Source organism: Algoriphagus machipongonensis (assembly GCF_000166275.1).
GTDB classification, from domain to species: domain Bacteria; phylum Bacteroidota; class Bacteroidia; order Cytophagales; family Cyclobacteriaceae; genus Algoriphagus; species Algoriphagus machipongonensis.
On the sequence record NZ_CM001023.1, the window covers coordinates 2768428 to 2999113 of the forward strand.

Genomic DNA, 230686 nt, shown 5'->3' on the forward strand with positions numbered 1-230686 from the left:
TTTTGATCCTTTTTGGTGGTGGACTGGCATTGGCAGCGGGCTTCAAAGAAACGGGATTAGCAGAGTGGATTGGTCAGCGATTTACGCTTATTGAAGGTATTTCTTTCTTCCTATTGCTTTTGATTATCATCGCTTCGGTCAACTTCCTAACTGAGGTTACTTCCAATGTGGCGACTGCTTCCATGTTGCTTCCAATTCTAGCTTCCGTAGCTCTTAAGCTAGATTTACACCCATTTGGGTTGATGATTGCTGCAACCTTAGCAGCCAGTTGTGCCTTTATGCTTCCGGTTGCTACTCCACCGAATGCCGTGGTTTTTGGTTCCGGCTATCTGCAGATGAAAGATATGGTTCGCGCCGGATTTTGGCTGAATATCATTTCTATCTTTTTGGTATCTCTAATGGTGTATTTTGTACTTCCATGGATGTGGGAAATTGATTTGCTTAAAAACCCATTTTGATTTATGATGTTAGATGTTAGAAGTACAATTTTTTAAATCATATATCTAAAATCATACATCTTATATTTCAATTCAAATTCCGTCACAAAATCTTCCCATTTCGTCACATTCTTTTGTAAGACTTTCCATTCTCCTCTATTCTTGAACTATCAATTAGAAAAGAAATTAATGGATACCAAGAAAGTCTTTTATTTACTGATTATACTCGCAATCATTTACAACTTCCTAATGGCAGTTTCTTGCCAGAGTGAGCAGGGTATGACTCAAGAGAAAGACTTTATATCCAATTCAAATCTAGTTGATATAAAGTAATTCAACTTATTTAATAACAACATCTTATGAAATCTAAAAGGTTTGCATTTCGGGAATTAGAATGGTGGATACTCACCTTTGTGTTTTTGATAATTGTTCTCACCAATATCGTGATTACCATGTCATCAAATCACTATCCGGTAGAAAAATTCTTCGGGATAGTCATCATGCCAATCGTCATTTATATAGGGTTTTATGTGATGCATTTGGTAATAATTCCCAAATACCTCAAAGACAAAAATGTCCTGCATCTGGTGCTGTATAGCTTGTTAGCGGCATCTGTAACAGGTGCCTTGTCTGGTGCTTGCGCAGGAGTAAATGACATGGATGCAGAAAAATTCTTTCGCTTTTATTTTGGCACGCTTTCTTTGTATTCAGTCTACCTGGTGACTGCTATTCTACTCAGAAAAATGTTCCTACCTCCTATTTTCAAGGATTTTCAAATCTACAATGGAGTTAGGTTATTCATCATTTTCTTATTTGTAAGCATATTCTTATTCGTTTCCAGAATCTTTGTCAATGATGCAGTACTAGTCATCCTGCTAATGATTGTCCCTGGTATCTCCTTTTTTGTGATCTACAATTACTTCCTGCTTTATAGAAATAAGATCAGTGGAAATATGAAAGCTTATCGTTGGTTTCTCTGGGGTTTGATCGGAGTGATTATGATCGGGTTCTTTCTCGCTGCTGTAGAAAACAATGTTCCTGAAATCATACTTCTAGGCGTGGGAATGGTGCTTTTGCTGGTCTTTGTCGTCTTCCCGGTATCCAATTTAATCTTTGGGAAATACGAAGATTTTATCGGTAAAATCGATGTACTTTCTGTGCAAGTCAATCAGAGTACTGCCAACCTTAGTTTCCTTCGATCCCAGATTAATCCACACTTTCTTTTTAACGCACTCAACACCCTTTATGGCTCTGCCTTGATGGAAAATGCAGAAAAAACATCCGATGGCATCCAAAAACTGGGAGATATGATGAGGTTTATGTTGCATGAAAATCAGATGGATAAAATCCCTCTTTCCAGAGAAATCGATTACCTCAGAAATTACCTAGACCTTCAAATGCTTCGTTTTGCCAAAGAAGATCATTTGGATGTTACTATTCAGATTGGTGAAGAGCATTGTCATGGTGACATCTCCCCTATGCTTTTGATTCCATTTGTGGAAAATGCCTTTAAACATGGTATCAGCACCAAAAGCAAGTCTTGGATTAAGATTAACCTTCGTTGCCTGAAAGGTTCAGTCCATCTGGATGTGGTCAATAGCATGCATCCCAAAAAAGTTACTGAAGATCCAAAGGATGAGTCGGGAATAGGATTAGAAAATGTCAAAAGCAGATTGACGCACTTTTATCCTCAAAAACACAACCTAACTATTGTAGCGAATGAATTTGAGCATTTTGTGCATTTATCCGTTCAACTTCAGTGACTTGCCTGATTTGAAACACGGTGGAGATGTTTTTTCATCTCCTAAAATTCATCCTCTCAAAAAGAAAGACATTGAAAAAATACCTGCTTTTACTCTGTACAATCTTATCGATTTCATGTTATGGACAAAAGGAAACACATTTTATATCCATTAATCAAGTAAGAGAAGACTTGAATTACCTGGATGAGATTCTTCGGGAAAAGTCTTCCTATCAGGGCTTAAATGGATTTGATTATCATAAATCTTTTGACACCTACCTCAATAAAATTGAATCAAAGGACTCAATTTCTGTTCTGGAATTCGGATTGTTTCTTTCCCAGACAATGGGGAAAATTGGAGATCGACATTCCTATATCAAAGGATATGATCTCCCTGAATCCAAATACCTACCCATGGCTTTTGCCCCTTTGGATGAAAAAGTTTTGGTTTTAGAATTTGATAGAGAGCAGGAGGTTTATAAAAGGTGGCATTCTGAATATCCTTACTTGAAATCAATAGAGCAGATTCCAATAAATGATATCCTTTCCAAATCTATTCCAGGGGAAGAGTTGGCTCCTGAAAATTCCTTCACACTTAGAGCTGTTAGGGAATTGAGGAACATAGAGACCCTTTTTTATATTTTAAACAAGGAATTACCCAACCCCATTTCAATTACCCTTACCAATGAAGAGGGGGAAGAAAAACTCTTTAGCATCCCTTTGGTCGAAAAAGATAAAAGACCCAGAATATGGGATGAGAGGTATCATAAGAAGGGATTTTTCTTTGAGTTTTATGAGGATCAAATTAATAACAGAAAAATCATTGAGCAGTTTTTTCGGATAGATGATCAATTAGCGTACATCCAAATCCCATCTATGGTCGATCGAAAGGATAGCCCTACTTTCTTCCAAATGCTAGGTTCCTTCATGGAAGAGGCAAAAAATACAGAAGCCTTAATTATTGATGTTAGAGATAACGGTGGTGGATCCAGGGATTTAATTCAGGAATTGGCAGGCTATCTTGTTCACCCTGACTCAATTTATGTTGTCAACGTAACAAGACAAAGAGGTGAATTACCTCTTAATAATGAATTAAAAGAGAGATTAAACTCACGGTTTTTATTTCCCAAAAGTGAATTTGAGCCTAGAGAACAAGAAACTATCAATCGGTTTATTTCCACTTTTGAGCCCATGTATCAACTCAATGAGAAAAACTTTAGCGAAAACTATTATTACTTGCTTAACGGGAAAAAACTATCGACTGACAAATACCATTTTAATAAGCCCGTTTATATTTTGGCCAACGAACGAACCTTTAGTGCCGCTTCTATTCTAGTATCAGTATTCAAAGGCCTACCCAATATAAAAATTGTAGGAACCAATACAGACGGGTCAAGTGGGAATAGTGAAAGGTTTAATTTGCCACATTCTCAATTAGATGGAAAAATCAGCACCATGGTCTCTTTTCAAAAAGATGGGCAGATCTTAGATGGAATAGGCACTTCGCCAGATATCAGAATTGAAAGAAACTTGAATCAGGTATATTGGAGCGAAGATTACCAACTCCAGAAATTAATTGAATTGATCGAGGAAGAAATAAAAAATGCCTCCTCTAAAAGCAATTAAAGTATTCTCCACCGTTATGAGCCTCGAAACCTACCATTTTAAAACTCAAAATATATGATCAAAGCAATAGCCATAGATGATGAGAAAATGGCTTTGGAAGTCATCAAAGCACATGCTTCAAAAGTTCCTTTTTTGCATTTGGACGAAGTTTTTTTAGATGCCATTCAAGCCTTGGAATACGTTAAAGAGCAGTCGGTAGATTTGATCTTCTTGGACATCAATATGCCTGATATTTCAGGAATTGACTTTGCTGGTTTACTTCCCAAAGAAACCATGGTTGTGTTTACCACAGCCTACTCTGATTTTGCTGTAAAGGGTTTTGAACTGGATGCTTTGGACTATTTATTAAAGCCTTTTAATCTCAGCAGATTCATAAAGGCTTGCCAAAAGGCACAGGAATGGATGGAATTGCAACCAGAAAGAGAACCAGAATCCACTTTTATCAAAACGGGTGAAGGTCAGGTTAGATTGCATTTTGGTGAGCTACTTTTCTGTGAGGCCAGTGGAAACTATGTGACTTTCCAGTCTGAAGAAGAAAAGGTGCTCAGTAGAATGACCTTAGCCGAGGTAGAGAACCTACTGCCTTCCTATTTTATCCGAACCCATCGTTCCTTTTTAGTCAACAGCAAAAAAGTGGATAAAGTAGAAAAGCATCTACTTCATTTACAGCAGAAAACCGTTCCTGTAAGTTTGTCTTATATGGATCAGGTGATGGAGTTTTTTCAGGTTTAGGAATCTATAAAGCTATCCAGGTATTCCTTACGGTAATTGAGTGGGGTCTTCCCTATTCTATCCTTAAACTGTTTATTAAAGTTGGAAAGCGTATTAAATCCACTTTCGTAGCAAACCTCTGAAATATGAATATCCTCCTCATGCAGAAGTTTACAGGCATGACTGATCCGTACATCACTTACAAAATCAGAGAAAGATTTGTTTGCCCGGGATTTAAAAAACCTACTAAAAGCACTAACAGATAAGTTTGCCAATTCCGCCACTTCCTGAAGAGTGATCTTTGATTTGTAATTGTTCATCACATATTCATACACTTCCCCCATTCTATCTTTCTCGGACTCTTTGTTAAGATTGATGTATTCTGGGTTTGTAATTGGCGTAATATCCTTTGAATGAGACAAATAAGTCAAAATCTCCAGCAACTGAACCAATTGACTAGAACCTTTCAATTGAACCAGCTTTTTCATCATTTTGGTCACTTCGGCATTACTTTTTCCATTAACTGATAAGCCACGGATTGAAGCTTTCATAAGTCTCCCGATATCCTCAAATTCTTCTTTTTCAAAGATTCCATTACCCAAAAAATCTTCAGGAAAATAGATGACAATCAAGTGAGTTTCAAGATCGTTTTCCGGATCAAAATAGATATCATCCGAACGCCAAACATGGGGTAAATTTGGACCTGTCATAACCAAGTCACCTTCTTTAAAAGGCTTGATATCATCGCCTATATAGCGAGTCCCTCTCCCCTTTAGTATAACTACTAGTTGATACTCAGGATGAAAATGCCAATATTTATCAAAATATGGAGCGATAAGTTCCTTTACCACAAAAACTTTGGTGTCTGGAATTCGAGACTTCTTAAGTGGATTTTTCATAAATTTTAGCTTTGTTATGCTCTAATTATGTACAATATTCATGCAAGGAGGGTAAAATTCAGTCATTATTCAAATCAAAACAGTGAGAAATTTTATTAAATTATTCTGAATATTGGTATTCAATTGATATTTAAACCCATTCTATGAGTATATCTAAAAAGTTACCCCCAATGAGATTTTCTTGGTTAATGGCCACCATGGTCATTTCCATGCTCTTAGTGAGCTGTGGAAAGAAAAAGAGCGGGACATTTCTGTCCGCCACGGAACCTAGACGCGTTGAAATTTTAGTCTTAGGTCATGAGAGTGAACATCATAACTCAGAAAAGTTAATGATGTATCTACAAACTCCATTATTTCAAAAAGGCATCAATCTGACGTATACGACAGATGTGAGCGATTTGAATCCAACGAAATTGAGCAATTACGATGGATTATTGATTTATGCCAATCACGATGAAATCACTCCTGAACAAGAAACTGCTTTAAAGGATTTCGTTCAGGGAGGAAAAGCATTGATTCCGATTCACTCGGCATCCTTCTGCTTCCAAAACTCTCCTTGGTTTATTTCAGCTGTCGGTGGTCAGTTTAGTACCCATGAAACTGGTGACTTTACTGCTGAGATCGTAGACAAAGATCACCCAGCTATGCAAGGGATCAATGAGTTTGAGACTTGGGATGAAACTTACGTTCATAGCCAGGTAAACCCTGACATGCATGTGTTAATGGAGCGTGTAGAAGGTGATCACAGAGAACCTTACACTTGGACACGTGAAGAAGGTAGCGGTAGAGTATTCTATACTGCTTACGGACATAATGAGAAAACTTGGGAAAAAGACGAATTCCAAGAGCTTGTTGCTAACGGTATCCTTTGGGCTGTAGGTGATGATGTAAATAAGCTTTTGGCTGAATACAACATTCCAGAGCCAACATTTGAGGATGCAGATATTCCTAACTATGAGAGAAAGGATCCAGCACCAAGATTCCAGCACCCACTTTCTCCTGAAGAATCTATGAAGCTTGTTCAGGTACCAGTAGGATTTGAATTAGAGCTTTTTGCATCTGAGCCAATGATCATCAACCCAATCGCATTCACATGGGATGAGAGAGGTAGATTGTTTGTCATAGAGACAACAGATTATCCAAATGAGATCAGAAAAGAAGGTGGAGACGATAAAATTAAAATTCTTGAAGATACTAACGGAGACGGTAAAGCTGATAAAGTAACCATCTTTGCTGAGGGCTTAAATATCCCTACTTCTATCACAGCTGTAAATGGTGGAATGTTGATTTCCATGGCTCCTGACTTTGTATTCTTGAAAGATACAGATGGAGATGATGTGGCAGACGTTAGAGAAACCATCATGACCGGATGGGGTAAATTTGATACGCATGCCGGTCCATCTAATCTTAAATATGGATTTGATAACAAAATCTGGGGAGTATTAGGCTACTCTGGATTTAATGGTACCGTGAGTGGTAAACAGTTTAACTTCAGCCAAGGTGTTTATCGTTTTGATCCATCAGGAGAAAACATGGAATTCCTAGGTCGTACCAGTAATAACACTTGGGGACTTGGTTTCTCTGAAGATAATGAAACGTTTATTTCCACAGCAAACGGACAACACTCTGTTTACTTGGCAATGGACACCAAATTTGTCAAGAGAACCATTTACAGAGGTACTCCTAATACTGCCACGGGTATAGATTCTCACTTTGACATGCCTCACCTAACTCCTTTTTTAAGACAGGTGGATTGGCATGGAAGTTATACTGCTGCTGCAGGTCATAACATTTATACGGCGAGAAATTTCCCTAAAGAATACTGGAATAAGATAGGCTTTGTTGCTGAACCAACGGGTCGGGTACTACACAATGCAAAATTGATTGAAGAAGGATCCGGATATACCGAGAAAAACGATTTCAACATATTGGCAAGTTCTGATGAGTGGTTTAGTCCTGTTCATGCTGAGGTAGGACCAGATGCATCTCTATGGGTTGCTGATTGGTACAACTTCATTATCCAGCACAACCCTACTCCAAGAGGATTTGAAAATGGTGAAGGAAACGCTTATATCAACCCATTAAGAGATAGACAGCATGGTAGAATTTACCGTCTTACTTATAAAGGTGGAGATGCTTCTGAAAGCTTTGACCTGAAAGATGCTGACGGTAGTGAGTTACTTGAGGCAATGAAGAGTGATAACCTTTTCTGGAGAATGACAGCTCAGAGATTAATCGTTGAGACTCAAAACAAAGAAGTAGTAGAAGGTCTATACGAGTTGATCAATTCTCAAGAAGTAGATGAAGCCGGTATCAATGGACCTGCGATTAATGCACTTTGGACATTGAAAGGTCTTGGTGAGCTAGAAGGATCAAATAGCCAAGCTCAAGATGTAGTAACGAAAGCGTTGAGTCATCCTTCTGCTGCTGTAAGAAAAAATGCAGTGAGAGTACTTCCTAGAAATCAGGCTGGACTTGATGCGATTATGACTGCAAATTTGATGGAAGACGCTAATCTTCAGGTTAGAAAGTTTGCAATACTAGCTGTATCTGAAATGCCAGCTTCTGACGCTGTATCGAATAAATTATTGACTATTTCAGAAAATGCTGACAATGCAAAAGACGAGTTTATTCCACAAGCCATATTTGCTGCGGCATTGACTCATCCTTCTGCTTTTGAGGGAAGACCAACTCCAGAAGCTCCAGCTGAAGGGGAAGAAATGAGCATTGCTGATAGAGTTTCTAAAAGCTTAATCTCTGAATTGTATACGCTTGATCCTAGAAATGCTTTGCTATTCCCACCAGATCCAACTGGAAAAGAAATTACTATCGAAATGTCAGTTTCTCCAGGAAGAGATGATTTAGATGGAGTGATAGTAGCACAAGGAAATAGCACCAATGGCTATAGCTTGTACGTCTATAAGAACGCTTTGCACTTCGCAGTAGCACAAGATGGTGATGTGAAAATCATTAGCTCTCGTAGAAACTTACCATCTGAGAAATTCATGATCAATGCTACCCTATTAGAAGGCGGTAACATGAGCTTGAAGATTGATGGAAACGAAGTAGCAAAAGGAAAAACAAAAGGCTTATTTACAACTGCCTTATCTCCTGCAAATGTTAGAGTTGGACAATTTGATTCAAACAACAAAGTGGGTGATTATGAAGGCAATTGGAGATTCTCAGGTAGAATCGGAAACGACTCTAGCTTGGATTTGAAAAAAGTAAGCTCTGAAGATAATGAGGTTGTTGCTTCTATAGAAAAGCCAGAAGTAGTAAAAGATGGGATTGTGACTTTAACCGCAGTCCCACATGAAATGAAATTCGATAAATCAACTTTCATAGTAAATGCAGGTTCAAGTTTGGTAATTGATTTTATCAACCCAGATTTTGTTCAACACAATTTGATAATTGGAAGCATGGGATCCTTTGACAAGATCAGCGAGGCAGCGGTAGCAATGGCTCAGAACTTGACAGGAATGGACAAAGGTTTTGTTCCAAGTATTCCAGAAGTATTGGCAGCTACCGGTTTGGTATTCCCAAATTCTGAAGATTCAATTATCATGACAGTTCCATCGGAGACAGGCGATTATCCATTCGTCTGTACTCTTCCAAACCATTGGAAATCGATGAACGGCATTATGAAAGTTATTTAATTAAATATGGCATTAGACGTAAAATTTGGGGTAAGCACCTGGTTATGGACTTCCCCATTTTCAAAAGAAACGCTCTCACTCCTACCTAAAATAAAATCATTTGGATACGACGCAGTGGAAATCCCTGTGGAAGATCCAACTTTAATAGACATTAAAGAAGTAAAAGCTGCATTGGAAGACAATGGTTTGACGGCAGCTATCTGTGGTGCTTTCGGTACAAGTCGAGACTTGACAAATGAAGATCCAAGCTTTCATAAAACAAGCTTTGATTACATCAACGAATGTTTTGAAATCGCTGCAGGCCTAGATTGTAAATTTGTTGCCGGCCCTATGTATTCTGCGGTTGGAAAGGCAAGATTAGTCTCACCTGAACAGAAGAAAATAGAATGGGACAGAGCAGTAAGCAATTTGAGAATTGTATGTGAAAATGCACGTAAATTTGGATTACAAATCGCTTTGGAAACATTGAATCGCTTTGAGACAGACTTGATCAATACCTGCGAAGAATTAATGCAGCTGATCCAGGATATCAATGAGCCTGAAGCCAAAGTGATTTTGGATGGATTCCATATGAGTATAGAGGAACCAGATCCAGAAGCAGCTATTAAATTGGCAGGAGATAAATTGATTCACTTCCAGGTATCCGAAAATTACCGAGGTACTCCTGGAACTGGCCAAACTCCATGGGATGCTTACAAGCGGGGTTTAGAAGCTGTCAACTACAAAGGGATAGTTTCTATAGAAAGTTTTACTCCGGAAGTGAAAGAATTAGCAGGAGCTGTTTGTATATGGAAACCGTTGGCTCCAAGCCAAGATAGCTTCGCCAGTGAGGGATTGAAATTCCTTAAAAACTGGGCAAAATAATTCAGATTATTGAAACAATACATTACCTATAAAAACCTTTTTAACCAATAGTAAAATGAGTAAGAAGCCTTTTAATATTGCTATTATCGGACTCGGCTTTGGTGCTGAGTTCATCCCAATATATCAAAAACATAAATTGGCAAACATGTATGCGATTTGCCAAAGGAATAAAGAAAAAGCTGAGGAAATCGGTAAAGCTTTCGGAATAGATAAAGTGTATACTGACTATGATGAGCTTTTAAAAGATCCAGAAGTTGATGCGGTACATATCAATACGCCGATCCAAAACCATGCAGAGCAATCTATCAAAGCCCTTAGAGCTGGAAAGCATGTAGCTTGTACTGTTCCTATGGCTACTACAGTAGAAGAATGTAAAGCCATCGTAGAAGAAGTAGAAAGAACTGGCCTTACCTACATGATGATGGAGACGGTAATTTATAGCCGTGAATTTCTATTTGTCAAGGAAATGTTTGAGAATGGTGATTTAGGTAAAATTCAGTTCCTAAGAGCCTCTCACCAACAAGAAATGGCTGGATGGCCAGGATATTGGGAAGGTCTCCCTCCTATGCATTATGCCACGCACTGTGTAGGTCCAGTTTTAGCATTGCCTAAGGCCCAAGCGGAATATGTTTCTTGCCTAGGTTCCGGAAGAATCGATGAAAACTTGATTCCAAAATACGGGTCTCCTTTCGCAATTGAAACTTGCCATATCAAATTCAAAGATTCTGATCTTGCAGCTGAAGTGACCAGATCTTTGTTCAACACAGCAAGACAATACAGAGAAAGTTTTGATGTTTACGGATCTAAGAAATCATTTGAGTGGACTCTTATCGAGCATGAGGACTCAGTGATCCATACTGGAGAAACTCCCGAGCGTGTAAAAATCCCTGATTATGCACATTTGCTTCCAGAGGAAATTGCTGGATTCACAACTGCAGGAGTTTATGATGGAGATGATAATCAGCACCTGTCCTTTATTCAAGGAGCTGGACACGGAGGTTCTCACCCACATTTGGTGAATGAATTCCTAAACGCATTGAATGAAGAAAGAGCACCTTATCCAGACGCAAAGCAATCAGCAAATATTACCTGTGTAGGAATACTTGCACATGAATCAGCAATGGATGGAGGTAAAATTATTCCACTACCAGAATTTACGTTAAGCTAAGAAAAATCATTAAAGAAGGATTTTGGGCTTAAAACCCAATCCTTCTTTTTAAAAATTCGTGAAACTTAATACTAAACCCTCTAAATGAAATTGAATTTATTCAAACTAACTATTTGAATATTAATATAATACCAGAATGAAAATTACAAACTTATCAAAATTAACTACCGTATTCCTGGTAGCTCTTTTGTTCGCATGTGGAGGTGAAGAAAAAAAGTCTGAAACAATAGTTGAAAAGCCTGTAGCAGAAACTACAGCTCCTGTATTAAATCCGCCCGTAGCGGCTGAACCCGAACCTGAAGAAGAGGAAATGACGGAAGAAGCAATAGACAGTTCTGAAAGCCAAGTGCTAACGGGCGAAGAAAAAGTAGCTAATTCAGATTGTCTTTCCTGTCACCTTGTAGAAAGAATGGTTGTAGGTCCTGCTTATAGAGATATCGCAGCGGAATATAAAAACACCGATGAGAATGTAACAAAGCTTGCCAAAAAAGTCATCGAAGGAGGATCTGGTGTATGGGGTGAAACCGCCATGCCGCCACATCCAAACCTTAGCGAAGAAGATGCAAAAGATATGGTCCGTTACATCTTAGGACTTTATTGACAAGCAATTGAAAATTAAAGTAACATAGAATAAATTGGGTAACAAGATTACAGAAAGAGTGGCAATACGTATTGCCACTTTTTTTTTCATCCTTACTTTAATTTTTTACCGTAGGCATCAAACATTCCCATCAGATCTCCTTTAGCAGATTCCTCATCTACCTTTTGGAGAAATAAGGTAACGTCATAGCCACTGATATTAAAAGCTGCTGATAAGGCATCCCCTTCTATTTTTACGGCAGCCATCTTTTTTTCTTCTGTGGAACCCTCCTCTTTGAAATAGCCCGTTGTAAGATTATCCTTTGTCTCAAATCTTACTGGAATTGTTGCATCTCCATTGGGAGTGTTTTTTATGAGCACCTCCCATTTGCCTTCAAAATAGGATGCGTCTACAGCTGCAAATGCAAAAGTGACTAGAAAAAAAAATCCTAATGCACTTAAAATAGATAATTTTGATTTCATGTTTTGGGGTTATTGTATATTATTGATACAATAAGAATAAAAAATAATTGCTTTCAAATACTTCCTGAAAGAATTTTATAGTTTTCTTTTCTATTGAATTAACTTAACCTCATGAAAATGAATCAAAAGAAATTTTACTTACTACTGTTATTCCTTTGTGCCACCAGTTTACTATTTGGCCAAAGTCAGGAAAAGAAAATCATTCCTATTACAAGCTCTTTAAACTATGGTAAATCAGTAGCTGTTTTCGGGGGCTCCGTTTCTGTGATCCCTTCAAGCGAAGCGGCCAAATCCATGTGGAAAGAAAGTTTGGGAATGACCGTAACAAACTACGGCGTGGGTGGAGCTGGTTTTTCATCCTTGCAGGGGAAATCCTTGCAGCAGCAAGTAGATGAGGCTGGAGTTTTTGATATTTATATCTTGTGGGCTTCTACTAATGATTACACCAATAATCGCGAAAATGGATCGGTCACAGATTACACAGAACTTGATGGATTTGATGAAAAAAAGCTGGTAACCCAAGCTGGAGGGATAAACTATTGTATTAAAAAGATATATGAACTGAATCCCAATGCAACCATCTATTTCTTTACTTCCAGCAAAGCTTTTATGAATCCCGGAGGTTATGACCCGCTGGATTCTAACGGAATGGCCAGATATGTAGAAATGCAGAAGCAAATCTGCGAATTACACGGAATACCTTATTTAGATCAATTTTCGAAGGCAGGGTACAACACTTTCAATCAAAACCTATTTTATGAAGATCCTATTCACATGAATGAGGAGGGCTACAAGAAACTAGGCGAGCTACAAGTGGCGTTTTTGGCTTTCCCATCAAATTGACAGATAAAAAAAGAGGGTAACGATAAATCGAAACCCTCTCTGCTATTAAACCAATAGTCTTTTATCTTGAATAAAGAATCAAATTCCGCATTGCCCAAGGAGTTTCTCCCTTTTCGGTGGATTCGATTTTAATAAAGCGAACACTTTCCTCAGACTTCCATCTTAAGTTATTAACTCCCTGCTCTCCTTTTCCTTCAGCGACTTTAGTCCAATTATTACCATCGCTTGAAATAGATACATGGTAGGAAATTGGAAATTCATTTCTCGAATCAAATTGAATTTCTGCGAAATTATGCGCATCCGGAAGTTCCACTTGAAACCACATTCCAGGTTCCTGTGAAGTTTCAGTTTTCCATCCTTTATAACCAAAAGCATAGGATGGGTCTTTTGTGGAGCCTACTCCTTGAAGTGCTGTGCTGCTGGCATTTACGATCCAGTTATCTTGAAGAATAAGAGCTTTAGGAACCTCTCCTGTCAATTCTTCAAAAGTATAGGTTCCCTCCTTTTCTTTCGTTTCTTCACGTATCTCGGCAACATATTCAGGAGTCACAAAACTTCCTTCATTACCAAAAGCATTTCGGATATAAGATATTACGGAGGCGATATATTGATCATCATTCATATCCATCGCAATCATCACTCCCTCATATTCCTTTCCTTCCATATCTCCAGTCAAACCATGCAGTAAAGTTTTTACGGAATACTCAGGGTGACCTTGAATTCTTTGAGAACCAGAAAAAGCAGGTGCAATTAATCCATCACCTGCTGGTGAACCCAATCCTTTTGGTCCATGACAGGTAGAGCAATAACTATCAAAGATGCTTTTGCCTTGATTGTATAACGCCAGTTGCTGTGGTTCAAATTTGTTAGCATCCTCTTCTTTAGCCTCAGCAATCTTTTCTAAAATCTGAGTACCCACAAGCTGAACGCCCTGAGCTGAATTGCTTTCTATAGTGGAAGCCATCAATTCTTCAACCTGATCGATCGAAAGAATATAGGCGCTAAAAAGTGCTTGGATGACCACATTAGGATCTGCATCCTGGGTCATTTGTCTATAGTCTTCTGCTAAGCTCTTCTCACCGTATTTATAGAGGGTTTCACTGGCTTTGAGTGCTTGGACCCTAATAATTGGACTTGGGTCTTTTAACAAGCTTCTAACAAGCTCCAGTTTTAAAGAACTTAAGCCTTCTAATGTCCATAATGCATGAATTCTGGCAAGTTCATTATCGGAGTTTTTAACCATCTCCTCTAAAGCAGGAACTATAGACTTGTCCTGATTTAAAACCATTAGCTTTTGAGCGGTATCTCTCCACCATCCGTTTGGATTTTCAAGGTGTCTAACTAGCTCAGCCGATGTTTCCTCATACATTCTAGGTTTTTCTGTATTTCTAGGCATTCCATCGTAAGAAACTCTCCAAATCCTTCCGTTGCCAGCCACATCATCCATTTGGTACTGCTGGATTTTGGTCCTTAAATAACTTCCTTCCTGTGTCCAATTCCCTTGCTGGATGATACCACGATACATATCCACGATATAGAGCGTTCCATCAGGAGCAGTAGCCATATCCACGGGTCTAAATAAAGGATCGGTAGATTGAATAAATTCGGACTCTTTATCGAGATACTTGTTTTGAATGTAAGTCAATCCTTCCACGTTTTCAGTGGTAACTTGCCTTACAATTCTTCCTACAGGCTCACCATAGAAATATTGGCCTACCAACTCTTTTGGAAGTCGATCACCTCTAAAAACATCATTTCCTGCTGCTCCAGTTACATTGCTTAAGGAACCATCCGGTTTGGTTTCTTTCATCCCAGGTTGGAAATCCTCCAGTTTAATCAAACTGAAAGGAATCCGGAATCCATCTTTCCACTGTCCTTTAACGCTATAATTGCCATAAACAATTGGAAATTGAAATCCCTGTGGTACTCCTCCGGCTCCATCTTGAAACCAGATCTTTCCATAATTATCTTGAGTCACACCCCATTGTCCCCAAGGATTACCGCTTGGTTCCTGAATTACTCCATCTGGGGTCCATCGGATTCTCTTGCTGTTATAGGTGCTGTACATCCAGTTATCTAAGGTCCAAGTCAAAAAGCTGGTCTGATGTTCCACATTACCAGACCTTCCTAGACCTGAAACGAACAATTCCTTTTTATCCGCTTTTCCATCTCCGTCCGTGTCTGTGTATTTATAAACATGATCCTCATTTGACTCCATAGACAAGATTGTGTTAGGGCCAAAAGGAACCACATACCTAGGAAACACTAAGCTGTCCAAAAAGACCACTCCCGTTTCATAAACCCCATCATTGTCCTGATCTTCCCATCTGGATATTCTGGAAGTCGGCATCAATTCCCCATTGGCATCGATATCCTGCATGTAGGTTCTTAACTCAAGCACATACATTCTTCCATTTCCGTCAAATTGTATGGCTGCAGGTTCTCTAATTTGTGGTTCAGAAAGCACGGGGTCAATATGAAAGCCCGGCTGTAAAACAAAGGATTTCTTCTCCTCATTAGCTGAAACAGGGATTACCGGAGGCTGTGGAGATAGGTCAATCCCTTTCCAGGTTGGAGATTCTAAATCTATATCCTCAGGTAATTCAATTTTTGGATAAGGCTCTTCTAGTCTTTTAGGATCCATTGATTCTGAAGGAGAAACGTCAAATGGAGACCTTTCTGGCTCGCAAGAGCTCAGGACAATCAAGGAAACAAAAGATAATAGGAAGGTTTTATTGGTACCAAACATTCGGTTTTGGGTTTTATTATTGACTTGGAAGGAAGGCATCAGTGTATTTGCTCTTTCTATTTTGATAAACCATGATGCAAAGTATGAGATTATTCTGTTTTTGGGAATACCGAAAAAGTAAAATTTTAGAATAAAAGAACTCAAGGATTAGATTTTCATTTACTTACTTGAAATATAGTTTTCTGGATTGGCAGGTAATTGTATGATAGAACTCCCAGTCACATGCGCTATGGGTATGGGCATTTTTAAAGTAGCCCGTATTGTGTTGCTCCAACCGTTCTTGCAAGTTTTGAGTTTGACCAATATAAAAGCGATCAGTCAATGGCGAGTAGATGATATACACAAAAAATGAATCCATTTCTCTTTACTTTAAAATGGCTATAAAAGCAAAAAACCGCTCATCTCTGAGCGGTTTTTTGAGCCTCCTATCGGGATCGCCCGCGATAGCTATCGGGGCAATGACCTACTGATTCAAGATTCATATTTCTCTTTCAGCTTCTGGCTCATTTCAGGGTACTTTTTCAAATCATGAAGATACTTTCTCTTTTTAGCTTTTTTGATGTGTGATTCTATTCTAACTGCTTGTTTTCTGGATTGGCAGGCAATTGTATGGTAAAACTCCCAGTCACTTGCGCTATGGGTATGGGCATTTTTAAAGTAGCCCGTATTGTGTTGATCCAACCGTTCTTGCAAGTTTTGAGTTTGACCAATATAAAAGCGATCAGTCAATGGCGAGTAGATGATATACACAAAAAATGAATCCATTTCTCTTTACTTTAAAATGGCTATAAAAGCAAAAAACCGCTCATCTCTGAGCGGTTTTTTGAGCCTCCTATCGGGATCGCCCGCGATAGCTATCGGGGCAATGACCTACTGATTCAAGATTCATATTTCTCTTTCAGCTTCTGGCTCATTTCAGGGTACTTTTTCAAATCATGAAGATACTTTCTCTTTTTAGCTTTTTTGATGTGTGATTCTATTCTAACTGCTTGTTTTCTGGATTGGCAGGCAATTGTATGGTAAAACTCCCAGTCACTTGCGCTATGGGTATGGGCATTTTTAAAGTAGCCCGTATTGTGTTGATCCAACCGTTCTTGCAAGTTTTGAGTTTGACCAATATAAAAGCGATCAGTCAATGGCGAGTAGATGATATACACAAAAAATGAATCCATTTCTCTTTACTTTAAAATGGCTATAAAAGCAAAAAACCGCTCATCTCTGAGCGGTTTTTTGAGCCTCCTATCGGGATCGCCCGCGATAGCTATCGGGGCAATGACCTACTGATTCAAGATTCATATTTCTCTTTCAGCTTCTGGCTCATTTCAGGGTACTTTTTCAAATCATGAAGATACTTTCTCTTTTTAGCTTTTTTGATGTGTGATTCTATTCTAACTGCTTGTTTTCTGGATTGGCAGGCAATTGTATGGTAAAACTCCCAGTCACTTGCGCTATGGGTATGGGCATTTTTAAAGTAGCCCGTATTGTGTTGAGCCAACCGTTCTTGCAAGTTTTGAGTTTGACCAATATAAAGGCGATCAGTCAATGGCGAGTAGATGATATACACAAAAAATGAATCCATGTCTCTTTACTTTAAAATGGCTATAAAAGCAAAAAACCGCTCATCTCTGAGCGGTTTTTTGAGCCTCCTATCGGGATCGAACCAATGACCTACTGATTACAAGTCAGTTGCTCTACCAGCTGAGCTAAGGAGGCTTTTTCCTTTAACGTGGTGCAAATATAGGCCTTCCATATATTCACTCCAAGCTCTCAGAATTTAAAATTTTAGATTTTTTTCTATCTTCCTTATTCTGAGGGAGAAAAATTTAAAACTCCCTTAAGATGGAGAGCTTCTTCTTCAATTTATCGATCTCCTCTTCTGCTTTTTGAATCTTCACATCAAACTGGTCTTTCAACTTATCCGCAGTCTTTGAAGCTGCAAAAAACTCCAAGTTGTTTTTCCAAAGTGTGATGTTGTTTTCCAAATCTGAGATCTGCTTGCGAATCCCATGCTCTTTCTTATTTAGAGTCCTGGTCGCATTTGGATCAGATTGAATTTTATTCAAATTAAGTCGGAATAGGAAGTCTTCTCTATCGAAATTCTCTGGATCAAGCTTTTCTAAATAGACATCTACTGCCTCTTTAAATTGAGCCTGAACCTCTTTCATACTTTTTCTAGGTACAAACCCGATTTCATTGAATTTACCCACGAGAGCTGTTAATTCTTCCTCTGAGGTAGACTCGGCACTAGCTGCTTCTTTGATTTCTTTGATGACAGCTTCCTTCTTCTCTAAATTCGCCTCAAACTCAGCATTGTTCTGTTTGTTTGCATTTCTTCTGTTGTCAAAGAAGGTATCACAAGCAGCCTTAAACTTCTTATAAAGGGAATCTCTCGTTTTCTCCGGTGTAGGACCTAATCGCTTCCAGTCTTGCTGCAATTTCACTAATTGATTTGCAGTGCTTTGCCAATCTGTGCTATCTTTTAATTCTTCAGCCTTTTGAATGAGTTCTTCAGCTTTACCCTGGTTGGTCGCACGAATCTCATCAAGCTCTTTGAAAAATAAATTTTTATTATGGAAGAATTGCTTGAAAGCAGTCCAGAAAGATTTGTTAATCTCTTTTCCTGATTCACGAGGAACGGGTCCTATTTTTTCCCAAGCTTTCTGAATTTCAAGAATCTCCTTGGTTTTATTATTCCAGTCTTTGATTCTATCAGCCTTGAACTCGGTAAATGGCTCAAGCTTTTCTATCAAGCCTTCTTTCTCCACCTGATTCTTTTGGAATACTTCCTTCTGACTCTCGTAATACTCTTTTCTACGATCATATACAGCGTCAGAAGCGGCTTTAAACCTTTGCCATAAAGCTTCCTGCTCTTCTCTCGGCACAGGGCCAATATGTTTGAATTCTTCGTGAAGCTCATTCAATGCTTTAATGGCATCTTTGAGATCTTTGACATCTTTTAATGTCTCGGCTTTTTCACAAAGTTCAATTTTACTTTCTAAGTTTTTCTTACGATCAAGTTCTTTTAACTCAAAATAGATACTTCTATTATCATAGAATCTATCCATTAAGGCATTATAACTTGCCCATAAGCTTCTATTTTGAGAGGATGGTACTGGACCAACAGATTTCCATTCTTCCTGAATGGCTTTGATGGCCCCCATACTTAACGTTGTCTCCTCTCCATCTACAAGCTCTCTCAATTTGTCAAGAAGCTCATTTTTGGTTTGAAGATTCGTTTCTTTTTGCTTTTCAGCATCCTTTCGGATTGTATTTACTTGTTTTTTGAATTCGTAGTAATAGGTATTGAACTCTTTTTCCTCATCACTAGGTCTGAAGTCAAAATCATCTTCAGCACCGCCATCTTCCTTAAATTTGTCCAGAGCTTCTGCTCTTTCTTTTTGTACAAACTCATCAAAAGCTGATTTGATTTCAGCAATGAATTTATCCTTTTTAAGAACGTTCCCCTCTTTTGATTTTTCTTTAATTAATTGAAGAAGTTGCATTTTAGAAAGATCAGTAAGATCAATTTCTTCCTCATGATCTTCATGCTCCTCACTTTCGCTCTCCTCGTCTTCTTTGGCAGCTTCCTCCTCGGTTTCAGAATTTTCAGATTCCACCACTTCAGATGTATCAGCTACAGGAGCAGCTTCTGCCTTTGGCGCTTCTTCTACTTCTGCCGGAGATTCAGTCTCCTCAGTCGGCTCAGATTCAGAGGCTTCTACCTCTTCCACCACCTTTTTAGAAGGCGTTTCTTCAGTGATACTTTCCTCTTCAGAGCTCTGCTCAGTGGATTCTACATTTAGTTCCTTTTCGTTACTCTTTACCTCTTCGTTTTGTGAGGATTGAGTCACCTTGTCCTTGTCGGACAAATCATTACTTTTCTCAGTCATAAAAACAGTACTTATTCTAGGCAATATGGGCAAAAGTAAGGATTTTGCCTAATTTAATCTTGGGTCCAAAGGATAATTTGCGATAACCTTAAACTCCCCTCCCATGTTTTTCAAAAGCTTTCTCCAAAGCTCTTCAGGAGTATATTCAAAAGTTTTGGGATCCACTTCCGTTCGGCATACAATCCAAGTCTTATCTTCTAACTCTTCTTCTAATTGATCTAAACCCCAACCACTATATCCAATAAAAAATCTAACTCTATCTGGGTTGATCAATCCTGTCTTCAATTTTTCTACCAACTGCTCATAATCTCCACCCCACCATAGATCTGTTCCAATCTGTATACTTCTTTCTAATTCTTTTTCTCCCGTGTAGATGTAATGAAGGGTGTTTTGCTCCACTGGGCCACCTACAAATACCTCTGCATCCAAAAAGTCAAGGCTCTCCACTAGCTCGCCCAACTTTAAAATGGAAGGTTTATTAATAACTAATCCAAAACTGCCCTCTTCATTGTGTTCACAAAGCATAACTACCGACCTCACAAAGTTTTCATCTTGCAAAAACGGTTCTGAAATCAATAAATCTCCTGCCCTTGGTGTTATTTTATCATTTTGACTCATTAACTATCCCTTATTAATTAAAGGAAAAATATAGATCATAATTTTTTAAAATCAATAGGGATAGTACATTTATCCTGAAATTTTTACTGAAACACAGTTCCCTATGAATATTTCAGCAATACGTAAAGACTACAGTCTCAAAACGCTAGAAATCAATACTTTAAAAGACAATCCTATCGATCAATTTCAATCTTGGTTGCAAGAGGCAATTATTGCTGAAGTTGCAGAGGTAAACGCAATGACTCTTTCAACTTTAGGCTTAGATGGAATACCAAATGGAAGAATTGTTTTGCTAAAAGAGCTGGATCAGGGCTTTGTTTTCTTCACAAACTATAAAAGTGAGAAAGGAAAAGAAATCGCTCAAACGCCAAAAGGCTCTCTCACCTTTTTCTGGATAGAACTAGAACGACAAGTAAGGATTAAAGGAAAGATCGAAAAAGTTTCAGCCGAGCTTTCAGACAAGTATTTCTTTTCTAGACCCGTGGAATCACAGATTGGAGCTTGGACTTCTCCACAAAGTCAGAAAATTCCTTCCAGTGAAGATTTACAAAACAGAAAGAAAGAAATAGAAAAGAAATTTGAACAAACACCACTAAGCAGACCTCCTCATTGGGGAGGCTATAGACTGATCCCAAGTGCCGTTGAGTTTTGGCAGGGAAGACCTAGTAGACTCCATGATCGGGTGTTATACGAGAAGCAAAATGATGGTTCTTGGAAAAAATCTATCCTAGCCCCCTAATTACTTCAGGTCAAATAAATCATTTACCCCTAAATACCTTTCAGCAGTAAAGCCTTCACCATAGGTTGCCATAATTCTATGCCCAAATTCTCTTGACCTAGATTCTATAAATGGCAAAAACTCCGGATCGGAAATAAAACTTTTTGGTTCCTTGCTCTCAGGATCAAAAAACTGAGATTTATAGGCCTTGATACTTTCCACTTTCTGCTCCCAAAAAGGGGTAATATCAACAATAAAATCAGGCTCTATGTAATTATTTTGAATGTAATGGTAGACAAACTTAGGTCTCCAAGGCTTTTGAGATACCCCATTATAGCTAGTTTCGATTTTTCTTAAACCACTCATAAAACAGGCTTTACTTGCCAAATCAGAGCCTTTTCCATGATCTGGATGCCTATCTCTTATTGCATTGGCAAGAACTATCTCTGGCTGGTATTTTCTAATAACCTCAATTAGTTTATGCTGATGCTCTTCGTCATTCTCGAAATAAATATCTTTAAAGCCCATATTTTCACGAGCTGAAAGTTTTAAAATTTCACCGGCCTTCTCCGCTTCCTGAAGTCTTAATTCTGGAGTTCCCCTGGTTCCCATTTCTCCTTGGGTGAGATCTACAATCCCTACTTTATACCCCTTCTCTATCTGAGATAAAATAGTACCTGCACAGCCTAATTCCGCATCATCCGGGTGAGCAGCAATTACCAATACATCCAGTTTTGACATTTTAAATTTTTATTAAAGATTATCTTACTCTTAGATTTTGACCAATCCTCAAAATACTACGAGTGGAAATTCCATTTAGTCTTGTGAGTGTACTTACAGAAACACCGTATTTTCTAGCGATTGAACCCAGGTTTTCTCCTCTTTTAACTCTATGGTAAGCAGCGGTTCTTGCCTTCACCACATGTGCAAAAGTATTGGGAGTTATTAAATAATTAGGGCCCACAATTTTCTCTTCATCAAAATCGTAAACATCCTGAGCATCAAAAGGTAATCCTCGGTATCTCAATTCATAATGAAGATGGGATCCCGTACTTCTTCCCGTACTACCTCCTTTGGCAATAAGGTCTCCCGCTTTAACTTCCTGCCCTACATCTACTAAGAACTTTGACAAATGACCATAGAGTGTCTCTAAACCATTTTTATGGCGGACTACCAAATAATAACCATAGCCATAGCGATCATAGGATCTGACACGAACGATCCCATCAAAGCCACTATAAACAGGGTCTCCGGTAACTAAATCAAGGTCAGTTCCATAGTGCCATCTCCCCCATCTAGATCCAAAAGTAGAGGTAACGGGAGTCTTGCTAAGAGGCATTTTCCATTCGTAACCGAAAAATGGATCATACAGTCGGATGTTTACCGAATCCTGAAAGGTTTTGGGATCAAAATTATAAATATCAATTTTCTTACTATCCCAACTTGAAAAGTATTCGTAAGCAGTAATCCAGATGCTATCGATCTGAACTTGTTCAGAAACCTTGATTAATTGATTTGTTGGTGCCCAAATCATGACATTAGGGTCTTCACTAACAATCGAACGCACCTTTCCCAAGTTCACATTATTTTCGAAAATAATGGAATCAGTAATGGTGGAAAGGGTCCTTAAATAAGACTGTTGATCAAACCCTCTTAGTTCGATATTTTTCCGCTCCTGAGTTTCAGTAGCTGGAGTAGTTGATTTATTTTTCTTAATAATCTTAGGAAAAACTTGAGCATTGGCTTCTGTAAAACCAATGCTCAAAATTAGTCCTAAAAATATTTTTAGAATGAAAGACCTCATGAATTAGGTTTATGTATTCTCTATTTCCGCCAAATAGCGTTCAGCATCCAAAGCAGCCATACATCCCGTTCCAGCAGCTGTAACTGCTTGTCTATAAACATGATCTTGGGCATCGCCACAGGCAAAAACACCCTCGATATTTGTTTTAGAAGATCCTGGGATCGTTTTGATATACCCGGAAGCATCCATATGGATAAAGTCCTTGAATATCTCAGTATTTGGTTGATGTCCAATAGCAACAAAGAAGCCAGAAATTGCTAATTCTGATTTTTCTCCAGTTTTATTGTTAAGAATTCTTACACCGCTTACTTCTTCTTCTCCTAAAATCTCATCCGTCTCTGTATTCCAAAGGATTTCAATCTTAGGGTTATTCATTACACGTTTTTGCATGATTTGAGATGCCCTCATTTCATCTCTTCTGATAAACATGTAAACTTTGCTACAAATATTTGCCAAATAAGACGCTTCCTCACAGGCAGTATCACCAGCTCCAACAATCGCAACTTCCTGATTTCTAAAGAAAAATCCGTCACAAACTGCACAAGCTGATACACCTTTACCGTTTAATCTCTCCTCACTTTCTAATCCTAACCATTTGGCAGAAGCACCTGTAGAAATAATCACAGTTTCAGCATGAATGGTTACTTGATCATCCACAGTCACCACTTTTGGAGATGCATTAAAATCAACCTTCGTCACCATCCCATACCTCACTTGAGTTCCAAATCGTTCAGCCTGATTTTTGAAATCTTCCATCATCTGCGGCCCCATCACTCCATCAGGATAGCCTGGATAATTCTCAACGTCGTTCGTAATGGTCAATTGCCCACCAGGTTGGCCACCTGTATACAACACTGGGGATAAACCTGCTCTTGAGGCATAAATCGCAGCAGTATATCCTGCCGGTCCGGACCCAACAATCAGTACACGGACTTTTTCAATCTCTTGATTCATTAATAGCTTGTATTAAATCGTTTAAATTTTATCAATTATGATGGGTAAACAAAACCTCCCTATGTTAAAATTCCCAAAGAGGAAAATAGGGTGAAAAACTTCTCATATCTCCATGCTGCAAAGGATACATCCAAGAAATTTCTTATATAAAAAAGGGGCTAAAAGCCCCTCTTTATGTTTTTGACTTTTATCCCAAATAGGGCTTCAAGGTCTTGCTTCTTGAAGTGTGTCTAAGTCTTCGTATTGCTTTTTCTTTGATCTGCCTTACTCTTTCCCGAGTTAAATTGAACTTCTCTCCAATTTCCTCAAGAGTCATAGCATGCTCTCCATTTAAACCGAAGTAAAGTGTAATTACATCAGCTTCACGTTGAGTCAAAGTGGACAATGCACGCTGCACCTCTTTACGAAGTGAATCGTTCATCAATCCATCATCTGGTTTTTCGTCTCCATCATTTTCCAAAACATCCAAAAGGCTATTTTCTTCACCTTGGACAAATGGAGCATCCATGGAAACGTGACGACCAGAAATTTTCATAGTATCCACCACCTCGTTGGCAGTTACTTCCAAAACCTCAGCTAATTCTTCCGGAGAAGGTTCTCTTTCGAATCTTTGCTCCAGCTCGCTGAAAGTTTTACTGATTTTGTTCAAAGAACCAACTCTGTTCAAAGGCAAACGAACAATTCTAGATTGCTCTGCCAAAGCTTGCAGGATAGATTGTCTAATCCACCAAACAGCATATGAAATGAATTTGAAACCACGAGTTTCATCGAATCTCTGTGCAGCTTTGATCAAACCTAAGTTTCCTTCGTTGATCAAATCACCTAAGGAAAGACCTTGGTTTTGATATTGCTTTGCAACAGAAACGACAAATCGAAGGTTGGCTTTGGTTAATTTTTCCAAAGCTAGTTGGTCACCTTCTCTGATTCTTTTGGCCAGAACTACCTCTTCATCTGCTGTTAACAGGTCTACCTTCCCAATTTCCTGGAGATATTTATCCAGTGACTGGCTTTCTCTGTTGGTAATCTGTTTGCTAATTTTTAGCTGCCTCATTCAGGATTATGATTTGTGAATTTTAATTTAGTTGTATTCGTTAAAATAATCAATTACTGGATTAACCTAGTTATTTTGACTCAGGTTTTTCCGGTTTTGGCAATAAAGCCTTTCTAGAAAGCTTGAATTTACCAGTCTTTTTATCGATATCGATCAATTTAACCATAATTTCTTCTCCTGGCTCAAGTACACCGTCCATGCTCTCTACACGTTCCCACTTAATCTCGGAGATATGTAGTAAACCATCTTTACCCGGCATAAATTCCACAAATGCACCAAAAGGTTGAATATTTTTCACTTTACCTGTGTAAGTCTCTCCGATTTCAGGCTGAGCAACAATCGCTTTTATCCTTGAAATCGCTGCATCCATATTGTCTTGGTTAGCAGAGAATACACTGATTTTACCTTGATTATCCACTTCTTCAATCACAATCGTAGTGGAAGTATCTTTCTGAATTTCTTGAATTACTTTTCCACCTGGGCCGATCACTGCACCGATCAACTCTTTTGGAATCATCATCATGAAGGATCTTGGCGTATGAGGCTTCAATTCAGTTTTTGGAGCTGCCAAAGTTTTGGTGATCTCATCCAAAATATGAAGTCTACCCTCTTTTGCCTGAAGCAATGCTTCCTTCAAAACAGAATAATCCAGTCCTTCTACTTTCAAGTCCATTTGACAAGCGGTAATACCTTGAGAAGTACCAGTCACTTTAAAGTCCATATCACCCAAGTGATCCTCGTCACCAAGGATATCAGATAAAATAGAATATTTTCCAGTGTTAGCATCAGAAATCATTCCCATTGCAATACCGGTCACAGCAGATTTGATTTGAATCCCTGCATCCATCATTGCTAATGAACCTGCACAAACTGTTGCCATGGAAGATGAACCATTTGATTCCAATATATCAGAAACGATACGGATGGTGTATGGGTTCTCTTCTGCTGGTGGAAGCACTTTTTTCAATGCTCTCATCGCTAGGTTACCATGTCCAACCTCTCTTCTACCTGGACCTCTATTTGGCTTAACTTCACCTGTGGAAAATCCTGGGAAGTTATAATGTAAGTAGAACTTGTTATAACCAGAAATTGTTGCACCATCTACCATCATTTCATCCATCTTAGTACCCAATGTACAAGTGGTTAATGATTGAGTTTCACCTCTAGTAAATACTGCAGATCCATGAGCTGAAGGCAAATAATCAACGACAGACCAGATAGGTCTTACTTCGTTCAATTTTCTACCATCCAATCTTTTCTTCTCATCCAATGTCAAATTTCTAGCAGCTTCCTTGTGGATTTTGCTGAAATAAGGACCGATTAGGCTAGCTTCATACTCATGCTCTTCGCCTAAACTTTCTACAAACTCATCTTTGATTTCTTTGATTAAAGCAGAACGCTCAGATTTATTTGCAATTTGCTTGCTTACAGATGCATAAAGTTTGTCATAAACTTCAGCTTTCATTTTATCGAAAAGTGCTGGATCAGACTTTTCGTGAGTATATTCTCTCTTTACTTCTTTACCAACAAGCTTGGTCAATTCAATTTGAGCTTGGCAATGTCTCTTGATTTCTTCATGAGCAAATTGCATTGCTTCAAGCATTTCTTCTTCCTGAATTTCGTCTGCTTCACCTTCTACCATCAAAATGAAGTCAAGTGAACCTGCAACGATAAATTCTAAAGAAGCCTTCTCCAATTCTGTTGGAGTTGGGTTAATTTTCAATTTCCCATCGATTTTCGCTACACGAACTTCAGAAATAGGACCATTGAAAGGGATATCAGATACTGCCAAAGCAGCAGAAGCAGCAAGTCCTGCCAATGCATCTGGAAGTACCTCATCATCACCACTTACTAAAGTAATGGCGATTTGAGTGTCTGCGTGATAATCATCAGGAAAAATTGGACGAATAGCTCTATCTACAATACGGCTAATCAAAATTTCATAATCGGAAAGTCTTCCTTCTCGCTTCAAAAATCCTCCAGGAATTTTTCCTGTTGAAGCAAATTTCTCTTGGTAGTCAACAGACATTGGCAAAAAGTCCACTCCCTCGCCAGCTTCTTTTTTGGATACCACAGTAGCCAAAAGCATAGCTTTTCCCATCTTCACTACGACCGATCCATCAGCTTGTTTAGCCAATGCACCTGTCTCGATAATAATTTCTCTTCCATCTTCTAGTTTGATGGATTTGGTGATCAAGTTTGGTAACATATATACGTGTTAGTATGTAAAGCGTCTAATAATAAAAGTAGTTGGTGATAACCTATAAAAAAGAAAAAGTAAGGCTCTCAATATGAGAACCTTACAATTAAGGGTTATTTTCTGATTCCTAAATCGGCAATGATAGCTCTGTATCGTTCGATTTCTTTTTTCTGAAGGTAATCAAGAAGAGATCTTCTCTTACCTACTAGTTTCAATAAACCAAGTCTTGAGGAGTGATCCTTCTTATTTGACTTCAAATGCTCAGTCAAATGCTTGATTCTGTGTGAAAAGAGGGCAATCTGAGACTCAGGAGATCCTGTGTCTTTTTCAGATTTTAACCGTCCATGATTCTTAAACAACTCTTGTTTTTTCTCTGAGGATAAATACATGTTTAGCTAAATTTTTATAAAACAACCACAAAGGTAAGGCTATTATTCAAATAATAAAAGATCAAGCGGCTTTTGGACGAATTACTTTGCTCCATTTCTTCAGCTTTTGCCAAACCGCCAAGTAGAAATCCGGCTCAAATAACCGAGCATCTTTTCTAGCTTGCTTCAGGAAGAATAATCCAAATGGAATCAAGCAGAGATTAGAAAACCAAGTTCCTATCAAGGGGTCTATAATGCCTTCTTTTGCCCACTTCTCTCCTGTCATGGTCAACATGTAATACACAATGAAAAAGATGATTGAGATAAGTACTGGCATCCCCAGCCCCCCTTTTTTGATAATTGCTCCTAAAGGTGCACCGATCATAAACATCACTATACATGCAAATGCTTGGGTGTACTTCTGATACCAAGAAATCTCATACCTTCTATATTCTCTCTCATCGGTATCTATTTGCGCTTTTTTTACGTCAAATGAATTTTTGAGATTTCTGGAGTTGTTGGAAGCTATGGTAATGGCATTTCCTATGTAATTTTTACCAAACATGACAGAATCTATTTTTGCCTTTTCTTCTGCAGTAAGCGGTTTCGTACGAATCACCTTTTCTGGCTCTTTTTCTACCCCGGCAGGAGTAAGCGTTAGCTTTTTATCTTTCCCTTCAGAGCTTCTTAGATCAGCTGAATCCACTAGAGTCAGAGGCTTTTCCCTGACGATCTCACGCTTTTTCTTAAATAAACTATCATTGGGTTGGGATTTGACTGCTGTAGCCTCCCCTAAGGCTAATGGCTTATCCTCAGGAGCGGTAATCGTCTCTTCCCTACCCTGAATTACTTCTGCACGTTTAGTACTATCTTGTTTCTCTTTAATTCGGCCCAAGGAATCCTTCAAAGCACGTTCCTTCTCCATTTTAATTTGGCGGATTGAATCATCCAAATTTCTTCTTTCCTGAATGCCTGGCAAAGGTTTAAGTTTCCTGTTTCTTGTAAAAAATTGGAAATTTGCCTCTGTGGAAATGTAATTTTGAAATACTTTATCATTCACCAAAGTGGTAATTGAGTCAAGTCCATCTTTGATTCCTGAAATATTTTTTATGGCTCGATTGGTAGACCAGAGGTCTTCTGGTGTACGGTCCATTTGGAAAGCATCCAAACTGAATACAATCACATTGGTCTCGAATTCACCTCGACTGAAATTAACTGGTTTTTCAGCTATACCGCGGCTTTGCCTTTCTTCGGAGTAGTTTATGCCATTGTACAACGTCAAACGCATGTAACTATCGTTGAAAAAGGTCTCCATACGACCTGAATCTGCCAGAGTCACATTTAAATTACCCTGAACTCCCGTATGGTCATAAATAATGATATCCTTCAGCCTAACATCATCAAGTTTCTTATTTACTTTAATGCTGTATCCCGGAATTCCATTATAAAATACCCCCTCCTTAATATCTAGGGCAGGAGATTTCATCCTGATATCATAAAGTAAGCTAAATGTCTTTAGGTTGACTTTAGGAACGAGATGGTTGTTAGAAAGGTAGGCTGCAAACGAAAGAACAATGACAAAGACTCCAATAGACCTCATAGCCCTTATAAGGGAGATTCCACTACTCTTGATTGCGGTCAACTCAAAGTGCTCACCAAGATTACCAAAAGTCATTAAACTGGATAGCAAAACCGCAAGTGGTAATGCCATAGGCGAAATACTGATAACGAAGTAAGAAATCAGTTCCATGTAAATCCAGAAATCCAGTCCTTTCCCGAAAATTTCATCGAAATATTTCAGCATATTGACAGTCAACAAGATGAAATCAACCACCAAGAATGTCAATAAAAATGGGCCTATAAAAGACCCAAGAATTAGTTTATCCAGTTTTTTCATGCAGTAACTTACTCCTAAGCGGATTTACGTCCTTTTAGAAATGAAGTTCAAAAATGGTGATTAGTATTCAAATTAACCACCAATAATTTCTTTTAGTGAACCAACTAACCCACCCCAAATTGCGATAAGTTCCTCATCATCATAACCATCAGAGTAATCTATCACCTTTAAAAATAGTGTTTGCGTTAATTCGTTTTCTTCTAATTTGAATTCTATGTAGGAATTATCGGAGGCATCTGGATTTTTTGGGTCGTAAAACTCAAATTTTACATGGGAGTTTGTTCGAATCGAAGCCAGTCTGGCATAATGATCTTCATTATCGAAATTGAAAATAAAGTTTTTATCCTCGTTAATCCGGACTTCATCGGCGAACCACTCCTCTAATCCACTCGCTGTACTTAAATATTGAAAAACTATTTTTTTGGAGGCATTGATTTGATAATCAGCTACAAACTTATTTTTGACCATGATATCTACTTTTTCTTTGCGAAAAATTCCATTTTTTAAAGAACTGTAACTTGCATTTCACAGTACAAGACCTCATATTTGCATTCCCATTCGGAAGGGAGGTTTTCGGGTTTAAATATTTTCTTTTAAGCCTGTGACAATTTGAAAATCGACGGCGACTTAATATAGCTATTAATTTCAAATTTCAATACCAGAAAAATGTTTCTCGTATTTAATAAACCTAAAGTTTGACTTAATTTAATATTTGGCGAGGTAGCTCATCCACGATAGTTATCGGGAGGTTAGAGCCCAGGATTCATTTCCATAGCGTTGAATTTGGTAGGAATACTCAGAAGAATAAAGTTTCTTCTTTTTAACATATTTAAAATATTTGGCGAGGTAGCTCAGTTGGTTAGAGCGCAGGATTCATAACCCTGAGGTCACGGGTTCAACTCCCGTCCTCGCTACGAAGGCTTTCAGAAATGGAAGCCTTTTTCTTTTTAATAAAATAGAACGCTGGATTCTTATCCGCCACGGCGGACACGGGCCTGCCTGCCGTAGGCAGGTTCAACTCCCCCCAGTAATTATCGGGACTCGATATTCCGATTACCATCGTGGAGCTTTCAGAAATGGAAGCCTTTTCTTTTTTATTTAAACTACTCGCAAAATTGATACCTGTTGTACCAAGGCCATTTGGCACAAAAAATACGGTATTACTTTAGACCCCAGTTAATTTAAAAGCTCAATTTACAACTAATACTTTCAGAAAAGTGACGGTTTTACTATTTTACCCAATGGATGAATTCGTCGTATACGTACTTTTTTCTAAGTCCTCAGGCAGAACTTATACCGGTATGACCTCTGATTTAATCACACGTTTTCATTTCCATAATTACAAATCTACAAAGGGATTTACTGTAAGATATAGACCGTGGAAAGTATTACATGTTGAGTTTTTCCAAAATAAAAAGGAAGCATTGATTAGAGAAAAGGAACTGAAGTCTGGTAAAGGGCGGGAATTTATTAAAACTAAAATACTTCCATTTATTAATATCTAATTAAAGGATTCATATCCGCTACGCCACAGCGCACAGGCGCGGCGGACACGGGCCTACCTGCCGTAGGCAGGTTCAACTCCCTCCCGGTAATTATCGGGACTCGCTATTCCGATTACCATCGTGGAGCTTTCAGAAATGGAAGCCTTTTCCTTTTAACCTATTTCCTAAACATTCATTGACTATTGTTCAGAGGAGTTTTTTTTCCTTATTTTTAGTTAATGACTTCGCCCAAAATAAAGAATCCTCCTACCCTCTTTCTTGATAAATTAAAATTTCTAGGACCTGGATTTATCCTATCAGCTTCTATCGTAGGTTCAGGAGAATTAATTGCCACCACTGTATTGGGAGCTAAAGGTGGCTTCACCACTTTCTGGGTTATTATCGTTAGCTGCCTAGTCAAAGTAGCGATTCAATTGGAGTTCGGTAAGAATGCGATCATTTCCGGCAAACCTTTGATGGTTTCATTCTCCAACTTGAAAGGACCCAAAAACTGGGCAGTTTGGACTACATTTTTCCTGACACTTTTTAAAATCATTCAACTCGGAGGAATGATAGGTGGAGCAGCAATCGCATTGAGTATGCTATTCCCAGAATTTTCAGCTTTCCTACTTTCTTTCATCTTAGGAGCAATCACTAGCTTATTGATCTATAAAAACTATTACAAGGTAGTTGAGCGAACATCCATGTTTCTTGTAGTGAGCTTCACCATTTTCACCATTGCCTCAGTCATTGCTGTAAATTTTAGTCCCTTTGGTTTCTCGATCTCTGATATCTTCAGTGGGCTGACTTTTGAATTACCCAGTGAATTGATATTTGTAGCGATTGGTGCATTTGGAATCACAGGAGTAGCAAGTGATGAAATCATAGCTTATACCTACTGGTGCCAAGAAAAGGGCTATGCAAAATTTACTGGTAAAAATGATGGAAGCCCTGAATGGAGAAACCGAGCAAATGGCTGGATAAAAATCATGTATCTCGACGCGATTGTAGCAATGATCATATATACCATTGTAACAGCTGCCTTTTACCTTTTGGGAGCTTCCATATTGTACGGAAGAGAAGCAATCCCCAATGGAAACGAACTGATCGCCACTCTGGCTAATATTTATACCAAAACTATGGGTGAAGAAGTCAGTATTGCCTATACCATAGGTGCTTTTTTTGTGCTGTTTTCCAGTGTATTCGCCACATTAGCCTATTGGACTAGGTTACTGCCTGATATATTTGGTCAAATGGGATGGATCAACTATTCAGATCGAAAAACAAGAGGTAAATGGGTTGCTATTTTGGCTTGGTCTCTCCCCATTCTTTGGTCCTTAGCCTTTGCTTTTGTCAAACTACCTACGCTGATGGTAATCTTCGGTGGTGTAGTCGGATCCGTCTTACTTTTATTGGTGGTTTACGCAGGAATCCATTTTCGATTAAAAAATGCCAAATTAAACCTGGCATCAGGAATTTTATCAAAAGTCATGTTTTGGCTAAGCGTACTTTCTATTGGCTTGGTATCTATTTATGGAATTGTGAAATTATTCTAGACTTGATTCCTTATAACAGTTCAGAGAATTTTTATTCTTTCCTCTCCAAAACCAACACCATATCTTGATCTAAAGGGTTTTCAAATTCTAGAATAGGATCCTTTGGACTTAAATTGCCCTCCATATAGGTGTTGTCAATAGGATTGAACCAACGAAGCTGATACGTATTCCCATTAATATTAAAAAGTTTAAACGGTTGTTTTACAGGTGAGTAAATCAGGATTTTGGACTTTTCCTCATTAGAAACTACCGAGACGAATTGATCAAACTTTTCATCTCCGGGTTGGTCTACCAATAAGTCATTTGCTGGTTTGAAATTCCACCAGTCAAATTGATTAATAAATTCATTCAAATAGCCAATTTGCTTGCTGCCTTCAAAGTCCAAACTTTGTTTCCAAGAATGTGTGCCTATGGCAGATTCATGATTTTCTATGTCTTCCCCTTCTCTCAGCCAAGGCCAAATTCCATTGGCTCCATAGGTAATTCCCGATGGAGGAGCCGCAAAAACACTCCAATAGGAAGCATTTCTTACGTCCTTAGCAGTTATCCTAAAAAATATTTCCTCGTAATTCGGCTCTGTGTTGATCAATGGCATTGGGCGAAGATTATCCCACTGTTTTGCAATAGGACCTTTATTGATCCAATTAACCGTATTTTCTGAATTACTATGGGAAGATTGATAAGTGATCACATCGTACCAATCCTGGTTTTCATAGATATCCCCGATCCAACTTAAACCATGGGGATGTAAGGTTACTAATCCTTGGTGTTTTCCATCACCAAATACTTGAGAACCTATCGATTTCCATCGATCTTCCAAATCACCATAGTATTTACCATCTCCTCCTAAAGTCCATAGCACATGATTTCCCTGGTACCTTGCGACAATGTATTTGGCAAGTATTACAGCCTCACGAATAGGTAAATAATATCCTGGGCTATATTCAGTTCCCTGGCCGAAAGGAAGTGCCCATAAAACTACAGGAGAAACTAAAAGCCCTTTGGCATTGGCCTCCTCAATCTTTTGATCAATACGATCAAAAAACTCAGGGTTAAGGGATATTTTTCCTGAACCGGTAAATGCTACCTCTCCTTCGCTATTTTTTGTTCCTCCTCTCCATTGAGTAGTTACCAACTGAATCGTATTGTAATTATTTTCTACTCGATGGTTAAGATAATAATCCCACTCTTCATCAGTGGATTTTAAAGCCCCATTCCAGGCAGTGCATGCTGTCCAGAAAAACGGAGTTCCATCGGCATAACTTAAGTGGTAAGTACCTTTGGTATGAATGATATTACCTTTTTGGAATAAATTAAGAGGGCTGTCATTCTCTATACAGTTAAATGAGCCCTTGACACCATTCAAACCAGTATTATTTTTATCAGATGCGGAGGTTGAAAATTGCCAAGTACCGATTTCATCAGGCATAAAACGAACTCTCCAAGTGCTGCCACCATCCCAAAAACCCCGAACTACTTGTTCACGCCCAGAAGGGGAAATAAATTTTACATCAAACTCCGAAACATCGTATAAGGGGTTTTCATAAGTTTTGTCACTCTGAAATTCCTCTTCGAATCGATCATATTTTTTGACTTGGCAAAATGAAAAATGAGATGAAAGAACAATAAGGAAGAAAAAGGCGATTTGAAGGACTTTCATCGTAAAATTGGGTTGACTGCTAATTAATTGGATCAGGGAATAAGATAGTAAAAATTCCAAATCCAATTGAAAACAAAAAAGCCTTCCCGAGTGGGAAGGCTTTAACTAAAACAAGGCAGTGCAACCTTATTTTACACTTTCAACTACAGCTTTGAATGCCGATGGGTGATTCATTGCCAAGTCAGCCAAAACCTTACGGTTAAGCTCAACTCCGCCTTTCTTCAAAAGACCCATTAATTGAGAATAAGATACGCCGTGCTCTCTTGCACCTGCGTTAATACGCTGAATCCACAAAGCTCTGAATTCTCTTTTCTTCTGCTTTCTGTCTCTGTATGCGTACTGAAGTCCTTTCTCGTATTTGTTTTTGGCTACAGTCCATACGTTGCTACCTCTTCCGAAATAACCTCTCGTGGCCTTTAGCACTTTTTTTCTTCTTGCTCTTGACGCTACCGCGTTTACTGATCTAGGCATAGTTTTTTGTTTTTTGACGCTTGGTGCACTGATTGATCAGCGTCTTTTGTACCAAAGTGTCTGGTGAATAAATAAACCTTAATTAATTAATTTTTAAGCGACTGCAGAGAATCAGATTCTCAACATGTCTCTTACTCTACCTTCATCGGACTCATGAACTAGACCAGTTTTGGTCAGGTTATTTTTCCTTTTGGTAGCTTTCTTCGTAAGGATGTGGCTTTTGAAAGCGTGTTTCCTTTTGATTTTACCGGTTCCCGTTAAAGCGAACCTCTTCTTTGCACTGGATTTGGTTTTTACTTTTGGCATTTTGCTGTTTGTATTTAGTTGAAATTATTTTTTTCCTGCTTTCGGTGCCACAAAGATGTTCATTCGCTTTCCTTCCATTTTTGGAAGCTGCTCTACTGCTCCGTATTCTTCCAAAGCTTGAGCAAATTTCAAAAGAAGCATCTCTCCTCTTTCTTTAAAGACGATCGTACGTCCCACGAAATGCACATAAGCTTTCACTTTTGCGCCTTCCTTCAGAAAGTTGATTGCATGCTTCACTTTAAAGTTAAAGTCATGATCATCGGTATTAGGTCCGAATCTTATTTCCTTCAAAACAACCTTCGCTGCGTTTGCTTTGATCTCTTTTTGTTTCTTTTTCTGCTCGTACTTAAACTTCGCGTAATCTAGAATCTTACAAACTGGAGGATCAACATTCGGAGAAATTTCCACAAGATCCAGGTCATTTTCTTGAGCTAGTCTGATTGCTTTATCGGTAGCCATGAGGGCATTTCCGCCTTCTACATGCTCTCCGACCACTCTCACTTCCCGAGCTCTAATTTTCTGGTTTACTTTATAAGGTTCTTCTTGCCGACCTCTATAGGGTTGTCTGTTGTTTCTCAAATTTGTTTAGGTTGTTTTTGTGAAATTGCGTGCAAATATCGGAATAATTTCTAATTAAGAAAAATAGTATCAATTAATTAGTGTTTTATGACCTACTTAAAGACTCAGAAATAATTCCTTCAAAATAGTTTATAAACTCCTCTGGAGAGAAGTTACCTAGATCTCCTTGACCATGTTTTCTAACAGAAAGTTTACGCTCTTCTTTCTCTTTTTCTCCCACGATCAACATAAATGGTACTTTTTTAACCTCAGAGTCACGGATTTTTCTTCCAATTTTCTCATCTCGGTTATCTATTGAACCAGAAATTCCTGCTTCATCAAGAATCCCTTTGATTTCTTCGGCATAATCTACGAATTTCTCAGAAATTGGCAGAATATTTATTTGTTCTGGTGACAACCACAATGGGAAATTACCCGCACAGTGCTCGATTAATACCGCAACAAATCGTTCCAATGAACCAAACGGAGCTCGGTGAATCATCACCGGTCTATGCTTCTGATTATCCGATCCAATATATTCCAACTGGAACCTTTCAGGCAACTGATAATCCACCTGTATAGTTCCCAACTGCCATTTTCTACCCAAAGCATCCTTTACCATAAAGTCCAATTTAGGACCATAAAAGGCTGCTTCTCCAAGTTCAGTTACCGTATCCAAACCCTTTTCAGCGGCTGCTTCAATAATGGCTGATTCTGCTTTGTCCCAAGCTTCATCACCTCCAATGTATTTTTCGGGGTTTTCAGGATCTCTTAAAGAAATCTGTGCTGTAAAGTCATCAAAGCCTAAAGCCTTAAATACATACAGTACCAAATCAATTACCTTGATAAATTCTTCTTTAACCTGATCGGGTCTACAGAAAATATGTGCATCATCTTGAGTAAAGCCTCGAACACGGGTCAATCCATGTAATTCTCCACTTTGCTCATATCTATACACGGTTCCAAATTCTGCGTAGCGAATCGGTAACTCCTTATAGGAATGAGGCTTATGCTTATAAATCTCACAGTGATGAGGGCAGTTCATCGGTTTCAACAAAAACTCCTCCCCTTCATGTGGAGTAGTAATCGGTTGAAAAGAATCCTTACCATACTTCTCATAGTGACCCGAAGTTTCATACAAAACTTTATGACCAATATGTGGAGTAATCACTTGTTGATAGCCTGCTTTATCCTGTGCTTTCTTTAAGAAGTTGACTAAACGCTCACGCAATAAAGTTCCTTTTGGAAGCCATAATGGCAAGCCCATGCCTACTTTCTCTGAAAATGTAAAAAGCTCCAGCTCACGACCTAGTTTCCTATGGTCACGCTTTTTGGCTTCTTCGATCATCTCCAAATACTCTTTGAGCTCTTTGGCCTTCGGGAAAGTCACCCCATAAATACGGGTAAGCATTTTACGGTTTTCATCCCCTCTCCAATAAGCACCAGCAATATTGGTCAGCTTCACGGCCTTGATAAATCCTGTATTTGGGATATGTGGACCTCTACATAGGTCTACGAAATTTCCTTGCTCGTAAAAAGTGATGGAACCATCTTCCAGCCCTTCCAAAAGGTCTAACTTGTACTCATCCCCTTTTTCTTGGTAATAAGCTACAGCATCGCTCTTAGAAATATCTTTTCGGATATACTCATTCTTTTCTCTTGCAAGCTCCACCATTTTCTTCTCAATGGCTTCTAGCTCAGAACCATCCAAGGTTTTTTCTCCAAAATCCACATCGTAGTAAAAACCCGTTTCGATTGGCGGTCCTATACCAAATTTAATTCCCGGATGAAGCGCCTCTAAAGCTTCAGCTAAAAGGTGGGCTGAGGAATGCCAGAAAGTATTTTTTCCTTCTCCATCATTCCAGGTTAAAAGTTGAACATTTGCATCATCCTGAATGGGGCGAGTTGCATCCCAAACTTGATCATTGACTTTTGCGGCTAGAACGTTCCTGGCTAAACCCTCGCTGATACTGGCAGCAATCTGTAGACCGGTTGTTCCTTTTTCATACATTCTTTCGGAGCCATCCGGAAGAGTAATTTTAATTTGTTGTGACATGTGTAATTATTCTCTGCCCATACAAACAGGCAAATGGTTTAAGCTGCAAATATGCAAAGAGCACCTGCAAAGGAAAAATTTATGGGAAAGGAATCCTGAAAAGAACCCTTATTTCTTTGGAGTATAAATAATAAGCACCGGATTTTCGGAATTCTTGGCTTCAAATGCTGCTTGCGCAAAGTTTTTTCCTTTGCCTTTCACATACGCTTCGAAGTCTTCTTGGCCTAGCTCTTTCTTCTTTTTTTCTAAGATTTCATATAGATCTTTGCCAGAGATTTTTATTCCAACTTTATCCATTCCAAAATTGTAGGTAAACCCGAATGGATCAAATCCAGCATCTATATCATTCTCAATCGTTCTTCCTACTACACTCGTTTCACCGGTTTTTCTATTGTAAAACACATTATAACTTTCCTGTTCATACTTAAAACCAGAATGAAAAAGTGAACTGTTAATAAACCAAGCGTGTGGAATAAAATAAAGCTTTGCCTTCTTATTGATAAATTCCAATTCTTCTGGTGGAGATAGATTTACTTTATTACTTTTTAATTCATCGAGACTTTGTTTATAAGAACCATAATCTAAAAACAATTTAGGTTCAAATTGTCCCTCCGACAATTTCAAAATAGTATCATTAAATGGTCTTCCTAAATAGATCTCATCGCTAATTATAAAGTTATTTCTGCTAGGAAATCCTCCATAGTATCCATCCAATTCATAAGGAAAGTATCTTAATGTATCTTGGAAGGATTTGTTGACACTAGTAAGAAAATATTCTTCTGGACCTATAAATGGTGAATAAAAATAATAGCGAAGGTCTTTCTCCGAATATACCCCCGATCCAATATGTTGTTTAAGTTTTTCTTCTCTCAAAAAATCTCCATCCAAAGAAAACCACATCAATTTTGGAGGGTAAACTCCCATTAATAGCAATTCATTATTTACAATTTGAGCATCATCAAAATCTAGGTATTTTTCAGGCCCTTCCCCATAGGCTCGTATTTTTGTGAGGTATTGACCTGATTTATCAAAGATCTTGATACAATGGCAGCCAAAAATATCCAAGGTCAGGATTTTATCTTCATGAAAAATAATCTTGGGTAATCCACCGCTTAATTGGGCATCCTCTGAATCATCTTTTAGCCAGATATATTCGATTTCTGGCTCAAAAAATTCCGAAAGTTTCCCTTCTCTGGCTTCAGAGAGGTCTATTTTGATGATTTCCAGTCCTTCATTTGATTCTTTAATTTCACTTTTCTCAGACTTAGAACAAGAAAAGAGGGGGAGAATTAATACTAGCTGTAAAAAAAATGCAGATTTCTTCATCCTATAAAAATAGGTGAACCAGTAAATTATCCCAAAATTTAACTAAAGAATTATCTGAGCACTGATTTTTACCGCAAAAGGCTTGGCTTCAGGGCTATCCAGGTAGGTCATTCTGTGAAAGAAGTCAACTCTAAAAAACTTAAAAATATTTTCTATCCCATAACCCAATTCCACATAGGGTTTTTGAGGATCTAAGCGTCCAAAGGTCTCCAAAGGATTTCCATCTGGATCCATATCAGGCACATTGCTGATGTTCGCATCCCTGACCGAACCAAATAACACATTGGCATTTGCCACTCCTCTCCACTTTAATTTCTTAATCAATGGAATTTTATTCAGTAAGAACCCCTCAAAAAAGTGCCTATACCTCAAACTAACATACTGGTCCGAAGCAAACTCATTGAAGTTCATCGTGTTGAAAGCAGCCGTGGTATAAAAAAGTGTTTCATTTCCCAAATGATTCTTAAATATAGGATAAGGAACTTCTCCAAATATTTTTCCTGCGTCCAATTCATACCTGGAAACACCCAGCATCCCCATATTTAAGCGCTGATACAAGTAAAACTTCAGTTTATCATAACTCAAGTCTCCTCCAAGAGCATTAAAACCTCTGGCATAATCCACTTGTACAATAGGCCATTTTGCCGGACCAAAAGACACCCGCTCATTATCATTGATAATAATAATTTCATCTCTTCCGTAGCGAACAGAGAATCTGGCCTCAAGCGTCTCAAATTTGGATCTATAATCTCGTGTATCCTTGTCTAAGAAATAGAAATCATAAAGCGGATCAAACTTAGCATAAGTACCTGAAGCATTGAAAAGGAAGCCTTTGAAGATCTCCCTTTGAAAGTTTAATTTATGATTAGTTGTCAAATAGGGTCGTCTCAGAGTACCAAAGCGACTCGCTGCTAAGAATATACTATTTCCCTCCAAACTGGATATTTCCAATCCCACCTGATCGATTTCTTTTTGTGTGGAAATACTGACCGTAGACCAATGAACTCTATCCAATATTCTGGTCACAGAAGCCGAATATTTAAATCGATCATCCTTAAAACCATAGGCTCCATAGGCCTTTAACAACCATTTATTACTAAAATCAAGGTTGGTTCTAAAACCCATCCCCAGACGAACTCCTTCTACATTATTGTAATTAAAAAAGCCTGGCCAGGGTCCTACATCTACCTTTCCATGTTTTAAATAGCCTGTGGCAAAGAATTTCAATCCCTCAGAAAAAAAGCGAACAATCGGGATTTTTTTCAGTGTATCGACCATTTGAAGGACCGCAAGTTCCTCCGAACTCAAAGGGTCTTGTCGATTTTGTATCCAAAACTCTTCTGTTCCGGTATTGAAGTCCTCTTTTAAAACTACTGATTGGTTAAAAAAGGATGTTGGTTTGGCTTCTTCTAATCTGACACTATCTGAGGAAGTATAGAATTTCGCCAACATACCCGCCGTTTTCGGTGTTACCTGGCCAATTTTTATTAAAATCCTGCTCTTTTTTGGGATCAGAGGTCCTGCCGAAGTAGGTAATAACTCCTGTTGAATTTTAATCCTTTCCACAAAATTCAAGTTAACTTCCTTGGGTATGGTCAAGTCTACCTGCTTTAAAGCATAAGTTTCTTTATTGATCCATATCGTCCCAGCAAAGGCTAAATCCTGCTCTCTACGTGGATAAACCTGAAGTTTGTAGCAACTATCCTGACCAACTAAAACTGAATCCAGCAGGTCGTAATCGTAATAAGCTTTCCAACCTTCAGCAATTGGTGAAACAAAATCCTTTTCCAGGATAGTCAGCCAATTTTTGTAAAAGTTATATTCCTGAAAAACCGAACCTGTGATTTGTGATGTGGTGGATCCATCAGTAATCCCCACTCCTGTCACCCGAGATTTTTCTACTATTTCTTTTCTGAGCTCAGGGTTGTTTCGGTAATAAAATTTAGAAAGGGTTTCGGAGAAAAAAACCGGGAGGATTTTCTCGCCTTCATCATTGGTTAACTGCTTGATACTATCTAAAACTGAAGTCACTTTTTGCACTGATTTTCGCAGTGCAAATTCTTCAGAAACATGATCAATATCAATTTCTATTTTAGTATAATTGTTTGTCTCATAAGCCATTAAGCTCCGCTTATCAAAGTCTTCCTTCTTGGCTACGGCCTTTCTAATAATATCAAATGCCGGGTTTTCTCCAGCTTCAAAAACAAATGCCTCTAATTGTAAATCAGAAGGCCTCAATTGAAAATTGATGGTTTGCTCCGCTTGTTTTTCTAAGGGTTTAGCTAAGGTCAAATACCCTATATAACTTACCACAAGGCTATCCGAAAGTGATTTTACATTCAAGGAATAATTCCCTTCAAAATCAGTATTCATCCCTTGAGTGGTACCCTTAACTAGTACAGAAGCAAATGGAATTGGGTCACCTGTCTCAGCATCAGTCACTTTCCCTTCAATAATAAACTGAGCTGTAGCCTCTGTAAAACAGAAAAATGCAAAAATAAACAGAAAGGTTCGGGTCATAGGTTGGTTCTAGCCATCACAAAATCAGCTGCAAGATAAATCCAATGCTTGAGGTATTAAGCCCTACTCAGCTAAATTTTACTAATAAATCAGATTTTGATTCATACGAAGATTCATGAAAAAGGATTTTACGCTTGTATATTTGGGGTACAAAATTGAACAACATGATTTACGACATCATCATTGTAGGAGGTGGAATCGTAGGGCTTGCCACCGGCCTGAAAATTCAGCAATCAAATCCTGCATTGAAAATTGCCATTCTTGAAAAGGAAGATCAACTAGCCAAACACCAAACGGGTAATAATAGCGGAGTCATCCATTCGGGTCTCTATTATAAACCTGGATCCCTTAAAGCAACCAATTGCATTAATGGGTATCATGAGTTGGTTAAATTTTGTGAGGAGGAAAAAATCCCCTTTGAGATCACTGGCAAAGTTGTCGTGGCCACCAAAGAAGAACAAAAGCCATTGTTGAACAATCTCTTGGAAAGAGGTCTTCAAAATGGTTTGGAAGGAACCAGACCCATAAGCTTAGAAGAACTGAAGCAGTATGAACCACACTGTGTGGGAGTAGCTGCTATTCACGTTCCTCAAACAGGAATAGTCGATTATTTTCAGGTAGCGCTTGCCTATGGAAGAAAAATCATTCAACAAGATGGAGAGATTTTTTTAAATCATAAGGTATTAAGCTCTAGTAATTTAAATGGAATCAATTTAATTGAAACTTCAAAAGGAGAATTTCAATCTAAATTAGTAATTAATTGTGCTGGACTCTATTCTGATAAGGTCGCTCAGATGAATGAAAGCGAGCCATTGGATGTTAAAATCATTCCTTTCAGAGGAGAATACTACAAGCTTAAAGAGGAGAAAGAATACTTGGTTAAAAACCTTATTTACCCTGTTCCTGATCCGAATTTTCCATTTCTAGGCGTGCACTTTACACGCATGATGAAAGGAGGAGTAGAAGCAGGCCCCAATGCTGTATTGGCTTTTCGAAGAGAAGGATATAAGAAATCTCAAATCAATCTATCGGAATTAGCAGAAAGTTTGGCTTGGCCAGGATTTCAAAAAGTTGCTGCCAAATATTGGAAAACAGGCTTTGGAGAGATGTATAGATCCTTTTCCAAAGCATCCTTTACCAAAGCTCTTCAGGAACTTATCCCAGAAATTCAAGAATCAGATTTGACTGATGGCGGTGCAGGTGTCAGAGCCCAAGCTTGCGACAGAACAGGGGGTTTATTGGATGACTTTGCTATACGTGAATCAGCTCATGCCATAAACGTTCTAAATGCCCCTTCTCCAGCGGCAACAAGCTCACTTTCCATTGGAGGAACTGTTGCTGAAATGGCCTTAAAGCGTTTTTCTTAAGTTACACCTGAGTATTCACAGTATCAGGGAAATATCGGTTGGCAAGCTTCACCATTTCATCCCCTTTGACGAGATCATGTATACTGATTTCCTCGGTATGTGTATGGCCTGTTGCTCCGAGTAATTCCTGAACAGCATGGACGGTATTTTTATGGAAATTATAGACTCTTTCGGCCTTATCGGTAACCACTAAGCCTTTGACTAAATTTCCCTTTTGGGTGGCAACTCCTGTAGGGCATTCATTGGTATTACAGCGCAACGCCTGAATACATCCCAAGCTAAACATAAAACCTCTGGCGGAATTACAAATATCGGCTCCCATGGCTATATTTTTAATAATGGAAAAAGCTGAGATGGCTTTACCCGAGGCGATCACTTTGATATGCTCTCTCAGGTGATATTTTTCAAGAGTACCATTGACAAAAATCAATGCGGGTTCCAAAGGTAAGCCTACACTATCAGAAAACTCCAAAGGTGCTGCTCCTGTTCCTCCTTCGGCCCCATCCACCGTGATGAAATCAGGCCAAATATGAAGTGCCACCATTTCTTTACAGAGATTCACAAATTCCTCTGTTCTACCCACGCATAGTTTAAATCCTATGGGCTTTCCGCCAGAAAGTTCTCTAAGCTTCCCTACAAATTCTACCAGGCCTTTGGGACCATCAAAAGCGGTATGTGCTGGAGGAGATAAAATGGTAGTCCCTTGTTCCACACCTCTGATCTCTGCGATTTCGGCTGTATTCTTTACTCCTGGAAGCACACCACCATGCCCTGGTTTAGCACCTTGCGAGAGTTTGATTTCTATCATTTTTACCTCAGGCCACCTAGATTTTTCTTTAAACTTTTCCTCATCAAAGTTCCCATGCTGATCCCTGCAGCCAAAGTAACCAGTCCCGATTTGCCAAACCAAATCACCCCCTCCATCTCTATGGTGATGACTAATTCCTCCTTCACCTGTATTATGATAAAAATTCCCTTTTTTTGCCCCTTTGCTCAAAGCTAAAATGGCATTAGAGCTCAAGGAACCAAAGCTCATAGCTGAAATATTAAATATGGAGGCCGAATAAGGATGTTTACAAGCTTCACTTCCTATGGTAATTCTAGGCTCTTCTTTTAGAGGCTGAACAGCATATATTGAATGTCTCAAAGCCATGTAATTTTCCCCGTCTATATCCCTTTGTGTTCCAAAGGGGTGAGTATCATTGACGCTTTTAGCTCTTCTATAAACCAAGGACCTTAAGTTTCTACTAAAAGGTCTTCCATCCGTATTACTCTCAATAAAATATTGCTGGATTTCTGGAGAAATTGCTTCAAACATGTATCTGAAATGCCCAACGATTGGGAAATTACGGAGAATCGCATGTTTCTTTTGAAGGATATCGTACAAGCCAATCAGAAAAAACACCAATAATATTCCCAAAAATATATATCCCAGTCCCCAGAAATATATGGATAGCGCTGTCAGGGAAATTAATAGGAATGCACTTGCTAAAAATAGGGTCCTCATCGACTAGATTAATTTGATTAATGCTTAAAACTAATAATTCCCCAATTAGTTTTCACTAGTAAGGAACTCCAAAAGCCGATATTCAGCCCAAGTAAATTCATGGCCTCTCCATGCAAAGCCCGTATGACCTCCTCTTTTGGGCATTTCCAGATAAATCTGCGATTTCCTCTCAGCCAATTCTATGGGGTAACATTCAGGCCCTAATAATGGATCATTTAAGGCATTAATTATCAAGGTAGGGACATGGATATCCTCCATCCAATTATCGGCACTTACTGTTTGATAAAAGTCAGAAGCATCCTTAAAACCATGAATTTTAGCGGTAAACTGGGTATCAAAAGCATCAAAATCTTCCACGGACTCCAGTAGGTTTAAATCCACTAGCTCAGGGAATTGTACCGCTTTTAAAGCCATCTTTTTCTTCAGCTTTCCTAGAAATCTCTTTTTATAAAAAATATTAGATTTCAATTTTAAAGTAGCAGCACTGGAAGGCAAATTACAAGGTGTAGAATAGACCGCTGCTTTTTTTATTTTTTCAGAAATCCTCTCCCCTTTTTCACCCAGATATTTGAGCGTCTGGGCACCTCCCATACTGATACCAGAAAGGTAAATTTCTTGATAATCATCATTTTTGAGAACAAAATCCACCACAGCCTCTAAATCATACGATGCGCCATGATGATATAAAATGGGAAGATTATTGATCTCGCCCCCACAGGTTCTATTGTTCCAAACCAAAACATCGATTTGATTTTGGTTAAACAGCTTAACCAAACCTCTGGCATAATGCCTTTCGGAGTCTCCTTCTAATCCATGGGAAATGATCAAGAGCTTTGAACTCCCTACTTTGGACCAATCTAAATTTAAAAAATCACCATCTGGCGTATCGATCTTTTGACGCTGGTAATTCACTCCTTCCACCTTCCTAAATAAACTCGGGATAATGGTCTCTAAATGGCCATTTATTAAAAATGCTGGGGGGCCAGGATAAGTAGAGGGTATTATTGGCATAAGAATAGAATTTATTCTTTTACGGAAAGTTCATATTGAGTTAACCCCGGCAGAAAATTTACCAGCTACTTTTGGCATCATCTTCATAAGGTAATTTTTGGGGAAATCGGAGTGGCAAGTGCTGCTCCTTTTTTTATTCCAGCAATAACTTGGTGTTTGCTATCGCATCTTCCAATGAATTGTTGAATTTTTCTAAATGTGCGTAAAACTCATGATTAAAGCCTACCGACTCTATGATCTCTTTTCCAAGCTGCAACTCATCTATAAGCGTCTGAAATTCAAACATCATCAAGGTAGGTTTCACCTTATGGCGTATCTGTTGAATCTTTAAGTCGTCCTTCTCATTGGCACCTTGAGAATAAACTTCTTTTAACTCAATCAAGCCATTATAAATCGCCTGAGTCAATTCCTTGTAAAAATCCTCGTCTCCCTCTGCAATTTCAAGTATTTTTTGCTTTAAATCTGCGTACAATTGAATCATAGGCTGTTTTGTTTGGATGACACACCGGCAAGATATCCGGTAGACCAAGCAGCTTGGAAGTTAAATCCTCCTGTGATGCCATCAACATTTAAGATTTCTCCAGCAAAGTATAAGTTCGGGTGATAAATACTTTCCATGGTATTGGCATTGACCTCGTTAAGGGGAATTCCGCCAGCTGTGACAAATTCCTCTTTAAAGGTTGTTTTACCTTTCATGGTCAAAATATAGCAAAAAAGATTCTGTACCAATTTATTAATCTGCTTTTTACCTAAATGATTGTACGTCTGATCCGATTTTATCTCTGATTTTTCGCATAAATGCTCCCATAATCGCCCCGGAATGTCAAAAAGGGTGTTTTTTTGAACCATCCTATGCGGATGGTTAAGTGCATAACTTTTTAGATGATCCAAATAGCTAATTTCATTGAAATTCACATTCCAATTGATGATTGCCTTGGCCTGATACTGCTGTTCATATAGCCAATTCGCACCGAAGGCTGAAAGTTTCAACACTGCTGGCCCTGATATCCCCCAATGTGTAATCAACAAAGGTCCTTGATAATTTAATTTAGTACCCTCAATCTTGACATGCGCCATAGGCATAGACACTCCCATCAGTTTCAAAATAGGTTCTTGAGGCGTATTAAAAGTGAATAAGGATGGAATGGGTGAGGCTATGGTATGTTTTAAGCCTTTTAAAAATCCATATCCCTCAACCTTAGGATGACCTCCTCCAGCGACGATTAGTTTATCCATCGCAAAATTTCCTTTGTCAGAAATTAATAGAAAACCACTTCCCTTGACCTGGATACTTTGAATGCCGTTACTTTTTAGAATTTGAATGCCCAACTTATTGGCCTCCTTCAGAAGTGCATCTATAATAGACTGTGAATTATCAGACACCGGAAACATGCGTCCGTCCTGCTCAATCTTTAAGGGAACTGAACGAGATTCAAACCATTGAATGGTGTCTTCGCTCTTAAAGTGTCGAAAAACCTTCTTAAGAAACTTTTCACCTCGGGGGTAATTTTTCACCAATTTGGAAATTTCCATGGGACGGTGAGTTACATTACATCTCCCGCCTCCGGATATTTTTACTTTTGATAATAGCTTGGGTGACTTCTCAAATATAGTAACTGTATTGCCTTGCTGGCTTGCCTGAATAGCAGCAAAAAAACCTGCAGCTCCCCCACCTATTACTCCAATATTCAAACCTTATAACTCATTTATTTACAGACTTTTATTACTATCTTCTTCTACCAGTAAACGAACCTAGTATACCTCTGGTCAATTCCCTAAATATAGTCCGCCCTAATTGTCTGACCATCGTGTTTTTACTGAGCTCTTCAAACAAAGATGCTTCTTCTTTAACCCTGGTTCTAGGTTTAGGAATATTGGGTTTTGGTAAGGTGGATTTTTCTTGTGCTTTCTCTACTTCCTGAAGTTTTTGCTCCAGCATCTCAAAAGCACTTTCCTTGTCAATATCCTCATTGTATTTTGGCACCAAAACAGATTGATTCACCAGGGCATCTATTTCTGATTTTGATAGAATATCCATTCTACTAATTGGAGCCCGAATTAAGGTATGTGCCAAAGGCGTGGGAATCCCCTTTTCATTTAATGCAGTTACCAAAGCCTCTCCAATTCCCATCTGCGTAAGAACTTCAGCAGTATCGTAGAAATCAGAAATAGGGTAATTTTCTGCTGTTTTCTTAATTGCTCTTCGATCCTTTGCAGTAAAGGCTCTTAAAGCATGCTGGACCTTCAAGCCCAATTGACCTAAAATACTTTCAGGAACATCCGTGGGTGTTTGGGTACAAAAATAGACTCCTACGCCCTTGGAACGGATTAATTTGACGATAGCTTCGATCTTTTCCAGTAAATCCTTTGAAGCGGTAGAGAACACCAAATGGGCCTCATCAATAAACAAACAGAGCTTGGGTTGATCGGAATCTCCTTGCTCAGGAAAGGTCTCATAAATCTCCGAAAGTAAACTCAACATAAAGGTTGAAAATAACTTAGGAGTACTTTGAATGTCAGTCAATCTAATCACTGATATCACACCTTTTCCATCCTCTTGTCTTACAAAGTCCTGAACATCAAAAGATCTCTCACCAAAAAAGCGTTCTGCTCCTTGTTGCTCAAGTTCGATGATCTTTCTCATGATCGTGTTTACCGAAGAGGAAGAAACTTGTCCATATTCCTTCTTAATCAGCTCTTTTCCTTCATTGGTAATGAATTGAAGGACTCTTTTTAAATCCTTTAGGTCCACCAAAGGCAAATGCTTTGTATCGCAATACCTAAAAATCAAGGCTATGATCCCTTGCTGTGTATCATTTAGATCAAGAATTTGAGAAATAAGAACGGGACCAAATTCGGAAACAGTGGCTTTTAACTTCACTCCTTTCTCATCCGAGATGGACATAAGCTCTACCGGAAGTCCCATAGGGTTATAATCCACTCCGATAACATCCGATCTATTTTGAATAAAGTCATTGAGTTCCCCGGGTTGAGCCAAGCCAGAAAGGTCACCTTTTAAATCCATTAGTACGGAAGGAACCCCTTTGAGAGAAAGCTGTTCGGCAATTACCTGAAGTGTTTTTGTCTTCCCTGTACCTGTAGCACCTGCGATTAAGCCATGCCTATTCATAGTTTTTAAAGGAACTTTTATTTGGGCATTTTGAATAGGTTCTCCTTCCAAAACTCCAGTTCCCATGATAATAAAATCCTTTTTATAGGTCTGACCCTCAATTAATTGACTCTTGAATGCTTCAGTGTTACTCATAGTGGAAAAGATTAGAATTCTAAACTACAAAAAAAACCTTATTGCCAGGGGCAAAAAGGTTTTCAATAAAAAAGGTATTTACAAATTTCTTAATAAGTGACTACTGGGTCTAATGACTTAGCATGAGCAATGTATTTCTCTACCTGGCTTTCTGCAGGAACTGCTCTTGTTAAACCTTTTTCCTCTTGAGTTTTCACCAAAGCCGCATGTAAATTCGCAGGATTTCGGTTTCTAAGTTCTTTTACGGTATCAACTCCTGCCGCTTTAAGCAATTCAGCAAACTGACTCCCTACTCCATCAATTCTAAAAAGATCGGCCATATTTACCCAATCCAATATTTTACCTTCAGCAATTCCAGATGCATCTGCAATTGCCTTTCTACCTGACTTAGTTGCACCTTTTTCAAGCAAACCCTCTACGGAGGAAATTCCTGCAGCTGCTAATTTTTCTTTCATAACCGGACCGATACTTTCGATCATTGTAATTGGCTTTGACATAATCTTTTGGATTTAAACAGTAATAGTGATTAACTAAAATTTGAAATATTAATTCCTAGCAAAATTTAGTGCCAGTAATTAATTAATCCTTAAAATAAACACAATTTTTATCTTCTAAAATCCATTTTTGATAAATAATAGAAATTTAACCGCTTAGTAAAGTTTAACTTTTACTTGCTACGCCAACTGTCTTATATTGCGGAAAATACAGATCAATTAACCTGTGAACCAAAACACCCTTCCTATTCTACGTTTACTATTTTCTATTGCGCTATTTTCCATTTCCTCGACTTTACTGGCACAGATAGGTCCCAACCTAGGCCAAACGGATACCTGGATGAAAAATGCGGTTGCTGCGATCGAGCGAAATGACTACGAAACAGCAAATGGAATATTTAGAAACCTTATTGACTCAGGCCTTCCACTACCTGAAGAAATGCCCTATTATTTCGCTGAAACGCTCTTTAATTTGGGTCAGTATGACAACTCAGCCAATTTCCTGAATAAATATTTAGAGCTCTCTGGCTTTAAAGGTGACCATTATCAAGGGGCAAAGGAGTTGCAAAAAAAGCTGGAAACACCCCTTCAAAATATTCAGGTTTGCCAACTATGTGATCGAAAAGGCTATCGCTATAAGGTTTGTTTTACCTGCGATGGCAAAAAGGAGATTTCACAGGAATGCAGCTATTGCAAAGCTAAAGGCGTGGTCGGATGCAGTCGATGTGCAGGTACAGGGATGATCACCAAAAAGAACATCTTCAATATCGTGGAATATTTTGAATGCGACCGATGTAATGGTCAGGGAAGATTGGAATGCCCTGTTTGCCATGGAGAGCTTAAAGAAGTAAGTGCATGCAAAACCTGTAATGGATCAGGAAGACTTGCCTCAGAGCTTCTTTGCGATCATCAACCAAGAGAAGATCATGATCATCAATAGAAATTTTCACTATCCATGAATAAAAAAGAGCGTCCTCCGATTGGGGGACGCTCTTTTATTTATCTATTCAAATTTCTTAGAGAGCTGTTTTAGCATTTTTTTGACCTTATACTCAGACTGAGCAAAAAGCTACGGGAGTAGCGTATATCGAAGCCTAATCAGAAATATTTGAAAGATCGTGATCTCTGTCAGGCTGAGCGGAGTCGAAGCCTTTTAAAAGAAGTCAAACCTATTCCGTTTTCAGCTTAGGTACGAAATTTCTTCTTCATTCTTCTCAGTTTGTATTGATTCAACTAGTTCTCGACTACTTGACTACCGAAGGAAGGCGCTCCAACTGACAGGCATTTCGGATTGAATGCTGTCAAGCTGAGCTAAGTCAAACCTATTCCTTATCAAAAGCGAAATAGTAGCTTGGCTATGTTATTTACAATACTTATCCAATGCCTCTTGTGATCCTGGATATTCCAGAGATCTGGCCAACTGAAAATCCTCGCAGGAACTTCCAATATTACCCATAGCGACTTTCAATAAACCTCTGTTGTAATAAGCTTGACCAAATTCCTTATCTCTCTTAATGGCATTAGCATAGGAATTCAAGGCTTCTTCAGACTTACCCATTTGGTGTAGGGCTCTTGCCTTGATAAAAGAGGCCATTGCCGGAGCTCCAGAGATCTCTTCTGCTCTGCTGGCATACAACAAGGCATTGGTATAATTCTTTTCCTTGTGGTGTAAATTTGCCAGGCTTAAAAGCACCTGAAAATTATTCGGATCCAACTCCAGCGCTTTTACGAAATCATTTTTGGCATTTTCAAAATCTCCATTCTCTTCATAGGCTCTTCCTCTATTATAAAGGTTCCTCACATCGTTTGGAGAGTACTTTAGAGATGCCGTATACTCTGATATGGCTTCTTCATATTGTCCTGAACTGAAATACTTATCCCCGGGGTTTTGATCCGGTTTTGAACAAGCCCATAACATCCCAGTTAATACCGTCATCAACAGGACTTGGTTTAGTTTTCTCATGATAGTTGGTTGTTTATTATACTGCTACACTATTTTCTCTTAGCGCATCATTTAGTGATGTTTTAAGGTCGGTAGAGGCTTTTCTCTTTCCTATAATAAGAGCACAAGGGACTTGATAAGTTCCAGCAGCAAATTCTTTGGAAAGGGATCCTGGGATCACCACAGATCTTTCTGGTACGATTCCTTTGTATTCAATGGGTTCAGATCCTGTCACATCAATAATCTTGGAGCTTGCTGTAAGCGTTACTCCAGCACCGATCACTGCTTCTTTACAGATTCTTACGCCTTCGACAATAATCGCTCTAGAACCCACAAATGCACCATCTTCGATAATCACAGGGGCAGCCTGAACAGGCTCTAGTACTCCACCAATACCTACTCCACCACTTAAATGAACATTTTTGCCGATTTGTGCACATGAACCGACTGTAGCCCAGGTATCAACCATCGTGCCACCGTCCACATAAGCGCCAATATTAACATAACTTGGCATCATGACCACTCCATTGGCTAAAAATGCCCCATATCGGGCTACTGCATGCGGAACCACTCTTACGCCCTGCTTAGCATAATTGGTCTTCAGAGCCATCTTATCATGAAATTCAAATGGACCTACTTCAATGGTCTGCATCTTTTGAATTGGGAAATATAGAATCACTGCCTTCTTCACCCAGTCATTCACTTTCCAATTTCCATCAGGTAATGGTTCAGCTACTCTGGTTTGACCTGAATCAAGGTCTGCAATAACCGTTTTAATCGCAATTTGTGTTTCTTTCTCCTTTAATAATTCTCGGTTATCCCAAGCATTTTCTATGATGGTCTTCAGTTCCATTATTTTAATTAGTTTCGTTTATGGATCAACTTCCAGATTCTAAAATTCCAGTTTTAATTGCTTCAAGCCTAAAACCCCTCAAAGATACAAGAGCCTGGGAGAAGCTTTGCTTTTCGCTGCGTGAAACAAATAAATACGACCTAAACATCATAGGATTTTCATCTAAAATCGAGGAAAGTCAATTGGGAATAAAGCTTTTTTCATCAATCCGGGATTTCAACTCTAAAAAAGACCGGCTATTTTCTCAGTTTAGATTTCTTAAAACCTTATTAAAAGTTCGGCCAAAGTTGTTGATCTGTTGTACCTATGAATACCTACCCATTGCTTCCTTTTGTAAACCTATCTTAGGCTATCAACTGATATATGATGTACAGGAAAATTATGTTTTAAACCTGGATTTGAATCCCAATTCAGCTCCCGGAAAAAAGAAATTAGCTAAAAAAATCATTGAATTTTGTGAGCATACATCAGCCATAGACCATTACATTTTTGCCGAGAAATGCTACACTCAGGAGATGCCTGACAAGGCTCCATTTTTGATTTTAGAAAATAAATATGCCGGTAAAATCAGAGCTGTTTCAGCACTGGATTATCGTGAAAAAGAGCAGTTCAAACTCCTGATTTCAGGGACACTTTCCCCTGTATTTGGAACGCTGGAAGGAATCCATTTTTTCAAAAAATTACTGGAAAATTCTCCTAATTCCAGCCTTGTAATCATTGGCCATTGCCCGATAAAATCTTATCAAAATAAGATCGCATTTGAAGCTGGAAAAGTGAGGCAAATCGAGCTAAAAATTTCGGATAAACCAATCCCACATCAGGAGATTTTAGAGCAAATAGAAGCAGCAGATTTCTGCCTTCTCCCATATCAAAATCAGGTGGCAATTTCCTCTAAAATGCCCACTAAATTATTTGAATCTGTATCCCTTGGAACTCCCATTATTTCCAGCAAAAACACGCTGTGGGAAGAGTTTATTTCAAGCTATGATGCTGGATTTACTACTGATTTTTCGAAGGAAGAAAATGACCCATCAGTGATCTTTCAAAAACTCCAGGATCAATTTTTTAAACATGGAGTGGATGAAGAAGTAAATTGGAACTCCCAAAAAGTTGCCTTTCAAAACCTGATTGCCAAGCTAAGCAAGGCTTAAGCACAAGCTTTTCCACCCATGTGGATATCCACATAGAGTTATCCACCTCCCCCCTATCTTTTACACTCATTTCCTACAAATGGAAACTCGTTTTCATTTCTTGTTTTCCTTATTCCTTAAGTAAAAATCCAACAAAACAGGATTTCAACTTATTGAATAATAGATTTTTACAATATTTTATCCTCTAATCTAAATTTATTTTTAGCCTAGACTAAAACCTAAATCACATCTGAAATTGAGTTATCAACAGGAGTTTTAGACTCTGTCTATAATTTATTTAGATATGTCTAATTTAAACTCTACCTTTAACTTTTCGTAATTTGAATGAATATGAGTTTGACCATAGCAGAAGAGAATTATCTCAAGGCCATTTACCACCTCTCCGATGGCGGAACAAAAAGTGTTTCCACAAATGACATTGCAGCAGAGATCAAAACTAAGCCTGCCTCCGTGAGTGACATGTTGAGAAAATTGGGTGATAAAGCTGTAATCGAATACAGGAAATATTATGGAGTAAATATTACAGAGGAAGGAAAAAAAATAGCTTTAGGAACGATCCGGAAACACCGCCTTTGGGAAGTGTTTTTGGTGGACAAATTACAGTTCGCCTGGGATGAAGTTCATGAGGTAGCGGAGGAGTTGGAACACATCCAATCTCCCCTATTAATCCAACGTTTGGATGCCTATTTAAATTACCCAAAATTTGACCCACATGGTGACCCCATTCCTGATGAATTTGGGGATGTCAAGGCAAGGCCAAGAGTAGCATTAAACGAAATGGAAATTGGGCAGTCCGGACAGATCGTTGCAGTGAAAGATAGCTCCGCTGCTTTCCTTCAATATTTAGATAAAGTCGGGGCCTACATAGGTGCCAGAATCAAGGTCATGGACAAGGTGGAATTTGACGGATCTTTGGAGATTTTGGTAGACCAGAAAAAGAATCTCTTTATGTCAAAAGATGTGGCGGCAAACATTTTAATCCAACAATCTTAATCTCTCCAATGATACTCTTATCTCAAGCTCAAAATGTCTCTTTAACAATCAGGCATTTTTATTGCGATATAAGCTGTATATATTAATAGGTCTAACCAGCTATCTTGAGTATAGAATCCGGTTTGTTTGTAGGCAAGAGATTTACCGAATCGATTTACAAATGAAAATGAGTAAATTTGCCAATGAACTTCCCAGGTCCAAAAGTCGTTTAGACCTCGAAGACAAATCCTTATGAAAAAACTAATTCTACTTATATCCTTCGTACTAATTGGTATTACTGTGCAAGCACAGGAAAAGATCGAATGGATGAAATTTGAAGAAGCTGTTGCAGCCAATCAGAAAGATCCTAAGATGCTTTTGGTAGATGTTTATACTGATTGGTGTGGATGGTGTAAAAAAATGGACGCTTTAACATTCAAAGACCCTGAAGTGGTCTCTTATATCAATGAGCGATTCTACGCAGTCAAACTGAATGCAGAAGACACCGAAAGAACATTCGATTTTATGGGAAAGGAATATTCTGAAGCCAAAATGGCTGCAGTGATGCGAGTTCAGTCCTACCCCAATTTTGTCATTATCGATGAAACTTTGAAGAATATCACTCAACTTCCAGGATACCGTGAACCGGATCAATTTTTAGAAGGTTTAGGCTTAATCGTAAAAAAAGGATTTAGAGGTCAATGAGTTTTTCCCTTGCAGAAAGGAATGACACCATCATCGCCTTGGCAACACCCCAGGGAGTTGGTGCAATTGCTGTCATCAGATTATCAGGTCAAGACGCTATTAAGCTGACCAATGAGGTGTTTTTTGGGAAAAACCTGGAAAAACAAGATTCTCATACCATTCATTTTGGAACCATTCGTGACGGTGAAAAAGTCATAGATGAGGTTTTGGTTTCACTTTTTATTGCTCCAAAATCATTTACCAAGGAGAATGTGGTGGAAATTTCCACGCATGGCTCCTCTTATATCATCAATCAAGTCATCAAACTATTCCTTAAAAAGGGAGTACGACCGGCAAAAGCAGGGGAATTCACCCAGCGTGCCTTCTTAAATGGGCAATTTGATTTGGCTCAGGCCGAAGCGGTAGCGGATTTGATTCATGCAGATTCTGAAGCAAGTCATTCAGCAGCCTTAAGTCAAATGCGAGGCGGCTTTAGTGGAGAGATTCAGGTTTTGAGAGAGAAGCTTATTCACTTTGCTTCCATGATCGAATTGGAACTCGACTTCGGTGAAGAGGATGTGGAGTTTGCCAGCCGAACGGAATTGCAAGAATTGGTCGAAAGACTCTTACGGGTGGTAGAGGAATTGATTTTAAGCTTTGACTTGGGAAATGTGATCAAAAACGGCGTGCCTACGGTCATCGCCGGAAAACCCAATGCAGGCAAATCCACCCTACTCAACGCTCTTCTCAACGAAGAAAAAGCCATCGTTTCCGATATTGCGGGTACCACCCGTGACCTTATTGAAGATGAGATCAACATTGGCGGAGTGATCTTCCGATTCATCGATACGGCAGGTTTACGGGAAACTACCGATACCATCGAGGCTATTGGCGTCAGCAGAACTCAAGAAAAAATGAAGACCGCTTCTCTGATCCTTTATTTGTTTGATTTGGGAGATACTGATTTGGTGGAGATCAATCGAGATGTCAATAAACTGGAAAACCTGGGCGTTCCCTTTCTGAAAATTGCGAACAAGCTAGATAAAGCCAATCCTGAATTGGTTTCTGAACTGAAGTCAAAATACCCGGATACCATTTTTATTTCTGCGGGCAACAAAGAAAATCTAGAAGGATTAAAAGTAAAAATCCTGGAATTGGTCAATCTGGACAAGTTCAAAACCGGAAACACCATCGTCACCAATGTGCGTCATTACGATTCCCTGATCAAAACCAGAGATTCCCTTTTGGATATTTTAAGAGGAATAGATGATCAGATCACCAATGACTTTGTAGCCATGGATATCCGCCGCTCCCTACATTACCTAGGTGAGATCACAGGAGAGATTACTACCGATGATCTGCTGGCTAATATCTTTAGCAAGTTTTGTATCGGAAAGTAACTACCACAAAGTAAACAAATAGAAACTACCCAAAAACAAACAATTAGGCTCAAAATGAGCCTTTTTTTATGATTTAATAATTCAATTTGTTTTGCGTTTCTAGTGATTTATTTTGTACCCTTTTGTACCTTAGTTGTACCTTGATGGCTGAAGTACAAATTTCAGTCAATTTTCGGAGAGATTATGGCACTTAATTACATCTAAATTCAATTAATTCCATCTAATGAGCTCTAATATTCGGCTTCAGGCCATTTGTAATTTTTGTGGAAATGAATTTACAGCCAAAACTACAGTCACAAAGTACTGCGGTGATATCTGTGCAAAGCGTGCTTACAAGGTTCGGAAACGAAATGAGAAAATATCTAACCAGATTGAAAAAACTAAAAAAATCATCATAAGGCCAATTGAAGAGCTAAATGCTAAAGACATTCTTACTGTCAAAGATGCTGCCCAATTGCTGAACTGCTCAATTAGAACTATTTACAGGCTAATTGACTCAGGTCGGATTAAAGGAGTAAATCTGTCGGAAAGAATGACAAGGATAAAAAGATCAGAGATAGATAAATTATTAATGTAAATTCTGCACAAATTTTTAAGATATGACCATCAAAGTCGCTTTAAGACAAAAAGTAATTAGTAAGGGGCGCAAAAGCCTGTACCTTGATTTTTATCCAGCAATCCCCCACCCTAAAACAGGGGAACCTACAAGAAGAGAGTTTTTAGGGCTTTATGTGTTTGAGAAAGTAAATAACCCCATAGACAAACAACACAATGCCGACACATTGAAAATTGCTGCAAGCATAAGGCAAAAGCGTGAGAACTATTTAAACAAACCTGAGATATATAGTCAATTTGAAAAAGATCAACTCCGGGCAAAAGAATTAGGCGAACAATCCTTTATTGACTATTTCAAGAAACTAACTAATAAGAAAAAGGGGAATACTAAGCATAGCTGGACATCAGCACTCAATTACATTGTAACGTTTACTGGAGGTGAATTAAAGTTCGCAGACCTAAATCAAAAGCTATTAGAGAACTTTAAAGATTACTTACTTACCACTAAAAGCTTTAGAAGCAATAAAACACCCTTGGCACAAAATTCAGCTTCATCTTATTTCAACAAGATAAAAGCAGGTATAAAGCAAGCTTTCCAAGACGAAATACTCCTAACTGATCTAAATTCAAAAATCAGTCCCATCAAGACAGAAGAAACACGAAGGGAGTATTTAACAATTGCAGAATTAAACAATCTTGTCAAAACGCCATGTAAAGATGAAGTTCTAAAGCGTGCAGCCATATTTTCTGCCATGACAGGTTTGAGATTTTCAGATATTCATAAACTACAATGGAACGAGCTAGAATACATTGAATCCCAAGGTTACATCTTAAATTTCAAACAAAAGAAAACCAAAAGCATTGAAGTACATCCAATATCAGATCAAGCATATAATTTAATTGGTGGAGGAAACAAACCTCAGCAAATTCAGCAAGATACCCTTGTTTTTGTGGGGCTAAAATATTCTGCTTATAAAAATGACATATTGAAGGGGTGGATTGAATCAGCAGGAATCACGAAGAAAATAACTTTCCATTGCTTCAGACATACCTACGCTACTTTGCTTGCATACGGCAATACCAATCCCGGTACAGTCCAAAAGATGCTGGGCCATAAAAACATAAAAACCACTATGCTTTATTTCCACATAGTTGATCAATTAAAGCGAGAGGCTTCCAACGTAATCAATCTTGACATAAAATCTTGAAAAAATCAGCAATGGGAGTATTAAAAAAGAAAGGGTTTACAGAGGTATTAATGCTAATAAGTAACTTTTTAGAAGTTGAAAAAAAAATAGTTATCCTTAATGATGAACACCAATTGATAGGAACACTAGATGAATTTAAAGCTTTTAGTAAAGGCCTAAAAGTGGATTTTCCAGAACTTAGAAAAATAATCTATGAGTTTGAGGAGGAAATCAATCAGCCGATAACTTCAATTGATGTTTATAACTATTTCCGAAAATTGACAAATGGGTTTAAAGTTGAGGAGGTGAAAATTACTCTTCGGGAAATGTATGTTTTTAAGGACATGGTTCTAGAGGAAAGGCTATTAGAATTAGCAAGAAATGAATACCTCAAAAACAACTGGACGATTCCGACCTATACCAAAACAGGAAAACTAGGCACGAATGAATTTGAGGATGTAAGACAAATGATAGCTAAAGTATTTCCATTCCATGGATCATTATTTTATGAAGCAATTGGTTTGTTAAAACATAAACTAAAGGAAGAAAATGAAAATAAATCAACAGGTAACCACCAAATAACTACAAGTCGTCAATTCATTTCCGATCCAAAAAAATACACCGCAAAACACTATGTTTTAGCATACCTTTTTGAATGCAATGCAAGTGGAGTAAGGTTTCCAAGAGGCATTAAATCAAAGTTGGAGAGTGAGGGAAATCAACGTATGGGAGCTGGCAAAGGAAACAGATTTTACAAGGCTTTTAATGAGATCACAAGTTTTGACTTAAATGTTGAAAGCAACCTAAAAATTATCGGTGGTGATCATTGGCGTGAAGCAATAATCCAATTGTCCAAAGATCCAGAGACAGTTGAAGAATACTTACAAAGTAAAGGACTATAAATAAGGGCAGAAATAGGGCATTGCCCCAAGGTGCCCCGAAAAATGCCCTCTGAATTTTGATGCATCATTCAAAACCAAATGAATATGCACAATCTAGTATTAAGTCCAATCGATCCCGAAATACTCATTCGAAGAATAGCGGATCAAGTCACTGAGAACATCTTAAAAGCAGTTAGAAGTGACCACTCACCAAGCAGCGATCTGGAAAAACTTTTAACCGTACAGGAAGCATCCGAATTCCTATCTCTCAAAGTCCCTACAATTTACTCCAAGGTAAGCAGGGGTGAATTACCGGTAATGAAGAGGTCCAAACGACTGTATTTCTCACAAAAAGAGTTGTTGGAATACCTAAAGGAAGGAAGCAAAAGAACATATTCTGACCTACAAAATCAAGCTGATATCTACCTGAAAAACAATGGTGAAATCTAATGATCTGCGGAATCAAGTTGAAGCTGGATTCTCGGGCTATCAGTCAGTTAATTAATAATCCCAATATTGAATTCACATCTAACCTTAATTTGCAAACTGCTGAAATTGATGGAGCTCGTTTATGGTCAAATCAAGGAATAACTATCCAAATCAAGACTTTGGGATATGGCACAATTAAAGGCAGCCTCCACAAATACAAAAATGGAGGTAAGCACAATTATGATGATTTCTCTTGGGAGGATGTATTCCTAACCACTACAAATCTTTCAGATTGCCTTGGTTTAAATATCGATAGTCTGGATCTCATAAATTTAGAATGGGGACTAAACATTGAAACAGACATCTCACCTAAGCAAATTCTTTCTGGTCTGGTGATGCACAAAGGTCAGCCCTTTAAAAACATGTATGTACACCCAGGCACTAACTATACCTGCTCCCACGCACAGTTTAAAGTAAAAGCATATGATAAAGGAGCACAAAATCGCTTACCCTGGAACCTATTACGTATAGAGATGGCAGCCAATCGGTCTGTATTTTTCAATAATCTAGGGGTATATTCTTTAAATGATCTTAGGCGTGATGAAACCAAAGCTAACCTTCAAAACTGTTTGCTTTACGGAGGTTGGAATGACACAATATTAATTGAACCCGGATTAACAGAATACAAGCCTATTAGTCATGAAGAGCAGCTAAGAATAAGCAAATGGTCAAATCCGAATTTTTGGATAAACAGTACAAAACAAGTCCGATATTACAACAAAAAGGAATATGACAATTTCAGGCTTAAAAAGGGCTTTGTAACTAAAGAAAAAATCTTTGACTCCTTGAATAAAAAAATCAGATCATTTTTACCCATTTACACCTAGTATGTACTGTAAATAGGTAAAACGACTTACACGAAATATCAAGTGTATACACGCTAACAAAAGCTAACCTTCTCTAACTATTTAGGCAAATGCATAAAAGTGATACTTTTATTGTAGAACAATTTCCATCACTTCGAACAAGTGATTTAAAAGAATGGGACACCATTTCAAACATATGTGTTCTTGGGAAGAACAACTCTCTTTTGCCTTATCGAGTAAGATATGAACTAACAAAAGATGGATTGTTTTTAGATTATTACATACATGGAATCCCAAAAGAACAATTCATTGAAATAATATTTGAAACCTCCAATTTGGGAATTGGTGAAACATGGTATTTTTTATGCCCTGTGACAAATAAAAAATGCAGGAAACTAGTTCTATCACAAGGTAAGTTTATACACCAGTCAACCATCAAAGGAATTCATTACATACAACAGACTGAAAGTACACCTAAAAGGAAATCAATGAAATGGATTCGTAGATATAAGAAGTATCAAGAACTAGAAAAAAGACAACGACAGAAATACTACAAACCTACTTATGGAGGAAATTTAAGTCGATTGGCCATTCGGGCAACCCAAGCTTTACATCGATATGCTTCAGCTATGCAAAATGAAAAAGAAGTTTGGGCTTGGTTTCATCAAAAGTCTGATCTTCAAGAGTAAAAGATCTTCTCTGAAATAAATATTCAAATTCCTCTCACCTTCTATCCTATTTTTCTTGGTTAAGTCAGTTAATCAAACTAATTTTTGTTTTTCAATTTTTATCTAAACATCATTTCCTATGCACAAACTTGTATTACGTAAGTGGTATTAGGGACTTTTACAACATTTTGATGAGTTTAATAAATATCAAACAATTGATTACTATCTAATGGCGATTAAAAAATCGGAATTGTACAGCTCCCTTTGGGCAAGTTGTGACGAGTTAAGAGGCGGTATGGATGCCAGCCAATACAAAGATTACGTATTGGTGATGTTGTTTATCAAGTACATCAGCGACAAATGGGCAGGACAGCCCTTCGCTCCTATTACGATTCCGGAGGGTGCTAGCTTCAAAGACATGATTGCCCTGAAAGGTAAGACAGACATTGGCGATCAAATCAATAAGAAGATAATTGCACCCCTAAAGGAAGCAAACAATCTTTCTGACATGCCCGACTTCAACGACGTGAACAAACTTGGAGATGGCAAAGAAATGGTGGATCGATTAAGTAACCTGATTACCATCTTCCAAAAGAAAGAGCTAGACTTCAGTAAAAACAGAGCTGAAGGTGACGATATTCTGGGCGATGCCTACGAATACCTGATGATGCACTTTGCAACAGAAAGCGGTAAGAGCAAAGGCCAATTCTACACTCCTGCAGAGGTGAGTAGAATCATGGCGATGATTATCGGGATCTCTCAGGATCAAACAAATGCAAACACAACAGTGTATGATCCAACCTGTGGTTCAGGTTCCTTGTTGCTTCGAATTGGTTCGGCAGCAAAAACAAAAGTAACGCTGTACGGTCAAGAGAAAGATTCGGCAACATCTGCTTTGAGCAGAATGAACATGATTTTACATGATTATCCATCAGCTGAAATCAAACAAGGAAATACCCTTGCCAATCCGCTGTTCCTAGAGGATGGCAAAATGAAACAATTTGATTACGTGGTTGCTAATCCTCCATTCAGCGATAAACGCTGGAGCAATGGCTTGTCAATCCCTAATGATGAACCAAACAATCGTTTTGCTGGGTTTGGAGTTCCTCCATCCAAAAATGGTGACTTTGCTTACCTGTTACATATTGTCCGTTCACTGAAGCGTAATGCCAAAGGTGCGATCATTTTGCCTCACGGCGTATTATTCAGAGGTAATGCAGAAGCAGAGATTCGTACCAACCTCATCAAAAAAGGATACATCAAAGGTATTATTGGCTTACCAGCCAACTTGTTTTATGGCACTGGTATTCCTGCATGTATCATCCTAATTGATAAAGAGAATGCACTAAACCGAAAAGCTGTTTTTATGGTGGATGCAAGCAAAGGTTACATCAAGGATGGAAACAAAAACCGATTGCGTGAGCAGGACATCCGGAATATTACCGATGTGTTTAATGCCCAGTTTGAGGTACCTGGTTATAGCCGTATGGTATCTAAACATGAGATTGAGCAAAACGAATACAACCTCAACCTCCCTCGCTACATCGACAGCCAAGAGAAGGAAGACATACAAGACATCGATGCCCACTTAAATGGCGGCATACCAAATGCCGACGTAGATGACTTGCAACAATACTGGAAGGTTTACCCTAATCTAAAAAAGAGCCTGTTTGAAGAGATACGTAGTGGTTACTCTGCTTTGAAAATAGATCCCTCGGAGATTAACGACAGTATTTACCAACACGCTGAGTTTACGGCTTTCATTACCGAAATGGATACGCTTTTCCAATCATGGTGCACTGAGAATATTGCCTATCTAAAAGGTTTAGAAACGAACTGTCACCCAAAAGAGGTGATAGCTTCATTAGCAGAGAGCTTGCTAAGTAAGTACCACAACAAGCCCTTGATCAATAAGTACAATGTTTACCAACATCTGCTTAGCTACTGGAACGAAGTAATGCAAGATGATGCCTATATCATTTCTTACGACGGTTGGAAAGCAGAAACCTACCGAATAGAAGTAGAAAACAATAAAGGCAAAAAGGTTGACAAAGGTTGGACCTGTGACCTTGTACCAAAGGACTTGGTGATCAACCGCTACTTCCAAGCGGAGAAACAAGCTTTGGCAGACTTGGAAGCCAAGAAAGAAGCTTTAGCTGCCGAGATAGTAGAACTGGAAGAAGAGCATGGTGCTGAGGAAGGATTATTTGCAGAACTGGATAAGGTAAACAAAGGCGAAGCACAGAAGCGGATTAAAGCTATACAGAAAGAGAAAGATGCCGACTTGGCAGATGAACTGGAAGCCTTACAACAATACGTGAAATTGCACACAGACCTAACAGCCATCAACAAAGAAATAAAGACAACAGAACAACAACTGGACGATGGCTTATATGCCAAATACCCAACGCTTACGGAAAATGAAATAAAGACCTTGGTAGTGGATGACAAATGGCTAAAGACCATGGAAACGGCTCTGAAAGGAGAAATAGATCAGATAAGCCAACGCCTCACCAACCGTATTAAAGAACTGTCAGACCGCTACGACACACCTCTACCTACTTTGGTAACAGAAACAGCAAGCTTAGAGGCTACCGTAAACGAGCACTTGGCTAAAATGGGGTTTGTATGGAATTAGGTATGCCAATTATACAGAAAGTTAACGCATTGACTCTAAAGGATTGGGTAGAAAAGCCTTTGAAACAAATAGCACCGCTTCAAAGAGGTTTCGATTTACCTAGCACACATTTAGCCAGTGGCAAATATCCTGTAGTATACTCTAATGGGATTGGTAATTACCATAATAAATACATGGTCAAAGCACCCGGAATAGTTACAGGACGCTCAGGGACTATTGGAAAAGTAATGTATTTGGGAAAAGATTTCTGGCCTCATAATACGTCTTTATGGGTTACTAACTTTCACGGTAATGATACTAAGTTTATATACTACCTCTATCTATTCATTGGATTAGAACGATTTTCTACCGGTTCAGGAGTCCCCACTTTAAATAGAAATGATGTACATGATTTTCGTGTTTCACTCCCCCCATTCCACGAACAACAAGGAATTGCCCAAGTCCTTTCTGATACGGACAAGCTGATAAAGTTCCTAGAAAAGAAGATTGAAAAGAAAAAACTCATCAAAAAAGGGGTGATGCAAGCTTTGCTTACGCCTAAGGAGGGTTGGGAAGTGAAGAAGTTGGGAGAAATAGCAAATATCACAAAGTTAGCTGGATTCGAGTACTCGAATTACTTTAATAGTTACAAAGATAGGGGCGAGGTTATTGTATTAAGGGGGACTAACATAACTGCCAATAAGCTTGACTTATCAGACATAAAAACAATTCCAAGAAAAACCTCTGATTTCCTCAAAAGAAGTAAGTTGTATTGTGGTGATTTGGTATTTGCCTACGTTGGAACAATTGGACCTGTGTATCTAGTTAAGGAAAATAACCGATTTCATTTAGGCCCAAATACATCTAAAATATCAGCTAGTAATTTACTTAATTCAGAGTTTCTCTTCCATTATTTCACTTCATGGTACATTCAAGATGAAATCGTTGAACACACAAGCATAGGAGCTCAACCAAGTCTATCTATGTCTAAAATTAGAAGTTTCAATATCAACTTACCGAACTTAGAAGAGCAAGTTGAAATTGCACGTGTATTGACCGCATTTGATAATGAAATAAAGGATTTGACTAAATTATTACAAAAGTATGGTCATTTAAGACAAGGCATGATGCAACAATTGTTAACAGGCAAAATTAGACTTGTATAATATGCCAGGTGAGATAGAACGAATTACGCAAAACCGCATCGTAAAGCTCTTCCAAAAGAAAGAAGGCTTAAACTACAGTTACCTTGGTGACTGGGAAGAGCGTGAAGGTAATAGCAATATTGAGGTAGAGTTGCTCACTAAATACTTAAAACGACAAGGCTACTCTCCTGCTCACATCAGTAAAGCTATTTTTGAATTGCAGTCAGTTGCAACCAACTTCAACGATAGCCTCTATACCACCAATAAAGAAGTTTACAAAAAGCTTCGCTTTGGTGTACAGGTAAAGGTAAACGCTGGCGACAACTACGAGACGGTAAAGCTCTTCAACTGGACTGATCCTCTAGACAATGACTTCGCCATAGCGGAAGAAGTAACCTACAAAGGCAACAAGACCAAGCGACCAGACATTGTAATCTATGTCAACGGTATTGCGTTAGCTGTACTGGAACTGAAACGTGGTATAATAGATATAGGCGAAGGCATCCGACAAAACATCACCAACCAACAAGACCGATTTATACAACCCTTCTTTTCTACCGTGCAGATCCTGTTTGCTGGCAACGATTCAGAAGGGCTACGCTACGGAACAATCAGTACAGAAGAGAAATGGTATTTAGGATGGAAAGAAGACGTTGATAATACTAGTCAACTTATGCTTGACAAGTACCTCCAAAAGATTTGTGACAAAGAACGGTTTATGGAGCTGTTGTACGACTTTGTGCTGTTTGACGGAGGCATTAAAAAACTACCCCGTGTGCATCAGTATTTCGGTGTAAAGGAAGCAGAGAAGTTTGTGAAGCGATACGAAGGTGGCATCATCTGGCATACACAAGGAAGTGGCAAGAGCTTGACTATGGTGTACCTAGCCAAGTGGATTTTGGAGAATAATCCAAATGCACGCATCGCCATCCTTACTGATAGAACCGAACTTGACAAACAGATAGAAGATGTATTCACCGATGCAGGAGAAAGCATCTACCGGACAAGTAGCGGAAGAGATTTAATGACTCAATTGAGTCAAGAAAAACCTCGATTGCTTTGTTCATTGGTTCACAAGTTTGGCAACAAAGACACCAAGAACTTCGACAAGTTCATCGCTGAACTGGCAGAGAACCCTTTTCCGGTAGCTGGTGAATTGTTTGTATTTGTAGATGAATGTCATCGTACTCAAAGCGGTAAGCTGCATCGCACCATGAAAGCCATGCTTCCAAACGCTGTGTTCATCGGTTTTACGGGAACTCCCCTACTCAAAAAAGACAAACAAACCAGTTTGGAAGTATTTGGTAAATACATCCATACCTATAAGTTCAACGAAGGTGTAGAAGATGGAGTCATCTTGGATTTGATGTACGAGCCACGAGACATAGACCAACGTCTGACATCTGAAAGCAAGGTAGATGAATGGTTTAAGGCAAAGACAAAAGGATTGAACGAATTCCAGACATCAGAGCTCAAAAAGAAATGGGGAACGATGCAGAATGTACTCAGCAGTCGTTCTCGCATGGAAAAGATCGTAGCAGACATCACCTTTGACTTTAGCACAAAGCGATTGCTTACATCTACACGAAGTAATGCTATTCTGGTCGCAAACTCCATTTATGAAGCGTGTGAATACTACAAGCTTTTTCAAAAGACAGAATTCAAAGGCAAGTGTGCTGTCATCACTTCCTACAACCCACATCATGGAGATGTAACCACCGAAGACACTGGAGCAAACACCGAGACCAAGAAAGAGGCAATTTACAACTTGTATGAAGAGATTCTAAAGGATGTAGAAACACTGCCAAACAAAACCAAGACTGAAAGCTATGAAGATTGGGCAAAGCTCAAATTCAGAAAAGAGCCTGCTAATATGAAACTGTTGGTGGTTGTCTCAAAACTGCTTACAGGTTTTGATGCTCCAAGTTGTGCTTACATCTACCTGGACAAAAGCATGCAAGATCATGGTTTGTTTCAAGCCATTTGTAGAACCAATCGTGTGAATGGAGAAGAAAAGGACTATGGCTATATAGTGGATTACAGAAATCTGTTTGATAGCGTTGGTGCAGCTATATCTGTTTACACCTCAGAGTTAGATATGGATGATTTTGATTCAAAGGACATTAGTGTCATGTTGGAAGATCGTCTGACTGTTGGAAAAAAGCGACTCGATGATTCCATTGAAGCGCTGGCTCTTTTGTGCGAACCTGTAAAGCCACCGAAAGGCACACTTCAATACATACACTACTTCTGTGGAAATCCGGAGAAAGAGGAAGACTTAAAGGAAACGGCCCCTCAGCGTACCGTGCTTTATAAAAACATAGTTGCTTTCATCAGAGCCTATGCTAACATAGCCGATGAAATGACCGAAGCGGGTTACTCAGTTAAAGAGGCAGCTGACATTCATAAAGAGCTAGACTTTTATCTAAAACTGCGTGAGGAAATCAAGAAGGCTTCAGGAGAAACATTGGATTTCAAAACATATGAAGCTGATATGAGGCATTTGATTGACACTTACATCCAAGCAGAAGATCCAGAGAACATATCCCCTTTTGGTGATATGTCTTTATTAGAGATAATAACGAATTCAGGTATTGGAGAAGCAATCGGTTCCTTACCCAAAGGGATCAAAGGAGATAAAGGAGCAATAGCAGAAACCATTGAAAATAACGTCCGAAAGAAGATTATTTCAGATCAATTGATAGATCCAGCCTTTTTCGAAAAAATGTCAAAGCTGCTTGCTGAGCTTATAAAAGAAAGGAAGGCTAATGCAGTAAGTTATGAGGAGTATTTAAAAAGAATTGCCGATTTGGCGAAACAGGTTAATGAAGGCAAAAATCCTGATACACCTCCAAAAATGGACACAAGTGGAAAACGAGCATTATATAACAATTTGAACGAGAATGAAGAGCTTGTGATAAAAATGGACGTAGCTCTAAAAACACAAAGTCCGGCAGATTGGAGAGGTATTAAGGCAAAAGAGAATATTGTTAAGAAAAATATTTATGACGTCCTCACTAAAGAAGAGGAAAATTTCGAGGCTGCTGAGCCAATATATAAATATGGTATTGAAGCAGAAGTAGTAAGAATATTTGAAATCGTTAAGAATCAACCAGAATATTGATGGAACAATTAGAGCTTGGTAACATCAGTATAGAGGTGGAACAAAAAGATATTAAGAACATTCATCTGAGTGTCTACCCACCTTACGGCAGAGTTCGTATTGCTGCACCCTCCAAAATGAAGATGGACACTATTCGTGTTTTCGTCATCTCCAAACTGCCATGGATTAAGAAACAACAAGAGTCCCTGCTTGCACAGGAACGAGAATCTCCACGAGAGTTCATTAATCGGGAAAGTCACTACTTCTTGGGCAAACGTTATCTACTAAAACTAATCGAAAATGATGAACCTCCAAAAGTAGAAATCGATCACAAATACATTCATCTGTACATCCGTAACGGAACAGACCAAACCAAACGGAAAGAAATTCTGGAAAGTTGGTACCGGATGGAATTAAAGAAGATAGTGCCAGATCTAATCGAGAAGTGGGAAAAGAAGATTGGTGTTCAAAGCAACGAATATAGGATCAAGCGAATGAAAACCAAATGGGGAACTTGTAACACAGAAGCAAAACGTATTTGGTTGAATCTAGAACTTGCTCGTAAACCAGTAGAATGCTTGGAGTACATCATTGTACATGAGCTTGTACACTTGCTTGAACGCAGTCACAACGCTCGCTTCATCAAATACATGGACGAATTCATGCCCAAGTGGCGATTTTATAGAGATGAATTAAACAGACTTCCTTACAGCCATGTGGATTGGGGGTATTGAATAGTTTTTAATTAAATTTTTATCAAATGAAGTATTTCTTAGACAAGTCTATAACTAAACAAATACAAGCCCTAATGAGAAGAGGGGGTCAATTTCAAAAAGCTGCTGAAAAAATCAAACAACTTGTTTTTGACATTAATAGCGGTGATCCTGATCCTTTTCGATCTTTAAGTACTACCAATCATGGAGAAACAAGGTTAAAAAACTGTGTCAAGTATGATCTTCAAGGTTACGCACGACTAATTACAATACAATCAAATGGAGAATGCATCCTGAAATTTTTAGGTACCCATGAAGAATGTGATAAATGGCTAAACAACAACAGAAACCTAAACTTAGGAATTGAAAAAGACTCGAAAGAAATTAAGGATGTCTACAAGTCGAAGAATATTCATTCTCCAGAAGAAAGAGTCGATCATGATTCCGATTACTCTGATGGGAAACTAGTAAAAAAAATAGGTGATCATTACCTTGATAAACTCTATGATCGAATTTCAATTAAACAATCTACAATTAGAAGTTTAGCAGAATTAGAGTCCACAAGTGAAGAAGATGAAATTCTAAGTTTATGTGAACAAATAGGTGAAAAGGCTGATCAAGAAGTAATTTTTGATGTCTTTATGGAATTAAGACACGGAAGTGTTGATCATGCAAAAAATAGGATCCTTGAATTTATTGATGAAATACAATTAATTGAAAAAGTTAAAGAGGAGGAAAAAGAAAACATCAATTCGAATGATCAATACCTGAGATTAGATGACCTAGAGGAAGAGGATCTTAAAATTCTGATGGACAATAAAAATTGGCATGATTGGATGTTATTTATGCACCCTGCCCAAAAACGAGTTGTTGATCAGGATTTTTCAGGTCCCGCAAGACTTCTAGGTGTTAGTGGGTCTGGAAAAACATGTGTAATCGTAAGAAGGTCCGTTAGATTAGCTAACAAATATCCCGACGAGAGAATTTTAATTCTTACACTTAACCGATCACTTGCCAAACTAATTAGAAACCTTGTTGATATTTTAATTGAAAGCAAAAGTCTTCCTGAGAAAACCAAAAGTCAAATTAAAGTTTCATCCTATTGGGAATTATGCCGTGAGTATATATTAAGGATAGATAAAGATCCCATGAGAGCTCGTCTCTATAATGACTTTGTTGATAAACATGAGGACAGTATTGATGAAATTTGGAGTGAGTTTTACAGATGCCAAAACAACAATTTTGACGCTGAAGTATTATTCCCTGTTCACCAATCTCTTCTATCCCGAGGAGTATTTCCCCAGAACTATATAAGACAGGAGTTTGACTGGATAAGAAGTGCCCTTCCAAATAAGGAAAGAAACAAATATTTATCAATTGAAAGAGATGGTAGATCGATCAATTTACCAGAGAATTACCGTGAAGCTATTTTAAACGGTCTAAAGAGTTGGGAAAAACATATGCCCGAAGTTGGAGTGACTGATTATTTAGGCCTATCCCAAAAAGTACTCAATTTTAAAGATCAAATTAAGGAAGAGTTTAAATGCATTTTAGTAGATGAATTTCAAGATTTTGGAACTATTGAAATGGAAGTCATTAGAAGGTTAGCACCAAAAGGTGAAAATGATTTATTCCTCTGTGGCGACATAGCGCAAGTTGTACATACAAAACATCACCGCATCAGGTCTGCTGGAATTAATATCATCCCCCAGAATTATCTTAAAATTGAAAAGAATTATAGAAATAGTAGGGAGATTTTAGCCGCAGCATATGAAGTATTTAAAAACAATACTACTTCTGAAATGTACCAACATGACGGGTTTGAGATTCTAAAGCCAGAATTTGCGAATTTCTCTTCTCCTAAGCCCTTTCTTAGACAAGCAAGTAGCCTAAGTAGGGCATTTATGTTTTCATGGGTATATCTAAATGATATTTTAGATTCAAAAAACCTTGAAAAGGCCTGTATTGCGATTTGTGGGTATTCGTATTATGATATAGACTTAATTGGTAAACAATTAAAGATTCCTGTTCTGGATGGTAAAATTGATTTATCAGGGGGAAATATATTTTTATCGGATTTAGAAAACACTAAAGGTTTTGAATTTGATAGAATGATCATACTTAACTGTAATGATCATGTAATTCCAAATCATGACTTACCAAAAGAAGAGTGGTTTAGAGAAATAAGTAAGTTTTATGTTGCAATGACAAGAGCTAAAAAAGAACTTATAGTCTCTTATAATAAAACAGCATCCTCCCTTTTCGATTCATGCAAAGACCTTTTTACAGAAGACAGATGGGTAGATCATGTCAATATTGATCTTATAAATGATGATTTCACTATGCCCTCCACCTCTGAAAATAATCTAAATAATGGATTTACGAATTTAATAGGTAAGGAGTTCCTTTACTCGAAAATCCCTATTGGGATAACTACTGAATTACAAAATAAAATTTTAGACACTGTTACTGGTAAAGATGCTTCTGATGGCTCAAAACCTTTAGAATGGCGTACTATTGGTAATTTGACAGTTTACATTAAAAGCAAAGGAAGAGACTACCCCCATTTATCACGTCTATTTGGACCAGAAAGAATAAAAGAGCTTGAAGACTTACTTTAGAATGATTTTTAATTTATGACTTCAGCGATGACAAAATATGCAGAGATATTCTCCAACATGCACGATAAATTTTGCTGAATATTTTGTTAGAAACTTCCTTTCATTTTGATAAATTAAATTTTCTCTGCCAATAACATATATAATGGGCTTTTTAAAAAGGAATATCATTTCATTCATCACATTAATTGCATTCATTTTGGTGCTAATTCTTTACTCAATTGAGCGCATAGAATTCAATTTATTTATAGGAAGTCTTGGAACCATTGTGACGATCTATTTCGGATTGATTCGATTTCAAATAGAGAATGATAAAATTTTTAAAGAGCTATTTACTTCATTTAATGGGAAGTATGATGAAAAATTTAACGACCTCATAAATGAATTAAAAACTGATCCAGATAAGACCTTAGAACAAGGTGAAATAAACCTCATTATTGATTATTTCAATTTATGTGCTGAAGAATATTTATGGTTTAGTAAAGGAAGAATACCTAAATCTGTTTGGAGGGCTTGGAAGTCTGGGATCATAGAGAATTTAAAAATCAAACAGGTAATGGATGTATTTGAAGTTGAAACCTCAACCAAAGAAGGAGAGATCTCCTTTTATGGTCTCGTAGAGGAATTGGGTAAGAGGGTTTAAGTAATATGAAATTTAACTTTTTAAAAAACATTAATATGTTATTTGGAAGTAAAGAATCAGCAAAAATCGAATTGTTTGAGAAATACAAGTTGCTAATAGCAGCCAGGAATTTTCACTATGAAAATTTCAACAAATGGTTGACATATTTTTACGTGGCAAATGCAGCAATATTTTTAGGCTATATCCAGATCATAACATCAAAAGAAACAGAATGCCCTGAAAAATATCAATTTGCTATACTTTCTCTAGGACTAATTGCAGGCATATTACTCTATTGGTCATCCAAGGGCTATTACTATTGGAATATTAACTATATCCTGCTTGTAAACTATTATGAAAAGGAGTTACTAGGATGGAAAGAAAGGGAGCGGATTTATTCCATGTTTGCAAACAAAAATGAACAAAACAGTTTCGCAAGTCCTGTCTCTGGAGCAAATTTCAGTACATCCAAAATAGCAATCTTATTTTCTTTCATCATTGCAACTTCATGGGGAGCTTTAATAATTAATTATACTGAGATACTATCAAAAATACCATTTATTAATCAATTCGATAGTGACCTAATAATCCCGATACTCCTTTCTGGTTTATTATTGATTGGGGTTTCTTGGTTATTTGGGTTAGGTAAAAACCATATACTTTGGAGCAATACTGATCCACTTCATGATTTAGAAATAAACCAAAAGAAACCATCCACAAACAGGGACATTATTTCATAAGAGACTAATTATTAAAAAATACAATAAACTTTTCAATGAAAAATTTTATTCAACAACTTAAAGACTACTGGAAATCAGAAGACTTAACATTCATTGCAACTTATACAAGACATAAAGGGGAGTCAGGATTTTTTAATGACTTTCTTAATCCGGTTAATAAATTCAAATTGTATTATCCGGAAATTGACGGAATAGAAATTGAAAATAAGCGTGTATCATTTTATCATCAGAAAGGTCCAGAATTAATTGATGGTCACTATTATAAAATTGAATTAGAATTCACAAATAGGCCTAATGGTAAGAATAATCCCTATTCATTAAAAATCAAAAACATTTCAAATCTCAATCAAGAATCCATCAAAGAATTTTTAGATGGGGACAAAGAGTCGAGTGAATATGAAGGCATTGAATTGTATGGATGCTACAACAGGAAAAATGAAAAGTTTGCTTCATTTGAAAATGTAATGTTCATTGATTCAGGCGAAATTTTAAAAAATCAAGGAGAAGCAATAAACGTTTTTGTATCTCCTAATATGAAATTGAAGGAAGGAGTGTATTACTCCTTTTTAATCAAAGAAAATGAAGGCAAACTTCCCAATGCAATTACTTCATCGATTAAGGAACTTGACTCAGATCCTTATGAAAAGCATATTGATTTTCGCTTTACTTATCTAAACAATCCTGGTGCAAATAAAAGCCTTGCCACAACCATGACAGAAATTGGCAAAGGTATGTATTCATCTAAGCAACGCATGATTTTTGAGCTCCTTCAAAATGCGGATGATGCTCCCGGAAGAGATAAAGTAGGGTTTCATATTGATTTCAAAGGAGATTATTTTTTTATAATGCATGACGGAGCCCCATTCAGTAAAAGTGACGTCGAGGCTATTACTAGATCTGGAGAAAGCACCAAACGAGATAAAAGAAAAGTAACTGGATATAAAGGAATTGGCTTCAAGTCAGTTTTCACCGACAGCTCGGAAGTATGGATTAAATCTGGTGGTTATCAGTTTGCCTTTCTAAGAGATAATAAGCTCTTTGAGGATTTTGACAGATTCTACTTTAGTGATGAAAGATACACCAAGTATCCAGATCTACTCATAAAAGATAAAGAAAAATATCAATTTGACAGGTTAAACTTTAAGGGATCAGAAGATATACCTTGGCAATTGATTCCAATTTGGCAAAAAAAACTTCCTCATGAATTTCAAGATACCAACTTTAACTTTTATAAAAATCCTGTTCAAATAGGCCTCAAATTCGGAAAATCACATATTGAAGACTACAAGGCTGCGATAGAGAATATTGTAAAAAAACCTCAATTTTTACTTTTTCTAAGAAACACTTCTAGATTTAATTCTCCTAAAAACCCTGTTATAGTAATACGAGAAGATGAAAATGAGCTCGTTGCTATTACCCTTTTGCAAGGACCAGTAGAAAAAAAATACTTATATAAAAAGCTTTCTTTTAAAGATATCCAAGTTTCAAATGAAGCTTTTTCGTCAAATGGTATTGGTCTATTAAAAGACTCGCAAGTAAATGATTATAATGAAATCACTTACTTCTTTACAGATTTGGAAGGAAATAAGATTACTACAATCCCTCCTAAAATAGCATCAGTTTCAGAAACAGAAGTATCTTTTGGGTTCTTAATACAAAATGGAAAATTAGTTTCTGAACCAGGTTATGCAACTTCAAATTCCCAATATTCGAGCTTATTCACATATCTTCCAATGGAAGATAAAAGATTCAAATTGCCATTCCTTGTAAATGGAGATTTTGTGCCAGATTCTCGAAGAGAAGAGATACAGGGTGATAACCTATGGAACAAGTATATTATGACTAAGGTAGCTGAGAAACATGTTGAAACCTTAGAAAAGTTTGCATTAGAATTTAAATCTGATAAGGTTTTTTACTCAGGTTATTTATCCTTGCTTCTAAAAGAACCGCTGCCAGGTGACGATTCGGCTCAACAAATCATAGATAGTTACAACGATAAATATTTAGAACAGCTTGAAATAAAGGAAATTATTGTTAATGATATTAATCACGTTCAATTATTATCAGCTACGATAATTGATAATACAGGCTTGACAGAATTGTTTGGTCACGATATTTTTTATGAGATTGTTGATACTGATAAACGTCTTCCACATATCAGTTTGGATGCCAGCTATTTAAAGAATTATGAATATTTAAAAGTTGAAATAATCAAGTTGAAAGAATTGGCCACTCATATTACTCCAGAAATTTGTAACCGCTTAGGTGAAATAATTGAGGAAAATTCACTTTATGAGAAACCTGAGTTATTGAAATGGTTAGATGGATTGGTAAGCCATATTCCTGAAAATTTTGGAAAAATCCCCTTTATTCCACATGACAACTCTTTGTTTTCTCTTGAAAGTTTAATGGCTGAACCTGATGCATGGTTAATCAATAAAAACACCCTCAAATATCAAGAACTTTTAATTGAGTTAGGCTACCATTCTATTAACCTAAATCTTCAAGATTATACCAATCTACAAACCTATATAAATGAAATGTCAGGCTATGTAAATGACAGATCATTAGCGTATGTTCGGTTAGCGGAAAATTCAAACTTATCCTCACTCAAAATTGAATTAAAAATTCAACTCATTGACTTTTTACAAAATAGTGAGTTTATGCAAGGAATAGGAAAGACTAAATACTTTGGCGAATTAAAGCTGTTTGTTGATGAAAATCGTATTGCTCGTCCTCTAAACCAATTAATTAGCCGACAAGATGTTATTGGAATTCCTTCAATCCAACATTTCAGGATTACTGAAGGCGAATATCTCCATCTTACCGATGCTTTAAAGAAAGAGTTAATCCCAAATAATGAAGTGTTTACCTCATTTATTCTGGATCCAGATTTGTTCGATGAATGGTCTGTTTCATTCTTTTCTAATAACATAGATACCTATGTAGAAAATTTGAAGTCTATATACAGCTGGAAGGATGAAGATGAAGAGATACTTCAAAGTAAATGGGCGGCTATACCGTGGTTGTATGTAAGCGATGAATTGAGATTTCTACATTCAGAAAAAATATTTTGGTCGAGGGGATTTAGCAATCTTTCTACTGAAGACTATGAGACAATAAAAGAAACTTTTCAAAAAGCTAAATTGAAAACACTTCCAATTAAAGAATGTGATGATATAATTCAGTCATTCACGCTTAAAACCGATAGTGATACTGATATAGATTGGACACAAATCAAAAATCTAGAATTACTATCCGCAAACTTACTTTTAGATTGGATGGAGAATGATGGAGCCTACAGTGATTTTTTTGAAGAATACAATCTAGAGTCTAGTGATGTTGATCTTTGGTCAATCGTAGAAATTGAAAATACTCAAATATTTGATGGGTCCGAAAAAGCCTTAAAGGCTTATATAGAATCAATTGAAAATCTGAAATCTCAATTCACTGAACTTAATTCATCTTTAGGCAAATCGACACGACACAAAATTGGCTTGCTGCAAGGTGATAAATTGCTAAAAGCAATTATTGAGTCAAAAGCCTTCGATCAGAATTTGGCTTCACTCCTACCCTCCTCAATTTCAAACGAACAACTGAAATCATTTATCTCGAATCTACCCGAATTAAATTTAAAAACAGGTGTTGAATACAATAGCACTACACCTGAACATGTAATTATAAATCAGTTAATTAAAACTATTGAAGACATTAATTCAATTCCTGATGATTTAACAAAATTGATAGAAATTTTCAGATCTAAGATTAAAATTAACGCTAACCCTTTGAGCGATTTTGATTTAAGTGACAGAATACAGTTTGGTAAAGGAGATGACAAATATATCCTAAAACTTTCAGATGTCTTAGAACAGTATAAAGGAGAGTCAAACGTTCTAGATGAATTAATCGAATCCTTTGTTTCTATAACAGATAAAAGGAAATTAAGAAAGCTTATTTTCAATACCAGAATGATGCCTTTAAATGAGGTACATTCCGTAATTGAAACAGAAAGTTCCGCATATTATTCAATCCATCAGGTTACATTTCAATTACTGGATAAAAAATATGGGACAAATAGAAAGTGGTCAAAAATCCATTTCGATGATTACTTAAAAAATCAAGGAAAGACTGAGGAATTACATGGGTCATATGCTACTTTTCTAACACTCCTATTTGAATTAGATTTTACAATTTTAGATAATTTTCGTTTCCATGATTTAGACCTAAAAAACTGTGTCGACAAAAGCGTGGCAATTAAATCGGAGTTGTTTCCACAATGGCTAGAGGAATGGATAAAGATTGATCAAACCAAAAGAATAGAATTTATAGCTAAACTTGGTTATAATGGATTGGATAGTCCTATTGTAAAATTAAGAAAAGCTACTATCTCAGAAAAACATGATCCAAATGTAATTATTCAGTATTTTCAAGAGTCTAAATCGAATCCCAAAATAGTTTGGAATACAATTCACTGGTTATCTGCATTTAATTCAGAAATTATCACAAAAAATATTAATTTAATTTATCAAATAAATAACTCAATTGATTTAAATATTGGTGATGCTAAATCTGTGATAATCCCGATTATAACTAAGATTAGCCCTAAAGGTGAAAAAAATTACACATTAAAGAACATTACCACTGAAAAGAAGCTGTATAGTATAAAAAAAGATGAGCCTTTTTCTCATGCTATATATCAAAAACTAAATGAATCCAACAAGGATGCCATTTTTATTGATTTTAGCTGTGGCAAAAGAACTTCCCATTTCAATTGTGAAGAAATCAAGCTAGTATGTAATATTGATGATGAATTACTTATAAGAAAATCAAAGTTATGGGATACTTTATTCTATAAAAAATGGGAATTTTCGTCAATCCATCAAATTTATATTTACGAGGGAAATGAAATACCTTTTAAATATACTTTTAACGATATCATAATCAACAGATTTACCCAAAACTTAGCAATTCTTTTCAATGGGAAGTATTATGTTTCAAAAATCCTTCAAAATAACATTATTGAAAATCTACCTAATTCATTTCCTAAGGATGCTTTAGAGAAACTCAAAAATTGGCATTATAAAACTCTTCAAAACGAATCGCTTTTAGATGAAGATTCCTATGAATACAAAGAAGATATTGATAGATTACTTCAAGGTAGACTTGGGATTTCAACAAAAGATCAAAAAACTGAAAGTGGGAATGCCAAAACTCATGCAGTTTACTTTTTAGATAAAGAAGGATTCAATTTATCAAATGTTAATAGTTCTGGAGCAGCCCTTACAAATATCATAGACCCCGAAGGAAATAATGTAAAATGTATTGTTCGAAGTGCAAAAGGGGGACTACTCTATTTAGACAAGGATCATTGGGATATGTTTGAAGATAACGACACTTACTTAGTTGTCATTTATCCAGGAAATTCACCTCGACTCTTCAAAAAAAGGTTAGAGCTATTAGATGATAGATTAGCCACAAATGTTCTATTTAAAGTTCCCAACAGTAGGGATACTGCTGAAATTGATGGGGTTTTTAATTCATTAAAATCAGAATCTCACCTAATATTGGTAACAAGTGAAAAAATGAAAGAAAGCCTATTTTCTGGTTTAAAAACTAGAAATATTATAACCCCAGAAACCGATATTGCAATTGAAGGAGATGGATTTTCATTAGACTAGCATATGGTAACTAAACAAGATCAAATTAATTTTTATACAGATGAACTTAGAGAGTTAGAGTTTTCTGTTAAAAGAATATTTAATTCTACCGGCTTATCCTTATTTCAGAATGGAGAACTATATGTTGGTCAATTTAAAGGTTTTGATTCTAAAAGAGGGAATGCCTTCTTTGATTTACCCTATGGAAACAAATATCATTCTCCAAGGCTTGACCAAAATCTAACTTGCTTCACATTAAAAACTGGATTTGAACGACCACAAACCTGGGAAAACATAACCTTTCTCGATCTTATAAAAGACAGAAATCGAACTGAAGCTAAAACTCTCGACTATATTTCATCCAAACGACAAGGGTGGATAACTCTGTTAGTAAGAGGAATGGATTATGAATTCGTTAAATCAATTCAAATAAACCAAATCTTAGGTTTTGGCCCTACAATCCCACCCTTTGAATATCTCCAAAATTTAAAATTGTTGAGTGAGTCATTTGATGAAAACAGCTCAAATATTTGGGAAAAAATTCTAGGTTTCAAATACAAGTTTAATAAAAATAAGATCCCAGGCCTATTATTAGAAGATCATGATATTGCCGGAGTTATAATAAATGAATTAAATAAATCAAATATTTATATTTTTCAAGGACCTCCTGGTACAGGAAAAACTCATCAAGTTGCAGAAATTGTCTCACGGTTAGCTAAAACTAATAAATCGGTTTTGATTACTGCCCTAACCAATAAAGCTGCAGTCGAAGTATGTAAAAAGGAATCTATTGCTGAATTACTTAAAAACAATAAAATCTCAAAACTTCCACTTTCAATTGATGAGAAAAAGATGTTCCCAGATCTTGGTTTGGCTAAAGAACTAGTTGCTAGTAAAGGCCATGTATTATTGACGACTTATTATCAATTTTCAAGAATTTGGCAAACTCAGAACAATTCATTCGACTATGTCATAGTTGAGGAAGCGTCACAAGCTTATCTTACTACAATTGCTGCAGCTTCGAAAGTTGGAAAGAAAGTGATAGTTGTAGGAGATCCAAAACAAATTTTACCAATCGTTAGCAATAAAAATTATGAGGAATATGAGAATATTGACCTTTTAGTCAATGGTATGGATACAATGGCCCAGATTGAAAGCTTTATATTCAACAGGAAAATTGAAACTCGAAGGTTGACTGAAAGGTCAACAATTTTCACAAATAGTTTCTATGAAAATACTATTCAATCTTTATCTATTAATAAGGATATCTATCCTGATAAAGAAAAGCTCATTTCAATGGGTGTCTTAATGCACCCATTGGGTGGTCCATCATTAATTTTATTTTCAGATAAGAAAGGAAGTATAAAAGAATCGATGCTGAACTTCTTGGTTAAAAGCATAGACGAATTATCCACTCTTAAAAAAAATGAAATTGCTGTTTTAACTCCCTATATAGAAACACTTAAATTTCTTCAACAAAATTTAAAATCAAAAACAAATTCTAGAAACTATTTAATTGAAACAGTTGATAGAGTTCAAGGATTAGATGTTGATTATTGCTTCTACGTCGTCCCAAAATCAAGTTCATTTTCATTTAACATAAATCGCTTCAATGTTGCAACAAGTCGGACTAAAAAATGCACATTTATTCTTGCTGAAGAGAAATATGATCATGTAGTTAATTTGTCAAATGAAGTTGATACTTACCTAAGAAAACTAAAGGAGGAATTTTCATTCCTCTATACAACCGAAGGTGAGTTAATTAAGAACAAAAATCAATCTGAAAATGAAATCACTAATTCTAAAATAGAAATCAGAAAAGAAAATCAAATTGAACATTCCGAAAAAAGAATTAAAACTGAATCAAAACTTCCTGGATTAAAGATTTTAGGCCATATAGATCTTTCTAAACGTGGAAAACACATAAGTATTGATAAGAATAATTATTACTTGATTGATACAAATGTTTTTATAGATGAACCGGAAATAATTAGTAAAATAGACAAGAAGTACCCAATTATACTTTCAGCAAAAGTCCTAGATGAACTTGATAGCTTAAAATTAAAATTGGATTCAGATGGTAAGAAAATGGTTCAAAGAGCCTTAAAGTCCATTAACCAAAACCAAAACTCTAGAGAAATTCGATTAATAACTTCAGATAAATCTTTACTTCCCGATGATTTTGACAAAAGATCACATGACAATCTGATTCTGACCGTATTGCTGAAATTCAAAGATGAAAATCCAATATTGATTAGCTCTGATAATGGATTACAGATAAAAGCGAAAGGACTTGGCTTTTCTGCCATAAATCTAAAAGATTTTCTTAGGTCAAATAGGTAGTTTTCCGAAAAATTTAATCTATCTCAAATCAATCTAGATACCGTAAATATTATTGAAAAGGCAAAATTGTTTTTATTAAAATACATTATTATGGGAAACCATAAATAATAATATACTTTATAAATTTTTTCATTTATTCAACTTTTTTTATGAAAGAAATAACCAGACATCAAAACCTGATCAAAAGAAAAGGAACTTTTATAGTTGATTGTAGCCACGCAATTTTCTCTGAGGAAGAATTGGACACTTTAAAGAAATATGGACACTGGTTTATGGCTCTTACTTCAGGCGAACTCAATCCAATTTCAGAACTTCAAGGTGAATTTATAAAAGTTGCAAAAAGAGAGAAAAATCCAACCTCTCCATTTGAATGGGCATGGTTTAAGTATTTGGGGAGAAAGCGTATTGAGGAAGAACATGGTGACAGACTTAAAATTCAATACACTCCGAAAGAAGATAGCTTTTACAGCAGAGAAATGGCAAAGCAACAAAAGAGAATGATTTTTAGTGTTGTTAGTAAGAATCACAAAGAATAAAAACTATAAATTTTTATGACTCAAACTGTTTTAAGAAACAATGAAATCAGACTCCCTTTTTTAGGGGCTAAAATTAATTTTATTGGTGGTCTAGACCCACTAGGGCTACAGAACGCATCTGAACAAGCATATTCAAGACTACTTCCTGGTCTAAATAATGTAACTGGACTTATAAGATCTTATAGTTTCTATCCTTGGCTACTCAGTCAATATCCAAAAAGTATAGTTTCAACAGATCCAAGCAAACAAAAACAATTCATTAGAAGAGCTGAATTCCTTAATGCCCTAATATCACAATCAAATGGAATTCAAGGCATTAATGGTGGTACCCTTGCAGCTAAATTTTTGGAAGAGGAGAACAATTCCTTTGATCTTCAAAAAGGGATTTATAATTCAAATGGATCAACCGTTGATACTTATTGGAAGTATCCATTTGGAATATTTGGTCAATATTATTTAGGCTCAATACGCCAGATTGGAATTATTGAGGAAGTTGTTGATTCAAATAATATACTTCTTGGCCTATACAGGCCTACCAAACAAACAGATCATTCAATCGTATCTGGAGATTCGCTTGCTAAAGCCTTTGAATCCAATATTAGCGATTCTAATAGATTATTATATTTAAAATGCATCGAATCAGGTATAGTAAATCGGAATAATCTAAAACAACTGAAAGATGATTTCAATCTTCGTGAAATTGATCAAACAACTGAAGAGTGGAATCTTTTAACCAAGCTACTTATTAGCACTGATACCCCTCTGATTTATGGTGAGGAACCTAAAAATCGACGAAAAGAAACAATATTCCATTTGATGAATTTTGCTTCGGATACCAATAGAGAAATTAATGACAGGGAATTCACGATGTGGGCTTACGACTCAAAGGGACTGATAAATGAAAATGAGGATGAATGTCTTTCCGGTTGGTATTATTATCAACTTAATGAATATTGGCAATTAGCATGCACAGCTATCCTTCACGCAAGTATTGAAAAGTTACAAGACTTAGCAGGAACAGGTTGGTATCCATTTTATGAATTAATCGAAATTATATCATCTGAAATAACGCTTAGTCTAAAAGAAAATGGGCTAATAGAATCAGAGAATGATGAAGTAATTCAAATTTTAGACAAGGTGAATTCTAGTGAAAAGAATCTTTACTTAGAAATCATGAACACCTTGGGGATTCAGAGATCGAATTCATCATTTAAATTACTTTTTAAACTTCTGAAAGAGAACACTATAAATGCTGAAAGATTAAGACAATATGTTAGTGAAAATCAATATGATTTAAGCAAAGATGTTTTGTCATTTATTGAAGAGTTTCAACTCACCGAGAATTTATCAATCAGACCGTTTTTAAATGACTTCCTAATAGAAAATATTTTTTTTCGACACAAGCATATCGCTTATAGGAAGATGGGATTAGGAAATCAGTCTACCGAAAAATTCATCTTGGAAGAAGGTATGATTCGAATGATTGATTTGTTTGGACCAGGTTTTACAGGACCCAGAGTAGGTAATCTTATAACTTATCTCAAAGATTTGCAACTATTATCTCCAGAGGGGAAGATTAGTAAAGTTGGAATTGATTTTTTAGAGAAATTAAAATATGACATTTGAAAGACAGAATATCCTTGAATTAATTGGCAAAGATCAATCTAGGTATCAACATGCAATTATCACATCCTATAGTTTTGATTTTACTTTTTTTGAAACGAAAGTATCAAATATTCTCCGCCAAGCTAATATTTCCAATATCAATTTATTAATAGATCGAACACAATTAGAAAAATCCATAGAACAAGCTCCTTCTGAAATTCTGGAAAGGGTAAGGAATTACTCGATCTCTCCGATTGATAGTAATGGTGTTTTTCATCCAAAAATCATGTTATTAATTGGAAAGAAAGAAGGTCTATTGGTTTTAGGATCAGGAAATATTACTTCTTCTGGAATTAATACCAATGATGAAATATGGGCTGCATTTCATATTAAAGACTTAGAAATCAACCATGCTCCAATATTTAGCGCAGCTTGGAATTATTTAAAAACATATTTTGAACAGCTTTCCAAGTTTAATAGAAAAAAAATAGATTGGATATTGGCGCAAGCTTCTTGGATTTCAGAAATCGGAAATTTTACCGATGAGAAAAATATTCAACTCGATTCAGAAGAAGAAATATCCTTATTGACAAATAAAAACGGTAGCTCAATTTTTGAACAACTTAAATCAGAAATTTCAGAACCAAACTTAGAAAAGCTAACAATAATTTGCCCTTTTTATGATAAGGATGGATACACAATCCAAAAGCTTAATCAAGAGTTTAAACCTAGGACTTTAGATTGTATAGTGGAATTAGAATTTGGACTTCTCCCCACCGAATTCAATTCTAGTGTAAACCCAAATGTCAATTTTTACAGTTGGATAAATAGCTCTTCAAATGATGATGCAATCAAATTCAACCGCCTTCATGCAAAAATTCTACATTTCAAATTTAAATCTGGGATAGAGTATCTTCTTCTTGGTAGTGCAAATTCAACAAGGCAAGGTTTAGGAACAGAAGGTTCCTTTAAGAACGATGAAGCATCAATACTTATCAAAAGAAGTGGTAATCGGGATTATTTGAGGGATTTAGATATAAAACCTAATCCAGAAAACTCTATTTTAATTCAAAATGAAAAACAAAAAGAATGGATTCAAGGAGATGTTAAAGATTCAAAGTCTTTTGAAAATAAAATCATATCTGCAGAATTAGATACTTCTGGCTTAGTACTTGAATTTAAGAAACCAAATAATAAACCTATTACGATTGGTGTAAGCCAAAATAAGTCTTCATCACCGTATTTCATAGAATTGAATTTTGAGGGAAGATTCATTACTATTTCAATTATCGAATCCCTACGACCCTCCCTAGTTGCCATTTACAAGGATAAAGAGAAGGTTTCTCCCTATTTTACTATCCAAAATAATATTGCACTTGAAAAGACTAATCCGTTAATCGGAAAGTCTAAAAGTTCCGCTATAATAGATTTATTTCTTTTAAATCCAGAATCTGCTAATTATGCAGAACTTCTAAAGTTTCTCGATTATAGCTGGATTGATGAATTTGAAGATTCAATCAAAAAAACAATTTCAAATTCATCAATTAGAGATATAACCAGTACTAAGGAATCAAATTATAGGGAAATCAATGAAGCTCAATTCAATGAACTAAGATCTTTTAATGACGTCAAACAAGAAGCTTCACTTTACGATGATACCTCAGCAATAACTGAATTAATCAATCAAATTTCAAAAGGTCTTATTCAGTCAAACGAAGTTGTAGAGAGTAATGAGCAAAAACTTTCATTAGAAAACGATTCTGATCAAGAAGGGGATTCTGAGGAAGAAATAAATTTAAGTCAAGCAAACATTGGTAATTCAAAAGAATTTGATGCCATACATAGACACTTCAAAAAAGTAAGGGAAAGATTCAGTCAAAGAATTTCTATAATTTTCAAAACAGGTGATATAACAGAAAGTATTGAGGATCCAATAACAAGAAAAGAAATATTAAATCTAGGAGCTGCATTAAGCCTCATGATAATTTTCCATGGGAAAAAGTATAATGAAGAGTATACTGTTTTAGGACTCCAAAATTCTAAGGAACTTGATCACGAATTCGGTGAAATCCGTTCCAGAAATTCTGCTACCCCAATTGATACTCCAAATGGATATAACCGGGGAGAATTGTTTTATGAAATGAAAAAGAATTCTTTCCAAAATTTCTTAAAAGAATTGGAAAAATTATCATTAGAAAGACTAATTATCAAGGAAAGCATTTCCACATTTTCTTCTGAGGAGAATTATTTATCTAATGGTTTATTTGTAGATGGCGAAAAAATATATGGGTTGAAAAACTACCTAACAGAGATTTTAAGCCCCTTCCTTATTTCTTATGCTTTTTACAAAGGCGAGAAGATATATTCATTTGACCCTGTAAATCATAGAATTAAAAAAGAGAAAGAGGATGTTTTTATTAAAGCATCATTTTTAATATTTAATATTGACTGGAAAGAATCTGAATTAAAAAATCGAAATCTATTATTGCTAGACCTCATTCATTTTATTTATCCAAATAAAATCACAAATGAAATAATTGATGGGTTCATAAAGGAATGGAATAGCTTTTATAAGAATGCATCAATTAAAAACAGGGCATTTCATATGAATAAAGAAGACTTCTTAATCAACCTCTTACCAAAATATCAAAGTTGGCAAACAACATATGAATCAAATCTAAAGGACAGTATAATTGAAGAAAAATCATTAATTCAGCCAGGTACGATAATATTTAACTCAAAGATTGGCTTTAGTACATTTTTAAAATTAGCCTCTAGTAATATCATAATCGAAAAATTTGGATTGAATGATGAAACCCAATTTGGAGATGAACTATTTAAAATAAAATACCCTCAAACGAGGGTAATAACCTTCATTTAGCCCAATGCTTGTATCGGCCTATTCCTAATTTTACTTTTAATTGATATTCATTTAAGTTATATAAATCATCAAATGCCAACTCCCCCTCCTCCTCTGCTTGGTCTTTTCTAAAGCGCCAATAGGAATTAAAATATCCTGGTCTTAATTGGATTCTTACAATTTGTTGATCTTCTAAAAATTCATGAGTTATTTCTTCAACGTAGAAATGAGAATAACCAAAATATGCATAAAAGAATGAAATTGAAATAGATTCACCAACTCTTGGAATTACCGGTAAACACCTTGATTCAAAGGATAAGTTCTGCTTCTTTAAATCATAGTAAATATTAAAAACATAAGTGATATTTTTGAATTCAAAAGGGATTTTAGCCACACCCTCTCCTATCAATTCCTGGTATATCAAATGAAGATATTTCCTAAGCTTGTCATATTTAATATTAAATCTCTTTGAAATCTCTTTAATACTGGGAATTTGATTTTCAAATTCTTCAGCAATAGATGATTTTAAAAATTCCTTTAAGAAATCATTAAATACATAATCATTTTCCAAAAGTTTAATTGCTCTCCCCTTCATTTCAAGTAAATCATATATTATCCTCTTAGTAGAAATTTGGTTCTGTTCCATATCTTTTGAGTTTGAAGAATTCTTAATTTAACAACAAATTCTAAAATGGATGGGCAACTGACATTTTGTCAAAAAAATGAGGAAAAAGCATCATTTTGTACCCTATTTGTACCCTACAGAATTAAAATATTTATAAATAACTGATTTACAGATTATTAATTGCATAGATTACTTTCTGTATCGGGAAGTAAGACCATCTATTCAAAAATTTCTTAAAATGATTGAAACCTTCGAGGTCTTTAAAACCTCAAAGGTTATTAGGGTATCAAATCCTATGATGATCGATTCAGCTAGAAAGTTTAGAAAGGATGTATCTTATCTAAACCAAAAATCCGGTGATATCACCTCTTTAGGTTTATCCTCAAATTGCCAGGATAATTTCAGTTTAGCTGATTTATCATTCTTCATCAAGTATATTTTAACAGGATGATAGCCCGCTTCCATATAGACTGATCCCTCAGCTGAATCAGCTATTTTATAATTCCCATCTATCACAGCTATATCATGAATTCGCATAAAGAAGTGGCTTTGCTCTCGATCTGCTGAAAAAGTATACTTTCCACTTTCAGGGACATTTATATATCCAGTCCAGACCACTAAATTTCCATTTTCTCCTTCAACTCCAGGTAAATTCACGACCTTTTCAGAGATAGCTTTCCCCAATGCTGAAGGAATGAATTCACTACTTACCTGATAGGAAGTTGCCAATAAGCCCTCCTTCACTTTTAGTCCTTTTAGGGCAGGAACAAGCGAAGTATCGTAAGGCCGGGGAGCATCTAAATCAGCAATTCTCCTCCTCAATACAGATGATTTAAATTCTTCTTGAAGTTCGCTTTTTTGATTTGCGAGATTGTCCCCCTGATGTGAATCCTTGGAGACATCATATATCTCGAAATCATCCAATTGATTTTGAATATCATAACGGACTCCTACCATATTCCCTTTTCGAATCATTTGCATTTGCCCTCGCTTCCGGTTGCGATGAGCTTCTAAAAACTCAGCATAATCTGGAAGTTTGCCATTTTGCGAATACTCCACATAAATCTGACTTGGCTCTTGCTTTCCTTTCCCCGTCAATGAAGGCAATAATGAAACACCATCAGTCCTAATCGGCGCTGATGCCCCTGAGACATCGGCAAAAGTCGGCATCCAATCGTAGGAAATACTAGGAGATGTGATCACAGTTCCAGCTTTAATATGGTTAGGCCAAAAAGCAATCGTAGCAGTACGAAGTCCTCCCTCATACACATCACGCTTGATACCATCAAAATCAGCGAAGTTATTAAAGAACTCAGGAGTATATTTCATATACTCTTTAGGAAGATAAGACTCCGTAGATGGTCCATTGTCCGAAGTAAAAATCACCAAGGTATTCTCTGCTATGTTTAGATCCTTAAGCAACTGTAATAAATCCCCAACTTGATCATCAATCCGTCTATTGACAGTAGCATATCTCTGGTAAGTTAATGGCCATGCAATCTCAGGAGTATCAGGGTCCTTGTCATGATCATAGGTGGCATTGGCAAATTCAGGATAGATAAATGAATCCACTTCCCCAGAAGCAGTATTGGTCATTTCCCCAGGAGTACCAAGCCATTTCATCCCACCATTCAATCCGCCTCCAGAAGGATATTCTTGAGTAGGCAATTCCAATACTGCATGTGGTGTGTCGTATGCCAAGTACATAAAAAATGGTTGTTCTGAATTTTCCTCCTGATGAGAAATAATATAGTTCTTGGCTTTGGCAGTAAATAAGTCTCCAGTATAACTTTTTTCTAAACCTGCTACAATTTCATATCCGTCATATACTTCTTTGCTTCCTCTGTAGATTCCTTCTACTGGATAATGTTCATGACCGTCAGCATGTCTGATATAGCCGAAATAATGGTCAAAACCTTTCTTTAATGGATGGGCCGGCCAATTAGGTGCCTCCCCTTTCCCCTGCAGCCCCCATTTACCAATCGCTATAGTTTCATAACCCACAGTTTTAAGTATGTCTGCAATGGTATAATTTTCTCCGATTTCTTTATCAAATTGATTATTTCGAACATGAGCATGACCTTGATTGACTCCCATTAGAATGGATGCTCTGGACGGTGCACAGACAGGTGCTGCTGTATAATGGTCAGTTAGCATAGCACCTTCTTTAGCCATTTTATCCAACATGGGAGTCATAATCCAGGGCTCACTACGATCATTTTGAGCTTTCCTTTCATTCTGAAAAAAAACTCCAATATCACCATAGCCTAAATCATCCACGAGTATAAAAATAATATTAGGCTTTTCTTCTTTCTCTGCAAAGACAGGAGTCAGAAGTATAAAAAACAGCAGAAGTGATAGGCTTAAATTGTAATTCTTTTTCATGATCAAGTTCAATTGAGAAATGTGAGCTAACAATAATTATGGAATTGTTAAGATTTAATTTTTGGTAAAACTTACTTAGCCAAAAATGGGTGACATAAGGTATCAAAAAAGGTAATAGTCATACCATAGTTAGATAAAAGCCCTTCGATCTACCTAGATCGAAGGGCTTAAAATAAAGTTATCAGACTTACCAGCCTGGATTCTGCTCAAGACTAGGGTTAAGGGCAATCTCTTCAGAAGGTACAGGATATAGATATTGATAATCTTCCCATGCTGGCGGATTGCCATTGAAGAATTGAATATATCCTTCTTCTGCTCCTCCTTGAATCGGAATTCTATTATTTACATCAGCACCTACAATCCAACGTCCAAGCTTAGGTGAATTCGTATAATCCATTTTTTTCCATCTTCTTAGGTCATCGAATCTAAAGCCTTCTGCCATCAATTCAATTCCTCTTTCACGTCTTATCTCCCATAGGATCGGATCAACTTCTGGGTCCCTGGTTGGATCAAAATCAGCAGTAATTTCTCCCACCATCAAAGGTGCAACGTTACCTCTTTCTCTTAGCTTATTGATCGTCATATCAGCAACACTCTGATTAAATTCTCCTAGCTCCCACTTAGCCTCAGCATAGTTAATCAAAACCTCACCCATTCTAAAAATAGGAGCATCGTTGTAATCATTGTTCTGAATGTCATGAAGACGATTATAGTACTTAAACAATTTATATCCAGTTCTGGAAACGTTGTAAGGATCACCTTCATTGAAATCCCTGAAGTGAGGAGACACTCTCAAAATGTAACCTGCATGATTTCTGGAAGGCAATACTTTCTGATTTGGCACAGAAATTCCATCCATAAAATCAATATACTCTCTATCTTTTGGGTCATCAGAATGCTCCCAAGCTAAGCGGTCACCAGAAACTGGTTTCACTCTAAATGGCGGGGTAATAGTATAGAGCATTCTCAAGTCCCTACCTCTAAATTCAGCATAGGGGTCCTTGTCTGTTTCGAAATTTGGACTATTCCAAATAGTCTGACCGTCTTGCATCAAATAGGAATCAGCCCCTCTTTTTGTGATATCCCAGTTTCCTGCTGAATTCCTATGCCTTGAAGTTAAGTAATGTGTCAAAATGCCATTATCATATCTTTGGAAAAGCAAAATACCTGAAACCCCATCTAATGACTCACTATTAAACACCTCGTTATAATTGGGATGAAGGGTTGGATTATTAGTGATAAGCTGTTCAGAAGCTTTCACTGATTCTCTAAGGAAATCATCTCCTCCTGAAAGTCCATGATATTTTCTCCAAGTTCCTTCAAACAATCCAAATCTGGAAATTAAAGCTCTAACGACATCACTGCTGATGGTGTTGGTTCCTACTCCATTGGTACCTGGCTCAAAGATATTATCTACAGCAAACAACAAATCATCCATCATATTACCAGCGACTTCTTCTCTTGGACTTCTTGGAGCATACAATAGTTCATCTTCGTCAGTCAAAACTCTGTCTATCCATGGCACATCTCCATAAGCAGAGATTTTGGAATAGTAATCATATGCTCTGAAAAAATAACACGTCGCTCTCCAGTGATTTTTCTCAGCCTCTGTCATATTAGACTCTTCCAAATTATCAAGCATAATATTGACTCTTCTAACAAAGGAAAAATCCCAAATAGATGAAGAAGTCGGGATGGTCTGTCTTCCCCAAATCCAAGAAGATCCTTGGCTGGTGTTGTTTTGCATCATCAAATCTGCATCCCAATCACTATTTACCTTCCCTAGATTGTAACCTGGAAATATTGTATAAAAACCATATGCGTAAGTTTGAGAAACCTGAAAATTTTCAAAAGCATTATCCTCAGAAAATGCCAATTCTGGCTTTTTGTCCAAAGTAGCTTCTATACAACTAAACGTCAGAAGTGCTACAGAAAGACCTAAACCTATATTTTTTATTAAATTCATTATCTTAAATTTTTAAAATGTCACATTAACTCCGATAGAAACCTTTTTAATAAATGGATAATTACCTCCATTACTGATTCCAGTCAAATCTGCGTCTAGACCATTTGGTAAGTGATCAAAATTCAAGAGGTTTTCTCCTGACACATACATTCTAAATCGAGTGATTTTAAGCTTATCTAACAACTGATCGTTTAAAGTATATCCAACAGTGATATTCTGTAATCTGAGATATGCTCCGTTTGATAAGTATTTGGATTGAACTCTTCTGCTGTTTCCATAATTACCACCACCATTAGGATAGTTTCTTGGATAAAAAGCATTTGTATTTTCAGGAGTCCAATAATCCAATTGGTGGTTGTAAATTGTTGTAAACTCAAAGGTATACGGGAAAGAAACTGGATTATCTATCCAAACATCCCGCTTGCCAATTCCTCTGATCAAAAAGGAAAGATCAAAATTACGATAGGACATATAGCCATTGAATCCAAATTCCATTCCTCTAGTTGAATTTCCAATAATCGATCTATCTCCCGGATCATCAAGCGTACTATTGCCAGTAAAAATCTCTCCATCACCATTCAGGTCTAGATATTTGATATCTCCTGGATTTTGATTGACACCCCTATAAGATGGCACCCCATCTTTTAACTCTCCATTAAGTAGATTATCATCTAAGGATCCTTCCACAAAATCATCAACAGTGTAAAATCCATCTGTGGTAAATCCCCAGATTTCATTGATATTTTGACCTACATAATATTGGCTTAATAAACCAGCTTCATTCTGGAAACGGGTGATCTCAGTGTTATTATTGTAAAGGTTGAATCCAAGGCTATAATTAAACTTATTTAAGTTTTCACGCCATTTGATATCCAATTCCCAACCAACGGTTTTTAAATCTGCCACATTTTGAAGTGGCGCAGTAGCTCCAATTACACTTGGCAATTGAGATCCTGCCGCGAGCATGTCAAGTGTCTGTCTATTATACCAATCAAAGGTGGTAAACAATTTATTTTCAAATAATCCAAAATCGATACCAACGTTGGTAGTTCTTACTCTTTCCCAAGAGTAGTTTGCACTCACTAAGCCTGGTGCACTTAAACTCACCGCTCTCACCCCAGTATCATTGTCTATCCAGCCAATATTTGATGAATTCATGGTAGGTAGATAAGGATAATTGCCCCAAGTATTTTCAACTGCCTGATTACCTATTTCTCCCCAAGAACCTCTTAATTTAAGTTCAGTAATAGCACTTGCAATACCAGCCATAAATGGTTCTCGGCTTATTTTCCATGCACCGGATACGGATGGGAAAAATCCAAAACGATTTCCCTCTGGGAATCTTGACGACCCATCATATCTTCCATTTACTTCTAATAAATACTTTTCATTAAACTGGTAATTTGCTCTACCAAAAAATCCTACAATTCCATAATCCGTGTAGAAATCGCTCACGTTCACTACACCTGTTGCAGTGGAAAGTCCTGGGTTAGATGGAGAAATCAACTCTTGTCTAGAAGCATTAAACCCTTCATTGACTGAGACCTGTTGATTCATACCTACCATAAAATTTAAGGCATGCTCGCCAAAAGATTTATCATACTTACCATAAAGATTCATAGCATGATAATTTCTCTTATTAGAACTCGTGAAATAGGATGATGCTCCAGGATTATAAGGAGTAATCGAGAGAGTTGCTGGATTAATCATTGTTGGAGTAAATGACGGTGAGCTTATCTCATTTCTGCTTTTTTCAAAAGTATACTCAGCATTAAACTCCATCCCAGGCATTGGCTTATAAGTTCCTCTTAGAAAAAAGCGGATTACTTCTTCAAAATTCTCACGCTCTGGCGAATTCTTAATCCTATTAGCAGGTGTCGCAAAAGGAATCTGCTCTCCTCCACCTAAATCATCACTACCAATCGGCGTGGCAGAATGATAATTAATAGCACTATAGTATAGGTTACTCCAGCTGCCTCCTAATGGGCCTGTTCTCAATCCATTTTTATAGATTGTGTTAAGGGTAGTACTAAATTTTGGGCTGAACTGTGTAGTAAGATCAACATTTGCCGTATATCTAGTGTAGCTATCCTTATCGGTTACCATGATTCCATCTTCGTCATTAAAACCAAGCGAAACTCTGTAAGAGGTATTTTCACTTCCACCATTAACAGATATATTATGAATTTGCTCAAAACCATTTGCTCCTAAAAACTCTCCATAAAGATCGTTTTCCCTCGTATAATACCTTAGTCCATTTGGATCTGTAATATATCCATCTGGATAGGCACTTGGATTTGAATTATATTCATTAATATACCCTATCCAATCAGAGACATTCTGACCTGTCCAATAAGTCTGCTGTCCCCAATCATCTAAGGCGGTTACAAAATCCAGTGGCGAGGCTTTTTCAGGTAGTGTGCTTGGTCTTGTAAAACCGAAATTATTGGAATACTCAAGCTTCATTGGTTGTTTAAGGCCACCCGTCTTTGTAGTAATCAAAATCACTCCAAATGCAGCCTCTGCCCCATAAATGGAAGCTGCTGATGCATCTTTTAGTACGACCACATCTTCAATATCACGTGGATTAACATCATCCAAACTCATCGGAACATTATTCACCAATACAAGTGGAGTACCTCCATTGATGGAGGTAAACCCTCTAATATTTATGTTAGTACCTGAACCTGGCTGTCCACTTCCATAAGTAATTTGTAAACCTGGAACTGTACCTTGAAGCGCTTTAGCAGCGTCAGTAACTGGCCTATCACCAAGAACCTTATCCATTTTTACAGAAGTTACCGCACCTGAAATATCCTCTCTTTCTTTACTACCAAAACCTACTACGACTACCTCATCCAAACCAGCAAAATCTTCTTCCAATACAATATCGATTCGATCTCTAGCTCCGACTTCTACTTCTTGCTTTAAGTATCCGATATAACTAATCACCAATACAGCACCCTCATCAGGTACCATTAATGTAAAGTTTCCGTCGATATCTGTTACTGTTCCTTGAACACTCCCTTTAAGCAAAATATTGGCTCCTATTATTCCCAACCCATCAGTTTCTGAGGTAACTGTACCTGAAATCTGACGTTGCATTTGATCTTGGACATCCTTAAGTAGTGTATTGGCAGAAGCAGCAAAATTTACTGACATCCCCAATAAGAACACTATCATTAGGCGAAGATTTAAATTATGTAAACTTTTATCCATAGTATGTTATTATCATTTGATTTATTAATTACAATTTTCAGGTTATTACTCATTTATTTTTTAATGATTTCCATTTATACAGCATCCTTTTTGATTCTATATTTATAATTATTTGGGTAGCTCAGGACTTCCAGCACATTATTTAAAGTCTGTCCTTCTTTAAATTTGCCCATTCCCTTAGCTTCAGAAATATTTCCTTTTACTTCGAGTTTCACTCCGTACCTTCTTAGAAATCGACTGAACACTTAGCCATATTTAGAAAGCTTCATTCTCGAAATATATGGATATTATTTTCTTTAAATGAAATAAATTTTCACATCATGAAATTTATTTATGGTTTGGTTTTTTTTTATTTTGAATGGTAATTTTTTCACCTTCTAAAAAACTAGAAACATGACGAGCTATTTGGATTTCCAATCCAAACGAAATGTGTAACCAAAAAAAAGCCCCGATAAAACGGGGATTTTGAAACTCTTAAATCGCTCTGTAATTATCTAATTATTCTTTGTAAGTTGATGGGTTAATTTCTACCCCTTCTAGGAGTAGAATAGGTATCTAAGCTTAGTCCGCGATAGCTATCGGGAAAACTACGCTTTTTTATTCTTCAGGAATTTGTAATTCCGATATTAAAATACCTTAGAAAGGCTATGAGGGTAATGTCTATAAACTTATCGCTGCAATGGGTAGGTTCAATCTTCAAAATTCATTTTTAGCTAAATTGGACGATATTACATTTACCCAACCTATAACATTAAAAATTTATGAAAAATCCCCTATTACTAATTTTTGGTATTGTTGCTGGAATGATGATCAGCTTTACTGCCCACTCCCAGTCTAATTTCAGCAGTAATTTAATTGGTTCAGGTGTGGTGGTATCTGACCTAGATCGTTCCTTAGAATTCTACATAGATGGAATCGGTATGGTCCAGGCATATACCTTCACCATCACCGAAGAGTTTTCCAAACGTTCGGGCCTTTCAAATGGTGTGCCCGTCGAGGTAAGTGTCCTAAAATTAGAGAATAGCCCAAATGCAAATGAATGGAAGCTAATGAGCTTTGGCAATGAACAATCTGAATCTAAACCAAAGTATATCCAAGATGGAACGGGCGTTCAGTATATCACCATCAATGTTAAAGCGCTGAACCCGGTGATCAAACGATTAAAAGAAAAAGGTGTGAAATTATTGGGAAGTACACCTACACCATTAAATGAAAACTTACATTTTGTTTTGGTACAGGATCCTGATGGAATCTTTATTGAATTGATAGGGCCATTGGAATAGCCCCTAATATTTTGATATCATGGGCGGTTTGAGGAGAAATAGGAAAAACCGGAACTATTATCCAGGATATTTTCGTGCAAAACTTATGGCCGGGGATGTCATTTTGAAGGAACATGACATTCAGATTACTACTGACGGCTGGCTGTCAGTTTTGACTGCTCCATGGGGTGAAAAGCCACTATATTTACGGAAAGATGAAACTGAGAAAGAAGGACAAGTGGAAGTATCCAAAGCTCTACTAGAAAAGTACGGAATTGAGTTATTTCCTGATTTACCAGAGATTCGGTTTTATAATCAAAAAGACATCAGCGGTTTCACTACTGATAACTTTGAGTTTGAAACAGAGGTAAAATCCGGATTTTCGGATGGAAAGGCAGCTTGCCAGCGGGTAGACATTTATTTACAAGGAAAAGAGGATATTTTGATCCTACCAATTTCCAGACCCGAGTGCGTAGGTGAATTGTTTCTTGCAGCTTTTGGTTTAGGAGTTTCCAGTCAAACTGAGGACCTGAGTGGATTTGGAAGTGATCTAAATGATTGGGTAAAAGTAAAAGTGATCTGCGTTAATAAGCAAATCAGCTTTTACATCAATGAAAAGCTAGACTTTGAGATAGAGGTTCCAAACAATCCTGTGGATATCGTGGGGGTGCAATATCGCTTTGAAGGGCCGGGAGCTAATAGAAATACCCGATTGAAATCAGGAGAAAAGGAAGTAAGTTTTGATTGATTTCGCGTTTCTACGAAGTCATAATTTTCTTGGAAATGGTGAGGATTACAGGGTGTGAATAAAGGAGCAAAAAACTCTCTAAAAGTGGAATGAAGAGGTCAAAAATCTTGGTCAAAAAAACCGTCACCATACACTTTTACAAATAGAATAACTGTATGTTGCGTTTTGAAACTACACTACGTATAATTAAAAATTATAATTTCTTTGTAAAAAGGTCTCAAAACCAATGTCAACTTTTAACAAATCTTTTCTTTTGAAAACAAACCTTTTAGCATTTATCCTTATTGCCACATTGATTTTTAGTTGCAAAGATGTGGGGGAACCATCTCCTAACTCTAGAATTGAAGGAACATATCAGCATTCATTGCAAGGAAAATTTGGATGGGAGGATAAAGAGTATAGATACGTAAATATCCTTAAGTTTAAACCTGATGGTACAGTAAATGGTGAGAATTATACTACAGAGGTCGGATCAGATGAAATACTAGGGTACAGGGGCTATTTTTCTGGATTTTACTCTATTTCAGAAGGAAAAGTCACTATATCCTATGATGAGATATATAGATTGGATTATACAGATATAACTTATGTGGCAAAGGAGAGTTTGAGCCTAATACAAAATGAAGATAATTCAGTAGAATATTTTATTTCTGAGGATTTTTCCAAACTTTTTAGTTCAAAATCATGCCAACCTAATGAAAACTGTGCAATATTTGTTTATGAAAAGGTAGATTAACTGCCCCCTTCTCGACGAAACCCTAATTCTCTAGGTCTTGGATTGATTTTTTCCCAACAATTGTCGGGGATTCAAGCCTGATTTTCTTACCATCAAGTACATATGTCGGAATGCAATTGGTTTTTTCAAAAAAAGTGAATGCCCTTTAAATTCTAAAAAAACAACCCTTCTCAAGTCTATAGAAAGGTTTTCTATTCCCAGAATCGTACTGCTACCCTCCTCCTATTGTATAAGGATATACCCTCTTTGACCTTATAAAGCTAGACAGAGCGGTTGTACAACTAATCACTTTGATCTATTTTTACAAAAGACCTAAACCCATTAACCTATGAAAAAAACTTTTCTATTTACCCTACTCCTATGCTCTGGACTGACGATTGCTCAGGCACAACAAGGAACCAAAGAGCGTGTCAAAGTACATAGCAAAGCACTGGAGGGTAACCTGATTGGAGACCCTGCAGACCGTGACGTAACCGTCTACCTCCCTCCTTCTTATCAAACTGACCCAGACAGACATTTCCCTGTTCTCTACATGTTGCATGGATTTACCGACACAGATTCCCAGTGGTTTGGTTGGGAGGATCACTGGATCAATCTTCAGGCGGTGATCGAGCAGTCACTTGGCGCAGGTATTTCCAAAGAAATGATTGTGGTGATGCCCAATGCCTACAATAAATTTAGAGGAAGCATGTATGCAAGTTCGGCAACTGTTGGCGATTGGGAAACCTTCGTTACCAAAGAACTGGTAAGCTACATTGACTCCAACTACAGAACCCTAGCCAATAAGTCCAGTAGAGGACTTGCCGGACATTCTATGGGTGGCTATGGCACACTTCGTTTGGGAATGAAATATCCTGAGGTTTATTCAGCAATCTACGCTCTAAGCCCTTGTTGCATGGATGGCGGAGCAAGTACTGATCCTGAGTTGATCTCCAAATTGGAGAAATTAACTCCAGATCAAATCAATGACGTTTCTTTCTTTGAAATAGCGGCTTTGGCTACCTCAGCGGCATTCGCCCCTAACCCTCAAAACCCACCTTTCTATCTAGACCTGCCAGCGAAAGATGGATCGCCAAGAGAAGACATTATCAATAAGATCACAGCCAACCGCACGCTCACCATTATTGATCAATATATTCCTAACTTGAAGAGGCTTAAAGCCATTGGAATGGATGCAGGGACCGAAGATAGAGGTATCAGCTCAGCTACTAAAAAGCTACATGATGTATTGGATTCCTATCAGATCGAACACCTTTTTGAAAGCTATGAAGGTGACCATCTCAACCGTATCGCAGAGCGTATTGAAACCAAAGCCTTGCCTTTCTTTTCAGAACACCTTGTTTTCCAGAAGAGCACGGTAAGCGAGATCATTGAAGATGGAGGTACCGGTGAGTACCCTGCATTAATGACATCTGAAACCAGCCTTCCTACACATACCATCTTTAGGCCTCAAAACATAGAGGCTTTTGGTGGATCCAATAAACTTCCTGTGATCGCCTGGGGTAATGGTGCATGTTTCGATTCCCCTTGGGAGCATGTCAACTTCCTCAATGAAATTGCTTCCCATGGCTTCTTGGTAGTTGCGATTGGAACTATGCCTAAACAGACGGATGTTCGCTCCAAGTCACAAAAACTCTTGGATGCCATCGATTGGGCAATTGCTCAAAATAATGACCCTACAAGTCCTTATTTTCAAAAGATCGATACAGAACAAATTTCAGTTAGCGGTATGTCTTGCGGTGGGCTGCAAACGCTTGAAGTTGCGGATGATCCAAGAGTAAGCACGGTGGGTGTATTCAACAGTGGCGTTTTGGGGAATCCTGGAGGTGGAATGCCCGGCATGCCTCAGGTTACCAAAGATCAATTGCAAAATATCAAAGTCCCTACCCTTTACTTACTAGGTGGAGAATCCGACATCGCCTATGGTAATGGAATGGACGATTTCAGTCGAATCAATCATATTCCTGTTTTTGTGGGAAACCTGGATGTAGGACATGGCGGTACCTATGGACAGCCACATGGTGGAGAATTTGCTCGGGTAGCTTTGAACTGGTATCTATGGCAATTGAAAGGTGATGAGGAAGCAGGAAAGCTTTTCTCGACAAATCCTCCAGGCCTTTCGAAATGGGAAGGATGGGTTGTAGAGAAGAAAAATATGGATTAAGTTATTAAAACCTATCAAATGGCCTCTATTACCTGCAATATGTAGATAGTAGAGGCTACTTTTAAACCTAACACTTTTTGACACAATGAAAAGAACTGGAATACACGCTCTTCTTTTGATTCTATTGGTTTTTGCAGGATGCAAAGACGAATCAGAATCTCCAAATATGAGTGTCGAGCGCTATGTTGAGCTCTTGAAAGCAGGAAAATACGAACATTGGCAGTTACCAAATTTTTCCTCTAGTGATATCCCAAAACTGTTGACTTTTAGAAATGAGAAGCAAATCATAGAAGGTTTCCCTGTGAATACCCTTTCATCCTACTTGACCCTAGAGTGTACTCTGGGTGTTTACGTTCTATGGACGATCGAATCCATTCGAGCTAGATCAATTGGAAGTAAGTTTCTAATGGGTACTTTTCCGTCTCAAAACCCCGTAGTCAAGGACAGACAATCTTTAGAATTCGTTGAACAAACTGACCTAATTCAACAGAAAATAGCTGACTCCTATTTCGACTGGTGGGAACCAAATAAATCAAAGGATTTTTCAGAATTCAATCAAATTGACCCCTTAGAAAAAACCAAGTTTAGGTGGCATTAACTCAAATACTGAGCTTTAAATCAAACTAGATCCGTCTTAGGAAAACCTCTATCAAAAACCTACTTATCCTCTGCCTGATAAAACACATCCATCAAAGCAGTTCTAATATTTAAACCATACAATTTCTGATGGTCTCTAGAAGGATAAACCCTGTTGGAAAGGAAAATATATGTGATTTTATTGATAGGGTCGGCCCATACAAATGTTCCCGTAAATCCTGAATGTCCAAAGCTTTCTGGGCTAGCTAAAGGAGAAGGATAAGCTTCTGACAAAGGAAGCTCCGAGTTATTCAAAAGCGGTTTATCAAACCCTAACCCTCTCCGATTGTCATTTTCTGGAAATTGGACTTCGGTAAACTCCTTAACGGTTTCAGCTGAAATCAATTGTTGGCCATTGACCAACCCATAATTTTGATAAAACAGCATCAATTTGGCTAAGTCATCCGCCGTACCAAATAAGCCTGCATTTCCCGAAACACCTCCTTTTAAAGCTGCGTTTTCATCATGCACCCATCCTTTTACCAAGGTTTTTCGAAAAAGTGAATCTACTTCAGTGGGGACAATCGCATTATCATAATTTTTTTTCTCGGGAAGGTATCCTAAAGTATTTGCACCTATAGGTTGGTAGAAATTCTCCTCCAAATAGCTTTGATAGTCTGTACCCGTAATTTGCTCGATCAATGTGGGATAAATCAGAAAAGTGAGTCCCGAATACAGGTATTTCTTTTCGTCAGAAACTTTGGATCGATTGATCATTCGGTTCATCTTCCGCTCAAAGCGATCCTTGATATAAATTCCATCGTATGCTTGCGCATGAAACCGTTTATCGGAAGTATCATGTACAAATCTTTTTTTGATCTTACCATTCTTCCGCACCACCTTATTCAAAAACACGATGTATGGCACCAAACCCGCCTGATGGGCTAAAATCTCCCGGAGTGTCAGGACTTTTTTATCCTTTCTGTGTCTCCATGGCTTCCAATAGGTGCTGAATGGTTCATCCAGATCCAACTTCCCTTCATCCACCAATTTCATTATAGCCGGTAAGGGTCCAGAAATTTTGGTAACAGAAGCTAAATCATACAAATCGTTCAGGGCTACAGCCTGCTTCTGGTCATAGGTATGAAAGCCATAGGCCTTGTGAAAAATTACCGTATCGTTCTTTGCTACCAAAACTTGGGCTCCAGGAAAGCCCAAGCTATCCATGCCCATTTTCATTATGGAATCCACTTTTTGATTGATGTACTCTTCATCAAACCCAAAATCGGAAGGGTTGGCCTGGATCAGCTCTCTCTGAGCAAATCCAAGCTGCATGACAAAAGTGATCAAGAAAAACGATAATGCTGTTTTTTTCATTGGGAGTAGGTTTATCCAAAAATATGGAAAAATCTTGCGCTTAATAAAGGCTTCGTATAGACAATTCCACCGATCAAAAAATAAACTCCAAACTTAAGAAAGGTTGACTTCATTACTCCGACTAGTAGTTAAAGGCATAGTCCAAGTTCCACATGGTGGCTTTAGCAAGTTCCACCACTTTCACATATCATTTAGCTCACTCTACTTATATTCAAAATTATTAGGGATCAATCCCAAACTACCTAAGAAATCCTTGCTTGCCGCTGAGGTGTTATAAACCACATCTTCATTTTCATAAACTTCCGTGACCACCTCGATAAAAGGTTTTTTGTAATCTGAATAAATCAGAAAATTGATCGCAAGCAATGAGAGATGTGAGTTGGTACTCTTCACATACTTTTTAAGAATTTCTTCAGCCTGAGAATCTTGATCCAATTCATATAGCAGAGAAGCTATAGTTATTGAAACTGGAGCGTAATCATCTGTTAAAGCCTTTAAAAGTTTATCCTTATTGGCTTTCAACAAGTCTAAATTTTGAGACCTCAGACCTAAAGCCGCCCAATACCTCTGAATTTCATTTTGGCTTTTCAAAAATTCCAGCTGTTTTTCCATCACTTCCTGACCTTGAAAACCAGATAGCTTGGCCACTTGATAAATATCCTCAAAAGGGTAGCTTTCACTGCTTTGACGAAATTGATAGGGTGAAGATTTCTCGGAAATATTCTCCAACTCCATTTCTGGTAAAAAAAGTACATCTCTTCGTTCCAAAATATGAGATTCCAGCGATGCTCTCATCTCCAACAATTTGGATTGATATTCTTCCTTGCCTGCAAGGTTTATCGTTTCCCATGGATCGTTTTCAAGATCATAAAGTACTTCTGGAGCCCTTGCTTCGAAATGGCTCTTTTGTAAGGCATTGAGGTTTCCCTCAGCCAAGTCTTTTCGCATTTCCTGCTTGATGTCTCCTATTTCCATATACCTGATATATTTATTCTCAGGCATATAAGTCATGTAATTCCTTGAATACACAAATCGTCCATCCGTTACAGTTCTTACCAGATCAATCCCATTATCAGATCTATCGGATGAAAGAAATAGCTTTTCTACCTTCTCATCTCGATCCTGTCCTATCATTATTCTGCCTTTTAGATAATCTGGGACAGGAGCTCCTGCTAAACTAATTAGGGTTGGGGCCAAATCTTCAAAGCTTATAAGCTCCTCAGTAACTGTCTTTGTCCCCCAAGGAGACAGATCTTCATATTTCGGAGGAAACCAAACAGTAAAAGGAACCCTATATCCATAATCTATTCCATTTGTTTTACCCCTTGGCATCCCTTCCCCATGATCTGCATAAATAAAAATGATGGTTTCATCTAAGAGACCATCTTCCTCCAAGCGACTTAAAAGAGCTTTGATTTTATTGTCTGTGAGCTTTAAACTGTTGTATACACGCGCCATTTGTTTACGCATATTTGGGCTATCCCGATAAATGGGAGGCATTTCAAACTCATTTTCTCCAATTCTTTCCTCCTCTGGTAATTTCTCTAACACATTTGCTAAATACCATTCATAGGGATGTGTCATGGTGCGGGATTGATGGGAATCCGCAAAATTAAAAACAGCGAAAAAAGGTTGGCCTTCCTTCCTGTTCCACCAACCTGCTTGACCTGAACTTTCATTCCAGGCTTCTTCAATAAAGGCTTCTACATTCCCAACATTATAATCTGTTTTACTATTATTCGTCACATAGTAACCGGCTTGCTGCATATAAAAAGGAAAACCTTTGATCTCAGAGGGAATGGCATAATTGCTTCTATGGTTACCTGTTCCCAATTCATAGGTTTTTACTCCTGTGATAATGGTAGACCTACTGGGAGAGCAAACGGTGCCCGTGGAGAATGCATTTAAAAACTGAACTCCTTCTCTAGTAAACTTATCCATGGTAGGTGTACTGGCATGCTTATTACCATAACTGCCAATAAATTGAGGCGAAGTATCTTCAATCGTTATCCAAAGTATATTAGGCTGTTGTGCAAAGCCCATATTAGAGCTAAAAAACCCGAGGAATAGGCAAATCACTAATTTGTTCAATCTCATAATATTTGTTACTACACAAAAACTTTCAAGAGGAGATACTCCAAGTTCACATTGAGGAGAATCAATAATGTTTTCTTTAAAGAAAGACTCTATTTTTTTCCTAATATGAAAATTTTTATCTAAAAGTTAATTTACTTTTTCACATTTCTTATCAACGGAATAAAGAGGATTCTTTCCTATAATTAAAAAATTGCCAACAAAAACACGCTTGCAGATGCTGATCAGCTTCAATGTTTTCATTCTTAACACCTAGTATCCTGCTTTGCATGTTATTTTTGACACTTTCCTATTTTGAAAAATCAAGCTAGCATTAACGAAAACAGGACTTTTTGATTACATTTCTAATCCTTTTGACCAGCTGATTTTCATGATCACCATAGAATTCCTCCCTTATATTTTTTTCATTATCGCATTGTTTTATAGTTCGGTGGGTTTTGGTGGAGGCTCTAGTTACCTCGCTATTATGAGCTTATTTCTGACAAATTTCTATGAGATCAGATCCACCGCCTTGATTTTGAATATCTGTGTAGTTACCATAGGCACCCTTCTATTCATCCGAAACAAGGTTTTTGATATCAAACTGTTTTGGCCATTTTTGGTATCAAGCATCCCTCTAGCCTATTTTGGAGCACAATTACGTCTTTCTCAACAAGCTTTCTTCCTAGTTCTAGGGGCTTCTTTAATTCTTTCCGGCCTAGCAATGGTGCTACGGTATATACAAGCCAAATTAGTTTCTCATGAATTCAGCCTAGTGAAAAAGTTAGGACTCGGGGGAAGTGTTGGTTTGTTGGCTGGAATTTCCGGAATCGGTGGAGGAATTTTTCTAAGCCCAACATTGAATCTGTTGAATTGGGCCAACCCAAGAACTGTTGCATCCTTAGCCTCCGTTTTCATTTTAGTCAATTCCATTTCCGGGCTTGTGGGCTTGACGGTGGCCGATACCTTTCAGGTAGACCTGGATTTAATCTGGAAATTGGTTTTAGCGGTAATTCTTGGTGGAAGCATAGGTTCTTACCTTTCAAACAAGAAATTCAACCTGCGATTTTTGGGTGGCTTGACAGCCGTGCTCGTCATATATGTTGGATTGAGACTGGTATTGATGCATGGTTTTGGGATTAATATTTAAGATCCATTTTTCTGATTTTAGAATTTTCTAAAGCTTTATAAACCCAGATCCATCAATTAAAAGATTCTTGTTTTTCTGATAATTACGACAGCATTCATTACACTCCAAACTTAAGAAACGTCCAAATAACTAGGCTGTTACGAATAATTGTTTATATTAAATATACCAGCCGGGCCTAAAAAATTGTCTTTGAAGACTTTATTTAAAATTAGGGTTATTCACCATGCGCAAAATAGATACATGCATTTCGTATTTCTTTTTTGCTTCTATTTTACTGTTTATTGGATGTAGTAGTCCAAAAAAAAGAACAATGGAAGTTAATGCTTCCGCCTACAATTCAGTGAAATATCAAACATCCAACGAACCCAACCTCACTGCCTTTGGAGACACCTTAAAGAGTGGTATGAAGGCGATTGCCATTTCTAGAGATTTATTGGATTCTGGATTAAATCATAATATGGAGGTCAGCATTGAAGGTTTGGAAGGAACCTATTTAGTTCTTGATTTAATGAATCGTAGATGGACAAAAAAAATAGATCTCTATATGGGAACTGATGTAGAAAAAGCAGAAGAATGGGGAAATCAAGAGGTCACTATAAGCTGGTTACCTCCGAATAATAACTCAGATTAAACTATTTTTTTTTTAATATGTTTTTTATCCACTTGGAGCTACTATTAAATGTAAAACCTCCCAAATAATTAATAGGGAATCAGTAATTCCTCAAAGTCCTAATTCGAAATTTTTCCTTCTTTGAGTAATTCCTTTTTGATCCCCAAAAGCAAGTCTTCCTCTTCAATAATTTCCTTTTTCTTACTCAATGTTTTGAGGCATGCAAATTGAATTACATTCACAATATTAGCCCCTGTGAGTTCGTATTTTTTCGAAATCAAATCCAACTTTATCCCCTTACCCAACTTTGCCTTGAGTGGAATATTTTTTTGCCAAAGACTTAGTCTTTCTGCAGAACCCGGATAAGGAAACTCAATAATGCTTTGAAACCTTCTCGTGAATGCGGAATCAATGTTACTTTTGAAATTTGAGGCTAAAATTACTAAGCCAGGATGATTTTCAATCCGCTGAAGGAGATAGGAGACTTCCTGATTTGCGTATTTATCATGTGCATCCCTCACATTGGTTCTTTTACCAAACACCGCATCTGCCTCATCAAAAAATAAAATCCAGTTTTTATTGGCAGCCTTATCAAATAATGAGGAGATGTTTTTTTCTGTTTCTCCAATGTATTTTGAAGTAACCATCGATAGGTCAATCCTATAAACATCCTTCTTGGTATATTTACCCAATAGGCTAGCTGTCAGAGTCTTTCCTGTTCCCGGAGGACCGAAAAACATCACTCTAAATCCAGGTTTAAGGCGCTTGCCCATTCCCCAATCATTCATCAATTGTTGCTCATGTTTTAACCATTCTTCAATTTCATGAATTTGGTCCAATGTCTTAGAGTTTAAAACCAAATCTTCCCATTCTAACTCTGTCTTAATAAGTTCAGCTGGAAAGTTTATCCCAAGTTTTGGTTTATTGACTGTACCTGTAGTAAAAAGCTCAGCGTACTCAGAATCCATCAATAAAGCTCCAGACCATTCTGGGTCCGTTCTACCTACTTCTTCCAAATAAAGAATTCCCTTCTTAAATAATTCTGACTCTTGAAAGATGGGAAAATATTGTCTTCGGGTATTGGGATCATTTCCTGCCAAAACATACAAAGCTGTTTCCCCTGTGGGAATGATACCACGATGATTTTTTGATTTCACTCCGCCAAACTCAGGGAACTCCCCTCCTTTTGGAAAATAATCCTGAATAATCCGGTTAAAAAATCCAGGGTCAACATGAGGAGTCAAAGCCAGCACCAAAAGCAATAAGTTTTGGTTTTGAATCTGATGCTCAAAAATAAATTTGCCCAAAGCATCTTCCTTGTTAAGGTGAAGGTTCATCTGGGGTTTTTGCAGGCTATCCACTTTCCCTAGTTCAAAGTCCAGCCGAGATCTTATGGCAACATTCAAAAATTTTAACAACTCATTCATATTCTGCTATCTATTCAAAAAATATAACCTTCTTATTTTCTTTCATTTAACATTACTCATCCCACAAAATCAGTCCATTAAACTAGTTTAGTTGTTTTTTTATAAGTTGGGAATAATGTTGAGCTTTTTGATAAGAAGGGTCAATCTTAAGTGCTTTTTCAAACAGTTGAGCGGCCATTTCCAATTGATTGATACTGAACATCACAACCCCTTTTTCAGTAAGGATTTGTTTATGATCGGGATAGAGCTTCAGAAGGAAATCCAGGTGATAGAGTGCTTGCTCAATCTCAGACATGGCCATGTAATTTATTGCTAAATAGTGGCGAAAATCCAATTGATCAGGAACTTCTGCTAATGCTTTTTTTAAAGCTTTTTCTGCTATTCCATAGTTTTTTTGAAGGTGCTCGACTCTGCCAATTTGAAACCAGATTTCAGGATTTTGGCTTTTTTCAGAAACTGAATAAAGAATCTCCAGTGCATCTTCCAACTGGTTCTGAAGTATTAAAACCTTTGCGTATTCCAGTAAATACTCAGGCCTGGCTTCAATTGCAATGACTTTATTCCAATAGTTTTTCGCTAGATCATAGTCTTTTTGGTGGGTAGATAATCGAGCTAAACTTATCCAGGCGCCCATGGAATCAGGGTGCTTTTGAGTGGTATCAAGGTATTTTTGTTTGGCTTCCTCCACCTTGCCCATCATGGCTAGTGTATTTCCTTCATTTATTAAATAGCTAGCCTTATCCTCAATTTTGATCGCCTTTTTAAAATAATTTAAAGCTGTTTCAAAATTTTTTTTCTGATGATACAAAAGCCCCATATTGTTCAACAAAGAGCTGTTTTTTGGATCCAATTGAAATGCATCCTTAAACGATTTTTCAGCTTCATTCAATTTGCCCTCCAAAAAAGATTTTGCTCCTTGATTATTGAGCTCTATAGCTTTACTCAATTCCATACTTTTAATTTAATCAAATAAGTCGTTTTTAACATCCCTAGCCAGTCCCTTAGCCATATTAACCACATCCAGATCAGGGTAGATCACTTCAATATCATCAAATGACATATCAAATGGTTCTCCTTCTCTATATTCCACAGGGAACACGATCCCAAACTGGATATCAGGACCCCATTCGTATGAGGCTAAATTATGCCTCCAAGTTTCCGAGACCGACAGGAATCCTACCCCCAAGCTTGCCCTAGCGAATGCATTTAATTCAAATGTGAATTTCGGATTCACAGTGATTCTACCTTCAGCATCTATAGCCAAGCCTGTTTGAGGACTCCAATTCACATCTACAGATGCTAATGCTTCTCCCTCTAAACCTAATTCACCTGCTAGTTCAATTCCACCTGTCAAGCTTGCTATTCCCGCACTTACTCCAAGACTCAAGTCCCCGCGAAGTGTTAATCCGGCATCTGCAGGTATTCCAAATTCACCATGACCAGCAACCGTGGTTTCCTCTTCATGCTCAGGATTATAAGTAATCTCAGCAGACATATTTCTCAATTCTCCCGGACCAAAACCTGCTGAGAAGTCAAGCCCTCCACCAATTTGCGCAACCAAGCCAATACTTCTAGGCCCAAGCGGAATAGCAAAAAGTGGGATTTCGATGGTTGGAACAGTGAATAGATTTCTATTGAATTCCCGTCTACTGAAGACCTCATAGCTATCGGCATCAAGTCTGGCAGTAACTTCAATCTCCCCTTCTGGTGTAAACTTCACTCCCGCTGTGGCTGCCAACCAAGGCGTCAACTGAAGGGTTAATGTTCCACCTCCATAAACACTAAAGTTTTCATCTGGCTCCCCAGTAGGCTCTCCATCCTCGCCAATTGCCCTATTGGTTGCTCCCACTTCTATCGTACCACTAAGCATTCCTCGCTCATAGGAAGCTCTACCTTCAAGGGTTATCACTCCGTTTTCATAGGTAACAGACAATGAAGAAGAAATGCCTGGAATATCGGGTTGAGCAGTACCAGAAACAAATACACTGTACTCTTCATCACCCTGTGCTTTAGAAACCCGAGCTTCCACATTTCCTCCTGTGATCCCGGGTATATCGCTACTCAGATCAAAATTACCGCCAATGGAAAAACCTTCCTCACCGTACTGAATAGACATTGAACCACGTTCAATACCGGGTATATCAAGCTCAGCTTCACCTGTGGCACTGAAGTTATTTTCGCTATAAGTAGCATTGATAGTGGCAGATTTCACTCCTCTGACCTTGCCTTCGGGAATCCCAATTTCCCCTCCTATGGTCCAGATATTATCCTTGTATTCTACATTAATTTCTGCTGGATCAAAAAGCTCAGAATCAAAGTTAAAGGCACCTTCCAGTTCGAAACCACCTCCCGTTGATGCAGAAGCACCAATATGTCCTTCACCTACTTGGTCGATACCAAAGTTTACTTGGCCTTGAATTACAAATCCGTTTTGGATCCCATAACCTAAAGTTAAGCTAACATCAGAAACTGAGAATGGTGCTGGCATGTCAAGATCACCACTGGAAAAGACCTTTTGTAACATGACATCATCTTCTGTGATAACGATTTCTACATTAGATCTTGAAATAAATGGTACTGATGGTAATAAGGTCCCAGAACCGATTAATCCAGAATCAGTTATCATCAAATTGTCAATGGAAAATGGACTTAATAAATCAAATTCAGCATTGCTATTATTGAGGAAATTCTTTAAGTCTTGAGAATCTAAATAGCCAGCATAAGTAGTTCCTGGCATTTTATAAATAGGCCAGTTAAAAAATTCCGGTAACATTAGAATTCTTCGATCTCCTTTTCTGAATTTAAAGGGTTTTCCTCTTAGATGACCTTTTTGACCACTTTCAATTTGAGGATCAAATTGCATTGATTCTACATTGAAAAATTTCCCATGCATGGTTAGACGGGGCCTAAACAAATTTGAAGAAGCAGCTTGGGTAATTAAATTTGGATCATTCCAGTCTAGTTTAGTTCGAGCATTAAGATTATCACCCCAGTAGAGGACATAACTTGAACTTGATCCAATTTGATTCTCTAAGTTAAGGCTAGCCGGATGAGGATCAAATGGCAACGATGGGTTGGGATCTGGGTCCTGAAAATCATAAATGCTTATTGCTCTTCTACCCTTTTCTCTATCAAGTAATTTTTGAACATGATCGCCACTCTCAATTTTTCCCTTATCCCAAATTTTTATATTTGGTGGATCTTGTCCTTGACTGAAACTCCTGTAATGGATATCGTAATTTGGTTTGATGTTTCGGTCTATCGTTCTATTATTAATTCTTGAAGTATTGACCCCTCTGGCATTTAGTGCATTTTTTAAATCTTCATCTGCTCCAATTAAGCTAATCAAAGTTCTATTTACGTTTCCCTTGATAAGATTACCCGATTCACGGTTAGCTTCTTTTGATAATAAGTGAAGGTTATCTATACCACCGGCAGTCCTAACCCTTGGCCAGCCTTTTAATTGTAATTCTTGTTTGTGGTCAATTTGGTAAATTTCCTTTTCACCGCTTGGGTCATCCCAAAATGGAACTTTTAAATTTTCTGCCAATAAATTAGGATCACCATTTCTTTCAAATTTTTTGGTTCTTCCTCCTGATCTTACAGATGTTGTAATTCGATACAACTGATCATTTTGTAAACCTCCATTTAATAACTTTTCTGCTGCCCCAGTGCTAGCTATGGAATCCCATTCCCCAGCTTGATTGGGGTCGTTTTCCTCTTCTCTACCTCCTCCGCTGAATTCTCTAGCCCGAAAATTATTATCCCCAGACATGAAGGTTTGTTTAAAACTTGGTATAGGAAGGTTATCAACATATATTTTTGGAGGGTTTGTGGTGAAATCGAAATTATCGCCTGATTGGGCAATTTCATCTTCCTCTCCCTCCTTCTGCACCATCTTTCCTTGAATAGCCCCACTACTTCCCTGCTGTATGGTATGGGTCAGTTCATGAGCGAGAAGATTTTGACCCGCTGAACTTCCAGGATCGTACTTTCCCTCATTAAAATAAATATCATTTCCATGAGTAAATGCCTGCGCTCCCAGTTCTTGACTCATCTGTACGGCAGAGCTATCTGTATGAACTTTTACATCCGAAAAATCAGCCCCGAAGCCACTTTCCATTGAGCTTCTGATACTTTTATCCATCTCAGTGCCCCCAGTCCCTAATTTTATCTGACTCTCAAGTTGAGGTGAAACGCTACTTTCTTGATCTGATTTAGCTTGAAGACTTCCCGTATTGTTTTCATCTTCCTCATCCGATCCAGCAACCGAATTCATTTGAACTTCCTCATCCTCCTTCTTTTGGAGTTCTTCCTCCTCTTCTTTCTCTTGAACTTGCTCCTCTTCTACTTTAGCTTGAACAACAGGGGTTATGGTTTCGGCCAGGGGTTTTTGTTTGCCTTCTGTTTCTGAAGTCTCCTTTGTTTGAACATCTTCTTCTTGTTGGGATTGAACTTGATGATCTGCTTTAGAAACTGGGCTACCTCCATTCATTTCACCCACCACCTGCTCAGCCATTTGATCAGCTTCGAGTTCGTATTTATCTCCAGGTTGGCCCACATTCAACTTGGCCTGAAAAAAGTCATCAGGCTGCTTTTGGGCTGAAGCCCCATTATTGTCAGACGTCTTGGAGTTGAAAGACTTCATTTATTCCCTATCAATTTTTATAAATTCATCTTGCTTTTAATTTCCCAACTTCATTAAATCGATAAAACTGAATACATCTACCTTATTGAGCTTTTTATCATTTAAGTTTTTCTTAATCTGATCAATTTGATCGGGATTGGTTTTATCTAGTTTTTGGTCTGCATCGGCCATACTATAGCTTGGGTGCCCTCCACCTCTCCACATCATATTATCTTTGTTTTGAATATGATGTAATTTCTTGATCAAATTCCCCAGTAATCCAGCTTCATCCCTTTTTTCCATCAAATGTTTTAAGCCTGCTGTATGCCCCACCTCATGTGGAATAGTATTTTTATCTGATCCAGAAATCATTCCTGGAGTGTGCTTTTCATTTAAATACACAATGGTTCCATAGAATGGTCCCCTTCCATAAGTACCCTTTACTTTGGGATGGGAATCATCTAAAACCACCATTAAATGCTCCTCAAAAAAATTAAGGTCTGTCAACTTATTAATCACCCGAATATCTGCGCTGGTACTCACATCATATAACACGTCGATTCCTAATAACTTCTTTCTTAATTTACCTTGATAACTATTCTCAATTTGGCTTTTCGCAGCACTGGCAAGCCCTGATGTGTTTAAGGCCGCATTCGAACTTTTATTAAGAACTGCAGCTTTAAATTTTAAATTTAAATCAGCCTTGATAGTCGTCCCGTCATAGGACTTATACGTTTCATTTTTAGCCCATTTTCTTTGCACTTTCCTTTGCACCATTCCTTTTTGTTGAATGGTATGAGTCAATTCGTGAGCTAACAGACGTTTCCCATTCTGGCTTTCTGGTTGATATTTACCAGAATTAAAATAGATATCATTTCCATGGGTAAAAGCTTGTGCATGGATTTGCTTACTCATATCATTCGCTCTGGCATCATGATGGATTCTTACCTGACTAAAATCAGCACCAAAACCACTTTCCATTTCATTTTTAATGGACTTATCTAATGCTTTCCCAGAACCTTTGCTTTGATTTAAGGTAGTTTCAATTGAATTAGCCCTTTTTTGGTGATTCAAATTGTTAGCCTCGGACTTTGTTTGAAGCGCCTCCTCTTCTTCCTCAGCTTGTACAGCTTCCTCCTCTTCTTGTGATTGTACAGCCTCCTCTTCTTCCTGAGACTGTATCGCTTCTTCCTCCTCTTGGGATTGAACAGCTTCCTCTTCCTCTTGAGACTGGACCACCTCTTCTTCTTCCTGAGCCTGAACTGGTTCCTCCTCCTTCATATCCTGCTTTTGAACTTTACTAATGGATTCAGAAATTGGTTTTTGCTGTACCTCCTCCTCCTCAGCCCCTTTGGATTGAATTGGGTCAGTGGAAGAAGTTTGATTTACCACCTTATCAGCCATGGCATCTGCTTCTTGCTCATACTTATCACCCGGCTTTCCAGTTTCAAGTTTTGCCTGTACGCCAAAAAAATCCTTTGATTGATCATCGGATTTCATTGAAACCTGATTATTACTTAATTCTGGCTTATGTTTTTTCTTCAATTCTCTCATGACCCGCTGGATATACCCTTAAAAAACAATGCTGTGTTTTGGCTTTATTCTACCATTCCACAAATAACAATTCTTTCCGCCAAGGAAATTTCACCAAGCTAATGGACCATGGGACTTGATCTAGTAAAATGTCCTGAGCTTTTCTCTCAACCACCATTTTATGATGATTACCCTGGAGACTAATTTTTCCCCTTCTACACAGAAACTCTGATCTAAGTGTATCTGCGCTAGTACTTTTTAATGCTTTCCAGTGACCTAATACATCAGAAAGCAATTCTTCAGCAGCTTCCTTCATATCATCAGGTAAGACCACATTTCTTTCCAGAGGTTGATCAAAAGGAATATTGCAGCAATATTTTTCAAATAGCAACTCATGATCAAAAGCCTCTTCCTCCTTCGTTGCTAAAAAATGTAACAGATGAACAGCAGTGTTTTTATCTTTCAATCGATTATCCTCACCTATCAATCCAACATTCTTAAAAAATGGCTTAACGAAGGAATGAATCAAAACCAAACCAGCTTGACTTACGAGAATTCCTTCATCCAAAATTGAAGTTTCCTCATCTTGGTGATCATCATTAATTTCCTTTTGTGGTTCTTCTATTGTTGAATCTTTGGTTTTCCAAGCATCTAAAAGCGCTGTCTGATCATTTTTAGAAATAGTGGCTTTTTTCCATTTGCCATCTTTTCCAAGCAGGCTAAGCTTTTGATTGAAAACAGAAAAGGAATCTTCTACTGATTGATATTTTTCACCATGAAAATCCTTGGCAAATTGATGCATTTCATTCAGTAGGATCTGTATTTTCTGAAAATTATAAGGATCGTTTTGAACTGCCTTTTGCCAGAAAGAATTAACCTGAGTAATAAATTCTGTCTTATAGCTTTTATTGGAAAGGAGTTTCCAATTCAGTGTCCAAAATTCATTTTTCAATTTGTTTTCTGGTACTGATTTTATCCAGGATTTATAAATTTTGCTTTGCTTCAATCCGTTGGTAGTATTAGCAAGCTCCATAAATAAAATTGATAATTGTGCGTCAGAAAACTGCTTGATAAAGCGCGCCAAAACCTCTTTTTGTCCAGCAAGCTCGATTAAATATTTCCTAAAAATCGGCTCCTCCAGAAGGTATTTAATGTCTTTTAAATTGTCCCATCCCTTGAAGAAATTAGTCTTTTCATTTTCTCCAATCCACCAAGGAAGCCTTCCATTTTGAAGTACATATATGATAGTGTTAATCTCTCTTGAAGTACTAGAGTCGAGATTTAAACGCTCACTTTCTGTTAAACTTTGGTCAATAATAGATTTGGGAACAGCCCCTTCCTGGGCTTCCATCTCCACAACTTTACTCTCCAATTGTTTAAGCTGCTGCTCTAACTGAACTTTGAACTGATTTAATAAATGATCTAGCACCAGCTTATTTTTAGTTTTACCGAAGCTATCGATCAAATCTTTTTGGCTTTTTAGATCAATTTTTAAGGAGGGGATCTGTAAATGCTTATTAGAAACTTTTTGACTGATCATTTCGAGGTACTCCTCCAGTACTGGGAATAACTCTCTCTCTAAAAATGAAGAAACATGATTTTTGATATGAAAAGCAGTTTCTTCATCTGAAGTATGGAATTCGACCATCACCTTGTTGACAATATGTTTCTTTACTTGTTCCAAGAAATTATACCATTAAAGTCAATTGATTTTGTAAGCCATTTTTCAGGTAAGGAACACTATCAAAAACTTCTAACAATTCTTCATAGATACCGGGGATTTCATCATTTACATCCCATTTGATACTTGATCCCTGTAATTCTTTAAAGTCAGAGGTTATTCGGCTTACAATCGCATCAAACTGAAACTCAGCACCTCTTTCAATCAGGACTTCTTTGTCTTGACATCTAATCAATGTATAGAATAATTGAACAAAGGTTTTGTACAGATCTTTCATTGGAAGTACTCCTGGTCCATTATTTGAATTCATCTCCATTATGTAAGAAATTAATGGTGGATAATGATTCGAGAAAATCTGCATCAGTTGTTTATTCTGCTCATCCCCACCGGCTAAGTATAGACTTGAATTTTTGACTATTTCAGCGAAACCAATAATGTCAGCACCATTATCATTCTTAATTCCATTAATTGCCTGAGTGTAAGTTTGCTGTCCCCAGTCATCTATTTTTTCAAAATCCGGACTTTCCATGAACCTCGATATCCTCAAATTCTGATCTGAAAGCCATTTCTCACCTATATCTGTACATGTGTCGACTGAACCCGATTGTAAAATTATTATTGATACATTAGAACTTGCTTCTTCGCATAGATTGCTAAGTATAGCAAGAACGGAAACCTTTAATGAAGTTACTGAAGCAGGGAAAGTTTCGGTATAAGAGCTCTCTGAAGTACCTGCTCGGTCCTTATCATTTATTGACCAGATATACTCTCTTACTGAAGAAGGTGGATTAGTAATAGTTAGGGTAACTGTTTTTGAATTATTTGTTGGGTTATTAACCGCTGAGGTTGTAAATGCAATCACTGGAGTTTGATACACTCTTACGATCAAGTCCGTTTCCTTACCATTTACCCTAAACCTTAAATCCTTTTCCAGATCTATATCTTCAATCAGGATTGGGTTAAATACAAATCCATTTCCATTTTCTCCGGGTTGAACTCCCGGACCAGTCACATTTCCGTCATCTGGAACCACTCCAAATGCAACAGGTTCAGTACTTTGGTCCCTACAGAATTCATTTGGAGTTAAGGTTAGATCAACTTCCTCTTCCTGTTCCTCAAAAACAATTTCTCCAGTAACTCTATTTGGGCAAGCACCATTTTCAGGAGTAATAGTCAATGAAACTGAAATTTTATTTTCAGCATTTACAGGTAAAGAAAAAGTCTTTTTGGGTGCTACCTCAGTAGAAGAAGTACCATCTCCGAACTCCCATAAATACCCTGCATTATCAAATGAAGGAGAGGCAGAAAATTCAATGCTAGGATCACTTACCGGGCCATCTGGTAGATTTAAGACAAATGTAGGAGCTTGTAAAACTGTTAACTTAGCATCTGTAGGTTCATCATTTACCAAGAATGATATAGCTTCTCCAAGCATCTCTTTAGGAAATGCTCCAGGATCAATGCTAATAGATCGACCTGAGATAATTACACCCGCCACATTATCTACCACTGTCACTTCTCCATCCACAGGTATCACCTCAAAGCTGATCTCCTCTTGCTCTAAACCTAGGCAATAGGTTTCGGTATTAAGGTTTAAGAAAATAACTGGACGCGGAACGATGAAGTTAATTGGATTGCAATCTGAACAGCATCGATATGGGAGCATAAAATCTGCTATGACCGTTTTGTCTTTTAAATTACTCTTAAGATTCCTACTCTTCAATACATCTAAACCATGCAAACTAGATTTATCTCCTGATAGCTGTTTTCTAAAAATTTCAAGATCCTTTTCCAAGTTTTTAGGATCAGTAAAAAGATTCAACTCCTTACTGATTTCATTCAAATCAATCGTCTTTGAAAAATCTCCATAACTATTTTCTGCAACACTTATTTCCTTAAACCCAGCAATTGAAATCCCTCTTTTACTCACACGGGTAGGTCGTGTGTAATAGACCATCACAAAAGTTCCTCCCTTACTTACTCCAGCTCTATGATCTAGACCAGGATGGTGTTCATGAAAGTTTGAAAACTGTAATTGCTCAAGGATGTGTTTCTTTCTAGCTTCAATTTCTGCCTGAAGAATTTTCAGTTTATTTGCGGCACAACAAACAGATGTAAAATACAATGCGCGGGACTGCAGGCTACTTTTCAATCTATCATTGATAGAAAGTTTTTCCACTCGCTTGCTAAACTCGTCTAGTTTCTCACACAAACTTTCAATAGAAGTCTCATATTCAACAATATAGCCACTATCTAATTCAAAAAGTCTTTCAGGTATATAGTTAGAGATATCGTAGGATGCAGCAATAATTTCTATGGGCTTGTCCACTAAAGCAACTTTTTCATCTTCTTGGATTTGAAAATCTTTTAGGTAATTAGCTACCTCTTTTTCTGCCTCAACTTTAATTTCATTGTACCCATAGTAAACTGGCATTTCAGCAGTGAAGACTGGTTGGAATACAAATCCAAGAGATTCCTCCTCTTCTTTCACATTTTTTATAACGCTTTCCCGAATGCTTTTACTATTCTCAGTTTTGTAATCCTGAGTGGACTCAAATAAGTAAGGATACAGTCTTTTAGCTTCTGCTAAAGTGATTTTCTGATTTTTTATCAAAATTGCCAATTGCTCCAAAGTCATGGTATCACTCTTTGAAGTTGGTTGATAAACCTTGGATGTTTCTTTAATTGAAGCTACTTCGGATTCAGATTCAGCTGCTGCATTTTCCTCTAAAAGTTCCTTGATTTTTAAGGAGGTGAAAAATGAGGTTATCTTCCCTGTAACACAACTGATCTCATCATTCCATGCATCAAGCAATACCATTAAATCTTCAAAGTGACACTTATAATCCTCCATTCTTATGGAATCCAATGCCTCATTTATGGAAACTGCTTTTACATCAAAATCCAGGTTGTACTTATAAACCAAATCCTGAATTTCAATCATCGCTTTTTCGAAGCCTTGCCCCTGATGTCCTTCTATCCTATAAAAATCATTTTCGTCAGTATCTATTTCTAATGGTTCTATCGTAATTCCTGTCTCTTCATCCTTTTGCCTTACATAACTGGTAATATCAGAATTGAACCCCATTCTAGATTTTTCAAAACTCCAATTATTCAAAAGGACACTGTTCGCTTTGTAATAAAAAGGGATTGCCTTATCTCCTAAATCTCCGCTAAATACTGAGGGAGTGATATTGATATCCGTCACAGGAGTATGGAAAGTGGATAAAATCAACCGTAGTCTTTCCAATAATAAATGAAGTTTATTGGTGACAGAAGTATCTCCAGTAATTGGGGAGCTGTAAAACCCATGTCGGTATTGCTCAGTTCCAACAGATGGAATGACCCTTCCTAGCATCAAATGTTTTGGGAATGCATTGATATCAGGTAGACATGTAGCATTTAGCTTGAAAAGGGTTTCGATTATTTCATGGTAGGTACTAATGACATCCCTCAGCCAATCATATTGATACTGGAAAAAGTTAACATAGGTGGAACTGGGTTTCTGCTGGAAAATTTTGAGTGCTTGCTCTACATTCACATTTACTCCCAAGAATTCAGATATACTGTTCAAGCCATCAGAAAGCTTTCCAATATCAGCTCCCATAATCGCGCTGTAATAACTGTCTTCTAATTTTTGCAAATCTTTAGTATTTGCCTTGGACAGCAACACCTTTTGTAATTTGACTTTCTTTAATTTTCCATAAAGAGTTTTAATATCAAGCTTTTGGTAAACTCCATCATCTGCAAGCAAGTGCTTGGCCCCTGCCACATCTGTGAGCAATACTCTTAAATGAGCAACCTGCTCTACCCCTTGATTATCACAGTTTATTCCACTACACAAATCCGCCTCACGAGCATAGGTTTCCAGGTATAAAACCGCTATTTTATCAACCAGACCACCTATTTGGGAAATGGGTTGATCCGTCTCGTTGGCTTTTTCCTTAGGTACTAATTCCCATAAATTGATTTTGCTTTCTCCTAAATTGAATTTTTCGTAATGGCTGTTTTCATCGTTAAAATCCCGAAAATGAGTATAGTCTACGAATTCTTCTACTATCCTAAGACCAGGAGAATCTTCTTCAGCAGCCTCTCTTAAAAGTTTCAGCAAATCTCCATCTGTGGTCACTCCTATGCCTTGGGAAACACGAATAATGGTACTCGTGGGCCTGCTGATCTTAAATCCACAGACGATTCCGACTCCATTCAAAAAAACACGCGTCAATCGGTCCTGGTCTTCAAAAAAAGCTATAGACTCATTTAATTGAGTATGAGTCAATACCTGATCCACTTTGTAAGTGTGGTATTGGGTTGTGATTGTACTTAGTTTATTAGCCATGACGGTAAAGATTAAAGAGTTCCCAAATTCGTTTTTCCAAGAATTAATTTGCCATCCAATTCTTCTTCCTCATCCTCACAATCGTATAGTCGACCTGTGGGATAAATAGTATGAAGCCCAGTAAGAGAGCTTGTCATTTCATTTAATACTTGATTGTATTTATTCATTGATGCTATAAAGCCTTTCCTCTTATGAATATCAGTCAATTCAAAGAGGTAGTTCTTATAGGCTTTTTCAAAAATCTCCAATTGATTTTCCTTGAAAATCGGGGTCTCTGGATTCTCTACATCTTCTTGAAAAAGCTCTGGTTCTTCTCCTTTTCTGTAGCCTATCCAGCAGATTTTTGCTACGATATGTGCAGGCAGTTCTTCTCTGATTAGATTTTCGAGGTAGTCCCTAAAGTCCTTATTTGCAAAACGATAAGTAAACCCTGGCAAGACGATGCTTACCCTAAAGGAATATGGGTCAATCATTTTACAGTTCTCGTAATCATCTGAGCAAAAAGGAAGAAAATTTCCTTCGATGTATTCTTTTCCAGCATCAGTTTGCATTGCTAAATACTCAGGATCAAGTGGGCTCGGACGTAGTAAAATATGCTCTACTAAATAGATCCCTTCTTCTGTAAACGTATACTTAATAAAATTCAAAAGTGAAATTGCACCAAGAACGGCCTGAGTTCGATCTGGATAATAGGTATACTGTTTTGCAACAATGAAATCAGAACTTGACTCAGAGTCAATTACAGGATTGATTATGTCAAAACTGAACTTATTTGAAGTGGCGGCTTTATGAAAATGGAAACTTCCAGCTTCATTTTCATTTCTAAAATTAACTTCTAAAAGCTTCTCTAAATCACTTAATGGGGTTTCCAGTATTTTGAGAATTGCAAAGTACATCTCATTACCTGCTGAATTATAAGTAGGATACGAAGTTGTAGCTGATAACAAAACCTTCCCATTTTCATCTCTTATCCTCCAGCGATAAACCCAATTTCCATCTACATGTTCGTACCGATAAATCTCAACAGCAGTATCAGATAAATTTCTTCTACTATAATCTTTAACACCTACCAGTTTCGAAATTCTCTTTTGAGCTCCTGATACATTTAGCGTATCCCAAAGATTGTCATTGCTTTGCTCATAAAAATTAAATCCCTCTCCTCTTTCTCTACTGATCTCTTTGTATTCTCGAAGGAAGCTTTGCTTGTCCTGTAGCACAATCTCATCAGTACTTTCACCATAAAGGAATTTCATTAAAAATGCATAACTGCTAAAGTTCTCCGCAAATCTGGCGATCAAGTGATCCATCAATTGGTTCCTTCTCTCAATGGTATCATCTAACTTTCCTATAAGCGATTTGGTTAGCTCCTCATCATTTTCAAGTAAAGTCGGGTCTTTAAACAACTCCTCTACATCTTTAATGTCTTTTATTGCTTGCGTGAAATAGGTAAAACTAGGGCCTTGATCTAGGGAGAGTAAGGATTTTATCTTTGAAAGGTGTTCGAAATAGGAAGCTAGAATCTGATCAAAAAACAAAAGGTATCCTTTTAACTGTCTTGCCAGAACAGCCCTTTTTACACCCAATTTTGGAGGTAATCCTATATCACTGATTCCATACGTTTCGGGAAATTCATGTTGAATAGAGCTGTATTCTCCCCAGTCAGCGAAGGTTCCCTGAGGAATTGCAGGCTCTAAATCATCCTTAGCTTTTAAATCATTTTCAAGCCTGGAGGCTAAAATTTTAGATTTATGATTATCGACTCTTACAGGATTAAGATTAATAGGTAAAATGCCTTTAAAGTAATTGATCGTTGTCTTTTTACAGAGTTTAGGTTTCTTATTTTCTGGAATGCAGATTACCCATTGATTATTTTCGATCCCATCATTTTCATCACAATTCCCAAGAGTGATTTCCTTAACTATTTTCACTCCATCAATCGACATGATGATATTGATAATATCAGACAATCGCACTTCTTTCCTGAGTTCGGATGCTTTTAGTTCAACCGTATCAATAAATCCATTTTCTAAAAAAGGACCTTCAAAAATCTCATCCATAGTGTACCCTTTATCCACCATTTGTTTTAAAGAATAATGGCGGGGTGATGGAGCCAAATAATCCTCAATGGCAATCAAGATCTGAGCATGAATGAGCTCTTCATCTGCCTCAGGAGCCACCTCAACATTGGCACATACTGAGATCGGTTCAGTAGCTACTTTTTCAACTTTTATTAAGTCTTCGCATAGATTTCTATTTGCATGAAACTTGGTAAATACCGCTTTTTCAAGTGATTCAGAAAGCACCTTGTCAGCATCCTCAGTTTCTACTAAAATTCTATACAAGCCCTTTAGATCAAACTGTGCTTTTTGGTTTTCTTTTAAATCTTCCCATATAGTTTTCTCATAGGATAACTTTTGATTTTTTAGGTCTGCAAAAACAGTCACTCTTTCTCTTTTTATCCAACAGTTCTTTATGCCTTCTATATCAATGAATAATTTTCTAAGGTCCAATTCACTGGTTGGTGCGGAAGGCAAAATCTCTTGAACTTTGTAAAATTGTCCTTTGACCCCTCCTTCTTCATTTGCTATTAAATCCTCTATCGGTATGTTGATCCTGTTACCAAGGTCTGAAATCGCATAGCAAAGAACCTCAAGCATGGTAATACCAGGGTCATGGGTATTATAATCCGTCCAAAAATTGCTTCCCAGCTCTTTGATATAACGAATCCCTTCTTCTCTCAAAAAATGGAAATCCAGATCGTCTTTGGAAGACATATCTTTAGGAATGCTGATATGCTTATTTAATGTTGACATTCTTCTTCATTATTTAAGGATATGCTTGAGCAATTTTGAGTGATGGGAGTTACAAGATGCTCCTTTGCAGATACAAGAATAGATTTGGGGTTACTTGGTTGGATATACTCTTTCTCTGTTGTTTCAATAAAAATGGGGTTGCAAGGAGATGAACCAGCTTGACGCTTTAACAATCTCAAATCAGTGATATAATCAACATAAGTCAATTGCTCCAAGTAATGAATCATTTGGCTTCTATGTAAAGTCACTCCAAATTCCACCGAGCTTTCCTGATCATAAGCCCAAGGAGAAAGGAATTTCTTGATATCCTCTTTCACCTTGGTTAAATAAAAACTGACATCCAGCCCCTCTCTAAATTTTACTTTTACATCCACCTTGACTTCCTCATAATTGGGATTGATTACTTTAGCTTGCACGTGAAATGAATTAAGTTCATTAACAAATGCTGCTACATCGTTTAATGTGCCTTGGCTAACTCTAGGCTGATAAATATCAAAGACTGATTGCTGCACCGTATCTGGAACCAAGATCAAAGTAGCATTCCCCGGAGATTGGAATGAAGAGGAACAAGTATGGTTCAGGCACTTTACTTTATAGACTTTTGGAAATTTCTGAAGAATTAGGTGTTCATAATCCCAAAGTGTAATAGCTCTTTTTTTATGCCTTAAACGCTCACTTACTCTTCTATAATAATCCTCATCGGATTCTTGAGCCTTACCTTTTGTCGATGGATAGGGCTGTTGAATGGATTTAATCCAGCTCAGCCGCTCCTGCAGCTTGCTGATTGTCTCGGCAGGCAATCCCTTTTCCAAATGATTCCCTGAACTGCCCTGATCCTCAAAAACAGCTTCTACAGCTTGAGCATGAATGTTAATGAGCTGGCTTACCACATCAAAAGGTTTTACCATACTAGCCTTTATCCAATGATAACCAGGAGGTAAAACTGTATTATCAAGGTTTGCTTGTTTGGGTATGGAAAACTGAAAAATTCCCGACTTTAAAAATCTGGGAGTTTGGTTTTGAATGATCTCACCACTTTGAAAATCCTGCCATTGGTTTTGGCTTAAGTACTGCCATTTTATTTTTTGATTTCCGGTAAAAATATCTGTGATGTCTGGGTTTTCACTCCCTTCCAAAAACTGAAGTAATAGGGTTACCTGTTGAAGGTTTTTACCATTTTCCAAACCAATATACAGCTCGCCCCCATGGCAATAATCAGGTACTAGATATAATGAATTATCGGTATCCCCCGGAGTAAAAACTTGTTGAAAACCAAAGGGCATTTCATGAATGAGGGAAACTTGGTTTTCTGAACTACTAGAGCTAAAATCAATAGATGAAATAGCGGTATATCCCAACACTAAATTTTCAGCTAAAGGGGCATAGGGCTCATTAGGCAACAATTCTATGGTAGGGTCTGTATCTTTTGATATTGCAACCAAAGTAAAATAATGGGCATATTTTTCATGGAGAAAAGAACGTTCTAAGCTTATTTTCAGCTCTTTTTTTAACCCACTTTCCCATACCCCATTTTCAATTTGAAACTCAAAATCGGATTCATACCCTCCACCCGATTTTTCAGAAAATAATTGGTCAGAATCATTTGATGATTTCGGGAAGCTCTTCACAGAAAAATAATCCATATCAGATACCAGAGGTTCATCATCTCCAATAGTGTAAGCTGAATAGTGGTTAACCAAATTTTCTGGCAAATTCAGATAATCCATTTGATAGGATATGGCTGTTACCGGCTTTTCCATTGCCTCTGGATACTTGACAATAAATGATGAACCTTTTATGGGGCGTGGACCAAATGGAAAAAATGGTTTTTGGGGATTTAAAACTCCCAGATCATTTTCTAGCTGAACACTCGTTATATCGCTAACCTCAACAGTTATTTTCAGATCCGTTAGTACATTCTCATTAAACAATCGATATAAATTATAGCCTTCTTTTTCATTGGTTTTAAACAAGACCCTCAGTAATGGTTCGTCTACTTCATAACTTCCCTCATGGAGTTCTGTCTGATAGGGAACTACTGCGGGTTGCTCACTATCAAGAGTCAATGAAAGCTTCATTTTTTTTGAGCCCGAATTTATCCCACTGTCACTTTTAAGAGTCATAGGAAGGCCTGCGATCCATCCTTTCTCTCCTGTTAGCTCGATGGACATCGCCTTATTTAATGCAGTATAATCTTCCCCATTTGGCAAAATGGGTTTATTGAAAGTAAACTCCAGAATAATATCCCGAGTACCTTCAGATAGTTTTAACAGTTTACTGGATATAGAACACCCCAATCTCGCTTTAGGAAGTGCTGGGAGTACGGTAGAAGCATTGCAAATTTTGGTATAGCCAAAAGGCCACCATTTTTCAGAACCTTTGGGAAAATCTTCCCCTAAGCCATCGAATGAATTTGCCATAGGAGCCATGACAAAAGTACCTGTACTAATTGGGGTATTTAATTCTTTGATTTCCTCTTTTTCTACCGAAATCTCATTATACAAGCTTTTCAGCTGGCCAACCTTGGTTTTATTGAGAACCGTTTCAAAAGATGTCAGGTAAGTGTTTTTCTTCCCAGTATCGTCTTTACCACCATCTACTTCAGTTCCTTCATCAAGCTTTTCCTGAGACACGTTTTTTGCCAGCTCAAAAATTAAGAATACATGATCTGGACTTAAAGCTTGCTTTTCAAGATGAAGTATTTCTTGATAGTAAAAATCAAGATGCCTTTTGGTGAGTTGATTAAATCGCTTTTTACTGGTTTCTAATAATTTCAGAAAGGAAACAAAAAGGGTCAAATGTGGAGTCAGCTTTCCAGATTGATCATATGCTGCGAGAAATTCCTCAATATTTCCCCTCAGTTTCTCGAAATCATCTAAATTCTCAATATCACTGATTAAGGTCTTATCCGAAACTATAGTGGAAAAGAAATTCCTCCAGTCTCCTAAGGGTTCATTTGCTAAATCACTTGGAAAAAAATGAATTTTTCTAGCAAAATTAAGGGCAAAAATCAACCAATCGCTCAATTCAAAATCCTGCAATTGAACACTTTCAGGAGCCAGTTTAGGGTCAAGGAGATCCCTCCTTCCCGTTCCGTCTCTTTTTAGTGTAGTGACAATATGATTGCAGTTTTCGCTCATACTTTACTTTTTAAATATTAGTACCCTCTTCTAAATAAAAAGGATAGACCATGTTCTTTCTGGAATTGGTTGCTCTGACGATGTATTGAAGGTGGATAAGAAGCTCACCTTCTATCTCATTGCCCTGAGTGATATCAATTTTCTCAGGATCAATTCTAGGCTCATGGTATAGAATCGCATTTTTTATCAGCTCAATAACATAGGTTTTGAGGGTTCGATTGATTGGGCTGAACAACAGCTCATCCAGATTACACCCATAGGTGGGTTGCATGATTCGCTCACCGATTTTGGTACTGAAGAGAATCTCCAGGCTTTTTTGAATATCCTCCACACCCGAGGTGGTTTTCACCTGCCCAATACTCGTTTCAAATTCTGGTGGAAATCCCCAACCTGTACCTAAAAAATCTTTACTTTTTTCCATCATCTCATCCAATTAAAACTGTGAATTCGCCTAAGACTATACTACCTCCATGGGCGGTTGAATCACCTAATCTTGCTGCTGGCATTCCTCCAATCAAAACAGATGATGACCCCATGACAATGCTATCTGGTGGACCCGTACAAGTAGCCATGTCCCCCACTCTGGCAGCTGGCATTCCTCCAATCAAAACGGTGGGTTCACCCGGGGGCATAATAGGACCTCCTACATGAGGGACAACCCCTGTTACCATAGGACAAACATGCATATCGGTAGCTCTTGCTGCTGGCATTCCCATCTTTATTGGTTTATCTAGTTAAAATTTTATTCAAGTTGTAATTCACTCTATTTCTTATCAATTAATCTGAACAAGCGAGCCTTTCAGAACTGCAACAGCGCTTGTACTAACTTCAGCCCCCGCTGAACCTTCGGCTTTGAATTCTGCATTCGCTTTGATGTTGACATTAGTACCTTCTAGATTGATATCACCAGAAGCTTTCAAATTCATATCCTTGGCGGACTCCATGGTGATTCCATCACTATCCATTACAGTTTTGTTTCCGTTTTGATCTTCAATGGTGATACTACCTGCATCATCATCTAAAGTCACTAGGTTTCCTGTTGGGGTTTCAATTTGGAGGATGGACTTTTCATCATTAAAAATCATTTTAATGCCAGATCGGGTTTGAATTCCCTTTTCATGATTATCATTTGAAGCTTCTATAGGATTTGGATTGGCGCTGCTATGGAGCATTCCCAAGACAACTGCATCATTGGGATCCTCATTGATGAAGCCTACAATTACTTCATCTTCAATTTCTGGCCTAAACGTTATCCCTCGTTCATTTCCAGCGTCTGGAAAAGCCTGTCTGCACCAAACTCCCTCTTCTTCATTATTGATGATGGGAATTTTTACCTTGATCCTATCCTCACCATCTGGATCCTCCAAATCAGTCACCAAACCCACATGAAGACCGCTGATTGCTGCGGTAAGTCCCGCTGCAGGAGGCGTATGAATATTTGACTCTGATTCAGAAAACCATTCCGGGTTCAAGCCAAATTGCGCATCTACAGTCCAATTACCTTCTGAAATTTGATGGTTAACCCCTGTGATAAAGACTTTTCCATTAAATCGATCACCTACCCCTTCCAATAGCAAATTTACTCCGGGTTTAACCGTTGGTATACCTTGAAATTTTATCCTACCTCTCGTTTTTGCCAATTGCTGAAATGTCCATTTCGCATTAGCCCATTCCTGCAAACTGCCATCTTTTTTACTTCCTCCATGGCGCAAGACTTCTTCTTCTTGGTCGAATAAACTTGCAAGATCTGAAGAGCTAATATTTCCATTGGTTTCCAGTGAGGGGTCTACACCTTCTTTCTCAAGTAATTCTTGATCAGACATGTTCCATGCTTGTGAAACCACTTTAGGTAGCTGATTTCTTGCATCCATTTCAGCATCAAACTCTAATATGGTGGCTCCAAAAGTAACCGTCTCCAGAGCTTCCGAACTCAAATCAGGTTTTTGAATGCTTACCTTTCCATCGTCAACTAAGCAAAGTAGCCCGTTAGCTTGTAGCCTCAACATCATAAAATCCCAATCCGTCACATCGTATTGAACTAGTTCAGTATGTTGGTTTTCTGTTGATGCTACATCTGCCTCCAATCCATGGTTACTAATCAACTCTTCCAAAATATCTGAATCGCTCAGCTCATAGAAATATTTACTTTTCCTTCTGAGAGTCATTTTCACAGCCATATCTCGTGACTCCACGATTAGGATGGATTGATTATTTCTGATTTTCAGGTTTTGACGAATGACTACTCCCTTAAAAATGGTTTCATCATCTGAATGGTATCCTACCGTAATTTCGATTTCCTTTCCAGGAACAAAATGATCTGAATTACTTACTTTAAAATCTCTTTCAGCAGCATCTCCATCTAAGATAACCAAGCGTGCGGTGGGGATTCGGTTCACCTCTTTCGTAACCTGTATGCTTTTCACTTGATAGGTTCCAGGAATTTCACTCCCATCAATCAAGATTTTATGGGTTACTCTGTCCACACTTTGGCTTGTCTCTATGGTACCGCTGTTATTCATTTACTTCTGTTTTTGAAGGGGTGGGAAAATCAATTCTGTACCTGTTTTCAATCTTCGAAAGTTGGTTAGGCCATTGGCTTTAGCCACTTCCAAATAATATTTTGAATCACCATAAATTCGATAGGTCATTAAAGGAAGTGTATCTCCCTCTTTTACCGTTCGGTAATGACTCATATCCGGAGATTGATTATTCTCTTGGGCAGTTCTTAATTCCTCCTCTACAAACTCTCCGATCTTGGTCGTTGCCATGGCTCTAATAGGTGTACCATCAGGTCTAAAGAGCTTATATTCAATATCCATCTCCTTTAAGTAGCCTTTAAACAAAAGGCTACCCCAGGTAATCATCAGGTAATTGGGTTTATGTTTTTCCCCATTGTAATCGTATACCACTTTTTTAAAGTGATCTATGTCATTTATGATCCCGTCCTCTGTTACTTCATAACCTGCAATGACTCCCGTTCGATCAAACAAAAAATCGAATTCCAGTGTCTGAGGAAGTATTTTGTTGAATCGTATAGGCGCTGAGCTAGTCCCTGAAGCCTGATCTTCGTTTTGCTCAACCCTGTATTGAAACTTGTATTTTTCGGGATTAAGCAGCGTTATGAACTCTCCATTCTCCACTTCATCGGAGAATTTGGAATCCTTATAGGCTACAATTCTTAGCTTTTCCAGTTTACCTTCACTCATGACTTATCGCTCTTTTTGGCTTTTTAAAACATCTAGAACCTGCTCGACACATTGAGCAACGAGCTGTTGCTTATCTTCACCAGAAGAAGCCCCTCCTCGACCTGCATTATTACTATCATCCACAGTAATTTTTATATGCAATTCTTTAATTTCTATAGGCATCAGACAATCGTTTTGAAATAGTTATAAGACAGTTCTACAGATTCAATGGCCATTTTACTTTCCTGAGCATTAAAGTCCTCTACACTCCATTTTACAGGATAGGCATGAACGACATTCCAAGTCATCAATGGCTGGTGCTCTTCATTTAAAAGTTTTACGGTAAGGTCAATTGGCTTAAACTCAAAATCCTCTATTGCGTCCCTACACCAAGAAATCACCTTTGAATCAACCAATACCCCTCTTTTCAACACCAGATTAGGATACTTGGTCTTCACCGGAAACTTATGCTTAAACCTATTTTCTCCTCCCTCTGCAAACTCCTCCGTGTCAATATCCACTGAGAGCCCAGAAACAGACTGAAATTCATGGTCATTATTTTTAGCATCGATTCCGGTGAATTCAACCAGAAAATGAAAACTTGAAGGGGGATAATATGTAGCCATGGAGTATTACTCGTTTTGAATGACTAAACCTTCATGTGCCAATTCCATCGATTCAATAGCAACCTCGTTTCCGTCGCCTTTTAAATCTGTGGATTGAACTTTTAAAGGCCAGGCATTTTTCACTTTCCAGGTTACTACCGGTTCATGTTCTTCGTTCAACAAACTAATGGTAAGATCTCGTCTCTCCACTTTGTTTAAGTTGATCGTGTTATACCATTGAAAGTATTCATTGTCACTTTTAAAGGTTCCTCTTTTCAAGGTGATATTTGAAAACTTCTGCATTCCCGGCATTTTTATTTTGCTGTATTCAGGACTGGCTCCGTGACGATATTCTATGATTTCTGTTTCTAGGTCAAGACCTGAAACTTCGGTAAATCCGATTTTTGTTCCTCCCCACTCTACTGAGAAATGGAACTTGGATAATGGATAGCTCATGATTGTTAAATTTTAATATTGAGATAAAGATTTTGATTTTAAAAAGCAGCAGACCTCCAAAAGTCTAGGTCAAGCTGCTTTATTAAGACTCTTGCATTTTGTGAGAAAATTTCAAAATGATAAACTCTGCTGGTCTTACGACCGCCAATCCTATTTCAACATTCATGTTTCCTTCCAATATGTCTTGGGCTGTCATGGTTTGACCAAGACCTACTTTTACATAAAATGCATGCTCAGGTTTCGCTCCTGCTAAAGCTCCAGCTCTCCATTGAAGAATAAGGAAGTTTTCAATCATTGCTCGAACCCTCACCCAGGTATTCCCATCATTTGGCTCAAAGACAAACTGTTCAGTAGCTTTTTTAATAGATTCTTCCGCCATGTTAAAGAACCTCCTTACTGAAATATATCGCCATTCATTGTCATTTCCGGCTAGAGTTCTCGCTCCCCAAACCAAGGTTCCTTTTCCTACAAAGGATCGAATCGCATTCACTGATTTACCTGTTCCATGAACGTTCATTGATTCCTGCTCTTCATGAGAAACAGTGACACTAGGCTTGGACACATAATTCAAGCCTATGTTGGCTGGTGATTTCCAAACACCTCTATCGTTATCTACCCGGGCATAGGCCCCAGCCATAGATGAACTTGGAGGCAAAGTCACTTTATGACTATTGATCTCTAAAAGAATAGTATTATAAGTTGCATTGTCTAATGGCTCAATATCACTTAAAAGTCGGCCATTGAGTTTTCCATTGTTTACATCGATTGGTTCAGCAGCGCTTACAGCTGCAATGATATCGTCCAACCTAGTTCCTATATTCGCAAAAAGGTCCAATGTAACGCTAGCTGTTAAGCCAGTATTTACATCATAAGTCAATAATTTTTCAAATTCGGCAGAAAAATTCAGGGCATTGATTGAGAGGACATTTTCTACTTTTGTATTAGTATCTGCTTGTTTGATCTTGATTAAAAGATCGGAGAGATTTTTAGCAACAGACTCAATTTTATCTGCACCTTCAAAGTCCTCATTAAAAACATCCAAAGCATCTGAAATAGCTGTTTTTATGGCATTATCTTCTTCAGAGGAAGCAATGGCTGAATTGACATCTTTGTTTATCTCTTCTTTGGCATCAATAAGCTCATTGAGCGTAGACAATACTGATTCAACAAGAGAGGCAAAATTTGCCACCTTAACAGAATTGGTAGTGAAAGTCCCATCAATATCAAATCCATCAACATCGTCATACATGAAGCCCACTGCATCCGAAATTTCTCCAGATATATCAGGCAAAGACAAGTCTCTCAAGTCATCTAATATGGCATCTATAAAAGTGGGGCCATTTACCGCATTCAAATTATCCAGTGCTGTAGCAATAGCATTAGGATTATAAGACAGGTGCTGAATGACGATTTCATCTGCGCTGTATTGATAGTTGAGAATTGTTTGAACAAAAGGATAATATGCTGCACCATATTTCAGGTAATCTTTTGTCAAATTGATTCCATTTCTCAAAGCGGGAATAGGATCAAGATCTTCTACACCATCATTGTAAGTTTGGTCTGAGTAAGTATCCAAAATGGTAAACCTATCCTGCAGATCGTTGCATTGCATTAATGCACTATTATACAGAGAGTAAAACTCATCGTCTGTAGGCAAATTCGTGGCATCCGGAAATAATAGTAAGGTAGGTTCATCTTCCTTTCTAATCACAGCAAGTCCACTTTCTAAGTCACTGAAATTAATGGTCGGTGGAGTTTCGGAATCGCTCCAATCATCATAAACTCCCGTAGATACGATATAACATGGCCCACCTCCATTTGCAAAATACATCTGAAGGGAATAAAACATGAGGTAAGGAGATTTAAATGTAGGTTCCGGTACATTTATCGTCCTATTCTCGGCACCTTCAATCAAAGTGTCAGTCAGCTTTACTGTAATCCCTTGTTCATTCTGAGCTCCTCCATAATAGGTAGTGAAATCGAGCAACGATGAAATCCTCTTCGGCTTTAAAATTAAATCATCTGAATCCACAGAAGGTTTCGTTCTTGCAAACTGCGTATACCCTATAAAAGCTGGGATTGCGGTTTCTACTTGTGCTACAGAGGGGGGAAATTTGGTTATTTCCTCTATATAGACACCTGGTGTTTTATAAGTTGCCATAGTAAAAAAGGTTTAAATGAATATTTCTGAATAATTTTTGGTGGGGGTTATCTTAATCCTTCGTGCATCTGGATTTGGGAATACATATTTTTCAAAATGAGCAGGAGGACTAATGAAATCCGACTTTTTGTCCAATAGGATAAAACCGAATTTGGTCAGTGGATAGTCCTTTTTGGTTTCAGTTTCGAAATCGTCTTTTAGGTTAATATATTTCCAAGTAGATTTTCTGTTGCTAAAATGAATCTTAAAATGAGGCAGGGAGTTTTTTAGAGTGCCGTCATTGTTTATTAAACTTAAAACTGGCGTATCTCCTTTCATGTAGATTTGTATGATCCCCAATACACCACCTCCTGGATTTAAATGGGCTTCCTCCAATAGATGCTTTTTATTTTCACCTTCATACAGATATTCTTCTCCCACGGTACCGCTTTGATTTATTCGGTCAATAGGTTTGAAAGTAAAAGCTTCTGGAAGTACCGGAGTCTTATTAGAAAAATATAAAAGCTGATCAGCTAAATCCAGATCAGTATAATTTCCAAAATATTGATCTTTCAAGCTTAACAAAAACGTCATTGACTCGTCCTCATAAAGCTCGTTAAACGGCTGATTTTCTGTACCTGACTCCACTTTAATTGCAAGTATTATTGAATCATTAAAGGATTTAAAAAAGATCTTATTCCCTCTCATCATATGAGATGTTTTTTGGCTTGGATAGATCTCTAAAAAATCTTTCCAGTTATATGATTTCAGTTGAGTTTTTGACTCTTCCTCATTCATACTGCTAAAATCTTTTTCACCATCATTCAAAAAATAACTATGAAGGATATCCAGTTTTAAAAACGATCTGAAGCTTGATGAAACCTGCATAAATTATAGCGTTTCGTAGTTTCTGTGAATATTCGTAATCACTCCTTCTTCAGAAGTGGTAGCATCTCGATCTATGACTATTAGATTCAACTTATAAAAAACCGAGGGGTATTGTCTTCCTCCTAAAGTCCCCCAGATATAATTGAGCTCTTCAAAAGTTGGAGTAAACAACTCCATAGTGAATCTGAAATTTTTAACATTTTCCATTTCTTCCAAGTCCCGATCAAAGCTGGTATTGGATTGCGTAAAAACACTTTTATGTTGGAAAAATTCTAAAATCCTACTGAGATCACTTAAGGACTTTTTATAACCTGTCCTGTTCGCACAAAAAATCAAAAACAAGTTAATATTGAGTTTAGGGTTCTTATAGGTAACCTTCGTTCCTTCTAAAACATTATTGGGGAAATTTTTCATCGTGACCTCTTCCCGTAAATTAATCATAGAAAGGATCACCTTATTTTGGAGTTCTGTGGCAACGTCTTGTTGGGAATCAATCAAGGCGACGTTATTTAAAACCACCTCAGAATCCTCCATTTCTAATCCCTTAAAATTCTGGTTCACCTCATCCGTCAATATTTTTAAAACTTCAAAAATCATGGATCAAGAATGCGTTAAGTTTAAATATTCATTTAAAAATTACACCCGAAAAAAGATCGGTTCACTGATATTCTAATTAGCTACACTAAATAAATCAGCATACCACCTTAGGTTACAAGCTTTCCAATTGGAGAAAATTCACCCCAATTTCAATAAAGCACAACACCTAGAACTAGTCTTCATCACGATTGAAAAAACCTAGGGATTTTTTCATCAGGTCAAGCCATTTACTGAAAAATTGCTTATTCTTTCAAAAGAAATTTTTAAAAATCAATCATTTTAGAATGCATTTTTTCTGGTGCAAAAAGTCTTTTGCTTTGTACGAATGCAAAAGTGATTGATTACCTGAATTTTTAAATGAATTCACTTTAAATGTATTGATTTTCAGTATTTTAAAAAATACTCAAAATTAAGTAATTTAGTAGTCCTATTTTTAGGTCATTCATATTCAGAACTTTATAAATCTTATTATTTAAATCTAAAATTTTCAATTACATTTTTTTCGCCATGATTCAACCTAGTGACATCAAGCAGTTTATTGCCAAATCGGAGAGCAATAATTTTTGCAGGCAAAATCAAAATCCAGACAACCTCCTTGATATCAAATCCTATTTAAAAAAATCCTACCATACCTGTCTTTTAATAGACCATAGCACCATGGATTTTTTGTTTGCAATCAATGAAAGAGGCTACTTCAAAAATAATCCAGATGAAATTGTGCGATTAGGTTTAAACGCTGCATTGGAATTAATTCATCCGGATGATTTGCCTAGACAATCCCAAATTTTCTCGGATTACCTAAAAATTTATAACTCAATCCCTATGCATGAAAGAAAGTCCTTTACTTTTTGTAATGAGTTTAGATGTAGAGGAAAGGATGATAAATACAGATGGTTATTGCAATCTGTTAATTTTATTTCCACAAATGAGAAAGGTGCCCCAACTCTTTCATTTAGTAGCTATACAGATATTACAGCTATGAAAATTGGGGATTGCATGAATCTATACGTAGGAAAATATGATTCTTTAGGCGAATATAAAATCAGAAATACTTGTAAATACCCTTTAAAAAACGACTTGAGAATGCTTTCATCGAAGGAAATCAAAATTTTGAAGATGATCAGTGAGGGTATGCTTAGTAAACATATTGCAGAAAAATTAAACCTAAGCTTTCATACCATCAATACGCATCGAAGAAATATGTTAAAAAAAACCAAATGCAATACCTCCAGTGAAATGGTAAATCTTGCAAGAAACTGTGGCGTTATTTGAGGTTAATAAAACTCATTTTTTTTATTTTATTTAATGAGTTCATCAAATAAAATAGGTTCCCCTTCCCAATACCAAACACCGTCCTTTTCATATAAAATCCTATGCTTACTCCCTTCTGCCAATGGGGCGCTTGTCTTAGGCAACCATTTGGAGAGCTCTGCTTTCAACTCTCTATATTCATCTAGATAGGCTAAGTTTGACCATTCCTCATCGTCTCTATAATGATCGTACAATTCTTCTGATCCATCCGCATACTTAATATATCGCCACCTTTCTGTTCGCACTGCGTTATTTCCAGGGTTATGGGTTGTAATTGCAGGCTTTGTTCTTTTAGCATTGGCATCTTCGAGCTGTGGTTTCAAACTGATTCCTTCAACTGCATCATTTTTAGATAGGAGCGCCATTTCCACTAATGTTGGGTAAATATCCAAAAGCTCCACAGGCTGCGAGGATATGGCTCCTTTTGACACTCCAGGACCAGCGAATATTAAGGGAACATGAGTGGATCTTTCCCAAAGAGAATTTTTACCAGTAATATCCTTTTCTCCTAAATGATACCCATGGTCAGACCAAAAAACTATAATGGTATTTTCCGTCAGGTTATTTTCCTCCAATGCATCCAAAACTCTCCCCACTTGAGCATCCATAAAACTTATTGTTGCTAAATAGGCCCTTACTTTATTTTCCCATTCTTGGTTTGCGATAAGCCATGAAAGCCTAGGTTCAGGTAAATACCAATGTAAATTCCATGCAAAATCTGGTATGTCATTTCTATCTCCAAATGGTGCCAATGGGAGAATTATTTCATCTTTCGGGTAAAGATCAAACCACTTTTGAGAGGTGTAAAGAGGAACATGCGGTTTATTGAAACCAACTGCTAGGAAAAAAGGATTGCTATCTCCCCCTTTACCGATTTCATTTATTTGCTCTACCGCCCAAGATGCAACTTTATAATCATCCATTATAGAATCATGCTCCACTGGATATATTCCCCAATCAATCAGCGGATGATCAATCATATCCAAAGGGGCTTTAACAATCTTAGAGGGAGGAAATGGTCTATGTCCCCCATCGGGTCCCCAGTCCTGAAACTCTATCGCTCTTTCTGTTGGGGTAATTCCACCATGAAAAATTTTCCCGGTGGATAAGGTTCTATATCCTCTCTTCTCAAAATATTGAGGAAGAGTAACCACCTCTTTTGTTCTTTCTACCTCTCTATGCCTGGGTGCCAATCCATAAATCCCGGTGGTGGTAGGTCTTAATCCTGTAAGAATACTTACTCTGGATGGATTACATAGTGGTGCTTGAGCATGTGCATTAGTAAATAATGTCCCTCTATTTGCTAGGCGGTCAATATTGGGCGTTTTGACTTGAGGATGCCCATTTAACACTCCAATCCAATCATTCAAATCATCGCTAGCAATAAAAACTATATTCGGAGAATCACTTTTTTTATCGTTTTGGGAAAAAGAATTCGAAGTATTAAATACAAAAACGAAGAATAATAGCTTTAAATAATATTTCATTTCTAATCATTCATTTTAACCCTAATTACTATCAATCTAAAACTTGCAAAACAGGCCAATCACAGCTAATTCTACTTCTCAATTTTAGGGAAACACCCCACTTTTGCTCTATATTCTATAGGGTGAGTAACAAGATTTTCTCTTCTTTTCTTTTTGAAGAATATTGAAATTGGCATACTTCAAAAATTAAAAGGAATTGACTTTCAATAAGATGGTATGCTTACCCGGCTCGAGTCTGATTGATCCAAATGCAGTGGCAACTTTTTCACCATTATGAATCACATCCCTACCCTCCAATTCAAATAAAGAAAATTCAGCCACCATATTTGCCGGTATTTCTACTTCATAGGTTTGCAATCTTGCATTGTTGAAAACATAATCTGCCTTAATGGATCCCAAAACAGTGGGAACTTCAATAGAGCTTGATTTCAGCGTACTCATTTGTGGCATGATTTGAGCAACTCCAAAACCAGGAATTTTAGGCTTTATACCCCATAAACCACGAGGGATAATATTGGCAGGAACAGCTCCCCATGGATGGTTCCAATCCAGATTATTTTTGTATTTATTATCCCAGGCTTCAAGTGTAATTGTGGAACCCAGTCGTATCATATTATACCAACTCCGGTCACTTTTATTCACCAAAAGTGATAATGCATAATCTTGCTCTCCCGCTCGGTAGAGTCCATCCATTAAGTACTGCGAACCATAAACACTGCATGCCATTCCTCTGGATTTGATGAATTCCAAAACGGACTCTTTAAACTCCTCAGGTACCATCCCAAAAGCTAAAGGCATCATGTTAGCATGTAAGGAAGCATGATCTGTACCGATTCCATCCACATATACCCCTTTCTCAGAATCAAACATTTGCTCATTGAGCGATTTTTTCACTTTGGCAGCCCGGTATTCAAATTCCAGCGCTTCCTGCGGTTTCCCCATGATTTGGGCAAATTCCGCCATGATTCTCATATTCTCGTAATAGAAAGCATTTATCACAGTATTGTATGGCTTAAAGACAAAACCGTCTTGCTCTCCCATAGTTACTTGTCCATTGAACTCGGGTGGAGGCCAATCCACAATGTCCGCCAATGGCTTACTATAACCTTCTTTAAACCCAAGTTTCAACATATATTCATGATCTACTTTGGTAGAAGTGATTAGACCATCCTCATTTGCCAACTCATAGAGTGTTTTATATTTCAGAGGCTCATAGTATTTCTTAATAAGCTCCGTATTTCCGGTGTACATGTAGTCTGCATAAAACATCATTGCCACATGTTGCTGCCACTCGGTGGGCCAGGTAGGATGCTTCATAAAGTACTCAATCGTCCTTCTGGCCATGGCGTACTCTGCATCCACTCCATAATGACTGAGTTGGTTTATATAAGCATCTGATTCATAAGGAATCCTTTCTCTATCTCCATCCACATAGAGTCCATTAAAAGAGGTTGCCTTGATGGTATATTTACATAATTCCCAGACTTGGTTGAGAATATCATCTGAACTTATAAAATCGCTTACCTCTTCGTCAAAATAAGTGTGATAAGCCAACTGGGTAAAGTCATCTGTTTTTAACTCACCCTTTGCTCCTTCAACTTCAGCATATCTAAACGGCATCAATACTGGAGTTCCCTCCGGCAAGGGAAGAGCCATACCTGGAAGTGTATTTCTGCTATCCTTTTTTAAGGGCAATTGATAACTTATTTTCCCTGGCTCAACGGGCACAGCTATTTCTTGATATCGGATATGGCTTTTTGCAGGAGGATTCTTATTGACCCTCTTTCCATCTGCCATTTCGCCAATTCTAAAAATCAACGTATCAGCCTGATCAGTTTCGTAATTAATTTCCAATGTGGCAAAAGCTGCTTTACCAAAATCCATAAAAAACACCTCATTATTTTTTTCTAAAACCTTGGGATGGATTTTAGACACATCTTGAATATTGGCCGTAGAAAGCATGACATCATCATTTTCAGCAATTGTAAATTGTTGAGGTACTGAATAATCAACCAAGCGATTTTCTTCATCCCAAATCCTAACTTTCCAATAATATGTCTTGCCACTTTCCAGAGGATTCCCTTTGTATTCTACATTAGAAGAGCTCCCTGATCTTATTTGGCCACTATTCCAAACATCCCCGGTATTTGTCTCGATTAGCTTTTCACTGGAACTGACTAATATTTGATATGCGGATTGGCTTTTAGAATAGTCTGATACTTTCCATCCAAATTCCGGTTGAGTGTCTAAAACTTCAACAGCATTTTGTGGCTTTCGGATGAGTTCAACAGTAAGGTTAGATGGGGCTTCTCTGAATTTATTGCCAAACTTACTTATCAGTTCGTCAGTTTTAGAGCGAAGTTTTATCGCTATGTCCTTATATTCTGGATCATCTATCAGGTTATTTATCTCCTTAGGGTCATCTACTAAATGATAGAGCTCTTCTACTTTCTTGTCATTGACATATCGGAAATATTTCCATTCCTCAGTTCGAACTCCTTCACTGGGTGGGATATTTTCAAACTCCCATATATGCTCAATCAGAATTGTATCTCTACCGATTTTCTGGCTTTTCCCTTCCACTATAGGCATCAGGCTTTTCCCTTGCCAACTTTCGGGAGTTTCCACCCCCGCTAAATCAGCAATTGTGGCAGGCACATCAATATTGAGTACCATATCTTTAATATCTTGATGATTGCCTGAACGTGGGTCATAAATAATCAAAGGAACTCGAATGGAGTTATCATACATCAACCATTTTCCAGCCAATTGGCGCTCGCCAAGGAAATACCCGTTATCTCCCATCACAATGATTACTGTATTTTTATCCAGTCCTTTTTCCTTAAGCTTTTCACGGATTTTGGCAATTTCCAGATCAATACCTGAAATCATACGGTAATATCCTTTCAAACTATGCTGATACTTCTCCTCTGTATCGTATCTCCATGTCCATCTTAATCGATTAAACCCATCTCTAACAAATTGGGGTTGAGCTTGAAAAAATTCATCTTCTCCCAAATCAGGGCCTGGAATTGTCGTATTCTGAAGTAAGGGGTCGGTTGTGGTTTGCCAAAAGTATTGATCGGGTGCACCATCATGAGCATGAGGAGCACTGAAGCTTAAGGATAGGCTAAATGGTTTATCTTCAGGAGCCTTATCTATAAAGTCAAGCGCCTTTTGTCCAGTATATCTAGTCAAGTGAACAGTATCTCCTGCTATAGTTTTGAAGTAATAGCCTCTTTTATCGGGATATTGATTATTTCTATCATAAGACTCATATTCGTCAAACTGATTATTTAGATTATCATATCTCACCCCATATTTCCCAAAAAAAGCAGTATAGTAGCCGCTATTTTTTAAGATAGTTGGATAGGATTCTTCCATGTATTCAGCTCGGATATTTCCCGTTTGAAAATTGAAATTATGGGCTCGCTCATATAAACCTGTAAATAAACTCGCCCTACTGGCAGCACAAATGGGAGTAGTCACTATTGCTGTTTCGAAATAGGTTCCAGATTCCGCTAGCCTATCCATCTCTGGTGTTTGAACAAATTGATTTCCAGCATAACCCAAAGCATCAAATCGCTGATCATCCGTTAGAATAAAAATAATATTAGGCCTGTTGAGGGGTGATTTTGTTTCCTGAGAAAATACCTTTGTGGCATTAAAGGGAATATAAAAAAGGCAGATTATTGCTATGAATTTGTTCATTAAATTGGGTAATTAATAATTGACTCAGTAAAATCAACCCCCATCAAAAAAGGATGACTTGATGATTCTCTAAGATAGATTTTTGGAATTAAAGTAGTATCCTGTACCCTAGTGTATATTCAAGTAAGACCAAGATTAAGCTATGCTTGGTAATAAAAACTAAAAAAAATCAAACCTGATGATTGTGTCATTGTACATTGCTAGATCATCAAAAAAAGCCACATATCGCTAGAATTATGGGATATGTGGCTTTTTCAAAAAATTCTTTTTTGCTCTACTTTTCATATCAATGTAAAGCAGAAATGAATTCTATAATGCTTTTGCACTATTTCGTTTGAAACAACATAGGCGCGAGCTCATATAAACTTCTTCTCCAAGTTTGAAACTCGTGTGCCGTGCCCTCTGATACAAAAGATACTGCCTGATAACCTGCATCCTGTAGAGCAGACACCGCGTTTTTCACTCTATCAGGATTTTCCTTACTACCAGCACTGATAAAGATCAAATCCGGTTTTAAAGAATCATTCAATTCTTCAGGGGTATAGATTCCACCACTGAGTAAAGCATAACGGGAAAATACTTCTGGCTTATTCAAAGTAATCCTATGAGTCTCCATACCTCCCATAGAAAGTCCCCCCATAGCGCGATGATCCCGGTCGGAAAGAGTTCTAAAATTAGCATCAACATAAGGTATTAACTCATCCACTAACACAGTCTGAAAGGGCTCAATTTTGAAATCCCTCAAACCTCCGAATTTGATCTCGTTGGTCATACCGTAGGTCATCACGATCAGGAAAGGCTCTACCTTTCCTTCAGCGATTAAATTATCCATAATCAAATTGGCATGCCCTTGATTACTCCAGGCAGTTTCATCTTCTCCCCAGCCATGCTGAAGATAAAGAACTGGGTAGCGCTTTTCTGATTCCTGAGAATATCCAGGAGGAGTATATACAAATGCTCTTCTGGAGGTATTGGTGCTAGGTGAAGGAAAAAGAATTTGCTGCACATTGCCATGAGGAACATCTTTCAGTGCATAAAATTCCTGATCGTGGGCGGGTATTTCTATTCCACTTTCCCAACGGGTAGACCCGTAATAATTCTTTGCTCCTGGGTCATTAAAAACTCCACCATCAATAGTCAGATGATAATAATGGAATCCTTCATCCATCGGTCCGGCTGTGGTGCCAGTCCATACTCCATCGGCATCCTTGGTAAGATCTGTTCCTCCTTGTCCTCCAAGCCCCAGACTTACATTGACACTTTGAGCCTTTGGAGCTTCGACTCTAAACCTTGCATATCCTTGAGAATTAACTTGTGGGTATTCTTTACCCGGTTGGTTTTTAGAGGAAGGTTTAAAATCTTCCTTAATTTCTGTAGTGCTTGATTGTGAATAACAAAAGGAAATGCTGCAAATCCAGAGTACAGCCAGAATAAGAGAATGTTTTTTCATAGGTTAAATAGGTTATGGGTTATTAAATAAATTGTTCTACTGTGAAAATTGAAAGTAATGAATCTTCAGTGGGTACCTCCAAAACTTTCCATTGACACCTGTCAAACAGGCAGTTAATATAAAAAGTGGATTTTGAAACATGAGAATGGAGTTGAAAAAAATTGAATTTAAGTTTACTTGAAGTTTCTTAACTATATTATAAGTGTATGAAATATTCATCAAATTGCCTAAAGGAAGTTCTACTTTAAGTCAGATGCTCCTTTAATTAAAAACTGTTTATAACCAGTTGATTATATTTTTTCAATACTTTCCTTTCCAAACCCTACGTATAAGGTGTGACTCAAAATAAGCTTGAAAAGTACATGAGGTAAAAGAAATTCGATCACGATATTCTATATCAGAATTGTTTTTCAAAATAGGTCAAAAACTATATTACTTAGATAGAGTTTGCTAGTAGAGAGTCCAAGTCTTTGAGGAGAAAATTTTTATATTTTCTAAACAGAAATCAAAGTTTGATTTATTAAGTTATTTTGATTTTCATAGGCAATGAACTTTGATAATTAGCTAACTTAGAAACAAATACAAATCCAATGGCAGAATATAATCTAAAAATTAACGGCAAAACCCTGAGCGTAGACGTGGACCCAAGCACTCCTATGCTATGGGTATTAAGAGATCATCTTGATATGGTTGGGACTAAGTTTGGTTGTGGTATTGCTCAATGTGGAGCCTGCACCATACACATGGATGGTGCTGCTGTTAGATCTTGTCAACTTCCTATATCTGCTGCTAAAGATTCTGAAATTACTACGATTGAAGGAATTTCTGAAAATGGGGATCACCCCGTTCAAAAAGCTTGGTTAGAACACGATGTGCCTCAATGTGGCTATTGCCAAGCAGGCCAAATCATGTCTGCGGTAGCTTTGCTAAAAGAGAACCCACGCCCAAGTGATGAGGATATTGACAATGCCATGAATGGGAATATCTGCCGTTGTGGAACTTATACTAGAATCAAAGCAGCTATCAAAACAGCCTCTAAAATAGCCTAACCCCAGAGATCATGACATCGATAAATAAAAAAATAAATAGAAGATCATTTCTGAAAGTGTCTACACTTGCAGGAGGTGGAATGATGCTAAGCTTTAGCTGGTTGGCAGGATGTAAACCTACTCCTGAACAAGTGTTAACCATGCCAGATGAATGGTTTGAGTTAAATAGCTATATCAAGATTGGAGAAAATGGTGCTGTCACCTTATTCAACCCCAACCCAGAGTTCGGATCCAATGTTAAAACTTCTCTTCCTATGCTATTAGCGGAAGAATTGGATATAGACTGGAAAAATGTTTTCGTAGAACAAGCAGATTTTTATCCAGAAAGATTTGATCGTCAATTTACAGGAGGAAGTCAGGGAATTCGTTCGGGTTGGATGCCACTTAGAACTGCTGGTGCCACAGCAAGACAATTAATAGTAAATGCAGCTGCCCAAACTTGGAATGTCCCTTCAACAGAAATCACGACAAATAACGGAAATGTAGAACATAAAGGCTCTAGTAAAAAGGCGGGATATGGTGAAATGGCTTCTTTAGCTGGAACCTTAGAAGCTCCAGACCCTGAAACCATTAAACTAAAAGAAATATCTGATTTTAAGATTATAGGAAAATCCAAAAAGAATGTTGACGGTAATAAAATCGTTACCGGAAAAGCCATGTTTGCAATAGACCATAAAGTAGATGGAATGAAGTACGCAGCCATCGTACATCCTCCAGCTTTTGGAATGCAGCTTAAATCATTTGATAAAAGTTCGGTCACTTCTATGCCTGGAATTCAAGATGCATTTGAGGTGAAAATATTCAAGGATGATTATGGCCGCAACTTCTTTGATACCACGACTTTCCCAATAATTATTGCCATAGTCGGTAATTCTACCTGGGAAGTTTTACAAGCAAAGAAAAGCTTGAAAGCCGAATGGGAAAAAGCACCAGAAAGTACTTACCCGATGGCAGGAAGAGGTGGACAAAATATGGACATCAAAGTACCTGGAGGATTGGAAAATTCCAGTACGCACAAAGCTAAAATGGCAGAATACATTTCCAAGCCAGGCAATGTATTAAGGAAAGATGGAGATCCTGAGGGAGCATTTAAAAAGGCAGCAAAAGTACTGGAAAGGACTTATACAGCTCCATTTTTGGCACATAATACCATGGAACCCATGAATTGCTTTGCTGATGTCAAAGGAGATAAAGCTGTTATTTATGGACCAACTCAAGCCCCTGATTTAATAGCTAATACCTTGTCTGCCAGCCTTGGCATACCAAAAGAAAATATCCAGATAAATCTTGCCCGAATGGGCGGAGGCTTTGGTAGAAGAGCCTACAGCCACCATATGACGGAGGCTGCTTTGATTTCCCAAAAAATCCAAGCACCAGTAAAAATGGTCTACACCCGTGAAGATGATATGAGTGCAGGCGTTTATAGACCTACCTACTCTGCCACTTATAGAGCTGCTTTGGATGAAGAAAATAACCTTCTGGCACTACACGTAAAAGCTGGAGGGATTCCAGAATCACCTATTCATGCCAATAGATTCCCCGCAGGAGCTTTGGACAATTACCTGGCCGAGGGATGGCAAATAGAATCCAATATTACCATCGGTGCATTTAGAGCTCCCCGATCTAACTTTATTGCTGGCGCTGAGCAAAGCTTTTTGGATGAATTAGCAGAAGAAATGGGCAAAGATCCCATTGAATTCCGATTGGAATTGCTAAAAAGAGCTGAAACCAATCCCGTAGGTGAAAATAATGACTATGACCCTAAGCGATATGCAGGAGTACTAGAATTAGTTAGAGAGAAATCCAACTGGTCAAATGTACCTTCAGGAATTTCCAGAGGAGTTTCTGCTTATTTCTGCCATAATTCTTATGTCGCTGAAGTGGTAGACATCACCATTAAAGACCGACAACTAGTAGTTGAAAATGTTTATGCCGCTGTGGATTGCGGTATCGTAGTAAACCCTGATGCAGCAGCTAATATGGGTGAAGGTGCGATTGTAGATGGAATAGGAAATGCTTTCTATGGAGAAATGGCATTTGAAAATGGTGTTCCGGCCAAGAAAAACTTTGATACGTATCGAATGATTCGACATAAAGAAGCTCCGAAAAAAATCGAAGTGCATTTCGTAGACAGCAAAGAAGATCCAACTGGGCTAGGCGAACCTCTCTTCCCTCCTGTTTTTGCGGCGTTGGGTAACTCCCTATATAAGGCCACTGGGAAACGCCTTTATGAACAACCCTTTCAACCTCAACTTCTAGAAATGGAGAATTTGAAAATGTGATTTAACCAAAACTAATAACCAAACCAGCTACTAAAATGGCTGGTTTTTTCATTTAAAATAAGAGTGAAATCCTCACACAAGAAATTACTAGCACAGAAGTTTGTGACACTAAAACCTTTGCTAATAATCTTCTAAACTTCAAATTCAACAGAACTCCATTTTCCAATTCTTGGTTATCTTACCTCATAATGAAATTTCAAATCCTTCTATAAATGGCTGATCCTATCAAAAAAGAATATTCCAATGGTGACATTACTGTTACCTGGGAACCCCATAAATGTATCCATTCCAAAAAATGTGTCAGCGGTCTTCCTGAGGTTTTTGATTTCAATAGAAGACCTTGGATTAAGGCCGAAGGGACTAGCTCAGAAAATATTGCCACACAAATTGACAAATGTCCAAGTGGAGCTTTAGGATACTATTATCAAGGAAATGAAAAGGAGGAACCTACAGAAGCCGGCAATTCGAAAAATGTGGAGGTTAGTCCAAATGGACCATTACTAATATTTGGTAAGCTAAAGATCAAAACACCAGAGGGAGAATTAGAAAAAGATTCAAAAGTCACCGCTTTCTGTCGGTGTGGAGGCAGTAAAAACAAGCCATTTTGTGATGGAACCCATCAAAAAATAGATTTTCAAGGATAAATTATTCCAATAGCAATGCGAAACATCCTTATCCTTTTTGCTCACCCTAAATTTGAACATTCAGAGGCTAACCAGGCGATGATTGATTCGATCAGCAATCTGGAAAATATTGAGATCAGGGACTTGTACGAACTATACCCAGATTTTAATATTTCTATTCAAGAAGAGCAAGAAGCCCTTTTTCAGGCAGATGTAGTTATATGGCATCATCCTATTTATTGGTATTCCTGTCCTCCATTATTAAAACAATGGATTGATTTGGTTTTGGAATTTGGTTGGGCATACGGTCCCGGTGGAGTTTATTTAAAAGGAAAATATTTATTGAATGCGGTAACTTCTGGAGGTTCAGATTTTGCCTATTCCAGAGAGGGCAGAAACGAACACCCACTTATTGATTTTTTACTGCCTTTTGAGCAGACCGGAAAACTTTGCCTTATGGAATACCTGGCTCCATTTCATTTATCCGGCACCTTTAAAATTACCGACCCTGAATTACAAGAAAAGGCAAAAAACTATAGAGAATTTATCCTGGAACTTCGTGATTCAGAGACAATCCAAAGGCCACTAAGACCAAGCCCCTCCACGATATGAATGGATTTTTAGCAAACGCCGTCATTTATATTATTGCCGCGATCATTTGCGTCCCTTTGGCAAAAAGATTGGGAATGGGATCGGTTTTGGGCTATTTATTGGCTGGAATTCTTATTGGCCCCTATTTGCTTGGATTTATTACCAATGAAGGTCAGGGCCAAGATATTATGCATGCTACGGAATTTGGAGTAGTGATGATGCTGTTTCTGATCGGGCTGGAATTAGAGCCTAAAAACCTTTGGAAAATCAGAGATTTAATCATTCGCATTGGACTTTCTCAGGTCTTAGTTTCCGCAGCATTGGTTTTTGTAATTGGATTATTGATTCCCATTCAATGGCAAATTTCATTAGCTATCGCACTTTCCATGGCGCTTTCATCTACTGCGATTGTGCTTCAATCTCTAAAAGAACGAAACGAAATGAATTCCCCTTTAGGAAAAATGTCCTTTGGAGTTTTGCTGATGCAGGATATCGCTGTGATTCCAATTTTGGCAATCTTACCCTTATTGGTCGTAACAGTTCCTGAAATATCTGGTGAGCATACAGATGGAATGCATGGGCTTATTGATAGTCTCCCTGGTTGGGCTCAAACTTTATCAATTTTTGGAGCTATAGGAATCGTGGTTCTTTTGGGAAGGTATGGTTTTGGCCCCCTCTTGAACTTTGTAGCCAAAACCAGGTTAAGGGAATTATTCACAGCATCAGCATTATTGATCGTTGTTGGTATTTCTTACCTAATGGAAATAGTTGGGTTGAGCCCCGCTCTTGGTGCTTTTTTAGCAGGTGTAATCCTAGCAAATTCTCCTTATAGACATGCTCTTGAATCCGATTTGGAACCATTCAAAGGACTCTTACTTGGACTCTTCTTTATGGCTGTGGGGTCTACCATTAACTTCTCCCTAATTTTCAATGAGGCCAGTACCGTATTCGCAATCACATTCGGCATCATCCTTTTAAAAACTCTGGTTTTATTGGTTTTAGGAAAAGTCAAAAAACTACAATTTTCCTCAAATTTAAAGTTTGCAATAGGACTTTCTCAGGTAGGAGAATTCTCCTTTGTTACCTATGCTTTTGCGCAGCAGCTAGGGATTTTCGATCAGTCTCTTACTGATACATTAATGGCTGTAACAGCCCTTAGCATGACCATTAGCCCGATTTTGATGTTAGTTTTTGATAAGTTCATCATCCCCTTGATGTCCAAGAATTCAGAAAACAAAGAAGGAAAAATGGATAGCTTCCAGGAAAAGAACAAAGTGATTTTAATAGGCTTTGGACACTTCGGATCAACACTTGGAAGATTTCTTAGAGCAAGCGGTGTGGAAGCGACAATTTTGGATTCAGATCCTGAAAGAATAGAATATTTAAGAAAAATGGGTTTCAAAGTCTATTTTGGAGATGGTACCAGAGCAGAATTATTGCAATCAGCTGGGGCTGAGGATGCCGATATTTTGATATCAGCCTTAGACAATACAGAGTACAGTATTAAGCTAGTGGAGCTTTGCAAGCAGGAATTCCCTCATCTGGAAGTAATGATCCGTGCAAAAAACAGGTACGACGCATTTGAGTTGATGGATAAAGGCGTTACCAATATTTATAGGGAACATTTGGATACCTCCATCAAAATGGGAGAAGATGTTCTGAAAAAACTAGGTTTTAGAGCTCATACTGTTCACCGTATGGCAAAGCAATTTCATGATTATGATGAGGAGGCTCTAAAAGTACTGGTTAAATTCAAAAACAATCAAAAAGAATACATTTCAAGGAGTAGGCAACAGATCGAAATGCAGGAAAGTCTTCTCTCCGGAGAACTGATGAAGAAATTTTCTGTAAATGACCATGCTTGGGACAGTGATGGGATCAAAGAAGCAGAAAACACAAGTCAGGATAATTCCAAACAATAAGCCCTTTTGGCATTTTATATAGGATAAAAATGTCTTCATTAGAAACTTGGGATCAAAGAAAATCTTCAAAGCCTTCCATTAAGAACCTCTTAATTTTTAAAAGTTAAGCCCCAGAATTTGATTTAAGTCATGATTTTTTAATGTACATACAATAAATACACCGACATTGAACTTTTTGTTTTGGTTTAGCATTTGACCTATGTAAATCCCAAAAATGATTCTAAAGACTAAACCAAAAATATATAAATTATCATGGCTTTATTAAAAGACTTAGAGTGGAGATATGCCACTAAAAAATACGATCCTAGCAAAAAAGTATCTCAAGAGGATGTAGACAAAATTGTGGAGGCTGCAAGATTGGCCCCAACTTCATCAGGAATGCAACAGTTTAGAGTTTTCGTCATCTCCAATCAGGAATTGAAAGACCAAATGGTAGAAATTGCCTTAGGTCAACAAATAGTAGCTGATGCCTCACATGTATTGGTGTTCGCTTCCTGGGATGAGTACACGGAAGAAAGAATTGACTCTATTTTTAAATTGACAACTCAAGAAAGAGGATTGCCTGCGGATAAATTTGTGGATTATACCAACAGGTTAAAAGCAGTTTACTTGAAACAAACACCTGAAGAAAATTTTACTCATACAGCTAAACAAGCATACATAGGATTTGGCTTGTCAATAGCTCAAGCGGCAGAACTAAAAATTGATGCCACTCCAATGGAAGGCTTTAATAGTGAGAAGCTTGATGAACTACTTGACTTACGTTCAAAAGGTCTTAAGTCAGTCTTAATGCTTCCAATAGGATATAGAGATGAGGAAAATGACTGGCTTTTACCCATGAAGAAAGTAAGAAACCCTAAAGAGGAGTTTGCTATAGAACTATAAATAATAGGGCTGTCTCAGAATGCAGATTGTCACCTTGAGCACCTGCCTGCGGAAAGTAAGAAGTCGAAATGTCTTTTGATTGGATATCAAGCTTTCCACTCCACTCATGCTACCAAATGGTAGGCTTTTGAGACAGCCTTTTTTTATTCAATCGAAGATTCATCTACCAGCACCCGAACATTCGGGTGTAGCCATAACATGGAAGCCGGTAACAGTGGGTCAATTTCTTTTTTAAGCAAAGAATTAAAAGCCTCCTTCTTTCCTTTCCCTGTGATAAAAAGAATAATCATTTTTGAGGCTAAGATATTCCCAATTCCCATTGTCATTCCTTTTGACAAAGGAATCCCCACAGATTGAATCATCCCGCTAGCCAACGTCTTTTCTGAAAGTGAAGCGACATGGCAACTGACATTTAACTTATCTGCAGGTTCATTTAATGCGATATGCCCATTTTGTCCTATTCCGAGAATACAAATATCAATGGGCCCTTTTTCGATTAATTCAGCCTCTACTCTATCACATTCCATTTTTGGGTTTTTAGCAAGTGAGTTGAAGGAAATACACCGATCAGCGGGAAGGTTAATTTTCTGAAGGAGTTTATTCTGGATATCATATTCGGAAGTGAACTCAGAGCCTTCTGGCAATCCCACCCATTCGTCTAGTTTTATAACATTCAGTCTATCAAAGAATTCTGGGTTACTCAGATGCTTTTGTGCCATCAACTCATAAAGACCAGATGGAGATCCCCCACTGGCAGCACAGAACAATAAATCGGGTTTTTTGGCTATTTCTAAATGAACTAAGTCCGCTGCTTTTTTACTCATGGTAGAAAAATCTGGACTGTATTGAATTTTCATTTTTAGGGTTTATTATTTTGTAGTTAAAAGGAAAACTTACTGATAATATTGTGATTATTAATTTTTCAAAATATACAAAAGGCGTCCATTAAATTAAACTTTTCTAATCCTGAAATTTTATTATTTCAAGACTACATCTTTTACCCTTTGGTTTTCAGATAATTATTCAGGAAATTAAAGCATAAAATTCCCTTTGAATTGACTCATACATCTTTCAGCTGATCTGGGTCTTTAATTTTTCAATTGCTAGTTTTTAAACCTACAATCAATGGTCACGCATTACATTATTACGAATCGAGAAGTAACTTCCAGAAAAAGCAGTAGCTACATTTCTGTCAATGAGAAAGAGTTTATGAGAATGGATGGAGATGAGGAAGCAAGGCATAATTTACGTTATGGAACCGTCAGCTTTGACCCTAAAAAAGCGAAGAAACTCAAAGACTTTAAAATACAAATCATCCCAGAGGTAGAGGAATCTACCTTGATTAAATACACCGATGGGGCAACAGTAAGTAAAGCCAAGTTTCCTTCAGGACAGATTTTTGACGAATTATACAAAGCTGGTGCAAAGGCAAAATCAAGAGAAGATATTTTGGTTTTTGTTCATGGTTTTAAATCTGATTTAGAAACCGCTATGCAAACCCTAGCCGAGCTCCACAAAAAATATGTAGAGCCCGAAGACTCCCCCATTTGCCACATTGTCTTATTTACCTGGCCAGCAAAAAAACACATGCTGAAATATAGATCTGATGCCTATGATGCAGCGCAATCTGGATTTGCTTTGGCAAGGTCCATGGCAAGCTTAAGGGAGTACTTCAGAGAAAAACTAGTCAAAGACAAAAAGCCCCTTTGCGAGCAAAAAATCCATCTATTGTGCCATAGTATGGGGAATAGAGTGTTGGAAAACATGATCGCAGGTCTTGCAGACATTGGAATGGAGCTTCACTGTCTCTTTGGAGAAATCATATTAGTGGGTTCGGATATTGACTACGATGCACTGGAGAGACCCAAGCCAATGTATAGATTAATTGACCTTGGAGAACGGATTCATGTTTATTTTCATAATAAAGATCAGGCTTTAGGAGTTTCTGAGGTTACAAAAAACGCCTTTAATAGACTCGGAAGATGGGGTGCAAAAAACACCCTAAGTCTACCAGATGATATTTATCAATGCGATGTTACAGATATTGAGGATGACAAAGGCTTACTTCATGATGTCATCCATCATTGGTATTACACCAATTCAGACTCTGTAGTTAGTGATATTACAGCCGTATTCTGGGGAAGAAACTCAACCTTCAACTTTTAACTGTGGCTATGAGATTTTCAGATTTACATTGCCACAACCATATGCGCGCGCATTTTTGGATGCAGGAGCAGCGCAAACGATTTGAGAGAAAAGGCGAATTCAGTCCTTGGACTGTGATTGCATCCAATAGAAAAGGTTATCTCAAAGGAAAAATGGGGGCCTCTTACAGTCAAACAGATCTCGTAAAAGCTTGGAATGGCAATCTTCGACTGACATTCAATTCCCTCTATCCACTTGAAAAACCCTTTGTGAAAGGATTTAAGCCGAAAGTTGGAGACGATAAATGGACTCGGTTTTTGATTGCTTTTGCTACTTCTCATAAACTTCCATTCAGGGATTTTATCCAAACCATGTATATGAGGATTCCTGATGATGCCGTGGATTACTTCCAATCGACTGCCTATGATTACTGGGATTCTTTAAATCGAGAGATGAGATTTGTCACCAAAGACTCAGGAAAAAGGATCAAAAGGAATGAGGTTTTTACTCCTGGATTGGCTAGGAGGATTTTTGAATCCGAAAAGAAGCGTAGAAACAACTTTCCCAGGGAGATGCTTGCTACAAATGCCTGCTACCATATCCCAAAAACTCCCAAAGATCTAAGAGCCTCCGTTGAGGATGATTCTGAAATCACAATGGTACTCACAATAGAGGGTTCACATGCCTTGGGCACAGACAGAGCCAGCATCGCTGAAGTTTCAAGAAGAGTTCAATATATCAAAAACGAATGGCCAATTCCCGTCTTCTTTATCACCTTTGCACATCATTTTGACAATAAACTGTGTGGTCATGCCCACTCAATCCCTGATCAGGGTAAGGCTTTATTAGATCAGTCAGCTAACCTGAATGCCGGTTTTAATGACAATGGAAGAAGGATCTTGCGAGAATTTCTTGGTTTGAATAAAAAACTGGAAAGAGATTCCAAATACGGTTATAGAATTTTGATCGATGTAAAACACATGAGTGCCAAATCCAGAAAGGAATATTATGAGGAGTTTGTGATTCCCTGTATGGAAAAGGAGGATGTGATCCCTGTGATAGGCTCTCACTGCGGCTATTCCGGCAGAAAAACCCTAGAAGAGCATATTTCCTTACAGGACAGTGAAAGGGATGAGTACACTGAGCTTTGCGGAGATGAAAGCCACCTTAGTGAAACAGAAAGAAAACAGTTAATCAAAAATCAGCCCTTAGGGAAATTCAATGCATGGAATATCAATCTCTGTGATGAAGATATTAGGATGATTGTAAAAACTAAGGGGCTATTTGGGCTCTCGTTTGACCAAAGGATCTTAGGAATCACTGATAAGGATAAAGACAGTAAAAGAAATGGCATTCAATTGCTTTGGGAGAATATTGAAGGAATTGTAAAAAGTGCCTATTCTAATGAAGATTTTACTGAAGAGGAAAAACTACAAGTTTGGCAATGCATTACCATTGGTACAGACTTGGAAGGACTCATAGACCCGGTAAGCCCCTATCCTACAGTTTTGGAATTTGAGGTATTTGCTGGAAACCTGATTTTTGAAATTGAAGAATCTCGTAAAAACCTAGAATTAAGCTATTTATCACACCTCACTTCAATAGATGATGTAAGAAAATGCGTAGAAGATTTTTGCTTTAACAATGCTGCTGCTTTTGTAAAAAAGCACTATCCATCCAAAGAAAGTATGGAGCAATAGGCAGCATCAATCTTTCAATTGACTTTTATCTTTCTTGAGTTAATGTAAAGACATTTTCTTTTTCGAGTCCCCTAACCTCGTGCTCCACAGTGACAGGAATTTCATAAATATCGAATTCCCCGAACTCTAGCACCTTACCTTGGATTTCGAATTCTATTCTTCCTTTTAACATGGTCAGCATGGTAGGTACATTGGTATGATGCTTCTTAAGTACCTGCTCTTTTACTAAGGCAATTGCAAATAAATTGAGTTTATCTGTTTTGTAGACTTGAAGAACTCCTGGTCTTTCTTCAGATAAAGTGATGTTTTTGAGAATATTCATGGGTCTATTTTTTTATAAAACACAGTACTTGGCACTGTCTATTTCCAATTTAAGAAAAAGCTAAACCCCTTCCCTTTAAAACCATCTATTTCAAGCCTTTCTCAACTTTTAAGTCCCAATTTTCATCAATAATGAAGAATAGTTTACTTAATCCGTGTTGTCTTCGCCAAATATCTCCTTGACAACCCATCCTTTACCCCACTCTTCTTTTTCCTTTTCAGTCCAAAGTTCTGGGTAAAAAATCACTTTTTGAAAACGTGGAGGAAGGTATTTTTGCCAGTTGGTTCCACCCGTTGCAGCAATGTCCACCGGATCTTTTTGAAGATATCTCACAGCAGATTTATAGTGTGCCAAAGGCCAAAAAACATTTGCTTTTAAGTCAAACTTCTTCATTGCCTCTGTCAATTCATCCGATTTATCAGAACAATCTATGTATTTATGCCACAGATTTTTACGTCTATATAATTCAATTATTTCTTTAAGCCTCTTACCATACTTTGCTTCGAAGTTTTTGAGTGTCAAAGTTTTCTCTCCTGTGGCAAGTTCTATAGCTCCTTGCTGCCAATATAGATGCTCAAATAAATCATCTGCTGGAGAATGATAATCATGTTCATCCCGATTTTTCAGTGCAACTAGATTAAAAGCATCTGCTGCCATCAGCTCAATTTCTCTATACTGGGCAGACTGAAAACCGCTGGAAGGAAGAAGCGACATCCTGAATTTTAGAAATTGCTCCCTTTCCATTCCTTTCCACATCATGGCAAAAGAAGAAATCAAATGATCAAAATACATATTGATTCTTTCTAGCCTAGTTAGGAAAAAACTCTCCGAAATAGGTTCTTGAATGGAGATTTGCTCCATTTCAGAAATTATTAATTTGAAATAGAGCTCGGTGATCTGGTGGTAGATGATAAAAATCTTCTCATCATGAAAAGAAGTCTTCGGTTGCTGCAAGGAAAGCAGCACATCCAAATTAATGTATTCCCAGTAGGTTAAATAGTCCGCATAGAGTAATCCTTCTAGATAGGAAAGCATATCTTGTCCAGAAGCTTTGAATTTGCTTTGGAGTTGTTCTATTTTTTCAAGGATTTGTGGATCAAATTGATCTTGATTCATGGGTATTTTTGTTAAAAAAAGATAGACTTTTAGAAAGCAATCTATTTACTTCGGAACAGTTGGAATTTAATGATGATGTAAAAATCACTGATTCGTACTAATAAACCAAAATACTCAAGCGTCAATGGCTATTCAAAAAACCCAAAAACAAGACTTATTTGAGGGAGTGGACTTCCTACAAATTGATGATTTATTGACAGAAGAGCACCTTTTGATCCGTAATTCCATGCGGGATTTCGTCAAAAAAGAAATTTCTCCTTACATCGAGAATTGGTCTCAAAAAGCTCATTTTCCCACTGAAATTGTCAAGAAATTTGGGGAAGTCGGTGCTTTCGGCCCTCAGCTACCCGAAGAATATGGCTGCGGTGGCTTGGATTACATTTCCTATGGATTGATCATGCAGGAAATTGAAAGAGGAGATTCTGGGATGAGATCTACCGCCTCTGTTCAAGGTTCCTTGGTCATGTACCCTATTTATAAATTCGGCTCAGAAGAACAGCGGAAAAAGTATTTACCTAAACTGGCATCGGGAGATATGCTAGGTTGTTTTGGTTTAACGGAACCGGATCATGGATCCAATCCCAGTGGCATGGTAACCAATTTCAAAGACATGGGAGACTATTATCTTTTAAATGGAGCCAAAATGTGGATTTCAAATTCCCCTGAGGCTGATATCGCTGTAGTATGGGCAAAAAATGAGGAAGGAAGAATCCATGGATTAATCGTGGAACGAGGAATGGAAGGCTTCACCACGCCTACTACTCACAATAAATGGTCACTAAGAGCCTCATGCACAGGTGAACTGGTGTTTGATAACGTTAAGGTACCCAAAGAGAACTTATTGCCTAATAAATCCGGATTGGGTGCTCCATTGATGTGTTTGGATTCTGCGAGATTTGGCATTGCCTGGGGAGCGATTGGCGCTGCGATGGACTGTTATGAGTCTGCAAGAAAGTATGCTGCGGAAAGAATTCAATTTGATAAGCCTATTGCTAGTTTCCAGCTGGTTCAAAAGAAGTTATCAGAAATGCTTACTGAGATCACCAAAGCCCAGCTTTTGGCCTGGAAAGTAGGCAAGATGATGAATGAGGGCAAAGCCAAGACGGTTCATATTTCCATGGCAAAGCGGAACAATGTGGAAATGGCCCTAAACATTGCCCGAGAAGCCAGACAGATTCATGGAGGAATGGGAATTACGGGAGAATACCCGATTATGCGCCATATGATGAACTTAGAATCCGTGATTACTTATGAAGGAACACATGATATTCACTTGCTGATTTTGGGTCAGGAGATAACTGGGATTCCAGCTTTTAAGTAGTCTTTAAAAGAAATAGGGCTTTGGAGAAAAGTTACCAAAGCCCTATTTCTTTTTTAATTCATTATTTTTTCAAAACCAGAATAATTTACTTTTTCCTCCCTACGAAAACCTCAAATAGAATTACTTTATCTTAACAATCCTTCCCAAAAACACTTCTTGATCTTTGCCTTTTATAAGGACTAAATACGTTCCTGCAGCTATTCCAGAGGCATCTAACCCTATTCTTGTTGGACTTTCACTGTTTAATCGAATGACAGCGCTAACATCTTTACCATTGCTATCATAAATTTTCCAGGAGCCATTTTCAAACTCTTCATCTCCTACCACTTCCAAAATGACTTCAGAAGAAACTGGATTGGGATAAATCTTTAATTCTTTACTTATGGTTTTTGAACCTAAAATTCCTGAAATAGTCATTTCCACTGGACCAAAAAGTTGGGAGCAACCACCTTCATTTGTTACTTCTACCTTGTATTCACCCATTTTATGGACCTCAATGCTTTGGGTTGTTTGTTCCATCTCCTCCCCATTATAGAACCACTGATACTGATCACCCTCAGGTGCGGTTAACTCATTACCTTCTACCCCTATTTCACCCTCTGGCAATTCATTCGAAGCCACCTCGAGTTTTGCAGTCTCAAATAAACAACCTCCCTCATAGCGAATCACCGCATGGTAAACTCCACCTTCTTCGATTTCTAGAGTCTTTCCTGTTTGACCAGCTATCTCATTTCCATTTCTTCTCCATCGAACAACTTCAAAACCCGCCTCACTTGTTAATTCTATCTCACTCTTTTCACCTATACATATAGACTCTGGACCTTCAATAGTAACTGGTTGAGATACTGTGCTTTTTACGGAAACTATCGCGGTTTTTTCAGTCACATTTCCGGAAAAATCCTCCGCTCTCAATTCTACGGTTATTTCTTTTCCTAAGGATTCACACTCTAAAACAGGCTTATCTATTGTTAGATTTTTTACACCACAATTATCTGATATAGAGGAAATAAACATATCTGGTTTCAATTCAATTCTACCGATAACGACATCCATTTCTACTTCAATATTTTTGGTCTCCAGAATTGGTGGAAGGTTATCCTCTACTTTTACAACTATCGTCTCCTCCCACTCATTTCCTTGGCTGTCCCTGATCAAAACCACTATTGTATTCTCACCTATATCTTCACAATTGAACAGGTTTTTATCGAATGAAATTGTTAAGCCAGAATCCTCTGGTAAGGTCTCCTGAAAAATATCATTTACTGCTATTTCAGCTAGCCCATCCTCGTTAAGAGCCAACTCCAGTTTTTCTTTAACAGGTGGATAAGGCTTACCATCAGGACCTGGATCTTCAGAGAAAACAATTTCTTTGGGTTGGGAGAATACCGGGCAGCCATTAACAGGTAACAGTTCTGCCACATATTTTCCTGAAGAGGTTACAGTCAATATTTTACTATCCGATGATGAAATGAGATCATCTCCTTTATACCATCCAAGCACTGTGTAAGGGAATTCTGAACCAAGTTCAAGTTTCACCTCTTCCCCTATAACACCCGTTGAGGGGCCATCAAGCGATACTTTCTTACTTTCAGTGGCATCCACGGTAAGCAAGGAGGTTGCCTCGGTTACATTCCCGGATTTATCTTCGACACGGATATGAACTTCTATTGGAACAATAGAATTGATATCACCACATCCAATTAAGTCGGGAACCATTTTTATATCTAAATCCTCCCCACAGTTATCACTTAAGCTTGAAATGAAATATTCTGGCTTTAACTCAAAAGTCTTATTCGACACTATATCAATAATGGTCCCAAAACTCTTAACCTCCAACTTGGGTGGTAGGTCATCAATAACAGTCACTCTCACTACCCCATCCCACTTCACTATTCCATCTTTTTAATTTTGACTTGTACTTCATTTAAACCCAAGTCTTCACAAGTGTATATCAGAGGCCTCGAAAATTCATAATCGTAATCCTCAGAGTATCCGGATTTAAAGTAATCAGCGATTTGAGTAGAAAAAGCACCATCTTCTCCTAAAGAAATACTCAATTCCTCTTTCAATTGAGGTTCTTCCTCAATCACACGTAAAGGGATTTTTAGCTGGACTTTATCATTGTATTCTCTTCTTTCAACTTTCTGCAGGTTGTAATTCTGATCCAGCACTGGAAAAATATAAACCGGAGTAAAATCAATTACTGCTAGTTCCTGTTCGCCTTCAGTAACTCTCTGAAGATTGACTTCTAAATGGCCATAATGCTTCCCCCCGTCAGAAAGGATAGGATTCGCGCCAGAAGTATTCCATTGTTCTTTTTCACTTTGATCTGCTGACCATAGGCTATAAGGGTTATATTTCAACAATTGCAAAGGATTTCTTAACCAGTTTCTTTTCTCTCCACGCATTCCATCGCCAGCTACCCCAACATCATAATACATCACTCCTTTTCCATCATTGTCTTTATCTACAAAACTCCTTTCAAATAACTCATCATGACCTGCAAATACCGCTATGACTCCATATTCCTCGAATAAAGGGTGTAAAACCTGCATGGGAACCCCTCCCTGACCAGTGGCAAGTTCATGGTTAATGGGTACTCCATGTTCACCTGAACTAAAGGGAATGTGATGAAATTGGGCAAAGATCAATTGACCAGACTCTTTTGCTGAAATCAAATTCTTTTCCAGCCAAGCGTATTGATCTGATCCAGGACCAAAGCTGCTTAAATCAGTTCCTCCTTGAGCATTATATTCCGATTGAGTGTAATTTTCCTGTGTGTCTGTTCCAAGTGTTGTAAACTCTTGATTTTTAATTTTTTGTTCTTCTGAAAAGTTGGATCGACTTTGGTCAGGAGTACCATTACTTGAGTCAATGGTTAAGATGGTAATCGGTCCATAGTCCACACGATAGTAACTTTGCCTATGCTTTTGTAAATCATCGACTTTGGGAGTTTCGAAATAGGCATAATACCGCTCTCGGCCAACAATTGGTAAGAATTTACCTTTTTCATTGAACCCATAGCCACCGTTCAATGCACCGAAATTCTCCCAATTCCCCAATGCTGGAATGATTGGATATCTTGTCAGGCCTTGACCAAATTCCCCGGCATTTTGTCTAAAAAACTCATCCCAACCCGGTTGATAACCACTACCTTGCACCAGATCCCCTGGCATCACAATAAAATCCGGCTCCCGTTGATTGATAACCTTTAAATTCTCTTGATAGCCCTGCTTCTCCGTGAGCATATAGTTTAATATTCCAATGCCCTGCTCAGTGGTAACTCCAAATTTATCTTTCCATAAACTAGCTGAGGTAGATGGCCGAAAACTCAAATCAGCTGGAAACCATGCTCTTCTTGTTACTCTTCCTTTCGGTTCCGTCTCGCTATCTGCGAGAGCAATGAACCTTATTTTTTCCCAATCACTTTGACTTGGTTTTGATCTGAAATTTGAAGAAAATGTACTTCCTCCTAAGCTTACGGTGTACTTATAAGTTTTACCACTTTGTAATTCGGGTAGGATAGCTTCATGCTTATAAGCTGCCTGACCATATAGCCAAGAACCTTGGGCAATCCCTGAAATGCTCTCATTCTGTTCGTTTGACGTGTAGTAAATCTCAGGTACCTCATTTGCCTGGATTTCTTGACTCCAAACCTTAGTTCCTTGATCATCAAAAAGTTCGAAATTCGAATTGATCTGAGAATGAGAAAAATAGCTTATTTGAACCCTTCCTTCACCATATAACTGAAGATAAGGTAGGACGCGAAATTCATCTGTAGAAGTAGCGATACCAGAAACTAAAGATAATGCTACACAAATAAGAGATAGGCAATAAAAAAACTTCTTCATCAATGATAAAACGGTAGAAAGCCTGAGTTGACCCTCTAACCCAAATTTATCAAATTTCTATTCAACCCTACTCTTTAATAGGAACAATTGAACGGGATTCACCGGGTCATTTGAAAATAAGTAAATATTTCTCTGGTCTATTCCTTTTCTACCTTTGGGGTCAAAGGTGATTTTTAAATCCACTGACTCCCCTGGCAAAAGCTCCACTTTAGGAATTTCTATGGTTAAACAATCACAGTTGCCTTGAATCTTTCTGATTTCTAATTTCTCCTGACCTTTATTGGTAATAGTCACGGATTCAGTCTGCACTGAATTAGCAGAAATTTTTTTCAGGTCAATTTCTTGGGTGCCCAAAGATAATTGGGGAACTAGGTGAAGTTCATCCTTTGAGATGGGAGGAAAATATTCAAAAACATCTGCCAATACCGGCATTGGAATAACCGATATAGAATCCCAAGAAACAGCTAAATAGTCCTCAAAAAACCCGAGATCTCCCTTTAGTTTCCCATCATATGACACCTGAAGTAACCCTCTTTCCTGAGACCTTACAATTTCTTGAACCTGAGATATTTGAATGAACTCAGGAGTATTATACTTTAAGCTATCTTTGTATAGTGTCTCCTCGCCAAAATTGTAAAATTCAAGCATTTTCACTTTGGGTTCATTGGTAAGAACCTCTCCCATATTTAGCTTGTTCAGGCGGAACCCTACATACTCTTTTCTAACCGGGAAAGCTTTCTCTGGATCTTGAGGATAGGGTATCGCGATTCCTTCAACAAACAAGGTATCCTGAGTATTTTGAAGGTTACCTTTGACGATCACCATTCTGTTAAAATACCCTGATGCAGAAGTAGGATCAAAGGATACTTTTAATATCCCCTTTTCGCCTACCTCAAGAGTATCTTTAGTGAATTCTGCTGTGGTACAACCACAATCAGTCCACACATCCTCGACAAAAAAAAGTGAATCCTGCGTATGAGTAAATTCAAATTCAGCCAATTGCTTTCCTTGCTCTTCAAATACCGTCCCCAGATCCACTTTATTCACTGCCCAAATCAATTTTGGCACTACAGTATCCTGAGCCTGAACGGCTTGGAATGAAAGCAACAAAATGGAAAGGGGCAACAGGAAAATTCGTATTCTACTCATACCGCAATTAACGCATATTTTCAACCGTATTATATGCTGTTTTACTTAATTTGCAGCAAAATTAAACAAATGGCAAGAGTACTGACAGGCATACAAAGTAGCGGTAGACCTCATTTAGGAAATATCCTAGGGGCAATTGTACCCGCTATTGAGTTGATCAACCAAAACGACAAAGAAGAATCCTTTATTTTTATTGCTGACTTGCATTCCTTAACCAGTTCCAAAGACGGTGAAACAAGGAAGCAAAACACGCTGGCAGTTGCTGCTGCTTGGCTTGCATTCGGGTTAGATATTGATAAAACGGTTTTCTATAGACAATCCAGAAGACCAGAGGTTGCTGAGTTAACTTGGTATTTGAGTTGCTTCACGCCTTTCCCAATGCTGGCAAATGCACATAGCTTTAAGGACAAATCGGAAAGATTATCTGATGTGAATGCAGGACTGTTCACTTATCCTGTATTGATGGCAGCGGATATCCTTCTCTATTCTGCGGATTTAGTGCCTGTTGGAAAAGATCAAATGCAACATTTGGAAATGACTCGGGATATTGCTTCAGCTTTCAACAGAATAACGGAGGAGGAAATATTAACTATGCCAGAGGCTAGAATATCCGAATCGGTAAAAACTATCCCAGGTACGGATGGGCAAAAGATGAGTAAGTCTTATAATAACTTCATCGATATTTTCCTTCCTGAAAAGGCATTAAAAAAGAATGTCAATAGCATTGTGACTGATAGCACTCCTTTGGAAGAACCGAAGGATCCAGACGTTTGCAATGTTTATAAGCTATATAGCTTGATTGCCACAGAAGAGCAAACTCAACAGTTAAGAGCAAAATACCTCGGTGGAAATTATGGCTATGGTCATGCCAAAAAAGAGTTTATGCAATTGATTCTTGATAAGTATAGTAAGGAAAGAGAGCTCTTTAATTACTATATGGAACACCCTGAAGAGATAGAAAGAAAACTAGCTGCTGGTGAGGAAAAAGCGAAATCGGTGGGTGAACCAATTCTAGAAAAAATAAGAACCAAACTTGGGTTCAGATAAAACAAAAATAAAGCTGTCCAAAAATGTTTATTGTCACATTGAGCACTTGAGAGACGAAAGTCTTGAAATGTAATTTGATTTACAATATCAATCATTCGGCTCCGCTCAGGCAGACAAATGACAAACTTTAAGGACAGCTTATTTTATTGATTTATAGTGGTTTGACTTAGATAAACTCTTTGAAAACGACGCTTGCATTATGTCCGCCAAATCCAAAGGTATTACTCAATGCCACTTTTACTTTTTTCTCCAAGGATTCCTTATATACGATCTCTATATCTGAAGGAATATTAGGATCCAATTCTTCCGTATTGATCGTTGGAGGGATAACTCCTTCATTGATGGCCTTGATACTAAATATTGCCTCTATGGCACCTGCAGCTCCTAATAAGTGCCCTGTCATTGATTTTGTAGCAGAGATGTGCAATTTATTGTCTGCTCCATTGATAAGCTTTGAGATGGCTTTTGTTTCACTCACATCTCCTAATGGTGTAGAAGTAGCATGCGCATTAAGGTAATCCACATCCTGAATAGTTAAACCGGCTTCTTTAAGGGCCAATTCCATACATTTTGAAGCTCCCAATCCTTCAGGATGCGTTGCGGTCATATGATAGGCATCGGATGTCATTGCAGCTCCCACTACTTCCGCATAAATTTTAGCTCCTCTTTTCTTTGCATGTTCATATTCTTCTAAGATCAAAGCAGCTGCTCCTTCTCCCATCACAAAACCATCTCTTTGTATGTCAAATGGCCTGGAAGCTGATTGTGGGTCCTCATTTCTATTGGATAGGGCTTTCAATGCTCCAAAACCACCAATAGAGGCCTCGGTAATAGGTGCATCGGACCCACCGGTTAATATTACTTTTGCTTTGCCCCATCGGATATAATTAAATGCTTCCATCAAGGCACTATTGGAGGTTGCACAGGCAGAAACTGGTGAGAAGTTCACTCCCATCATTCCAAATTTGATAGAGATCATTCCTGATGCCATATTTCCCAAAAACTTAGGAATAAAAAATGGGTTGAATCTTGGAGTTGAATCGTTCTCCAAGTAACCTTTAACCTCATTTTCAAAAGTTAGCATTCCTCCTTGACTTGATCCCCAGATTACTCCAGCATCAAAAGGAGAGTCCAATTCAGAAACCTGTAAACCAGCGTCTTCCATGGCTTCTGAAGCGGTGTATAAGGCGTATTGAGTGTATAAATCAGAGCGTTTGATGTCATTTCGATCGAGCCTTGAACTTGGTTCAAACCCTTTTAACTCAGCAGCAAAGTGAGTTTTAAATTTACTGGCATCAAAGTAGGAAATAGCTGCTGCAGCACTTTTTCCATTTTTCGCATTTTCCCAATTACTATTAACATCGTTTCCTAAACCAGATAAAGCACCTAGTCCTGTTATTACTACTCTTCTTGAATTCATACCCTAATTTAATGAGTCTTTTATTATTTCTGAGGCAAAAAAAACCCGGCGTCAAAACCGGGCTTATATTTTATATTCAATATACCTGAATATTAGATTATCTACTTCTCCATAAAATTTTCAAAGGATTACCATTGATAATCATCAAAAACCTTGCAGGATTAGGGACTAAAACTAGCCTTACATCCTGTCTATCAAACTGATCTGATTCAATAGGCACTCCTTCTCTTCCAACTACTTCATAGCTTACAATACCTCTTGCATCTGGTTGCAGAGGCTTGTATTTATTGGCCAAATAGGCTGTTGGAAGTAATATATCTGTATCTGATTTTAATACTGAATAAATTTTCTCCAATTCAGGTTCTAAAGTGTCTTCATAATCCGCATTGAAATCATCCTCCAAATCATGAAGTTCTTCTTCTAAATCATCATAACTGGCATCGCTATAATCCATTTCTGCCAATTGATTTCTTTTTTCTACAATCTCGGTGAGCTCTAAATCCAGCTTATCCCAATTCATTCCTTCTTGATTTTTTTGTTTTGAAAACACAAAGATGGGCATTCCCTTTTTTTAAGCAGAACATATTCGAAAGAAATTAACTAATAAGTAGAATTTTTCCGTTCCTTCCCCCTTTTTCATAGGCCTTAATAGCCTCTTGAAACTTTTCTAAGGGGAATTTTTCAGCTACATCTACTTGAGACCTTTTGTCCATTAAAAATTTGAACACTGTCTGAAAAGCCTGGAATCTATCTTTTGGGTCGATCTCTGTCATCAATTTTGTCAACCAAAACCCTTCAACTCTGAGCGAATTGAAAATCATCAAACCACTGTTAAGAGGTATGTTCTCAAGGCTTAAACTACCAAATACCATCATCAGTCCATTTTTCCGTAAAGAGGCTAATGCTTTTGCTCCCATGATTCCTCCTACGGCATCAAAAACTACATGCACTCCCCCATCGGTTTTTTCGGGAACTACTTTTTGAAGTTTTTCCTTTTCAGTATTCACTACCAAATCGGCTCCCAAATTTTGTAACAATTCTTTTTGAGCATCATGTCTCACCGTACACGCAACTTTAATTCCTTTTTCCTTAGCCATTTGAATAGCAAATTTCCCAAACGCAGAGGCTCCGGCAGTTATCAAGAGCCACTCTCCCGACTTCAAATCTGATTTCTCCAACATGAAATAGGCAGTCATTGGGTTCACCACCGCTTGACAAGCAACTTCATCAGGCATTTCGTCTGGAATTGGAATAAGTGTCTCTTCCTGCAAAGCCAATTTTTCCTTCCAAGTGCCTGGCGCAGAAAATAAAACCCGTGTTCCTGCTTTCAGCTTCTTTCCAGAGGACTCTAAAACCCCACAAGCTTCAAATCCAGCGCTACTTGGTAATTGAGGTTGAATACCATATAAACCCTGGATGAACATGATATCTGAAGGGTTAATGTTTCTTGCAGTTACTTTCACTAACACTTCATTTTCTTGTGCTACTGGATCCTTTATATCTTTTAGACTTAAAACCTCCAAAGGGTTACCAGTTTCTTCAAATATGACTGCTTTCATGTTGTAAGTTGGTTTTGTAGGAATTTAAAGTATTATTTTTTCATTAAAACTAAGGATATATACCCGAGCATTAGTTCTCAATTCTCTTTTTTTTATAAATTAAGGATAACTATTAAACCGCTATTAACTATGGATTTATCAACGCTTTTTTCGTTAGATGGAAAAGTCGCATTAATCACCGGAGCAAGCAGAGGAATTGGCCTCTCTATAGCTGAATTTTTTGCAGCTGCTGGTGCAAAAGTTGTATTGAGTAGCCGAAAACAAGAAGCTCTAGATAAAGAAGCTAATCGGCTAAACAGTAAAGGTTATGAGGCAACAGGTATTGCTTGTAACGTGGGAAACGTTGATGAGTTATCTGAGTTGGTCAAAAAAACCGTGGAGATCTACGGTCAATTGGATATTTTGGTAAATAACGCAGGGACAAACCCAGTTTTTGGTCCCATTCATGAAACGAGCTTAGAGGCTTTTGATAAAATTATGGATGTCAATGTCAAAGCAGCTTTTGCTTTATGCAATTTATGCTTTCCGCATTTGAGAAAATCTTCCTCTGGCTCTGTAATCAATATCAGTTCCATCGGTGGTATTTCTCCAGAACCTGGATTGGGAGTTTACAGCATCAGTAAAGCAGCGTTGATCTCTTTGACAAAGGTTTTTGCAAAGGAATGGGGGGATTCTAAGATCAGAGTGAATGCTATCTGCCCTGGACTGATCAAGACTAAATTTTCAGAGCCACTTTGGGACAATGATAAGATCATGGATTATATGCTCAAACAGCTGGCAATTAAACGTGTGGGGACTTCCGAAGAAATTGCTTCCCTTGCTCTTTTCCTAGCCTCTCCGGCCTCTTCTTACAGCACAGGTGCGATTATGACGGCAGACGGAGGTTTCACCATTTAAGCTGATTTCTGCTTATCCTTTAAATTTGAATTTGAGGTACTTAATCTTTTCGCCTTTTTCAGAAAACATTTTCTCGTAGCGGGTTTGAATCCCAAAATGATCGTCTTTCCATTCCGATTGATAGAAATCATGCGTATGGCCTAGAAGGTCCACATCTTCTCTGCTTTGGAATAACTCTAAAGAGTAATCGAACAAGCCTGTATTATCTGTCTTGAAATGAACAGTTCCGCCATCTTTTAACATAGGCTTGTACATTTCCAAAAAGCGTGGAGACGTCAAACGGCGCTTTTCATCACCGTCTCGGGGAAATGGGTCTGGAAATGTAATCCAAAGTTCAGATATTTCACCTTTTTCAAAAAATCTCTCCAGAAGTTCGATTTGAGTCCTCAAAAAGGAAACGTTTTGTATACCTTCAGCAGTAGCTGTAGAGCTCCCCTTCCAGATCCTGCTGCCTTTGATATCAACCCCAATAAAATTTTGGTTAGGATAAACTCTTGCAAGTCCTACAGTAAATTCTCCTCTTCCACAGGCTAATTCAACAACAATTGGATTGTCATTTTGAAATTGCAGCTTATTCCAGTTGCCTTTAATCTTTTCGAAAATTTCTTTTCCTTCTTGGACTACATTTGGGTTGGCTTCATTCTCTTTGAAGCGAACAAGTTTTTTTCTGCTCATTTATAACTCATCGATTTCCGCGACCACAAAAGTACTCCCTCCGATAAAAATCAAGTCATTTTTACCTGCATTTTTTCGAGCAAATGTCAGTGCTTCATTCACCTCTGGCACAATTTGTCCTTTTAGTTCATAATCAAGCGCCTTTTTAGCTAATTCTGAAGCAGGTAAGGCTCTAGGTATTTTAGCTTCACAAAAAACAAAATGAGCCTCTTTAGGTAATTTTGAAAGTACTTCAGAAACGTCCTTGTCTTGGACCATACCTAAAACCATCCAAAGAGCATCATATTCATACTCTTTCAATTGATCTAAAATTTCTGTAAAACCGGCAATATTATGACCCGTATCACAGATGGTCATGGGTTGAGTTTCTAAGACCTGCCATCTCCCTTTCAGACCTGTTAAGCTAGCTACTTTTTCCAATCCTTCTTTCAAGGCTATTTCAGAAATTTCCCATCCACTTTTTTTCAGTTGATGAACTGTTTCCAATATTCCAGGAAGATTAAACCGCTGGTAATTCCCCAAAAGGCCAAAGTTCAAATGACTAATTTCCTCCTTATGGATCACCTCATAGGTCACTAGGCCTTCTGAAACCCCAGCTTTCTTTATTTGCCAGGATTCATCTGCAAACTTAATCGAAGCAGAAACAGATTGCGCTTTCTGTATAAAAACCGGTTTGGTTTCTACTTGAGTTTGTGAGATTACCACAGGAATCCTTTGTTTGATAATTCCTGCTTTTTCACCTGCAATTTCAGGAAGTGTGTTGCCTAGAAACTGCACATGATCAAACCCAATATTAGTAATAACTGATATTTCTGGAAGAATGACATTTGTACTGTCAAACTTCCCTCCCATACCAACTTCAATCACAGCCACATCAACAGACTCTTTTGCAAAATGCCAAAAGGCCATGGCAACCGTCATCTCGAAAAAGCTTGGTTTAAGATTTTCGATGAATGTCTTGTTTTCCTTTACAAACTGAACGACCTCATCTTCAGGAATTTCTATTCCATCAATTTTGATTCTTTCCGTAAAAGATTTGAGATGTGGTGAGGTATATAACCCAGTTTTGTAGCCTGCCTTTTGCAGAATAGCCGCCAAAGAGTGAGAAGTACTTCCCTTCCCATTGGTGCCTGCTACATGTATTGATTTGAATTTTTTTTCTGGATTTCTCAGGTGATCACATAAAGCAAGTGTATTGCTTAGATCCTTTTTGAAAGCCGGAGCTCCTTGCCTTTGAAACATGGGTAAGGCATTGAACAAGAAGTCCAGCGTCTCCTGATAAGTCATGGATTAGTCCACTTTAATAATAAAGGTGATTTTACCGGTAGAAAAATCAGCCACAGCCGCTCCTTGCTTCTTGAAAGAGATTTGGTTTACTACCTGACGGTAATAAGCTAAAACTTCATTGGATACATTATATTCCAACGGTACAGCCTGCACCACTCTTCCCGCATCATCTACTGTGATTTTAAAAACAATTCTACCATTTCGAGTTGAAACTCGGTCATTGATGTTAGGTCTATTGCCAAATTCCCAGCCTGCTAAATCTAAGCTTACCCCATTTCCTGGATTCACTCCTTTGCCAGTTCCGGTTCCCATCAAAGCTCTTCCATCCACTGTACCTTTTGGATCCCCTTCATCGCCTTTTTCATCAGATTTTCCTTGGGCTCCACCAGAGGTAGGTGTCTTGCCTTTTCCGGCAGTACCACCAGCTCCAAAAATAGCTCTTTGATCCACCTTAGGTTTCTCAGGAGCTTTTTGTGTGGTTTCTTCAGCTTCTTCTTTCGCGGGCGTTGTTACCGCTTTTGTCGGTTCAGATTTTGTAGGCTCAGGTTTTTTAGAAGGTTCTGATGCTTTTTCCTGTCCTTTCAATGGAGAAGGTTTTGTAGTTACAGCTTTAACCTCGGAAGGGCTTGATTGCGCTTTAGGTTTCGCTACCTGTGTTTTTGGACTTGGTGCAGGTGTTGATGGTTTTGTTACAGCTTCAGAGATTTCACCTGGAGCAGCAGCTTCTGTCACAGGAGTTTTCACCTCTGAGGGTGGGTTTGGACTATTTTTCTCCCCCGATCCTGTTGGTGAAAAACCTAGATTTAATTCTAAACCAAAGGAAGGCAAAGGAGGTACGGGTTGTTTCCAAACCACTATAAAGTACAGGGCAACCAAAAGCAGGACATTGAATACAAACGTAATGATCCCTGCCCTCTTTTTGCTTTGTGCTTCTTCTCTATCTGCGTCCCAATATTCCATGTTAAAACGGTTTTGTAGCGATGGAAACATTGGCTTCCAAACCTGCTGCAATGCCTCCTATTTCGACTAAATATTCTACAGGAACTTCCTTATCAATATGCAAAACAACTTGACCTTTCTTATCCTTTAATAAGCTGGTCAATTCACTTTTTATATTTTCTCTCGGAACAATCTTATCGTTGACCGAGTATTTGTAGTCCTTAGTAATAGTAACGGAAACTTCCTGCATAACGATGTCTGAAGTTTCGCTAGAGGGTAAATTGACCGGTAAACCTGATGGGGTGATAAAGGATGATGTAAGCATAAAGAAGATCAATAACAGAAAGATAATATCTGTCATTGAAGACATGCTAAATGCCGGGTCAACCTTATTTTTTGCCTGTAATCCCATATTATTTATCCTGAAGTAAATCGATAAACTCTACTGTAGTATATTCCATGTTGTGTACCAATTTAGATACCTTCGAAACCAGGTAGTTATATCCTAAATAAGCCACAATACCTACTACCAATCCTGCAGCAGTCGTAATCATCGCCTCATAAATACCTTCGGAAAGTAATTTAGGCGAAACCATTCCTTCTTCCTGTGCAATCGCAATAAAAGCCTGAATCATACCAGCTACAGTTCCTAAGAAACCGATCATGGGTGCAGCTCCAGATACCGTTGCCAAAAGGTTCAGGTTTTTTTCCAACTTATAGATTTCAATTTTCCCTACATTTTCGATAGAGACCTCAATATTTTTCAAAGGACTTCCAATTCTCTCTATACCTTTTGCAATCATATTGGCCACAGGAGTATTCTCACTGGCACAAAGCATTTTTGCTTTTTCAATCTTTCCAGTCTGAACCAACATTCTTACCTGATCCATCATTGAAGAAGGAGTTTTAGCGGCCTTTTTCAAGGTCAACAATCGTTCGATAAAAATGAAAATAGCCAAAATGAAAAGCAGGTACAAGGGGATCATCATATATCCGCCTTTGATTAAAAGGTCTAATAAACCAATGCTTTCTTTGGTAGCGCCTTCAGCAAGGCTGTCTGCTGCTGCCAGAGAATCGGCAACAGAAAGGGTTTGAAGAAGAATCATATTAATATTTCAGAATCCATAATGCCTCAGTATACTGATCTTTGATTTGGTCCAGTTCCTCACTTGCTTTTCTAAAGCTTGTGAATTGTCCAATAGCCAAACGATGGTTTTTCACATCTTCGTATGGCAATATCAGATAAACTGAACTTGCTCGCTCGAGGTATTGTGCAGATTCAGAAATTGCCATTCTTTCATTTGGCAAACTTCCTACCACGATGAAATAACGTGGTCTCTCTGCTCTACCATCTACACGAATCAAAGACTCAGTACCAGTACGATCAATAGTTGTACCAGTTTGAGGTGTTTTAGTAGGTTCTTCTAAAGAAGAATTGGATTTTGGAATAGAATCTTGATTATCAGCAACTTGAATTTCTTCAGTTGGGGTATTTTCCACAGTCGGCGAGGCCGCTTCGATTACAGAATTTGAACTTTCTTGGGTTGAGTTAGAAGCTACCTTATCAGAAACAGTAGCTTGACTTCCCATCAGTTGCCAAACTATTACTGAAATCACCAAAACTGCCAATACAATGACCACTCCTACCCATGAATTACTTTTCTTAGGGTCGGGCTGTACTGTTTCTTTTTTTGGTATCTCTTTAGTTTCTGCAACTTCCTTCTCGGGTGCAGTTTGCTCAACAACATTTCCTGCTTCTACTTGTTCTGATTCAGAAGCTTTGACAGCAGGTGTCTCTGCTTTCTCTTCTACTACTATCGGAGCAATTTCTGGTGTCTCGTCTTTTGTATCAGGCACCACATCAACCTTCTCCTCTTTAAGCTGAGGATCAATAGGTTTCACTTCCACATAGGGAAGTCCAAAATCTTTAGGATCTGGCCAGGACTTATTTTCAGAAGGATCTGTCGACATAGTGAAATTTGGGAGCTACGAAACTAAAATAAATGATGCTAAACCCCAACAACAAATGGGAAACATTCTTAGAATTTCATAGATACTCCGCCAATTAGCTGAATTCCTCTAACTGGATAGTTTAACCAACGGGTATTTTTCCCATTTAACACATTGTTTCCTACTGCGAAAACAGAAAAGCGATTACTAATCTGATAATCCGCTTTCAGCTGCAAGTCGGCAATGGTTTTCAGTTTTACCACCTCGTAGTTATCAAAGGTTCCACCCGTATTTATTTCTGCTCTTCTGGCTTTCAATCCACCCATGAAATTTAGATTTGCCTGAACCAATAAACCTTCAAAAGGAGTGAATTGATTGTTGGCTCTAAATTCCCATGTTGGTTTATGCCAAGCTTCTTCCTGCATATTCAGATCATACTGATATAGATCTAAACGAGTACCTAGCGTGTAGAAATCTGAAAACTTAAACCCTAACTCACCATTGATGTTAAAAACAGTGCTTTTATCATCATAAACCAAGGTGAATCTTGAAGAGTCAGATGCGCTCGGGTAGATGTAATAGTTATTGACGAAAAAGCTGAGATTATTATATCTGCTGACATTGATTGCAGCCCGATATTGGAATACCTCTTGAAACTGACCTTCTATCCCACCTTCCACTTTATAGTTTTGAATGGTATTTAAAAGCTGTTCACTCGGGCCTAAGAAGGGATTTTCGTTCACAAAACTGTAATAGGTATTTCGCTGTACATCTCCAGAAAACTCACCAAAGAACCCAAACTCCTCAGCAAACTGATAAGAAGCCTTTAGATTAGGAAAAATCCTGAAATCACTTGATTTATCCTGAATAGAATCATTTTCTGATACCAGATTTAATCCAGCAGAAAGACGTAAACCTTCCAACGTATAGGTTAATTCTGGCCTGATGGCAAAATAATTTCTGGTTTTGGAATAATTGAAATCTTCTGGATTAGTCGTATAGTAAGAAATTCCTACTTGCCCCTTCCAGTCTTCATTGGGTCTAAATATTCCGGTAGCAGCAAGGCCAATTTCATTCTCCTTGGCACTATAACTATCCTTGAAATTGCGGTAGCTTACTTGAGCCTCGTAAGAGAAGGGTCCTACTTTTTCAATATCTCGAACTCCAGCTTTGACAAATATGGAATTCAATACATTATCACTGGTTTCAAAATCTGGATTTTCAAAATTAACTGGGTCAATCCCATAAAATGAGTATTTATCCTGACTCCAATCTGCTCCACCAAATATTTCAAATAGGTCCGCAAAATAACTGATATCCCCACCAAAATTAGTATGAGACTCGGCAGACTGATTTCTTTGTACAGGCCCTTTACCAAAGCTCTGATGTCCAAATTTCAAGGAATAGTTCACTTCCTCAGCCTCTGTGGCCATAAATCTAGCCTCCAACAAAGGAGATTCGAAATTACCATAACCAAGCTTTACATATCCTGGAAATAAATCCAATTGAGGAGCCCTAAATGGTTTTTGAATTGGCGTAGTCTCGAGTTCCAAAGGAGCTAAGGTCAAAGGATATTTATTGACCATATAATTAAAATCAGTCAAGCCTTTGGGTTGAGGCAGAACAGGTAATTTTTCGTATACACGAGGTTGTTTGGGGACCGTTAAAACTCTGTCCTTTCGGATCACAAACTCCTGATCCGTCACCTCACCTTGTGATTGTGTTTGGGCCATGGCAAAACTTGAAGTCAAACCAATGACACTTCCCAAAAGTATAGATTTCGCTAGCTTTTTCATGGTTTAGTTAATGGTTTGAAGTTTCGTTTGTGCCATAGTTTTTATTTCTTCATTGGTAGATTTCTCTATGATTGACTCCAATGTCGCTTTAGCCTGAAAGTCTTCCTCAGTCTTGATATAATTATCGGCTAGAAGCAGGAACATTCTGCCATACCAATAATCAAAATCAGCAAAGGGTCCTGAGAAATCAAAAATGGTTTCATTAGACTGATTGATATCTCCTTTTTCCTGGAAAGAATAAGCCAACCAATACAATCCTTCGGCTCCCTGAATGGTTTTGTATTCATTCACCAAAGTCATTAATGTGATTTCAGCATCCGCCTTTTGATTAGTCTCTCTTTCAGACTTAGCCTTTGTCAAAAGTGCTTTAGGAGTAGACTCAGGGATGATCCCATCCAGTGTCAACAGTTGATCTGCATTTGAGATTGCCTCATTATACTTTCTGGTTTCAAAATTGGCGACCATCAATCCTTCCACTGCTTCAGCCTCTTCTATTTTACTTCTTGCGTTGGCAGCTGAAGTTTTTAAGTAAGGGATAGCTTGCTCAAAATTGCCCAGCTCCAATTCCATGATTCCAATCCTGTGCATGGCTCGTAGTCTCTGCGGTGAGGCAGGCTCTTGCTCTAATGCTTTAAATTGCTCCAAGGCTTTGGTTTTATCACCTAGCTGGAAATAGCTATCTCCCAAGAAATAGAGTGCGTCCAGCCTTTGAGCTGACTGAGGGTAATTCCTCAAATAGTTTTCCAATGCTTTACTTGCCTGAGTATAATTCTTATCAAAATACATACTCTTAGCCGACTCAAATTCAAGAGTTTGAACGCTAGAGCTGGAAGGATTAGAACCTTTATATCTAGCTAAATAATCACTAAACTCCCCAGACCTTCCCTGTAAAGCCAAGGTCTCCTGAAGACCTTTCAATGCAGTTTCAGAATTTTGAGCATTGGGATGCTTATCTAAAATGGTTTTATAGTCAGAAATTGTTTGCTCATAATTCTGCATGGAGAAATTCGCCACAGCCCTACTTTCCAAAGCATAAGGAACAAATGGGCTGTTTGGCTTACCGGTAATCAAATCAGAAAATGCTCGAGAGGCTTCAGAATAGTTTGTTTCCTCCATATTGATTTGGCCTTTTTGGAACAAAGCATCTTCATAGTACAAGCTATTAGGATATCTCGAAATCAAGGTATTTAATTGACCTAAAGCCTGCTGATTATTGTTTTGGAAATTCTGTACTACTGCCAAACGGTAATAAGCATAGTCAATACCTTTGTTTCCGTCATTAATTGCTTGTTGGAATGTCGCAGAAGCTTCCGAAAATCTTTTTTGCACATAATAACAATCCCCCAGTCGGAGCATTGCATCGTCATAATTCTCTTTGTTTTGTCGACTTCTTAATCGATCTGTATAGGTTTTAAACTCTTCCTCAGCTCGAGAATACTGCTGTGAGTTGAAGTAGGAATATCCTAAACCATACAAACTCTTGGTCAAATACGCAGAGGAAGTTGTCCTTCCCAAGGATATCGCTTGCTGGTATGATTTGATGGCTTCTGGAAGATTTCCATCTGCTGAATAGGACTCTCCTTTCCAAAAATGAGATTCCAAAACCATGGTTTTATCAATCGGATAAGCCAAAGATTTATCTAAGTAAGCAATGGCCCCATCGTATCGCTGGTCTCTGTAATAAACCATCGCCTGATAAAATGCTACCTTCTGATAAGCAGTCTGAATTCGTGCAGATTTATTGGTGATTCTGTCCATCTGCTCAATTGCTCTCAAATAATCATTTGTATTGACTAAAGCTTCAGAAAGCAAAGTCTCCATTTCAGCTTTATGGGAGCCGTTTGGATATTTCTCTAAATAATCATCCAATGCAGTAATTGCTAGCTGAAAACTTCCTTTTTGAAGGTTTACTTTAGCATAATTCACCAGAGCATCTTCCTGGATTTGTTTATTGAAATCAGATTTTGCGGCTGCAGCAAAGCTGGTTGAGGCAAATTGAAAATTTTCTTGCTTTAAATAAGCATGTCCTAAATAGTAGCTAGAAGCTTGCCCCAATTCATCTGTTGCAGAAGCTGAGTTTTTAAGATATTCTGCCGCTCTTGGATAATTTTCGATTTCGAATAACGAAATTCCAGCTTTGTAAATTTCTTCTCTGGAAAGTGTCCCTTTTCTAGAATTTATATAGGCTTCGTAATGTTCTGATGCCTTAGCATAGTCTGATTTAGCATAGTATGCCTCTGCCAAATACAAATGAATGACTTCTGGTCGATCTAGCTGCTGCCCTGTTCCAAACTTTGGTTCAGCATAGCTGATTAACTGATCATAACTTCCTGTTTGATAATAAAGAGCCGCCAATAAGTATGGGACTTTGCCGGAATAAAAAGGATCATTGGAAGCAGCATGAAGGTCCGAAATTGCTTTTTCATTGTCTCCATTTTCCAAAGCTATATATCCACTATAATAATATGCATCTGGGCTAACGGAAGTATTTAAAGTTTTGGCTTGATCAAAAAAAGGAGCTGCTTGACCGTAATTAGACATTTGAAAATGAGAAAATCCTTGCTTGAAATAAAGGTCTGCTCGATTATCATCCCCAAGTCCATTTGGATTCACTAAGGCATAGCTATCTATTGCTTCGTTGTAATTCCTTTTGTAAAAAAAATGATCCCCAAGGTACAATCCTGCCGAGGTTACCGAAGGATGATTTCCATTGTCATAAATATAGGATTTCATTAAACCAGGTCCGTCGGGACTTTCAACTTGCAGTGCCGACATTGCTCGGTGAAGTTCTGCAGATTTCTTTTGCTCATCCGTCAGATCTTCATTTAAAAGCCTGGTATTGTCGTAAAGAGCCCCTGAAAAGAGCTGCTTATCAAACAGTTCCAATTGATGGTCTAGCGGCTGCTGAGGACTGGTCTGATAAAGAGTGGATTGAGAAAAAGCATCCAGACTTAAGCCCAACCCAGCTAATAGCACCAGATAATATTTCATAGAGATAGTTGGTTTTAGCTGCCATAAAAATTCCTCAATACAATCTATCCAAACAATTTGTTCTGAAAATTGTATGCTGGTAATTCCTCAGGCAATTGGAAATTGACTACGTAATCAGTGCAATATTTTGTAAATAAGTTCTCGGAGAATTTCAGCATCTGTCATGCTTCCAGAATCAACGCCTTTATAACGAAGATCAGCCTCCTTGAGGTATTCAAACACATCAATTACCTTGCCCAATTTGTAGTTCCGAGCAGATTGCATGTACTCTTTTGCGACAAAAGGTGGCACTCCAATGAGAGAAGCAACCTGTGAATCGGATCCACCCCCTACTTCATGGATCATCGCTAGTTTGGTAAAATAGTTATACATCAAAGCAAAAAGTGGAATAACAGGGTGTGCTTTGGGGTTCTGAATGAAATAGTTAACAATTTTGTTTGATTTGATCGGATCTTTCATCCCTATTGCTTTCAGCAATTCAAAATTATTATAGTCTTTATTTATTCCAATGAACTTGGAAATATCTTTGACGGTAAATTTGGTAGGCTCTTTAAAGTTAATCAGCATTTTGCCCACCTCATTGGTCATCACCTCAAGGTTGTTGCCTATGGATTCTGCTAAAAATTGAGCGGCCCGAGGTTCAATATCATGACCAATATCCTTAAAATATTGTAATACCCATTCGGTCAGTTTATAATCCTTGATTTTTTCCGAGGTAACGTAAATGGCATTTTTCTGGAGTTCCTTGGAAAGGGCTGAACGTCTATCAAACTTTTTATATTTATGGGCGAGCACCAAAATAGTACTGGGGAGTGGGTTTTGGGCATAGCCAATCAAAAGCTTTTGGGCTTCCTCTTTACCCAAATCAGTCAGACTTTGCGCTTCTTTTACAATCACCACCTGCCGATCCGCCATCATAGGAAACTTCCTGGCATTATTGATAATGGTCCCCATATCACTGTCCTTTCCATAAAGAACAACCTGATTAAAACCTCTTTCATGTTCCGCAATAGCGGTATTCTCAATGATTTCAGTTATCTGATCTATGTAAAAGGGTTCGTCTCCATCCAAAAAATATATTGGAGCAAACTTTTTCGCTTTCAGATCTTTGATAACAGATTGTGGAGAAGGATTTGATTGGGCCATAAAAGAAGTAAACTCTAAGCCTTAAAGATAACAGTGGGATTTGATTAGGTGCAAAAACATAAGAAAGATTATTTGGTAAACTATTCCTGCCTTACCTTTGTATTAATTGTTAAAAAAAGAGATATGACTTTCCAAAAAGGAATAGAACTATATAAAGCAGGAGAATTTGAATCAGCCTTAGAAGTTTTTAATCAGCTGATTTCCAATTCAGAGAAGACTCCTGAGCTTCATCTTTACCGAGGCAGGATTCTCTCCAGGTTAGGAAAAACAAGCGAAGCAATCCTTGATTTCGATTTAATAGTAGAGTTAGATCCCTACAATACAAATTATATTTCTGACCGTGCCGTTGTCCTTCATTTGCTAAATAGGAATGATGAGGCATTAGCGGAATTTGACCGAGCAGCGAATTTGGATCCCAAAAATCCTTATCGTTATAGCAGTAGAGCCTATTTTAAAGACCGTATTGGGGATTTAAATGGGTCCATAGAAGATTATGACAAAGCTATAGCGTTAGACCCGGAGGATGCTGTTTCTTTCAACAACAAAGGCTTGGTAGAGGAAAAATTAGGTTATAAAGAACGATCAAAAAAAAGTTTTGAAAAGGCAGATGATCTTGTAGGGTATAAACCACAAGATCAAAAAGAAGATCAGCCCAAGCCACCTTTAGAGAAGGTTGAGCCAATAGTCAATGATGAAGAAGACCTAGAGAAGGAACTTACTTTTGGTCATTTTTTACAAACCATCAAGGGCTTGGTTACGGATCCAAAAACACGAAAGGAATTTAAAGAATTTATAAAAAATCTCTTTGGCAGAAATAAATTATAATGATTTGATAACCCATAAAGGCTTACTGATAAAGTAAGCCATTTTTTTTGATAGATTTTTAGAAAATATCTGATCGAAAAAAGACTTCTTTTTGCTTAAAGTAACCAAGATATCTCCCTTGGACGTTTGTAAATAATTCTCCAAGCCCAAAGCCAAATCATCTCTATAGGATTTTAAGACATAACTCACTTTTTCATATTTGATAAAAGGTTTAATCTCTTTCACCATTTCCATATGTAGGGATTTATCAATGGCTTTATGCGTATTACTTACATGGACAATATCTATTTCAGCCTCAAAAAAGCTTGCAAAATCAATGATCTTTTGAATGGCAATTTTATCCTCTTCCAGGTAGTCGCTTGCATAAACGAGCTTTCTCGGGTTCTTAAAGTAAACCTTCCTAGGAACTACAAACACATCCCGACCGGATTCCTCTACAATTCTACTGGCTTTTGAACCTATTATATGTTCCCTCAAGTCATTGGTTCCTTCTGTTCCAACCACAATTAAATCCGCCCCAATACTTTCGGCCTCATTTAGGGTAGACTTTACAATTTTACCCTCTCGGTAAGCTATTTCGCAGCTTTTCAATCCTTTGGAGATACTTTCCTTTAATACGGCCTCTTGCAAGTTCTCAAGTTTTTCTTTGATAAACTCTTCTTGGTAATAACCTTCCGTGTCTAAAGGAGATAGCTTCTCATAATCGGTTTTATTCAGTACATGAAAAAGTAATAAGTCCGCTTGGTAATATTCACCCAATTTGGCTGCATACTCTATGGCATTCAAAGAACACTCTGAAAAATCCGTTGGACAAAGTATTTTAAAAGTCTTTGACATAAATAAAAATATTAATAACCTCTTTCTCGAATTACGAGATTTTTAAGCGGCTGGTTGGAACGAATCCTTTGAATATTTTCAATCACTTGAGGGGCAGCTGCTTGCGGATTAGTGACACTCGCAATATGCGGTGTTAATTGAATCCGATCCTCTTCCCAAAAGAAATGATCCTTAGGAAGAGGTTCCTTCCTATAGACATCAAGCAAAGCTCCCGATAAAAAGCCTTCATTAAGTGCCTTGATAACATCCTCTTCTACCAAATGTTTTCCTCTGGCCACATTGATTAGAAATGTCCCAGGGGTACATTTTGAAAACAATTCTATATCTAAAATATTTTCAGTGTCTGGTGTCAAGGGCAACAGACAAACTAAAACATTCACTGCTCCTAAAAAATCCTTTAACTTATCTTTCGAATAATAAGGATGAGGAAAATTACTCTTTTCTGAAAAACCAAAACCAGCAACGGGAAAGCCCATATAAGAAAGCTTATCTAATACATCTCCTCCTAATGCCCCTACTCCCATTACTCCAACTTTCACATCAATTTCGGGATTGCTCATATCCCAAACCTTCCGCTTTTGATCTTTTTGATATCGGGTAATTTGCCTATGAAAATTCAAAACTCCCATGATCACGTAATTGGTCATGGACCAAGTCAATTTCTCATCTACGATTCTAACTACAGGAATATCCTTTGGAACCGAATCATCTCTCAAAATATGATCTACACCAGCCCCCATAGAGCTAATTAATTTTAGGTTCGGAAAATTGGATAAAATCCCTGATGGATGATTCCAAAGCATCACTGCCTCCACTTCCTCTGGCGCTTCAATCTCAGGATAAACCTGAATTTTTAATGTAGAATCTAGATTTTTTAGAACCTCAATCCAAGGTTGAACGTTTTTCCCTGGACTTATTATTGCTAAACTCATATGAATGAAAAATCTTTAACCGTTAAAGGCTTTTGTTAAGTTACCTGATTTAATACGAATAACCTGCTTTATTCATTACAAAAATGCATTAATATGTTACAAAAAAGATTAAAAATGTCACAAAATGCAGAAATTACAGAAACATTCTCAGTAAAAATTTAATTTAAATAATAATAAACTCCTACCTCCCACATGAAAACTTTCAATTGTATTGTTATTGCTTTCGGTATATTATTTCTAAGCTCCCAACAGTTAGCAGCGCAGCAAATAGAAATGCCTCAAGCTTCTCCCGCTGCTAAAATCGCTCAGAAAATAGGCCTTACTGATGTTACTGTTTCCTATAGTAGACCCAGTAAAAAAGGGCGGAAAATTTTCGGTGAGCTAGTACCCTATGGTTCTATTTGGAGAACCGGAGCAAATGGGGCAACCATACTAGACTTTTCTACAGATGTGAACATCCATGGAAAACTTGTTCCAAAGGGACAATATGCCCTTTATTCTATTCCTGATAAAAATTCCTGGACCATCATTTTATCCAAAAACACCAAATTATGGGGAGCTATAGGATATAATCCTGAAGAAGATTTGGTCAGGTTTAATGTTGAACCAGGAAAGACAAAAAACGATTATGAAACTTTCGAAATCACCTTTAATAATTTATCCGACACCGGAGCTGATCTAACGATGAAATGGGATCATACCCAAGCAGCATTCCATATTTCTATGGATCCAGATCCTATCGTAATGGATAAAATCCAAAAATTTGTTTTAGACCAAGAAACCGAAGATCCAGGATTGCTTTATGAAGCTTCTAATTACTATTTAAGAACAGGCAGAGATTTAAATACTGCATATCAATGGATCCAGGAATCTGTTGACGGAGACCCTAAATACTGGGCTTATCATTTGAAAGCAAAAATAGAAGTAGCTCTTGGCAAAAATGCAGAGGCAATAGAATCAGCGAAAGAATCTATGGAACTAGCAGAGGAGGCTCAAAACCCAGATTATGTAGGTCTAAATGAACGCTTGATTAGATCATTGAAGTAATAAAAATCCCCTCAGAAAACACTTAAACTCTGAGGGGATATTTTTTTATTTTTTGACAAATAATTGGGTGATCGTGGCAAATACCATTACTGCTATACAGCCAATGGCATTGTACCAGAGAAATCCAATATCCCAAACAAACCCAAATAAGCCTTCTCCATTTCTGAAATGAATTAAGAGAATCCAAGCTTGCGAAGAAAGAGCTGCAATAAACACCGCTTTACCCTTCACCCATTTCATAAAAAAGCCTACAATGAAAATCCCTAAAATGGTTCCGTAAAAAAGTGAACCCAGCAGATTGACGGCTTGGATTAAATTTTCAAATAGTGAGGCATAGGTCGCAAATAATATGGCCCCAACGCCCCAAAAAGCAGTAAAGAACTTAGAGGATCTTAAATAATGCGTATCAGAGGCATTTTTCTTTATCGATCGCTTGTATAGATCCACTGTACTGGTTGAGCCAAGCGAATTTAACTCCGAGGCCGAGGAAGACATTGCTGCAGAGAAAATCACTGCAAATAATAACCCTATAATGCCGGTAGGAAGATTATCCATGACAAAGCGCATAAACACATAGTCAGTATCCCGTGTTTCTGCCACTGGGTCATTGGTTAAGATCAAATCTTTAACCTCTTCTCTAATTTGATTTTGCTCTGCTTTTAAAGATTTTAATTCCTGTTTGATTCTACTCTCGGCGGATTCATCTTTTTGTTTGATGGCATCAAGCATTTCTAGATAGGATGCTTTACTCTCCTCAAACTTCCCTTCATAGGCTTTTTCTAATTGTTCAAACTCACCTGCATATTCACTTTCTCTGAGTTTCTCAGTTTGTACCTTATTGAATACTACTGGTGGTTGATAAAATTGATAGAAAACGAAAACCATTACCCCGATAAACAGAATCACAAACTGCATAGGGATTTTCAAAAAACCATTCATGATCAGGCCCATCCTACTTTGAGTAAGTGTTTGTCCTGAAAGATAGCGCTGTACCTGACTTTGGTCAGTTCCGAAATAAGATAAAAACAAAAAGACTGCTGCTGTCATCCCTGACCAAACATTGTATCGATCAGCTAGGTCAAATTTGAAATTGACAATATCCAATTTCTCCATTTTGCCGGCCACATGTAAGGCTTCCTGAAATGATATGGGAAGCATTTGCACCACGATAATGCCGGCCAAAATCATTCCTCCCATCATCACAGCCATTTGCTGCTTTTGTGTAATAGAGACAGCCTCTGTACCCCCAGAAACGGTATAAGCAATCACCAAGGTCCCTATTAAAATATTGGTCCAGGTTAAATTCCAACCTAATAAAGTCGAGAGAATAATAGCAGGGGCATAAATAGTGATTCCAGCTGCTAGCCCACGTTGAATAATAAAAAGTAAAGCTGCTAAGGTTCTGGTTTTTAAATCAAATCTATTTTCCAGGTATTCATAAGCAGTATAAACTTTCAGCTTGTAATAAATTGGGACAAAACTGACAGAAATAATGATCATGGCGATAGGCAAACCAAAATAAAATTGCAGGAATTGCATTCCATCTTCATAAGCCTGGCCCGGTGTACTCAAAAAGGTAATTGCTGAAGCTTGAGTCGCCATGATAGACAGACCTATAGTCCACCAATTCATTGAGTTCTTACCACGCAAATACCCATCTAAACTATTTTGCTTATAGGTTTTATAAACCCCATAACCAGCAATAGTTCCTAATGTCCCAAAGAGAACAATCCAATCAATTGTACTCATGCGTAGGCGGTTTGAAGCCAATAAAACAAGGCTATGATCACTAATAGGCTAGCGATTAGCCCTAGATAAAGCTTTTTCCAAACAACTGGTTTTTCTTCCAAAATTATTGTTCAATTAGATTGATGAATAATTTGATTGCACCAGGAACTCCTGCTGGAAGTTCCCTGAAAAATGAAAGACCGGTATACACATAATGGCCCTCTCCATACTCAGCATAGATTAAATTGCCATTCATAAACTCCTCACCAGGGTCCTGAAACTGCAGCGGAGTTGAATATTCTTTTGAGATATCACTCACAAAGTATAAGCCTCGCTCCTGCACCCAATCATCAAAATCTGCTGCGACAAGCTGATTCGGAGTAGAAAGCGCAGGGTGATCCCAATCTGCTTTAAATGGGGAGTTTTCTACTGTTACCCTATCCCTGCTCAATTCAAATGGATAGGGCCCAATATTATCTGTCAACAATCCCGCAGTGGTATTGTACTGCACTACTAAGTTCCCTCCTGCCTTTACGTAATCCATTAATACCTGATTATTGGCCACCATGACCTCATTAGTATTGTATGCTCTAATGCCTACGATGATGGCTTTGAATTGATTTAAATAATCCAAAGAATAATCGTTAGATGAAATTTCTGTTACTTGGTATCCAAGCGAAGATAAAACTCCCGGAACATCGTCTCCAGCTCCAGGAATGTAACCTACTTTAGCTCCTGAAATTTGCCAATCTGCCTGGATTAAATTCACAGAAGCAGGACTGAAATAAGTCAAGTTCGGAATATGAGAATATAAAATACGGTTGGTGCTTTGGTCGTAAACATCTCCTGAATTGGTCAAATAATTTGCAACTACAGTTCTTTTTTCATTCGAATCCAAGCTAAACGCTACTTCAAATACTAGCTGGTTTTGGGCAGAATTTTCTTCGGTTGAAAGAATACGGTATTGTGATGGCTCAAGGTTTTCAAACTTTAATTCTCCTGCTATGATTTCCTTTGAAAAATTGACTGATACAGTCAAACTCTGATCCGCTCCGTCTACTAAAAACACGTTTTCTTTGGACAGGACTAAATCCACCTCAGGAACAACCGTGAATGGTTGATTTACCTCACCATCTATTCGGCTATTTACTTTATATGTTAACGGCAGTTCCCTGACCAATTGTTGTCCTTTGTAGTTTAACACCAGCGTTCCTGATAATTGTCTATCGTCAAATGCCTTTCCGATATCCAATTGATTTTTAACCTCATACATAGCGCCTGTAATGGATTCTTGTAACCAATATGGCTGTGAAAGTGGTACACCAGAAGGCAACACAAAACTTCTTTCCAGTAATTGTAATTGATTTCTTTGGATGGCTGTATTCAACTCCTCCTTTTTGCCTAATGCTGTAAATGAGACTACTTCTAAATCACCATTTGTTGGATTTGAAATCATGACATCAGTTGCAATTTCCTGTCCTGGATACCCCAACTCTTCTTGTAAGGTCCACTCAGTTTCTACACCCAGTGATTCTAAAATCAGATTGTCAATCAAATCTTGTTTCTCCTGTACCCAGACTTCATCTGAATTTAGTCCATCCAATTTTGATTTTATTTCCAAAAGCCCTTGAACATTTGATTCGGGTTTAACAAAATCAAAATTCGATATCAACTGGTCAATAGCATCTTCAATTTCTTCCCCTCCAGGAATTGTTTCCCATCGGTTTTGTACCCCATCAAAGGGCGAAGATTCTGCAGGTTCGCCTGCAACCAGTTGAATATGTTCAATGGCTTCACCAGGTCTGGCAGTACTTCCAAAGCCTTGGGATTTATGCATGGTTCGGCTATCCGCTGCTATTTTGCTATAACTTTCTCCAATTAATGGATTGTATTCTCCAGAATTAAACTCAAAATATTTTTGTCCCTTCTCTTTTTCAAAGTCTCCTCTGAAGTTATATGTATTCCAAAACACACGCTTCACTTTCCATGGTTTCACATATTTCAATTGCTCAGGAAATACGTTTGGGTCGTCAGCCACTTTGAGTGCTTCTTCAGCCATGATAGCTGAAGTCGTGTGCTGCCCGTGATTTCCCCCTCCTGGAATAGTATTGAACCGGGTAATAATAATATCCGGCTGAAAATTTCGAATCACCCAAACTACGTCAGAAAGAAGTTTTGTTTTATCCCAGTTTTGAAAGGTTTCGTCGGGAGTTTTGGTATACCCAAAATCGATCGCAGTAGAGAAATATTGTCTACCACCATCCGTTTTTCTGGCTTGTAGAAGTTCCTGAGTTCTGATTTGACCTAACTTTACACCCAACTCTTTCCCAATGAGGTTTTGTCCTCCATCTCCTCTGGTTAAGCTTAAATATGCCACCTGAAGGTTTTCACCATTTGCCAGGTAGGCAATTAACCTGGTATTTTCATCATCCGGATGTGCAGCCATATACAAAACTCTACGAGTTTCCTTGAGCTGCAGGAGTTGATGATAAATTTCAGAGGAGGGTTTTGATTGGCTAAAGCCAGTGTGCCAAATTGTAAAAAACAGAAAACTGGCAATAATTTTTGAAACTATTGATTTGGTCATAAATGGGGATAAATAATCATATACAAGCTAAAATATGCTTGTTGTAAAAAAAAACTTTTTATGATTAATGGGAGATCTTACCTCCTATTGGTGCGAATTCTTTTCACTTTTCCCTCAAAAGTATACCCAAAGGTAAATTCAAAAATATCAGCTACTGCTTTATGAGCTTTAATCTGGATTCCTGTAAAAACGTTATTATCAAATCTATATCTCACACCTACCCTCTCATAAAACCAAGTCCATTCGTCATTAAAGGATGATCTATTCAAATAAACGCCAAATCCGATAGGAACATAAACGTGTTCATTGATTTTCCACTCCCATGAACCAACCACAGCAAGTGAATTAGCATCAGAAAAGCTTAAATTCTGATCAGGCCATCTCTCCTGAATCCCTGCCCCATAATACCAGTCTAAGCCAATCCCAACTCTATATTTATAGGAAGCTTCCCATAAATAATTAATGCCTAATCCCCCACGGAAATATGTATTTCCACCGATATCGTAATTTTTCCCTCCCAGATAAACAGCCATATTCCAAAAACCTCTTTTTTCAAGATCAGGATAAGCTACTGGCTCCTTAGGAAGTGGATGAATTGTACCTAGTTTAGTTTTTACACCAATACCAAAGGGAACATAATTTATCCCTGAATTTGGTCTTTTAATGGAACCATTGGAATAATGTTTCAAACCCACTGTTCCTACTAAATCTACTCTTGGGCTTAATTCATAATTTGCTTTAAACCCCAGATGGATGTAGCTGTTAAGGTTGGTTCCAACAAACTGATTTATTGGATTGGTTTCTGGGTCATAGGGTTTGACATTAAATCCCAATCCAATTTGCCCAAAATAACTGAGGTAAAATTTTTGATAAATCCCTTTTCTAGTAAAAGGCATTTCTATAAACCCATAAACTCCCATTGGTCTCCCTAGATCCTCTGAGTGATGAAGCAAGGTGCTAAAACCAACTCCCATGCTCGGGTATCTATAGAGATAATTATAAAAAGTGTTTGAGACCTTCCTCCATTCAAATCTGACATCCAAGCCATTATAGCTTTCATTTTCTATAATTTGTTTGGCCCAGTCCTTTCCATTTCCAATCAATGGACCTGCTTCATAGGAAAGTACTAAGGATTTTTGAAACTTTTTTTGTCCAAAACCAGGAAGGATAAAAAAGGAAAAAACTATAACTAGGGCGGCAATATGTCGCATGAATCGCATGGCTTGCTCAGAAATGAGCTACAAATATATTAAGGAAAGTAAAATCTAGAAACAGCTATTCCTATTAAATTCAAGTAACTGGTTTAAAAGGCTATCTTCTGCTTAATTCCTGTGTAGGAATAGTGCAATACAAAAAAAAGCCAACCCGAAGGTTGGCTTTCCTTATATTTTAAAGAGAAATTAAAATTACCCTTCTATCCAATTTGGACCTTTTAGCTCAATCAGTTTTTTGTTATACTCTTCTGCTTTAGCTTCGTTTTTAAGTCTTGTATGCACCTGGAATAATACCTCCATTACGTCAGTGTTATCAGGTTGGATTTCCAATGCTTTTGTAAAGTAAGGTATAGCCTGCTCATAATAATCATCAGCTGCTTTACCCATAGATTCAGATTTTTCTTCCCACTCATCATCTGGAAGAGCATTTAGCTCAGCTAAAATCTCTCTAGCTCTATCTAGCATTAAAGCTCCAGTATAGAAGTTACCATCATAAAACTCAGGATCTGCTTCAACTGATTTCTTATAATCTTCTAATGCACCTTCCATATCTCCTGACTTCTCTTTCAAGTAACCAGAACGAAGAAGAATAGAAGCATTATTTGGGTCATTTTTTAATGCATTTTGGATAGAAGCCATTGCTTCATCCATCTTATTCAATTGAAGTAATAACTGAATTTCATACTCTGCTAGGATTTTATCCCCTGGGTAATCTTCTCTTGCAGCCATTACCATGTCATAAGCTCCTTCAGGATTTTCATCCTGACCACTTAAGATCTGTACCAAGAAGTAATAAGTATTCAACTTATTGTAATCGTCAACCTCCAAAAGCATATTAAAGTGCTTTTTAGCTTCTTCATACATTCCAAGATCATTTGCAAGGAAACCAGCATTGTAGTGAATAGTAGTATCCTGAGGCGCGATATCACCTGCTAAATCAAAGAAATGATATGCCATTTCAAGATCATCTTCATTGTATCTTTCAATCGCCTTATCAAATGAAGTATTCTTTAAGGTATTGATAGAGTAGGGTCTTAAGTTATCAGGAACTCCCACAACATCTTCTTCCCAGATATCTTCACCGATTCCGTCTTCTTTGTTTGATCCAGCCATCTCAAATGACTTCATAAACGTTTCATATGCAGATTTACCGATCTCAAAATTTTGAGCGGTATTGGTGGAATCAGAACCAAACATTTTGGTTTCGATTTGTGCTTTGATAAAATAAGTTTCTGGATCCTCACTAGTTTCTGGATCTTGTGTCGCTGCGTTGATTTCAGACAACGCTACTTCCAAATCCCCCTTTTTATAGTTCTTGGAAGCCGATTTGACTACTTTTTTTTGTCCAAAGGCCAAGGTTGTTGCACCGATTAAGGCCATTGATAGAATTAACTTCTTCATTATTCGATAGCGTTTTTACTTTTTGTTTGGTTAATCATTTGGTTCATCTCCAGGTGTCTCTGGAGCTTCGTTTGCAGTATCTGAAGCATCAGGTGAATCAGAAGCCTCAGAAGATTCAATATCTTCTATTTCTTCCACTTCTTCAATGGTGATTTTTTCAACGGATGATATTTGATCAGAATCACCTACTTTAATCAGACGAACTCCTTGAGTGGCTCTACCCATGATTCTAAGGGTATCCATAGAAATCCGAATGATGATACCCGATTTGTTAATAATCATCAAATCATCAGCATCAGTTACTTCTTTGATCGCCACCAATGCTCCAGTTTTATCTGTCACATTCATAGCTTTCACTCCTTTACCTCCTCTATTGGTAATTCTGTATTCATTCAAATAGGAACGTTTTCCGTATCCATTTTCTGAAACCACCAATAAGGTTGCTGTATCTTCAGAGGCACAAACCATGCCAATTACAAAGTCATCCTGACCTGTCAAAGTAATTGCTTTCACCCCTGTAGCTGTCCTACCCATCGGTCTAACGGCAGTTTCTGGGAAGTGAATTGCTCTACCTGACTTGGCTGCAATAACGATGTGCTGATCACCATTGGTCATTTTTACGTTTACCAATTGATCATCTTCACGAATATTTAACGCAATGATACCATTTGTTCTTGGTCTACTGTATTGCTCCAAAGTGGTCTTTTTGATAACCCCTTTTTTAGTCACCATGACCAAGAAATGATTATTGATATAATCAGCATCATTGAGATCATTCACTTGGATAATAGAACGTATTCTATCATCAGACTGAATATTGATCAGGTTTTGTATAGGTCTTCCTTTAGATGTTTTATTTCCCTCTGGGATTGCATAGGCCTTAAGCCAGAATAATTTACCCTGATCAGTAAAGATCAACAGGTAATTATGAGTGGAGGCAGTAAATAGATACTCTGTAAAGTCATCTTCTTTGGTAGAAACACCACGTGAACCTACCCCTCCTCTACCTTGAGTTCTGTACTCTGTAAGCGCAGTTCGCTTCACATATCCCTGATGAGAAACGGTAATAATCACTTCCTCATTAGGAATCATATCCTCATAGCTGAAATCTTCTGCATTATGCTCGATTTCAGTTCGTCGGTCATCAGCATAACGGTCTTTCATCTCAGTCAGTTCCGTCTTAATGATTTCCATACGCTTATCCTCGTTTTCAAGAATCTCTTTCAATTCTTCAATCAAGGCCATGATTTCTTTATACTCCTGGATGATTTTCTCTCGCTCCATTCCTGTCAATCGCTGTAATCTCATATCGAGAATCGCTCTTGCCTGAATTTCACTCAAATCAAATCTTTCTATCAAACCATTTCTGGCAGTTTCTGGGTCAGCAGAATTTCTAATCAAGGAAATTACTTCATCCAAATGATCCAAGGCAATCAAATAACCTTGTAAAATATGGGCTCTTTTCTCTGCTTCCTTAAGTTCGTATTGTGTCCTTCTTATAACTACTTCATGTCTGTGATCAACGTAGTGAACAATCAAGTCTTTCAGGTTAAGCGTATAAGGCCTTCCTTTGACAAGTGCTACGTTATTGACAGAAAATGAAGTTTGAAGCTGTGTATGCTTGTATAAGTTATTTAAGATTACTGAAGGAATTGCATCTCTCTTGAGTTCATAAACGATCCTCATTCCAGATCGATCTGACTCGTCACGAATGGCAGAAATCCCATCAATTTTCTTCTCATTGATCAACTGGGCAGTTTTCTCTACCATGCTGGCCTTATTGACCAAATACGGAATCTCGGTGATGACAATCATCTCCTTATTACCACCGTCTTTGGTTTCAATATTGGCCTTACCTCTCATGACTATTCTGCCACGTCCGGTTTCGAAGGCTGCTTTAACACCATTATAACCATAGATTATACCTCCAGTTGGGAAATCAGGTGCAATCACATACTCCATCAACTCAGGAATAGTAATCTCTCTATTTTCTATGTAGGCAATAATCCCAGAAATAACTTCACCAAGATTGTGGGGAGCCATATTTGTAGCCATACCTACTGCAATCCCAGAAGCACCATTCAATAAAAGTGCAGGAACTTTGGCAGGTAATACTACAGGCTCTTTAAGGGAGTCATCAAAGTTGAATTGATAATCAACAGTGTCCTTGTTGATATCTACCAGCATTTCCTCAGCAATACGCTTCAGTCTTGCCTCCGTATAACGCATCGCAGCGGGGTTATCCCCATCGATGGAACCAAAGTTACCTTGACCATCAACCAATTGGTAACGCAAAGACCAAGGTTGAGCCATACGAACCATGGTGTCGTATACAGCTGAATCACCGTGTGGGTGGTACTTACCTAGTACTTCACCGACGATTCTTGCAGATTTTTTATGTGGTTTATTATGTAATACGCCTAGTTCCTGCATCCCAAACAGGATTCTTCTATGAACTGGCTTCATCCCGTCACGGACGTCTGGAAGGGCCCTGGAAACAATAACCGACATCGAATAATCGATGTAGGCTCCACGCATTTCCTCTTCAATATTAATGGGTATGATATTCTCGTTTTCTCCTTCGGCCATATTTGCTTTTCTGGGGTCGATTATTAGCCTGCTAAGATAGTAAAAACCCGATGGTTTTTAAAAGAGAATATAAAGACCTTTAATTCTTTAGATCTTTAATACCATTGACCTACTTTTCTGTTCTGATAATTAAAGATTCCGCTACCTCTATATTCGATCCCATTATGCAGGTGCTTCATCACTACACCACAACCAGCAATCTTACATCTTTTAGTCCCTGGGAAACGAATAGCAAACCCAACTTGCATCCCATACAGCGTTTGTTTAAGGTCTTGAACCTCAGAAAAATCCGATGCTGCATAAGTAAACTCCCTAAATTCAGCACCTCCTTTGATGAACATTTTAGTGTATTCAGAAAAATCACGTTCAATACGTAGTGCGATCCCCATATAAGGCTTATCAGCCACAGCTAATTTAGGCTCGTACATTGAGGTGTTGCCTACAACACTTTCGTCAACAAAATTTTTCATTTTCAACTGACCAAACTCCCCTTCTAGTATAAACCTCCAAGGATATTGCTGTCTTGACCTCTGAGTTAATTCTGATTGCATGTAATAATTAGATGATGCATACCTTCTATACTTCCATCTTAAAAAAGATTGTCTCCTTTTAGCATCGAATAATACCAAGCCCACAGTCCCATAAAATTTACTTACCTGATAGGATCCTCCCTCAAAAGGGAATTCAAAGTTTCCACCTCTCATCGTTGACATCTTTCCCCACTCCTGTCCGTATCCTCCTCCTATTGTCAAAAGGTTAAATAAGTTTATCCGAAGACCTGCATCCAGCTGCGGAAATGCCCATTCATTACTTTTCATTTCCAAAGGGTTCTCCTCAGAAATATCTAAGGGCTCATCAAAGTTTTGATACTGCTGAAAATTGGGATACAAATCCAGATTGGGCGAATAAAATTCTTGGGAGAATTGATGGTAGGCTCCACCTCCAGAAATCTCCAAACTAAACATCTCCAATACATTTCTGTAGATATTCCCTACTGCACTTTCACTTTTTGGATTCTTAGCTTTGGTAGAGATCCCAAAAATGTCTTCATCCTGAGCTGAGGCTAAAACCGTGATACATACAAATAGAAACGAAAGAATTGTTTTTTTAATCACCATAGATTGCTAACGAATATAACTTTGTCTTCGTGTCAAAATAAAAAAAAAGCCTCCACAAAGGAGGCTTTTTCTGTAAGTTTATTTAAAATTTATTTGCTATCAGTTTCTTCTTCTCCATCATTATCTCCTTCACTTTTAGCTTTAATTTCAGTAACTAAAGAGTCAATTTTTTCTTTAATAGCTGGATCAGCTTTCTGAGCTCCATTCACTTTGTTATAAGTAGAAACTCCCAAAATTGAATCATTCATGATTAATTCAGTTTTGTATTCTTTCAAGACATCCTGAAGTGAATTCTGGAAATCCTGAACAGCTTGGTAAGCTTCTTTCTCTTCATCTGTTATTTCAGCTTCAGCCATCTTCGCATCATCTCCCCACGCAGCTTTAATTTCATTATAGCGAGCGCCACCTTGGAAAATCTCATTCTCCAAAATCATTGCCTTAAATTCTTCTGTCTTCTCAGCAGCAAATTGCTCCGTCATCGCTTCCATGTTGGCAAATTTGGCAAGCTCTTCATTTGTCACTTCTTCCGCTGCTTCCTGCGCAAATCCTGTCAAGCCCAAACAAGCGAAAAACGCTCCAAACAACAATAATTTTTTCATAATCTTCTTTGCTTTTAGTTTTCGTAAGATGTTAAATAAATAAACCAAAACCCATAAAATCAAGTGTTTTTGGGTTTTTTAGAGTATTTTAGGATAGACGGTATACAATAGTCCTATCTCGTCTTTATAGATTTCAATTCTTTTATAGTTTCTATAGGTTGAGGCGAATTGAACACAAAACTCCCTGCTACCAAAACATCCGCACCAGCCTCAATTAATTTAGGAGCATTTTGAATATTTACTCCCCCATCTATTTCGATTTTTGTGGAAGCTCCTTTTGATAAAATCAGGTCCTTAAGTCTCGCTATTTTATCGTAGGTGTTTTCAATAAATTTCTGTCCACCAAAACCAGGATTTACTGACATCATACAAACCAAGTCAATGTCCTGTATTACGTCTTTCAAGAGGTCAATTGAAGTATGAGGATTAATAGCCACTCCAGCTTTTGCTCCCAATGCTTTGATGGCTTGCAAAGACCTATGGAGATGTGGACATGCCTCATAATGAACCGAAATAATATCCGCTCCTGCATCCCGGAATGCTTCCAAGTAACGGTCGGGTTCCACAATCATCAAATGAACATCCAAGGGTTTTTCCGCATGTTTTTTTATGGCCTGGGTTACAGGAATTCCAAAGGAAATATTAGGCACAAAAACTCCATCCATTATATCTACATGAATATAGTCAGCAGATGAGGAATTGAGCATTTCTACTTCAGTTTGAAGATTGGCAAAATCTGCTGCTAAAATTGAAGGGGCAATCAAAAGGGACATAGGGGTAATAAATTACTTAGGTTTTGACTTATTGTCTAAAGAGTTTCGTTCGTTTAATGTTTCTAGAATCGCGCATCTGTACGACATAGAAGCCCGGTTTTATTCCCTGCAATGAGGTTCTGAATGGATCTTTCGGGCTATTTCTTAATAATACTGCAGACTGCAGCGTCTTTCCGTTCATGTCTATCAAAGTGAATTCTGCGCTAAGGCCTTGACCAAAATAAATGGTTAAGTCATCCTCTGCCAATGGGTTTGGATATAGTTTCCAAGCAAAATTTTCTTCCCCTGTAACAGCTAAGATCTCACCATAATAGGCATCTCTGAAATTTGGGATACCAAAACCCAATAAATTATCTTTTTCCTCAGACTGAGTAGCACTTCTAAATAAGTTTTCAACCAGCTGAGCTCGTGTCCATTCTGGTTTTCCTTGCCATAAACCGGCAGCCAATGCAGTAATTTGAGGTGCTGAAAAAGAAGTTCCGTTGGAATAGCCTAGATTTCCATTCGAACGAATTAATGCAACTCCATTTCCATAGGTCGTGAGATCAGGCTTTAACCTACCATCTCCTGTAGGTCCTCGGGAAGAGAAATTGGAAACTTCCAAGTTTTTATCTACTGCTCCTACAGCTATTACCATTTCCGAATCTGCCGGGCTAATCAATGTCGATTCTTTTGGCCCGTAATTGCCGACACTATTGATGATCAAGATTCCTCGCTGGGCTGCAATATTAGCTCCCTGAGCAATGACTGTTGTTTTACCATCCAAATCCTCTAAAGAATAATTCATCGTAGGATCATCAAAATCCCAATAGCCTACCGAGCTATTAATAATATCCACACCAAGACTGTCGGCTACTTCGGCAGCTCTCACCCAATTGTATTCTTCGATTTTATATTCTGTAGCATCTTCCTCAGTGATCGCCAAATAATAATCAGCATCTGGTGCGCCGGATTTCAATATTCCTTCTTCGTTTGCGGCGATTAAGGAAAGGACATTAGTTCCATGTTGATTGGCAGTAAAAATGTTATCAGACCATGGCCTCACAAAATTATTTGCTTTGATAATCTGATTGTTTGCAAATAAATGTGATAAAGCTGATGCTTCATCGGTCCCAGGGAAACCAGCATCAAAAACTGCTACCGTAATTCCTTTTCCTGTAAAACCGGCTTCGTGCATGTCCGGAATCCCTAACAAGCTATTTTGAAAATCATAAGGATTTTCATTGGTGCCTAGTTTCCTATGATTAAGAGGCAGGCAAATTTTCAAAGAAGCTGAAGCAAACAAGCGTCTTCCAATCCTGGCATTTGGGCTAGGCAAATAATCTAACGCCACCATTTCCACTCTTTCAACAAAAGGCAATGCCTCAATTTCATTAGCGCCAACTTCATCTGTAACTAATACCAAAGCATTCAACCATTTACTTGGATACAGTAAATAATGAGCTTTCTCTCCTAATTCATCGATGTATTTTTGTGCCACCGGTAAATCCAAAGAATCTATTGGTACTCCTTCCCTAGACCTTCTAATTAAAGCCTTGGATGACAAGAAATTGCCGGGCTCACTAAGACTGAAAGTGTCTTGTGGCTTATACTTGAAAAATACAGCATAGCGATCTTGTGCAAAGGATAAACTACATACCCCTAACCAAAAAGCTGCAACTAATAAAAATTTATAAAATCCCATGTTCGGTTAATATCAAATGAACTTTGCTCCCAGAATCGATCAACTGATCACCTAAGCAATCGTTTCTAGAACAATAAGTTAGTACTTCCTTAAATTCTTCTACTAGTCCCACCCCTTTTTGGAAAACTTCATATCGATTATCTCGATAAGTCACCAAGTCATCTTCCATAGATTGAAGGACTCGTAGAGATCCTGCTGCATTATCCAGTTCTATTATTTCAAAATCATCTTCATCACTCTCTCTGTAACTATTTCCATCCCAAAGGGTTCCTGATTTTGGTGGAAAAACTAAAACAACTACAGGTTGATTGTTAATTGTTCTAATCAAGGTGTTGTTTCTAACTTTCAGGGTATAATCTTTTTCGATCGACCAGTTCTCCTGATCATAAGATTTACTCCTTTCTACAATATAAACTAATTCATTTCCCTCATCTAAATAGGTGGAACGTATTAGATCCTTGTAAAAATAACTATCCTCTTCCGAATCGTTCTCACCCAAATATTGAGTTTCATCCACCGAATAAATCCAAAACTCTCCGATACTCAAAGGCTGATATTCCAACCCCAACTCAAATGGTGTTTCATCCAACTCCCTTTCACATGCCCAAAAGCAGGAAATGATTAATATAAAGAATAAGGGTAAAAGTCTATTCATAAATCTTCTTGAGGACTTAAAAATACATTTAATTTCCTTTTAAACCTTTTCAAACAGACTTCATATTATTTCAATTTCCTTTTCCTAGGCCAATCATCCTGATTACCTTTGAGCTACTAAATTTGAAAAAATGGCCTTAAAAACTTTTGTAAAAATTAGTGGCATCACCAACCTTAGTGATGCTAGGTATTGTGCAGGGATGTACGTCAATTTAATAGGTTTTGCTTTAGAAGAAAATTCTGAAAAATTCATAAATCCTGACCAATTCAAAGAAATCACAGGATGGGTTTCAGGTTTAGAATTTGTAGGTGAATTTGAAAATGCCTCTTTAGAAAATGCACTTGAAATTTTAAAAGATTACCCTGAAATCACTTGGGTAGAACATACGAGAATCGATGATTTGGTAGCCCTGAGGGATGCTGGATACCAGGTAATTTATAAAAAAGACCTTGCTGAGGTCAGGCACATGGAAATTGATGTTGCCACAAAACTTAAAGAAGAGGGAATTGTTTTTCACATCACTTCTAATGATGATCCATTAACTGAAAGTGATATTGAAGTAATCAGCAAATTATCTCAAACCTGTGAAGTCATTTTAGGAGCAGGTTTGACTGCTGAGAACGTAGAGGAATACACCGACACCCTTCATCTGAAAGGAATCGTTTTAGAAGGAGGAGAAGAGATAAAACCAGGACTCAAAGACTTTGATGAGTTAGCCGATATTCTGGAAGTATTAGAGATAGAAGATTAAAAAAAAAAGCTAGTCTCATGAATCTGAGACTAGCTATTTTTTATTCAAATAAGTCTGAAAGTTTATAAGGGCTTTGAGGACCAGTGAAGAATTTACCATTGATAAAACGGAAATCTACTCCAATATCATCTAGCTCCATCAAATCATTTTGATCTAATTTTATTTTTGAGGCAGCTAGGTTTTCTTTGATTCTGCCTTGATTCACTGATTTCGGGATGACTGCTATGTCTCGGGCAGTAGACCAAGCTATTAAAATTTGCCCCATACTAGCTCCATGTTTTTTAGCTATTAATTCTATTACCGGGTCTTTTAACAATACAGGATCATTCTTGTGGCTTTCATTTCTTGAATCCGGAGAACCAAGAGGAGAATAAGCAGTCATTAATATTCCTTTCTCCCTACAAAACCGTACTAATTCCTTTTGAGCCAAATACGGATGCATTTCCACCTGATTCATTTCGGGAATTTGTCCTCCTAAGCTGATTATCTCCCGTAATTTTTCCTGATTGAAATTTGAAACTCCAATGTGCTTGGCAAGACCTTCCTTTTTCACCGCTTGCATGGCTTCCCAAGTCTGGGATAAGGGAACATCTAAATAGGTGTAAAAATCATCCCTAGTTTCTGGAAAGCCTACCCCTCTCTTAAAAGAAATCGGCCAATGGATTAAATACAAATCGACATAATCGAGCCCCAAGTCAGCAAGAGAAGTTTTCAACGCAGGCTTCACATCCTCGTATTTATGAGAATTGTTCCAAAGTTTCGAAGTCACAAATAGCTCTTCTCTTTTTACCAATCCAGCTTTAATAGCTTCAGCAATACCTTCGCCGACTTCATTTTCATTTTGATAAATGGCAGCACAGTCAATATGTCTATAGCCAGATTCTATCGCCCAATAAACCGCTTGTTTCACCTCGCCTGGTTTGCTCTTCCAGGTTCCTAATCCAATAATTGGGAGTTTATCCCCATTTGCAAAAGTTAAATTTTTCATATGTTTTGAAGTTTTCTACTTCTGGTTCTAGATTAAAATTAAAGAATAAACACCTAATACTTCTTTATACGATAAGAAAACAGAAGTTATCGTCTATCAACTTCCCTGTTCTTTCCTACAAAGCTTAAGTGTTTAGAAACCCTAATATTAGCAATAAGGCTCTTTTACAACATAAAAAAAGCCTCACTGTTTCGTAAGGCTTTAAAAATTATTGAGCTGCTGCAAATGCTTGAGTGGTCGTATAATATTTGACAATCATATTAGGAACCTCCCAGTCTGGCAATTCTCCAGCTTTAAAGTATTTGAGATAATTCTCTGTGACTTGCGCAAAATGTGCTTCATGACCAACAGAATAAGAGGAAGGAACTTCAATTTTATACTCCCCTGTTTCAAGTTTAGTTAATCCAATCCCAGGATATTTTCCTTGGAGGTCTGTCAGCACAGCCTTTTCTAAAGCTTCCGCTTGATCCTCTAATAATTTTACATAAAGCACAGGCTTGTAACTCTCGTTGGCCCCTTGTCTAATAATCAAATTAGCTTTGCTGCCACGCATGATGCTATAATGTGTATCTGCAGTCCCTTCTGGAGCTTGATAAGCCCATTTTACAGAGACTTTAGCATGAACCCCTTTTAGAGTATAGTTCATTTCTCCATTGGCCATTACATCCAAAGTCTCTCCATTTTCAAATGGTGGCTTTTTCCGCGTCACCAACTCATACTGCTCATAGTTTAAAGAAGTAGGAAGTAATTCTGCCTCTAGCATCTCAACGTCAGCAGTGTCCAAAGCCTTTTCAGGAAATACTTCCCATTGAACCAGATCCACCAAATGTGTAGTAACATCTACCAAACCTGAACCTTCTATTTCTGTGTCAAAAAACCACTCAGGTCTAATCAAAGGAGCTCCTGAGACATATTTAAAAAAATGATGCACCGACTCTTTTGTGATCGCTGGATTTTCTAAAGTACCCTTTTCAATAGTCCCAAAAACCTCTGGAATCATTGAAAGTTCTCTTTGCAAAATGGTAGAAATCTCAAATCGCTCCGTCATGATATCATAAAAGAGCAGGTCCTTTTGTTCAGCGATAGCAAAAGCTTTTTTTAACTTCTGGAATCCTTCAGGATTGATCACCAAAGGTTTATCAGCGTATACATTTATGTCATTTTCTAAAGCAGCTAGTATGTAATCAATCTTTCGATCATTTTTTCCTGCCACAACCATGACATTTCCGGCTTTTTGACGAATCATTTCCTGAAGAAAATCATCTCCAGTATAGATTTCAATATTCCATGCGGTAGGATCCTCAGCACGCTCATTATAACCAGCGATTCTTTTTAAATAATCCCTTAACTCTTCTCCTTCCGGTGCATAAACATGTATCGTGGAATCCACCTCTGGATACATACTTTTATGAATCAACCCAGCATGAAAATGCCCTGGGTCCAAACTTACAATCTGGATTGCAGCCTTTGATTGATCTTCAGTCATCTGTCCCTCTTTTGGCGAATTACAGAATTGAAAAAGGAAGGCAGCTATAATTGAAGCTGCCATTCTCGTTACTATGTTCTTCCTCATTTTATACTTTGACATAATTGGTTCCATAAGGGGCTCGTTGCTCACGACTCAAGTAGGTGTTCGCCTCCTCGTCATTAATAAAGCGCTCCGTAACTGGATCCCATTCTAATTTTCTACCCAACTGCATGGCAATATGACTCACCAAACATACAGAACATGATCGATGGCCAATTTCTACTGGTGAAAGTAATTCATTCTCTCCTTGGATAGCACCCAACCAATTTCCATGATGCTCATCACTTTTCTGCAAATGAATTTCATTTGGCCCAATAACAGACTTTAGTAAAGCTGGATCGGAGGCATCTAATGCTTTTGCACTATTATCTAGATCAACCGGGTCACTTGCTGAGGCTACATAATTACCTCTGGACACCCATATCCATCCATCAGAACCTTCGTATCGAATCCCGTTAGGATATCCTCCACTGGTCAACATGGTAATTCCATTATCATATTCTGCTTTGACCATAAAATCACCATGAACATTCCATAAGCCAGATTTTGGAAAATCAGCCACTGCTTGAATATACCTAGGGCCTGTCAATTCCGTATCCATTCCCCATGCTGCAGAATCAAAATGATGTTGCCCCCAGCCAGTGATCATTCCGGCTCCAAATTGATTCAATCTCAACCAACCTGGGCGACCGTATCCTTCTTGCGGATGTACACCAATTTCAGTGTAAGGCATTTCTGGGGTAGATCCCAGCCACATATCGTAATTCAAATTTTTTGGAATTGGCATTTCTGGAGCATCTGGGCCAGAAGGATCGCCTGGCAACCCTATTTTCACCGTATGTATTTTTCCAATTCTTCCATTTCTTACCAGCTCAGCTGCAATTCTAAATTGCTCACTGGACCTTTGTTGGGTCCCCAATTGGAGTTTAACCCCGGTTTTCTTCACTACATCCGCCAGCTGTCTACCTTCTTTAATGGTAAGAGAAGTTGGTTTTTGTAAATACACGTGTTTTCCCGCCAATGCAGCTTGCATAGCCGGTTGAGCATGCCAATGATCTGGAGTACTGATAACCACCGCATCGATCTCACTATTCAGAAGCATTTCTCTAAAATCTCCGTACTGTTTGATTTCTCCTTTTGCCGTATCCGGGTTATTTGCATAATGGTCTTCCAGCAATTTTTTTCCATCCATCATCCGATTACTATCCAAATCAGAAACGGCAATATATCGTGCTTGAGCATGCCTCCAAGTGCCAGGCATATCATGATCTCTGGCTATTCTACCACAACCAATTTGTCCGATTTGAATTTGATTACTGGGCGCATTTTTCCCAAAAACAGAGGCAGGAACAATGGTGGGGATACCAAAAGCGGCAGTTGCCAATCCTGCATTTTTAATAAATTTTCTTCTTTTCATGGGTCAATTGTTTCTTAAGGTTAGGGTTATTTCACGAATGCTCTCCAATAGTTCTCTGCCTCATCAGCCGAGAGGTCACCATCAAATACAATCATCCGATATTTCAGAGTGTGCCTTTTGTTGGGTAAAATTTCCCAAGACTCGTGTCTGATGGGCGTAAACTCTACAAAGAGATTTCCTTTTCTGTTATAATTTTCTTCAGGCCAAACTCTCAGAGGTTCTGGGAATGCCTTATTCGTATTGTGACACAGGATCAAAATTCCACTCTTGCCTTCCGGGGCTGAAGATTCGCCTTGAATCAAAACCCATTTTGCATCTGTTCCATCAGCGGTTTTTCTATCTTTTCCTTCCGATGTCAAAACGGTACTATTATCAGATCCCCATACTTCAGTGGCTCGAAATCCTAAGCCACCACCATATCGATAGGCATCAAGCAAAACCCCATCTTTTAAGGGAGTCGTGAAATTTGAAGTGTAATCTACCAAATATCTATTTTTATCTACTGGCATGACTTTAATAGTCAGATCTTCTGAGATGGCTAATCTTTCGGATTCAGGTGCTTTCAGATCCAAGTGTTTTTGCCTAACAGTGATTTCTGCCACTCCTCCGGCTTCCTTCTTTGCTATCACCTGGTCAAAATCAACTCTGCCTTTTTTATCTGCTAAATTCCAAAAATCAACCTCTCTACCACCTATGCTTGCTCGGGTCCAGGGTCCCCAAATTCCATAATGATGGTAATGATCCTTTGGCTGAATACGAGTCAAGACCTCTCCTGAAGGAGAAGCTAGAGGATGAATAAAACCAGATTTTGCATAATCTGACTGAACCCCCTCTGGAACTGGCTCTATAGCAGTTTGATAGGTTAATACGCGCTGGTCTCCTAACATAAAGTCAATTCCTTTTTCAGTTTCTTCTAAAGTAACTTTTTGAGAAAAACCAATGGATGGAAGACTTAAGAGTACAAAAGCTAGTAGAAATATTCTTTTGATAATCATGGAAAATTCTGGTTATTGGGCTTCAATTTTAAAGATATTCAAATCTAAACTAATGAATAAAAACCATCTCACGAATAAAGCTTTTATCTACGCAATCGTTTTCATTTCTTTCATAGGCGGTGCTTGTTCTCAAAGCATGCCTGAAGTGGAGTTGAATGATGAATGGAAAAATAAAATCTATGAGCTTGCTCCAGAAGAAGCTACTTACCCATTCAAAGAAAAAAAGAAAGTACTTGTATTCTCACTTCATACCGGATTCTGGCATTGGGTAAATCCACATACTGAAGCCATGTTTAAAATTCTAGGTGAGAAAAGCGAGGCCTTTGAAGTTAGTTCAAGTACTGATATAGCGATGATGGAAAAGGATAAATTGAAAGAATTTGATTTGGTGATTTTTAACAATACAAATTCAAAACCTACTTATAGAAATCTGTTTGTGGACAAGCTCAGTGAGGATGAATCAATGGATAGCGTTTCTGTTTGGAAGAAAGCAGAAGAATTGGAAAAGAATGTCCTCAATTATGTAAAAAAGGGAGGCGGTTTCTTCGTAATCCACGGTGGAAACACCACATTTAATAACTCCATGGCATTTTCAGAATTAATCGGCGGGAGTTTTGATTATCACCCAAAACAACAGCCAATTCATGTGCGGTTAGTAGACCATAAACATCCTTTGGTACAAGCTTTTCCTGCTGATGGATTTGTCCATACGGACGAACCTTACTTTTATAAAAATGCCTATGATGCATTAGATTTTAAGCCTCTCTTGTATTTCAATAATTCAGAAATTGAGGCACAAAGAAAAGGACAGGAACTAACAGAGGGAGTCACTTATGTAGCCTGGATTAGAAAGGAAGGAAAAGGCAAAGTCTTGTATTGTGCTGCTTCTCACAATGCCCAAAGCTTTGAAAACCCAGATCTACTTCAATTTTACTTAGACGGAATGCAGTATTTAGTTGGTGATGTAAAAGTGGATGAAACCCCTATTGGGAAATAAGAATTAAGAAGTAAGAAATACGAAGTACGAAATAAATTTATTTGTACTTCGTATTTCCATTGCCATTAAGCTTTCTTTACAAATTCACTTTTAAGTGCCATAGAGCCAAATCCATCAACTTTACAGTCGATATTATGATCTCCTTCGACAAGTCGGATGCTTTTCACTTTTGTTCCTGCTTTGATTGGTTTGGGAGCGCCTTTGACGGGTAGATCTTTAACAATTGTGACAGAATCCCCATCAGCTAAAATATTTCCATTGGCATCTTTTACCACAAAGCCTTCCTCCTCTTCTTCAATTTCAGGAACCCACTCGAATCCACATTCAGGGCAAACAAGTTTTTCACCCATTTCATAAGCATAAGGTGATTTACAAGAAGGGCAAGGGGCTAAATTTTCCATGCCGCAAAAATAACGCTTTTCTTCGGACCTGATTTAATCAGATTTAATTTAAAATAAATCCATTTTCTGAAAAATCTTCTCGAATTAATGGGTTGGCGTATAACTTAGCATTACCGACTCTGCCACCAACCGACCAGAAGTCATTGCGGCATTTATGGATCCATTCAAAAGGTAATCACCTCCCAGAAAAACATGATCAGTTAATTTACATTCCGTGATCGGAATGCTGGCTTTCATATCATCAACTGTAGGAATTGCATGCTTGATATAATAGGATTTGACGAATTTAAAGTAATCCGCTTTCACTCCAGAATATTGCTCTAATTCCTCCTGAACTGCTTTAATCAAGGATTTTTCATCCAAATCACTCTCCAAAACAGTAATAGAAAGTAAGGCTCTACCATTCGTTGAGTAGGATTCAGACACATCATCCATAAACACCAAGTTATTGATGAGATGGCCTTCATTTGGTACTAACCCTAACATCGGCCTGGCCATAAATGAATTTTGTAAAGAAAAGTAAAGGGTAATCACAGATTTAGTTTTTGGAAATTGTCCCTGCAACTGTTCCATGACCTGATCGGGCTGAGTACAAATTAAAATCCTATCCGCTTCCAGAACTTCGCCATTTTTAAGTTTGATGGTATTTCTTTCCACTTTATCTACAGGACTATTAAAGAAAATCTGTGTTCTACCCAGCTGCTTCCTTAGCATTGCAGGTATTTCACCCATTCCCTTTTCTGGAATGGCAGCATGCCCCTGGCTAAACATTTTAAACACAAACTCAAACATTCTTGATGAGGTGTTTAATTGCTTTTCTAAAAAAATTCCCCGGAAAAAGGGCTTAAAAAAGTTTGAAATGATTTGATCAGAAAAACCATACTTTTTCAAGTACTGCCATGTGGGGATGGATGGCTCTTGAAATATTTCTTCTATTGACTTCTTTTTTAATTGCTGGGTAAGGCTAAACATCTTGACTTTATCTAAAAAGGAACCTACTCTAGAAAAAGCCATTCCTAAGACCTTCAATGGATTCCTAAGTGGATCTGAAATAATGTAAGAATCCTTCTTATCAAAAACCACAGCTCCCGGCTCAAATGTTTTTAAGTTCAACGCAGGAAGATCTAAGTATTTTTTTACTTCTGGATAAGCTGTCAACAATACCTGAAAACCTCTATCCAAAAGAAATCCATCTTCATGGTCAGTTTTTACCCGACCACCGATCTCTGAACTCGCTTCCAAAATTATTGGGGAAAACCCGCCTTTTTCTAACTCCAATGCTGCGACAAGGCCAGAAAGACCTGCCCCAATGATATATATTTTCTGGTTTTCCATAGAACTGCTCTAATCTGAATTTATTCAGTTTTAAAAATTTAAAATTACTTTCCTACCAAACACTTTCGGCCTAAAAGTGTTTACCTTATTTTTCATAAGCTGTTATGATAGACGGTCGATTCAACAAAAGAAAAATTAGTAAACTCGCATGAAACAGTCAATTTATGAAAAAATTATACTTCCTGCTGCTATTTCTATTTGCTCTTAATTTTACAATCAACGCTCAAACTTACTTTCCAAATAAGGGAGAATGGGAAATTAAAAATCCTGCTGACTTGGGCTTAAATTCAGAAAAGATCAAAAACGCAATTGATTTTGCAATCAACCATGAAAGTCAAGATAACCCCAATTTAAAAATTGCCCATTATGAAGGGGGATTTGGAAGAGAACCATTTGGTTACCCAATTGGCCCGATGAAAAAACGGGGCCCTGCAACTGGCTTAATCATCTATAAGGGCTATGTGGTAGGTCAATGGGGAAATCCAGATCGAGTTGATTTAACTTTTTCTGTAGCCAAAAGCTTCCTTTCTACCACGGCTGGTCTGGCTTTAGAAGCAGGATTAATTCAATCAGAAAATGATTTGGTTTACAAGAATATGGCTCCAATTTACCCATATGAGCCATCCAAACTCATGATAAATAAAGCTGATCATTTTGAGGAAGAAGACACTTTTGAATTATTTGACACAGAACATAACAAAACCATCACTTGGGATCATCTTTTAAGGCAAACTTCAGATTGGGAAGGTTCACTTTGGGGAAAGCCAGATTGGGCAGATCGTCCTAGAGAAGGGGCTAAAGAGAAAAGAGCCAGACCTCAAAATGCTCCCGGTTCAAAATATGAGTACAATGATACTCGCGTAAATGTACTGGCCTTGGCCCTAATGAATGTCTGGAGAAAACCGCTTCCCGTGGTACTAAAGTCAGAAATCATGGATCCTATCGGAGCCAGTGACACTTGGAGATGGACTGGATATGAAAATTCCTTCGTCATCATTGATGGGCAAATCATGCAATCTGTAAGCGGAGGTTCCCATTGGGGAGGTGGCATGATGCTTTCGGCTTGGGATCAAGCAAGATTTGGTTATTTGACCCTAAATGATGGAAACTGGAATGGAGAACAGTTAATTCCAACCTCTTGGATTGAGAAGTCTAAAACCCCTACTCCTGCGAACCCTGGTTATGGATTCATGAATTATTTTCTCAATCTAGACCGAGAGTTTATTCCTGCAGCACCAGCATCCGCTTTTGCTCATATAGGTGCCGGGACAAACATGATATATGTAGATCAAGAAAATGATTTGGTCATTGTGGCAAGATGGATTCCAAATGCAGACAAAAATGAATTGGTGAGATTGATTTTGGAAGCAATCGAGTAAATGTATTGTTTGACTTTTGTGGAAGGTTTTAGCTGGAAACCTCAAGATTTCGTATGATTAATAGACTCGAAATAGATTTTTAACCCAAATGAATAAACCATGAACTCAGAAGAACAGCAACATTATCAACTTGCCTACAGGTTGGTGGAGAGAAAGGAATTAGACAAAAAATTCAAAATGAAGCTTTTGCTTTTTGCTGCAGTTAATTCAGGGCTAGTCTATTTGAATTTCAAGCAAAACAAAAAAGTGCCTTGGTCTCTATGGACTTTGGCTGGCTGGGGCTTAGGATTAGTAACTTCTTATCAATTGGATAAAAAAAGCTTCGACCGAGCCATGCGAAAAAAAGAAAAAACTGCTGAAAAGATCGTTCGCCAATCAGGAAAATAATTCAAACAGAAAAGATAAAACCCAAATTAAAGACAGCCGTCATGTAAAATTTTGAATCTAATTGCCGAAATTAAAAAGGCTTTAATGTATTCGATCCTATGGCATTTATTGATTATTACAAAACTCTTGGCATTTCGAAAACGGCAACCGAAAAGGAGATTAAGGATGCCTACAGAAAATTAGCTAGAAAATATCATCCTGATTTAAATCCTGATAATAAGGAAGCTGAAGCAAAGTTTAAAGAAATCAATGAGGCAAATGAGGTTTTAAGCAATCCTGAAAATCGAAAGAAATACGATAAATACGGGGAAAACTGGAAGCATGGTGAAGAGTATGAAAAGGCTCAACAGCATAGGCAAAAGAGCCAATATTCCGGTCGAGGAGATTTCTCAGGTCAACAGGGTTTTACTGGACAGGATTATTCAGATTTTTTTGAATCCATGTTTGGGGCTGGTGCAGGAAGAACATCAGGTAGAAGTCACAGTCCTAAATTCAAAGGACAAGATTACCATGCAGAATTACACCTTGATTTAAAGGATGTTTACACTACTCAAAAACAGGTTTTAACAGTCAATGATAAAAAAATCAGACTGACGATTCCCGCCGGAGTGGAAAACGAGCAACTGATCAAAATAAAAGGAAATGGTGGTGAAGGCTACAATGGAGGACCAAATGGGGATTTGTATATCAAATTCATAATTTCCAATCATTCTGATTTCAAACGTGAAGGGAACAATTTATACAAAGAAGTTGACCTTGATTTGTATACAGCAATTTTAGGAGGTGAAATACTGGTGGACACATTTGATGGAAAAGTAAAATTGAAAGTGAAGCCAGAAACGAAAAATCACACCAAAGTCAAGCTGAAGGGAAAAGGCTTTCCGGTCTACAAAAAAGAAGGAAAATTTGGCGATTTGATTCTAACATATCACATCAAAACCCCGACAAATTTATCTGCAAAAGAGAAAGAGTTATTCCAGGAACTGAAAAAATTAAGACATCATGATTGAGGCACATTTCATATCGGCAAAAACCATTTGCACGCAATACGGAATTGAAATTTCATTTGTGCATGAATTGGTGGAATTTGGATTGATAACACTGGAATTTCAGAAAGAAGAAGCGTTTATTCATCAGGATCAAATCGGTGATTTAGAAAAAATCCTTAGACTTCAGCAAGATTTAAATCTCAACCTGGAAGCAATAGATGTGATTTTCAATCTTTTAAGAAAAGAAAAAGCACTTAAAGAGGAATTGGCAATTCTTAGAAATAGACTGAAACTTTATGAATAAGCCATATTTGTATTCTTTAATAATCAAATGAAATCCAACCTTCTCCTATTTCTATCTCTTAGTTTCTTTTAGAGTACCTGAGCTCAGGCTCAGAATTCAACTTCGGATTATCTAAGTGAAACCAAATCAAACCTCAAAAAGGAATGGCCTAATAACCGAACCGTGAATTTGGTTTTTCATGGACACAGTGTTCCAGCGGGATATTTTAAAACCCCGGATATAACAACCCTGGACTCCTACCCTTTTCTGGTTTTGAAAGCACTCAAGTAAAAATACCCTTTTTGCAGTGATCAATGCGATCAACACCTTTATCGGAGGAGAAAATTCTTAATCTGGTTCAAAACGTAATAAGAAAGAAGTGCTAATTCATCAACCCGATGTTTTATTTATTGATTATGCACTTAATGATCGAAGAATTGGACTAGACGCTTCCAAAAAGGCTTGGGAAAAGCTATTCATTGTTTCAGAAAATCCAGGAAACTTGTCAATGTGTCCATGAATACATGTCTCAGGGAAACCATCCGAATAAACAAGGTCATGAGTTGATAGCTTCAGAGATTCTGAAATTATTCTTATCAAACTCTAACCCTTAATCGGAGTTCAACTCAATTTTCAAGGTACATTTCAAGGTCTAATTTTTTGATTCCAGCAGAATAAAAAACTGTTTTGCTATACTTCATTAATGAAACTTCACTTTAATTTTTTATAAATAAAAACCGCATACTGTTTATTAATTATTCTATTTTGTATCATAAAAATTAATTTTTAACTAAATAAATGTCAAAATGAGAAATATTGTTTTGTCGGGACTTATAGTTTTTTCCATCATTTTTTTGGGCTTTATTTTATTTAAAGATAACCCTGCTACAAAATTCCTGAATTCATTAAATCAAAGTCAAAAAGATAAAGCGATGTTTTCTTTTAGTGACTCGACCAAAACCCGATGGCATTATGTTCCGGGATCTATGTTTCAAAGGGCTGGAATCTCATTAGCTGAATTGGATGGAGAACAGAAAAGATTAATTGAAGAGCTACTCCAGTCTTCACTTTCGGAAACAGGGTATCTAAAAACCAAAAAAATCATCGATTTGGAAAATGTCCTTCGGGAAATTTCAGGTGATTCGGTGATGAGAAATCCAGAAAATTATTATGTGGCATTTTATGGAAATCCAGATTTAGATAGTCTTTGGTCCTGGTCATTTGAGGGGCATCATATTTCATTGAATTTTAGTATTCTAAACGATGCCCAATCCATTGCTCCAAGATTCTTCGGAGCAAATCCGGCCATAATACCCTCTGGCCCTAGAAAAGGAGAAAAGACTTTGGAAAAAGAAGAGGAACTTGGTTTTCAATTAATTAACTCGATGAATCCGGATCAGAGAAAAATGGCCATTTTCCAAGAAAATTCAATCAATGAGATCGTGACCAGAAACTCCATTGAAGTGAATCCATTATCCCCTGTAGGTATCAAGTTCAATGATTTAAACTCCAGTCAAAAAGAACTCTTTTTAAGCCTAATTGATGAATATTTAATCTCAATGCCCGAAGAACTAGCCAAAAAGCGAATGAAAAATATTGAGGCAGAGGAATTAGGAGAAATCCGATTTGGATGGGCTGGAGCTACTAGTTCAGGAAAAGGCCATTATTACCGAATTCAGGGAAAGTCTTTTTTAATTGAATTTGATAATACCCAAACCAATGCAAATCATATTCATACTGTTTGGAGAGATTTTGATGGGGATTTTGGGAAGGATTTAATCAAGGAGCATTATGCAAATTCAGACCATCATAAATAATTTTCCTTTACTAATTCTCATAACCTGATATATATATCTACCCCTAATCTTTAAAAAATAGCCCAGCAATATGATTACAAAATCTGTTCTGATTCTTTGCTTCTTTTGTTCAACCTTTCAAATTGGTTTTGCTCAGGAAATAATTCCATACAAAGAAGTCGACACCACCAAATTGTATATGGAAGTCATCTATCCGGAAAACATGCAGGAAGAGGAAAGCTATCCTGCGATGGTTTTCTTTTTTGGAGGAGGTTGGGTAAATGGAGCAAGATCCCAATTTGAACATCAGGCGGATTATTTAGCCAAAAGAGGAATAGTCTGCTTTTTAGTTGATTATAGGATAAAAAGTCAACATCAAACCACCCCATTTGAATCTTTAAAAGATGCTAAATCTGCAATTCGATTTATTAGGAAAAACGCATCTGAATATGGTATTAATCCTCATCAGATAATCGCTGCTGGAGGATCTGCAGGAGGCCATTTAGCCGCTGCTACAGCTTTAAGTCAAGGTTTTAATGAAAGTACTGATCAACTGGATATTAGTCCGGTCCCTAATGCTTTGGTTCTTTTTAACCCAGTGATAGATAATGGTCCGGGAGGTTATGGTTATGAAAGAATTGGAGAAGCTTATCCAAGTTTTTCTCCTTTACATAACATTAGAGCAGGTGCACCTCCAACCCTTTTTTTATTGGGAACGAATGATAATTTAATCCCTGTAGTGACGGCTGAATATTATCAAATGGTTATGGAAAAAGTGGGAAGCAGATGCGACTTAATTTTATATGAAAATCAACCCCATGGCTTTTTCAACTACCGGAATTTTGAATTTTATCAAAAGACAGTTCAAGCCACAGATGATTTTTTGCAAAGCTTAGGTTATTTGGAAAAAGAACCCAAAGTGGAAATAAAATAGACGTTTAGCATCTATGATATTCCCACTTCCATAAAGGATCATTCACCTTGCTCTACAAATTGAGAGGCTCCTCCTAACGATTTATAGAGGCTGACTATACTTTCCAGCTGTTGTGTTTTTAAACTTACATAATCCAGCTCAGCCTCTAAAGCTCTATTTTGGGAGTTGATTACGTCCAGATAATTTGCATACCCCACTGAAAACATGGTATTGGCATTACTGATGGATCTTCTTAATACTAAAACCTCCTCTGTCTTAAATTCCAATTGCTCATCTAAAGTAGAATAAGCATTGACCACCTGTAGCACTTCCAAATACGCATTAAAGACCGTCTTTTCGTAATCCAACCATGCAATTTGCTGAGAGGCTTTTGCCTGTTCAAAATTTGCTTTAATTCTCCCTCTATTAAATATGGGTGCTGTCAATCCTGCGCCTAATTCATAGACAGTTGAACCAGGAGTCAAGAACAATTTACTAAAGTCGAAGGCATTGAAACCAGCTCCACCAAACAAACGGACAGCAGGAAAAAAAGCAGCTCTTGCCTCACCTACATCTGCATGGGATGCTTGGAGCTCAGACTCGGCTTGTAAAATATCTGGTCTTCTGACAAGCAAATTTGCTGGAACCCCAATTTGAACGATTTCTGGTTCAAAATTCACCTCTGACAAAGTAGTTCGCTGTAAATTCACCTGATAGTCTCCCAAAAGCCCTTTAAGTGTCAATTCAGTAGCTTTTAACTCTCTTTCTTTTTCCTTTAATAAGGATTTAGAATGCAAAAGCAAAGCCTCAAATTGATCCACCGCTAATTGGGTTTCTTTTCCCGATTCTTTCAAATCTTTGGATAAACCGAAGGCTACTTGCTGATAAGAAATATTCTTTTTCAATATGATAATTTCCTCGTCAAGGCCTACCAATTGGTAATACAACTTTGCTACTTGAGCTACTAGCTGAGTTTGAACTAAATTGGCAGCTTGTTGTGTAGCCATCCATCTCGCTATAGATGCCTTCTTTCTGTTGGAATATTTACCCCAAATATCTATTTCCCATGAAAATTGTGCCCCAACAGAGAAGTCTCTATAAGGATCAGGAATCTTTTCATCTTCAGTAATATTCGTAGAAAAATTGGTGTCATAATTACCTACCCCATCCATCGTGTATTTACCAAACTTCTTTTGGCTGGCACCAAGTACTCCGTTGATTTGAGGAAGCATTCCCATTTTGCCCATTCTCATTTGAGCATTGGCAATTTGGATTTTCTCCATTGTTTTGAGTAAATCAAAATTTTTCTCAAGTGCCAGGTTAATCAGGTTTTTCAACCTGGAATCTTCAAAAAACTGCTCCCAACTTTGATTGGCCAGGCTATTAGAAGAATCTCCTTCAATTTCAAACGCTGATGGGATTTCGTTTTTCTCAGGGATTTCATAGCTGGATTTACAACTTCCCAAGAGGAGTAAAACCAGGACTAATAATTCGAATCTATATTTCATCATGAGGTAATTCTTTCGGCTGGGAATCACTTTTCTTTCTTGAGGCTAATGTTTCAAATACCACATATAAACCAGGGATAAGGAATACTCCTACAACAGTTCCAATCATCATCCCTCCTGCTGCGGCTGTTCCGATCGTTCTGTTTCCAATAGCTCCTGCACCGGAGGCAAGAGTCAATGGAATCAATCCACAAACGAAAGCAAATGACGTCATCAAAATAGGTCGTAGTCTTTCCACACCTCCATGAAGTGCAGACTCAAGAATTCCCATTCCTTTATTTCTACTTTGAATTGCGATTTCAATAATTAGGATCGCATTTTTTCCCAAAAGACCTATCAACATGACTAAGGAAACCTGAGCGTAAATATTATTTTCCAATCCTGTCAATTTGAGAAGAAGAAAGGCTCCAAATATTCCTGCTGGCAAAGAAAGGATAACAGGTAGCGGCAATAAATAACTTTCGTATTGAGCTGCTAACAGTAGATAAACGAAAACCAAACAAATGGCAAAAATGTAAATTGCCTGATTTCCAGAAGCTATTTGTTCCCGGGTAATTCCAGACCAATCTATATCAAACCCTCTTGGCAAAAACTCCAAAGCTGTAGCCTCTACAGCCTGGATCGCATCTCCACTACTAAAGCCAGCGGCTGCTTCCCCATTGATCATTGCTGAGGTATACATATTGTATCTGGTCAACTGTTCAGGTCCATATACTCGCTCCAGTGTGATGAAGTTAGAATATGGGATCATATCTCCACGGTCACTCTTGGTGTACATGCTAAGCAAGGCCTCTGGATTAGTTCTGTACTCGGGAGCAGCCTGAATCATCACTTTATACATCTGACCGAAACGGATGAAATTCGAAGCATAAAAGCTACCAATGAAGCTTTGAAGGGTGAGCATGGCGTCTTCTACCGAGACCCCCAACTTAGCTGCCTTATCATGATCTACATGTAGAATGTACTGGGGAAAACTAGGGTCGAAATTGGTAAATACCCCATTCAGTTCAGGTTTTGAATTTAAAATCTCCACAAAATCCTGAGTAGTTTTTGCAGTAACTCCCAATGGACCTCCTGTTTTATCCAAAAGCCTCATTTCAAAACCACTGGCATTTCCAAAACCTGGAACACTGGGAGGTGGAAAAAATTGAATTTCTGCCCCTGTAATATGACTCACCCTGTCTTGGTATTCTTGAATCAAATCATTGACACTATGTTCACGATTTTCCCAAGCAACCAAATTGATCATTCCCATACCATAGGAAGCTCCTGCAGTTTCCGTCAATAAACTATAGCCTGCAAGCGTGGATATCGTTTCTACCTCCTCTAATGGCAATAAAGCGGCCTGTACATCGTCTAAAATCACTTTTGTCCGCTCCACTGTCGCCCCTGGAGGAGTGGTTACGTTGACATAGATCATTCCCTGATCTTCGGTGGGAATAAAGCCTGTTGGCAATACACTGGAAACCCCAAATGTGGCAAGTATAAATACACCTAAAATCCCAAAAGTAATCAACTGCCTATTTGCTATCCGTTTAAGGACATTGGAATATTTCCCAGATAATGCATCGTATCGGCGGTTAAATCCATCAAAGAATTTTTGTACCAGTCCTTTTTCATTTTCCGGAGTATGCTTTGGCGGTTTTAACAGCATTGCGCACAATGCTGGGGATAAGGTCAGGGCATTTACTCCAGAAATCACAATTGCAATAGCCAAAGTCAAAGAAAATTGCCTGTAGAAAATACCGATAGGGCCCTCCATAAATCCTACAGGAACGAACACTGCAGACATCACCAATGTGATGGCGATAATTGCTCCTCCAATTTCCTTCATCGCTTCTACTGTGGCATCCATCGCATTCATTTTCAGGTCATGCATTTTCACATGGACTGCCTCTACTACCACAATAGCGTTATCGACCACAATTCCAATGGCGAGGACTAAAGCAAAGAGCGTCAACATATTAATAGAAAAACCAAATAGATCCATGAAAAAGAAAGTACCTATAAGGGAAACAGGTACGGCAATGGCAGGAATGAGCGTTGACCTAAAATCCTGTAAAAAAATAAACACAACGATGGACACTAAAATAAAAGCTTCTATCAAGGTTTTGATTACTTCATGAATAGAGGCATCCAGAAAACGAGATACATCATAAGACACATTAAAAATCATTCCTGGAGGAAAGGATGATTCTTGCAGTTCACCCATTTTATCCTTGATATTGCTAATAACCTCCCTGGCATTCGATCCCGGTCTTTGCTTTATCATAATAGAGGCTGATGGACGACCATCTGTAATTGAGGCCATATTATAATCCTGCGAATCAAAGGTTACTTCGGCTACATCTTTGATTCGAAGTAAAGATCCATCAGGTAAAGCTTTTAGGGTAATGTTTTCATAATCAGTTTCCTGATTAAACTTACCGGTGTATCGCAATACATATTGCAACATTTGTGGATCCTGATCCGAGCTAATCCCAGATTTCCCAGGAGCAGCTTCCACATTTTGTTTTCGAATGGCGGCTGTAATATCCTGAGGAGAAATATTGTAGGCCACCATTCTATCAGGGTTCATCCAGATTCGCATGGCATATTCTCGAGACCCCATTATTTCTACAAATCCCACCCCATCGATTCGTTTTAATTCAGGCAGGATATTAATATCGGCAAAGTTGTACACAAACTTTTCATCCTGAGTCGTATCCGAAGTCATGATATTCAGATACATCAGCATGCTGTTTACTTCTTTTTCAGTCATTACACCTGCACGAATCACCTCTTCAGGTAATTCATCAATGACAGTAGCTACCCTATTTTGTACGTTTACTGCCGCTTGATCAGGGTCTGTTCCAACTTGAAAAACGACTGTGATCACCGTTACCCCATCATTAGTATTGACAGAATTCATATACGTCATTCCAGGAACACCATTGATGGCGCGTTCCAAAGGAGTAGCAACAGCTTTTGCCAAAACCTCTGCGTTGGCACCTGTATATTTAGCTGTAACTGTTACCGAAGGTGGAACTATTTCTGGGAATTGGGTAATGGGCAATGAGATCAGTGAAAGCCCTCCCATAAAGACTATAATTACCGAAATGACCGTGGATAAAATCGGTCGTTTGATAAATAATTCAAACATGATTTTTTACTTGAAAGAAAATTGAAGGAATGATTTAGAGGGAATGGTAAAGGGTATCATACGCCTCTTGTTCAGGCACATTGACAGGGGTTATGACACTTCCGTCTTTCACTTGCTGAATACCTTCATAGATTATCTTATCACCAGGCTCAAAACCTTCAGCCACATAAAAAAGACCATACCTTCTAATCGGTTTAAAGCTTCTTACTTTCACAGTATTTTCCTTATCCAGGATATAAACATAATTGTATTCCTGTATCTCAAAACTTGATTTTTGGGGAATCAAATAAACTTGTTCCATTTCATTCGTCATCATGACTTTTCCACTAGCACCATGCTTGATCAAACCCTCTGGGTTGGGAAACCTAACCCGAAAAGCAATTGAGCCTGTTCCGGTTTCAAAATCTGCCTCCATGGTTTCCAGCTTTCCCTTGTAGGGATAAACATTTCCGTCTGAAAGGACTAATGAAATCTCTTTTTCTAAAAGCTCCTCTTCTCCATTTTCTTGCTTCTCTCTCATGTATCTCAAATACTCATTTTCATTCACCTTGTAATAGGCGAAGATTTCAGAAATATCAGTTATATGAGTCATTAGTGATCCTGGAGAAACCAAGCTTCCCGTTTTGAAAGGTATTCTATCTACAATTCCATCAAATGGAGCCCTGATAACGCTATAAGAAAGTCCAGTCTCAGCATTTTTTACCATTGACTCTGCCTGCAGAATACCAGACTCAGCCATTTCTAGTTTAGCCTTTGCCAATTCCAACTCAGAATCTGTTATGATTTTTTTATCAACTAAAATCTGAAGTCTTTCCACCTCTAGCCTAGCAGCCTGTGCCTGAGCTCTTTCCTGCATCAAAAGCGCTTTACTGCTATTCACAATTTCTCCTAATTCAGAAGAATTTAACTTAAAGAGCGCTTGTCCTTTCTTTACCTCCTCACCTTCATCCACATAAATCTCCTCGACAAAACCTTCCACCTTCGCTCTTACTTCAACAAATTGGACGGCCTGAATATCACAAACATAAGTCTGCGGAACATCAATTGTCTGGGCCTTAAGCTCCATTACTGGAATACTTAATGGTTTGTCTTTTTTGCGACGACGACCTTCACCGTCACCACAAGAAACCATCGTCATTAAAATTAATGCCGAGACCAAAGTCTTAGCATAAGATGAAAACAGAAATTTCCTTTTAGTAAAAAGAATAATCATGGGTAGTAATTCAGCTAGTTTTCTCAATCCACCAATACCCTTGCATTGATGGTAATTCACCCTTTAAAATCAACTTCATTTCAAAGCACACTCTTTTATTAAACGGGTAGAGCTAAATTATATTATTTATAAAAAAAAGGGAAATCCATTACACGATTGGTTAACAACACTGCATTTAATTATCATTAAAATATTTAAACCTTCTTTTTTAACAGGAATTTCCATTAGACATTTTGCCTATAATTCTCAATTTGAGACATTAATAATAATCATCTGTTTTTCAATATTTTATAAAATATAATTTTGAATAAACACAGAGGGTATTATAGACTAGAAAGTAAAACCTTTCTTAAACATTTTTTTTAAGTGACAAATAAAAATCTGACTTAAAAATCTATCCTATAAAAACCATGAATCTGTAACAAAAAAAACAGCCCCATATCTTATTTAAAAAATTTCTTCCCAAGAAAAAATAGTCAAAAATTAAAATATTAAATCTTGCATTTCCTGCGAGGTTAAAAAGCAAAAAGCCCCGATTTTCATCGGGGCTTATGGGTGATTGTGAACAACTTTTCACTAATTCCTTATTTCAATCCTGCCGCTTGATACGGCGCCAGACACGGTATAAGGGGAACCATTATCTATTTTCAATTTTCCACCAGAGGAACTGTTTCCTACTTTTAGATTACCACTATTTGCAGTCAGATCATAGTTGAACTCACTCAAGTCAGAGAAAGTTTGAATATTGATCGAACCGGAATTAGCATGAAACTCCGAGCTTCCACTCAATCCTGAGTTGACTGCCTTGATTTTCCCAGAGGATACTTTTAAGAACCCTAACTGCTCCACTCCTATCAAATTAATGTTTCCTGAATTTAGAGTTGCCTCCAATAATCCTTCAACATCATTCACTTGTAAGTTTCCTGAAGAACCATCCATAGTTACGTTCCCCTGAACTTTTCCTAAAGAAACATTTCCGGAATTGACACTTACTGTTAGCTCGCCTATCAGATAATTTGCCTCAATCTTCCCAGAACTTGCTTTCAATTGAATGCTATTGGCTTCAATATTTTGAGCTACTAAATTCCCTGACCCAGCACTTATTCTAAAATCATCAGCAAGGACATTAGAAACTGTTCCTTTACCGGAACCGATTGCTATATCCAATTCCATTTCTTCTGGGCCATTCAGATATATTCTTCCTTTATCTCTTCCGCTTCCGAATAGCTTTTTCTGATCAAGCTCAATGATCAACTTTCCTTGCTCCTCACGATACTTGATTTCATATCTTCCTTTTTTTGAAGATTCCAATAAAGCATCCATTTGAACAGTGGTCATTTCAGGGTCTCCTAGGTATACTACATCCAAGAATCCTGATTCTATTTCAACTTCATTTATTCCAGTAAATTCTTCGTTTATTGTCTGAACTACTTCTAATTCTTGATAACATGAGCTCAAAAGCACAATCAAAGAAAATATGGATAAATTTATTTTTATGTTATTAAAGTTCCTTTTGAATTTCATAATGTGTAGATTTTATAATATTGTTTCGTTTTCAAATTATTAATCCACTGCATGCATACAAATGTACGACCTTTTTTCAGTGGAGGTTTTTACTATTTAGATTTCTTGACATAAGTCAAATCGGTATTAGTAATATTCTGTTTAAGTTCTTGGTGGAGAATTATTTTTTTGCCTTCCACAAACAGCCCTATCTCTGAGTAAACCTGTGTTTATAGCCATTTTGATTGGATTTTTGTATTAGTTTCACATCTTTGATTCTAAGACAACCCAAGTCTCTTTTCCCCCTATTAAAATTTGTAAAAATGATAGCAAAGACTCCAAAACCTCCATATTATGCGGTGATTTTCACAAGCTTACGTTCTGACCAGGCAGAGAATTATTTAGAAACCGCCCTGGAAATGGAGCGATTGGCGGCCCTTCAAAAAGGATATTTAGGTCATGAGACTGCTCGGGAGGACACTGGTATTACTGTAAGTTATTGGCAGGATCTGGAGTCAATCAAAAACTGGAAAAACCAAAGTGATCATTTGATCGCACAAAAAATGGGTAGAGAAGCTTGGTACACTGCTTATAAAACAAGAATATGTCTCGTAGAAAGAGATTATGGTTTCGAACTTTAGTTCTATTTTTGAATAATAATCAACAAAAGATGAAACAACGTATTTCTCAACTTAAAAAAGGGGTTGCCAGTACACTGATCTTGTCATCCTTATACATGTCTATATTGATTCTGGGTGCTTGCGTTGATGCTATGGATGATCCATATCCATTTGGAAAATGTCCTGATGCAAGAGATGCCAGAGTAATAGATTTGAATGTTTATTACGCACCTTATGAAGATTCAAGGTATGCTATAGAAACTGATACAGTTTCTTTCTCCGATTTTGAAATCAATTTGGAATTGATCCCAGAAGTAATTTCAGAAAGTAGCATATTAGGAAGTCTTCCTGGGACCGCCTATGCCTTATCATGTATAGCGACTTATAACTTTAAAAATATTTCCAATATCAGCATTACGCTCTTAGAGCCTTTTGGGGGTTTAGAGGCAGGAGCTGATATTTCTGACAATATCATTGTTAAAAATAATATAAGTCTAAAATCTCTCGAGGATTTTGATAATACATTTAATCACTTCAGAGGGGTTATAAATCTTCTTCCTACCAATTACGATCAATTAAAAACAAGAACAATTATAACATTGAAAAATGGATCTGAAATTGTTGCTGACTCTAGCTCACCTTACTTAAAAGTAAACTAACCAATATGTTACGTAAAATATTCCTTGGGATTTTCGCTGCAGCCATCGTTATGGCCATACTCTATATGGTAGGTCCCAAGTTGGATAAGGAGCAATTAGTTATCCAATACCCTGAAATCCCAACTAGGATGTCAGAACTTGAAACTTACGTAAACCAAAGAGAAGACAGCGTAAATGGCTTAAAACCAGGAAATGAAGCATATATCGTCTGGGCAGATAGTTCAAACAAGAGAAAAACTCCTTATTCAATCGTCTATATTCATGGATTCGGAGCTAGCCCCATGGAAGGTGATCCGGTTCATAGATTCCTTGCCGAGCATTTTGGCGCTAATCTATATGTCACAAGACTACCCGAACATGGAATAAAAAGGCCGAACGCCTTCGAATACCTAACTCCACAAGTTTTAGCAAATGCCGCTGGTGAAGCTTATCAAATTGGCAAAGCTCTAGGAGATTCAGTCGTGGTGGTTGGAACTTCTATGGGAGGAGCTTTAACATTACTACTAGCAAGTCAACAACCTGATATTAAGTCCGTTGTTGTTTATTCTCCGGCAATCAGAGATCAGGGAAATAAACTGGAATCCTTATTTGTCCCTTGGGGTAAAAAAATTATGGAATGGTTTCTCACCGACAATAAAGTAATGCATACTCAAAGAGAAGGAGAAAAAGCAAAATATTGGTCAGAAGAATATCATATGCACGCCCATGAAAGCTTAGCGGTTTTGTTGTATGGAATGATGAATGAAAAAACTTTCAAAAAAATAAATCAGCCATTATTTCTAGGCTACTATTACAAAGATGAAAAGGAACAGGATCCTGTGGTAAGCGTAGCAGAAATGCTGAAAATGTACGATCAAATCAGTACACCCGATGCTATGAAAAGAAAGGTTGCTTTCCCAGAATCAGGAGATCATGTCATTGCTAGTTCTATTACCTCAAATGATTGGGAAGGTGTATTATTTAGTACGATAGACTTCCTCGAAAATGTGGCAAATATTCCATCTAAAGAGGAATATAGCCAAAAAGTAAAGGAATTGAATGAGTTAAATGAGGCTATTCCTACTATGAATTAGTTAATAAAACCTTACGTTTTTTTCTCTAATTACTTTCAAAGGAATAACGGAACGGGGCAGTCGGTAGCCCTAAGGCATTCACTAAATTGACTTCAGGGTTATCCGCCCAGGCATATCGGATTTCAACAGGATTTGTTACATCAAGGTTTAAAACCACTTCATTGACACCAGAAATTTCCCCTGAGACTTCTTGAAATCTACCGGATGATGTCTCTACAATAAAGCCTTTGACTGAATTGTCTCCATCTGAGATTTCCAATCCACCAGCTACATCTTCAAAAGTCACAACAATTTTACCTTCCTGAATACTTGCACTTTTAAAGACAGGTCCATTAGCCACAATATCCTCGTTATAGGCAATTTTTTTAGCTTGTAGCCAAAGTCTTTCACCTACATCTTTTTTGTTTTTGGGATGAATGTCTCCTGCTTCTCCAATATCAATAATTACTGCCATACCCGTATTTGGCAAACTCAACGTTTTTGATTGAGCTTCTCTTAAATAGGCCCAATCACTCTCAGGCTGAGGGGATTTACGCTCCATGAAATTTGCTAACTGAACAAATAGGAAAGGAATATCACCAAGTCCCCACTTTGACCTCCAATTAGTAATCATTGCTGAAAAAAGCTCTTCATACTCATCTGCTCTCCCTGCATTGCTTTCTCCTTGATACCATATTACTCCTTTGATGGGATAAGAAACAAGCGGGTTAATCATAGAATTATACATCATTCCAGGCTTCCAATTTACTTTTTCTACCTTTGGAAGCTGAGGTTCAACAATATTTGTTGAATATGCCCAATTGCCTTCTAGAGATATTTTATTGCTGCCTTGAAGAATATACATTTCTCCTGATTCTCCTACTCGAGGCTGATTGTTCCACGTATTTATTGCTCTTATCGTCAAAACATTCGTTCCTTCATTCAACCATGAAGCTGGAATATCAATCTCTGGAACCGGAACTCCCCAATCTTTGTAATGTAAAAGATTTCCATTGAGATAGATGTAAGCCATTTGATCAATGTTTGACAGGTGAAGAACTGCTTCCTGTGCTGTGGCTAGTTTAAATCCCTTCCGTATCCAAGCAATATCCTGCATGGGATTTGATTTGGGGAGGTTAATGGTCCCCCAACCCGAATCATCATAATCAATCGATGCAACTTGCAAAGCTTGCAAAGAGTCTGGTCCTGTGACTAATTTATTTCTCAGGTCACTATTCTTCTCATTTTCCAATACTTTTTTCTCCCACTCTTCAGCTTGGTCAATTATCTCCTTTGCTTCAGCACTATAACTTGCATCCATGGAAGCTAAAACTGATGCATCTGTCCAACCTTCAGCAGGTGTTCCTCCCCAATTGGATTCAATGATTCCCACCGGCACATCCTTTTCCAAATGATTCCTTTTAGCAAAAAACCAGGCTACTGCAGAAAAATCCGGTAAGTTTTCTTTATTGGCTACTTTCCATTCTCCTCCCTGAAGATCCTCTTGAGGCATTGCACTATAACTGTGGGGAACTTTAAAAAATCTAATTTCTGGATTTCCACCTTCCGAAAATTCCTTTTCTGCTCCTATAACATCGGATTTCAAAGCCCATTCCATGTTGGATTGACCTCCAGCCAGCCAAACATCTCCAATGTAAACATCTTCAATTTCTTGATTATTGACTTGAAGGACAAAAGGGCCTCCTGCCTTTGCCTCAGGTAGCTTAAGACTCCAAGTGCTGTCAATTGCTACCTCGGTACTCCCCATAAGCCCAGCAATAGAAACCCTTACTTTTTTATTAGGAATTCCTTTTCCCCAAACATGAACTTTTTGATTCCGTTGGAGGACCATGCCATTTTCAAAAATTATAGGTAGCGTAACTTCTGAATCAAATTTATCTGTATTACATGCAAATAAGCTACAGCAAAAAAGGATGATGAGATATCGTTTCATGGGATTTTGGGATTGACAATAGAAAAATGCTTAAAAAAAACGAAAGACCATATTCTATCAAGAGATTTATAATGCTTTCATTAATTAATTTACTTGATTTTCAATTGCTTCAATACCATTTACCAAATAAGCAAATGCCGCATTCCAATTGATTGCAATTTCATTGGAAGCATAACTCTTAGTATCATCTACATAAGACATGTCAGGTACCTTGCTTGGATATTCTAAATTATCTTGCTGCCCTGGGTTGGGACCTCCAACCAGAAATCCAGGGATAGGAGGCAATTCAGGCCTATATGCTACCAGTCAATGATGAGGGTGTAAAGGGGTATTTGCCCCAAAGCCGGTAACATAAGAATAACCAGTTGCATTTCTTCCCAATAAATAATCAAGAATCCCTTTTGATACATCCAAATAAGCTTTGTTATGACTTATTAAGAAGGCTTTTATCAAAAGTATCCCCTGATTTGAAGCCACAGCATTACTTCCCCAAACAAAATCTCTTGGTGAACTCCCCATGGTTATTTGGAAGGCACTTGACTTTTGGTTTTGATAATAGCCATTTGCAGCTTCTTCTAATACTCAAGATTTTGAGTATATGAAAACCAAAAAACCCGATGGAGAATATCCACCGGGTTGATTCAGCTGATTAAAGCTTTATTGTTTTAGATAAATCTATTCAAAAGATTTTCGAAGTATTCTTGCTTACCACTGGTCATGGCTGGCTCACCATTTTCAGCTGCATAATTTCTTAAGTCTTCCAAAGTAAGGGCTCCATTTTCGAAGTCCTTTCCTTTTCCACTATCATAACTTGCATACCTAGCTTTTCTTCTTTCTAGGTAATCAGATTTCTCCAACATATCCTGAGCAATCAACATACTTCTTGCAAAAGCATCCATACTACCGATATGCGCCAAGAATAAATCATCTTGATCTGTTGAGTTTCTTCTGATTTTTGCGTCAAAGTTTACTCCTCCACCTTGAAGTCCTCCAGAAGTCAACATAACAAGCATGGACTCTGTCAATTCTTGTAGATTAATGGCAAACTGATCCGTATCCCAACCATTTTGGTAATCGCCTCTATTGGCATCAATACTTCCTAGCATTCCTGCGTCAGCAGCAACTTGAAGTTCGTGCTGGAAAGTATGTCCTGCAAGAGTAGCATGGTTTACTTCAATATTGATTTTGAAATCCTTATCAAGACCATATTGTCTTAGGAAGCCAATTACAGTAGCAGAATCATAATCGTACTGGTGTTTAGTTGGTTCCATTGGCTTAGGCTCAATAAAGAAAGTTCCTTTGAAACCATTCTTTCTAGCATAGTCTTTTGCCATTGTAAGGAACTTAGCCAAATGCTCAGTCTCACGCTTCATATCTGTATTCAGCAAAGACATATATCCTTCACGTCCACCCCAGAACACATAATTTTCACCATCAAGGGCGATAGTTGCATCAAGGGCGTTTTTCACCTGCGTTCCAGCATAAGCCAAAACATCGAAGTCCGGGTTGGTAGAAGCACCGTTCATATATCTAGGATTACTAAATACATTCGCAGTTCCCCAAAGCAATTTCACACCGGTTTCTGCCTGCTTTTGCTTGGCATATTCCGTGATAATCTGCATTCTTTTTTCGTACTCGGCGACAGTAGGACCTTCGTCGATTAGATCCACATCATGAAAGCAGTAATATGGGGCACCAATCTTAGTGATAAATTCAAAAGCTGCGTCCATCTTGTCCTTGGCTCTTTGAATTGGGTCAGGGTTGGCATCCCAAGGGTGAACAATAGTTCCGGGTCCGAATGGGTCATTGCCTGTTCCACAGAATGAATGCCAATAAGCGATAGAGAACTTAAAGTGCTCTTTCATGGTCTTACCGGCAATCACACGGTTTTCATCATAATAGCGAAACGCCATTGGGTTATCACTATCCTTACCTTCAAAAGGAATTTTCTCAATTGAAGGAAAAAACAATTTTGACATGTTAATATAATTTAGGTTACTACAATAGGTTATACTTTAAACTTCTGGATTTTTTCCAACTGGCTTTTCCAATGGGAATAAACCTCTTCATACTGCTCGAAAAAGTTTTCATTTGGCTCCACAGTCTCTAACAACTCCAATCCTTCAAAAGCCTCACTTTCACTCTTATACAAGCCTATACCAATTCCTGCCCCTCTTGCTGCTCCCTGAGCTCCGTCAGTATCATACAGCTCCAATACTACTTTATTCATGTGAACAAAGGTTTTTCTAAATATGGGGCTCAAAAACATATTGGCTTTACCAGCTTTTACTGTTTTCAAGTCCATTCCCATATCCTGCATGATTCTGAAACCAAAAGTCAGGGCGGATACAATCCCTTCCTGAGCGGCTCTAATCATATGTTTTTTATCATGCTTTAGTAAATCCAAGCCCATCATATGAGCTCCAACTTGTTTATTCTGCATGATTCTTTCGGCTCCATTACCAAAAGGTATGAAGGATAATCCATCTGCTCCAATTGGAGCTGAACTACCCAAGTTATTCATTTCATCATACCCAATTTTCGCGGCACCCATTAATTTTTTTATCCAGCTATTGAGGATTCCTGTGCCATTGATACAAAGTAGAACTCCATAAGAAGGATTTTCTACGGTATGATTAACATGAACAAAAGTATTTACTCTCGAAAGTGGATCATACAAAGGAGTATCACAAACCCCATATACTGTACCTGAAGTACCTGCTGTGGTAGCTAACTCACCTGGCTTCAATACCTCCAAAGAAAAGGCATTATTGGGTTGGTCTCCTGCTCGGTAAGAGACAGGAACACCTGTTTCAATACCTGTTGCCTCTGAAGCTTCCTTGGTAACTGTCCCCTGTAAGGAATACGAAGGTAATGCTTTTGGCAACCATTCCTTAGAAATTTGGTAGGTATCTAATACTTTTTGACTTACACCGTTTTCTTTGAAATCCCAAAAAATCCCTTCGGATAGACCTGTTTCTGATGTTAATATTTCTCCTGTTAGCTTCATGGCGATATAATCACCGGGAAGCATAATTTTATGGATTTTAGCAGCTAACTCTGGCTCATTTTCAATCACCCACCTTAGCTTTGAAGCAGTAAAGTTCCCAGGAGAATTTAATAAATGAGGTAGGCAGTAATCCTCTCCCATTTCTTTAAAAGCTTTTTCTCCAATCCCTACAGCTCTACTATCACACCAAATAATCGATGGTCTTAAGACATTTTGGTCCTTATCAACCAAAACCAATCCATGCATTTGGTAAGCAATCCCTATTCCTTTAAGCTCACCTGCTTTCACAGATGATTTTGAAAGCACATACTTACTAGCCTGTTTAATATATTTCCACCAGGTTTCTGGGTTTTGTTCAGCCCAACCAGCTTCTGGTGCTTGAATCTCCATTTCTTCCTCTGGAAAAGCTTTGCTACAAATAGCTTTTCCCGAATCTGCGTCTAAAAGGGACGCCTTTATTGAAGAACTTCCTATATCAAGCCCTAACAGTAATTGTCTCATGAATTAGTTAATTGAATTTACCAGAAAACGATATATAATGCAGCTGTAATACCTGCAATCAAAACAGCACCAATTTTAAAGGTAGTACTGGTTTTGAATAGCTCTTTATTGATTTCGATGCTATTTGGATGATCTTTCCCTTTACCTTCTACTAAACTGATGATAATCATCAGTGCAGCTAAAATTAAGAATACCACACCCATTCTATCAATGAATGGTAAATTTGGTAAGCCTACTTTCAACACAAATGACAAAGGAATACTCAATGCCGCAGCTGTTAAAGCAGCGTTTGAGGTAGTTTTTTTCCAGAAAACTCCGAAGAAGAAAATCGCAAAAACTCCTGGGCTAATAAAGCCTGTATATTCCTGGATAAATTGGAATGCCTGATCCAATTGACCTAAAGCAGGCGCAACTATCGCGGCAACTAGGAAAGCTACAAAAGCGGTAATTCTACCTACTTTCACTTGTTTAGCCTCAGATGCTCCTTTACTGAAATACTTTTGGTAAATATCCATCGTAAAGATGGTAGAAGTACTATTTGCCATAGATGCCAAAGAAGAAACAATCGCTGCTGTCAATGCTGCAAAAGCAAGACCTTTCAAACCAACGGGTAATAACTGAAGCAGCGTAGGATACGCTCTATCAGATTTTACCAAGTTGGTAGCTGGATCTTTCATGGACTCTATGAAACTCACATCAATTCCATTTTCAACAATAACGAATGCTGCAATTCCAGGAATCACAACAATCAAAGGCATTAATAACTTAAGGAAACCTGCGAAAATCATCCCTTTTTGGGCTTCATCCAGATTTTTAGCCGCCAAGGCTCTTTGGGTAATATATTGATTGAATCCCCAATAGCTCAAGTTGGTGATCCACATACCTCCTACTAACACAGAGATGCCAGGTAAATCAAGGTATGCATCTCTCACTCCTCCAGCTCCATCAGGAATCATCATTTCACCCTGTGACAATATCATAGAAAAATGACCTGGAACTTCTCTTCTCAATAAACTAAGTCCTTCCCAAGCATCACCAGAACCAACCATTTGAAGGGCGATGTAAGTCGTAGCAAGTCCACCCGCTACAAGGAAAACTACTTGAACCACGTCAGTCCATGCAACGGCTTTTAGCCCGCCATAAATAGAATAAATCATGGCAAAAGTTGCCAAACCTAGAATCCCATAAATCATGGGTACATTTAGGATAGTATTTAAACTTAAAGCTCCTAAGTATAAAACAGATGTAAGGTTTACAAATACATACAACAAAAGCCAGAATACCGCCATGGTGGTTCTTACTCGGGTATCATAACGATCTAATAAGAATCCCGGCATGGTATAAATTCCTTTCTTGATATAGACAGGCAAAAAGAAAATCGCAACTACCAAAAGTGTCACGGCTGCCATCCATTCGTAGGTCGAAATTGCTAATCCTAACGCAAATCCGGAACCAGACATGCCGATAAATTGCTCAGCAGAAATATTGGAAGCAATTAAAGAGGCTCCAACTGCCCACCAGGGAAGTGCTTTGGATGCAAGAAAGTAATCAGAAGAGTTTTTTACGTGCCCTTTCTTTTCTCTGGATACAAAAATGCCCATACCGACGATGAGCAAACAATATCCAATGAAAACTATCAGATCTAACGGTTCTAAAAGCATAATACAGTAGGTTGGGGTTTGGGCTTAAGGTTTAAATTATCTGTCAAAAATTTAAGACAAGGCGATAAATATAAGACTTTCATTGAAAGGACTAAAAATAATTTATCCTGATTATTTTTTCAGTCGAAAAGACCTTCTAAAAACGAGAGGGGTTTTGTCGAATATTCAATTAGCCCAATCTTACCTAAATAGCTTATTCCCATAGCATTACTCACCCAAACTGTATCTGCTTTTGCTAAATGTTCCGGCAAAAATGATCCTTCATGTAATTCTAGTCCTTTTGCTGTCAAAGCTTCAATAATCACTCCTCTACCTACCCCTGCTAAACAAGAACAGCGTAATGAGGGGGTAAAAATTTCTGATCCTATCTTCCAAAAAATATTAGCTGAACCAGCCTCAGAAATAAACCCTCTTTGATCAAGCAATATGACTTCATCCATCTTTTTTTCCTCCCGCTCCTTGTTTGCCAATACATAAGGAAGCGAATTCAATGTCTTCAGTTGACTCCAAGGATTAGGAAAAAGGCAAATCTCATTTGTGATAAATGCTAGTTTTTTTATTTCTGGCGCTTTTGAAAATTCTTTAATAAATAGAATTTGATGAACTTCAGAAGATTGAGGTGTATACGTACCCGATTTTGCACGGAATACATTCCATCTAATCCTGAGAGATTTTTTTCCAAATGTGGATTCTAAAAATTTCTCCAAGCCATCTATATCCACTTTATCTTCGCTGAGACCAAGTAACTCCAAGCCTTTTTTTAACCTAGCTTCATGTTTTTCAGAAAATCGAATTTCACCATTTTTAAAAACCATAGACTCAAATAGTCCATCTCCAAAATTCATTCCTCGGTTAGAAATGGGAAAGGAATCCGCTGAATCCCATTTCATCAATTTATCATCAAAGACGTAGTTTGTCTCAAAATCGCTCATTATTATGTTCAATTTCGGTCAGTTCGAAAAAATGTCAATTTATTAAACAGTTAAAAGTAGCAAAGAAATCATCCTTGCTATTGAAAATTGAGGGATAAATTACATTTTTGAGTAGAATAACGATCTATTCAATTCATTAGCATTAATATTGGGTAAAATTTTATATGGCAAATAAAAGTAGCGTTTTTGATATGATCGGACCTGTCATGATTGGACCTTCTTCTTCACATACTGCAGGTGTTGTTAGAATTGCTAGAGCTGCCATCAGAGTTCTTGGAAAGAAACCGCAGAAGGCGGTTATTACCTTTTATAATTCATTTGCCAGGACCTATGAGGGCCATGGTAGTGATCGAGCGATAATTGGAGGTTTGATGGATTTCAAAACCGATGATCCAAAAATCAAAAATGCTTTACAAATTGCGGAGGAAATTGGATTTGAATATCAATTTAAGTCCATTGGAAATTCTTCTATTCACCACCCTAACACGATCAAACTTATCTTAAGTTATGAGGACAGACAAGTGGAAGTAATCGGTGAAAGTTTAGGAGGAGGAATCATTAATATTGCAGAAGTTGATGGTTTTGTAGCAAATTTTTCTGCCAAAAATCATACGTTAATTATCAAAGCTGAGGATGTTTCTGGTGCTATTGCATTTATTTCTAGTGTAATTGCGCAGGAAAAAACGAATATTGCAACCATGTCAGTATCTAGGAAAGGCAAAAATGATCGTGCCTGCCATGTTATTGAAATGGATTCCGGCATTCAGGAAATCACACTTCAATACCTTAAATCTCTCCCTTGGATTAAGGAATTAATTTATATTCCAGATATCGACTTATAATTATTTATCAACACATGAAAAAGAGCTTTTTTAGCTTCCTATTTATTTTAGGATTAGGATTTACTGCTTTTGCGCAAGAGATAACGATTCCAGAAGGACCTATTGACCTGGAAACGGCTGTTGCCATCGCATTGGAAAATAATCTTAATTTAGAAAGAAGCGAACTTAACCAACTAGCCAACGAAGCGACCCTCTTGCAAAATAAAGGGGCTCGGTATCCATCTCTTTCTGCAGGTGGTTCTACTAACTTCAACTGGGGTAGATCTATTAACCCTGCAACCAACTTATTTGAAACTCAACGAATTGGTAACATCAATTTAAATGCGTCTTCAAATGTGACTTTATTTAACGCAGGAAGGATCACCAATAATATCAATCAAACGAAAGTAACTCTAGAGCAGGGTCTTTATAATATTGAAGCTACGAAGAATACCATCATTTTGAATGTGATAAACAATTACATCAATGTGGTTTTCAATCAAGAGCAGGTAAAAATAGCTGAAAGTCAGTTGAACGTGACCAATGACCAGCTAGAAAGAACCATTAAACTTGTTGAAGCGGGTTCTCTCCCCTATTCAGACCAATTAGATTTACAATCTCAATTAGCAACTAACAATGTTGACTTGATTAATGCCAAAGCAACTTTAAATACTTCTTTGCTTACGCTTGCTCAGGCGCTTCAAATCCCATTTACAGAGGATTTCCAAATACAGAAACCAGATCTAGATGTAGATGATACCTTTATGGTCACAGAATCTTCTGCATCTATTTATGATGTAGCTTTGGAAACCATGCCAGAAATCAAGGCAGCAAGCCTTGGAGTCTCTATTGCTGATTATGGGATCAAGTTGGCAAAAGCAGGGTACTATCCAACTTTGGCAATCGGAGCCAACTTAGGTACCAACTATGTAGATATTTATGATGAGAAATTTGCAGATCAAATTGATTTCAACTTTTCTCAATCAGCAGGTCTTCAATTGAGTATTCCACTTTTCTCCAGAATGAATAACAAAGCAGCCGTGCAGCGAGCAAATGTTCAAAAACGACTTGCTGAAGTAACTGAGTTGGAAACAAAAAATCAGTTGAGACAAGATATTGAGACAGCCTATACCAATGCTTTAGCATCAGAACAATCTTACCAAGCTTCCTTGACTAGAGTTGAGAACTTGAAAGAATCTTTTAGAATTGCGCAGCAAAGGTTTGAGCTTGGAGCTATTAATTCAGTAGACTTTCAAGTAGCTCAAAACAACTTGTTTTCGGCACAATCTCAACTTATCTACGACAAATACACATATATTTTCAGAGTAAAAGTGCTTGATTTTTACCTGGGTAATCCAATTAACTTAAACTAAATCATGGCTAAACAGAAGTCTAACAAGCTCTTGTATTACCTACTAGGTGCAGTAGGTGTAATTATTGTTTTTGCTATTATCGGCCGTGCAGCTGGCTGGGTAGGTGGAGCAAAAGAAACTGAAGTTGAATTTGCCAAGGCAAAAAGAGCGCAGATAATAGAAAAAGTAAGTGCTTCCGGAGAAATCCAACCTGAGGTAGAGGTTAAACTATCCCCTGATGTTGCAGGTGAGATCATCGAATTGAATGTGATTGAAGGTGACTCAGTTGCAGAAGGAAAACTTTTGGTAAAAATCAGACCTGATAACTTTATTTCAGCACTTGATAGAGCAAAAGCAAACTTAAACCAGCAGATGGCAAACTTGGCTCAAGCCAAAGCTAGTCTACAAAGATCTGAAGCACAGTTTACTCAAGCTGAACTCAATTATAACAGACAGAAGGGATTATATGAGCAGAAAGCAATCTCGGATGCTGATTTTGAAACAGCCCAAGCAAATTATATCACGGCTCAAAAAGATCTTGAAGCTGCAAAGCAGAATGTTATCGCATCTGAATTTGTTGTAAAAAGTTCTCAGGCAACCGTAAATGAATCAGCTGAAAACTTGAGGTTAACGAATGTTTACTCTCCCGTAGACGGTATTGTTTCTAACCTTCTTGTAGAGAAAGGTGAACGTGTGGTAGGTACTCAGCAAATGGCAGGTACAGAGATGTTGACCATTGCAGATTTATCTAAAATGGAAGTTAGAGTAGATGTGAATGAAAATGACATAATCCGCCTAAGTATGGGTGATACCACTATCATAGATGTGGACTCTTACTCTTCTACTGGCAAGAAATTCAAAGGTGTAGTAACAAGTATTGCAAATACTGCAAACACCAAAGCTTCTGCTGATGCAGTAACAGAATTTAAAGTGAAAATCAGAATCCTGAATAGTTCCTATCAAGATTTAGTGGATGAAGGAACAAAATATCCTTTCCGACCAGGAATGACAGCTTCGGTTGAAATTCTTACTACCACCTTAAACAATGCCTTGACAGTACCCCTTTCTTCTGTAACCACTAGAGATAATCAAATGGATACCTTAGCTGGCGGAAGTACTCAACCAAAAGAGTTGGTATTTGTAAGTGAAAATGGTGTTGCAAAAATTAAGGAAATTAAAACCGGAATTTCAGATTTTGAAAACATTCAGGTTTTAGAAGGAATCACAGAAGGAGAAGAAATCATCTCCGGACCTTACTTCATCGTCAGCAAGCAATTGAGCGAAGGTGATTTGGTGAAGAAAATGGGAAATGAGAATTAATCTATTTCACAAATTGCAATAACAAAAAAAGCTCCTTTTGAGGAGCTTTTTTTGTATCTGCCATCCTGTTTGTTCAGGACCATTTTTTCAATTCACGATAAATTAAGTGAAGCGGGAATCCCATGACATTAAAGTAGGATCCTTCCATTTTGGTCACTCCGATAAAGCCAATCCATTCTTGAATCCCATATGCACCAGCTTTATCAAAAGGTTGATACACATTGATATAATGCCAAATCTCTTCTTCTTCCAAAAAATTAAAAGTCACATGAGTTTCATCTTCTAATGTGAATTGCCTTGTATGATCTTTGAAAGTGACAGCGGTCATCACCGTATGGGTAGAGCCAGAAAGACTTTTAAGCATATCAAAGGCCTCATCTTTATTATTGGGCTTACCTAACACATGATTATTTTCAATTACCACAGTATCTGAAGTAATCAGAATCTCATTCTCCGCTAATTCATCAGGATATGCATCCGCCTTCTTTTTACTAAGATAAGCTGCCACATACTCTGGCTTCATATCAGAGGGGATCTTCTCATCTACCGGATTTACTTTCACTTCAAATTCTACTTCCAAACCCCTTAGCAACTCTTGTCTCCTGGGAGAATTAGAGGCTAAAATTATTTTCTTGTTACTTAAATTATTTAAGAAAGACTCCATAGTCAAATTCAAACTCTTTTTGATTGATACTGGCGAATAATAAACCACCCAAGGCTTTGGGATAAAAGTAGGTAGACTTTTGAGGCATCACATACCCAGATTTACATACTTCCATAACCTGGTTTAATTCCAGCTCCCGTGTAATGACGGCAAAGCTAGCCTTTCCTTGCTGTACTTCATGTATACATCTGGAAAAATTTCTCTCATATTTGATCATATCAGAACTCCTTTGCTGTTCCAAATTCATTCCCAATATTTGATCAAAAACCACCTCATGTAAAACTGCCAAATCTAGCTTTTTGATAAGCTCTGGATAATTAGAAGAATAGGCATTGATTTTATCTGATTTCAACTCCATTAAAAAACTTTCTTCTCCTATTACCAATCCATAAGACCATGGTTTGTGAAATGCATAAGCACCCAGCTCTTCCTGGTCATGAAATTTCTTCAGTTCAAACCAACCCCCCAGTTTTTCGAGAAAATCAGTTTTATTCAAATTTAAATCCCTGAACAAACGGTGGGTTGGAAGGATTTTTAAATGATTCCCAACAGTATTGGTCAAATACATTAAATGGTAATCGGAACCTTTCCAATTTTGGCCAGGCAACTGCTCTTTATTTTCATTCTTATAGGCAATTGCTCCTTCTAGTCGATGATGGCCATCGGCTAAAATCACAGGTTTATCTTTTAGTACCGAGATAAACTTTTTTATTTTATTTGGCTCATCTATTAATGCAAGCACCTCTCTTACCCCTTGGTAATCTTCAATCTCATAAATCGGATTTTGCATGGCTTCATCCATAAATGCTTCCAATTGATTATCTAAATCTTCATAGAGACCATGCGTGGGGCTTGCTTGTATTTCTGTTGCTTTTAATAAATCAATACGATCATTGACCGCAGAAACGATCGTGTTTTCATGTCTAAGGATTTTTCCTTCCTCCCAATCATATGCTTTGATATGGGCCATAAATCCCTTTCTGCATCTTTCTTGATGCTCTCCTTGTAACCTAAAATACTGGTAATAAACATATATCCCAGGCTTTTGATCTTGACATAAAATGCCTTTTGTCTTCCATTGGGATAAAGTTTTTTTTGCATTAGTTGCCGGATTAGGTCCTTTGGGAACAGCCAGATGAATACTATTCAGCGGATTTTTATATAATAATTCCCTTTGCTTTTCAGAAACGACATCAAATAAGGGAGCTGTCAAAAGCTCCATTTCTTTAGCGTATTTATCCTGGTATCTCCAAGCTTTGATTGGTAAGATTTCTGCCATGATCAATCCAACCTTTTTCTCCAGGCAGATTCCTTCACCGTTTGACTTTCCCCCACTTTCAAGCTACTCTGAGCATGGGTAAAAAATTCTACTGCCAAGGCAACCATCATTTCCTTTTCTTCATCCGAAAAACTGGGATCCAATACTTCTGGAGTAAAATATTGTTGCACGAATTTGGTGTCAAAATTCCCAGAACGAAAAGCTTCATGCTCCAATGCGAATTTGCAAAATCCTAAAGTGGTCTCAATTCCAGTGATTTGGTAATCATCAATGGCTCGGATCATTCTATTGATAGCATCCTCTCGCGTTTCCGCATGAGTGATGAGCTTTGAAATCATCGGATCATAATAAATTGGGATTTTCATTCCCTCTTCAAACCCATCATCTACACGGATTCCCGGACCTTGTGGTCTGCTATAGGTCTCCAAGGTGCCGATATCTGGCAAGAAATTATTTTTAGGATCCTCAGCGTAAACTCTTACCTCGATGGAATGTCCATTTATTTTCAAATCTTCTTGCGAAAAGGAAATCGGATTGCCTTCAGCTATTAAAATCTGCTCTTTCACTAGGTCTTTTCCAGTGATCATCTCTGTCACAGGATGCTCCACTTGGAGACGGGTATTCATTTCCAAAAAGTAAAAGTTCAACTTTTCGTCCACAATAAACTCTACCGTACCGGCTCCATAATAATTACAAGCTTTCGCAACCCCTACTGCTGCCTCTCCCATAGCCTTTCTCATCTCGGCTGTAACGACTGAGGATGGTGCCTCCTCAATAACTTTTTGATGCCTTCTTTGAATGGAACATTCCCTCTCAAATAGGTAGACAATATTACCTTGCTGGTCTCCTAATATTTGAATTTCTATATGTCTTGGAGAAGTAATGTATTTTTCAATAAATACTGCCCCATCACCAAAAGCGGAAACTGCCTCACTAATGGCACGCTCCATTTGTTCTTCAAATTCCTTTTCATTCTCGACTATTCTCATCCCCTTTCCTCCTCCTCCAGCACTAGCTTTGATTAAGATTGGGTATCCTATTTCTTTGGCAATCTTTTTGGCTTCTGGAATGTCTGATATGGCTTCTTCTGTACCTGGAACTAAAGGAATATCGTACTTTGATACGGCTTGTTTTGCTGCCAATTTACTCCCCATTACTTCGATTGCCTCTGGGGAAGGCCCAACAAAAATCAACCCTGAATCAGTAACTTTTTTAGCAAAAGCAGCATTTTCAGATAAAAATCCATACCCAGGATGTATGGCATCAACATTTAATTGCTTACAAACTTTAATAATTTTTTCTCCTAGCAAATAGGATTCTGAAGAAGCCGCTGGACCTAGACAAATTGCCTCATCGGCAAATTTCACATGAGGTGATAGTCTATCTGCTTCACTATACACTGCAACGGTCTCAATGCCC

179 protein-coding genes, 2 tRNA genes and 1 pseudogene (2 of these 182 running past the window's edge) are annotated in these 230686 nt (G+C 37.7%); 72 read left to right on the top strand and 110 right to left on the bottom strand.

Going from position 1 to position 230686, the window contains the following annotated elements:
* The 4 genes from ALPR1_RS11625 to ALPR1_RS11640 all read left to right on the top strand — a co-directional run.
* Nucleotides 1-458 carry the end of an SLC13 family permease gene (locus ALPR1_RS11625; protein ID WP_008200902.1) on the top strand. Its footprint begins 1009 nt before the window's first position, so only the last 458 of its 1467 coding nucleotides appear in the window; the start codon falls outside the window, past its left edge; it ends in the stop codon at nt 456-458.
* Between the two features lie 338 nt (nt 459-796).
* Complete coding sequence (locus tag ALPR1_RS11630; RefSeq protein WP_008200904.1) at nt 797-2200, top strand: sensor histidine kinase; 1404 nt, start codon at nt 797-799, stop codon at nt 2198-2200.
* 71 nt (nt 2201-2271) lie between these two features.
* On the top strand, nt 2272-3804 hold the full coding sequence (locus tag ALPR1_RS11635) for a S41 family peptidase (protein ID WP_153231805.1): 1533 nt from the start codon (nt 2272-2274) through the stop codon (nt 3802-3804).
* 54 nt (nt 3805-3858) lie between these two features.
* Nucleotides 3859-4536 carry a LytR/AlgR family response regulator transcription factor gene (locus ALPR1_RS11640; RefSeq protein WP_008200906.1) on the top strand — a complete coding sequence of 226 codons (678 nt, stop codon included), beginning with the start codon at nt 3859-3861 and terminating at the stop codon, nt 4534-4536.
* Here ALPR1_RS11640 and ALPR1_RS11645 read toward each other — a convergent pair.
* On the bottom strand, nt 4533-5414 hold the full coding sequence (locus tag ALPR1_RS11645) for an AraC family transcriptional regulator (protein ID WP_008200908.1): 882 nt from the start codon (nt 5412-5414) through the stop codon (nt 4533-4535). The genes ALPR1_RS11640 and ALPR1_RS11645 overlap by 4 nt on opposite strands.
* 170 nt (nt 5415-5584) lie before the next feature.
* On the opposite strand from ALPR1_RS11645, the gene ALPR1_RS11650 reads away from it, so the two are divergent.
* From ALPR1_RS11650 to ALPR1_RS11665, 4 genes are all read left to right on the top strand, one after another.
* Nucleotides 5585-9070 carry a PVC-type heme-binding CxxCH protein gene (locus tag ALPR1_RS11650; protein WP_040302790.1) on the top strand — a complete coding sequence of 1162 codons (3486 nt, stop codon included), beginning with the start codon at nt 5585-5587 and terminating at the stop codon, nt 9068-9070.
* A gap of 6 nt (nt 9071-9076) precedes the next feature.
* Complete coding sequence (locus tag ALPR1_RS11655) at nt 9077-9934, top strand: sugar phosphate isomerase/epimerase family protein (RefSeq protein ID WP_008200913.1); 858 nt, start codon at nt 9077-9079, stop codon at nt 9932-9934.
* Between the two features lie 55 nt (nt 9935-9989).
* Complete coding sequence (locus ALPR1_RS11660; RefSeq protein WP_008200915.1) at nt 9990-11102, top strand: Gfo/Idh/MocA family protein; 1113 nt, start codon at nt 9990-9992, stop codon at nt 11100-11102.
* A 136-nt stretch (nt 11103-11238) separates the two neighbouring features.
* Nucleotides 11239-11703, top strand: a complete 465-nt coding sequence (locus ALPR1_RS11665; protein ID WP_008200916.1) for a c-type cytochrome — start codon at nt 11239-11241, stop codon at nt 11701-11703.
* A gap of 92 nt (nt 11704-11795) precedes the next feature.
* Here the strand turns inward: ALPR1_RS11665 and ALPR1_RS11670 are convergent, their stop codons facing one another.
* Nucleotides 11796-12164 carry a hypothetical protein gene (locus ALPR1_RS11670; protein WP_008200918.1) on the bottom strand — a complete coding sequence of 123 codons (369 nt, stop codon included), beginning with the start codon at nt 12162-12164 and terminating at the stop codon, nt 11796-11798.
* 117 nt (nt 12165-12281) lie between these two features.
* On the opposite strand from ALPR1_RS11670, the gene ALPR1_RS11675 reads away from it, so the two are divergent.
* On the top strand, nt 12282-13007 hold the full coding sequence (locus tag ALPR1_RS11675; RefSeq protein WP_153231806.1) for an SGNH/GDSL hydrolase family protein: 726 nt from the start codon (nt 12282-12284) through the stop codon (nt 13005-13007).
* Between the two features lie 61 nt (nt 13008-13068).
* Here the strand turns inward: ALPR1_RS11675 and ALPR1_RS11680 are convergent, their stop codons facing one another.
* The 8 genes from ALPR1_RS11680 to ALPR1_RS11710 all read right to left on the bottom strand — a co-directional run bounded on the left by ALPR1_RS11680 (nt 13069) and on the right by ALPR1_RS11710 (nt 20264).
* On the bottom strand, nt 13069-15756 hold the full coding sequence (locus tag ALPR1_RS11680; RefSeq protein ID WP_008200922.1) for a DUF7133 domain-containing protein: 2688 nt from the start codon (nt 15754-15756) through the stop codon (nt 13069-13071).
* A gap of 163 nt (nt 15757-15919) precedes the next feature.
* Nucleotides 15920-16114 (bottom strand): GIY-YIG nuclease family protein, encoded by a 195-nt coding sequence (locus ALPR1_RS20545; RefSeq protein WP_008200925.1) that lies wholly within the window; start codon nt 16112-16114, stop codon nt 15920-15922.
* A gap of 113 nt (nt 16115-16227) precedes the next feature.
* The gene (locus tag ALPR1_RS11685; RefSeq protein ID WP_008200928.1) at nt 16228-16521 is read right to left on the bottom strand and encodes a GIY-YIG nuclease family protein; all 294 of its coding nucleotides are present in this window, start codon (nt 16519-16521) and stop codon (nt 16228-16230) included.
* A gap of 113 nt (nt 16522-16634) precedes the next feature.
* Nucleotides 16635-16928 carry a GIY-YIG nuclease family protein gene (locus ALPR1_RS11690; RefSeq protein WP_008200928.1) on the bottom strand — a complete coding sequence of 98 codons (294 nt, stop codon included), beginning with the start codon at nt 16926-16928 and terminating at the stop codon, nt 16635-16637.
* Between the two features lie 113 nt (nt 16929-17041).
* The gene (locus ALPR1_RS11695; RefSeq protein WP_008200929.1) at nt 17042-17335 is read right to left on the bottom strand and encodes a GIY-YIG nuclease family protein; all 294 of its coding nucleotides are present in this window, start codon (nt 17333-17335) and stop codon (nt 17042-17044) included.
* 61 nt (nt 17336-17396) lie between these two features.
* Nucleotides 17397-17469 (bottom strand) — tRNA-Thr (locus ALPR1_RS11700).
* Between the two features lie 110 nt (nt 17470-17579).
* Nucleotides 17580-19646, bottom strand: coding sequence for a DUF349 domain-containing protein (locus ALPR1_RS11705; protein ID WP_008200930.1), 2067 nt, complete (start codon nt 19644-19646; stop codon nt 17580-17582).
* A 48-nt stretch (nt 19647-19694) separates the two neighbouring features.
* Nucleotides 19695-20264: a YqgE/AlgH family protein gene (locus ALPR1_RS11710; protein WP_008200931.1), complete on the bottom strand. Its 570-nt coding sequence runs from the start codon at nt 20262-20264 to the stop codon at nt 19695-19697.
* 103 nt (nt 20265-20367) lie between these two features.
* On the opposite strand from ALPR1_RS11710, the gene pdxH reads away from it, so the two are divergent.
* Nucleotides 20368-21003, top strand: coding sequence for a pyridoxamine 5'-phosphate oxidase (gene pdxH / locus ALPR1_RS11715; protein WP_008200933.1), 636 nt, complete (start codon nt 20368-20370; stop codon nt 21001-21003).
* Here pdxH and bshB1 read toward each other — a convergent pair whose 3' ends face one another.
* From bshB1 to ALPR1_RS11755, 8 genes are all read right to left on the bottom strand, one after another.
* On the bottom strand, nt 21004-21723 hold the full coding sequence (gene bshB1, locus ALPR1_RS11720; RefSeq protein ID WP_008200935.1) for a bacillithiol biosynthesis deacetylase BshB1: 720 nt from the start codon (nt 21721-21723) through the stop codon (nt 21004-21006).
* A 19-nt stretch (nt 21724-21742) separates the two neighbouring features.
* On the bottom strand, nt 21743-22786 hold the full coding sequence (locus ALPR1_RS11725; protein ID WP_008200936.1) for a peptidoglycan DD-metalloendopeptidase family protein: 1044 nt from the start codon (nt 22784-22786) through the stop codon (nt 21743-21745).
* A gap of 9 nt (nt 22787-22795) precedes the next feature.
* Nucleotides 22796-23740, bottom strand: a complete 945-nt coding sequence (trxB, locus tag ALPR1_RS11730; RefSeq protein WP_008200939.1) for a thioredoxin-disulfide reductase — start codon at nt 23738-23740, stop codon at nt 22796-22798.
* Nucleotides 23741-23927: 187 nt separating this feature from the next.
* The gene (locus tag ALPR1_RS11735; RefSeq protein ID WP_008200940.1) at nt 23928-24791 is read right to left on the bottom strand and encodes a sigma-70 family RNA polymerase sigma factor; all 864 of its coding nucleotides are present in this window, start codon (nt 24789-24791) and stop codon (nt 23928-23930) included.
* Between the two features lie 70 nt (nt 24792-24861).
* Nucleotides 24862-27000, bottom strand: a complete 2139-nt coding sequence (gene pnp / locus ALPR1_RS11740) for a polyribonucleotide nucleotidyltransferase (RefSeq protein WP_008200942.1) — start codon at nt 26998-27000, stop codon at nt 24862-24864.
* Between the two features lie 104 nt (nt 27001-27104).
* Nucleotides 27105-27380 carry a 30S ribosomal protein S15 gene (gene rpsO / locus ALPR1_RS11745; RefSeq protein ID WP_008200943.1) on the bottom strand — a complete coding sequence of 92 codons (276 nt, stop codon included), beginning with the start codon at nt 27378-27380 and terminating at the stop codon, nt 27105-27107.
* 61 nt (nt 27381-27441) lie between these two features.
* Nucleotides 27442-29256 carry an LptF/LptG family permease gene (locus ALPR1_RS11750; RefSeq protein WP_008200944.1) on the bottom strand — a complete coding sequence of 605 codons (1815 nt, stop codon included), beginning with the start codon at nt 29254-29256 and terminating at the stop codon, nt 27442-27444.
* Nucleotides 29257-29328: 72 nt separating this feature from the next.
* The gene (locus ALPR1_RS11755; protein ID WP_008200945.1) at nt 29329-29724 is read right to left on the bottom strand and encodes an START-like domain-containing protein; all 396 of its coding nucleotides are present in this window, start codon (nt 29722-29724) and stop codon (nt 29329-29331) included.
* Between the two features lie 372 nt (nt 29725-30096).
* On the opposite strand from ALPR1_RS11755, the gene ALPR1_RS11760 reads away from it, so the two are divergent.
* The 3 genes from ALPR1_RS11760 (at nt 30097) to ALPR1_RS11770 (ending at nt 32296) form a co-directional block, all read left to right on the top strand.
* Nucleotides 30097-30170: transfer RNA gene (locus ALPR1_RS11760), tRNA-Met, on the top strand.
* A gap of 327 nt (nt 30171-30497) precedes the next feature.
* Complete coding sequence (locus ALPR1_RS11765) at nt 30498-30761, top strand: GIY-YIG nuclease family protein (protein WP_008200946.1); 264 nt, start codon at nt 30498-30500, stop codon at nt 30759-30761.
* A gap of 218 nt (nt 30762-30979) precedes the next feature.
* Nucleotides 30980-32296, top strand: a complete 1317-nt coding sequence (locus ALPR1_RS11770; protein WP_008200947.1) for an Nramp family divalent metal transporter — start codon at nt 30980-30982, stop codon at nt 32294-32296.
* A gap of 31 nt (nt 32297-32327) precedes the next feature.
* Here the strand turns inward: ALPR1_RS11770 and ALPR1_RS11775 are convergent, their stop codons facing one another.
* The 7 genes from ALPR1_RS11775 to ALPR1_RS11805 all read right to left on the bottom strand — a co-directional run bounded on the left by ALPR1_RS11775 (nt 32328) and on the right by ALPR1_RS11805 (nt 41193).
* Entirely contained in the window at nt 32328-33956 is a 1629-nt protein-coding gene (locus ALPR1_RS11775) for an apiosidase-like domain-containing protein (protein ID WP_008200948.1), read from the bottom strand.
* A 126-nt stretch (nt 33957-34082) separates the two neighbouring features.
* Nucleotides 34083-34427, bottom strand: a complete 345-nt coding sequence (gene rplT / locus ALPR1_RS11780) for a 50S ribosomal protein L20 (protein WP_008200949.1) — start codon at nt 34425-34427, stop codon at nt 34083-34085.
* Nucleotides 34428-34538: 111 nt separating this feature from the next.
* Entirely contained in the window at nt 34539-34733 is a 195-nt protein-coding gene (gene rpmI, locus ALPR1_RS11785) for a 50S ribosomal protein L35 (RefSeq protein WP_008200951.1), read from the bottom strand.
* 24 nt (nt 34734-34757) lie between these two features.
* Complete coding sequence (gene infC / locus ALPR1_RS11790) at nt 34758-35312, bottom strand: translation initiation factor IF-3 (RefSeq protein WP_008200953.1); 555 nt, start codon at nt 35310-35312, stop codon at nt 34758-34760.
* An 85-nt stretch (nt 35313-35397) separates the two neighbouring features.
* Complete coding sequence (thrS, locus tag ALPR1_RS11795; RefSeq protein ID WP_008200954.1) at nt 35398-37347, bottom strand: threonine--tRNA ligase; 1950 nt, start codon at nt 37345-37347, stop codon at nt 35398-35400.
* A 108-nt stretch (nt 37348-37455) separates the two neighbouring features.
* Entirely contained in the window at nt 37456-38673 is a 1218-nt protein-coding gene (locus ALPR1_RS11800) for a 6-bladed beta-propeller (protein ID WP_008200957.1), read from the bottom strand.
* Nucleotides 38674-38715: 42 nt separating this feature from the next.
* Nucleotides 38716-41193 (bottom strand): DUF5686 and carboxypeptidase-like regulatory domain-containing protein, encoded by a 2478-nt coding sequence (locus ALPR1_RS11805; RefSeq protein WP_008200959.1) that lies wholly within the window; start codon nt 41191-41193, stop codon nt 38716-38718.
* 164 nt (nt 41194-41357) lie between these two features.
* On the opposite strand from ALPR1_RS11805, the gene lhgO reads away from it, so the two are divergent.
* Complete coding sequence (lhgO, locus tag ALPR1_RS11810) at nt 41358-42560, top strand: L-2-hydroxyglutarate oxidase (RefSeq protein ID WP_008200960.1); 1203 nt, start codon at nt 41358-41360, stop codon at nt 42558-42560.
* 1 nt (nt 42561) lies between these two features.
* On the opposite strand, the gene ALPR1_RS11815 is transcribed toward lhgO, so the two are convergent.
* From ALPR1_RS11815 to ALPR1_RS11840, 6 genes are all read right to left on the bottom strand, one after another.
* The gene (locus ALPR1_RS11815; protein ID WP_008200961.1) at nt 42562-44067 is read right to left on the bottom strand and encodes an FMN-binding glutamate synthase family protein; all 1506 of its coding nucleotides are present in this window, start codon (nt 44065-44067) and stop codon (nt 42562-42564) included.
* Nucleotides 44068-44112: 45 nt separating this feature from the next.
* A complete protein-coding gene (locus ALPR1_RS11820) occupies nt 44113-45078 on the bottom strand; it encodes a YheT family hydrolase (RefSeq protein ID WP_008200962.1) in 966 nt (321 codons plus the stop codon).
* A 133-nt stretch (nt 45079-45211) separates the two neighbouring features.
* Nucleotides 45212-45559 carry a hypothetical protein gene (locus ALPR1_RS11825; protein WP_008200963.1) on the bottom strand — a complete coding sequence of 116 codons (348 nt, stop codon included), beginning with the start codon at nt 45557-45559 and terminating at the stop codon, nt 45212-45214.
* Complete coding sequence (locus tag ALPR1_RS11830; protein WP_008200964.1) at nt 45556-46770, bottom strand: BaiN/RdsA family NAD(P)/FAD-dependent oxidoreductase; 1215 nt, start codon at nt 46768-46770, stop codon at nt 45556-45558. Before ALPR1_RS11830 ends, ALPR1_RS11825 begins: the two co-directional genes overlap by 4 nt.
* A 34-nt stretch (nt 46771-46804) precedes the next feature.
* Nucleotides 46805-48343, bottom strand: coding sequence for a helicase HerA-like domain-containing protein (locus ALPR1_RS11835; protein ID WP_008200965.1), 1539 nt, complete (start codon nt 48341-48343; stop codon nt 46805-46807).
* Nucleotides 48344-48432: 89 nt separating this feature from the next.
* Entirely contained in the window at nt 48433-48840 is a 408-nt protein-coding gene (locus tag ALPR1_RS11840) for a DUF4332 domain-containing protein (RefSeq protein WP_008200966.1), read from the bottom strand.
* A 223-nt stretch (nt 48841-49063) separates the two neighbouring features.
* Between ALPR1_RS11840 and ALPR1_RS11845 the strand changes: the two genes are divergently transcribed.
* On the top strand, nt 49064-49777 hold the full coding sequence (locus ALPR1_RS11845; protein WP_008200968.1) for an outer membrane protein assembly factor BamD: 714 nt from the start codon (nt 49064-49066) through the stop codon (nt 49775-49777).
* A gap of 420 nt (nt 49778-50197) precedes the next feature.
* Here ALPR1_RS11845 and ALPR1_RS11850 read toward each other — a convergent pair whose 3' ends face one another.
* Nucleotides 50198-50800, bottom strand: a complete 603-nt coding sequence (locus tag ALPR1_RS11850; protein ID WP_008200971.1) for a tetratricopeptide repeat protein — start codon at nt 50798-50800, stop codon at nt 50198-50200.
* Between the two features lie 16 nt (nt 50801-50816).
* The gene (locus ALPR1_RS11855) at nt 50817-51632 is read right to left on the bottom strand and encodes a 2,3,4,5-tetrahydropyridine-2,6-dicarboxylate N-succinyltransferase (protein ID WP_008200973.1); all 816 of its coding nucleotides are present in this window, start codon (nt 51630-51632) and stop codon (nt 50817-50819) included.
* A 20-nt stretch (nt 51633-51652) separates the two neighbouring features.
* Here ALPR1_RS11855 and ALPR1_RS11860 point away from each other — a divergent pair, with 20 nt between their 5' ends.
* The 22 genes from ALPR1_RS11860 (at nt 51653) to ALPR1_RS11965 (ending at nt 85005) form a co-directional block, all read left to right on the top strand.
* Entirely contained in the window at nt 51653-52783 is a 1131-nt protein-coding gene (locus ALPR1_RS11860; protein ID WP_008200974.1) for a glycosyltransferase, read from the top strand.
* A gap of 330 nt (nt 52784-53113) precedes the next feature.
* Nucleotides 53114-53776, top strand: a complete 663-nt coding sequence (locus tag ALPR1_RS11865) for a metal-dependent transcriptional regulator (protein WP_008200975.1) — start codon at nt 53114-53116, stop codon at nt 53774-53776.
* A 231-nt stretch (nt 53777-54007) separates the two neighbouring features.
* The gene (locus tag ALPR1_RS11870) at nt 54008-54460 is read left to right on the top strand and encodes a thioredoxin family protein (protein WP_008200976.1); all 453 of its coding nucleotides are present in this window, start codon (nt 54008-54010) and stop codon (nt 54458-54460) included.
* Nucleotides 54457-55839, top strand: a complete 1383-nt coding sequence (gene mnmE / locus ALPR1_RS11875; RefSeq protein ID WP_008200977.1) for a tRNA uridine-5-carboxymethylaminomethyl(34) synthesis GTPase MnmE — start codon at nt 54457-54459, stop codon at nt 55837-55839. Before ALPR1_RS11870 ends, mnmE begins: the two co-directional genes overlap by 4 nt.
* A 223-nt stretch (nt 55840-56062) precedes the next feature.
* Nucleotides 56063-56416 (top strand): helix-turn-helix domain-containing protein, encoded by a 354-nt coding sequence (locus ALPR1_RS11880; RefSeq protein WP_008200978.1) that lies wholly within the window; start codon nt 56063-56065, stop codon nt 56414-56416.
* Nucleotides 56417-56438: 22 nt separating this feature from the next.
* On the top strand, nt 56439-57602 hold the full coding sequence (locus ALPR1_RS11885; RefSeq protein WP_008200979.1) for a tyrosine-type recombinase/integrase: 1164 nt from the start codon (nt 56439-56441) through the stop codon (nt 57600-57602).
* Complete coding sequence (locus tag ALPR1_RS11890; protein ID WP_153231807.1) at nt 57599-58483, top strand: hypothetical protein; 885 nt, start codon at nt 57599-57601, stop codon at nt 58481-58483. The genes ALPR1_RS11885 and ALPR1_RS11890 overlap by 4 nt, the downstream gene beginning before the upstream one ends.
* A gap of 84 nt (nt 58484-58567) precedes the next feature.
* Complete coding sequence (locus ALPR1_RS11895) at nt 58568-58912, top strand: helix-turn-helix domain-containing protein (RefSeq protein ID WP_153231808.1); 345 nt, start codon at nt 58568-58570, stop codon at nt 58910-58912.
* Entirely contained in the window at nt 58912-59778 is an 867-nt protein-coding gene (locus ALPR1_RS11900; protein ID WP_008200982.1) for a hypothetical protein, read from the top strand. The genes ALPR1_RS11895 and ALPR1_RS11900 overlap by 1 nt, the downstream gene beginning before the upstream one ends.
* An 89-nt stretch (nt 59779-59867) precedes the next feature.
* The gene (locus tag ALPR1_RS20340) at nt 59868-60446 is read left to right on the top strand and encodes a hypothetical protein (protein WP_008200984.1); all 579 of its coding nucleotides are present in this window, start codon (nt 59868-59870) and stop codon (nt 60444-60446) included.
* A gap of 208 nt (nt 60447-60654) precedes the next feature.
* Complete coding sequence (locus ALPR1_RS11910) at nt 60655-63063, top strand: type I restriction-modification system subunit M (protein WP_008200986.1); 2409 nt, start codon at nt 60655-60657, stop codon at nt 63061-63063.
* A complete protein-coding gene (locus ALPR1_RS20345) occupies nt 63054-64208 on the top strand; it encodes a restriction endonuclease subunit S (RefSeq protein ID WP_008200988.1) in 1155 nt (384 codons plus the stop codon). Before ALPR1_RS11910 ends, ALPR1_RS20345 begins: the two co-directional genes overlap by 10 nt.
* A 1-nt stretch (nt 64209) precedes the next feature.
* A complete protein-coding gene (locus ALPR1_RS11920; protein ID WP_008200989.1) occupies nt 64210-67311 on the top strand; it encodes a type I restriction endonuclease subunit R in 3102 nt (1033 codons plus the stop codon).
* Nucleotides 67311-68024 carry a M48 family metallopeptidase gene (locus tag ALPR1_RS11925; RefSeq protein ID WP_008200991.1) on the top strand — a complete coding sequence of 238 codons (714 nt, stop codon included), beginning with the start codon at nt 67311-67313 and terminating at the stop codon, nt 68022-68024. The genes ALPR1_RS11920 and ALPR1_RS11925 overlap by 1 nt, the downstream gene beginning before the upstream one ends.
* A 26-nt stretch (nt 68025-68050) precedes the next feature.
* A complete protein-coding gene (locus tag ALPR1_RS11930; protein ID WP_008200992.1) occupies nt 68051-70624 on the top strand; it encodes a UvrD-helicase domain-containing protein in 2574 nt (857 codons plus the stop codon).
* Between the two features lie 142 nt (nt 70625-70766).
* Nucleotides 70767-71264, top strand: a complete 498-nt coding sequence (locus ALPR1_RS11935; protein WP_008200994.1) for a hypothetical protein — start codon at nt 70767-70769, stop codon at nt 71262-71264.
* Nucleotides 71265-71299: 35 nt separating this feature from the next.
* Nucleotides 71300-71983, top strand: coding sequence for a RipA family octameric membrane protein (locus ALPR1_RS11940; RefSeq protein WP_008200995.1), 684 nt, complete (start codon nt 71300-71302; stop codon nt 71981-71983).
* A 35-nt stretch (nt 71984-72018) separates the two neighbouring features.
* Nucleotides 72019-77661 carry an ATP-binding protein gene (locus tag ALPR1_RS11945; RefSeq protein ID WP_008200997.1) on the top strand — a complete coding sequence of 1881 codons (5643 nt, stop codon included), beginning with the start codon at nt 72019-72021 and terminating at the stop codon, nt 77659-77661.
* Nucleotides 77662-77664: 3 nt separating this feature from the next.
* Nucleotides 77665-79983: a PIN domain-containing protein gene (locus tag ALPR1_RS11950; protein WP_008200999.1), complete on the top strand. Its 2319-nt coding sequence runs from the start codon at nt 77665-77667 to the stop codon at nt 79981-79983.
* A 149-nt stretch (nt 79984-80132) separates the two neighbouring features.
* Entirely contained in the window at nt 80133-80519 is a 387-nt protein-coding gene (gene maoP, locus ALPR1_RS20350) for a DUF413 domain-containing protein (RefSeq protein ID WP_008201000.1), read from the top strand.
* A gap of 15 nt (nt 80520-80534) precedes the next feature.
* Nucleotides 80535-82145 carry a hypothetical protein gene (locus ALPR1_RS11960; protein ID WP_008201002.1) on the top strand — a complete coding sequence of 537 codons (1611 nt, stop codon included), beginning with the start codon at nt 80535-80537 and terminating at the stop codon, nt 82143-82145.
* Complete coding sequence (locus tag ALPR1_RS11965) at nt 82135-85005, top strand: phospholipase D-like domain-containing protein (protein WP_008201003.1); 2871 nt, start codon at nt 82135-82137, stop codon at nt 85003-85005. The genes ALPR1_RS11960 and ALPR1_RS11965 overlap by 11 nt, the downstream gene beginning before the upstream one ends.
* On the opposite strand, the gene ALPR1_RS11970 is transcribed toward ALPR1_RS11965, so the two are convergent.
* From ALPR1_RS11970 to ALPR1_RS20815, 5 genes are all read right to left on the bottom strand, one after another.
* Nucleotides 84998-85630 carry a hypothetical protein gene (locus tag ALPR1_RS11970; protein WP_008201005.1) on the bottom strand — a complete coding sequence of 211 codons (633 nt, stop codon included), beginning with the start codon at nt 85628-85630 and terminating at the stop codon, nt 84998-85000. The two genes, ALPR1_RS11965 and ALPR1_RS11970, sit on opposite strands and share 8 nt — an antisense overlap.
* Nucleotides 85631-85945: 315 nt before the next feature.
* The gene (locus ALPR1_RS11975; protein ID WP_008201007.1) at nt 85946-87994 is read right to left on the bottom strand and encodes a sulfatase-like hydrolase/transferase; all 2049 of its coding nucleotides are present in this window, start codon (nt 87992-87994) and stop codon (nt 85946-85948) included.
* 187 nt (nt 87995-88181) lie between these two features.
* Nucleotides 88182-89960 carry a RagB/SusD family nutrient uptake outer membrane protein gene (locus ALPR1_RS11980; protein ID WP_008201009.1) on the bottom strand — a complete coding sequence of 593 codons (1779 nt, stop codon included), beginning with the start codon at nt 89958-89960 and terminating at the stop codon, nt 88182-88184.
* A gap of 12 nt (nt 89961-89972) precedes the next feature.
* Entirely contained in the window at nt 89973-93143 is a 3171-nt protein-coding gene (locus tag ALPR1_RS11985; RefSeq protein WP_237701530.1) for a SusC/RagA family TonB-linked outer membrane protein, read from the bottom strand.
* 110 nt (nt 93144-93253) lie between these two features.
* Entirely contained in the window at nt 93254-93424 is a 171-nt protein-coding gene (locus tag ALPR1_RS20815; RefSeq protein WP_153231809.1) for a DUF4974 domain-containing protein, read from the bottom strand.
* 516 nt (nt 93425-93940) lie between these two features.
* On the opposite strand from ALPR1_RS20815, the gene ALPR1_RS11990 reads away from it, so the two are divergent.
* From ALPR1_RS11990 to ALPR1_RS20355, 5 genes are all read left to right on the top strand, one after another.
* On the top strand, nt 93941-94462 hold the full coding sequence (locus ALPR1_RS11990; RefSeq protein WP_008201011.1) for a VOC family protein: 522 nt from the start codon (nt 93941-93943) through the stop codon (nt 94460-94462).
* Between the two features lie 19 nt (nt 94463-94481).
* A complete protein-coding gene (locus ALPR1_RS11995; protein ID WP_050776394.1) occupies nt 94482-95189 on the top strand; it encodes a hypothetical protein in 708 nt (235 codons plus the stop codon).
* A 253-nt stretch (nt 95190-95442) separates the two neighbouring features.
* Nucleotides 95443-95925 carry a restriction endonuclease subunit S domain-containing protein gene (locus ALPR1_RS12000; RefSeq protein ID WP_153231810.1) on the top strand — a complete coding sequence of 161 codons (483 nt, stop codon included), beginning with the start codon at nt 95443-95445 and terminating at the stop codon, nt 95923-95925.
* Nucleotides 95926-96253: 328 nt separating this feature from the next.
* On the top strand, nt 96254-98089 hold the full coding sequence (locus ALPR1_RS12005) for an alpha/beta hydrolase-fold protein (RefSeq protein ID WP_008201014.1): 1836 nt from the start codon (nt 96254-96256) through the stop codon (nt 98087-98089).
* Between the two features lie 85 nt (nt 98090-98174).
* Nucleotides 98175-98687 carry a DUF4943 family protein gene (locus ALPR1_RS20355; protein ID WP_008201015.1) on the top strand — a complete coding sequence of 171 codons (513 nt, stop codon included), beginning with the start codon at nt 98175-98177 and terminating at the stop codon, nt 98685-98687.
* 59 nt (nt 98688-98746) lie between these two features.
* Here ALPR1_RS20355 and ALPR1_RS12015 read toward each other — a convergent pair whose 3' ends face one another.
* Complete coding sequence (locus tag ALPR1_RS12015; protein WP_008201016.1) at nt 98747-100042, bottom strand: serine hydrolase domain-containing protein; 1296 nt, start codon at nt 100040-100042, stop codon at nt 98747-98749.
* A 201-nt stretch (nt 100043-100243) separates the two neighbouring features.
* Nucleotides 100244-102139, bottom strand: a complete 1896-nt coding sequence (locus tag ALPR1_RS12020) for a sulfatase family protein (RefSeq protein ID WP_008201017.1) — start codon at nt 102137-102139, stop codon at nt 100244-100246.
* 367 nt (nt 102140-102506) lie between these two features.
* Between ALPR1_RS12020 and ALPR1_RS12025 the strand changes: the two genes are divergently transcribed.
* Nucleotides 102507-103265, top strand: coding sequence for a sulfite exporter TauE/SafE family protein (locus tag ALPR1_RS12025; protein WP_008201020.1), 759 nt, complete (start codon nt 102507-102509; stop codon nt 103263-103265).
* Nucleotides 103266-103488: 223 nt separating this feature from the next.
* Nucleotides 103489-103896 carry a 3D domain-containing protein gene (locus ALPR1_RS12030; RefSeq protein ID WP_008201021.1) on the top strand — a complete coding sequence of 136 codons (408 nt, stop codon included), beginning with the start codon at nt 103489-103491 and terminating at the stop codon, nt 103894-103896.
* Nucleotides 103897-103994: 98 nt separating this feature from the next.
* Here ALPR1_RS12030 and ALPR1_RS12035 read toward each other — a convergent pair whose 3' ends face one another.
* From ALPR1_RS12035 to ALPR1_RS12115, 18 genes are all read right to left on the bottom strand, one after another.
* Entirely contained in the window at nt 103995-105212 is a 1218-nt protein-coding gene (locus tag ALPR1_RS12035; RefSeq protein WP_237701532.1) for an ATP-binding protein, read from the bottom strand.
* A 172-nt stretch (nt 105213-105384) separates the two neighbouring features.
* Nucleotides 105385-106254, bottom strand: a complete 870-nt coding sequence (locus ALPR1_RS12040; RefSeq protein ID WP_008201024.1) for a tetratricopeptide repeat protein — start codon at nt 106252-106254, stop codon at nt 105385-105387.
* Nucleotides 106255-106263: 9 nt separating this feature from the next.
* Nucleotides 106264-109950 carry an eCIS core domain-containing protein gene (locus ALPR1_RS12045; RefSeq protein WP_008201025.1) on the bottom strand — a complete coding sequence of 1229 codons (3687 nt, stop codon included), beginning with the start codon at nt 109948-109950 and terminating at the stop codon, nt 106264-106266.
* Nucleotides 109951-109986: 36 nt separating this feature from the next.
* Nucleotides 109987-111483 carry an eCIS core domain-containing protein gene (locus ALPR1_RS20360; protein ID WP_008201026.1) on the bottom strand — a complete coding sequence of 499 codons (1497 nt, stop codon included), beginning with the start codon at nt 111481-111483 and terminating at the stop codon, nt 109987-109989.
* 49 nt (nt 111484-111532) lie between these two features.
* Entirely contained in the window at nt 111533-113146 is a 1614-nt protein-coding gene (locus ALPR1_RS12055; RefSeq protein ID WP_008201027.1) for a contractile injection system tape measure protein, read from the bottom strand.
* Between the two features lie 4 nt (nt 113147-113150).
* On the bottom strand, nt 113151-117482 hold the full coding sequence (locus ALPR1_RS12060) for a PKD domain-containing protein (protein ID WP_008201028.1): 4332 nt from the start codon (nt 117480-117482) through the stop codon (nt 113151-113153).
* A gap of 11 nt (nt 117483-117493) precedes the next feature.
* A complete protein-coding gene (locus ALPR1_RS12065) occupies nt 117494-120295 on the bottom strand; it encodes a hypothetical protein (RefSeq protein WP_008201029.1) in 2802 nt (933 codons plus the stop codon).
* A complete protein-coding gene (locus ALPR1_RS12070) occupies nt 120283-123435 on the bottom strand; it encodes a baseplate J/gp47 family protein (protein ID WP_008201031.1) in 3153 nt (1050 codons plus the stop codon). The genes ALPR1_RS12065 and ALPR1_RS12070 overlap by 13 nt, the downstream gene beginning before the upstream one ends.
* A gap of 10 nt (nt 123436-123445) precedes the next feature.
* Nucleotides 123446-123859 (bottom strand): GPW/gp25 family protein, encoded by a 414-nt coding sequence (locus tag ALPR1_RS12075; RefSeq protein ID WP_008201033.1) that lies wholly within the window; start codon nt 123857-123859, stop codon nt 123446-123448.
* A gap of 1 nt (nt 123860) precedes the next feature.
* Nucleotides 123861-124151, bottom strand: coding sequence for a PAAR domain-containing protein (locus tag ALPR1_RS12080; protein ID WP_008201035.1), 291 nt, complete (start codon nt 124149-124151; stop codon nt 123861-123863).
* Nucleotides 124152-124208: 57 nt separating this feature from the next.
* Nucleotides 124209-125954 carry a type VI secretion system tip protein VgrG gene (gene vgrG, locus ALPR1_RS12085; RefSeq protein ID WP_008201037.1) on the bottom strand — a complete coding sequence of 582 codons (1746 nt, stop codon included), beginning with the start codon at nt 125952-125954 and terminating at the stop codon, nt 124209-124211.
* Complete coding sequence (locus ALPR1_RS12090) at nt 125955-126641, bottom strand: CIS tube protein (RefSeq protein WP_008201039.1); 687 nt, start codon at nt 126639-126641, stop codon at nt 125955-125957.
* Nucleotides 126642-126644: 3 nt separating this feature from the next.
* Nucleotides 126645-126803 carry a DUF5908 family protein gene (locus ALPR1_RS20950; RefSeq protein WP_008201041.1) on the bottom strand — a complete coding sequence of 53 codons (159 nt, stop codon included), beginning with the start codon at nt 126801-126803 and terminating at the stop codon, nt 126645-126647.
* The gene (locus ALPR1_RS12095) at nt 126803-127246 is read right to left on the bottom strand and encodes a phage tail protein (RefSeq protein ID WP_008201044.1); all 444 of its coding nucleotides are present in this window, start codon (nt 127244-127246) and stop codon (nt 126803-126805) included. Before ALPR1_RS12095 ends, ALPR1_RS20950 begins: the two co-directional genes overlap by 1 nt.
* Before the next feature lie 6 nt (nt 127247-127252).
* Nucleotides 127253-127681 (bottom strand): phage tail protein, encoded by a 429-nt coding sequence (locus tag ALPR1_RS12100; RefSeq protein ID WP_008201046.1) that lies wholly within the window; start codon nt 127679-127681, stop codon nt 127253-127255.
* A gap of 82 nt (nt 127682-127763) precedes the next feature.
* Nucleotides 127764-129842 carry a phage tail sheath family protein gene (locus tag ALPR1_RS12105; RefSeq protein ID WP_008201047.1) on the bottom strand — a complete coding sequence of 693 codons (2079 nt, stop codon included), beginning with the start codon at nt 129840-129842 and terminating at the stop codon, nt 127764-127766.
* Between the two features lie 12 nt (nt 129843-129854).
* Nucleotides 129855-130709, bottom strand: a complete 855-nt coding sequence (locus ALPR1_RS12110) for a hypothetical protein (protein ID WP_008201048.1) — start codon at nt 130707-130709, stop codon at nt 129855-129857.
* Nucleotides 130710-130712: 3 nt separating this feature from the next.
* On the bottom strand, nt 130713-131306 hold the full coding sequence (locus tag ALPR1_RS12115; RefSeq protein ID WP_008201049.1) for a DUF4255 domain-containing protein: 594 nt from the start codon (nt 131304-131306) through the stop codon (nt 130713-130715).
* A gap of 507 nt (nt 131307-131813) precedes the next feature.
* Here ALPR1_RS12115 and ALPR1_RS12120 point away from each other — a divergent pair.
* The gene (locus ALPR1_RS12120) at nt 131814-132578 is read left to right on the top strand and encodes a LuxR C-terminal-related transcriptional regulator (RefSeq protein WP_008201050.1); all 765 of its coding nucleotides are present in this window, start codon (nt 131814-131816) and stop codon (nt 132576-132578) included.
* A gap of 26 nt (nt 132579-132604) precedes the next feature.
* Here the strand turns inward: ALPR1_RS12120 and ALPR1_RS12125 are convergent, their stop codons facing one another.
* The 3 genes from ALPR1_RS12125 to ALPR1_RS12135 form a co-directional block, all read right to left on the bottom strand.
* Complete coding sequence (locus ALPR1_RS12125; RefSeq protein WP_008201052.1) at nt 132605-134104, bottom strand: sulfatase; 1500 nt, start codon at nt 134102-134104, stop codon at nt 132605-132607.
* A 186-nt stretch (nt 134105-134290) separates the two neighbouring features.
* Entirely contained in the window at nt 134291-137815 is a 3525-nt protein-coding gene (locus ALPR1_RS12130) for a sulfatase-like hydrolase/transferase (protein WP_008201054.1), read from the bottom strand.
* A 325-nt stretch (nt 137816-138140) separates the two neighbouring features.
* On the bottom strand, nt 138141-139265 hold the full coding sequence (locus ALPR1_RS12135) for an alpha/beta hydrolase-fold protein (protein WP_008201056.1): 1125 nt from the start codon (nt 139263-139265) through the stop codon (nt 138141-138143).
* A gap of 590 nt (nt 139266-139855) precedes the next feature.
* On the opposite strand from ALPR1_RS12135, the gene ALPR1_RS12140 reads away from it, so the two are divergent.
* The 6 genes from ALPR1_RS12140 to ALPR1_RS12165 all read left to right on the top strand — a co-directional run bounded on the left by ALPR1_RS12140 (nt 139856) and on the right by ALPR1_RS12165 (nt 146617).
* Nucleotides 139856-140314: a (2Fe-2S)-binding protein gene (locus ALPR1_RS12140; RefSeq protein WP_008201059.1), complete on the top strand. Its 459-nt coding sequence runs from the start codon at nt 139856-139858 to the stop codon at nt 140312-140314.
* A gap of 11 nt (nt 140315-140325) precedes the next feature.
* On the top strand, nt 140326-142596 hold the full coding sequence (locus ALPR1_RS12145; RefSeq protein WP_008201062.1) for a xanthine dehydrogenase family protein molybdopterin-binding subunit: 2271 nt from the start codon (nt 140326-140328) through the stop codon (nt 142594-142596).
* A gap of 212 nt (nt 142597-142808) precedes the next feature.
* Nucleotides 142809-143240, top strand: a complete 432-nt coding sequence (locus ALPR1_RS12150; protein WP_008201063.1) for a (4Fe-4S)-binding protein — start codon at nt 142809-142811, stop codon at nt 143238-143240.
* 15 nt (nt 143241-143255) lie between these two features.
* Nucleotides 143256-143831, top strand: coding sequence for a glutathione-regulated potassium-efflux system oxidoreductase KefF (kefF, locus tag ALPR1_RS12155; RefSeq protein WP_008201065.1), 576 nt, complete (start codon nt 143256-143258; stop codon nt 143829-143831).
* Complete coding sequence (locus tag ALPR1_RS12160) at nt 143828-145732, top strand: monovalent cation:proton antiporter-2 (CPA2) family protein (RefSeq protein ID WP_008201067.1); 1905 nt, start codon at nt 143828-143830, stop codon at nt 145730-145732. The genes kefF and ALPR1_RS12160 overlap by 4 nt, the downstream gene beginning before the upstream one ends.
* 252 nt (nt 145733-145984) lie before the next feature.
* Nucleotides 145985-146617, top strand: a complete 633-nt coding sequence (locus tag ALPR1_RS12165; protein ID WP_008201069.1) for an NAD(P)H-dependent oxidoreductase — start codon at nt 145985-145987, stop codon at nt 146615-146617.
* Nucleotides 146618-146760: 143 nt separating this feature from the next.
* Here the strand turns inward: ALPR1_RS12165 and ALPR1_RS12170 are convergent, their stop codons facing one another.
* Entirely contained in the window at nt 146761-147474 is a 714-nt protein-coding gene (locus ALPR1_RS12170; protein WP_008201070.1) for a 6-phosphogluconolactonase, read from the bottom strand.
* A 268-nt stretch (nt 147475-147742) separates the two neighbouring features.
* On the opposite strand from ALPR1_RS12170, the gene ALPR1_RS12175 reads away from it, so the two are divergent.
* Both ALPR1_RS12175 and ALPR1_RS12180 read left to right on the top strand, forming a co-directional pair.
* The gene (locus tag ALPR1_RS12175) at nt 147743-148783 is read left to right on the top strand and encodes an alpha/beta hydrolase (protein ID WP_008201071.1); all 1041 of its coding nucleotides are present in this window, start codon (nt 147743-147745) and stop codon (nt 148781-148783) included.
* Between the two features lie 41 nt (nt 148784-148824).
* The gene (locus ALPR1_RS12180) at nt 148825-150462 is read left to right on the top strand and encodes an amidohydrolase family protein (protein ID WP_153231811.1); all 1638 of its coding nucleotides are present in this window, start codon (nt 148825-148827) and stop codon (nt 150460-150462) included.
* Between the two features lie 25 nt (nt 150463-150487).
* Here ALPR1_RS12180 and ALPR1_RS12185 read toward each other — a convergent pair whose 3' ends face one another.
* Together ALPR1_RS12185 and ALPR1_RS12190 are read right to left on the bottom strand one after the other, a co-directional pair.
* Complete coding sequence (locus ALPR1_RS12185) at nt 150488-150784, bottom strand: hypothetical protein (RefSeq protein WP_008201075.1); 297 nt, start codon at nt 150782-150784, stop codon at nt 150488-150490.
* A 147-nt stretch (nt 150785-150931) separates the two neighbouring features.
* On the bottom strand, nt 150932-151900 hold the full coding sequence (locus ALPR1_RS12190; protein ID WP_008201076.1) for a tryptophan 2,3-dioxygenase family protein: 969 nt from the start codon (nt 151898-151900) through the stop codon (nt 150932-150934).
* 124 nt (nt 151901-152024) lie between these two features.
* Here ALPR1_RS12190 and ALPR1_RS12195 point away from each other — a divergent pair, with 124 nt between their 5' ends.
* Nucleotides 152025-153221: an acyl-CoA dehydrogenase family protein gene (locus ALPR1_RS12195; protein ID WP_008201077.1), complete on the top strand. Its 1197-nt coding sequence runs from the start codon at nt 152025-152027 to the stop codon at nt 153219-153221.
* Between the two features lie 120 nt (nt 153222-153341).
* Here ALPR1_RS12195 and ALPR1_RS12200 read toward each other — a convergent pair whose 3' ends face one another.
* Genes ALPR1_RS12200 through ALPR1_RS12210 form a run of 3 tightly spaced genes read right to left on the bottom strand, consistent with a single transcriptional unit; the run spans nt 153342 to nt 158221 of the window.
* Nucleotides 153342-155111 carry a T9SS type A sorting domain-containing protein gene (locus ALPR1_RS12200; RefSeq protein WP_008201078.1) on the bottom strand — a complete coding sequence of 590 codons (1770 nt, stop codon included), beginning with the start codon at nt 155109-155111 and terminating at the stop codon, nt 153342-153344.
* Nucleotides 155111-157072, bottom strand: a complete 1962-nt coding sequence (locus tag ALPR1_RS12205; protein ID WP_008201079.1) for a metallophosphoesterase family protein — start codon at nt 157070-157072, stop codon at nt 155111-155113. The genes ALPR1_RS12200 and ALPR1_RS12205 overlap by 1 nt, the downstream gene beginning before the upstream one ends.
* A 57-nt stretch (nt 157073-157129) precedes the next feature.
* Nucleotides 157130-158221 (bottom strand): DUF1573 domain-containing protein, encoded by a 1092-nt coding sequence (locus ALPR1_RS12210; RefSeq protein ID WP_008201080.1) that lies wholly within the window; start codon nt 158219-158221, stop codon nt 157130-157132.
* Between the two features lie 69 nt (nt 158222-158290).
* On the opposite strand from ALPR1_RS12210, the gene trpS reads away from it, so the two are divergent.
* Nucleotides 158291-159268 carry a tryptophan--tRNA ligase gene (gene trpS / locus ALPR1_RS12215; RefSeq protein WP_008201081.1) on the top strand — a complete coding sequence of 326 codons (978 nt, stop codon included), beginning with the start codon at nt 158291-158293 and terminating at the stop codon, nt 159266-159268.
* A 166-nt stretch (nt 159269-159434) separates the two neighbouring features.
* Here trpS and fabF read toward each other — a convergent pair whose 3' ends face one another.
* The 3 genes from fabF to ALPR1_RS12230 form a co-directional block, all read right to left on the bottom strand.
* A complete protein-coding gene (gene fabF, locus ALPR1_RS12220; protein WP_008201082.1) occupies nt 159435-160688 on the bottom strand; it encodes a beta-ketoacyl-ACP synthase II in 1254 nt (417 codons plus the stop codon).
* A gap of 97 nt (nt 160689-160785) precedes the next feature.
* Nucleotides 160786-161208 (bottom strand): hypothetical protein, encoded by a 423-nt coding sequence (locus ALPR1_RS12225; RefSeq protein WP_040303598.1) that lies wholly within the window; start codon nt 161206-161208, stop codon nt 160786-160788.
* 76 nt (nt 161209-161284) lie between these two features.
* Nucleotides 161285-162247: a zinc-dependent alcohol dehydrogenase family protein gene (locus tag ALPR1_RS12230; protein ID WP_008201084.1), complete on the bottom strand. Its 963-nt coding sequence runs from the start codon at nt 162245-162247 to the stop codon at nt 161285-161287.
* Nucleotides 162248-162376: 129 nt separating this feature from the next.
* On the opposite strand from ALPR1_RS12230, the gene ALPR1_RS12235 reads away from it, so the two are divergent.
* A complete protein-coding gene (locus ALPR1_RS12235) occupies nt 162377-163144 on the top strand; it encodes an SDR family NAD(P)-dependent oxidoreductase (protein ID WP_008201085.1) in 768 nt (255 codons plus the stop codon).
* 12 nt (nt 163145-163156) lie between these two features.
* Here ALPR1_RS12235 and trmB read toward each other — a convergent pair whose 3' ends face one another.
* From trmB to holA, 9 genes are all read right to left on the bottom strand, one after another.
* Nucleotides 163157-163819 (bottom strand): tRNA (guanosine(46)-N7)-methyltransferase TrmB, encoded by a 663-nt coding sequence (gene trmB / locus ALPR1_RS12240; protein ID WP_008201086.1) that lies wholly within the window; start codon nt 163817-163819, stop codon nt 163157-163159.
* Nucleotides 163820-165106, bottom strand: coding sequence for a bifunctional folylpolyglutamate synthase/dihydrofolate synthase (locus ALPR1_RS12245; protein WP_008201088.1), 1287 nt, complete (start codon nt 165104-165106; stop codon nt 163820-163822).
* A gap of 3 nt (nt 165107-165109) precedes the next feature.
* On the bottom strand, nt 165110-166066 hold the full coding sequence (locus ALPR1_RS12250) for a hypothetical protein (RefSeq protein ID WP_008201090.1): 957 nt from the start codon (nt 166064-166066) through the stop codon (nt 165110-165112).
* A gap of 1 nt (nt 166067) precedes the next feature.
* Entirely contained in the window at nt 166068-166457 is a 390-nt protein-coding gene (locus ALPR1_RS12255; protein WP_008201092.1) for an ExbD/TolR family protein, read from the bottom strand.
* A gap of 1 nt (nt 166458) precedes the next feature.
* Entirely contained in the window at nt 166459-167151 is a 693-nt protein-coding gene (locus ALPR1_RS12260) for a MotA/TolQ/ExbB proton channel family protein (protein WP_008201093.1), read from the bottom strand.
* 1 nt (nt 167152) lies between these two features.
* The gene (locus tag ALPR1_RS12265; RefSeq protein WP_008201094.1) at nt 167153-168016 is read right to left on the bottom strand and encodes a hypothetical protein; all 864 of its coding nucleotides are present in this window, start codon (nt 168014-168016) and stop codon (nt 167153-167155) included.
* 68 nt (nt 168017-168084) lie between these two features.
* Nucleotides 168085-169791 (bottom strand): TonB-dependent receptor, encoded by a 1707-nt coding sequence (locus tag ALPR1_RS12270; protein ID WP_008201095.1) that lies wholly within the window; start codon nt 169789-169791, stop codon nt 168085-168087.
* A 3-nt stretch (nt 169792-169794) separates the two neighbouring features.
* Complete coding sequence (locus tag ALPR1_RS12275) at nt 169795-172782, bottom strand: tetratricopeptide repeat protein (protein WP_008201096.1); 2988 nt, start codon at nt 172780-172782, stop codon at nt 169795-169797.
* 114 nt (nt 172783-172896) lie between these two features.
* A complete protein-coding gene (holA, locus tag ALPR1_RS12280; protein ID WP_008201097.1) occupies nt 172897-173928 on the bottom strand; it encodes a DNA polymerase III subunit delta in 1032 nt (343 codons plus the stop codon).
* A gap of 123 nt (nt 173929-174051) precedes the next feature.
* Here holA and ALPR1_RS12285 point away from each other — a divergent pair, with 123 nt between their 5' ends.
* Nucleotides 174052-174753: a tetratricopeptide repeat protein gene (locus tag ALPR1_RS12285; RefSeq protein ID WP_040303599.1), complete on the top strand. Its 702-nt coding sequence runs from the start codon at nt 174052-174054 to the stop codon at nt 174751-174753.
* Here ALPR1_RS12285 and ALPR1_RS12290 read toward each other — a convergent pair.
* Complete coding sequence (locus ALPR1_RS12290) at nt 174748-175590, bottom strand: universal stress protein (protein ID WP_008201100.1); 843 nt, start codon at nt 175588-175590, stop codon at nt 174748-174750. The genes ALPR1_RS12285 and ALPR1_RS12290 overlap by 6 nt on opposite strands.
* A gap of 11 nt (nt 175591-175601) precedes the next feature.
* On the bottom strand, nt 175602-176522 hold the full coding sequence (locus ALPR1_RS12295; RefSeq protein ID WP_008201102.1) for a 2-hydroxyacid dehydrogenase: 921 nt from the start codon (nt 176520-176522) through the stop codon (nt 175602-175604).
* Between the two features lie 192 nt (nt 176523-176714).
* Between ALPR1_RS12295 and ALPR1_RS12300 the strand changes: the two genes are divergently transcribed.
* Nucleotides 176715-177569: a DUF2911 domain-containing protein gene (locus ALPR1_RS12300; RefSeq protein ID WP_008201103.1), complete on the top strand. Its 855-nt coding sequence runs from the start codon at nt 176715-176717 to the stop codon at nt 177567-177569.
* Nucleotides 177570-177614: 45 nt separating this feature from the next.
* Here the strand turns inward: ALPR1_RS12300 and ALPR1_RS12305 are convergent, their stop codons facing one another.
* From ALPR1_RS12305 to ALPR1_RS12350, 10 genes are all read right to left on the bottom strand, one after another.
* A complete protein-coding gene (locus tag ALPR1_RS12305) occupies nt 177615-179318 on the bottom strand; it encodes a sodium:solute symporter (RefSeq protein WP_008201104.1) in 1704 nt (567 codons plus the stop codon).
* A 103-nt stretch (nt 179319-179421) separates the two neighbouring features.
* Nucleotides 179422-181884 (bottom strand): PIG-L family deacetylase, encoded by a 2463-nt coding sequence (locus ALPR1_RS12310; RefSeq protein ID WP_008201105.1) that lies wholly within the window; start codon nt 181882-181884, stop codon nt 179422-179424.
* A gap of 77 nt (nt 181885-181961) precedes the next feature.
* The gene (locus ALPR1_RS12315) at nt 181962-183095 is read right to left on the bottom strand and encodes an acyloxyacyl hydrolase (protein ID WP_008201106.1); all 1134 of its coding nucleotides are present in this window, start codon (nt 183093-183095) and stop codon (nt 181962-181964) included.
* Nucleotides 183096-183290: 195 nt separating this feature from the next.
* A complete protein-coding gene (locus tag ALPR1_RS12320) occupies nt 183291-184499 on the bottom strand; it encodes a tetratricopeptide repeat protein (protein WP_008201107.1) in 1209 nt (402 codons plus the stop codon).
* 30 nt (nt 184500-184529) lie between these two features.
* Nucleotides 184530-187088 (bottom strand): DNA gyrase subunit A, encoded by a 2559-nt coding sequence (gene gyrA / locus ALPR1_RS12325; protein ID WP_008201108.1) that lies wholly within the window; start codon nt 187086-187088, stop codon nt 184530-184532.
* A gap of 95 nt (nt 187089-187183) precedes the next feature.
* Nucleotides 187184-188206, bottom strand: a complete 1023-nt coding sequence (locus ALPR1_RS12330) for a hypothetical protein (protein ID WP_008201109.1) — start codon at nt 188204-188206, stop codon at nt 187184-187186.
* 89 nt (nt 188207-188295) lie between these two features.
* Nucleotides 188296-188805, bottom strand: a complete 510-nt coding sequence (locus tag ALPR1_RS12335; RefSeq protein ID WP_040302800.1) for a hypothetical protein — start codon at nt 188803-188805, stop codon at nt 188296-188298.
* Nucleotides 188806-188918: 113 nt separating this feature from the next.
* The gene (gene rpe / locus ALPR1_RS12340; protein ID WP_008201111.1) at nt 188919-189578 is read right to left on the bottom strand and encodes a ribulose-phosphate 3-epimerase; all 660 of its coding nucleotides are present in this window, start codon (nt 189576-189578) and stop codon (nt 188919-188921) included.
* 28 nt (nt 189579-189606) lie between these two features.
* The gene (locus ALPR1_RS12345; RefSeq protein ID WP_008201113.1) at nt 189607-191262 is read right to left on the bottom strand and encodes a S8 family serine peptidase; all 1656 of its coding nucleotides are present in this window, start codon (nt 191260-191262) and stop codon (nt 189607-189609) included.
* Complete coding sequence (locus ALPR1_RS12350) at nt 191249-191917, bottom strand: hypothetical protein (protein WP_040302802.1); 669 nt, start codon at nt 191915-191917, stop codon at nt 191249-191251. The genes ALPR1_RS12345 and ALPR1_RS12350 overlap by 14 nt, the downstream gene beginning before the upstream one ends.
* A gap of 130 nt (nt 191918-192047) precedes the next feature.
* Here ALPR1_RS12350 and trpF point away from each other — a divergent pair, with 130 nt between their 5' ends.
* Nucleotides 192048-192668, top strand: coding sequence for a phosphoribosylanthranilate isomerase (gene trpF, locus ALPR1_RS12355; protein ID WP_008201115.1), 621 nt, complete (start codon nt 192048-192050; stop codon nt 192666-192668).
* A gap of 40 nt (nt 192669-192708) precedes the next feature.
* On the opposite strand, the gene ALPR1_RS12360 is transcribed toward trpF, so the two are convergent.
* From ALPR1_RS12360 to ALPR1_RS12375, 4 genes are all read right to left on the bottom strand, one after another.
* The gene (locus tag ALPR1_RS12360) at nt 192709-193656 is read right to left on the bottom strand and encodes an aldo/keto reductase (protein WP_008201117.1); all 948 of its coding nucleotides are present in this window, start codon (nt 193654-193656) and stop codon (nt 192709-192711) included.
* A gap of 208 nt (nt 193657-193864) precedes the next feature.
* Entirely contained in the window at nt 193865-195244 is a 1380-nt protein-coding gene (locus ALPR1_RS12365) for a putative oxidoreductase C-terminal domain-containing protein (protein ID WP_237701535.1), read from the bottom strand.
* A complete protein-coding gene (locus ALPR1_RS12370) occupies nt 195231-196601 on the bottom strand; it encodes a Gfo/Idh/MocA family protein (RefSeq protein WP_008201121.1) in 1371 nt (456 codons plus the stop codon). Before ALPR1_RS12370 ends, ALPR1_RS12365 begins: the two co-directional genes overlap by 14 nt.
* Before the next feature lie 26 nt (nt 196602-196627).
* Nucleotides 196628-197596, bottom strand: coding sequence for a DUF6807 domain-containing protein (locus tag ALPR1_RS12375; protein ID WP_008201122.1), 969 nt, complete (start codon nt 197594-197596; stop codon nt 196628-196630).
* A 52-nt stretch (nt 197597-197648) separates the two neighbouring features.
* Here ALPR1_RS12375 and ALPR1_RS12380 point away from each other — a divergent pair, with 52 nt between their 5' ends.
* Nucleotides 197649-198593, top strand: a complete 945-nt coding sequence (locus ALPR1_RS12380; RefSeq protein WP_040303602.1) for a ThuA domain-containing protein — start codon at nt 197649-197651, stop codon at nt 198591-198593.
* Between the two features lie 65 nt (nt 198594-198658).
* Here ALPR1_RS12380 and ALPR1_RS12385 read toward each other — a convergent pair whose 3' ends face one another.
* Nucleotides 198659-198994: a zinc ribbon domain-containing protein YjdM gene (locus tag ALPR1_RS12385; RefSeq protein WP_008201124.1), complete on the bottom strand. Its 336-nt coding sequence runs from the start codon at nt 198992-198994 to the stop codon at nt 198659-198661.
* Nucleotides 198995-199078: 84 nt separating this feature from the next.
* Nucleotides 199079-200329, bottom strand: coding sequence for an NAD(P)/FAD-dependent oxidoreductase (locus tag ALPR1_RS12390; protein ID WP_008201125.1), 1251 nt, complete (start codon nt 200327-200329; stop codon nt 199079-199081).
* A 164-nt stretch (nt 200330-200493) separates the two neighbouring features.
* Between ALPR1_RS12390 and ALPR1_RS12395 the strand changes: the two genes are divergently transcribed.
* The 6 genes from ALPR1_RS12395 (at nt 200494) to ALPR1_RS12420 (ending at nt 206097) form a co-directional block, all read left to right on the top strand.
* Nucleotides 200494-201708: a serine hydrolase domain-containing protein gene (locus ALPR1_RS12395; protein ID WP_008201126.1), complete on the top strand. Its 1215-nt coding sequence runs from the start codon at nt 200494-200496 to the stop codon at nt 201706-201708.
* Nucleotides 201709-201807: 99 nt separating this feature from the next.
* Nucleotides 201808-202095 (top strand): 2TM domain-containing protein, encoded by a 288-nt coding sequence (locus ALPR1_RS12400; protein WP_008201128.1) that lies wholly within the window; start codon nt 201808-201810, stop codon nt 202093-202095.
* Nucleotides 202096-202193: 98 nt separating this feature from the next.
* A complete protein-coding gene (locus ALPR1_RS12405; protein WP_008201131.1) occupies nt 202194-203105 on the top strand; it encodes a DnaJ C-terminal domain-containing protein in 912 nt (303 codons plus the stop codon).
* Entirely contained in the window at nt 203098-203388 is a 291-nt protein-coding gene (locus tag ALPR1_RS12410) for a chaperone modulator CbpM (RefSeq protein ID WP_008201132.1), read from the top strand. The genes ALPR1_RS12405 and ALPR1_RS12410 overlap by 8 nt, the downstream gene beginning before the upstream one ends.
* Nucleotides 203389-204173: 785 nt before the next feature.
* Nucleotides 204174-205184: a DUF3500 domain-containing protein gene (locus ALPR1_RS12415; RefSeq protein WP_008201134.1), complete on the top strand. Its 1011-nt coding sequence runs from the start codon at nt 204174-204176 to the stop codon at nt 205182-205184.
* Nucleotides 205185-205254: 70 nt separating this feature from the next.
* Nucleotides 205255-206097, top strand: a complete 843-nt coding sequence (locus ALPR1_RS12420; RefSeq protein WP_008201135.1) for an alpha/beta hydrolase — start codon at nt 205255-205257, stop codon at nt 206095-206097.
* Nucleotides 206098-206135: 38 nt separating this feature from the next.
* Here ALPR1_RS12420 and ALPR1_RS12425 read toward each other — a convergent pair whose 3' ends face one another.
* The 4 genes from ALPR1_RS12425 to ALPR1_RS12440 all read right to left on the bottom strand — a co-directional run bounded on the left by ALPR1_RS12425 (nt 206136) and on the right by ALPR1_RS12440 (nt 213463).
* Nucleotides 206136-207587, bottom strand: a complete 1452-nt coding sequence (locus ALPR1_RS12425) for a TolC family protein (protein WP_008201136.1) — start codon at nt 207585-207587, stop codon at nt 206136-206138.
* The gene (locus tag ALPR1_RS12430) at nt 207574-210726 is read right to left on the bottom strand and encodes an efflux RND transporter permease subunit (RefSeq protein ID WP_008201137.1); all 3153 of its coding nucleotides are present in this window, start codon (nt 210724-210726) and stop codon (nt 207574-207576) included. Before ALPR1_RS12430 ends, ALPR1_RS12425 begins: the two co-directional genes overlap by 14 nt.
* Before the next feature lie 34 nt (nt 210727-210760).
* Nucleotides 210761-211939 (bottom strand): efflux RND transporter periplasmic adaptor subunit, encoded by a 1179-nt coding sequence (locus tag ALPR1_RS12435; RefSeq protein WP_153231812.1) that lies wholly within the window; start codon nt 211937-211939, stop codon nt 210761-210763.
* Nucleotides 211940-212515: 576 nt separating this feature from the next.
* On the bottom strand, nt 212516-213463 hold the full coding sequence (locus ALPR1_RS12440; protein WP_008201140.1) for a DUF4097 family beta strand repeat-containing protein: 948 nt from the start codon (nt 213461-213463) through the stop codon (nt 212516-212518).
* Between the two features lie 302 nt (nt 213464-213765).
* On the opposite strand from ALPR1_RS12440, the gene ALPR1_RS12445 reads away from it, so the two are divergent.
* The 3 genes from ALPR1_RS12445 to ALPR1_RS12455 are packed head-to-tail and all read left to right on the top strand — an operon-like array spanning nt 213766 to nt 215794.
* Nucleotides 213766-214083, top strand: coding sequence for an antibiotic biosynthesis monooxygenase family protein (locus ALPR1_RS12445; RefSeq protein WP_008201142.1), 318 nt, complete (start codon nt 213766-213768; stop codon nt 214081-214083).
* Between the two features lie 29 nt (nt 214084-214112).
* Nucleotides 214113-214721: a hypothetical protein gene (locus tag ALPR1_RS12450; RefSeq protein WP_040302806.1), complete on the top strand. Its 609-nt coding sequence runs from the start codon at nt 214113-214115 to the stop codon at nt 214719-214721.
* A 5-nt stretch (nt 214722-214726) separates the two neighbouring features.
* Nucleotides 214727-215794: an alpha/beta hydrolase gene (locus ALPR1_RS12455; RefSeq protein ID WP_008201146.1), complete on the top strand. Its 1068-nt coding sequence runs from the start codon at nt 214727-214729 to the stop codon at nt 215792-215794.
* A gap of 25 nt (nt 215795-215819) precedes the next feature.
* Here the strand turns inward: ALPR1_RS12455 and ALPR1_RS12460 are convergent, their stop codons facing one another.
* The 6 genes and pseudogenes from ALPR1_RS12460 to ALPR1_RS12490 all read right to left on the bottom strand — a co-directional run bounded on the left by ALPR1_RS12460 (nt 215820) and on the right by ALPR1_RS12490 (nt 223831).
* Nucleotides 215820-217727 carry a sialate O-acetylesterase gene (locus tag ALPR1_RS12460; protein WP_008201148.1) on the bottom strand — a complete coding sequence of 636 codons (1908 nt, stop codon included), beginning with the start codon at nt 217725-217727 and terminating at the stop codon, nt 215820-215822.
* 84 nt (nt 217728-217811) lie between these two features.
* A pseudogene (locus tag ALPR1_RS20820) lies at nt 217812-218285 on the bottom strand (glycoside hydrolase family 9 protein); the annotation flags it as partial.
* A gap of 107 nt (nt 218286-218392) precedes the next feature.
* Nucleotides 218393-219706 carry a xylose isomerase gene (xylA, locus tag ALPR1_RS12475; protein ID WP_008201154.1) on the bottom strand — a complete coding sequence of 438 codons (1314 nt, stop codon included), beginning with the start codon at nt 219704-219706 and terminating at the stop codon, nt 218393-218395.
* Between the two features lie 29 nt (nt 219707-219735).
* Complete coding sequence (locus ALPR1_RS12480; protein ID WP_008201156.1) at nt 219736-221238, bottom strand: xylulokinase; 1503 nt, start codon at nt 221236-221238, stop codon at nt 219736-219738.
* A 17-nt stretch (nt 221239-221255) separates the two neighbouring features.
* The gene (locus ALPR1_RS12485) at nt 221256-222899 is read right to left on the bottom strand and encodes a sodium/sugar symporter (protein ID WP_008201157.1); all 1644 of its coding nucleotides are present in this window, start codon (nt 222897-222899) and stop codon (nt 221256-221258) included.
* Nucleotides 222900-223018: 119 nt separating this feature from the next.
* Nucleotides 223019-223831 (bottom strand): aminotransferase class IV, encoded by an 813-nt coding sequence (locus ALPR1_RS12490; RefSeq protein WP_008201159.1) that lies wholly within the window; start codon nt 223829-223831, stop codon nt 223019-223021.
* Between the two features lie 164 nt (nt 223832-223995).
* Between ALPR1_RS12490 and sdaAB the strand changes: the two genes are divergently transcribed.
* From sdaAB to ALPR1_RS12505, 3 genes are read left to right on the top strand one after another with little or no spacing between them, the layout of a single operon-like run.
* Nucleotides 223996-224673 carry an L-serine ammonia-lyase, iron-sulfur-dependent subunit beta gene (gene sdaAB / locus ALPR1_RS12495; protein WP_008201160.1) on the top strand — a complete coding sequence of 226 codons (678 nt, stop codon included), beginning with the start codon at nt 223996-223998 and terminating at the stop codon, nt 224671-224673.
* A 14-nt stretch (nt 224674-224687) separates the two neighbouring features.
* Nucleotides 224688-226025, top strand: coding sequence for a TolC family protein (locus tag ALPR1_RS12500; RefSeq protein ID WP_008201161.1), 1338 nt, complete (start codon nt 224688-224690; stop codon nt 226023-226025).
* Between the two features lie 3 nt (nt 226026-226028).
* Entirely contained in the window at nt 226029-227324 is a 1296-nt protein-coding gene (locus tag ALPR1_RS12505) for an efflux RND transporter periplasmic adaptor subunit (protein ID WP_008201162.1), read from the top strand.
* Between the two features lie 73 nt (nt 227325-227397).
* Here the strand turns inward: ALPR1_RS12505 and ALPR1_RS12510 are convergent, their stop codons facing one another.
* The 3 genes in view from ALPR1_RS12510 to accC are tightly spaced (at most 2 nt apart) and all read right to left on the bottom strand, a layout consistent with a single transcriptional unit that may run on beyond the window.
* Nucleotides 227398-227988: a Maf family nucleotide pyrophosphatase gene (locus ALPR1_RS12510; RefSeq protein ID WP_008201163.1), complete on the bottom strand. Its 591-nt coding sequence runs from the start codon at nt 227986-227988 to the stop codon at nt 227398-227400.
* Nucleotides 227969-229267, bottom strand: coding sequence for a DUF1015 domain-containing protein (locus ALPR1_RS12515; protein WP_008201164.1), 1299 nt, complete (start codon nt 229265-229267; stop codon nt 227969-227971). The genes ALPR1_RS12510 and ALPR1_RS12515 overlap by 20 nt, the downstream gene beginning before the upstream one ends.
* Before the next feature lie 2 nt (nt 229268-229269).
* Nucleotides 229270-230686, bottom strand: partial view of an acetyl-CoA carboxylase biotin carboxylase subunit gene (gene accC / locus ALPR1_RS12520; RefSeq protein WP_008201165.1) — the 3' portion only. It continues 77 nt past the right edge of the window; 1417 of the gene's 1494 nt are visible here — the last part of the coding sequence; its start codon lies off the right edge, out of view; its stop codon occupies nt 229270-229272.

Coding starts and splice junctions, on each gene's coding strand:
- ALPR1_RS11895 (WP_153231808.1), top strand. CDS start 58,568: ATGCACAATCTAGTATTAAGTCCAATCGATCCCGAAATACTCATTCGA.
- ALPR1_RS12335 (WP_040302800.1), bottom strand. CDS start 188,805: ATGAAAAAATTATTGTTGTTTGGAGCGTTTTTCGCTTGTTTGGGCTTG.
- ALPR1_RS11735 (WP_008200940.1), bottom strand. CDS start 24,791: ATGAGGCAGCTAAAAATTAGCAAACAGATTACCAACAGAGAAAGCCAG.
- ALPR1_RS12180 (WP_153231811.1), top strand. CDS start 148,825: ATGCGCGCGCATTTTTGGATGCAGGAGCAGCGCAAACGATTTGAGAGA.
- ALPR1_RS12025 (WP_008201020.1), top strand. CDS start 102,507: ATGATCACCATAGAATTCCTCCCTTATATTTTTTTCATTATCGCATTG.
- ALPR1_RS11865 (WP_008200975.1), top strand. CDS start 53,114: ATGAGTTTGACCATAGCAGAAGAGAATTATCTCAAGGCCATTTACCAC.
- pnp (WP_008200942.1), bottom strand. CDS start 27,000: ATGTTACCAAACTTGATCACCAAATCCATCAAACTAGAAGATGGAAGA.
- ALPR1_RS12135 (WP_008201056.1), bottom strand. CDS start 139,265: ATGAAAAAACATTCTCTTATTCTGGCTGTACTCTGGATTTGCAGCATT.
- ALPR1_RS11970 (WP_008201005.1), bottom strand. CDS start 85,630: ATGGAACAGAACCAAATTTCTACTAAGAGGATAATATATGATTTACTT.
- ALPR1_RS12290 (WP_008201100.1), bottom strand. CDS start 175,590: ATGTCAAAGACTTTTAAAATACTTTGTCCAACGGATTTTTCAGAGTGT.
- ALPR1_RS12310 (WP_008201105.1), bottom strand. CDS start 181,884: ATGACCAAATCAATAGTTTCAAAAATTATTGCCAGTTTTCTGTTTTTT.
- ALPR1_RS12275 (WP_008201096.1), bottom strand. CDS start 172,782: ATGAAATATTATCTGGTGCTATTAGCTGGGTTGGGCTTAAGTCTGGAT.
- holA (WP_008201097.1), bottom strand. CDS start 173,928: ATGGCCCAATCAAATCCTTCTCCACAATCTGTTATCAAAGATCTGAAA.
- ALPR1_RS11860 (WP_008200974.1), top strand. CDS start 51,653: ATGGATCAACTTCCAGATTCTAAAATTCCAGTTTTAATTGCTTCAAGC.
- ALPR1_RS12455 (WP_008201146.1), top strand. CDS start 214,727: ATGTTACGTAAAATATTCCTTGGGATTTTCGCTGCAGCCATCGTTATG.
- ALPR1_RS12235 (WP_008201085.1), top strand. CDS start 162,377: ATGGATTTATCAACGCTTTTTTCGTTAGATGGAAAAGTCGCATTAATC.
- ALPR1_RS11880 (WP_008200978.1), top strand. CDS start 56,063: ATGAGCTCTAATATTCGGCTTCAGGCCATTTGTAATTTTTGTGGAAAT.
- ALPR1_RS11975 (WP_008201007.1), bottom strand. CDS start 87,994: ATGAAAAAGAATTACAATTTAAGCCTATCACTTCTGCTGTTTTTTATA.
- fabF (WP_008201082.1), bottom strand. CDS start 160,688: ATGAATTCAAGAAGAGTAGTAATAACAGGACTAGGTGCTTTATCTGGT.
- ALPR1_RS12415 (WP_008201134.1), top strand. CDS start 204,174: ATGAGAAATATTGTTTTGTCGGGACTTATAGTTTTTTCCATCATTTTT.
- ALPR1_RS11770 (WP_008200947.1), top strand. CDS start 30,980: ATGACTTCGCCCAAAATAAAGAATCCTCCTACCCTCTTTCTTGATAAA.
- ALPR1_RS11765 (WP_008200946.1), top strand. CDS start 30,498: ATGGATGAATTCGTCGTATACGTACTTTTTTCTAAGTCCTCAGGCAGA.
- ALPR1_RS12430 (WP_008201137.1), bottom strand. CDS start 210,726: ATGTTTGAATTATTTATCAAACGACCGATTTTATCCACGGTCATTTCG.
- ALPR1_RS11850 (WP_008200971.1), bottom strand. CDS start 50,800: ATGAGAAAACTAAACCAAGTCCTGTTGATGACGGTATTAACTGGGATG.
- ALPR1_RS12090 (WP_008201039.1), bottom strand. CDS start 126,641: ATGAGTGAAGGTAAACTGGAAAAGCTAAGAATTGTAGCCTATAAGGAT.
- ALPR1_RS12110 (WP_008201048.1), bottom strand. CDS start 130,709: ATGCAGGTTTCATCAAGCTTCAGATCGTTTTTAAAACTGGATATCCTT.
- ALPR1_RS11725 (WP_008200936.1), bottom strand. CDS start 22,786: ATGAGGTCTTTCATTCTAAAAATATTTTTAGGACTAATTTTGAGCATT.
- ALPR1_RS11870 (WP_008200976.1), top strand. CDS start 54,008: ATGAAAAAACTAATTCTACTTATATCCTTCGTACTAATTGGTATTACT.
- ALPR1_RS11920 (WP_008200989.1), top strand. CDS start 64,210: ATGCCAGGTGAGATAGAACGAATTACGCAAAACCGCATCGTAAAGCTC.
- ALPR1_RS20340 (WP_008200984.1), top strand. CDS start 59,868: ATGCATAAAAGTGATACTTTTATTGTAGAACAATTTCCATCACTTCGA.
- ALPR1_RS11690 (WP_008200928.1), bottom strand. CDS start 16,928: ATGGATTCATTTTTTGTGTATATCATCTACTCGCCATTGACTGATCGC.
- vgrG (WP_008201037.1), bottom strand. CDS start 125,954: ATGAATAACAGCGGTACCATAGAGACAAGCCAAAGTGTGGACAGAGTA.
- ALPR1_RS12395 (WP_008201126.1), top strand. CDS start 200,494: ATGAAAAAATTATACTTCCTGCTGCTATTTCTATTTGCTCTTAATTTT.
- ALPR1_RS12070 (WP_008201031.1), bottom strand. CDS start 123,435: ATGAGCGAAAACTGCAATCATATTGTCACTACACTAAAAAGAGACGGA.
- ALPR1_RS11630 (WP_008200904.1), top strand. CDS start 797: ATGAAATCTAAAAGGTTTGCATTTCGGGAATTAGAATGGTGGATACTC.
- maoP (WP_008201000.1), top strand. CDS start 80,133: ATGAAAGAAATAACCAGACATCAAAACCTGATCAAAAGAAAAGGAACT.
- ALPR1_RS12485 (WP_008201157.1), bottom strand. CDS start 222,899: ATGCTTTTAGAACCGTTAGATCTGATAGTTTTCATTGGATATTGTTTG.
- rpmI (WP_008200951.1), bottom strand. CDS start 34,733: ATGCCAAAAGTAAAAACCAAATCCAGTGCAAAGAAGAGGTTCGCTTTA.
- ALPR1_RS12115 (WP_008201049.1), bottom strand. CDS start 131,306: ATGATTTTTGAAGTTTTAAAAATATTGACGGATGAGGTGAACCAGAAT.
- ALPR1_RS11835 (WP_008200965.1), bottom strand. CDS start 48,343: ATGAGTAACACTGAAGCATTCAAGAGTCAATTAATTGAGGGTCAGACC.
- xylA (WP_008201154.1), bottom strand. CDS start 219,706: ATGTCAAAATTGTTTTTTCCTTCAATTGAGAAAATTCCTTTTGAAGGT.
- ALPR1_RS11655 (WP_008200913.1), top strand. CDS start 9,077: ATGGCATTAGACGTAAAATTTGGGGTAAGCACCTGGTTATGGACTTCC.
- ALPR1_RS12075 (WP_008201033.1), bottom strand. CDS start 123,859: ATGATGGAAAAAAGTAAAGATTTTTTAGGTACAGGTTGGGGATTTCCA.
- ALPR1_RS12300 (WP_008201103.1), top strand. CDS start 176,715: ATGAAAACTTTCAATTGTATTGTTATTGCTTTCGGTATATTATTTCTA.
- ALPR1_RS11680 (WP_008200922.1), bottom strand. CDS start 15,756: ATGTTTGGTACCAATAAAACCTTCCTATTATCTTTTGTTTCCTTGATT.
- sdaAB (WP_008201160.1), top strand. CDS start 223,996: ATGGCAAATAAAAGTAGCGTTTTTGATATGATCGGACCTGTCATGATT.
- ALPR1_RS12480 (WP_008201156.1), bottom strand. CDS start 221,238: ATGAGACAATTACTGTTAGGGCTTGATATAGGAAGTTCTTCAATAAAG.
- ALPR1_RS12145 (WP_008201062.1), top strand. CDS start 140,326: ATGACATCGATAAATAAAAAAATAAATAGAAGATCATTTCTGAAAGTG.
- ALPR1_RS11930 (WP_008200992.1), top strand. CDS start 68,051: ATGAAGTATTTCTTAGACAAGTCTATAACTAAACAAATACAAGCCCTA.
- ALPR1_RS12420 (WP_008201135.1), top strand. CDS start 205,255: ATGATTACAAAATCTGTTCTGATTCTTTGCTTCTTTTGTTCAACCTTT.
- ALPR1_RS11825 (WP_008200963.1), bottom strand. CDS start 45,559: ATGATTCAATTGTACGCAGATTTAAAGCAAAAAATACTTGAAATTGCA.
- ALPR1_RS11855 (WP_008200973.1), bottom strand. CDS start 51,632: ATGGAACTGAAGACCATCATAGAAAATGCTTGGGATAACCGAGAATTA.
- ALPR1_RS11840 (WP_008200966.1), bottom strand. CDS start 48,840: ATGTCAAAGCCAATTACAATGATCGAAAGTATCGGTCCGGTTATGAAA.
- ALPR1_RS11910 (WP_008200986.1), top strand. CDS start 60,655: ATGGCGATTAAAAAATCGGAATTGTACAGCTCCCTTTGGGCAAGTTGT.
- ALPR1_RS11935 (WP_008200994.1), top strand. CDS start 70,767: ATGGGCTTTTTAAAAAGGAATATCATTTCATTCATCACATTAATTGCA.
- ALPR1_RS11660 (WP_008200915.1), top strand. CDS start 9,990: ATGAGTAAGAAGCCTTTTAATATTGCTATTATCGGACTCGGCTTTGGT.
- ALPR1_RS12360 (WP_008201117.1), bottom strand. CDS start 193,656: ATGAAAAATTTAACTTTTGCAAATGGGGATAAACTCCCAATTATTGGA.
- ALPR1_RS12255 (WP_008201092.1), bottom strand. CDS start 166,457: ATGGGATTACAGGCAAAAAATAAGGTTGACCCGGCATTTAGCATGTCT.
- ALPR1_RS12140 (WP_008201059.1), top strand. CDS start 139,856: ATGGCAGAATATAATCTAAAAATTAACGGCAAAACCCTGAGCGTAGAC.
- ALPR1_RS12265 (WP_008201094.1), bottom strand. CDS start 168,016: ATGTCGACAGATCCTTCTGAAAATAAGTCCTGGCCAGATCCTAAAGAT.
- ALPR1_RS12375 (WP_008201122.1), bottom strand. CDS start 197,596: ATGATTATCAAAAGAATATTTCTACTAGCTTTTGTACTCTTAAGTCTT.
- trxB (WP_008200939.1), bottom strand. CDS start 23,740: ATGAATCAAGAGATTGAAAAAGTCCGTGTACTGATTGTTGGGTCCGGA.
- ALPR1_RS11755 (WP_008200945.1), bottom strand. CDS start 29,724: ATGGTCAAAAATAAGTTTGTAGCTGATTATCAAATCAATGCCTCCAAA.
- ALPR1_RS12030 (WP_008201021.1), top strand. CDS start 103,489: ATGCGCAAAATAGATACATGCATTTCGTATTTCTTTTTTGCTTCTATT.
- ALPR1_RS11820 (WP_008200962.1), bottom strand. CDS start 45,078: ATGCCAATAATACCCTCTACTTATCCTGGCCCCCCAGCATTTTTAATA.
- lhgO (WP_008200960.1), top strand. CDS start 41,358: ATGATTTACGACATCATCATTGTAGGAGGTGGAATCGTAGGGCTTGCC.
- ALPR1_RS12425 (WP_008201136.1), bottom strand. CDS start 207,587: ATGATGAAATATAGATTCGAATTATTAGTCCTGGTTTTACTCCTCTTG.
- rpsO (WP_008200943.1), bottom strand. CDS start 27,380: ATGTATTTATCCTCAGAGAAAAAACAAGAGTTGTTTAAGAATCATGGA.
- ALPR1_RS11650 (WP_040302790.1), top strand. CDS start 5,585: ATGAGATTTTCTTGGTTAATGGCCACCATGGTCATTTCCATGCTCTTA.
- ALPR1_RS11775 (WP_008200948.1), bottom strand. CDS start 33,956: ATGAAAGTCCTTCAAATCGCCTTTTTCTTCCTTATTGTTCTTTCATCT.
- ALPR1_RS11815 (WP_008200961.1), bottom strand. CDS start 44,067: ATGAGGACCCTATTTTTAGCAAGTGCATTCCTATTAATTTCCCTGACA.
- ALPR1_RS12160 (WP_008201067.1), top strand. CDS start 143,828: ATGAATGGATTTTTAGCAAACGCCGTCATTTATATTATTGCCGCGATC.
- gyrA (WP_008201108.1), bottom strand. CDS start 187,088: ATGGCCGAAGGAGAAAACGAGAATATCATACCCATTAATATTGAAGAG.
- ALPR1_RS12440 (WP_008201140.1), bottom strand. CDS start 213,463: ATGAAATTCAAAAGGAACTTTAATAACATAAAAATAAATTTATCCATA.
- ALPR1_RS12410 (WP_008201132.1), top strand. CDS start 203,098: ATGATTGAGGCACATTTCATATCGGCAAAAACCATTTGCACGCAATAC.
- ALPR1_RS12260 (WP_008201093.1), bottom strand. CDS start 167,151: ATGATTCTTCTTCAAACCCTTTCTGTTGCCGATTCTCTGGCAGCAGCA.
- ALPR1_RS12490 (WP_008201159.1), bottom strand. CDS start 223,831: ATGAGCGATTTTGAGACAAACTACGTCTTTGATGATAAATTGATGAAA.
- ALPR1_RS20950 (WP_008201041.1), bottom strand. CDS start 126,803: ATGCCTATAGAAATTAAAGAATTGCATATAAAAATTACTGTGGATGAT.
- ALPR1_RS12390 (WP_008201125.1), bottom strand. CDS start 200,329: ATGGAAAACCAGAAAATATATATCATTGGGGCAGGTCTTTCTGGCCTT.
- ALPR1_RS11750 (WP_008200944.1), bottom strand. CDS start 29,256: ATGAAAAAACTGGATAAACTAATTCTTGGGTCTTTTATAGGCCCATTT.
- ALPR1_RS12230 (WP_008201084.1), bottom strand. CDS start 162,247: ATGAAAGCAGTCATATTTGAAGAAACTGGTAACCCTTTGGAGGTTTTA.
- ALPR1_RS12045 (WP_008201025.1), bottom strand. CDS start 109,950: ATGAAGTCTTTCAACTCCAAGACGTCTGACAATAATGGGGCTTCAGCC.
- ALPR1_RS11645 (WP_008200908.1), bottom strand. CDS start 5,414: ATGAAAAATCCACTTAAGAAGTCTCGAATTCCAGACACCAAAGTTTTT.
- ALPR1_RS12105 (WP_008201047.1), bottom strand. CDS start 129,842: ATGGCAACTTATAAAACACCAGGTGTCTATATAGAGGAAATAACCAAA.
- ALPR1_RS20345 (WP_008200988.1), top strand. CDS start 63,054: ATGGAATTAGGTATGCCAATTATACAGAAAGTTAACGCATTGACTCTA.
- pdxH (WP_008200933.1), top strand. CDS start 20,368: ATGAATATTTCAGCAATACGTAAAGACTACAGTCTCAAAACGCTAGAA.
- ALPR1_RS12405 (WP_008201131.1), top strand. CDS start 202,194: ATGGCATTTATTGATTATTACAAAACTCTTGGCATTTCGAAAACGGCA.
- ALPR1_RS12450 (WP_040302806.1), top strand. CDS start 214,113: ATGAAACAACGTATTTCTCAACTTAAAAAAGGGGTTGCCAGTACACTG.
- ALPR1_RS12330 (WP_008201109.1), bottom strand. CDS start 188,206: ATGGTGATTAAAAAAACAATTCTTTCGTTTCTATTTGTATGTATCACG.
- ALPR1_RS11980 (WP_008201009.1), bottom strand. CDS start 89,960: ATGAATTTAATAAAAAATATAGGTTTAGGTCTTTCTGTAGCACTTCTG.
- ALPR1_RS12065 (WP_008201029.1), bottom strand. CDS start 120,295: ATGTCAACATTAAATAAGCATATCAGCATTCCTAAAGATATGTCTTCC.
- ALPR1_RS12080 (WP_008201035.1), bottom strand. CDS start 124,151: ATGGGAATGCCAGCAGCAAGAGCTACCGATATGCATGTTTGTCCTATG.
- thrS (WP_008200954.1), bottom strand. CDS start 37,347: ATGTCACAACAAATTAAAATTACTCTTCCGGATGGCTCCGAAAGAATG.
- ALPR1_RS12245 (WP_008201088.1), bottom strand. CDS start 165,106: ATGACTTATCAGGAGACGCTGGACTTCTTGTTCAATGCCTTACCCATG.
- ALPR1_RS12205 (WP_008201079.1), bottom strand. CDS start 157,072: ATGAAGAAGTTTTTTTATTGCCTATCTCTTATTTGTGTAGCATTATCT.
- mnmE (WP_008200977.1), top strand. CDS start 54,457: ATGAGTTTTTCCCTTGCAGAAAGGAATGACACCATCATCGCCTTGGCA.
- ALPR1_RS11705 (WP_008200930.1), bottom strand. CDS start 19,646: ATGACTGAGAAAAGTAATGATTTGTCCGACAAGGACAAGGTGACTCAA.
- ALPR1_RS12185 (WP_008201075.1), bottom strand. CDS start 150,784: ATGAATATTCTCAAAAACATCACTTTATCTGAAGAAAGACCAGGAGTT.
- ALPR1_RS11885 (WP_008200979.1), top strand. CDS start 56,439: ATGACCATCAAAGTCGCTTTAAGACAAAAAGTAATTAGTAAGGGGCGC.
- ALPR1_RS12370 (WP_008201121.1), bottom strand. CDS start 196,601: ATGAAAAGAAGAAAATTTATTAAAAATGCAGGATTGGCAACTGCCGCT.
- ALPR1_RS12345 (WP_008201113.1), bottom strand. CDS start 191,262: ATGGGATTTTATAAATTTTTATTAGTTGCAGCTTTTTGGTTAGGGGTA.
- ALPR1_RS12225 (WP_040303598.1), bottom strand. CDS start 161,208: ATGAATTGGGATAAGCTGGATTTAGAGCTCACCGAGATTGTAGAAAAA.
- ALPR1_RS12380 (WP_040303602.1), top strand. CDS start 197,649: ATGAATAAAAACCATCTCACGAATAAAGCTTTTATCTACGCAATCGTT.
- ALPR1_RS11990 (WP_008201011.1), top strand. CDS start 93,941: ATGAAAAATCCCCTATTACTAATTTTTGGTATTGTTGCTGGAATGATG.
- ALPR1_RS12350 (WP_040302802.1), bottom strand. CDS start 191,917: ATGAATAGACTTTTACCCTTATTCTTTATATTAATCATTTCCTGCTTT.
- ALPR1_RS11670 (WP_008200918.1), bottom strand. CDS start 12,164: ATGAAATCAAAATTATCTATTTTAAGTGCATTAGGATTTTTTTTTCTA.
- ALPR1_RS12020 (WP_008201017.1), bottom strand. CDS start 102,139: ATGAGATTGAACAAATTAGTGATTTGCCTATTCCTCGGGTTTTTTAGC.
- trpS (WP_008201081.1), top strand. CDS start 158,291: ATGGCAAGAGTACTGACAGGCATACAAAGTAGCGGTAGACCTCATTTA.
- ALPR1_RS12295 (WP_008201102.1), bottom strand. CDS start 176,522: ATGAGTTTAGCAATAATAAGTCCAGGGAAAAACGTTCAACCTTGGATT.
- ALPR1_RS11640 (WP_008200906.1), top strand. CDS start 3,859: ATGATCAAAGCAATAGCCATAGATGATGAGAAAATGGCTTTGGAAGTC.
- ALPR1_RS11800 (WP_008200957.1), bottom strand. CDS start 38,673: ATGAAGAAATCTGCATTTTTTTTACAGCTAGTATTAATTCTCCCCCTC.
- ALPR1_RS11960 (WP_008201002.1), top strand. CDS start 80,535: ATGACTCAAACTGTTTTAAGAAACAATGAAATCAGACTCCCTTTTTTA.
- ALPR1_RS11665 (WP_008200916.1), top strand. CDS start 11,239: ATGAAAATTACAAACTTATCAAAATTAACTACCGTATTCCTGGTAGCT.
- ALPR1_RS12285 (WP_040303599.1), top strand. CDS start 174,052: ATGACTTTCCAAAAAGGAATAGAACTATATAAAGCAGGAGAATTTGAA.
- ALPR1_RS11695 (WP_008200929.1), bottom strand. CDS start 17,335: ATGGATTCATTTTTTGTGTATATCATCTACTCGCCATTGACTGATCGC.
- ALPR1_RS12035 (WP_237701532.1), bottom strand. CDS start 105,212: ATGAACCTTCACCTTAACAAGGAAGATGCTTTGGGCAAATTTATTTTT.
- ALPR1_RS12320 (WP_008201107.1), bottom strand. CDS start 184,499: ATGAAGAAGTTAATTCTATCAATGGCCTTAATCGGTGCAACAACCTTG.
- bshB1 (WP_008200935.1), bottom strand. CDS start 21,723: ATGTCAAAACTGGATGTATTGGTAATTGCTGCTCACCCGGATGATGCG.
- ALPR1_RS12210 (WP_008201080.1), bottom strand. CDS start 158,221: ATGAGTAGAATACGAATTTTCCTGTTGCCCCTTTCCATTTTGTTGCTT.
- ALPR1_RS11925 (WP_008200991.1), top strand. CDS start 67,311: ATGGAACAATTAGAGCTTGGTAACATCAGTATAGAGGTGGAACAAAAA.
- ALPR1_RS12005 (WP_008201014.1), top strand. CDS start 96,254: ATGAAAAAAACTTTTCTATTTACCCTACTCCTATGCTCTGGACTGACG.
- ALPR1_RS12190 (WP_008201076.1), bottom strand. CDS start 151,900: ATGAATCAAGATCAATTTGATCCACAAATCCTTGAAAAAATAGAACAA.
- ALPR1_RS12510 (WP_008201163.1), bottom strand. CDS start 227,988: ATGGAGTCTTTCTTAAATAATTTAAGTAACAAGAAAATAATTTTAGCC.
- ALPR1_RS12150 (WP_008201063.1), top strand. CDS start 142,809: ATGGCTGATCCTATCAAAAAAGAATATTCCAATGGTGACATTACTGTT.
- kefF (WP_008201065.1), top strand. CDS start 143,256: ATGCGAAACATCCTTATCCTTTTTGCTCACCCTAAATTTGAACATTCA.
- ALPR1_RS12515 (WP_008201164.1), bottom strand. CDS start 229,267: ATGGCAGAAATCTTACCAATCAAAGCTTGGAGATACCAGGATAAATAC.
- ALPR1_RS12270 (WP_008201095.1), bottom strand. CDS start 169,791: ATGAAAAAGCTAGCGAAATCTATACTTTTGGGAAGTGTCATTGGTTTG.
- ALPR1_RS20545 (WP_008200925.1), bottom strand. CDS start 16,114: ATGGATTCATTTTTTGTGTATATCATCTACTCGCCATTGACTGATCGC.
- ALPR1_RS11965 (WP_008201003.1), top strand. CDS start 82,135: ATGACATTTGAAAGACAGAATATCCTTGAATTAATTGGCAAAGATCAA.
- ALPR1_RS12435 (WP_153231812.1), bottom strand. CDS start 211,939: ATGATTATTCTTTTTACTAAAAGGAAATTTCTGTTTTCATCTTATGCT.
- ALPR1_RS12460 (WP_008201148.1), bottom strand. CDS start 217,727: ATGAAACGATATCTCATCATCCTTTTTTGCTGTAGCTTATTTGCATGT.
- ALPR1_RS12130 (WP_008201054.1), bottom strand. CDS start 137,815: ATGAACAAATTCATAGCAATAATCTGCCTTTTTTATATTCCCTTTAAT.
- ALPR1_RS12120 (WP_008201050.1), top strand. CDS start 131,814: ATGATTCAACCTAGTGACATCAAGCAGTTTATTGCCAAATCGGAGAGC.
- ALPR1_RS20355 (WP_008201015.1), top strand. CDS start 98,175: ATGAAAAGAACTGGAATACACGCTCTTCTTTTGATTCTATTGGTTTTT.
- ALPR1_RS12305 (WP_008201104.1), bottom strand. CDS start 179,318: ATGAGTACAATTGATTGGATTGTTCTCTTTGGGACATTAGGAACTATT.
- ALPR1_RS11945 (WP_008200997.1), top strand. CDS start 72,019: ATGAAAAATTTTATTCAACAACTTAAAGACTACTGGAAATCAGAAGAC.
- ALPR1_RS12250 (WP_008201090.1), bottom strand. CDS start 166,066: ATGGAATATTGGGACGCAGATAGAGAAGAAGCACAAAGCAAAAAGAGG.
- rpe (WP_008201111.1), bottom strand. CDS start 189,578: ATGTCCCTTTTGATTGCCCCTTCAATTTTAGCAGCAGATTTTGCCAAT.
- ALPR1_RS12315 (WP_008201106.1), bottom strand. CDS start 183,095: ATGCGACATATTGCCGCCCTAGTTATAGTTTTTTCCTTTTTTATCCTT.
- ALPR1_RS12500 (WP_008201161.1), top strand. CDS start 224,688: ATGAAAAAGAGCTTTTTTAGCTTCCTATTTATTTTAGGATTAGGATTT.
- ALPR1_RS11940 (WP_008200995.1), top strand. CDS start 71,300: ATGTTATTTGGAAGTAAAGAATCAGCAAAAATCGAATTGTTTGAGAAA.
- ALPR1_RS12060 (WP_008201028.1), bottom strand. CDS start 117,482: ATGGCTAATAAACTAAGTACAATCACAACCCAATACCACACTTACAAA.
- ALPR1_RS11710 (WP_008200931.1), bottom strand. CDS start 20,264: ATGAGTCAAAATGATAAAATAACACCAAGGGCAGGAGATTTATTGATT.
- ALPR1_RS12400 (WP_008201128.1), top strand. CDS start 201,808: ATGAACTCAGAAGAACAGCAACATTATCAACTTGCCTACAGGTTGGTG.
- rplT (WP_008200949.1), bottom strand. CDS start 34,427: ATGCCTAGATCAGTAAACGCGGTAGCGTCAAGAGCAAGAAGAAAAAAA.
- ALPR1_RS11805 (WP_008200959.1), bottom strand. CDS start 41,193: ATGACCCGAACCTTTCTGTTTATTTTTGCATTTTTCTGTTTTACAGAG.
- ALPR1_RS12175 (WP_008201071.1), top strand. CDS start 147,743: ATGGTCACGCATTACATTATTACGAATCGAGAAGTAACTTCCAGAAAA.
- ALPR1_RS12170 (WP_008201070.1), bottom strand. CDS start 147,474: ATGAAAATTCAATACAGTCCAGATTTTTCTACCATGAGTAAAAAAGCA.
- ALPR1_RS12125 (WP_008201052.1), bottom strand. CDS start 134,104: ATGAAATATTATTTAAAGCTATTATTCTTCGTTTTTGTATTTAATACT.
- ALPR1_RS20360 (WP_008201026.1), bottom strand. CDS start 111,483: ATGAGAGAATTGAAGAAAAAACATAAGCCAGAATTAAGTAATAATCAG.
- ALPR1_RS12445 (WP_008201142.1), top strand. CDS start 213,766: ATGATAGCAAAGACTCCAAAACCTCCATATTATGCGGTGATTTTCACA.
- ALPR1_RS11995 (WP_050776394.1), top strand. CDS start 94,482: ATGGGCGGTTTGAGGAGAAATAGGAAAAACCGGAACTATTATCCAGGA.
- ALPR1_RS12165 (WP_008201069.1), top strand. CDS start 145,985: ATGGCTTTATTAAAAGACTTAGAGTGGAGATATGCCACTAAAAAATAC.
- ALPR1_RS11950 (WP_008200999.1), top strand. CDS start 77,665: ATGGTAACTAAACAAGATCAAATTAATTTTTATACAGATGAACTTAGA.
- ALPR1_RS12095 (WP_008201044.1), bottom strand. CDS start 127,246: ATGGCTACATATTATCCCCCTTCAAGTTTTCATTTTCTGGTTGAATTC.
- trmB (WP_008201086.1), bottom strand. CDS start 163,819: ATGAGCAGAAAAAAACTTGTTCGCTTCAAAGAGAATGAAGCCAACCCA.
- trpF (WP_008201115.1), top strand. CDS start 192,048: ATGGCCTTAAAAACTTTTGTAAAAATTAGTGGCATCACCAACCTTAGT.
- ALPR1_RS12505 (WP_008201162.1), top strand. CDS start 226,029: ATGGCTAAACAGAAGTCTAACAAGCTCTTGTATTACCTACTAGGTGCA.
- ALPR1_RS12100 (WP_008201046.1), bottom strand. CDS start 127,681: ATGAGCTATCCATTATCCAAGTTCCATTTCTCAGTAGAGTGGGGAGGA.
- ALPR1_RS12365 (WP_237701535.1), bottom strand. CDS start 195,244: ATGTCAAAGTATAAAATGAGGAAGAACATAGTAACGAGAATGGCAGCT.
- ALPR1_RS12015 (WP_008201016.1), bottom strand. CDS start 100,042: ATGAAAAAAACAGCATTATCGTTTTTCTTGATCACTTTTGTCATGCAG.
- ALPR1_RS11675 (WP_153231806.1), top strand. CDS start 12,282: ATGAATCAAAAGAAATTTTACTTACTACTGTTATTCCTTTGTGCCACC.
- ALPR1_RS11900 (WP_008200982.1), top strand. CDS start 58,912: ATGATCTGCGGAATCAAGTTGAAGCTGGATTCTCGGGCTATCAGTCAG.
- ALPR1_RS12195 (WP_008201077.1), top strand. CDS start 152,025: ATGGCTATTCAAAAAACCCAAAAACAAGACTTATTTGAGGGAGTGGAC.
- ALPR1_RS12385 (WP_008201124.1), bottom strand. CDS start 198,994: ATGGAAAATTTAGCCCCTTGCCCTTCTTGTAAATCACCTTATGCTTAT.
- ALPR1_RS12040 (WP_008201024.1), bottom strand. CDS start 106,254: ATGGAATTGAGTAAAGCTATAGAGCTCAATAATCAAGGAGCAAAATCT.
- ALPR1_RS11985 (WP_237701530.1), bottom strand. CDS start 93,143: ATGATAGTGTTCTTATTGGGGATGTCAGTAAATTTTGCTGCTTCTGCC.
- ALPR1_RS11685 (WP_008200928.1), bottom strand. CDS start 16,521: ATGGATTCATTTTTTGTGTATATCATCTACTCGCCATTGACTGATCGC.